The organism is Bacillus sp. R45, assembly GCF_021729365.1.
In the GTDB taxonomy this organism is placed as follows: Bacteria; Bacillota; Bacilli; order Bacillales; family Bacillaceae; genus Bacillus; species Bacillus velezensis.
Map to the genome: position 1 here is coordinate 3,352,407 of NZ_CP091421.1, position 230,686 is coordinate 3,583,092.

General features: G+C 46.6%; 228 protein-coding genes and 6 pseudogenes (2 of these 234 only partly in view). 63 read left to right on the plus strand and 171 right to left on the minus strand.

Features of this window, described 5'->3' with window-relative positions; all coding sequences use genetic code 11:
* The 3 genes in view from ppaX to hprK are tightly spaced (at most 25 nt apart) and all read right to left on the minus strand, a layout consistent with a single transcriptional unit that may run on beyond the window.
* Positions 1-198: the start of a pyrophosphatase PpaX gene (gene ppaX / locus L3V45_RS16610; protein WP_015387645.1), read on the minus strand. 453 nt of this gene lie to the left of the window's left edge; 198 of the gene's 651 nt are visible here — the first part of the coding sequence; the start codon lies at positions 196-198; its stop codon lies off the left edge, out of view.
* 25 nt (positions 199-223) lie between these two features.
* A complete protein-coding gene (lgt, locus tag L3V45_RS16615) occupies positions 224-1,039 on the minus strand; it encodes a prolipoprotein diacylglyceryl transferase (RefSeq protein WP_015387644.1) in 816 nt (271 codons plus the stop codon).
* A gap of 14 nt (positions 1,040-1,053) precedes the next feature.
* Positions 1,054-1,986 (minus strand): HPr(Ser) kinase/phosphatase, encoded by a 933-nt coding sequence (gene hprK / locus L3V45_RS16620; protein ID WP_003151456.1) that lies wholly within the window; start codon positions 1,984-1,986, stop codon positions 1,054-1,056.
* Positions 1,987-2,155: 169 nt separating this feature from the next.
* Here hprK and nagA point away from each other — a divergent pair, with 169 nt between their 5' ends.
* The 3 genes from nagA to L3V45_RS16635 are packed head-to-tail and all read left to right on the plus strand — an operon-like array spanning position 2,156 to position 4,813.
* Positions 2,156-3,346: an N-acetylglucosamine-6-phosphate deacetylase gene (gene nagA, locus L3V45_RS16625; RefSeq protein ID WP_025853527.1), complete on the plus strand. Its 1,191-nt coding sequence runs from the start codon at positions 2,156-2,158 to the stop codon at positions 3,344-3,346.
* Complete coding sequence (gene nagB / locus L3V45_RS16630) at positions 3,343-4,068, plus strand: glucosamine-6-phosphate deaminase (protein WP_003151453.1); 726 nt, start codon at positions 3,343-3,345, stop codon at positions 4,066-4,068. The genes nagA and nagB overlap by 4 nt, the downstream gene beginning before the upstream one ends.
* Before the next feature lie 13 nt (positions 4,069-4,081).
* On the plus strand, positions 4,082-4,813 hold the full coding sequence (locus L3V45_RS16635; protein WP_003151452.1) for a GntR family transcriptional regulator: 732 nt from the start codon (positions 4,082-4,084) through the stop codon (positions 4,811-4,813).
* A 144-nt stretch (positions 4,814-4,957) separates the two neighbouring features.
* Here the strand turns inward: L3V45_RS16635 and L3V45_RS16640 are convergent, their stop codons facing one another.
* The 6 genes from L3V45_RS16640 to L3V45_RS16665 all read right to left on the minus strand — a co-directional run bounded on the left by L3V45_RS16640 (position 4,958) and on the right by L3V45_RS16665 (position 11,660).
* Positions 4,958-5,533 carry a TetR/AcrR family transcriptional regulator gene (locus tag L3V45_RS16640; protein ID WP_014305913.1) on the minus strand — a complete coding sequence of 192 codons (576 nt, stop codon included), beginning with the start codon at positions 5,531-5,533 and terminating at the stop codon, positions 4,958-4,960.
* A 156-nt stretch (positions 5,534-5,689) separates the two neighbouring features.
* A complete protein-coding gene (locus tag L3V45_RS16645) occupies positions 5,690-9,559 on the minus strand; it encodes a metallophosphoesterase (RefSeq protein WP_236837109.1) in 3,870 nt (1,289 codons plus the stop codon).
* Positions 9,560-9,652: 93 nt separating this feature from the next.
* Positions 9,653-10,012, minus strand: coding sequence for a phage holin family protein (locus tag L3V45_RS16650; RefSeq protein WP_014418984.1), 360 nt, complete (start codon positions 10,010-10,012; stop codon positions 9,653-9,655).
* Entirely contained in the window at positions 10,013-10,207 is a 195-nt protein-coding gene (locus L3V45_RS16655; RefSeq protein ID WP_003151448.1) for a PspC domain-containing protein, read from the minus strand.
* Positions 10,208-10,211: 4 nt separating this feature from the next.
* Positions 10,212-11,309 carry a DUF4097 family beta strand repeat-containing protein gene (locus tag L3V45_RS16660; protein WP_003151446.1) on the minus strand — a complete coding sequence of 366 codons (1,098 nt, stop codon included), beginning with the start codon at positions 11,307-11,309 and terminating at the stop codon, positions 10,212-10,214.
* Positions 11,310-11,333: 24 nt separating this feature from the next.
* Positions 11,334-11,660 carry a hypothetical protein gene (locus tag L3V45_RS16665; RefSeq protein ID WP_003151444.1) on the minus strand — a complete coding sequence of 109 codons (327 nt, stop codon included), beginning with the start codon at positions 11,658-11,660 and terminating at the stop codon, positions 11,334-11,336.
* A gap of 198 nt (positions 11,661-11,858) precedes the next feature.
* On the opposite strand from L3V45_RS16665, the gene L3V45_RS16670 reads away from it, so the two are divergent.
* Positions 11,859-12,098 (plus strand): hypothetical protein, encoded by a 240-nt coding sequence (locus L3V45_RS16670; RefSeq protein WP_003151443.1) that lies wholly within the window; start codon positions 11,859-11,861, stop codon positions 12,096-12,098.
* 48 nt (positions 12,099-12,146) lie between these two features.
* On the opposite strand, the gene uvrA is transcribed toward L3V45_RS16670, so the two are convergent.
* The 3 genes from uvrA to L3V45_RS16685 form a co-directional block, all read right to left on the minus strand.
* Complete coding sequence (uvrA, locus tag L3V45_RS16675; RefSeq protein ID WP_003151441.1) at positions 12,147-15,020, minus strand: excinuclease ABC subunit UvrA; 2,874 nt, start codon at positions 15,018-15,020, stop codon at positions 12,147-12,149.
* Between the two features lie 7 nt (positions 15,021-15,027).
* Positions 15,028-17,013 (minus strand): excinuclease ABC subunit UvrB, encoded by a 1,986-nt coding sequence (uvrB, locus tag L3V45_RS16680; RefSeq protein ID WP_003151439.1) that lies wholly within the window; start codon positions 17,011-17,013, stop codon positions 15,028-15,030.
* 175 nt (positions 17,014-17,188) lie between these two features.
* Positions 17,189-17,425: a CsbA family protein gene (locus tag L3V45_RS16685; protein ID WP_003151438.1), complete on the minus strand. Its 237-nt coding sequence runs from the start codon at positions 17,423-17,425 to the stop codon at positions 17,189-17,191.
* 300 nt (positions 17,426-17,725) lie between these two features.
* Here L3V45_RS16685 and L3V45_RS16690 point away from each other — a divergent pair, with 300 nt between their 5' ends.
* From L3V45_RS16690 to L3V45_RS16705, 4 genes are all read left to right on the plus strand, one after another.
* Positions 17,726-20,227, plus strand: coding sequence for a PEP/pyruvate-binding domain-containing protein (locus tag L3V45_RS16690; RefSeq protein ID WP_236837110.1), 2,502 nt, complete (start codon positions 17,726-17,728; stop codon positions 20,225-20,227).
* A gap of 71 nt (positions 20,228-20,298) precedes the next feature.
* Positions 20,299-20,922, plus strand: a complete 624-nt coding sequence (locus tag L3V45_RS16695) for a TetR/AcrR family transcriptional regulator (protein WP_003151436.1) — start codon at positions 20,299-20,301, stop codon at positions 20,920-20,922.
* On the plus strand, positions 20,895-22,232 hold the full coding sequence (locus L3V45_RS16700; protein WP_003151435.1) for an MFS transporter: 1,338 nt from the start codon (positions 20,895-20,897) through the stop codon (positions 22,230-22,232). The genes L3V45_RS16695 and L3V45_RS16700 overlap by 28 nt, the downstream gene beginning before the upstream one ends.
* Positions 22,233-22,394: 162 nt before the next feature.
* The gene (locus L3V45_RS16705; RefSeq protein WP_014305918.1) at positions 22,395-23,678 is read left to right on the plus strand and encodes a BslA/BslB family hydrophobin; all 1,284 of its coding nucleotides are present in this window, start codon (positions 22,395-22,397) and stop codon (positions 23,676-23,678) included.
* 42 nt (positions 23,679-23,720) lie between these two features.
* On the opposite strand, the gene L3V45_RS16710 is transcribed toward L3V45_RS16705, so the two are convergent.
* The 3 genes from L3V45_RS16710 to ctpB form a co-directional block, all read right to left on the minus strand.
* Entirely contained in the window at positions 23,721-24,911 is a 1,191-nt protein-coding gene (locus tag L3V45_RS16710; protein WP_039063710.1) for a cell division topological determinant MinJ, read from the minus strand.
* A gap of 74 nt (positions 24,912-24,985) precedes the next feature.
* On the minus strand, positions 24,986-25,339 hold the full coding sequence (swrA, locus tag L3V45_RS16715) for a swarming motility protein SwrAA (protein ID WP_014305920.1): 354 nt from the start codon (positions 25,337-25,339) through the stop codon (positions 24,986-24,988).
* Positions 25,340-25,711: 372 nt separating this feature from the next.
* On the minus strand, positions 25,712-27,073 hold the full coding sequence (gene ctpB / locus L3V45_RS16720) for a carboxy-terminal processing protease CtpB (protein ID WP_370880548.1): 1,362 nt from the start codon (positions 27,071-27,073) through the stop codon (positions 25,712-25,714).
* Between the two features lie 206 nt (positions 27,074-27,279).
* Here ctpB and L3V45_RS16725 point away from each other — a divergent pair, with 206 nt between their 5' ends.
* Complete coding sequence (locus L3V45_RS16725; protein ID WP_060387190.1) at positions 27,280-28,686, plus strand: right-handed parallel beta-helix repeat-containing protein; 1,407 nt, start codon at positions 27,280-27,282, stop codon at positions 28,684-28,686.
* A gap of 44 nt (positions 28,687-28,730) precedes the next feature.
* On the opposite strand, the gene ftsX is transcribed toward L3V45_RS16725, so the two are convergent.
* The 26 genes from ftsX to degS form a co-directional block, all read right to left on the minus strand.
* Positions 28,731-29,621 carry a permease-like cell division protein FtsX gene (ftsX, locus tag L3V45_RS16730; RefSeq protein WP_003151419.1) on the minus strand — a complete coding sequence of 297 codons (891 nt, stop codon included), beginning with the start codon at positions 29,619-29,621 and terminating at the stop codon, positions 28,731-28,733.
* Positions 29,614-30,300 (minus strand): cell division ATP-binding protein FtsE, encoded by a 687-nt coding sequence (ftsE, locus tag L3V45_RS16735; protein ID WP_003151418.1) that lies wholly within the window; start codon positions 30,298-30,300, stop codon positions 29,614-29,616. Before ftsE ends, ftsX begins: the two co-directional genes overlap by 8 nt.
* 218 nt (positions 30,301-30,518) lie before the next feature.
* Positions 30,519-30,860 (minus strand): cytochrome c551, encoded by a 342-nt coding sequence (gene cccB / locus L3V45_RS16740; RefSeq protein WP_025853534.1) that lies wholly within the window; start codon positions 30,858-30,860, stop codon positions 30,519-30,521.
* Positions 30,861-30,895: 35 nt separating this feature from the next.
* Positions 30,896-31,744 (minus strand): YitT family protein, encoded by an 849-nt coding sequence (locus tag L3V45_RS16745; RefSeq protein ID WP_025853535.1) that lies wholly within the window; start codon positions 31,742-31,744, stop codon positions 30,896-30,898.
* 169 nt (positions 31,745-31,913) lie between these two features.
* A protein-coding gene (gene prfB / locus L3V45_RS16750; RefSeq protein ID WP_096034905.1) for a peptide chain release factor 2 occupies positions 31,914-33,015 on the minus strand; the annotation gives its coding sequence in 2 pieces (ribosomal slippage) (positions 31,914-32,942 and positions 32,944-33,015; 1,101 coding nt in all).
* Positions 33,016-33,089: 74 nt separating this feature from the next.
* Positions 33,090-35,615 (minus strand): preprotein translocase subunit SecA, encoded by a 2,526-nt coding sequence (secA, locus tag L3V45_RS16755; protein ID WP_003151414.1) that lies wholly within the window; start codon positions 35,613-35,615, stop codon positions 33,090-33,092.
* Positions 35,616-35,781: 166 nt separating this feature from the next.
* Positions 35,782-36,348, minus strand: a complete 567-nt coding sequence (hpf, locus tag L3V45_RS16760; protein ID WP_003151413.1) for a ribosome hibernation-promoting factor, HPF/YfiA family — start codon at positions 36,346-36,348, stop codon at positions 35,782-35,784.
* Between the two features lie 194 nt (positions 36,349-36,542).
* On the minus strand, positions 36,543-36,920 hold the full coding sequence (locus tag L3V45_RS16765; protein ID WP_003151412.1) for a DUF8042 domain-containing protein: 378 nt from the start codon (positions 36,918-36,920) through the stop codon (positions 36,543-36,545).
* Positions 36,921-36,929: 9 nt separating this feature from the next.
* Positions 36,930-37,274 (minus strand): flagella biosynthesis regulatory protein FliT, encoded by a 345-nt coding sequence (gene fliT, locus L3V45_RS16770; RefSeq protein WP_015387633.1) that lies wholly within the window; start codon positions 37,272-37,274, stop codon positions 36,930-36,932.
* Positions 37,274-37,675 carry a flagellar export chaperone FliS gene (fliS, locus tag L3V45_RS16775; RefSeq protein ID WP_003151407.1) on the minus strand — a complete coding sequence of 134 codons (402 nt, stop codon included), beginning with the start codon at positions 37,673-37,675 and terminating at the stop codon, positions 37,274-37,276. The genes fliT and fliS overlap by 1 nt, the downstream gene beginning before the upstream one ends.
* A 19-nt stretch (positions 37,676-37,694) precedes the next feature.
* On the minus strand, positions 37,695-39,215 hold the full coding sequence (locus L3V45_RS16780; RefSeq protein WP_015387632.1) for a flagellar hook-associated protein 2: 1,521 nt from the start codon (positions 39,213-39,215) through the stop codon (positions 37,695-37,697).
* A 250-nt stretch (positions 39,216-39,465) separates the two neighbouring features.
* A complete protein-coding gene (locus L3V45_RS16785) occupies positions 39,466-40,452 on the minus strand; it encodes a flagellin N-terminal helical domain-containing protein (RefSeq protein WP_007407474.1) in 987 nt (328 codons plus the stop codon).
* Between the two features lie 144 nt (positions 40,453-40,596).
* Positions 40,597-40,821, minus strand: a complete 225-nt coding sequence (gene csrA, locus L3V45_RS16790; RefSeq protein WP_003151402.1) for a carbon storage regulator CsrA — start codon at positions 40,819-40,821, stop codon at positions 40,597-40,599.
* A complete protein-coding gene (gene fliW, locus L3V45_RS16795) occupies positions 40,815-41,246 on the minus strand; it encodes a flagellar assembly protein FliW (protein ID WP_003151399.1) in 432 nt (143 codons plus the stop codon). The genes csrA and fliW overlap by 7 nt, the downstream gene beginning before the upstream one ends.
* A gap of 29 nt (positions 41,247-41,275) precedes the next feature.
* Positions 41,276-41,845 carry a DUF6470 family protein gene (locus tag L3V45_RS16800; RefSeq protein WP_024085861.1) on the minus strand — a complete coding sequence of 190 codons (570 nt, stop codon included), beginning with the start codon at positions 41,843-41,845 and terminating at the stop codon, positions 41,276-41,278.
* Positions 41,846-41,935: 90 nt separating this feature from the next.
* Positions 41,936-42,853, minus strand: coding sequence for a flagellar hook-associated protein FlgL (flgL, locus tag L3V45_RS16805; protein ID WP_003151396.1), 918 nt, complete (start codon positions 42,851-42,853; stop codon positions 41,936-41,938).
* Between the two features lie 11 nt (positions 42,854-42,864).
* Positions 42,865-44,382, minus strand: a complete 1,518-nt coding sequence (gene flgK / locus L3V45_RS16810; RefSeq protein ID WP_003151395.1) for a flagellar hook-associated protein FlgK — start codon at positions 44,380-44,382, stop codon at positions 42,865-42,867.
* A 15-nt stretch (positions 44,383-44,397) separates the two neighbouring features.
* Positions 44,398-44,880: a flagellar protein FlgN gene (locus L3V45_RS16815; RefSeq protein ID WP_003151394.1), complete on the minus strand. Its 483-nt coding sequence runs from the start codon at positions 44,878-44,880 to the stop codon at positions 44,398-44,400.
* Positions 44,881-44,894: 14 nt separating this feature from the next.
* Positions 44,895-45,161, minus strand: a complete 267-nt coding sequence (flgM, locus tag L3V45_RS16820) for a flagellar biosynthesis anti-sigma factor FlgM (protein ID WP_003151393.1) — start codon at positions 45,159-45,161, stop codon at positions 44,895-44,897.
* A 69-nt stretch (positions 45,162-45,230) separates the two neighbouring features.
* Positions 45,231-45,650, minus strand: coding sequence for a TIGR03826 family flagellar region protein (locus tag L3V45_RS16825; RefSeq protein ID WP_103695175.1), 420 nt, complete (start codon positions 45,648-45,650; stop codon positions 45,231-45,233).
* A 73-nt stretch (positions 45,651-45,723) separates the two neighbouring features.
* The gene (locus L3V45_RS16830) at positions 45,724-46,413 is read right to left on the minus strand and encodes a phosphoribosyltransferase family protein (protein ID WP_236837450.1); all 690 of its coding nucleotides are present in this window, start codon (positions 46,411-46,413) and stop codon (positions 45,724-45,726) included.
* Between the two features lie 5 nt (positions 46,414-46,418).
* The gene (locus tag L3V45_RS16835) at positions 46,419-46,703 is read right to left on the minus strand and encodes a late competence protein ComFB (RefSeq protein ID WP_003151389.1); all 285 of its coding nucleotides are present in this window, start codon (positions 46,701-46,703) and stop codon (positions 46,419-46,421) included.
* Positions 46,704-46,760: 57 nt separating this feature from the next.
* Positions 46,761-48,146 carry an ATP-dependent helicase ComFA gene (locus tag L3V45_RS16840; protein ID WP_236837116.1) on the minus strand — a complete coding sequence of 462 codons (1,386 nt, stop codon included), beginning with the start codon at positions 48,144-48,146 and terminating at the stop codon, positions 46,761-46,763.
* Between the two features lie 107 nt (positions 48,147-48,253).
* Positions 48,254-49,102, minus strand: coding sequence for a DegV family protein (locus L3V45_RS16845; protein ID WP_024085866.1), 849 nt, complete (start codon positions 49,100-49,102; stop codon positions 48,254-48,256).
* Between the two features lie 97 nt (positions 49,103-49,199).
* Positions 49,200-49,889, minus strand: coding sequence for a two-component system response regulator DegU (gene degU / locus L3V45_RS16850; protein WP_003219701.1), 690 nt, complete (start codon positions 49,887-49,889; stop codon positions 49,200-49,202).
* A 76-nt stretch (positions 49,890-49,965) separates the two neighbouring features.
* The gene (gene degS, locus L3V45_RS16855) at positions 49,966-51,129 is read right to left on the minus strand and encodes a two-component sensor histidine kinase DegS (protein ID WP_003151385.1); all 1,164 of its coding nucleotides are present in this window, start codon (positions 51,127-51,129) and stop codon (positions 49,966-49,968) included.
* A gap of 222 nt (positions 51,130-51,351) precedes the next feature.
* Between degS and L3V45_RS16860 the strand changes: the two genes are divergently transcribed.
* Positions 51,352-51,999, plus strand: coding sequence for a YigZ family protein (locus L3V45_RS16860; protein WP_003151384.1), 648 nt, complete (start codon positions 51,352-51,354; stop codon positions 51,997-51,999).
* A gap of 4 nt (positions 52,000-52,003) precedes the next feature.
* Positions 52,004-53,218, plus strand: coding sequence for an LCP family protein (locus L3V45_RS16865; RefSeq protein ID WP_014305930.1), 1,215 nt, complete (start codon positions 52,004-52,006; stop codon positions 53,216-53,218).
* A gap of 89 nt (positions 53,219-53,307) precedes the next feature.
* Here the strand turns inward: L3V45_RS16865 and L3V45_RS16870 are convergent, their stop codons facing one another.
* From L3V45_RS16870 to L3V45_RS16925, 12 genes are all read right to left on the minus strand, one after another.
* Positions 53,308-54,384 (minus strand): glycosyltransferase family 4 protein, encoded by a 1,077-nt coding sequence (locus L3V45_RS16870; protein ID WP_003151382.1) that lies wholly within the window; start codon positions 54,382-54,384, stop codon positions 53,308-53,310.
* A 132-nt stretch (positions 54,385-54,516) separates the two neighbouring features.
* Positions 54,517-55,713 (minus strand): teichuronic acid biosynthesis protein TuaH, encoded by a 1,197-nt coding sequence (gene tuaH, locus L3V45_RS16875; protein WP_069013672.1) that lies wholly within the window; start codon positions 55,711-55,713, stop codon positions 54,517-54,519.
* A 19-nt stretch (positions 55,714-55,732) separates the two neighbouring features.
* Positions 55,733-56,491, minus strand: coding sequence for a teichuronic acid biosynthesis protein TuaG (gene tuaG / locus L3V45_RS16880; protein WP_003151380.1), 759 nt, complete (start codon positions 56,489-56,491; stop codon positions 55,733-55,735).
* Between the two features lie 23 nt (positions 56,492-56,514).
* Positions 56,515-57,195 (minus strand): teichuronic acid biosynthesis protein TuaF, encoded by a 681-nt coding sequence (gene tuaF / locus L3V45_RS16885; protein ID WP_015387623.1) that lies wholly within the window; start codon positions 57,193-57,195, stop codon positions 56,515-56,517.
* Positions 57,192-58,679: a teichuronic acid biosynthesis protein TuaE gene (gene tuaE / locus L3V45_RS16890; RefSeq protein ID WP_236837118.1), complete on the minus strand. Its 1,488-nt coding sequence runs from the start codon at positions 58,677-58,679 to the stop codon at positions 57,192-57,194. Before tuaE ends, tuaF begins: the two co-directional genes overlap by 4 nt.
* A gap of 67 nt (positions 58,680-58,746) precedes the next feature.
* Positions 58,747-60,087 carry a UDP-glucose 6-dehydrogenase TuaD gene (tuaD, locus tag L3V45_RS16895; RefSeq protein WP_015387621.1) on the minus strand — a complete coding sequence of 447 codons (1,341 nt, stop codon included), beginning with the start codon at positions 60,085-60,087 and terminating at the stop codon, positions 58,747-58,749.
* Positions 60,088-60,091: 4 nt separating this feature from the next.
* On the minus strand, positions 60,092-61,288 hold the full coding sequence (gene tuaC / locus L3V45_RS16900; protein ID WP_236837120.1) for a teichuronic acid biosynthesis protein TuaC: 1,197 nt from the start codon (positions 61,286-61,288) through the stop codon (positions 60,092-60,094).
* Positions 61,285-62,733, minus strand: coding sequence for a teichuronic acid biosynthesis protein TuaB (gene tuaB, locus L3V45_RS16905; protein ID WP_014305935.1), 1,449 nt, complete (start codon positions 62,731-62,733; stop codon positions 61,285-61,287). The genes tuaC and tuaB overlap by 4 nt, the downstream gene beginning before the upstream one ends.
* A 36-nt stretch (positions 62,734-62,769) precedes the next feature.
* A complete protein-coding gene (locus tag L3V45_RS16910; RefSeq protein WP_003151373.1) occupies positions 62,770-63,429 on the minus strand; it encodes an exopolysaccharide biosynthesis polyprenyl glycosylphosphotransferase in 660 nt (219 codons plus the stop codon).
* A 218-nt stretch (positions 63,430-63,647) separates the two neighbouring features.
* Positions 63,648-65,138, minus strand: a complete 1,491-nt coding sequence (locus L3V45_RS16915) for an N-acetylmuramoyl-L-alanine amidase (RefSeq protein ID WP_210601992.1) — start codon at positions 65,136-65,138, stop codon at positions 63,648-63,650.
* A 21-nt stretch (positions 65,139-65,159) separates the two neighbouring features.
* Positions 65,160-67,280 (minus strand): SpoIID/LytB domain-containing protein, encoded by a 2,121-nt coding sequence (locus L3V45_RS16920; RefSeq protein WP_003151371.1) that lies wholly within the window; start codon positions 67,278-67,280, stop codon positions 65,160-65,162.
* A 32-nt stretch (positions 67,281-67,312) separates the two neighbouring features.
* Entirely contained in the window at positions 67,313-67,630 is a 318-nt protein-coding gene (locus tag L3V45_RS16925; protein ID WP_003151370.1) for a hypothetical protein, read from the minus strand.
* Positions 67,631-67,811: 181 nt separating this feature from the next.
* On the opposite strand from L3V45_RS16925, the gene tagU reads away from it, so the two are divergent.
* Entirely contained in the window at positions 67,812-68,729 is a 918-nt protein-coding gene (gene tagU, locus L3V45_RS16930) for a polyisoprenyl-teichoic acid--peptidoglycan teichoic acid transferase TagU (RefSeq protein WP_236837121.1), read from the plus strand.
* Between the two features lie 32 nt (positions 68,730-68,761).
* On the opposite strand, the gene wecB is transcribed toward tagU, so the two are convergent.
* A complete protein-coding gene (wecB, locus tag L3V45_RS16935; RefSeq protein WP_015387618.1) occupies positions 68,762-69,901 on the minus strand; it encodes a non-hydrolyzing UDP-N-acetylglucosamine 2-epimerase in 1,140 nt (379 codons plus the stop codon).
* Between the two features lie 228 nt (positions 69,902-70,129).
* On the opposite strand from wecB, the gene galU reads away from it, so the two are divergent.
* Positions 70,130-71,014: a UTP--glucose-1-phosphate uridylyltransferase GalU gene (gene galU / locus L3V45_RS16940; RefSeq protein WP_003151367.1), complete on the plus strand. Its 885-nt coding sequence runs from the start codon at positions 70,130-70,132 to the stop codon at positions 71,012-71,014.
* A 39-nt stretch (positions 71,015-71,053) separates the two neighbouring features.
* Here galU and tagH read toward each other — a convergent pair whose 3' ends face one another.
* The 5 genes from tagH to tagD form a co-directional block, all read right to left on the minus strand.
* Positions 71,054-72,598: a teichoic acids export ABC transporter ATP-binding subunit TagH gene (gene tagH, locus L3V45_RS16945; RefSeq protein ID WP_003151366.1), complete on the minus strand. Its 1,545-nt coding sequence runs from the start codon at positions 72,596-72,598 to the stop codon at positions 71,054-71,056.
* A gap of 20 nt (positions 72,599-72,618) precedes the next feature.
* Positions 72,619-73,446 (minus strand): ABC transporter permease, encoded by an 828-nt coding sequence (locus L3V45_RS16950; protein ID WP_003151365.1) that lies wholly within the window; start codon positions 73,444-73,446, stop codon positions 72,619-72,621.
* A gap of 185 nt (positions 73,447-73,631) precedes the next feature.
* Positions 73,632-75,806, minus strand: a complete 2,175-nt coding sequence (locus L3V45_RS16955; RefSeq protein WP_014305938.1) for a CDP-glycerol glycerophosphotransferase family protein — start codon at positions 75,804-75,806, stop codon at positions 73,632-73,634.
* A 49-nt stretch (positions 75,807-75,855) separates the two neighbouring features.
* Positions 75,856-77,394 (minus strand): glycosyltransferase family 2 protein, encoded by a 1,539-nt coding sequence (locus L3V45_RS16960; RefSeq protein WP_014305939.1) that lies wholly within the window; start codon positions 77,392-77,394, stop codon positions 75,856-75,858.
* Positions 77,395-77,531: 137 nt separating this feature from the next.
* Complete coding sequence (tagD, locus tag L3V45_RS16965; RefSeq protein WP_003151361.1) at positions 77,532-77,921, minus strand: glycerol-3-phosphate cytidylyltransferase; 390 nt, start codon at positions 77,919-77,921, stop codon at positions 77,532-77,534.
* 355 nt (positions 77,922-78,276) lie between these two features.
* On the opposite strand from tagD, the gene L3V45_RS16970 reads away from it, so the two are divergent.
* On the plus strand, positions 78,277-79,047 hold the full coding sequence (locus L3V45_RS16970) for a WecB/TagA/CpsF family glycosyltransferase (protein ID WP_003151360.1): 771 nt from the start codon (positions 78,277-78,279) through the stop codon (positions 79,045-79,047).
* A 32-nt stretch (positions 79,048-79,079) separates the two neighbouring features.
* Positions 79,080-80,246 (plus strand): CDP-glycerol glycerophosphotransferase family protein, encoded by a 1,167-nt coding sequence (locus L3V45_RS16975; protein WP_052586782.1) that lies wholly within the window; start codon positions 79,080-79,082, stop codon positions 80,244-80,246.
* Between the two features lie 60 nt (positions 80,247-80,306).
* Here the strand turns inward: L3V45_RS16975 and L3V45_RS16980 are convergent, their stop codons facing one another.
* Entirely contained in the window at positions 80,307-82,952 is a 2,646-nt protein-coding gene (locus L3V45_RS16980) for an N-acetylglucosaminidase (RefSeq protein WP_103695181.1), read from the minus strand.
* Between the two features lie 140 nt (positions 82,953-83,092).
* Positions 83,093-84,043 (minus strand): mannose-6-phosphate isomerase, class I, encoded by a 951-nt coding sequence (manA, locus tag L3V45_RS16985; protein WP_003151356.1) that lies wholly within the window; start codon positions 84,041-84,043, stop codon positions 83,093-83,095.
* A gap of 217 nt (positions 84,044-84,260) precedes the next feature.
* Between manA and L3V45_RS16990 the strand changes: the two genes are divergently transcribed.
* Genes L3V45_RS16990 through L3V45_RS17000 form a run of 3 tightly spaced genes read left to right on the plus strand, consistent with a single transcriptional unit; the run spans position 84,261 to position 87,951 of the window.
* Positions 84,261-85,712 (plus strand): spore germination protein GerBA, encoded by a 1,452-nt coding sequence (locus L3V45_RS16990; RefSeq protein WP_003151354.1) that lies wholly within the window; start codon positions 84,261-84,263, stop codon positions 85,710-85,712.
* 5 nt (positions 85,713-85,717) lie between these two features.
* Positions 85,718-86,824 (plus strand): GerAB/ArcD/ProY family transporter, encoded by a 1,107-nt coding sequence (locus tag L3V45_RS16995; protein ID WP_052586787.1) that lies wholly within the window; start codon positions 85,718-85,720, stop codon positions 86,822-86,824.
* Positions 86,821-87,951, plus strand: a complete 1,131-nt coding sequence (locus L3V45_RS17000; protein ID WP_015387612.1) for a Ger(x)C family spore germination protein — start codon at positions 86,821-86,823, stop codon at positions 87,949-87,951. The genes L3V45_RS16995 and L3V45_RS17000 overlap by 4 nt, the downstream gene beginning before the upstream one ends.
* Positions 87,952-87,954: 3 nt before the next feature.
* Here the strand turns inward: L3V45_RS17000 and L3V45_RS17005 are convergent, their stop codons facing one another.
* A complete protein-coding gene (locus L3V45_RS17005; protein ID WP_236837122.1) occupies positions 87,955-89,367 on the minus strand; it encodes a glycosyltransferase in 1,413 nt (470 codons plus the stop codon).
* Between the two features lie 96 nt (positions 89,368-89,463).
* Complete coding sequence (locus L3V45_RS17010) at positions 89,464-90,840, minus strand: sugar porter family MFS transporter (protein WP_014305946.1); 1,377 nt, start codon at positions 90,838-90,840, stop codon at positions 89,464-89,466.
* A 304-nt stretch (positions 90,841-91,144) separates the two neighbouring features.
* Here L3V45_RS17010 and L3V45_RS17015 point away from each other — a divergent pair, with 304 nt between their 5' ends.
* The 3 genes from L3V45_RS17015 (at position 91,145) to L3V45_RS17025 (ending at position 93,975) form a co-directional block, all read left to right on the plus strand.
* Complete coding sequence (locus L3V45_RS17015) at positions 91,145-92,131, plus strand: LCP family protein (protein WP_003151348.1); 987 nt, start codon at positions 91,145-91,147, stop codon at positions 92,129-92,131.
* Positions 92,132-92,285: 154 nt separating this feature from the next.
* Entirely contained in the window at positions 92,286-93,143 is an 858-nt protein-coding gene (locus L3V45_RS17020; protein WP_014305947.1) for a Cof-type HAD-IIB family hydrolase, read from the plus strand.
* A 106-nt stretch (positions 93,144-93,249) separates the two neighbouring features.
* On the plus strand, positions 93,250-93,975 hold the full coding sequence (locus L3V45_RS17025) for a sunset domain-containing protein (protein ID WP_169539197.1): 726 nt from the start codon (positions 93,250-93,252) through the stop codon (positions 93,973-93,975).
* 38 nt (positions 93,976-94,013) lie between these two features.
* Here the strand turns inward: L3V45_RS17025 and L3V45_RS17030 are convergent, their stop codons facing one another.
* The 5 genes from L3V45_RS17030 to pgsB all read right to left on the minus strand — a co-directional run bounded on the left by L3V45_RS17030 (position 94,014) and on the right by pgsB (position 98,381).
* A complete protein-coding gene (locus tag L3V45_RS17030; protein WP_014305949.1) occupies positions 94,014-95,249 on the minus strand; it encodes a C40 family peptidase in 1,236 nt (411 codons plus the stop codon).
* A 150-nt stretch (positions 95,250-95,399) separates the two neighbouring features.
* Positions 95,400-95,561, minus strand: coding sequence for an extrachromosomal elements maintenance protein EdmS (locus L3V45_RS17035; protein ID WP_003151344.1), 162 nt, complete (start codon positions 95,559-95,561; stop codon positions 95,400-95,402).
* Positions 95,562-95,568: 7 nt separating this feature from the next.
* Entirely contained in the window at positions 95,569-96,717 is a 1,149-nt protein-coding gene (locus L3V45_RS17040; RefSeq protein WP_003151341.1) for a CapA family protein, read from the minus strand.
* A gap of 18 nt (positions 96,718-96,735) precedes the next feature.
* Entirely contained in the window at positions 96,736-97,185 is a 450-nt protein-coding gene (gene pgsC, locus L3V45_RS17045; RefSeq protein WP_003151340.1) for a poly-gamma-glutamate biosynthesis protein PgsC, read from the minus strand.
* A 14-nt stretch (positions 97,186-97,199) separates the two neighbouring features.
* Entirely contained in the window at positions 97,200-98,381 is a 1,182-nt protein-coding gene (gene pgsB, locus L3V45_RS17050) for a poly-gamma-glutamate synthase PgsB (RefSeq protein WP_003151337.1), read from the minus strand.
* A 730-nt stretch (positions 98,382-99,111) separates the two neighbouring features.
* Here pgsB and L3V45_RS17055 point away from each other — a divergent pair.
* The 10 genes from L3V45_RS17055 (at position 99,112) to L3V45_RS17100 (ending at position 109,130) form a co-directional block, all read left to right on the plus strand.
* Positions 99,112-100,581: a spore germination protein gene (locus tag L3V45_RS17055; RefSeq protein WP_003151334.1), complete on the plus strand. Its 1,470-nt coding sequence runs from the start codon at positions 99,112-99,114 to the stop codon at positions 100,579-100,581.
* Positions 100,571-101,662, plus strand: coding sequence for a GerAB/ArcD/ProY family transporter (locus tag L3V45_RS17060; protein WP_003151333.1), 1,092 nt, complete (start codon positions 100,571-100,573; stop codon positions 101,660-101,662). The genes L3V45_RS17055 and L3V45_RS17060 overlap by 11 nt, the downstream gene beginning before the upstream one ends.
* Positions 101,652-102,785: a Ger(x)C family spore germination protein gene (locus tag L3V45_RS17065; RefSeq protein WP_014305952.1), complete on the plus strand. Its 1,134-nt coding sequence runs from the start codon at positions 101,652-101,654 to the stop codon at positions 102,783-102,785. The genes L3V45_RS17060 and L3V45_RS17065 overlap by 11 nt, the downstream gene beginning before the upstream one ends.
* A 93-nt stretch (positions 102,786-102,878) precedes the next feature.
* Positions 102,879-103,868, plus strand: a complete 990-nt coding sequence (locus tag L3V45_RS17070; protein WP_043867482.1) for a LacI family DNA-binding transcriptional regulator — start codon at positions 102,879-102,881, stop codon at positions 103,866-103,868.
* Positions 103,861-104,742 carry a ribokinase gene (gene rbsK, locus L3V45_RS17075; RefSeq protein WP_043867483.1) on the plus strand — a complete coding sequence of 294 codons (882 nt, stop codon included), beginning with the start codon at positions 103,861-103,863 and terminating at the stop codon, positions 104,740-104,742. The genes L3V45_RS17070 and rbsK overlap by 8 nt, the downstream gene beginning before the upstream one ends.
* Positions 104,739-105,134, plus strand: a complete 396-nt coding sequence (gene rbsD / locus L3V45_RS17080; RefSeq protein WP_060387203.1) for a D-ribose pyranase — start codon at positions 104,739-104,741, stop codon at positions 105,132-105,134. Before rbsK ends, rbsD begins: the two co-directional genes overlap by 4 nt.
* Before the next feature lie 16 nt (positions 105,135-105,150).
* Positions 105,151-106,644, plus strand: a complete 1,494-nt coding sequence (locus L3V45_RS17085) for a sugar ABC transporter ATP-binding protein (RefSeq protein ID WP_043867485.1) — start codon at positions 105,151-105,153, stop codon at positions 106,642-106,644.
* On the plus strand, positions 106,634-107,605 hold the full coding sequence (gene rbsC, locus L3V45_RS17090) for a ribose ABC transporter permease RbsC (protein ID WP_139886761.1): 972 nt from the start codon (positions 106,634-106,636) through the stop codon (positions 107,603-107,605). Before L3V45_RS17085 ends, rbsC begins: the two co-directional genes overlap by 11 nt.
* Positions 107,606-107,618: 13 nt before the next feature.
* Entirely contained in the window at positions 107,619-108,536 is a 918-nt protein-coding gene (rbsB, locus tag L3V45_RS17095) for a ribose ABC transporter substrate-binding protein RbsB (protein WP_024085886.1), read from the plus strand.
* Positions 108,537-108,596: 60 nt separating this feature from the next.
* Positions 108,597-109,130: an SH3 domain-containing protein gene (locus L3V45_RS17100; RefSeq protein ID WP_024085887.1), complete on the plus strand. Its 534-nt coding sequence runs from the start codon at positions 108,597-108,599 to the stop codon at positions 109,128-109,130.
* A 124-nt stretch (positions 109,131-109,254) separates the two neighbouring features.
* On the opposite strand, the gene L3V45_RS17105 is transcribed toward L3V45_RS17100, so the two are convergent.
* From L3V45_RS17105 to alsS, 3 genes are all read right to left on the minus strand, one after another.
* On the minus strand, positions 109,255-109,779 hold the full coding sequence (locus tag L3V45_RS17105) for an NAD(P)H-dependent oxidoreductase (protein WP_003151320.1): 525 nt from the start codon (positions 109,777-109,779) through the stop codon (positions 109,255-109,257).
* A 102-nt stretch (positions 109,780-109,881) separates the two neighbouring features.
* The gene (gene budA / locus L3V45_RS17110; protein ID WP_003151318.1) at positions 109,882-110,649 is read right to left on the minus strand and encodes an acetolactate decarboxylase; all 768 of its coding nucleotides are present in this window, start codon (positions 110,647-110,649) and stop codon (positions 109,882-109,884) included.
* Between the two features lie 60 nt (positions 110,650-110,709).
* Positions 110,710-112,422 carry an acetolactate synthase AlsS gene (gene alsS, locus L3V45_RS17115; protein ID WP_015387606.1) on the minus strand — a complete coding sequence of 571 codons (1,713 nt, stop codon included), beginning with the start codon at positions 112,420-112,422 and terminating at the stop codon, positions 110,710-110,712.
* Positions 112,423-112,578: 156 nt separating this feature from the next.
* On the opposite strand from alsS, the gene alsR reads away from it, so the two are divergent.
* Positions 112,579-113,487: an acetoin biosynthesis transcriptional regulator AlsR gene (gene alsR, locus L3V45_RS17120; RefSeq protein WP_003151316.1), complete on the plus strand. Its 909-nt coding sequence runs from the start codon at positions 112,579-112,581 to the stop codon at positions 113,485-113,487.
* 195 nt (positions 113,488-113,682) lie between these two features.
* The gene (locus L3V45_RS17125; RefSeq protein WP_109567533.1) at positions 113,683-115,017 is read left to right on the plus strand and encodes an arsenic transporter; all 1,335 of its coding nucleotides are present in this window, start codon (positions 113,683-113,685) and stop codon (positions 115,015-115,017) included.
* Positions 115,018-115,062: 45 nt separating this feature from the next.
* Here L3V45_RS17125 and L3V45_RS17130 read toward each other — a convergent pair whose 3' ends face one another.
* The 3 genes from L3V45_RS17130 to L3V45_RS17140 all read right to left on the minus strand — a co-directional run bounded on the left by L3V45_RS17130 (position 115,063) and on the right by L3V45_RS17140 (position 117,889).
* Entirely contained in the window at positions 115,063-115,737 is a 675-nt protein-coding gene (locus L3V45_RS17130) for a hypothetical protein (protein ID WP_014305963.1), read from the minus strand.
* Positions 115,738-115,778: 41 nt separating this feature from the next.
* Entirely contained in the window at positions 115,779-116,672 is an 894-nt protein-coding gene (locus tag L3V45_RS17135; protein WP_003151310.1) for a hypothetical protein, read from the minus strand.
* A gap of 122 nt (positions 116,673-116,794) precedes the next feature.
* Positions 116,795-117,889, minus strand: a complete 1,095-nt coding sequence (locus L3V45_RS17140) for a CotH kinase family protein (RefSeq protein WP_024085889.1) — start codon at positions 117,887-117,889, stop codon at positions 116,795-116,797.
* 140 nt (positions 117,890-118,029) lie between these two features.
* Between L3V45_RS17140 and cotG the strand changes: the two genes are divergently transcribed.
* From cotG to L3V45_RS17155, 3 genes are all read left to right on the plus strand, one after another.
* On the plus strand, positions 118,030-118,563 hold the full coding sequence (gene cotG / locus L3V45_RS17145) for a CotG/ExsB N-terminal domain-containing protein (protein WP_003151306.1): 534 nt from the start codon (positions 118,030-118,032) through the stop codon (positions 118,561-118,563).
* 156 nt (positions 118,564-118,719) lie between these two features.
* Complete coding sequence (locus L3V45_RS17150) at positions 118,720-119,340, plus strand: flavin reductase family protein (protein WP_003151304.1); 621 nt, start codon at positions 118,720-118,722, stop codon at positions 119,338-119,340.
* Between the two features lie 164 nt (positions 119,341-119,504).
* Complete coding sequence (locus L3V45_RS17155) at positions 119,505-119,849, plus strand: DUF4181 domain-containing protein (protein ID WP_025853574.1); 345 nt, start codon at positions 119,505-119,507, stop codon at positions 119,847-119,849.
* An 11-nt stretch (positions 119,850-119,860) separates the two neighbouring features.
* Here the strand turns inward: L3V45_RS17155 and ggt are convergent, their stop codons facing one another.
* On the minus strand, positions 119,861-121,438 hold the full coding sequence (gene ggt, locus L3V45_RS17160; protein ID WP_164691685.1) for a gamma-glutamyltransferase: 1,578 nt from the start codon (positions 121,436-121,438) through the stop codon (positions 119,861-119,863).
* Positions 121,439-121,645: 207 nt separating this feature from the next.
* On the opposite strand from ggt, the gene L3V45_RS17165 reads away from it, so the two are divergent.
* From L3V45_RS17165 to chrA, 3 genes are read left to right on the plus strand one after another with little or no spacing between them, the layout of a single operon-like run.
* On the plus strand, positions 121,646-122,122 hold the full coding sequence (locus L3V45_RS17165) for a chromate efflux transcriptional regulator ChrS (RefSeq protein ID WP_003151298.1): 477 nt from the start codon (positions 121,646-121,648) through the stop codon (positions 122,120-122,122).
* A 13-nt stretch (positions 122,123-122,135) separates the two neighbouring features.
* Complete coding sequence (gene chrB, locus L3V45_RS17170) at positions 122,136-122,726, plus strand: chromate efflux transporter subunit ChrB (protein WP_003151297.1); 591 nt, start codon at positions 122,136-122,138, stop codon at positions 122,724-122,726.
* The gene (gene chrA, locus L3V45_RS17175; RefSeq protein WP_117614704.1) at positions 122,723-123,259 is read left to right on the plus strand and encodes a chromate resistance efflux protein ChrA; all 537 of its coding nucleotides are present in this window, start codon (positions 122,723-122,725) and stop codon (positions 123,257-123,259) included. The genes chrB and chrA overlap by 4 nt, the downstream gene beginning before the upstream one ends.
* Before the next feature lie 26 nt (positions 123,260-123,285).
* Here the strand turns inward: chrA and L3V45_RS17180 are convergent, their stop codons facing one another.
* On the minus strand, positions 123,286-123,504 hold the full coding sequence (locus L3V45_RS17180) for a hypothetical protein (RefSeq protein WP_014305970.1): 219 nt from the start codon (positions 123,502-123,504) through the stop codon (positions 123,286-123,288).
* The gene (locus tag L3V45_RS17185; RefSeq protein WP_015387599.1) at positions 123,501-124,046 is read right to left on the minus strand and encodes a flavodoxin family protein; all 546 of its coding nucleotides are present in this window, start codon (positions 124,044-124,046) and stop codon (positions 123,501-123,503) included. The genes L3V45_RS17180 and L3V45_RS17185 overlap by 4 nt, the downstream gene beginning before the upstream one ends.
* Positions 124,047-124,168: 122 nt before the next feature.
* On the opposite strand from L3V45_RS17185, the gene L3V45_RS17190 reads away from it, so the two are divergent.
* Positions 124,169-125,050, plus strand: coding sequence for a LysR family transcriptional regulator (locus tag L3V45_RS17190; RefSeq protein ID WP_003151293.1), 882 nt, complete (start codon positions 124,169-124,171; stop codon positions 125,048-125,050).
* A 68-nt stretch (positions 125,051-125,118) separates the two neighbouring features.
* Here the strand turns inward: L3V45_RS17190 and L3V45_RS17195 are convergent.
* The 17 genes and pseudogenes from L3V45_RS17195 to L3V45_RS17275 all read right to left on the minus strand — a co-directional run bounded on the left by L3V45_RS17195 (position 125,119) and on the right by L3V45_RS17275 (position 138,772).
* Positions 125,119-125,851 (minus strand): annotated as a pseudogene (locus L3V45_RS17195) (endonuclease V).
* A gap of 39 nt (positions 125,852-125,890) precedes the next feature.
* Positions 125,891-126,391 carry a hypothetical protein gene (locus L3V45_RS17200; RefSeq protein ID WP_052586809.1) on the minus strand — a complete coding sequence of 167 codons (501 nt, stop codon included), beginning with the start codon at positions 126,389-126,391 and terminating at the stop codon, positions 125,891-125,893.
* Positions 126,392-126,582: 191 nt separating this feature from the next.
* Positions 126,583-127,024 (minus strand): annotated as a pseudogene (locus L3V45_RS19690) (SMI1/KNR4 family protein).
* Positions 127,025-127,193: 169 nt separating this feature from the next.
* Complete coding sequence (locus tag L3V45_RS17210; RefSeq protein WP_052586811.1) at positions 127,194-127,631, minus strand: SMI1/KNR4 family protein; 438 nt, start codon at positions 127,629-127,631, stop codon at positions 127,194-127,196.
* A gap of 942 nt (positions 127,632-128,573) precedes the next feature.
* Positions 128,574-128,939 (minus strand): annotated as a pseudogene (locus L3V45_RS17215) (pre-toxin TG domain-containing protein); the annotation flags it as partial.
* Between the two features lie 638 nt (positions 128,940-129,577).
* A pseudogene (locus tag L3V45_RS17220) lies at positions 129,578-130,043 on the minus strand (DUF6985 domain-containing protein).
* 1 nt (position 130,044) lies between these two features.
* A pseudogene (locus tag L3V45_RS17225) lies at positions 130,045-130,570 on the minus strand (HNH endonuclease); the annotation flags it as partial.
* Positions 130,571-130,741: 171 nt separating this feature from the next.
* Positions 130,742-131,047: a hypothetical protein gene (locus L3V45_RS17230; RefSeq protein ID WP_003151282.1), complete on the minus strand. Its 306-nt coding sequence runs from the start codon at positions 131,045-131,047 to the stop codon at positions 130,742-130,744.
* 16 nt (positions 131,048-131,063) lie between these two features.
* On the minus strand, positions 131,064-132,809 hold the full coding sequence (locus L3V45_RS17235; protein WP_021734088.1) for a ribonuclease YeeF family protein: 1,746 nt from the start codon (positions 132,807-132,809) through the stop codon (positions 131,064-131,066).
* Positions 132,810-132,828: 19 nt separating this feature from the next.
* The gene (locus tag L3V45_RS17240) at positions 132,829-133,089 is read right to left on the minus strand and encodes a YwqI/YxiC family protein (RefSeq protein ID WP_007614257.1); all 261 of its coding nucleotides are present in this window, start codon (positions 133,087-133,089) and stop codon (positions 132,829-132,831) included.
* Positions 133,089-133,523 (minus strand): coiled-coil domain-containing protein, encoded by a 435-nt coding sequence (locus L3V45_RS17245; RefSeq protein WP_003151273.1) that lies wholly within the window; start codon positions 133,521-133,523, stop codon positions 133,089-133,091. The genes L3V45_RS17240 and L3V45_RS17245 overlap by 1 nt, the downstream gene beginning before the upstream one ends.
* A 280-nt stretch (positions 133,524-133,803) precedes the next feature.
* On the minus strand, positions 133,804-134,592 hold the full coding sequence (locus L3V45_RS17250; RefSeq protein ID WP_060387207.1) for a YwqG family protein: 789 nt from the start codon (positions 134,590-134,592) through the stop codon (positions 133,804-133,806).
* A 63-nt stretch (positions 134,593-134,655) separates the two neighbouring features.
* Positions 134,656-135,981 (minus strand): UDP-glucose dehydrogenase family protein, encoded by a 1,326-nt coding sequence (locus L3V45_RS17255; protein ID WP_015387591.1) that lies wholly within the window; start codon positions 135,979-135,981, stop codon positions 134,656-134,658.
* Between the two features lie 199 nt (positions 135,982-136,180).
* Positions 136,181-136,945 carry a tyrosine-protein phosphatase gene (locus L3V45_RS17260; RefSeq protein WP_014305981.1) on the minus strand — a complete coding sequence of 255 codons (765 nt, stop codon included), beginning with the start codon at positions 136,943-136,945 and terminating at the stop codon, positions 136,181-136,183.
* Positions 136,946-136,990: 45 nt separating this feature from the next.
* Entirely contained in the window at positions 136,991-137,680 is a 690-nt protein-coding gene (locus tag L3V45_RS17265; RefSeq protein ID WP_021734086.1) for a CpsD/CapB family tyrosine-protein kinase, read from the minus strand.
* The gene (locus tag L3V45_RS17270) at positions 137,667-138,413 is read right to left on the minus strand and encodes a protein-tyrosine kinase activator TkmA (protein ID WP_014305983.1); all 747 of its coding nucleotides are present in this window, start codon (positions 138,411-138,413) and stop codon (positions 137,667-137,669) included. The genes L3V45_RS17265 and L3V45_RS17270 overlap by 14 nt, the downstream gene beginning before the upstream one ends.
* 215 nt (positions 138,414-138,628) lie before the next feature.
* The gene (locus L3V45_RS17275; protein WP_003151259.1) at positions 138,629-138,772 is read right to left on the minus strand and encodes a YwzD family small protein; all 144 of its coding nucleotides are present in this window, start codon (positions 138,770-138,772) and stop codon (positions 138,629-138,631) included.
* A gap of 203 nt (positions 138,773-138,975) precedes the next feature.
* Here L3V45_RS17275 and L3V45_RS17280 point away from each other — a divergent pair, with 203 nt between their 5' ends.
* Together L3V45_RS17280 and L3V45_RS17285 are read left to right on the plus strand one after the other, a co-directional pair.
* Complete coding sequence (locus tag L3V45_RS17280; RefSeq protein ID WP_236837123.1) at positions 138,976-140,586, plus strand: SWIM zinc finger family protein; 1,611 nt, start codon at positions 138,976-138,978, stop codon at positions 140,584-140,586.
* Entirely contained in the window at positions 140,573-143,347 is a 2,775-nt protein-coding gene (locus L3V45_RS17285; protein WP_024085902.1) for a DEAD/DEAH box helicase, read from the plus strand. The genes L3V45_RS17280 and L3V45_RS17285 overlap by 14 nt, the downstream gene beginning before the upstream one ends.
* 112 nt (positions 143,348-143,459) lie before the next feature.
* On the opposite strand, the gene L3V45_RS17290 is transcribed toward L3V45_RS17285, so the two are convergent.
* The 4 genes from L3V45_RS17290 to L3V45_RS17305 all read right to left on the minus strand — a co-directional run bounded on the left by L3V45_RS17290 (position 143,460) and on the right by L3V45_RS17305 (position 146,099).
* The gene (locus tag L3V45_RS17290) at positions 143,460-144,317 is read right to left on the minus strand and encodes a Cof-type HAD-IIB family hydrolase (RefSeq protein ID WP_024085903.1); all 858 of its coding nucleotides are present in this window, start codon (positions 144,315-144,317) and stop codon (positions 143,460-143,462) included.
* Complete coding sequence (locus tag L3V45_RS17295) at positions 144,314-145,096, minus strand: transcriptional regulator GlcR (RefSeq protein WP_003151250.1); 783 nt, start codon at positions 145,094-145,096, stop codon at positions 144,314-144,316. The genes L3V45_RS17290 and L3V45_RS17295 overlap by 4 nt, the downstream gene beginning before the upstream one ends.
* 210 nt (positions 145,097-145,306) lie before the next feature.
* Positions 145,307-145,648, minus strand: a complete 342-nt coding sequence (locus tag L3V45_RS17300) for a single-stranded DNA-binding protein (RefSeq protein ID WP_003151249.1) — start codon at positions 145,646-145,648, stop codon at positions 145,307-145,309.
* 97 nt (positions 145,649-145,745) lie between these two features.
* Entirely contained in the window at positions 145,746-146,099 is a 354-nt protein-coding gene (locus L3V45_RS17305; protein ID WP_003151247.1) for a hypothetical protein, read from the minus strand.
* A 172-nt stretch (positions 146,100-146,271) separates the two neighbouring features.
* Here L3V45_RS17305 and L3V45_RS17310 point away from each other — a divergent pair, with 172 nt between their 5' ends.
* The gene (locus tag L3V45_RS17310) at positions 146,272-146,682 is read left to right on the plus strand and encodes a YwpF-like family protein (protein ID WP_003151245.1); all 411 of its coding nucleotides are present in this window, start codon (positions 146,272-146,274) and stop codon (positions 146,680-146,682) included.
* Positions 146,683-146,727: 45 nt separating this feature from the next.
* Here L3V45_RS17310 and mscL read toward each other — a convergent pair whose 3' ends face one another.
* Together mscL and fabZ are read right to left on the minus strand one after the other, a co-directional pair.
* Positions 146,728-147,123, minus strand: coding sequence for a large conductance mechanosensitive channel protein MscL (mscL, locus tag L3V45_RS17315; RefSeq protein WP_003151243.1), 396 nt, complete (start codon positions 147,121-147,123; stop codon positions 146,728-146,730).
* 56 nt (positions 147,124-147,179) lie between these two features.
* Positions 147,180-147,605 carry a 3-hydroxyacyl-ACP dehydratase FabZ gene (gene fabZ / locus L3V45_RS17320; RefSeq protein ID WP_003151242.1) on the minus strand — a complete coding sequence of 142 codons (426 nt, stop codon included), beginning with the start codon at positions 147,603-147,605 and terminating at the stop codon, positions 147,180-147,182.
* Between the two features lie 195 nt (positions 147,606-147,800).
* Between fabZ and L3V45_RS17325 the strand changes: the two genes are divergently transcribed.
* A complete protein-coding gene (locus tag L3V45_RS17325; RefSeq protein WP_003151240.1) occupies positions 147,801-148,865 on the plus strand; it encodes a tetratricopeptide repeat protein in 1,065 nt (354 codons plus the stop codon).
* A gap of 17 nt (positions 148,866-148,882) precedes the next feature.
* Here the strand turns inward: L3V45_RS17325 and L3V45_RS17330 are convergent, their stop codons facing one another.
* The 4 genes from L3V45_RS17330 to spoIIID form a co-directional block, all read right to left on the minus strand.
* A complete protein-coding gene (locus tag L3V45_RS17330) occupies positions 148,883-149,704 on the minus strand; it encodes a flagellar hook-basal body protein (RefSeq protein ID WP_079004975.1) in 822 nt (273 codons plus the stop codon).
* Between the two features lie 24 nt (positions 149,705-149,728).
* Positions 149,729-150,526 carry a flagellar hook-basal body complex protein FlhO gene (locus tag L3V45_RS17335; protein WP_236837127.1) on the minus strand — a complete coding sequence of 266 codons (798 nt, stop codon included), beginning with the start codon at positions 150,524-150,526 and terminating at the stop codon, positions 149,729-149,731.
* Between the two features lie 158 nt (positions 150,527-150,684).
* On the minus strand, positions 150,685-151,686 hold the full coding sequence (mbl, locus tag L3V45_RS17340; protein WP_003151237.1) for a cell shape-determining protein Mbl: 1,002 nt from the start codon (positions 151,684-151,686) through the stop codon (positions 150,685-150,687).
* 179 nt (positions 151,687-151,865) lie between these two features.
* Complete coding sequence (gene spoIIID, locus L3V45_RS17345; RefSeq protein WP_003151236.1) at positions 151,866-152,147, minus strand: sporulation transcriptional regulator SpoIIID; 282 nt, start codon at positions 152,145-152,147, stop codon at positions 151,866-151,868.
* A gap of 331 nt (positions 152,148-152,478) precedes the next feature.
* On the opposite strand from spoIIID, the gene L3V45_RS17350 reads away from it, so the two are divergent.
* Together L3V45_RS17350 and L3V45_RS17355 are read left to right on the plus strand one after the other, a co-directional pair.
* Positions 152,479-152,892 (plus strand): MarR family winged helix-turn-helix transcriptional regulator, encoded by a 414-nt coding sequence (locus L3V45_RS17350; protein WP_014305988.1) that lies wholly within the window; start codon positions 152,479-152,481, stop codon positions 152,890-152,892.
* A 24-nt stretch (positions 152,893-152,916) separates the two neighbouring features.
* Positions 152,917-154,113: an MFS transporter gene (locus L3V45_RS17355; RefSeq protein WP_014305989.1), complete on the plus strand. Its 1,197-nt coding sequence runs from the start codon at positions 152,917-152,919 to the stop codon at positions 154,111-154,113.
* Between the two features lie 35 nt (positions 154,114-154,148).
* Here L3V45_RS17355 and L3V45_RS17360 read toward each other — a convergent pair whose 3' ends face one another.
* From L3V45_RS17360 to L3V45_RS17370, 3 genes are all read right to left on the minus strand, one after another.
* Positions 154,149-155,603, minus strand: a complete 1,455-nt coding sequence (locus tag L3V45_RS17360) for an NCS1 family nucleobase:cation symporter-1 (RefSeq protein WP_014305990.1) — start codon at positions 155,601-155,603, stop codon at positions 154,149-154,151.
* Between the two features lie 163 nt (positions 155,604-155,766).
* Complete coding sequence (locus L3V45_RS17365) at positions 155,767-157,131, minus strand: MFS transporter (protein WP_024085907.1); 1,365 nt, start codon at positions 157,129-157,131, stop codon at positions 155,767-155,769.
* On the minus strand, positions 157,128-157,694 hold the full coding sequence (locus tag L3V45_RS17370; RefSeq protein WP_171463623.1) for an isochorismatase family protein: 567 nt from the start codon (positions 157,692-157,694) through the stop codon (positions 157,128-157,130). Before L3V45_RS17370 ends, L3V45_RS17365 begins: the two co-directional genes overlap by 4 nt.
* 252 nt (positions 157,695-157,946) lie before the next feature.
* Here L3V45_RS17370 and L3V45_RS17375 point away from each other — a divergent pair, with 252 nt between their 5' ends.
* Together L3V45_RS17375 and L3V45_RS17380 are read left to right on the plus strand one after the other, a co-directional pair.
* Positions 157,947-159,158 carry an ammonium transporter gene (locus tag L3V45_RS17375; protein WP_234949485.1) on the plus strand — a complete coding sequence of 404 codons (1,212 nt, stop codon included), beginning with the start codon at positions 157,947-157,949 and terminating at the stop codon, positions 159,156-159,158.
* A gap of 17 nt (positions 159,159-159,175) precedes the next feature.
* On the plus strand, positions 159,176-159,526 hold the full coding sequence (locus L3V45_RS17380) for a P-II family nitrogen regulator (protein WP_003151222.1): 351 nt from the start codon (positions 159,176-159,178) through the stop codon (positions 159,524-159,526).
* 52 nt (positions 159,527-159,578) lie between these two features.
* Here the strand turns inward: L3V45_RS17380 and ftsW are convergent, their stop codons facing one another.
* Entirely contained in the window at positions 159,579-160,733 is a 1,155-nt protein-coding gene (ftsW, locus tag L3V45_RS17385) for a putative lipid II flippase FtsW (protein WP_003151221.1), read from the minus strand.
* A gap of 164 nt (positions 160,734-160,897) precedes the next feature.
* Here ftsW and L3V45_RS17390 point away from each other — a divergent pair, with 164 nt between their 5' ends.
* A complete protein-coding gene (locus tag L3V45_RS17390) occupies positions 160,898-161,473 on the plus strand; it encodes an undecaprenyl-diphosphatase (protein WP_234949486.1) in 576 nt (191 codons plus the stop codon).
* A gap of 17 nt (positions 161,474-161,490) precedes the next feature.
* Here the strand turns inward: L3V45_RS17390 and L3V45_RS17395 are convergent, their stop codons facing one another.
* Both L3V45_RS17395 and L3V45_RS17400 read right to left on the minus strand, forming a co-directional pair.
* Positions 161,491-161,913, minus strand: a complete 423-nt coding sequence (locus tag L3V45_RS17395) for a VanZ family protein (protein WP_014305992.1) — start codon at positions 161,911-161,913, stop codon at positions 161,491-161,493.
* A gap of 91 nt (positions 161,914-162,004) precedes the next feature.
* The gene (locus tag L3V45_RS17400; RefSeq protein ID WP_017418752.1) at positions 162,005-162,874 is read right to left on the minus strand and encodes a stage II sporulation protein SpoIIQ; all 870 of its coding nucleotides are present in this window, start codon (positions 162,872-162,874) and stop codon (positions 162,005-162,007) included.
* Positions 162,875-163,006: 132 nt separating this feature from the next.
* On the opposite strand from L3V45_RS17400, the gene L3V45_RS17405 reads away from it, so the two are divergent.
* Both L3V45_RS17405 and L3V45_RS17410 read left to right on the plus strand, forming a co-directional pair.
* The gene (locus tag L3V45_RS17405) at positions 163,007-163,504 is read left to right on the plus strand and encodes a GNAT family N-acetyltransferase (protein WP_014305994.1); all 498 of its coding nucleotides are present in this window, start codon (positions 163,007-163,009) and stop codon (positions 163,502-163,504) included.
* Entirely contained in the window at positions 163,501-163,950 is a 450-nt protein-coding gene (locus L3V45_RS17410; protein ID WP_003151216.1) for a DUF5362 family protein, read from the plus strand. The genes L3V45_RS17405 and L3V45_RS17410 overlap by 4 nt, the downstream gene beginning before the upstream one ends.
* Before the next feature lie 31 nt (positions 163,951-163,981).
* Here the strand turns inward: L3V45_RS17410 and L3V45_RS17415 are convergent, their stop codons facing one another.
* The gene (locus L3V45_RS17415) at positions 163,982-164,419 is read right to left on the minus strand and encodes a DUF5392 family protein (RefSeq protein ID WP_007614328.1); all 438 of its coding nucleotides are present in this window, start codon (positions 164,417-164,419) and stop codon (positions 163,982-163,984) included.
* Between the two features lie 220 nt (positions 164,420-164,639).
* Here L3V45_RS17415 and cls (L3V45_RS17420) point away from each other — a divergent pair, with 220 nt between their 5' ends.
* The 3 genes from cls (L3V45_RS17420) (at position 164,640) to xynA (ending at position 167,644) form a co-directional block, all read left to right on the plus strand.
* Positions 164,640-166,088: a cardiolipin synthase gene (cls, locus tag L3V45_RS17420; RefSeq protein WP_003151210.1), complete on the plus strand. Its 1,449-nt coding sequence runs from the start codon at positions 164,640-164,642 to the stop codon at positions 166,086-166,088.
* A gap of 135 nt (positions 166,089-166,223) precedes the next feature.
* Complete coding sequence (locus L3V45_RS17425) at positions 166,224-166,610, plus strand: DUF5362 family protein (RefSeq protein WP_003151208.1); 387 nt, start codon at positions 166,224-166,226, stop codon at positions 166,608-166,610.
* A gap of 392 nt (positions 166,611-167,002) precedes the next feature.
* On the plus strand, positions 167,003-167,644 hold the full coding sequence (gene xynA, locus L3V45_RS17430; protein WP_003151206.1) for an endo-1,4-beta-xylanase XynA: 642 nt from the start codon (positions 167,003-167,005) through the stop codon (positions 167,642-167,644).
* 24 nt (positions 167,645-167,668) lie between these two features.
* Here the strand turns inward: xynA and L3V45_RS17435 are convergent, their stop codons facing one another.
* The 17 genes from L3V45_RS17435 to L3V45_RS17515 all read right to left on the minus strand — a co-directional run bounded on the left by L3V45_RS17435 (position 167,669) and on the right by L3V45_RS17515 (position 181,299).
* On the minus strand, positions 167,669-167,971 hold the full coding sequence (locus L3V45_RS17435) for a hypothetical protein (protein WP_225630116.1): 303 nt from the start codon (positions 167,969-167,971) through the stop codon (positions 167,669-167,671).
* A gap of 46 nt (positions 167,972-168,017) precedes the next feature.
* The gene (locus L3V45_RS17440) at positions 168,018-168,422 is read right to left on the minus strand and encodes an Rrf2 family transcriptional regulator (RefSeq protein WP_015387581.1); all 405 of its coding nucleotides are present in this window, start codon (positions 168,420-168,422) and stop codon (positions 168,018-168,020) included.
* Between the two features lie 140 nt (positions 168,423-168,562).
* Positions 168,563-170,272, minus strand: a complete 1,710-nt coding sequence (ureC, locus tag L3V45_RS17445) for an urease subunit alpha (protein ID WP_236837129.1) — start codon at positions 170,270-170,272, stop codon at positions 168,563-168,565.
* Positions 170,269-170,643 carry an urease subunit beta gene (ureB, locus tag L3V45_RS17450; protein WP_003151199.1) on the minus strand — a complete coding sequence of 125 codons (375 nt, stop codon included), beginning with the start codon at positions 170,641-170,643 and terminating at the stop codon, positions 170,269-170,271. The genes ureC and ureB overlap by 4 nt, the downstream gene beginning before the upstream one ends.
* Complete coding sequence (gene ureA / locus L3V45_RS17455; RefSeq protein WP_003151198.1) at positions 170,640-170,957, minus strand: urease subunit gamma; 318 nt, start codon at positions 170,955-170,957, stop codon at positions 170,640-170,642. The genes ureB and ureA overlap by 4 nt, the downstream gene beginning before the upstream one ends.
* Positions 170,958-171,308: 351 nt before the next feature.
* Positions 171,309-171,497 (minus strand): CsbD family protein, encoded by a 189-nt coding sequence (locus L3V45_RS17460; protein WP_003151197.1) that lies wholly within the window; start codon positions 171,495-171,497, stop codon positions 171,309-171,311.
* Positions 171,498-171,570: 73 nt separating this feature from the next.
* Positions 171,571-172,050 (minus strand): hypothetical protein, encoded by a 480-nt coding sequence (locus L3V45_RS17465; protein ID WP_003151196.1) that lies wholly within the window; start codon positions 172,048-172,050, stop codon positions 171,571-171,573.
* A gap of 122 nt (positions 172,051-172,172) precedes the next feature.
* The gene (locus L3V45_RS17470; RefSeq protein ID WP_003151195.1) at positions 172,173-173,303 is read right to left on the minus strand and encodes a response regulator aspartate phosphatase; all 1,131 of its coding nucleotides are present in this window, start codon (positions 173,301-173,303) and stop codon (positions 172,173-172,175) included.
* A gap of 190 nt (positions 173,304-173,493) precedes the next feature.
* Complete coding sequence (gene moaA / locus L3V45_RS17475) at positions 173,494-174,519, minus strand: GTP 3',8-cyclase MoaA (protein ID WP_014306000.1); 1,026 nt, start codon at positions 174,517-174,519, stop codon at positions 173,494-173,496.
* 17 nt (positions 174,520-174,536) lie between these two features.
* Positions 174,537-175,325: a formate dehydrogenase accessory sulfurtransferase FdhD gene (gene fdhD / locus L3V45_RS17480; protein ID WP_014306001.1), complete on the minus strand. Its 789-nt coding sequence runs from the start codon at positions 175,323-175,325 to the stop codon at positions 174,537-174,539.
* Between the two features lie 94 nt (positions 175,326-175,419).
* Positions 175,420-175,584 (minus strand): hypothetical protein, encoded by a 165-nt coding sequence (locus L3V45_RS17485; RefSeq protein WP_003151191.1) that lies wholly within the window; start codon positions 175,582-175,584, stop codon positions 175,420-175,422.
* An 86-nt stretch (positions 175,585-175,670) separates the two neighbouring features.
* Positions 175,671-176,351: a VWA domain-containing protein gene (locus tag L3V45_RS17490; RefSeq protein ID WP_015387578.1), complete on the minus strand. Its 681-nt coding sequence runs from the start codon at positions 176,349-176,351 to the stop codon at positions 175,671-175,673.
* 309 nt (positions 176,352-176,660) lie between these two features.
* Positions 176,661-177,347, minus strand: coding sequence for a VWA domain-containing protein (locus L3V45_RS17495; RefSeq protein WP_003151188.1), 687 nt, complete (start codon positions 177,345-177,347; stop codon positions 176,661-176,663).
* Positions 177,348-177,612: 265 nt separating this feature from the next.
* A complete protein-coding gene (gene spoIID / locus L3V45_RS17500; protein WP_015387577.1) occupies positions 177,613-178,644 on the minus strand; it encodes a stage II sporulation protein D in 1,032 nt (343 codons plus the stop codon).
* A gap of 198 nt (positions 178,645-178,842) precedes the next feature.
* A complete protein-coding gene (murA, locus tag L3V45_RS17505; protein ID WP_003151185.1) occupies positions 178,843-180,153 on the minus strand; it encodes a UDP-N-acetylglucosamine 1-carboxyvinyltransferase in 1,311 nt (436 codons plus the stop codon).
* A 33-nt stretch (positions 180,154-180,186) separates the two neighbouring features.
* A complete protein-coding gene (locus L3V45_RS17510; RefSeq protein ID WP_003151183.1) occupies positions 180,187-180,927 on the minus strand; it encodes a YwmB family TATA-box binding protein in 741 nt (246 codons plus the stop codon).
* A gap of 141 nt (positions 180,928-181,068) precedes the next feature.
* Positions 181,069-181,299 carry a DUF1146 family protein gene (locus L3V45_RS17515; protein ID WP_003151181.1) on the minus strand — a complete coding sequence of 77 codons (231 nt, stop codon included), beginning with the start codon at positions 181,297-181,299 and terminating at the stop codon, positions 181,069-181,071.
* Between the two features lie 172 nt (positions 181,300-181,471).
* Between L3V45_RS17515 and L3V45_RS17520 the strand changes: the two genes are divergently transcribed.
* Positions 181,472-181,942: a hypothetical protein gene (locus L3V45_RS17520; RefSeq protein ID WP_234949487.1), complete on the plus strand. Its 471-nt coding sequence runs from the start codon at positions 181,472-181,474 to the stop codon at positions 181,940-181,942.
* Positions 181,943-181,986: 44 nt separating this feature from the next.
* Here the strand turns inward: L3V45_RS17520 and L3V45_RS17525 are convergent, their stop codons facing one another.
* From L3V45_RS17525 to spoIIR, 18 genes are all read right to left on the minus strand, one after another.
* A complete protein-coding gene (locus L3V45_RS17525; RefSeq protein WP_003151176.1) occupies positions 181,987-182,385 on the minus strand; it encodes a F0F1 ATP synthase subunit epsilon in 399 nt (132 codons plus the stop codon).
* A gap of 23 nt (positions 182,386-182,408) precedes the next feature.
* Complete coding sequence (gene atpD, locus L3V45_RS17530) at positions 182,409-183,830, minus strand: F0F1 ATP synthase subunit beta (protein ID WP_003151173.1); 1,422 nt, start codon at positions 183,828-183,830, stop codon at positions 182,409-182,411.
* A gap of 25 nt (positions 183,831-183,855) precedes the next feature.
* Entirely contained in the window at positions 183,856-184,719 is an 864-nt protein-coding gene (atpG, locus tag L3V45_RS17535) for an ATP synthase F1 subunit gamma (protein WP_003151172.1), read from the minus strand.
* Positions 184,720-184,794: 75 nt separating this feature from the next.
* A complete protein-coding gene (atpA, locus tag L3V45_RS17540) occupies positions 184,795-186,303 on the minus strand; it encodes a F0F1 ATP synthase subunit alpha (RefSeq protein ID WP_003151170.1) in 1,509 nt (502 codons plus the stop codon).
* A 16-nt stretch (positions 186,304-186,319) separates the two neighbouring features.
* Positions 186,320-186,865, minus strand: coding sequence for a F0F1 ATP synthase subunit delta (locus L3V45_RS17545; RefSeq protein WP_003151169.1), 546 nt, complete (start codon positions 186,863-186,865; stop codon positions 186,320-186,322).
* A complete protein-coding gene (atpF, locus tag L3V45_RS17550; protein WP_003151168.1) occupies positions 186,862-187,374 on the minus strand; it encodes a F0F1 ATP synthase subunit B in 513 nt (170 codons plus the stop codon). The genes L3V45_RS17545 and atpF overlap by 4 nt, the downstream gene beginning before the upstream one ends.
* A gap of 142 nt (positions 187,375-187,516) precedes the next feature.
* The gene (gene atpE / locus L3V45_RS17555) at positions 187,517-187,729 is read right to left on the minus strand and encodes a F0F1 ATP synthase subunit C (RefSeq protein WP_003151167.1); all 213 of its coding nucleotides are present in this window, start codon (positions 187,727-187,729) and stop codon (positions 187,517-187,519) included.
* A gap of 45 nt (positions 187,730-187,774) precedes the next feature.
* Positions 187,775-188,509, minus strand: coding sequence for a F0F1 ATP synthase subunit A (gene atpB, locus L3V45_RS17560; protein WP_003151158.1), 735 nt, complete (start codon positions 188,507-188,509; stop codon positions 187,775-187,777).
* A 7-nt stretch (positions 188,510-188,516) separates the two neighbouring features.
* Positions 188,517-188,900 carry an ATP synthase subunit I gene (atpI, locus tag L3V45_RS17565; RefSeq protein WP_234949488.1) on the minus strand — a complete coding sequence of 128 codons (384 nt, stop codon included), beginning with the start codon at positions 188,898-188,900 and terminating at the stop codon, positions 188,517-188,519.
* A gap of 420 nt (positions 188,901-189,320) precedes the next feature.
* The gene (gene upp / locus L3V45_RS17570) at positions 189,321-189,950 is read right to left on the minus strand and encodes a uracil phosphoribosyltransferase (RefSeq protein WP_003151154.1); all 630 of its coding nucleotides are present in this window, start codon (positions 189,948-189,950) and stop codon (positions 189,321-189,323) included.
* Between the two features lie 134 nt (positions 189,951-190,084).
* Complete coding sequence (gene glyA, locus L3V45_RS17575; protein ID WP_003151153.1) at positions 190,085-191,332, minus strand: serine hydroxymethyltransferase; 1,248 nt, start codon at positions 191,330-191,332, stop codon at positions 190,085-190,087.
* Positions 191,333-191,478: 146 nt separating this feature from the next.
* A complete protein-coding gene (locus L3V45_RS17580; RefSeq protein WP_003151151.1) occupies positions 191,479-192,021 on the minus strand; it encodes a TIGR01440 family protein in 543 nt (180 codons plus the stop codon).
* Positions 192,022-192,034: 13 nt separating this feature from the next.
* Complete coding sequence (gene rpiB / locus L3V45_RS17585; RefSeq protein WP_003151149.1) at positions 192,035-192,484, minus strand: ribose 5-phosphate isomerase B; 450 nt, start codon at positions 192,482-192,484, stop codon at positions 192,035-192,037.
* A 133-nt stretch (positions 192,485-192,617) separates the two neighbouring features.
* Positions 192,618-193,073, minus strand: coding sequence for a low molecular weight protein arginine phosphatase (locus L3V45_RS17590; RefSeq protein WP_003151148.1), 456 nt, complete (start codon positions 193,071-193,073; stop codon positions 192,618-192,620).
* A gap of 73 nt (positions 193,074-193,146) precedes the next feature.
* On the minus strand, positions 193,147-193,704 hold the full coding sequence (locus tag L3V45_RS17595; protein WP_003151147.1) for a manganese efflux pump MntP: 558 nt from the start codon (positions 193,702-193,704) through the stop codon (positions 193,147-193,149).
* A gap of 67 nt (positions 193,705-193,771) precedes the next feature.
* Positions 193,772-194,812: an L-threonylcarbamoyladenylate synthase gene (locus tag L3V45_RS17600; RefSeq protein WP_043867503.1), complete on the minus strand. Its 1,041-nt coding sequence runs from the start codon at positions 194,810-194,812 to the stop codon at positions 193,772-193,774.
* Positions 194,813-194,968: 156 nt separating this feature from the next.
* A complete protein-coding gene (locus L3V45_RS17605) occupies positions 194,969-195,412 on the minus strand; it encodes a GNAT family N-acetyltransferase (RefSeq protein WP_015387575.1) in 444 nt (147 codons plus the stop codon).
* A gap of 70 nt (positions 195,413-195,482) precedes the next feature.
* Positions 195,483-196,163 (minus strand): stage II sporulation protein R, encoded by a 681-nt coding sequence (spoIIR, locus tag L3V45_RS17610; RefSeq protein WP_043867504.1) that lies wholly within the window; start codon positions 196,161-196,163, stop codon positions 195,483-195,485.
* Positions 196,164-196,323: 160 nt separating this feature from the next.
* Between spoIIR and L3V45_RS17615 the strand changes: the two genes are divergently transcribed.
* On the plus strand, positions 196,324-196,698 hold the full coding sequence (locus L3V45_RS17615; protein ID WP_003151143.1) for a UPF0715 family protein: 375 nt from the start codon (positions 196,324-196,326) through the stop codon (positions 196,696-196,698).
* On the opposite strand, the gene L3V45_RS17620 is transcribed toward L3V45_RS17615, so the two are convergent.
* From L3V45_RS17620 to prfA, 3 genes are all read right to left on the minus strand, one after another.
* Positions 196,685-196,963, minus strand: a complete 279-nt coding sequence (locus L3V45_RS17620) for a DUF5316 family protein (protein WP_234949489.1) — start codon at positions 196,961-196,963, stop codon at positions 196,685-196,687. The two genes, L3V45_RS17615 and L3V45_RS17620, sit on opposite strands and share 14 nt — an antisense overlap.
* Before the next feature lie 70 nt (positions 196,964-197,033).
* Complete coding sequence (gene prmC, locus L3V45_RS17625; protein ID WP_003151141.1) at positions 197,034-197,894, minus strand: peptide chain release factor N(5)-glutamine methyltransferase; 861 nt, start codon at positions 197,892-197,894, stop codon at positions 197,034-197,036.
* A gap of 1 nt (position 197,895) precedes the next feature.
* The gene (prfA, locus tag L3V45_RS17630) at positions 197,896-198,966 is read right to left on the minus strand and encodes a peptide chain release factor 1 (protein ID WP_003151139.1); all 1,071 of its coding nucleotides are present in this window, start codon (positions 198,964-198,966) and stop codon (positions 197,896-197,898) included.
* A gap of 111 nt (positions 198,967-199,077) precedes the next feature.
* On the opposite strand from prfA, the gene gloA2 reads away from it, so the two are divergent.
* Both gloA2 and racA read left to right on the plus strand, forming a co-directional pair.
* On the plus strand, positions 199,078-199,461 hold the full coding sequence (gene gloA2, locus L3V45_RS17635) for an SMU1112c/YaeR family gloxylase I-like metalloprotein (RefSeq protein WP_058906418.1): 384 nt from the start codon (positions 199,078-199,080) through the stop codon (positions 199,459-199,461).
* Positions 199,462-199,571: 110 nt separating this feature from the next.
* Positions 199,572-200,135, plus strand: coding sequence for a chromosome-anchoring protein RacA (racA, locus tag L3V45_RS17640; protein ID WP_003151137.1), 564 nt, complete (start codon positions 199,572-199,574; stop codon positions 200,133-200,135).
* A 33-nt stretch (positions 200,136-200,168) separates the two neighbouring features.
* On the opposite strand, the gene L3V45_RS17645 is transcribed toward racA, so the two are convergent.
* From L3V45_RS17645 to spo0F, 11 genes and pseudogenes are all read right to left on the minus strand, one after another.
* Positions 200,169-201,125 (minus strand): AEC family transporter, encoded by a 957-nt coding sequence (locus L3V45_RS17645; RefSeq protein ID WP_003151136.1) that lies wholly within the window; start codon positions 201,123-201,125, stop codon positions 200,169-200,171.
* 86 nt (positions 201,126-201,211) lie between these two features.
* Positions 201,212-202,909, minus strand: coding sequence for an oxaloacetate-decarboxylating malate dehydrogenase (malS, locus tag L3V45_RS17650; protein ID WP_003151135.1), 1,698 nt, complete (start codon positions 202,907-202,909; stop codon positions 201,212-201,214).
* Between the two features lie 276 nt (positions 202,910-203,185).
* On the minus strand, positions 203,186-203,776 hold the full coding sequence (locus L3V45_RS17655) for a thymidine kinase (RefSeq protein WP_014306007.1): 591 nt from the start codon (positions 203,774-203,776) through the stop codon (positions 203,186-203,188).
* Between the two features lie 84 nt (positions 203,777-203,860).
* Entirely contained in the window at positions 203,861-204,061 is a 201-nt protein-coding gene (rpmE, locus tag L3V45_RS17660) for a 50S ribosomal protein L31 (protein ID WP_003151132.1), read from the minus strand.
* 122 nt (positions 204,062-204,183) lie between these two features.
* The gene (rho, locus tag L3V45_RS17665) at positions 204,184-205,470 is read right to left on the minus strand and encodes a transcription termination factor Rho (RefSeq protein WP_003151107.1); all 1,287 of its coding nucleotides are present in this window, start codon (positions 205,468-205,470) and stop codon (positions 204,184-204,186) included.
* A pseudogene (locus L3V45_RS19695) lies at positions 205,467-205,675 on the minus strand (hypothetical protein). Before L3V45_RS19695 ends, rho begins: the two are co-directional and overlap by 4 nt.
* A 201-nt stretch (positions 205,676-205,876) precedes the next feature.
* Complete coding sequence (gene glpX / locus L3V45_RS17675; RefSeq protein ID WP_003151105.1) at positions 205,877-206,842, minus strand: class II fructose-bisphosphatase; 966 nt, start codon at positions 206,840-206,842, stop codon at positions 205,877-205,879.
* A gap of 33 nt (positions 206,843-206,875) precedes the next feature.
* Positions 206,876-208,165: a UDP-N-acetylglucosamine 1-carboxyvinyltransferase gene (locus L3V45_RS17680; protein WP_015387571.1), complete on the minus strand. Its 1,290-nt coding sequence runs from the start codon at positions 208,163-208,165 to the stop codon at positions 206,876-206,878.
* Positions 208,166-208,474: 309 nt separating this feature from the next.
* Positions 208,475-209,113, minus strand: coding sequence for a fructose-6-phosphate aldolase (fsa, locus tag L3V45_RS17685; RefSeq protein WP_003151103.1), 639 nt, complete (start codon positions 209,111-209,113; stop codon positions 208,475-208,477).
* A 118-nt stretch (positions 209,114-209,231) separates the two neighbouring features.
* Positions 209,232-210,089, minus strand: coding sequence for a class II fructose-bisphosphate aldolase (locus L3V45_RS17690; RefSeq protein WP_003151102.1), 858 nt, complete (start codon positions 210,087-210,089; stop codon positions 209,232-209,234).
* A gap of 175 nt (positions 210,090-210,264) precedes the next feature.
* A complete protein-coding gene (spo0F, locus tag L3V45_RS17695; protein ID WP_012118670.1) occupies positions 210,265-210,639 on the minus strand; it encodes a sporulation initiation phosphotransferase Spo0F in 375 nt (124 codons plus the stop codon).
* Between the two features lie 164 nt (positions 210,640-210,803).
* Here spo0F and L3V45_RS17700 point away from each other — a divergent pair, with 164 nt between their 5' ends.
* Entirely contained in the window at positions 210,804-211,325 is a 522-nt protein-coding gene (locus L3V45_RS17700; RefSeq protein ID WP_060387217.1) for a DUF2529 domain-containing protein, read from the plus strand.
* Positions 211,326-211,372: 47 nt separating this feature from the next.
* On the opposite strand, the gene pyrG is transcribed toward L3V45_RS17700, so the two are convergent.
* The 3 genes from pyrG to L3V45_RS17715 form a co-directional block, all read right to left on the minus strand.
* Entirely contained in the window at positions 211,373-212,980 is a 1,608-nt protein-coding gene (gene pyrG / locus L3V45_RS17705; protein ID WP_003151098.1) for a glutamine hydrolyzing CTP synthase, read from the minus strand.
* A 240-nt stretch (positions 212,981-213,220) separates the two neighbouring features.
* The gene (gene rpoE / locus L3V45_RS17710) at positions 213,221-213,748 is read right to left on the minus strand and encodes a DNA-directed RNA polymerase subunit delta (protein WP_015387570.1); all 528 of its coding nucleotides are present in this window, start codon (positions 213,746-213,748) and stop codon (positions 213,221-213,223) included.
* 227 nt (positions 213,749-213,975) lie between these two features.
* A complete protein-coding gene (locus tag L3V45_RS17715) occupies positions 213,976-216,084 on the minus strand; it encodes a (Fe-S)-binding protein (protein WP_043867507.1) in 2,109 nt (702 codons plus the stop codon).
* A 138-nt stretch (positions 216,085-216,222) separates the two neighbouring features.
* Here L3V45_RS17715 and cls (L3V45_RS17720) point away from each other — a divergent pair, with 138 nt between their 5' ends.
* The 3 genes from cls (L3V45_RS17720) to L3V45_RS17730 all read left to right on the plus strand — a co-directional run bounded on the left by cls (L3V45_RS17720) (position 216,223) and on the right by L3V45_RS17730 (position 218,738).
* Positions 216,223-217,422, plus strand: a complete 1,200-nt coding sequence (gene cls, locus L3V45_RS17720; RefSeq protein WP_003151091.1) for a cardiolipin synthase — start codon at positions 216,223-216,225, stop codon at positions 217,420-217,422.
* Positions 217,423-217,434: 12 nt separating this feature from the next.
* The gene (gene uvsE, locus L3V45_RS17725) at positions 217,435-218,397 is read left to right on the plus strand and encodes a UV DNA damage repair endonuclease UvsE (RefSeq protein WP_017418723.1); all 963 of its coding nucleotides are present in this window, start codon (positions 217,435-217,437) and stop codon (positions 218,395-218,397) included.
* Between the two features lie 68 nt (positions 218,398-218,465).
* Positions 218,466-218,738 carry a hypothetical protein gene (locus tag L3V45_RS17730; protein WP_003151087.1) on the plus strand — a complete coding sequence of 91 codons (273 nt, stop codon included), beginning with the start codon at positions 218,466-218,468 and terminating at the stop codon, positions 218,736-218,738.
* A gap of 68 nt (positions 218,739-218,806) precedes the next feature.
* On the opposite strand, the gene L3V45_RS17735 is transcribed toward L3V45_RS17730, so the two are convergent.
* The 8 genes from L3V45_RS17735 to L3V45_RS17770 form a co-directional block, all read right to left on the minus strand.
* Positions 218,807-220,534, minus strand: coding sequence for an ABC transporter ATP-binding protein (locus L3V45_RS17735; RefSeq protein WP_060387218.1), 1,728 nt, complete (start codon positions 220,532-220,534; stop codon positions 218,807-218,809).
* Positions 220,535-220,614: 80 nt separating this feature from the next.
* Positions 220,615-222,117 carry a cardiolipin synthase gene (gene cls / locus L3V45_RS17740; protein WP_043867509.1) on the minus strand — a complete coding sequence of 501 codons (1,503 nt, stop codon included), beginning with the start codon at positions 222,115-222,117 and terminating at the stop codon, positions 220,615-220,617.
* Between the two features lie 95 nt (positions 222,118-222,212).
* The gene (locus L3V45_RS17745) at positions 222,213-222,842 is read right to left on the minus strand and encodes a YitT family protein (RefSeq protein WP_052586836.1); all 630 of its coding nucleotides are present in this window, start codon (positions 222,840-222,842) and stop codon (positions 222,213-222,215) included.
* A gap of 138 nt (positions 222,843-222,980) precedes the next feature.
* Entirely contained in the window at positions 222,981-223,652 is a 672-nt protein-coding gene (gene narI, locus L3V45_RS17750) for a respiratory nitrate reductase subunit gamma (RefSeq protein WP_060387219.1), read from the minus strand.
* Positions 223,649-224,206, minus strand: coding sequence for a nitrate reductase molybdenum cofactor assembly chaperone (narJ, locus tag L3V45_RS17755; RefSeq protein ID WP_060387220.1), 558 nt, complete (start codon positions 224,204-224,206; stop codon positions 223,649-223,651). The genes narI and narJ overlap by 4 nt, the downstream gene beginning before the upstream one ends.
* 25 nt (positions 224,207-224,231) lie before the next feature.
* Entirely contained in the window at positions 224,232-225,695 is a 1,464-nt protein-coding gene (gene narH / locus L3V45_RS17760; RefSeq protein ID WP_060387221.1) for a nitrate reductase subunit beta, read from the minus strand.
* A complete protein-coding gene (locus tag L3V45_RS17765; protein ID WP_236837131.1) occupies positions 225,685-229,371 on the minus strand; it encodes a nitrate reductase subunit alpha in 3,687 nt (1,228 codons plus the stop codon). The genes narH and L3V45_RS17765 overlap by 11 nt, the downstream gene beginning before the upstream one ends.
* A gap of 176 nt (positions 229,372-229,547) precedes the next feature.
* Positions 229,548-230,024 carry a cyclic nucleotide-binding domain-containing protein gene (locus L3V45_RS17770; protein WP_015387562.1) on the minus strand — a complete coding sequence of 159 codons (477 nt, stop codon included), beginning with the start codon at positions 230,022-230,024 and terminating at the stop codon, positions 229,548-229,550.
* A 142-nt stretch (positions 230,025-230,166) separates the two neighbouring features.
* Between L3V45_RS17770 and L3V45_RS17775 the strand changes: the two genes are divergently transcribed.
* Positions 230,167-230,686, plus strand: the 5' portion of a protein-coding gene (locus L3V45_RS17775) for a YwiC-like family protein (protein ID WP_003151076.1). It continues 200 nt past the right edge of the window; the window shows 520 of its 720 coding nt (coding positions 1-520); the start codon lies at positions 230,167-230,169; its stop codon lies beyond the right edge, outside the window.

The following is a 230,686-nucleotide window of genomic DNA, read 5'->3' on the forward strand; positions in this document are numbered from 1 at the left end:
ATCGCACTTTTCAGCATTAATGCCTGAAAACGTTTCGTACAGAGGCGGGCCGATAAACGGAAGTACATCTTCCCTTTTGAACTGCCCCGGGCAATAATGATCAAGCGTATGAAGGTAAGAAGCGATAATCAGTTCATTCGTGTCAATCAGCGTGCCGTCGAGATCGAATAAAATGGCGGTTACACGTTTATCAGTCATCTTATGTCCTTTCCGATTTCAGTCGTCAGTCCGTGTCAGCATACCGCTTATCGGCATACCCCTTCATGCGTCTGAAAATCATTAAAATAATCGCAAGTACAATCAGCACAATGGAAATGACCTGCGCGATCCGAAGCTGGCTCGTAAGCATCAGGCTGTCCGTCCGCATTCCCTCAATAAAGTATCTGCCGATTGAATACCAGATCACATACGTCAAAAACAGATTGCCCCTGCGCAGGTTCACGCGGCGGAGCAGAAGCAGAATCACGACGCCCGCAAAACTCCACAGCGATTCATACAAAAACGTCGGGTGATAATATTGTCCGTCTATGTACATCTGATTAATGATGAAATCCGGAAGATGCAGACTTTCCAAAAATGACCGGCTGACCGCTCCACCGTGAGCCTCCTGGTTGATAAAGTTCCCCCAGCGTCCGATGGCCTGGCCGAGCAGAATACTCGGCGCGGCAATATCCGCCAGCTTCCAGAATGAGATGTCTCTTACTTTTGAAAAGACAATTCCCGTTGCGATCGCGCCGATTAATCCGCCGTGAATCGCAATGCCGCCTTTCCAAGTTTTAATGATTTCCCCGGGGTGTTCCGAGTAATAGCTCCACTCGAAAAGCACATAATATGCCCTTGCGCAAATGATTGCGATCGGGATGGCGAAAAGAACAAGATCAATAAAAATGTCCTTTTTCAGCCCCCGCTTTTCACTCTCCCTCATGGCCATCCAAAGCCCTAATAACGCGCCCGCGCCGATAATGATGCCGTACCAGTGCACGGATAAAGGCCCGAGCTGCAAGGCAATCGGATTGATCGGTGTTCCAGCTTCATTCATATTATTGCCAACTCCTATTCGTCTTGTTCGCCGTCCTCAATGACATCCGCCAGCTTATTCGTGAATTGTTCGGCAGCATTTAAGCCCATCCGCTTCAATCTGAAGTTCATCGCCGCAACTTCGATAATAACGGCGAGATTCCGCCCCGGGCGGACGGGAATGGTCAGTTTTGTAATTTCCGTATCAATGATTTTCATTTTTTCTTCTTCAAGTCCGAGACGGTCGTATTGCTTTCCTTGCTCCCAAAGCTCAAGGTCCATGACGATTGTAATTCTTTTATTGCTTCTGACGGCGCCCGCCCCGAACAGCGTCATGACATTTATAATGCCGAGCCCCCTGATTTCGAGCAGATGCTCAATCAGATCAGGCGCGTTCCCGACAAGGGTATCCTGATCCTCCTGCCGGATTTCAACGCAGTCATCCGCGACAAGACGATGGCCTCGTTTGACAAGCTCCAGCGCCGTTTCACTTTTACCGACGCCGCTTTTTCCCGTAATGAGCACGCCGACGCCGTATATATCCACAAGCACGCCGTGAATGGCCGTTGTCGGCGCGAGACGGCTTTCAAGAAAATTCGTCAGCCTGCTTGACAGCCTGGTTGTTTTCAGAGGGGATCTGAGCACAGGCACGCCGTTTTGCTCGGAAGCTTCTACAAGCTCCGGCGGGATCGGCATATCTCTGGAAAGTATGATAGCCGGCGTCACATCGGTGCACAGCGATTTCATCCGCTGTTTCTTATCTTCCTCGGGAAGCTGATCGAAAAATGACAGCTCCGTTTTTCCTAAAAGCTGCACCCGTTCTCTCGGGTAATATGTAAAATAACCGGCGATTTCAATACCGGGCCGTGATAAATCACTCATCGTAATCGGGCGGTTAATCCCTTCTTCTCCGCTGATCAATTCTAAATGGAACTGTTCCATTACGTCTTTGGTCCGAACCTTTGCCAAGATATGTTCCTCCTGTTCTGGGATGTTCCGAGCTTTGAACAGTTATATTTTATCACTTTACCGTCTGAACCAAAACAGATTTATACAATTCCGGCATAACTGGTCTAGATAACTAGTCTGAAAAGGAGTAAAATAAAACTAACAACTAACCAGAAAGGCGTGTTTTAAAGTGGCTGAAAGCTTGTTAATCAGCGGTGCGGACATCGTAACAGAAAAAGAAATCATCCGAAACGGTTTTCTCGGTATAAAGGACGGCATCATTTCTTACGCGGGAAAAACAAGGCCGCAAGAAACGTATGAGAAGGAATGGAAGGCGCCCGAGGGCTCGTATGCGCTTCCCGGAATGATTGATATCCATATTCACGGCGGATACGGTGCGGATACGATGGATGCCGATGTTGCGGCTCTTGATACACTGTCCGCCCGGCTGCCCGAAGAAGGAACAACCGCTTTTTTAGCGACAACGATCACACAGCAGCACGAAAACATTGAAAAAGCGCTCATCAACGCCAAAAAATGGGCGTATTCCTCACCGGAGACCCAAAAAGGCGCTGAGTTGATCGGCATTCATTTAGAAGGACCGTTTGTCTCTCCGAAAAAGGCGGGAGCACAGCCGAAACAATGGATTACTCCTGCTGATGCCGGGCTCTTTCAGAAATGGGAGCGGCTCTCGGGAGGGCTGATCAAAATCGTGACGCTTGCGCCGGAAGAAGATCCTGATTTCAGCCTGATCCGTTATTTAAAAAACCAAAACATCATCCCCTCAATGGGACACACAGACGCAGGAGCCGAGCTTTTACAAAAAGCGGCGGATGCCGGGGCGGTGCATATGACGCACCTCTTTAACGCCATGAGCTCCTTTCATCACCGTGAGCCGGGGGGCATCGGCACGGCTCTCGCCTGCGGCCGCATCACGGCGGAGCTGATCACTGACGGCATTCATTCTCATCCTCTGGCTGTTAAGCTTGCCTATTTGGCGAAAGGAAGCCAAAACCTGATCATGATTACAGACTCCATGCGGGCAAAAGGGCTTAAGGACGGAGAATACGAATTCGGCGGACAAAAAGTCACCGTTCGCGGGGACACGGCGCTTCTCTCTGACGGGACGCTGGCCGGTTCCATTTTAAAAATGAATGAAGGCGCGGCGCTCATGCGCAGGTTTACAAACTGCTCATGGCTGGATATAGCAAATATGACATCGGCAAATGCGGCCCGCCGCCTCGGCATATTCGACCGTAAAGGAAGCATCGCCGAAGGAAAAGACGCCGACGTTGTTCTGACGGACGGACAGTGCGGCGTGCTGGCCACGATTTGCCGCGGAAACACCGCATATATCTCAAGGGAGGCTGATTGGACATGAACGTTATCACATGCAGACATTATGAAGAATTAAGTGAAAAAGCCGCAGCGATTATCGCTGAAACAGTGAAACAAAAGCCGGATGCCGTTCTCGGCCTTGCGACGGGAGGCACTCCTGAAGGCGTATACAAAGAACTTGTGCGGATGCACCGCTCAGAAGGCTTGTCGTTCCGGAATGTCACGACGATCAACCTTGATGAATACGCCGGGCTTTCTCCCGAGGACAAAAACAGCTATCATTATTATATGAATACACATTTTTTTGCACATATCGACAGCCGAAAGGACCGCCACTTTCTCCCTGACGGACGGGCAGACGATCTTGATGCCGAATGCGGGCGCTATGACCGATTGATTCAAACACTCGGCGGAGCGGATATACAGCTTTTAGGCATCGGACACAACGGCCATATCGGCTTTAATGAACCCGGGACGCCATTTGAATCCCGAACCCATGTTGTTGAGCTGAATGAAGAGACAAGACAGGCGAATGCGCGGTACTTTCCGTCAATTGATCAAGTCCCTGAAAAAGCCCTGACAATGGGGATCGGGACGATTTTGTCCGGCAAACGGATTCTGATCATGGCATCCGGAAAAAGCAAGGCCCAAGCGGTGAAGCAGCTTCTGGACGGGCGCGTCAGCGAAGCATTCCCCGCCTCCGCCCTGCACGCGCATCCGGATGTGACGGTCTTGATTGATGAAAAGGCTGCGGGCGGCGATTGAAAGGATTTGACCTATGCAGATTGATAAACAATCTCCGATTCCGATTTACTTTCAGATTATGGAACAATTGAAAACACAAATCAAAAACGGCGAGCTGAAAGCGGATGCGCTGCTTCCGTCGGAGCGGGAATACGCCGAACAATTCGGCATCAGCCGAATGACGGTGCGCCAGGCGCTTTCCAATTTGGTGAATGAAGGATTTTTATACAGACAGAAAGGCCGGGGAACGTTCGTCAGCAAACTGAAGATGGAACAGCCGCTTCAAGGGCTGACAAGTTTCACCGAAGATATGAGAAGCCGGGGCATGAAGCCGGGGAGCAGACTTGCCGAATACCAGCTGATTCAGGCGACGGAAGAATTATCTTCTATCCTGGGATGCGGCTATCCGGCAACGCTTCATAAAATCATCCGCGTCCGGCTGGCAAATGATATCCCGATGGCGATTGAGGCATCGTATATCCCGTTTGACAAGGCGGGAAAATTGGATGCCTCCCATTTTCAATCATCCATGTATGAGCATATTGAAGCGTACAATCAGATGCCGATCTCACGGGCAAAACAAGAGCTTGAACCGGGAACCGCTTCCGAGGAAGAAGCTGAGCTGCTCGGTATCCAGCCCGGCGCCCCCGTCCTCTATATCAAGCGGACCACTTATCTGCAGGACGGCACTGCCTTTGAGCACGTCAAATCCGCCTACAGAGGCGACCGCTACACATTCGTGCATTATATGGACAGGGTGAAATGAAACATCTCCAACCGTTACGGGTTGGAGATGTTTTTTTGATCTGCCATTTTCAAATCAAGCCGGTGAATGTTCTCTATGACTCTGTCAAAACGAAGAGGCTGGGGTTCCGGTATCTATTTTTATAAAGAAAAGAGTAATAAAATGCTATCCTCTGTTTTGGACAATATACGGAACCTGCTTTGAAATCAGCAGCAGCGGTTCTTTGTTTTTATGAGCCAATGAAAACATGATTGCGCCTTCAATCATCGAGTTGATTGTCATCCCAAGCTTCTCCGCTTCCTCTTGTTCAAACCCATGCTCAAGAAATTTTGCCGCAAACACATCCGTCCACTTCTTGAACACCTCAACACATGTGCATCTTAACGTTTCATTGATCAGAGCGGTCTCACCCGCCAGCAATCCAACCGGCACGCCCTCAATATTCTGCGGATCATTAAACTGTTCAGCCGTTACATGAATAAAGTGCTGAATCGCTTCTACAGGGTCCGCGGATTGAGACATACTATTCTGTATCTGCTTTTCAACGCATCTTCCCGTATATTTGATCGCCGCAATGGCGAGTTCTTCTTTTCCGTTTGGAAAGTGATGATACACTGACCCTCTGGGTGCTCCGCTCTCTTTTATAATTTGATTCAAACCAGTCGCATGGTATCCCTGAATCTGAAAAAGATATGCAGAGGTTTGAATAATTCTTTCTTTTGTCCCGGTTTTACTGTTCATTATGTTTCCTCCTGCATATTACGAAAACCAATCGATTTTAGTATAGAAAAGGGACATAAAAAAGTCAAAAACACTTAGTACCGCCATGCATGTTACAGAAAAAAACCTGCTGACCGTCAGATTTTCTTCTGACCGATCGGCAGGTGTATGTTTTTGCTATGGGTTTGAGGCATGCCTGAAATCAAACTGATCCGGAGCCGGGTGATACGGCGTATTTCCCGTTTTGAACATCCACAGCGGTGATATTGTTTTGCCGTTGTACGGGTCCTTCACGACGGTGTACCAGTAATAAACGGAATCAGGCTGCAGGCCGTCCCAGACCCAATTTGCGGTTTTTCCGCTTTTTACGTGTTTTTTATGATCGAGCAGTTCGTTCGTATAAACGTTGCATTCAAAATAATCAGTCGCTACCCTTTTCCTCTTCGGCTGTAAATCCATTTCTGCTGAGAATTCGTCTTTATCACCGAACAGATCGGTGTCATAGTAATTGATGTCATCCGTGTACGGCGAGTAGGAGAACATGTGAACCTGATTGGCGGCCTGATCAAATTGCATTATGCGCATAAAGCCCTGCCCCCCTTCCGGACCGTCCTGGTAGTCGGTCAGAATTTGGTGGACGAGGCGGTCCGGTTTTCCGTCTCCGTCATCGTCAAGCGCATCGGTTTTTTTCATGGCGTTATGGTAATGGCCGCTTAATACCATCGCCACATTGCGATTCGGCTTGACGACTTTTCGATAGATCGTCTCCCCGATCGGGCTTCGATTTCCGCTCACAAGCAAGTACTCATGAAAGCATAAGATGGCGGTTCGGTCCGGATACCTCTTCAGTACTTGATTGATCCAGTCAATCTCTTGTTCCGTAATGCCCCAGCCCATATAAATCATAATAAAATCGTTCCCGCTTGCCGACAGCAGATCATAATGCCCGCGGTTATTTTTGTATGATCCGCCGTAATGCATGTTCTGTTCAAACCGGCGGCTCCCGAAGAAATTCCCGAAGGTTCGGTATGTGCCGTCTTTATGGCCGACGTCGTGATTGCCGGCAAGCACTCCGTACGGAATTCCCGCCTTGTCAAGCGTCCGCATGGAGTGATCGGCGTTTTTCCACTGTTTCATCACCATTGAATCATCGACAATATCACCGGTATGAAAGACATATTTAATATTGTGCTTGTCCTTATTTTCTTTGATCCACTCCGTCATTTTGTCAAAAATGTGCGGGTGCCCTTGTGCGTAATACTGTGTATCCGACATCCAGACAAACGTGTAATTGCCTTTCGCCGGTATTTGATCCTGCACGATGACATTCATTTTTGAGTTCTTCACCACATCCGCTGCGGAAACGGCGGCTTTTAATGTAAACGGCTTTTTATCTTTGGCAAGGACGCTGTCCGCCTCCTGCCAGCGGCTTGTCCGGTAATTCCAAATATACATGGTTACCTTTCGGCCGGGCAGAGAGCTTCCTTTCCAGACCGCCTCGGCCAGATCCGTTTCGTCGATAGACGGGTCAACGGAGACTTCGAACCGGTGATAAGGAAAACGCTCCATACTTTCCGCCGAAACGGTTTTTCCGTCATTTGCCGAGATACGGTTCATTTCCGGCAGGGTAAACGGCATTTCATTTTCTTTTATGCCCTTCGGCGGTTCCGTTAATGAGGCGTGTTTATACACTTTCACGCTGCCCGGATTCCGCGCGGTATAACGGAAGCCGCGATAAAATGATACATTCATGTCATCCTTCGTCGGGTCTTTTACCCGGACGGACAGCTTTGCTTTGCGGGCGCCGATTTTTTGACCGGCAAGCTCCGGCTGGTTCGGCTCCTCCCGTTTAATATGGAAGGTGCGGACGGACGTTGTTTCATTTCCGGCAAGGTCTGCCGCAATGATGGTAAGGGTGTGCTTTCCGGGCTTGAGATCGGCTGATGACGTGTGATGCGGGAGCATAATGCTTTCTCCGTCCAAAAACGCTTTCACCTCTTCCACTTTGCTCCATTTATCACGGATGTCCGCATTCAGCTCAACATTACCTTTCAGCGCCGCGCCTTCTTTAATACCCGGGACAATCTTCGGCCCCGAATTGTCCACCCTCACAGATTGGCTCAGCTGCTCCTCACCGTCACTGACAAAAATATGGTGATAGCCTTCCGAAAGCTTCGCCGTGTTCCACGGCAGCAGCCGTGACGTAAACAAATGATCCGGCAGGCTGAATGAGAAGGTCTTCTGCTGATTTGCCCGCCTGCCGTCACCGATAAACAGCTGCTCGGACGGGTCCGTCTTCCCGTCTTTGATCACCGTTCCGTCCGAAAGCACCAGACGGGCATGTTTCACGACAAAATCATCCCGATTCTCTCCCGTGTCATACGGAGAAACCTTTGAGCCCGAACGGATGGATACTTTCTGTGTTTTGCCCCCTTTTAGCAGCAGACGTTCCGGAAGCAGAACCGAGTGCGTTCTGTAGCGATGAGACGGATCGTCAAAAATGTGCAGCACCTCGTTTTCCATCATGACGGTGTTTTGAAAATAAAGATTCGTTTTCCGGGCATCGAAGGCGAAATAGACCTCTTTTTCCAGCGCCGGCCGGGTCTCCTGCCGCTTGCCGTCAATCCACAGCTTGATCTTATCGGCGCTGACGTCGGAAGTCGCTTTGAGCAGATAGGTGCCGGATATCGTATCTTCCGGTTCAACATTCATTCTGAGTCCGTGTGATTTGCTCGTCTGTTCAATGTCAATCATCTTGACGGGCGTTTTTGCTTCATTTTCTCCATCACTGGCTGCGATATAATACTCAAGCTGATCCTGGCCGAGCAGTTCCGGGGAATAAAGAATGTGATGGTATAAGCTGTCGTTGCGGTCTTTTTCGGCCAGAATTCGTTTGAATGGTTTTTTCTCATTGGTCCGGTAATAAAACGCGGCTGTTTTGACAAGGTTTTTGTCTTTTATGTCAGCCTTTAATTCAATACTTTCAGCGGGCCGGACGGGCTTTCTGTCTGTAAGGTCTTCGATGACCGGTTTTTCCTTGTCGGGTTTGATCACCCTTTTCTGCTGCGGAATCTGCGCCTGAAAAACGGAGCCCGGTGACGGCTTATGCTCGCTCGTGGAGATCTTCAGCAATTCTCCCGTTCCGTTCAGCGGATATTTGTACAGCAAAGAAGTCAGCCGGCGGAAAGCGTGTTTCCGGTATTGCGCTGAGGCGATATCCTTGCCGGTATTTGCCGACAGCACGACCGTACGCGGGCGGCCGTTGGACATTCCGTCTGTCCCTTCGATGACGGCGAGATGTTCTCCTTCCTTCAGACGTGTCCCGTAATAGCGGTTGAAATCATCTATCGTCAGTTCTGATGCGGCGCGTCTCAGCCAAAACACGTAAGTCCCGCCTGACGGAATGACGGTATCTTCTTTCGGCCTCCATATCATATCTGATTCCGGCCCTTCCTTCGGATAGCGGTAGCGGATATGATAGTCTTTAAAATGAATGGGCCTGTCCGTCGTGTTATACACCTCGATAAATTCATAGGCATCAGCGCCGTCTTCATTTTTCGTATCAACCGCAAGCTCCGTAATCATCAGCTCGGGAATATGATTCAAATCGGCTTGATAGCCGTCCAGCTTCAGCCGCTTTTTCTCCGATTCCGCCCGCTGTCTGCCGTTGGTGAAAACGAGGTAATATTCCAATTCTCCATTCCAGATATCCCGTTTTGAAACCTGGGCCGTAAAAAGCCGGATTGCGCCTGGCGCGGGCTCCATCGGCACCATCTTAAACCCCAGCTCATTGCTTTGTTTATAAAAAAGAAACGCCGAAAACGCTTGATAGTCAGCATTCCGTACATGAGCCTGTATGAACAGGTTTCTTTTCATTTCCGCCTTTACTTCGATTTGGGGAGGATTCTCCAGAAGCGGTATGTAATGAGGCGGCTGTCCGAATTCCTGCTGATTCACGGGGATTGCCGATTCTTTGCGCGCCGCATCCGCAGAAGGACTCACACAAAGCAAACCAATCAGAAAAAAGAGCGTCATCACAAGTTTCATCTCATTACCTCCCTATGCATTATGTTGCGTCAGGAGGCTGCCGCTTATGTAAACCGCACATAAAAAAGCTGCCCTCTCGGGACAGCTTGTTTTTTATCCTTTTCTAAGCGGCTCCAATATGCCTTTTTGGATCAGCAAGTGGAAAACGGACAGCACGACGGATGCCCAAATGGCGGTGCCGAACCCGTCAATCTGAAAGCTGTCTCCCATCAAGGCTGCGGTCATCATTAACGTAATGGCGTTGATGACAAACAGAAAGAGGCCGAGGGTCACAACCGTGACGGGCAATGTCAATATGACGATGATCGGTTTGATCAGCACATTTAACACAGAAAGAATCACACTGGCGATGACAGCCGCTCCGATACTGCTGATATGGACGGAATCAAAATATCCCGCGATAACGATTAATAATAAAGCATTTACTAAAATGCTGACTGCCCATTTGATCATTTATTTCAAATCTCCTTCTAAAGGTACAACAAAACACCAGATAATATATACAATCGGCACGATTCCGCTCGTGACAAGCGCTAATACAACGGTGATAATGCGCAAAAGCGACGCATCCATATTGATGTACTCCGCCAAACCGCCGACGACGCCGGCGATTTTACGGTTTTTTTCTGAACGGTAAAGTCTTTTCATCCAATCACCTCTGAGTATGCTTGAGCTTAATGGCTCCTGTTAACGATTCTGAGAAAATCGAGAGATGCTGATCATGGCCTTGATTTGATGCCAGCATCAGTTCTTTTTGAATGGTATCATTCTTTTCCTTTAAAATTTCCGCATCAATCAGCTCATGGCTGAGAGAGCCGAGATTGCTTTTGAGCTCCGCTTTCACCGCCGAATCATCAGGCAGGGCGATCTCCACGTTTCCGGTCGTCGTTTTCGTGTAGATGGAGCGGCAGTGCGGCGCTGTCACGGTAAGCATGATATTGCCGTTAAAGCTTTGAACGTCAATGGATTCACTCGATCCGCGCAAATCAATCAAGCCGTTGATCGTTTCCGCTTCAATCGCGCCGCATTGATGTCCGGCCAGCTTGATTTGTCCGTTAGCCGTTTCCGCCGACGCTTTCTCAGCCGTCAAATGAGAGAATGACAGAACGCCGTTTGTCGTTTTCGCCGAGAATTCTTTTACATGTAAATGTTCCCCTCTGATCGGTCCGTTAAACAGCTTCACTCTTATCTTATCGTACTCTTTCTGGGGAACATAAAGCGTAACATTGGTTTTCATCGTTTTCTTTTCCGTGCGGACAAAAAACTTATTGCCCTTCACTTCACACTCAATATGCTGAAGAAATGCGGTGCGCGCCGCCTCCTGACTGTCCGCCCGGTACACTTTCGCCTGGCACTCCGCTCTGATATCTTCATCCGCCCACGGCACGATATTGACGCTGCCGTTTGCAATCTGCATATCAATGGCCGAGAATTCACTGTCTTTAAATTGAAAAATATGCTGCACTTCGTGTGCGTGGCCGAAATTCAGATCAAGATCCGCTTCCTTCACTTTTTTGACGGCAGAATCAATCCAGTCGAACAGCTTCGCCCCGAGCGACGGCTTTTGGCTTCCTTTTGCACCGCTTTCGAAATCTTCCGCAGGTTCCTGAACCTCCGCAGATAACGCGGTGATCTGATCTTCTTTTTCTTTATATTCATGATCCAGTTTTTCAATGAGCGTCAGTGCTTCCTGCGCCGTCAGCATGCCGTCTTCCACAAGCTTTAAAATCCGTTCTTTCTCCTGTTTCATACAAAACTCCTCCCCCGACTTTTCTTACACCTGGCGTAACACCTTAATTCCCTGCACGATATTCCAAATGACCATTCCGATGAGGATCAGAAAATAAACAGCTGCTCCTGTTATCATAACAAAAACGGGCACCATACTCTCCCCCTGGGCCGTAATCAATCCGCCGACAACACCGGCGGTCACAATCAGCAAGCCCGCAAACGGAATGATATGGGAAATCAGAGCACGCATGGCATGCCGCTTCGTCTCTTTTTCATCGACGACAAAGTAAGCCACAATCGGAAGAATGAGCGGCGCGAGAAACACGCTGAAATAACAGATTGATGCGATAATCGCTTGATTTCGGTTCAATAAAAACACTCCCTGTGCCGTGATATAAAAAACCATTCCTTATACATACGTATGACGAATGAGCGGGTTTCATTTTCATGCTAAGGACATGCTTCGTTATACGTAATTTTTGGTTTCAGAGATTTCACTATAGAATCTTTTCCCCGAACCGATTACAATATGTAACAAAGCCTGACCGTATGCAAGGAGGACATACAAATGGAGAAAGATCCCGAAAACGCCCAAGTAACGGAAGAGAGTCTTCGAAATTTAATTCGCGAACAGAAAAGAATGAACAGCGAAATGCTGGCTGAATTGGAACAGATCAAAGCAGCCCCTCTTCCCATTTCCCATGATATCCAATATATAAAAGTGCTGCTGGACAGCAGCAGCACCCATATTCTGCAGGACTTAATGCATTTAAGCAGACAGCTTCCCCAACAGAAAAAAAGCCTGTAACAACAACAGCCCAAAACCGATGAGTTTTGGGCTGTTTTTATTGATCTATTACGTGGCTGCCGTTTCTTTTTCGGCCAGCAATGTTTTCATCCGTTTTTTATCGCGTTCCATTACCGGTTTCAGATAGCGGCCCGTATATGATTCTTTCACTTCGACAACTTCTTCAGGCGTTCCGGAGGCTACGATCGTGCCGCCGCCCGCTCCGCCTTCAGGTCCCAGATCGACGATGTAGTCCGCCGTTTTAATGATATCGAGATTGTGTTCAATGACCAAAACGGTATCACCGTTATCGACGAGTCTTTGAAGCACAACCAAAAGCCTTGCGATATCATCAACGTGGAGGCCTGTCGTCGGTTCGTCCAGAATATACAGCGTCCGGCCGGTGGAACGCTTATGCAGCTCGGAAGCGAGCTTGACGCGCTGCGCTTCTCCGCCTGACAGCGTCGTCGCCGGCTGGCCGAGCGTCACATACCCAAGTCCGACATCAGCAAGCGTTTGAAGCTTGCGTTTGATTTTCGGGATATTTTCAAAGAAAGACAGGGCATCTTCCACCGTCATATCCAGAACGTCAGAAATGCTTTTTCCTTTGTATGTGACCTCAAGCGTCTCCCGGTTGTAACGTTTGCCGTGGCACACTTCGCACGGAACGTACACGTCAGGAAGGAAGTGCATCTCAATTTTGATGATGCCGTCGCCGCGGCAGGCCTCACAGCGCCCGCCTTTTACATTAAAACTGAACCGGCCTTTTTTATAGCCGCGCACCTTTGCTTCATTTGTCTGCGCGAATACATCGCGGATATCATCAAACACACCCGTGTAAGTTGCCGGATTTGATCTCGGTGTCCGGCCGATCGGCGCCTGGTCGATGTCGATCACCTTATCAAGGTGGTCAAGGCCTTTGATCTCTTTATGGCTTCCCGGTTTCGCTTTGGCTTTATGAAGCTTTTGCGCAAGCGCCTTATGCAGAATTTCATTTACAAGCGTGCTTTTTCCCGAACCGGACACACCTGTCACCGCCGTAAAAGTGCCGAGCGGGAATTTGGCGTTCGCTTTTTTCAGGTTGTTTTCTGAAGCGCCTTTGATTTCAATGAACCGGCCGTCAGGCTTTCTTCTCTCCGGAGGCATCGGGATGAATTGAGCCCCTGACAAATAACGTCCGGTCAGAGAATCCGCATCATTCATCACTTCTTCAGGCGTCCCCGCCGATATGACGCGGCCGCCGTGAATGCCGGCGCCCGGGCCGATATCTATCAAGTAATCGGCAGCCATCATCGTATCTTCATCATGCTCCACGACAATCAGTGTATTGCCGAGATCCCTCATGTTTTTCAGCGCGCTGATCAGACGGTCATTGTCACGCTGGTGAAGGCCGATGGACGGCTCATCAAGAATGTACAGGACGCCTGACAAACGGGAGCCGATCTGCGTCGCAAGCCTGATACGCTGGGCTTCTCCGCCTGACAGCGTTCCCGCCGCCCTGCTCAGCGTCAGGTAATCAAGACCGACTTTATCTAAAAAGCTGAGACGCTCCACAATCTCTCTTAAAATTAAATCGGCAATCTGCATATCTTTCTCAGACAGCGTCAGGTTTTTGAAAAATTCCAGCGCATCGCCGACGGAAAGCTCGGTAATGGTGCCGATGTGGCGCCCGTTGACCAAAACGGCAAGCGCTTCTTTCTTCAGCCGGTAGCCTTTGCACGTCGGGCACGGCTTCTGTGACATGTACTGCTCCATCTGTTCACGGATATAATCGGAGCTTGTCTCTTTATACCGTCTCTCAATATTGCGCAGCACACCTTCAAATTCAATTTCATTTTCGCGCACTTGTCCGAAATCATTCTCGTATTTAAAGTAGATCCGTTCATTGCCGCTGCCGTACAGCACTTTATCAAGCTGATGCTTCGGCAGGTCTTTGACCGGAGTCTCCATATCAATGCCGTAATGGCGGCAGACCGCCTGAAGCAGCTGCGGATAATATTGTGAACTGATCGGCGTCCACGGAGCGATGGCGTGTTCCTTTAATGACAGTTCAGGATTGGGAATGACAAGCTCAGGGTCCACTTCCAGCTTCAAGCCGAGACCGTCACAAGTCGGGCAGGCACCGAACGGGCTGTTAAACGAAAACAGCCGGGGTTCAAGCTCCCCGATAGAAAAACCGCACAGCGGACAGGCGTGATGCTCGCTGAACATCAGCTCTTCCTGACCGATGACATCTATCATGACACGGCCTTCCCCTAAGCGGAGCGCGGTTTCCAGTGAGTCGGAAAGCCGGGCGGCAACCCCTTCCTTGACGACAATCCGGTCAATGACCACTTCAATGGAATGCTTTTTGTTTTTTTCAAGTTCAATATCGTCGGAAAGCTCGGCCATTTCTCCGTCAATCCGCACCCTTACGTAACCTTGCTTTCTGATTTGGTCAAGCACTTTGACATGGGCGCCTTTTCTGCCTGAGATGATCGGCGCAAGCACTTGAAGCTTCGTCCGCTCCGGATATTCAAGAATCCGGTCAACCATCTGTTCGATCGTTTGCGACGTAATTTCAATGCCGTGCTCCGGGCAGTGCGGCTTCCCGACTCTCGCGTATAAGAGCCGGAGATAATCATAAATCTCCGTTACTGTTCCGACGGTTGACCGCGGATTGCGGCTCGTCGTTTTCTGATCAATGCTGATCGCCGGAGAAAGCCCTTCGATCGCATCAACGTCCGGCTTATCCATCTGCCCTAAAAATTGGCGCGCATAGGCAGAAAGCGATTCAACATACCGCCTCTGTCCTTCCGCGTAAATGGTGTCAAAGGCAAGGGATGATTTTCCCGATCCGGACAGCCCCGTCACGACGACGAGCTGATCCCGGGGAATCGTTACATCAATGTTTTTTAAATTGTGCGCCCTTGCGCCTTTCACCTCGATCCGGTCAATTGCCATGTGTTCATCATCCTTCCGCTTTAAGCTCTAACAGTAAATCACGAAGCTCTGCCGCCCGCTCGAAATCAAGCGCTCTGGCCGCTTCTTTCATTTCGTGCTCCATTTGCTCAACGACTTTCTGGCGTTCTTTCTTCGTCATCTTCGCCAGTTTAGGCGCGGCTTTTGTTTTATATTCTTCTTTATCCTCAGCGGCCTGCGTCGCGCGGATCACATCGCGGATTTCCTTATTGATCGTTTGCGGCGTAATGCCGTGAATTTCGTTAAAGCGCTCCTGCTGTTCCCGTCGGCGCTTCGTTTCATTAATTGCGATCTCCATCGAATTCGTGATTTTATCGGCATACATGATGACGCGGCCTTCCGCGTTTCGTGCCGCCCGTCCGATCGTCTGAATCAGCGAACGTTCAGAACGGAGGAAGCCTTCTTTATCCGCATCGAGAATGGCGACAAGTGACACTTCCGGAATATCAAGCCCTTCCCTTAGCAGGTTGATGCCGATTAACACATCATGTTTTCCGAGGCGGAGGTCACGGATGATTTCAATCCGTTCAAGCGTCTTAATCTCGGAATGCAGATAATTGACCTTGATGCCGATTTCCTTGAGATAATCGGTCAGATCCTCTGACATTTTTTTCGTTAAAGTCGTCACGAGAACGCGTTCATTCCGTTCAATCCTCGCCTGAATCTCACCGATCAGATCATCAATCTGTCCTTCGATCGGACGGACGTCAATGAGAGGATCGAGGAGCCCCGTCGGTCTGATGATCTGCTCGATCATTTCCGGCGTATGCTCAATTTCATACGGTCCCGGAGTCGCCGACACGTACACGATATTGTGCATATGCTTTTCAAATTCCTCGAATCGGAGCGGACGGTTGTCAAGCGCTGACGGGAGGCGGAACCCGTGATCGACAAGCACCTGTTTTCTCGCCTGGTCACCGTTGAACATGCCGCGCACCTGCGGAATCGTCACATGTGATTCATCAACGACAATCATAAAATCGTCCGGAAAATAATCAAGCAGCGTATACGGCGTAGAGCCCGGCGGACGGAGCGTCAAATGTCTTGAATAGTTCTCGATCCCTGAGCAAAAACCCATTTCCCGCATCATTTCAAGATCATACCTCGTCCGCTGCTCAAGCCGCTGCGCTTCAAGGAGCTTGCCGTTTTCGTGCATCACTTTCAAGCGCTCCTCAAGCTCCTGTTCAATATTCAGAATCGCTTTTTCCATCTTTTCCGCCCGGGTGACGAAGTGGGAAGCCGGGAAAATCGCGACATGGTCACGGTCGCCGAGAATTTCTCCGGTCAAAGCGTCGACCTCCCTGATCCGCTCAATTTCGTCTCCGAAAAATTCCACTCTGATACAATGTTCGTCACGGGAAGCCGGAAAGATTTCCACAACGTCTCCGCGCACGCGGAACGTCCCGCGCTGAAAGTCGATATCATTGCGGGCATACTGGATATCCACAAGCTTTCTCAGCAGCTCGTTCCGCTCAATCTCCATTTCCGGTCTGAGCGACACGACCATTTCCCGGTATTCTTCAGGCGAACCGAGGCCGTATATGCATGACACACTCGCGATAATGATGACATCTCTCCGTTCAAACAGAGAGGATGTCGCGGAGTGTCTCAGCTTATCAATTTCATCATTAATGCTTGCGTCTTTCTCTATAAAAGTATCCGTTTGAGGCACGTACGCCTCCGGCTGATAGTAATCGTAATAGCTGACAAAATACTCGACAGCGTTGTTCGGGAAAAACTCCTTAAACTCGCTGTACAGCTGTCCGGCAAGGGTTTTGTTATGGGCAATGACCAGTGTCGGTTTGTTCACTTCTTTAATCAGATTGGACACGGTAAAGGTTTTGCCCGTCCCTGTCGCACCCAGGAGAGTCTGGTGTTTTCTGCCTTCCTGTATGCCTTTGACAAGCTTCTCAATCGCTTGCGGCTGATCTCCCTGGGGCTGATATTTCGAGACTAACTCAAAACGATCTTTCACAAAAAAGCCTCCGTTTCTTTACGAAATCTTCCTATTGATATAGTAACACAATGACGGGCAAAATCACTAAAAATACGAACTAAAGTTCGATGGTTTATTTTTACCAAGTCAATTTTTGTATAAAAAACCTGCTTTTATGGCGTAAAAGCAGGCATTCTATTTCATATTCACTATGTCAGGCATTGTCTTTCTTTTTGTCTGCTTCTTTTTTGGCCATGTACAGCCCTCCGGCCACCAGCGATACGACATCCAATCCAACGATAAAATACGTTTCGGTGTAACCCTTTAAATAGGATGCGAAAAGCAGTGCGGCTGTGAGAGCGATCGCCACATAGTGGTTAAACGTGACGCGCGTAAAAAGGACGACCAGCATAAAAGGGAAACATAATGCAAAAACGGCTTTTGTAATCACAAAAACCCTCCTCGGGAATTCTTCATCTCATCTGATTATAGTAAAAAATGAAGAATCGGACAATCGTTCCCCTGCTATCACAATACCCTTTTTCGGCAGTCTTCAATCATCTGTCAAAGAAAATGTGAATATAAATCCATTGAACCATTAACCAGATGAATCGAATTACCTTTCTTCAGCCGAAAGGATGAGAAGGTTTAGGTCTTTGTATCTTTGACAGTTTCTTCCTCCCTCTTTACAATGTAATGATAGTGTTTACTATCATTTTCTTGGATGAAGAAAAAAAGGGGGTCATACCGCATGTATTCAGTGCGATTTCAAAAAGCGGAAGAATCGAGCCGCTCTGCAGGAGCAAAAGGAATGAACCTGATTAAACTGACGAAAAACGGGCTGCCCGTTCCCGGCGGTTTTATCATTCAGACGAATGCCCTGACACGTTTTATGGAAGACAACGGGCTTCAAGCAGATCAGGAACAGCTGGAGCGCGCCATTATGAACGGCACGTTTTCAAAAGAGCTTCGGGAGGAACTGACCGCATCGTTTTATGAATTGAGAGAATCATACGCCTCTGTCGCCGTACGTTCCTCCTCCGCGTCCGAAGATCTTGAAGGCGCTTCTTTCGCGGGACAGTACGAAACCTATTTAAATATCAAAACTGAAGAAGAGTTTCTCGGAAAAGTGAAAGAGTGCTGGGCTTCCTTCTTCTCGGCGCGGGTCAGCGGTTATAAAGAGAAAATGAACAATGACACCGCAGAACCGTTAATGGGCGTTGTCGTGCAAGGTCTGATCAATTCCGAGGTTTCAGGGGTCATTTTCAGCCGCAACCCCGTCACACATGATGACGGAGAACTGATGATCAGCGCGAGCTACGGCCTCGGAGAAGCAATCGTCTCCGGCAGCGTGACGCCCGACACATTTATCGTCAATAAAGACACATTTCAGATTGAAAAAGAAATCGGCTTAAAAGAAATGTATATCGTCTCTAAAGACGAAGGCGTGACGGAAAAAGAGACGTCCGCTGACATGAGAAACCGCTTCTGCCTTGATGACGAGAGCGTCAAAGAGCTTGCCATGCTGACGATAAAGACGGAAGAACTGTACGGTTATCCCGTGGATCTCGAATTCGGATTTGCCGAAAATAAGCTGTATCTGCTTCAGGCCAGACCGATTACAACGATCGCGCAGGATCAGAAAGCGGCAGACGAAGAACGGGAATTTATCATGACGCCCCGGGATCAGAAAGATTTTTGGCTCAATATGGAGTCCAATATAGAAGGTCCCGTCAGCCCGTTATTCGCTTCACTCATTGTGCCGGCTTTGGAATACGGCCTCAAAGAGAGCACGAAGACCTTCCCTGTGATGGGCATCGAGATTGAGCGTGTCAAACTTCATCAGGGCCATGTTTTTTCCAGACAGCATAAGACGAACGACAAGCTGCCCGCAGAACAGTTAGAAGCGCTTTTCCCCGTCTTGGCTGACCGCATGTACGATATTATTCAGGAAACCTTTCTGCCTTTTTATCAAAAGCTGGACGAACTGGCGCATACAGACCATACGCCGGAGACTGCCATTGATGCGTTCCGAAACCTGCAAGACTTCTATTTAAAAGGATACGCAGAACATTTCAATATTGTCTTTCCGCAGGTTGCGTTAAACATGATACTGGAATCTATGTACGGACAGGTTGAGAAAGAAAACACCTCCCTTCTGTATGAAATGCTGGCCGGCGTCATGAATAAGTCATTGGAGACCGACAGACAGCTCTGGCTGCTTTCCGGACAAGTAAAAGACAGCCCTGAGCTGCGGCGCGTCTTTACGGTTTCTCATGCCGATGAGCTGCATCAGACGCTTCTGCAATCAAATGAGGGAAAACGCTTTCTCGAACAAGTCGGCGAATTTTTACAGGAATACGGCTGGAGATCCGTGAAAAGTCATGATCTCATTGAAGAAACTTGGGCGGAAAACCCTTATTTCGCTTTGGCCAACATTCAGAACTATGTCCGAAACGGATACGATTTTGACAGTGAGTTTCATAAAACGATAGAAAAACGAAAACAGCTCTACGCCGACTTTATGGATAGAATTGAAGATGACGGCTTCCGGGAGACATTTGACCGCTATTATCAGTGGACATTGTCTTCATCCGTCATCAAAGATGATCACCATTTTTATATTGATGCGATGCTGGACGCCAAAGCGCGCCTTTGCCTTCTGAAAATCGGCGAGCTGCTTCAAAAACAAGGCGTAATCGATGATCGGGAGGATATGTGGTACTTATACAGCGATGAAGTCGAGAAAGCGCTGGCGTCGCCGGTTCCGATGCAGGAAAAAGCCGCTGAACGAAAACGGCTCTTCCAGCAATATCAATTGCTTGAAGCCCCCGCTTATCTCGGGACTCCGACTTCGGAACAGCTGAAAACGGCTGAACAGATTACCGGCTCCATCACAGAAGATGAAAAAAATACTGAACATCAAATTTACGGACTTGCAGCGTCAAGCGGAATCGCAAGCGGACCGGTGAAAGTCATTCGTGACGCAAGTGAATTTTCCCGTTTTTCAACAGGAGACGTGCTTGTCTGCAAAATGACGACACCGCTTTGGACCAGTCTGTTCCAGGATGCAAAGGCCGTCATTACGGACACGGGCGGCATCCTGTCACATGCGGCGATCATCGCGAGAGAATACGGGCTCCCGGCCGTTCTCGGCACACGTGCCGCGACTGACAGGCTCAACGACGGAGATATCGTCACGGTAGACGGGACAAACGGCAAGATTACGATTGTCAAACGCGCTTCATGCTAGGTTTCCCTCTTTATTGACGGGCAGGGCGGGTGTATACTTGTCCTGCCAGTATTTACGCGAGGTGAAACATGTTGAGAACGACGAACAAGAGAATTATTGACGCCGCGATGAATCTGATCATCCAAAAAGGATACCGCGCAGCGACAACAAAGGAAATCGCAGAAAAAGCAAAAGTAAGCGAAGCAACGATTTTCCGTAATTTTAAAAACAAACAAGGATTAATGAAAGCCATGATTGAACAGCAGGCGCCGGTTCCGGAAAGCATGATCACCAAGGCGGAAGGCGATCTGTATGAGGATCTTCTTCATTTCGCCGCGACCCTTCTGCAGCAATTGGAACAAAAAAAAGAAGTGTTCCGCATCTGCCTGCGCGAACCGGAACTATTCGAAGACGTCCTGCAGGATATTGTCGTATATCCGCAATCCGTGAAAAAGCATTTAATCGTTTACTTTAAGGAGCTGACAAAGAAAAATATGATAAGCCCCGGCAGCGAAGAAGCTAATGCAGACGTCTTTATGACGATGATTTTCGGTTATTTTATACACCGGCTGCAGCTGGGGAAAAGAGTCATTACTCTCTCTGAGGAAACGATGCTGAAACACAGCACTGAGATTTTCATGAAAGGCATTACCGGCCGGTCATTTTCCGGCTCCAAGGAGGATGAAGGATGGGTTCAAAGAAAGAATGGGCGCTGATCGTTTCGCTTTTGCTGGGAGCCATACTCGTTCCCATCAATTCTACGATGATCGCAGTCGCCCTTTCATCCATTTCCCGCTCATTCAGCGAATCAATTGCCAGCATCACATGGGTAGTGACCGTGTACTTAATCGTGATGGCAGTGACACAGCCCATTGCCGGCAAACTCGGTGATATGTACGGTAACAAAAAAATGTATTTATGGGGCGTCGGCCTTTTTCTCATCGCATCATTGGGGTGCGCCCTCTCGCCAAGTCTTTTCTTATTGATTTTCTTCCGGGCGCTTCAGGCTGCCGGCGGCGCTTTGCTTACGCCAAACAGCATCGCCATCATCCGCCATGTCGTGTCTGAAAAACGGCTTCCGAAAGTATTCGGCTTTTTCGGCCTCGGCGCCGGGCTGGGCGCAGCTCTCGGTCCGTTTATCGGCTCTCTATTAATTGAGAGCTTCAGCTGGCATTCGATCTTTTGGGTCAACATTCCGTTTCTTGCGATCGCACTCGTGACGGCATTAATGATGTTTCCTAAATATAAAGAAGAAACGTCTGACGCTCCGCTTGATATCATCGGGTCCGTTTTGCTTGCCGGAAGCATTGTATCTATTATTCTTCTGACGAAAAATGAAAGCTCTTTGGGCTATTGGGTGTACGCGCTGCTCATTCTCGTATTGGTTCCGCTATTTTTCAGGCGGGAACTGCGCACGAAACATCCGATTATTGATTTTGATCTATTTAAAAACACGACCTTTACGAGCGCCAATCTGTCGGTTCTGTTAAGTAATTTAATGATGTACGCCGTGTTATTGATTATGCCGCTCTTTATGACCGGCCACTTCAGCATGAACACGTCGCACAGCGGCATGGCGCTGTCAGTCTTTTCTGTTTTCATGTCCGCCAGCAACTGGGGCGGAGCTCAGCTGCATCAGAAATGGGGCGCGCGAAGAATGATTTTTCTGTCCTTCGGGCTGATGGCCGCAGCCAATCTCTTATTTCTGCTTTTGGTTTATTCCCATTCCGTTCCGTTTCTTATGGCATCGCTTATTGTAGGAGGCATCGCGTCAGGTGCGGGGCTGACTAGCATGCAGGTATCTTCTCTTGCGACGGTAGAACCGGGCATGTCCGGCATCGCATCCGGGATTTTCTCCACCTTCCGTTATTTCGGAAGCATTATTTCTTCAGCACTGATCGGTTTAATCTCCGGGTTTCATATTCTGTTTATCATATTGATCGGAGTTTCTGTGATCGGCTTGTTCGTATCGCTTGGAATTAAGTCCGGGGAAACCGTTCAGACGAAAAAAAGCCATTCGGCATAACGAAAAAGGTTCCGTAAGCATCAGCTTTCCGGAACCTTTTCTAGTTTTCCTTCTTCATTTTCTCTCTCAAAGTGTCACCGCACTCCCCCGATGCATAGAGTATCGCAATGCGGTTTTTCTCTATGAGATTCTTTTTATTTAAAAGAGAAAAGAGGAATGTAAATGGCTGAGAATCCAGATCAAATTCGCCCGTTGGCACCGTCTCTTACGGTCACGGCCGTTCAAAACAGCATAGAAGGAACAGCGTCAGATCTCGTTCTTACCTATTCGCCGAATTCCGTGCTTTCGTTAGGCGGAGTCGTATTCCGTCTGCCTGAAGGGTTTACCGCCACAACGAATGACACCCTCAACAACAATAACTTAACTTCTTCACAACTATCAGAAGGCGGCAGAAAAGTCACTTTGCCATTGACGCTTGATCTTCTCGGACTTGCCCAGTTCACGCTTGTGCTGAAAAACAAAACACTCCCGGCGGCAGGCACGTATACCTTTTCTGCAGAGAATACGGTGCTGATCATCGGTTCGCTTCTGCCGGCTTCCGCGGATCTCACTGTGAACCCGGCAGCTTTTGCGTATGTGACCAACTATTTAAGCAACCATGTCGGCGTCCTCAATAAAATGACCGGCACGGTTTCAAGTGTCATTCCGGTGGGAGCAGCACCGCTGGGCATTACGATAACGCCTGACGGCAGATTTCTGTACGTCTGTAATTCAGGAGAAAACAGCGTATCCGTTCTCTCAACCGAGACAAATAGCGAGGTCGAGAGAATCCCGGCAGGCGCGTCTCCTTATAAAATCGCCGCTTCGCCAAACGGAAACTTTATATACGTCACCAACCAGCAAAGCAGCAATGTATATGTGATCAGCACACAAACCAATACCGTCACCTCAGTCATCCCCGTCGGCCTTCTGCCGACAGGCATCGCCGTATCGCCGAACGGACAGCTTGTCTATGTGCTGAATACCAATACAAACACCGTTTCAATCATCCGCACGTCAGACAATACAGTGGCGGCAACCATTATTATGCCGTACAGCTCTCCTTCAGATGCCGTCTTTTCGCCAGACGGAAGCAAGGCTTATATGACAAACCTTAACAGCAACAACCTCGCCATCATCGATACCGGCACAAACACGATCATCGATACCGTCAATACGGAGCTGAATCCGCTCGGTGTCACGGTAACGCCTGACGGGGCGAAAGTGTATATTTTAAACTCGAGCAGCAGCACCGTATCTGTGCTGGATACCGCTGCAAACACGATCACCGCGGTTATTCCGGTCGGTCTGTATCCGTTCAGCGCCAAACCGGCAGCTGACGGAACACGTATCTTCGTCACGAATTTTTTCAGCAATCTGATTTCCATCATCGACACGGCATCCGATACCGTCGTCGGCGCCATTACCTCAGTATTGTATCCGGCTGACATCGTAATCCGGCCGTAAAAAAAAGCCCGGCCGCCGTGTTGTTAGCGGCACCGGGCTCTTTTATAATGCTGTCATTTCTTCGTGCTCGTGTTCATCCTGCACGAATAAAATACCTAATTCATGATGTTCGCCTTCATAGGACGCGCGCTGATCAAAACGGATCTCACCGTTCAGGCCGATGATCTCCATTTTTACAAATGCGCGGTTTTTTTGAAGTGCTTCATAAAAATCCGATACATGTTTCACGGGGATGCCGTTTACTTTCGTAATAATCTCACCGATCTTCAGCTCAAGATCGTCCGCGGGTGTATTCGGAATGATGCCGAGCACCATTAAGCCCTGATCCCGCTTAGAGAAATAAAACGGAGCCGCGTTATCGTTCAGCCGCTGTCTTAATGATAAAAACAGGCGTCCGAGCACCGCAATACAAGCGGCAGCTCCGGCAAGCGGAGTCCACCAAAGGGCAGCTGCTCCGAATGCGGTCACGATAACCCCGAGAATCATGACGCGTTTCGCCGTTATCCTTATGCTGACTTCCGGAAGTGACCCCTGCACACGCTGTCCGAAGCCGGCGATATAAGGAATCCAGATTAAATGGAAAGAGCCGCCCGGCACGGTAAAGACAGGCCACCAAGAAAGGTGTGACTCCAGCCCGCTGCCCGGCACCAATAAGAAAAGCGGAAGCAGCCATGCGCGATTCGCCAATTGTCGGCCGATAGGCAGGCCTCTGCTGCTGACGACAAGCGCCGGAGATGTTTTCAGATGCGCTGAACGGCAGGCAGCCGCTCCCTCCGTGATAATCAAAAGGCCCATAAACACGGCCGCCGATGCCCAATTCACGCCGAATGCCTGCGGAAACCGATCCGCAAACGGCACTGTGTGGGTATACTGAAGGATAAACGCAATGAACATGCCGGCGCTGACAATATAAGCTGAGGACAGCCAATTCATACGGAACGTCAGCGAAGCCAAAGCCGTCACGGCCGCGATTATGCCGAGAAGACCGAATGGAATCGAAATTCCCAGTCCAAAAAATAATATGGAGAGAAGAATACCCGGTATAAGTCCTTTTATGTATGTAAAGATAAGCTCGTCATACATATCCGCGATCTTTGTATGAAACGTATGGCGTTCACGTTTGATCCGCAAATATCCGCATGCGAGACTTATGATGATAAAAAACCAGAACATCGGGTGCAAAAAAAACAGACCGATACTTTTCAGAAGTTCAATTCCCCATTGAACAGACACTGCTTTCACCGCCTCAAGCCAAACATTTTAATTCTATTCTACCAAATAATCATTGGCTTGAATATCTCAAACGTCTATCTCTCTTCCGTCATCCACAGCGTTACATTTGAGAGAGAGAAATCTTTCAGATAGTGGTCAACCTCCACCTCGATCACGCCGCTGATCAGAAGCATGGACCGCTTAATATCCGTCAGATTGATTCCTAAACGTTTATGGTTTTTCATTAAGTAAGTGAAATAATGCTTCGCACACTCTTCATTGATTTCGTGAACGCATTCAACATTTGTGTAATTGACCAGGTATCTGCTGAACAGCATAAGAAGACTTAGTGCTTTTGTTGATGAAAATGTGACGTCTTTTGTTCTGTCTTTTAGTTGTTCCACTAATTCATAATATTTTTTTTCACGCACAATACTTGCCCTCTTCAATTGTGAACCCCCATTTTTTTATCCAGATAAGCACGGGTGATTACAGCTGCCGTGCTGAAGCGCCGCAAACACTTCTGCTTTCGATACTGAAATGCAGCTGCCAAACTAAAACTGTTCTCTATTAGAACCTTCTTTTATTGTAAGAACTAAAACTGACTGAGGCAACTTTCAAAAGTTTCATTTTGAATACATATTAAATCGGCATAAAGTCTCTCTTCTCTATAAATATCGGGTAATGTTTGTCCTTTATAAATGTTTAAATGTGAAAATTTTTTTAATATCTTGTCAAAACCGTCATAATTATATGTCTTTTGGTTCACTTTTTATGAATGACAAAAGAAACAGGAGACGCAAAAAACGCCTCCTTTTCATTTATTTTACAAATAATGATTTTAACGCCATTTGCAGCTGCAAATCATTTTTTTCGTCAGATTTCTTTTCATTCATCAGCTGATTCATTTTTTCCGCTGTCTTTTTATCAATGACCGCTGTTTTATCAAGCTTGTACCGGTCTTGAAACGCCAGAACGGCTTTTTTCATTGTTTTGCTGAAATAGCCGTCCGCTCTGCCCGGGTCGAAGCCTAGGCCTTTCAGCAGGATTTGGGCGTGCTTGACATCCGCGCTGTTCATATCAGGCTGAAGCGGCTGTTTCAGCTGAAGCGGTCCCGCCGCAAAATAATCCGGCTGGCTCACAGCGATTGTCGGAGCAATGCCTTTTTTGTGAATCCAATTGCCCTTCGGTGTCAGCCATTTGTAAAGCGTCAATTTAATGTTGCTCCCGTCTCCCATAGGCACGGCCTGCTGAACCGTTCCTTTACCGAAAGAAGTGTCGCCGACAACGTCATAATGTCCCGCTTCTTTTAACGCGCCCGCAAGAATTTCTGAAGCGGAGGCGCTTCCTTTATCTGTTATAACATTGACGGGATACGGCTTCTTATGTTTTAAGGTTGAGAAATATTGTTTTTTATCGCCGTTACGCTCCGCAATTTGGATATACGGCATGTCTTTTGTGATGAAATGCTTTAAAATTTGTTCGACGCTTTGAAGGTAGCCGCCGGGATTCCCCCTTACATCAAGGACGAGACCGTCAATCCCTTGTTTTTCAAGCTTTTTCAGCGCCGCGGCGAAGTCCTCGGCGGTATGCTCGGAAAATGTCGATATGCCGATGTAGCCGACATGATGACCGCCTGATTCTTTGCGGGAAGCAAATACGGTTTCAAGCGGGATTTCCGCTCTTTTAATCCGGAATGACAGCTGTTTTTCAGTACCCGGACGCTGTATTTTAATAGAAACCTTCGATCCTTTTTTTCCTCTGATTTTCAGCACGGCTTCGTTTAAATCTTTCCCGTTCATTGACACGCCGTTTATACTGATGATTTCATCATTCGGCTTGAGGCCCGCTTTTTCTGCCGGAGATTGCTTAAACGGTGATACGATAATGATTTTATTGTCTTTCATACCGACTTCAGCTCCGATCCCTTCGAAAGAAGAATCAAGAGAATCGGAAAATTGCTTAGCGGTCTGCTTGTCCATATAAACGGAATAAGGGTCGTTTAATGTAGACAGCATCCCCTGAATCGCTCCTTCAAGAAGCTTTTCTTTATCTACATTTTCCACGTATTCGTTCGAGATCAGCTCATATGCTTTTTCGATTTTTTCCATTGCCCGGGTTCTTTCTGCGTCTGATGAATTCGGCTGTGCCGCCCCGGCAATATGGGCTCCGCCGCACATCATGCTTAGGGCCGCTATCACTGCGATCATTTTCTGCTTCATCGTTTACCTCCTCTTAGTCCTTTTACGAAAACCTGGAGATAGTATGTGTAAATTGCAAAGAATTCATGTAACGGCAACAAAAAAATGAAAATGCGAGATTGTTTCATATATATGGGTAACGTATAATATTTTGTATGCAATTCATTAAATATACAGGAGAATGCGATATGAAAATAAAATTATCGATTTTATCCGCGGCGGTTCTGGCCGCAGGCATTACCGCCTTTGTCTGGCCAAAAACAGAGGCCAATGAGAAAGCGCAGACGGACGCCTTGTATGTTTCTCCCGCAGGCAGCGACCAAAATGAAGGAACGAAAGAAAAGCCGTTCCGCACATTAAAACATGCGGCTGAAAAGGCAGAGGCCGGGACAACCGTATTGATTCGGGAAGGGACATATGATGAAACGTTTGAAGTAAAGCACAGCGGCACGGCCGAAAAGCCGATTACATTTCGGAACTATCAGAATGAGCATGTCTCAATCAGCGGCAAATCTGCGCCAAAAAGCGATTCTGAAACTCCGTTAATCCAAATCCGCAATAAACAGTACATTACCATTCACGGCGTTACGCTTGAGAATCTCTCCGTATCATCAGAAGATGCGACGGCCATGGGGATCTGCGTCACCGGATCAAGCAGTCATATCAACATTGACGGCAACCATATCCGGAACATTAAAACCACGGCTGATGAAGGAAATGCACACGGCATCGCATTTTACGGCACAGGTGCCATGAAGGATGTCAGCATTACAAATAATACGGTTGAAAAACTGACGCTCGGCGCAAGCGAAGCGGTCGTGCTGAACGGGAATGTCGACGGATTTAAGATTGCCGGCAATACCATCCGGGACAATAACAATATCGGGATTGACGTGATCGGATACGAAGGAACGTCCAAGCAAAACGACTATGCGCGAAACGGCGTCATTGAAAACAATACGGTGAGCCATAACTCTTCTTACGGAAATCCCGCTTACGGAGATGAATATTCAGCGGGCGGTATTTACGTTGACGGCGCAGAACATGTGGACATTAAGAAAAACACCGTTTACAACAATGACCTTGGGATTGAAGCCACCTCTGAGCATAAAGGGAAATACGCACGAGATATCCGGATTACGGATAACAAGGTGTACGGCAATGCATACACCGGTATTTCAATCGGAGGCTATGACACGAAACGCGGCGGCACCATCAATTCGGTGATCGCTCACAACATCATGTACCGAAATGACACGAAGGACCTTGACGGCGGCCAGCTGCTCCTGCAGTACGGCACAAAAGGGAACACGATCGAAAAAAACATCATGACGGCAAGCGATTCACGGATTTTTATCGCAAATGATTTTACGAAAAACGAAGAAAATACCGTTAATCATAACGTCTATCACAAAGAAGCGGGAAAAGACGGCATCTGGAATTGGAAGAACAGAGAATATGATTCATTCACAGCGTACCGAAAAGGAACGGCAAACGATTCGGATTCCATTTATGCGGACCCGATGTACCGTGACGAATCGTCTTATGACTTTACATTAAAGCCCGGATCACCGGCCCTGCCCGTCATTCAGTAACGAAACCATTAAAAAAAGCCAGTCTGTATCAGACTGGCTTTTTTTTATACACGAAGGAATTTCCGGATGGAAGTCAGACTTCCCCATACTCCGATCACCGCGCCGATCAGAATGAGCACAAGTGATACTTGAAACACAAACGGACTGTACGGCAGAAGTGAAACAAATGATCCCTGAACTTTCGGGGCCACCCAAGCGACCATCGACTGGTACGTACTCAGTACGAGAGCGATCGGTATGACAGAACCGAATACCCCCAGCAGCAGTCCTTCCAGGAAGAACGGCCAGCGGATAAACCAGTTTGTCGCGCCGACAAGCTTCATGATTTCAATCTCTTTTCTTCTGGCGAAAATCGTGATTTTAATCGTATTCGAAATTAAGAACATCGCCGTGAACAGAAGGCCGATGATTAACGCAATCCCGATGTTGCGTGACACCCCGACGATCTTAAACAGACGGCTGACTTCTTCTTTCCCGTATGTTACTTTATACACATGATCAAGCTTCTCAATTTTTTTCGCGACTTTCGGCGTATCATGCGGATCTGTCGTTTTGACGATAAACGCGTTGTTCAGCGGGTTTTCCTGATCTTGCATTTTCATGGCCTTTCCGCTGTCGCCGAAGCTTTTGACCAATTGATCAAGCTCTTTATCTTTAGATGAAAACTCTACGCTTTGGATTCCTGAGATGTCTTTAATCTCACTCTGCAGCGTATCCTGCGTTTTCTTATTTGACGTCAGATCGATTAATACTTTAATTTCCACTTCTTTTTCAGCATTTTTAGCCATGTTGTTTAAATTCAGCATAATGACTAAAAACACGCCGACCAAAATCAATGTAACGGTAACGGCACTGATGGATGCAAATGTCATCCACGTGTTTCTTCCGAGAGATTTAAAACTCTCACGCAAATGGCGCCCGAGAATTTTAATCATAAGAACCATACTCCCCTCTTGACTCATCACGCACAATAATTCCGTCTTCGATCGCGATGACCCGTTTCTTCATGGTGTTTACTATTTCTTTATTGTGTGTCGCCATCACGACGGTCGTTCCGCGGTTATTAATCTCTTCCAGCGTCTTCATCACTTCCCATGATGTTACCGGATCAAGGTTGCCCGTCGGTTCGTCAGCTATCACGACGTCAGGATTGTTGACGATGGATCTTGCGATGGAAACACGCTGCTGTTCTCCTCCGGAAAGCTGGTCGGGAAACTGCCGCGCTTTATGCTTCAGCTGCACAAGATCGAGCACTTCGAGCACGCGTTTTTTAATGACCGACTGCTGCTCTCCGATAACCTCAAGCGCAAACGCTACGTTTTCAAATACCGTCAATTTCGGAAGGAGTTTGAAATCCTGGAAAACAACACCTATTTTACGCCGCACGAAAGGAATCTCTTTTTCTTTCACAGCCGCGAGATCTTTATGATTAATCAATATTTGCCCTTTTGTCGGTTTTTCTTCTCTGTAAATCATTTTAATAAAAGTAGATTTACCGGCTCCGCTCGGTCCTACGACATATACAAATTCCCCGGGATGAATCATGACTGACAGCCCGTTAATCGCTTTTACACCGTTCGGATAGGATTTATATACTTCTTTCATCTCTATCATGAAATCACCTAATCTTTTATTTATGTCTTGCAGCCATAGAGTTCGCAAACATACAGCGGTTTATGGCCGATTCGTCAGGAAACAGATGAAAAATCTGAAAGTTCCTTTTCCTCAGTACACTTCATTATACGTCAAATTTAGACATATTACTATTACAGTTTCTTTTCATTCCCAGACCGAGAAAAAACCTTGCCCCTATAACAGGCAAGGTTTTTCTGTTATTTTTTCTGTGACAGCCATTTTGCGATCTTCGCGGCTTCCTCATCATTTACAAGATGGCTCGGCATATTGCCGCGTCCGTTTTTAATGATGCTTTCAATTTTAGTTTCATCATACTTCCCGCCGACTTCCTGTAAATTCGGACCTCCGCCGCCTTCTAAGTCTTTACCGTGACAGCCGATACAGCTTTGCTGATAAAGCTCTTCACCCGCTGACGCAGATGCTTTTGATCCGCCTGAGCTGTCAGAGCTTTCTTTTTTCGATTCATTGGATCCGCCGCATGCCGCCAGCAGGACGGACATGGTCAGAACCAGCGCCAGCAGCGCCCATTTTGATTTCATATATAAGATGCACCCCTTCGCTATTATAACCTCGTTTACGCGCGTTTGAAACCCTCGCCGAGCACCTCGCTTGCGTCTGCGACAATGACAAAGGCTGACTCATCAATTTGTTTGACGATTTGTTTCAGTTTTGTGAATTCGGTCTGACCGACGACACACATTAAGATCGGCCGGTCATGTTCCGTATACCCGCCGACTGCGGAAATCTTCGTCACACCCCTGTCGATTTCTTTAAACACAGCTGATCTGACGGCTTCTTCATGCTGCGTAATGATTAAAGCCATTTTGGAGCGGTTGAACCCGACCTGCACGACATCAATCGTTTTGCTTGAAATAAATACCCCGAGCATCGCATACAGTCCCTGCTCCACTCCGAAAACGAGCATCGCGCTCAGCACAATTAATCCGTCCATGATGGCAAGGCACGTTCCCAGCGACAGCCCCGTGTATTTGTGAATGATCTGCGCCGCCAGAGCCGTTCCCCCCGTGGAGCCTTTGCCGAGATACACGATGCCGATTCCCGTTCCGATCCCGACACCTCCGAAAATCGCCGCCAGCAGTTCATGGGTCGTCGCGGGAGGCAGATCTCTTGTTAATAAGACGGCAAGCGGCAGAACGATGGAACCGACCAGTGTCTTCATTCCGAACTTCCCGCCGAGAATGATCACTCCGGCGATAAACAAAGGGATGTTAATAATCCACTGCACGTAAGCCGGTTCAAAACCAAACGTTTCTAAAATGGTGCTGATCCCGCTTACTCCTCCCGCTGCTATACGGTTCGGCAGCAAAAATACGTTAAACACGACCCCCGTAATCGCCGCGCCGATCATGATATATATGTAATCTTTGATCAGACGGAGCGGCTTATTGTGATTCACATCCATGCAAAATCCTCCGTTCTCCGATTTTCTCTCGATAGCATTTTAAGTCTTCCCGGCTTAGAAGTAAATAACAGCCAAATACCGTATTAATTTGCTAAAGCGCTGTTGTGAAAAATGGAAAAAGAGAACGGATAAAAAAACACACCTTGCCAAAGGCAGGTGTGTTCCCGGATTACGACAGTTTAGAACGTAAATAGGCGTCAATGAAGATATCGATATCTCCGTCCATAACCGCCTGCACGTTCCCCATTTCCGTATTGGTGCGGTGGTCTTTCACCATGGAGTACGGATGGAAGACGTACGAGCGGATTTGGCTGCCCCAGCCGATTTCTTTCTGTTCGCCGCGGATTTCGTCAAGCTCCGCCTGCTGTTCTTCAATTCTGCGCTGATACAGCTTCGCTTTGAGCATTTTCATCGCCCGGTCGCGGTTTTTGATTTGGGAGCGTTCCGTCTGGCATGTGACGACTACATTTGTCGGCAGGTGGGTGATCCGAACGGCTGAATCAGTCGTATTGACGTGCTGTCCGCCGGCACCGCTCGCCCGGTACGTATCAACTTTAATATCTTCGGTACGAATATCAATGTCGATTTCTTCATTGAATTCAGGCATGACTTCACATGACACGAATGACGTGTGACGGCGGCCTGATGAATCAAATGGAGAAATCCGCACGAGGCGGTGTACGCCTTTTTCCGCTTTTAAATAGCCGTATGCATTGTGGCCTTTAATAAGCAGTGTGACTGACTTAATTCCTGCTTCATCTCCCGGGAGATAATCAAGCGTTTCAACTTTGAAGCCGCGTCTTTCCGCCCAGCGGGTATACATTCTGAGCAGCATGGAACCCCAGTCCTGGGATTCCGTACCGCCGGCGCCCGGGTGAAGTTCTAAAATCGCGTTATTTTTGTCATATGGTTCACTGAGCAGCAGCTGAAGCTCAAATTCATTCAATTCCTTCGTTAATGACTTCAGCTCTTTTTCAAGCTCTTGCTGAAGGTCCTGGTCAGGTTCTTCTTTTAAAAGATCATGTGTCATTTGCAGCTCTTCGTGAGACTCGCTCAGCTGATGATAGGAGTTCACGTATTCCTTCAGACCGTTCGCTTCGTTGATGACGGTTTGGGCCTTCTGCTGGTCATTCCAGAATTCCGGTTCCGCCATCTTTTCATCTAATTCTGCAATGCGGGCTTCCTTTGATTCGAGGTCAAAGAGACCCCCTGAAGTCCGCTAAACGAGAAGCCATATTTTCGAGCTCTGCCCTGATTTCTGATAATTCCATTCCATTCACCTCATTAAAAGATCCGGGGCGCCATAAGACGCAGACCCGGTCATGTTCGCTTCATACAGTCGAGACTATTCTGTCCGGCCGCAGCAATTTTTATATTTTTTTCCGCTTCCGCAATGGCAAGGCGCGTTGCGTCCGATATCCACAACTTTGCGGACCGGCGCTTTTTTCGCTTGTTTGGCCTCATCGCCGTCCTGCGGCTGATGAGCCGTCGTTTGGCCCTGAACAACTTCTTCGCGTTCCAGATTGCTTTCAATCTCGGCCTTCATGACGAATTTCGCAACTTCGTCCTCAATGGACTCAATCATGTGCTCAAACATTGCGAAGCCTTCCATTTGATATTCACGCAGCGGATTTGTCTGCGCATAAGCGCGAAGGTGAATCCCTTGACGCAGCTGATCCATCGCATCAATATGATCCATCCATTTTGAATCAACGGCACGCAATACGATGACTTTTTCAAATTCACGCATCTGCTCTGTACCGAAATTCTCTTCTTTTTCATTATATTTTGTCATGATGCGGTCCATGATCATCTCATGCATTTCATCCGGTTCTTTTCCGAAGATATCGCTCTTTTCAAGCGCGCCTTCATCAAGATACGTTGAATTCACCAGCTCCACGAGGCCGTCAAGATTCCATTCTTCCGGAAGCTCCTCTTTCGGCGTATAAGCGGCAATCGCACGCTCCAGAGAAGACTTGATCATGCCTTCCACAATGTCGCGCAGGTTTTCAGAGTCAATGACTTCAAAACGCTGCTTGTAAATGACTTCGCGCTGCTGACGGAGCACGTCGTCATATTGAAGAAGCTGTTTACGTGAATCGAAGTTGTTTCCTTCGACACGTTTTTGAGATGATTCCACGGCGCGTGACACCATTTTGCTCTGAATCGGCGTGGAGTCATCCATACCGAACCGGTCAAGCATCGCCATCGTCCGTTCAGCTCCGAAACGGCGCATCAATTCATCTTCCATTGAAAGATAAAATTGTGTGATGCCCGGGTCTCCCTGACGTCCTGAACGTCCGCGGAGCTGATTGTCAATCCGGCGGGATTCGTGGCGTTCCGTACCGACGACCGCAAGACCGCCAAGCTCTTTTACGCCTTCGCCGAGTTTAATGTCGGTTCCGCGTCCCGCCATGTTGGTCGCAATCGTGACAGCGCCTTTTTGTCCCGCTTCTTCAATAATCTGAGCTTCACGCTCATGGTTTTTGGCATTCAGCACCTGGTGCGGAATCCCTTTATTCTTCAGAAGTTTAGAAATCAATTCAGACGTTTCAACGGCAACCGTACCGACAAGAACCGGCTGTCCGGTCATGTAGCGCTGGGCGACATCCTCCGCCACCGCCTTGAATTTCCCTTCCATTGAGCGGTAGATCAAGTCCGGACGGTCGTCACGGATGACCGGCTGGTTAGTCGGGATGGATACAACCTGCATGTTATAAATATTGCGGAATTCTTCCTCTTCCGTTTTTGCGGTACCGGTCATACCGGCCAGCTTTTCGTACATACGGAAATAGTTTTGGAACGTAATCGTCGCCAATGTCATGCTTTCATTTTGAATCTCCAGGCCCTCTTTCGCCTCAATCGCCTGGTGAAGACCTTCGCTGTAGCGGCGTCCTTTCATCAGACGGCCGGTGAAGGAATCAACGATGACGACCTGGCCGTCCTCAACAACATAATCCACGTCTTTCTGCATCGCCGCATGGGCTTTTAAAGCCTGGTTGATATGGTGGTTCAAGGCCACGTTTTTGACGTCAAACAGGTTGTCGATGCCGAACGTTTTTTCAGCCTTCGTCATTCCTTCTTCCGTCAGCTGAACGCCTTTCGTTTTGACGTCATACGTATAATCCTGATCTTTCTTGAGCGTGCGGACAAACGCATTTGCCTGCACGTACAGTTTTGTGGACTTCTGAGCTTGTCCGGAAATAATCAATGGCGTTCTCGCTTCATCGACTAAAATTGAATCGACTTCATCAATAACGGCAAAATGAAGCGGGCGCTGCACCATTTGTTCTTTATAGAGCACCATGTTGTCACGCAAATAATCAAAGCCGAGTTCATTGTTCGTTGAATACGTGATATCAGCTGCGTAAGCTTCGCGTTTTTCGTCTTTTGACATTGAATTCAGGTTCAGGCCGACTGTAAGCCCGAGAAACGCAAAGATTTCTCCCATTTGCTGGGCATCACGGCTTGCCAGATATTCGTTGACCGTTACGACGTGAACGCCTTTTCCCGTCAAGGCATTTAAATACACGGGAAGCGTAGACGTCAGCGTTTTCCCTTCCCCTGTTTTCATTTCGGAAATGTTCCCCTCATGAAGGGCGATGCCCCCCATCAGCTGCACTTTAAACGGGAACATGCCGGTTACGCGGCGGGAAGCTTCACGAACGACGGCAAACGCTTCGACAAGAAGGTCATCCGTCGTTTCTCCTTTTTCAAGCCGCTCTTTAAATTCCGCCGTTTTATTTTTAAGCGCCTCGTCAGAAAGATTTTCATAATCTCCTCTTACGGCATCAATGTCATTTGCTATTTTTTCGTATTTGTTCAGCGCACGTTTGGTCGGATCAAACATTTTATTTAAAATCCCAAGCATCTATAACGCTCCTCTATGTTCACATGCAGATTTTGCATGGAATAAATGATAATTTTCTGTCCATGTATACCTCTCATTATCATAACATACCTTTTGCTATTTCCAAAGAATTTGCAGATAAAGATAGAGAAAAACCTTCCGCGCGTTCACGGAAGGCTGGGTGGGTTTATTCAGTCGGTTCAATTAAACCGTATTTGCCGTCATTTCTGCGGTAAACGACATTTGTGAGATTCGTCTCCGCGTTGGTGAATACGAAGAAATTATGTCCGAGCATATTCATTTGGAGAATCGCTTCTTCATTATCCATCGGTTTTAAATTAAAACGCTTTTGACGGACAATTTCCGGGCTGTCATCTTCAATTTCGTCCTGAACCGCTACGCCCGTATCAGCAGCGCTGCCGTTCTCGAAATAATGTTTCGGAAGACCCTGCTCGCGGAATTTTCGGTTGACTTTTGTTTTATGCTTTCGGATTTGACGTTCCAGCTTGTTTGTTGCGAGATCAATTGCATTGTACATATCCTCGTTATGCACTTCAGAACGAAGCGCCAGATCAGTCATCGGAATGGTGACTTCAACTTTGGATTCCTTATCGTTATAGAATTTTAAGTTGACGTTCACATCGGCATTGACGCTCTGCTCGAAATATCGTTCCAGCTTGCCGATTTTTCTCTCCACATGATCCTTTAACGCAGGTGTAACCTCAATGTTTTCTCCTCTGATATTGTAGTTCATCAAAGAACGCCTCCCTTTATCTAAGGATATGTAACTATTTCTCTTTTACCCCTTCTGATCCCTGCTGAAACGTTAAAATAATGTGTAAATTCGGTGAACGATGACGAATGGTGTCGGTTTTATCCGGCAGCTTCCGGCAGGATTATAAGTATATGCAAAGGACGCAGGCAAAAGACCTGCCGCTTGCAGCAGGTCTAGTGAAGAACATACGGTTTGATGCAGTCGTGCGTCTGCTCCATCCATAGCTTATAATGCGGCAGAAAGATGGTTTTTAAAAACTCCTGAAAAGGGGCGGACGGGAAATCATAATCATTTAACATGCTGAAATCCTGAAAGATCTCGTCAAATGAGCGGATCGCCGTCTCCACGCATCGGCACTCAATGATAGACAGCAGAAGCGCATGAGAAGAATCGAGATGAAAAAAAGCCTGAATCAAATCGTTGTAAATCCGCTCGCCCTCCGTCTTAAAAAAATCGTCCTGCGTGTCCAACAGGTAGCAAAGCCCCTCATCAATCGTAAAAAGAAGCTGGTAATAGGCTGACACCAAATGGTAATCGTTCAAACTTCTCAAAACACTCACCTATTTGCGTTTGTCGTAATAACGGCCGTCACTTGTCGTTTGCTGATACGGATTGAAATACGTATTATGGTAGATTCGTTTTTTCTTAAGCGTTTTTATTTCATTTCGGATACCATCCTGAATCCGTTTCACTTCGCCGGTAATCAGACGGTCCATCGCGGCCACCTGCCGAAGCAGCGTTTTTTCTTCTTCGGAAAAAGGCGGCTTTATGCCCGCAAGCATCTCCTCCCTTTTCTCCGTAAATGCCGTAACGCTGCTGATGAGACCGTCGCTTTCCGGGGCGTCCTTCAGTGCGGCGTACATGTTCTTCGTTTCGTTATACAAAGAAAAGACATTGCTGTTCATCAGGCAAGGCCGCCCGCGCCATGGCTGTTTTTCCGTTCACTCTGCATGGCCTGCTTCCACGTGTCGCGAAATTCAGTAACGAGCTTTTCCGCTTCATCTAAAAACTCTCCGTTATTCTGCACGTTCGCGTCGATCAGCCGGCGGCGGATGTAATCATAAATGGATGACATCTGCTCGGAAATCTCAATCTCCCGGTTTAACGTGATGCTGAGCTCTTGAATGATGTTTTGCGCCTTTACGATATTTTCATTTTTGGCTTCAAGGTTGTTTTGCTTCATCGCCTGCCTTGCCAGCTTAATGAATCGCAGGCAGCCGTTATAAAGCATAAGGGTCAGCTCTTCCGGAGCGGCTGTAAAGACGGATGTCTGCTGGTAAGCAGCAAAAGGATTATTTATTGCCATTTTTATAAAACCCCCAAGGTTATGAAGTTGAAGATCCTAACATTGACGTGAGATATGAAGATTGGCTGTTCAATTTCTCCAATGCCGTATCCAGTGCGCTGAACTTTTTATAATATCTCGTCTCGATGTCATCCAGCTTCGTTTTCATATTGGAAATATTTGTTTCTATTTCATCCAGGCTTTTTCCGATGGCAAAGCTGGTTGATACCGAGCTTTCCGTACCCGCCTGTTTTGAAATTTGAATCTGCATTTTGTTTAATGTGTCTTTTAATCTCCGGGCAATCCCCTGTTCCTCCGGGTTTTTGGTTTTCGCTGTATCAGGGCTGTCTGCATTAAACAGTTTAGCCACGAGAGCAGGATTCTCGGTAATTTTCTGTTTCAGTTTCGCTTCGTCTTTAATGACAAGCTTTCCTTGATCCGTATAACTATCAGACGTCTCAATTCCGAAATCGGCAAGCTGATATTTTTTCCCGTCAATCGTAACCGTTGAGTACAGATCAAGCCGCATCTCCGCCAAACCGTTCTGCAGCGTGCTGTCGCTCCGTAATAAACCGCTTTTGGCTTTTGCCTCCCACTGCTCAATCTGCTTATCGGTCATTGCTTCTCTTTGTTCATCGGTTAGCGGCTTATAATCACGGTATTTTGATTCTGTCACCTTCTCATTTGCGCTTTTAATTAACGTATTGTATTTATCAACGAAATCTTTAATGTTGTTAAAAATGCCGTCCGTATCAGTCGTGCTGTTAATCGTAACCGTTTTGTTGCTGTCCGTCACGCTGTTCAGCGTGTATTTGATGCCGTTGATCGTAAAGTTATTTGACGTTTTTGTCATTTCAAGCCCGTTGAACGTAAACTTCGCGTTTTTCCCTTCGGCATTGGCCGTCAGTTCATTTGTTGCATCATCAACGGCAAAACCGAGCTGATCTTTCAGAAAGCTTTTGGTCGCGTCATCACCTGCTGAAAGGGTAAACCCTTCCCCCGTTTTATTGGAAGTGAACGCAATCGTGTCCACATAATCCGAGCCGTTAGAGATTTTCTCTTTTAAAGCCGTCACTCCGAGACCCGAGCTGTTCAGTTTAGAAATGACATCGTCAATCGTATCGGTTGCGGCGATCGTGACGTTTACCTCAGTCGGCTTCGTTTCCCCCGGATTTGTGACATTGAATTTCAATGTTTGGCTTTGACCCGAAGTGAAATTGATGGCCCCTGAGGATTTATAAGTCGTCGGCGTAGCCAGCTGCTGTACAGACATGCTCGTTGAAATATTCTGTTCGGCACTGACGGCCACCGCGCTGACACTGGAATCCGAACTTGTTACTGTTTTTTTATTCCAGTTTGTGGACATCAGCATATTATTAAATGTAGTAGAATACATGTCGGCAATCTGGGTATTCATTTCCCGATAAGCATCGCGCTTCCATTCAAGCGTCTGCTTTTGCTGGTTTAATTTATTAAGCGGCTGCTTTTCGGCATCCATCATTTTTTTCACCAGAGAATCTACATCAAGACCGGAATTAAGGCCTGTGATTCTTGTGACCATATGTACCCTCTCCTTTTCGGCGTTTAGTCGTAGACGGCTCTATGACAACAGTGAGTTTCCGACTGTTTATCATATCACAGCTCCATAAATGTATGATCTTATTCTTATATCGGTCATATTAAAAGGTTTTCAATAATTTAACTGCAAAATATAATGTTTCATTTTGTCAATAGGGTTCTTTGGCTTGCTGAAGGAGGAGTTAGCTGAAGAAATAAAAAAAAGACCCTGGAGAACCAGGATCTTTCCGTCATTAACCTTTAAGCAATTGAAGAACTTGCTGAGGCTGTTGGTTAGCTTGCGCAAGCATAGCTTGAGAAGCCTGAGTAAGGATGTTGTTTTTCGTGTACTCCATCATCTCAGAAGCCATGTCTACGTCACGGATACGTGATTCAGCAGAAGTCAGGTTCTCAGAAGAAGTACCAAGGTTGTTGATTGTGTGCTCTAAACGGTTTTGAACCGCACCAAGTTTAGCGCGCTCGCTAGATACTGTGTCGATAGCTGTTTTGATTGTTGTAAGAGCTGAAGACGCAGCTTTAGCTGAAGAAGAGATGTCGATACCTTTTGTTACTTTAGAATCTGCAGCTAATTTTTCAGATGCAATAACTTTACCGCCAGCATCGTAATAACCAGCCGGTTTGTTTGTAGCATCGTCTGCATCCGCCCAAGTAGCAGTGCTTCCGTCAGTTGCTGTAAGTGTATTTTGATCACCAGATACAGTATAAGTCGTACCAACTTTCAGGCTTTCAGAGTCCATTTTATTGATAGACAGGCTCATTGTTTGGCCTTCGTTAGCTCCGATTTGGAACGTCAGGTTTTGCGCAGTTCCGTCAAGAAGTTTCTTCGTGTTGAACTCAGTGTCAGTAGAGATTCTTGTTACTTCAGACGCTAATTGGTCCATCTCTTTTTGAAGCTCAGAACGGTCAGAATCTGTGTTTGTATCGTTAGCTGCTTGTGTAGCAAGCTCGCTCATACGCTGAAGAATGCTGTGAGTTTCGTTCAATGCACCCTCAGATGTTTGGATAAGAGAGATTCCGTCTTGAGCGTTTTTAGACGCCATGTCTAAACCGCGGATTTGAGAACGCATTTTTTCAGAGATCGCAAGACCCGCAGCGTCATCACCAGCGCGGTTGATGCGAAGACCTGAAGATAATTTTTCCATGTTTTTTGCAGCAGAGTTTGAACCTGCATTCAGCTGACGGCTAGTGTTAAGAGCCGCGATATTGTGGTTGATTCTCATTTTGTATTTCCTCCCTGAATTGTTTTTCGCACGTCCTTGTGCATTTGCGCAGCGTCATTTCTGAAGAAAATTTTTCCTCTCATTGGCTACAATATATATATCGGACGGCCGCTTCCATTGTTTATATTGAAAATAAAAAAATCCTCACTTTTTTTGTGAGGATAAGTTAAGTAATAAATCAGTATTAAAAGATACGGCTCTGTTGTTCTCTTCCAGGATCGACAAGTAGATTTCTTTCCGGTGAATATCTACGTGCTGAGGCGCTTCAATTCCCAGCTTCACTTGTTCTCCTTCGATAGCGATCACCTTTATTTCAATATCCGGCCCGATCTGAATGGACTCATTCACTTTTCTTGAGAGAACTAGCATGATCCTCCTCCTATCAGATGTTTTGTTTCATAGGAAGCATCATGTAAAATGATTTGTTTCGCCTTCATTTCCTTTTTATTGACGATAATCGGCGCTTTTAAATTGGCGGTCGTGTTTTCAAAAGGCTCTTCCAGCGTTAAAATCGCCATCACTTCGACGTCCTCTATATCTTCAATATGCAAAAGCTCAAGCGTCGCTTGGTCAATGTCAAATTCGTACCCTTTAAAGAAAATAAACGGACTGGCGACAATAAAGGCGATGTGCTCCTGTTTCACAGACTGCAGCGCCAAAAACGGTGAATCTTCCGACAAAGGAAGAACAACAAATTGAGTCTCGTCATTAAATCCCGGCAGGCCGTTTTCAAATGAGATAATCTGCCCTTCATCTATTCTGATTTCTCCGTGATATTTTGTTTTAATTATCATGCTTCACAATCCTTTACCACTTTCATCTTTTATTCTGCGTTGCCATCATCAACCGAAATCGTCACCTTAGGGTCTTGCATCATATCAATCTGAACTTTCCCCGGCGTATAATTCCATACAGGTTTATTGACGGCTGCTTCAATTGAAGGTTTGCGGGCTTCAATATCAATCGTAAGCTTTGAAGGAATGCAGTCAATGTCGACGAGAAACTGCGCAGGCAGAAAGTCGCTGGATTCGCCGAATGGATCGGGCGGCCTGACATCTGCTGCCTGCCGGGCCATCACATTGCCCGTTTTCTTTTCGATAGCCGCCATTTCCTTCCCTTCCCTGACTGTTTTTGCGATAAACTCGCTGCAGGCTTCAGCACCTTTTTGAGCGGCTTCAGCGTTCAGCTTTTCAAATGATTTGAGATTCAAGTTCTCCCACGCCCTCGTCTGATCAATCGTCAGTTTGGCCGGCGTGCTTTCAATGTTCAGCTCTGCCGGCGGCTGCTCGATTTCCAGGTCAGCGGGCGGCTGTTCCATCTCGATTTCTTCCTTTTGAAAGGTTATACCGATTTTAGCAGGCACACTGTCAATAATCAATCTCGGCATCTGCACAGAGATCCCTCCTGTTTATAGTATTTTAGTAAAAAAAGCGATCTCCCTGTTGTGAGTCGCTTTTTTTATATATTGAAGACGATAGTTATATTATTTCAGGAAGTCGATCAGTGACGGCTGAATGATATTCGCATTCACTGACAGCGCTGCTCTATGAACCGTCTGTTGAGATAAATAATCAACAATTACATCTTCCATTTCTACATCCTCATTATCCGACAATACTTTTTCAGCGGTTGCCGCTTGTGATTCCAATCTTGTCTGAATGAGTTCCAACCGGTTTGTGCGTGCGCCGATATTGGATTTTTCAGCATTCATTTTGTCAGTAAAACCGTCGATATCTGACAGAATTTGATTTGAATCTGCTTCGGACAGCGTGCCTTTGCTTAAAGAAGCTTCTAAGGAGTTGAGAAATTCAAATACATTATCTCCATTTTGTGCGACGCCTCCGAAAGCTGAGTTTGGATCAGAATTCACTTTCAGCACTGCTCCGTTTGAGATGTTGATGTTAACATCCGAAGCACCGGTATAATTCTCATAGTTGTACGTATATGTGCCGTCGGCATTTTCAGTGATCGGCGGGACATCTGAATTCGTTCCGTTAAACAGATAACGTCCGTTTACCTGAGTATTCGCGACAGAAACGAGCTGCTTTTTCAGCTGGCCGATTTCTGTACCGATTGCTTTCAATTCTGTTTCACCGTTCGAATCACTTTTCGCCTGAACCATCAAGTCCCGGATTTTCCCCATAATATCCGTTTCCGAGTTTACGCTTGATTCCGAGTTTTCCAGCCATGTAAAACCTTGCGAAACATTCCGTTGGTACTGGTTTACCTGCGCAAGCTGAGTACGGTACTGCATTCCCTTCATTGCGACGACCGGATCATCAGAAGCTTTCGTGATTTTTTTCCCCGTAGACACTTGCTGCTGAAGCCGATCGAGCTTGTCATAACTTGAGCCGATAAATCGAAGAGAATTTTTTGCGATCATCCCTTGAGTTACTCTCATTTACTTATCTCCTATCTTCCTCCGGTGCCCATACCGTTAATAATTTTATCGAATATTTCATCCTGCATCGTTATGATCCGCGCAGCCGCATTATAAGCGTGCTGAAACTGAATCATATTTGTCATTTCTTCATCTAAAGACACTGCACTGACTGATTGTCTCCGTTCATCGGCTGAAAGGGTGTTGCTTTCAGAGTTGTTCATAAGATTAGCCGCTTTTTGTGAATTAACGCCCAGCTTTCCGATAAGGGATTCATAAAAGTCATTAATTGTAGTGGTTTCACCGTTAATAGTCAGCTTGCTGTTCTGTACGGCTGCAAGATTTGTCGCGTTTGTGCCGTCACTTTTTTCTCCGTTTAACGACGCTGCGATATTATCAGTAGACGCAAGGATTTTGTCACTGACTTTTATTTTCGCTGCCGCACCTTTTGCTGGCACCGCTTCATCACCGCTGAAATCAAAAAATGCTGCACCCTGTTCGCCTGTATAGGTCTTCCCTTTTTCATGAACTGCATTAAACGCGTCAGCAAAGGATAGCGCCATATTGTCAAGAGCCGTCAGCATTTCAGGATAAAGCCCTTTTTCTTCTCCGTTTGACATATAGCCGTATGATTCAATAAGACCTAAAAGTGAGCCTTTTCCGGTAAATGCATCCGCATTGACCGTACTGCTGCCGACTGACACACTCGACACGAGTCCGCTGTCCTTGTCGTAGTTGATTTTCATTTCTGAAACTGTTTTTGTGTTACCGTCGAGCAGCGTTCCGAGAGAATTGTTGTTCCCGTTCAGCAATTCGACGTTAACCGTGCCCTCAGCAGTCGCCAAGGCATGTCCGCCCGACTTATTATATGAAACTTTTATATTTGCCATAGAAGATAATTGATCAATCAATCTGTCTCTTTGGTCATACAAATCATTAGGGAGCATACCGCTCGGCTCAACTGCCGCTATTTGATTGTTAAGGTCATTCAGCTGATTGAGAATGGAATTGACCTGATCAGCTGTGTTATCCAGGTTCTTTTTAATATCACCCTGAATGTTAGTCAAAGAGGTAGATATATAGTTAAAACTTTCGGCAAGAGATTTCCCCTGCTCCTGCAAAACTGAGCGCGCTCCCGTATTTTCCGGATTCGTCGCCAGATCCTGAAGGGCATTCCAAAATGAACTGAGCGATCCGTTTAATCCGTTATTGTCAAGCTCTTTCATGACGCCTTCCATTTGCGACAATGAATTGGAACGGGCTGTATAGTACCCTAATTTTGTATTTTCCGTTCTGTACTGATAGTCTAAAAAACTGTCTCTGACGCGCTCAACTGAACCGGCTTTTACTCCTGTTCCGATTTGGCCGGCCGTCAGATCACTGTTTTTTGATACCGCGGGATAAGGGCTCGTCGATTGTAATGTGACGCGCTGCCTCGTATATCCTTCTGTATTTGCATTTGCAACGTTATTTGAAACTGTGCTCAATGCAGTCTGCTGCGCACTCAATGCACGCCTTGCTGTTTCGAGCCCCATAAAAGTCGATGGCATTGAAAATCCTCCGTTCTAAGCTTTTGAATCGAATAATGTCAAACGGCTGACAGGCTTGCGCGCCGCTTGCGGCTCTTTATAATTCATATTCTCTTTTTCACCCGGCATAATCATATCGAATGCCCCGGAGATGAATTGTAAAGCCTGAATCGTGAGCTGTTTGTTCATCTCATTCACTTCTTTCAGACGGTCAAGAAGCGCAGACAGAGAGTGAAATAACCCTTCAAGCTCCTGTTTTTCACTGCCTGAAGTTCTGGAGATGCATGCAGCAATTGTATTGTCCTCACCGCGGCTGAGAAACTGAGAAGTTAACCTGATTCGTTCTTCCTCAGTCTGCCCGATTGCCTGAATATACTTTTGCTCTTTAGTCAATATGTTGGAGAGCTCTTTTGTTTTACCTGCTTTCAGCGCTTCCGTTTTCTCCTCAGACAGCGTGAGCAGATGTTCATGCAGTGCGCAAAGTCGCTTCAGTTGATCAATAATTGGCTTTGCAGACATTGACTTTCTCCTTTTTATTGCTTTTTATAAAAATTCACTATGTTTTCAGCGATGCTGTTTGAATCTATTTTATATGTTCCGCTCTCTATATCCGCTTTAAGCTGAGCGATTTTTTCCTGACGTGTTTTAGTGACCGCATCTGACGCATTTTGAAGCTCTTTTGCATGAGAAGAAATTTCCACTTTGTCCTTCGGCTTTGCAGCCTCTTTTTGTACGGCTTGCTTTTCGTAATTTTTTTGGTATGGATTAACGGATTGTGTTCCGTACTGATTGATTTTCATAGGATTCCTCTCGCTTTCTGTTCGCAGTCTAATTCTTTTATCGACTGCGTTATCAGTTAGTTTAGGGAATCAGGTGTTTTTGGTATTATAGGCATAGTATGTGTCTTTTGTACTGTTTTTTTCTTTGAATTCAGCGGCTGTTTTTTGGTTCATATGGTCTAATTGCGACTCAATATCTGTCTGACAGGAATTGCAAAATTTTCCTGTCCTGATCGGATTTCCGCACCTTTCGCAAGGATATGCCAAATTCGGAAGCTGGCTGATCTGAATCCTTTTTTGTTTGATAAACTTGAGGATCAGCTCTTCATCCACACCTGTTTCCTCAGTGATCTGCTGCATCGTCGACTGTCTGTTGATCTGCTTTCTCAAAAATTTATAGACGGTTTCAAATGCTTTTTCTTCTTCTTTAATACATGCCTGGCACACGGTCTGCAGGTTCGTTTTAAAAAATAAAGCATTGCATTTTGGACAATTCGCCAATTCACCCATCGTATTAACTCCTATTCCTTCTTTAATCTGCCTTATATTTCTATCAATTATATCGGCAGAAAAAAAGAATGATTTAGCTCCTGATTAAAGTAAAAGAGGAGACCGATGACGCTTTACCCGCTGTCAGCAGGACTTCGGCGGCTTGATGCAGTGTGGCGCCCGTCGTATAAATATCGTCTATTAAGATGACGTTCATACCTTCGGCCGAGTTTTCGGCTGCTGAAAACTTTTTTTCTGCGGACAGCCTTTCTGTTTTGCTCTTTTTGGATTGTTTTTCATTGTTCAGTCGGATGAGGGGGAAAATGACGGGCATTCCGAGCAGAGAGGCCAGCAGCTCGGATTGATTGAATCCGCGTTCCGCCAGCCGTTCGCCGCTCAGCGGAATAGGGATGAGAGTATGTGTATTTGATGGATATGCCGCTTTAAAGCCGGCAGCAAAGTCACGTCCAAATGCTTGAATGATTTTCGCATCACCCCTGAATTTAAACCGGGCTAATGAGTCCTTCATCGCATCATTATACAAATATACCGAACGGTTTTGCCGCAGCAAAAAGCGCTTTTCCGTTTTTGATTCCCGGACCGCACAATCAGCGCATTTTTCATTTGACTCCTGAGGCCTCCCGCATATACTGCATACGGGGCCTTCAATTTTTTCGAATCGGCTGCTGCATATGGTGCATACCTCTTGCTCGGGCGCCAGAGAAAACAGAGATCTCCAAGTCAATGAACTTGAAATTGGTGAGTCACACAATAAACAATTCAGAGATATTACGCTCCTTCCCGAGTTTCACAGAACTCGCTTGGATTAACCGAAACAATCGCCGCTGATTCAGCCAGAATGACAAGCAGCGCCGTATTTTTCTGTTTATCAACTATCTCTGCTTTTGCATAAGCAACTTTCTTTTTATCTGTAACATATGCCGGCTCAGCCCGGTTTAATGAAAGTGCCAGTACATCATTTTTGCATACCCGGCATGTGCATTTCATATGAAGCTTAGGCATATGGCGGTCGAGAAGTTCCTTTAATATGATTTCTTTAGAATTGACAAGCATGCTGACAGCTCCTCATAGGAAAGTATGAGTATACTGTATCATGTTTTCTGAAATTAACTAGTCCAACAATTTACTTTTTTGTGCCAATTTGTTCATATGTTCTATATGTTTTTTTGCTTTTTTCATTCCGACTGTAATTCCGAAATGAAACAGGACGACATCACCGCTGAAATGTTTATAATGCCTTCCCGTTCTGCCCGCGATCTGTACGAGCGCGCTCTCAGTAAAGATAGGTGCTTCTGCGCCGAGGACACATGTCTGAACTTTAGGCACGGTAACCCCTCTTTCTAAAATCGTAGTCGTTACCAGCAGATCAAGCCGGCCGTCTCTGAACCGTTTCACTTTATCCTTTCTGAATGTGTCTTCCGCATGTACGCCTTCTGCCCGTATGTTTAATTTCTGAAAATAATCCGTTGTCTTTTTCAATACGTGTACAGACGGAACGAATAAGAAAACCGGCAGCTGTGATTGAAGTTTTTGGCGGACCCAATCCGTTACAGAGCGCGGCAGTTTTCCTTTCTGAAGCTTCTTCTTCCAATTGCCGCACCACAAAAAACGCGGCTCCGGGAGGGGTTTCCGATGATATCTGGCCGGTATGCGAACGCTTTTCAGCAAACCTGCTTCAGCATTCTTTTTTAATGTGTCAGAAGGAGTTGCCGTTACATAAACAAGGGCGCTGTTTTTCTTCCTCGCTTTATCAACAGCGAACCTTAATGTCTCATCGGCTGAAAAAGGAAACGCATCTACTTCATCTATTATCATGACATCAAAAATATCTCGGTAGCGCATCAGCTGGTGAGCGGTTGAAATCATCAGCGGAGTCAAGCGGCCTTTGTCCTCGCTGCCGCCGTACAAAGCAGAAACGTCGACTTTCTCAAATGCTTTTTTCAGTCTCGGCAGCAGTTCAAGTACGACATCTGTACGCGGAGTCGCGACACAGACGCGCAAACCTTGATTCAGGGCAAACTCGATACCAGGAAACAGCATCTCTGTTTTCCCCGATCCGCAAACCGCCCATACTAACAGCTCTTGTCTCTCTTTTATCGCATCTGTAAGCGCGGCGGCGGCCTGCTTCTGTCCGTCTGTCAGTGTTCCTTCCCAAGAAAGCTTTACAGGCTCCCAGCTGTTTTCAGGGGCTTGATTCCAAGAATATAATGATGTCAGTTCATCAGCCCTTCCCATCATGACACAGGCACGGCAATAGGTAATCTGCCTTTTGGCAGAGGGCGCCCAAAATGCCGCAAAGCAGGCTTGATCAGACTGACCGCATCGTTGGCAGACGTAACGGTTTTTCCGGCGGATGATTGACGGCTCGGCCGTTATATGCTCTTTTTCTATAAAACGGTTGATGCGCTGATCTGAAAACGGTATCTCAAATCTCAATAAATGCCGGCCGTAAAAGAAATCCCGCACCTCTGAAAATTCTGAAGCACCTTCGGACATCTCCCTGCCTCCTTTCTGTTCAAAGTATGCCTGCCGGGAATTTTTTTGTCGAATCACGAAAATTTAATAATAAAAAAATCTCCGCCCTTGAAAACGGAGATTTTCACTTAGTTTTTAAAGCACCAGCCGATTCCGATGGCGCCTTCGCCCAAATGGGTTCCGATCACGGCACCGAAATAGCTGTTATAGAATTCGACATGAGGATATTTACCGCTTAACTCCTGTATAATATCCGCCGCTTCTTCTTCCCTGTTTGCATGGATGACAGCGGCCCGCATCGGGATTCCTTTACTTGCATCCTCCCCAAACAGTTCAAAAATTCTCGAAATCGCTTTTTTGCGTGTCCGAATCTTTTCAAAAGGAACAATTATCTTATTGTCAAAATGAAGAATAGGCTTTACCTTTAACAGACCGCCGATAAAAGCCTGAGCACTGCTTAGACGCCCGCCCCGCTGGAGGTGTGATAAATCATCCACCATAAAATACGCACGGACTGTTTTTTTCATTTCTTCCAGCTCTTTAATAATCTCTTCCGGTGAGTCAACACCGTCTTTAATGAGCTGTGCTGCCTTTAATGCATAAAAACCTTGCGCCAAACAGCTGATCTCTGAATCAAAGGGATAAACTTTAATATGATCAACCATAGTGTTTGCCGAGGCGGCGCTGTTATAAGTTCCGCTGATTCCGCTGGACAAATGTATGCTTATGACTGCGTCATATGTTTTGCCCAGTTCTTCGTACAATGCGATTAATTCACCGAAAGAAGGCTGGGACGTAGTCGGCAGCTCATCATGATTTTTTACTTCTTTATAAAAACTTCTCCAGTCGAGTTCTGTTTCTTCGCGGAATGTTTTTTCACCGAAAACCACTTGAAGAGGAATCATATGAATATGATGTTCTTCTCTCATCTCTTTCGGAATATATGCTGTACTGTCTGTTACAACTGCAATCTTCATCACTTTACCTGCCTTATTAAGTACTTAATAAGTATTTTAATAGATATGAAGCTGTAAAAAAAGACTTGCCTATTATGGCAAGTCTTCTCATACATGACTAACGCATCTCTACCCAGCCGTTTTTAATGGCTACGACAACGGCTTGTGTCCGGTCATTAACGTTCATTTTCTGCAAAATATTACTCACGTGGTTTTTCACTGTTTTCTCACTGATAAACAATGATTCACCGATTCCGCGGTTGCTTTTTCCGTCTGCAAGCATTTGCAGCACTTCACATTCCCGTCTCGTTAATATATGTAATGGTCTCCGGATTTCCGGATAAACCTCATGCTGAGGATGAGCAGAAACTCCGCTTGTCGCAAGACGGCGGAATTCGTTGACAAGATTGTGGGTTACTTTCGGGTGAAGGTAAGAACCGCCCTCGGCTACCACTTTCACTGCTTCGATTAAAGTATCTGCGTCCATCTCTTTCAGGAGATAGCCTCTTGCACCTGTTTTTAAAGCATGAGTCACATAGTTTTCATCATCATGGATGGAGAGGATAATCACCTTAGATTCAGGGTACAGCTCAACAAGCTGTTTAGTAGCCTCTACTCCATTTACATTCGGCATATTGATGTCCATTATGACAACATCGGGATGATAATGCTCGACGATTCGAGCCGCCTCATCTCCATCGTCACCTTCTGCTACCACTTCAAAGGTAGGTTCAAAATCCAATATTCTTTTTACACCCTCACGGAATAGTTGATGGTCGTCGATAATAACAATATTTACTTTAGTCACACGCTACGCCTCCTTATCCTATTGTTCTATATACGCCGCTGTTCGGTCAATATGTCTTTTGGCTCTATTTAACAAATTATAGGCCGAGAGATAACGGAACCTTAATCATGATAAATGTCCCAAGACCTATTTTAGAGTCTATCGTTATCGTTCCTTCAAGCAGATCTACTCTTTCTTTCATTCCCAGCAAGCCAAATGACTTGTTTTTCTTTTGTTTAGCATCCTTAATATCAAAGCCTTTTCCGTTGTCCTTAATGATAAGAACGACAAAATCAGCGGTTACTTCCACTTTTACTGTTATTTCCTCTGATTCTGAATGTTTGAGTGCATTTGTGACGGCTTCCTGAGCGAGACGGAAAAGCGCCACTTCAAATTGCGGGGCAAGCCTTTTGTTCTCCGTGTCTCCGATACACTGAAAATGTATTTTCACCTTTCCGTTGTATTCTTCAGTTGTATAAAGATATTTTCTCAGTGTAGGAATCAGCCCGAGATCGTCCAATGCCATCGGTCTTAAATCATATATAATCCTTCTGACTTCGTAAAGGGCATTCCGCACATTCTGCCGAAGATTTCTGATTTCCTGAAATCCGTCCTCCGTGCCGCGGTCGCGGAAGATCCGTTCAATTAATTCCGATCTCATCATGACATTTGCCAGCATCTGCGCGGGACCGTCATGAATTTCTCTGGAAACTCTTTTTCTTTCTTCCTCTTGGGCTTCAATGATTCTTAAGCCGAAATCTTGTTTAGCCTGCGCATCGGCAAGAAGAAGCCCTACTTGGCGAAGGTCTTGATTCAGGTAATTCAGAACGACGGTTATTTGGCTGACCAATGATTCTGACCGTTCAATGATTTCCTGAAGCCCCAAAAGCCGGCGTTCTAAATCATCTCTGCGCTCCCGCAGCTGCTTTTCACGCTGCTGGATCATCGTCAGTTCCACTTGAAGTTTGTGCGCCTTTTCATAGGCGTTGCGAATTTCTTCTTCGCTGAACTTATGGAAATTTCTGCTTACTTCAGACAAGCGGTTTCGTGCGTGCCGCGTATGAACTTCAAGTTTGTCCCCCAGCTCAATGACTTCGTACACCTGCTGTTTGATCTGTTTGAGTTCTTCAACCAGCTGCTCATATTGCTGGCGCGACTGCTCTCCGATTTGAAAAACCTCGTCCTTGCTCCCGTCCACGGTTTTCAGCATTTTCATAAGTATAGAATCCAAAACTTTGGAGTCCATCTTCGATTTATTCATCTGTCTCCCTCCGTAACGGTGTTGTTATGTATTTTTATTATAAATGTAATTGAACTGCAATTTATGTCGAATTATAATGAAAGAATGCGTATATTCTAGAAAAAAACATTTTTATATAGTATCTTACTCTTTCATGATACCAAAATATGCGCAAAAATTCTAAAGTCTGTTCGAATTTGTAGAAACAAGTCTTTTAATGCTTGTCAGGAGGGTCTAGCAATCATGCTGCACAGCTATTTAACTGTTAAAGAAACGGGTGAACATGAGATTGTGATTGAAAAATCACGTTTTATCTGTCACCTGAGCCGTGCTGCTTCTGAAGAGGAAGCGCAGGAATTTATACAAAAGATAAAAAAACAGCACTGGAATGCGACTCATAACTGCTCAGCTTATCTGATCGGCGAAACCGACCATATACAAAAGGCCAATGATGACGGAGAACCAAGCGGCACAGCCGGCGTCCCCATGCTGGAAGTGCTGAAAAAACGCGGTCTGAAAGATACCTGCGCGGTGGTTACCCGGTATTTCGGCGGAATAAAGCTCGGTGCAGGCGGATTGATTCGTGCATATGGGAAGTCAGTGTCTGAAGGCTTAAATCATATAGGAGTTACGGAGCGGAAGCTGATGCGGATTATGCATACATCAGCGGATTATACGTGGCTCGGCAAGATAGAGAACGAACTGAGAGAATCAGTTTTTTTACTGAAAGATATCCATTATGCGGATCATGTCGAATTTGAAACGTACGTTGAAGAAAAAGACAAAGAAGCGTTTCTAAAATGGATGACAGAACTGACGAACGGCAAGAGTAAGAATACAGAGGGAGAACTGACGTATTTAGAAACAGACGTCAGCCCTAAAGGAGACTAATGTAATGGCTGAACGTGTAAGAGTGCGTGTTCGAAAGAAAAAGAAAAGCAAACGAAAGATCATATTCAAACGGATTTTGCTGCTGCTTACCCTCGTTTTGTTAGTTGCTGCCGGATTTGGCGGATACAAAGTATACAAAACGATCAATGCGGCAGATAATGCATATGATGCCCTTTCCCGCGGAGACAAATCAAAATTGCGGGATAAAGTCATCAATATGAAGAAAAAACCGTTCTCCATTTTGTTTATGGGGATCGAAAATTATGCCACCAGCGGAAAAGGCGGACGATCAGATTCTCTTATTGTCGTTACCCTTGATCCGAGAAATAAAACAATGAAAATGCTGAGTATTCCGCGTGATACGCGGGTGACGCTTGCCGGCGACACAACCGGCAACAAAACAAAAATCAATGCGGCTTTTGCTAAGGGCGGAGCGGATGAAACCGTCTCAACCGTCGAAGACTTATTAGGCATACCGATTGATAAGTATGTCACTGTCGACTTCAATGGCTTTAAGGATGTTATTGATGAAGTAGGCGGGGTCGATGTAAAAGTGCCGTTTGACTTCGACGAGATGAGTGACGTCAGTAAAAAGAAACGGATCTATTTCAAGAAAGGAAACATGCATTTGAACGGTGAGCAGGCTTTGGCTTACGCGCGGATGAGAAAGCAGGATAAGCGCGGAGACTTCGGCCGGAATGACCGCCAAAAGCAAATTTTAAACGCACTGATCGACCAAATGTCCAGAGCTGGAAATATTGCTAAAATCGATAAAATCGCTGAAACAGCGAGCAATAATGTCCAAACGAATATCCGAATCACTGAAGGACTCGCTCTTCAGCAGATTTACAGCGGCTTTACCAGCAAAAAGATTGATACACTGACCATAACAGGATCAGATTTATATTTAGGCGGAACCGCAACTACGCGCGGAACATATTATTTCCAGCCGGATCCAACCAATCTCGAGAAAGTACGGCAGGAATTGCAGAAGCACCTGGATTACCCGTCCGGAAACAGCACGGCATCCGATCCCGCTTCTGACAGCACCGGAACGGACAGTACGACTGATTCAACTTCCGACAGCACGGGAACAGGCGGTACGGCTGATTCGACTTCCGGGAGCACAGGAACAAGCGCCACAACCGATTCAACCAACGGTACTGCAGGTGCAAACGGTACGGACAGCACACAGTCCGGCGGCACAACAGGCTATTAAGAGTAAACCCGATCCTTTGAGCAGGATCGGGTTTTTCTATATAATAAGAGAATAGCAAAAAAGCAGACCATTCGCATGATCTGCTCTTTTTAATTTTTCTTTACCAATCTTTTGTAAAACTTGGTAAATGGTTTAAATTGTTCATTTACTAACCCTGTGACCTCTGCTATGATTTGCATAAATACAATCAATACAAAAATAATAAACAGCGAAAGCCAAATGGTCGCGCTTTTCAGCAGGATGGCACTGACACTGAAAATAAAGCCGATTAAATAAATGATAATGACAGCCGTGCGGTGTGACAGCCCGAAGGCCATCAGCCGGTGGTGTATATGTGACTTATCAGGCGCTGAGATCGGCTGTTTGTTTAAAATCCGCCTGATGACGGCGAATGTCGTATCAAAAATCGGCACGCCCAAAATGATGATCGGAATGATGATACTGAATAAAGTAACACTTTTATAAAGACCTAATAATGAGAGTACTGAGATGACGTATCCGAGAAAGAGCGATCCGGTATCTCCCATAAATATCTTTGCCGGGTGAAAATTATAAAATAAAAATCCGAGTGTGCTTCCTATCACGACAAGTGAAAGTGACAGAATAAGGATTTTCCCTCCGGACAACGCCATAACGGCGATAGTGGAGAGTCCGATGACCGACAGGCCGGCAGCGAGTCCGTCCAAACCGTCAATCAGGTTCATCGCATTCGTAATACCGACGATCCATAACACTGTCAGCGGGTAAGCGACCCATCCCAATTCTAAACGTTCCGTTAAAAACGGTACGGAGAAAAAGTCCATTTTCAGTCCCGTGCTCACAATCATAATGGCCACGGCCAGCTGGACGAAAAACTTTACCTTTGCGCTTAATTGGTATTTATCATCAAGGATTCCTAAAATAACAATAATAAACGCACCCACCGTAATGGCGGTCATTTTCGTTTCATTATATATGCCGGCCGCGAGCACACCCGCCGCTACGCCGATAAAGATGGCCAAGCCGCCCATACGGGGCATTATTTTATCATGTACTTTTCGGTTGCTGGGCTGGTCAACTGCACCTATTTTGATCGCAATTTTTTTTACGATAGGAGTTAGGATTAAAACCGTTAGCAGAGAGACAAAAAACGCAACAACTATGCGAAACATGCGTTCGTCAAGCATAAAGAAGTCTCCTTTGGAATTATATGAAGTCTTTTCTGATATTGAACCGTTCCTTCCATTATAATTCTTACTAGTTATTATAACAAGCATCATCAAAAAGAAACACTCAAATCAAAAAATGCGCTTTCCCTTTTAATGGGATTGCGCATTTTTCAATATACCCGTGCATTCGAGCATTCGGCCGAATAAAACATTCCAATCCCGTCCCCGGGCCAATTCACGGCGCAAAGCCTCATATGATCCGCTGCGGTCCGCTGCCAGAAGCGCTTCGCAGGCCGCGATGAAATCTGCGGGGTCGCTCCCTTCAACGTATTCATAAACGTAAGGCCTTTTGATTTTTGACGTAGAAGAAAGGTTGCAGCCGACAACCGGTTTCCCGGCGGCTAAAAATTCAAAAAGCTTAAGCGGAAATACCGCGTCATTATAAGGTGAATTTTTATACGGCATGATGCCGATGTCGACAAGCTGCATATAGGACGGCACTTCATTCGGCGCGGCAGGTCCCGTCCAGATGACATTCGGGCGTTCCAGAAGCGACTCGAAATCCGGATCGTCCTGAGCCGTGTTCGGGCCCACCAATAAAATCGTCCAGTCAGGCCGTAAATCTGCCGTTTCCGCCATAAGCGCAAAATCGAGCTTCGGTTTGATTCCGCCGATAAAACCGAGAACCGTTCCGTTTCTTCCCCGTAAAATGTCTTCATCCGGCTGTTTATTTTCCCGTGAAAACAGGTCATATTCCACTCCGTTTTCAATGGTGAACACTTTCTGGTGCGGGTTCTCCAGCTTTTTTCCGACCTCCCGGTGCAGACAGTCAGATGTGCAGGTGATGGAATCGGCACGCTGAATGATTCTCATTTCCGCCTGTTTAATGATGTTTCTTCTTACATTTGACAGCACACCGGCCCGGCCGCTGATCGGAGCGGCCCACAGATCACTGCAATCGTAAATCACTTCATCCCAAGGAAACAGATCTGCCAGAAGCGGAAAACCGGGGAAGGTGTACCATAAGCAGCAGCGGGCCCCTTCTCCTTCTTCCTTCAGCATGTGCAACAATGGTGAAAGTTTATGCCTGTAACACATGTCTGTATACCTGCCGAAACGGAATGCTTTTTGCTGCATGAGATCCTTTACAGTGAACTGCCGGATTCCCTCGGCGATCCCGGCCATCTGATCATCATTGGCTCGCGGGGACGGGCATACCCAAATGACGCTTTTCGTTTCTTTTTGCCGGGCAAGAAATTCAGCCAGCCGATGCCGTCTGTATCTCAGCCGGTCATGCCCCCATTCCGCCGCTCCGACGATTACGTGAATAATCGGTTCCACCTTCATCACCCAGCTCCTCTGACGCCTACAGTCTTTTCAAGACCGCGTTTTTCGCATATTGCATAAAACACCACGAAGCCTTGATAAAATGCAGGCGCTCAATTTCTCTATAAACAAACCACGTTTTTTTTGCGGCTTTCCACTTGTTGCTTGAAATCGAATTCTGCACAAGCCTGTATTCTGAAAGGCACTCATTCAGGCCGTAAGCCGTAAATCCCCTTTTCAGCAGGGAAAGCCATGTCGCTAAATCCTGCCGCGTTCTGATATCAGGCATTTGAATCTGCCCCGTCTGCTCTCTGTCAATCATGACCGTTAAACATCCGATAATCGTGTTTTTTAAAGCTTCATCATATGACAGGCTTTCAGGGGCTTGAATCGTTTTGTCCGTCGGCGTTCCGTCCTGCTCCATGACGCTGTAGCCCGTAAATGAAAAAGCGCAGGACCGCTCTGCCATAAACGCAAGCTGTTTTTGAAGCTTTTCCTTTTTCCATCTGTCATCACTGTCCAGAAATGCGACATAACGGCCCTTGGCATGTTTAAGGGCTGTATTTCTGGCAGCCGCGGCTCCCCCGTTTTTATCTAAATAAACGACGCGGATCCGCTCATCTTTTTGTTCATATTGCCGTAAAATATCTCTCGTTCCGTCCGTTGAACAATCATCCGCGATAATCATTTCCCAATGCGGGTGGCTTTGATGTAAAACGGACTGAATCGTGTCTTCGATATATTCACTTGCGTTATAAGACGGTGTAATGACAGATACGAAAGGTTTCCAGTTTGTCATGGTCACATCTCCATCGCAGATTTTTACAAGGACTCTCTAAAAAACTCAGGAATGACAATGAACATAAAGGCAACTGCAATGCCGATTAAAACGCCCAGAACCGCTTTCTTTTTCGGCGGCATGCCTTGACCAGCCGTTTCATTCATCGGCTCTGAATTGATGACGCCGGCCGCTTTCAGGTTCAGCTGCGTATTTTTCAATTCGTATAAAAATCGTTCCTTATCCACTTTGGCGTCCGCGCTGACGGTTTCTCCTTCAAGCGCAGCAATACTCTGCCGCACTACTTTTGCCCGTTTTTCAAACAGGTCCTGATCATTCTTCAGAAAAGTTGTTATGACGGCTTGAAACACCGATTCGGTTTCCTGTTTGTTTTGGCCGCTGTAGCTGACCGTGATCAATGAATCTGATTGTGTTTCGACAGTCAGTTTACTTTTCACGGCCGCTCTTTCTTCGTCTGTTTTATCAGGCAGAGCCTGCTTTAAAAAGGCATCGCTCGTCAAAAGGAGCGGGATTTCTTTTGTATTGTTATAAAGCGGATGATCATAATTTCCCGCGGCGATCGCCGCTTCTGATGTAAAACTGCTGTTTCCGCTGATTTTTGACGGCAATACATATCCCGCCGCCCCTAACACAACGGGCAGCGCAATGATCCAAATGATATTCTTTTTGATACGCCGGGTTATTCTTGTCAACATATCCTTCATCTCGCATCTCCCTGTTTTTCATAGTACGCCGTGACGGCAGGCTCCTTTTGTAAACGCCTCAATATATTGACCGCCGCGATCACGAGCGAGAGAAATACCCAGTGGAAAAATAAATTTGATACGGAGCTTGGGCTGATGCTGCTTACCAAAAAACCGGCCATCGCCGTGATAAGTCCTTCTGTGATCAGTCTTGACTGATTTTCCGATTTTCTTTCATGACATTTATAAAGTGTCCAAAAAAGGAACAAATAGACTGTCAGGTAACCGAGCATCGTAAGTACGCCGAAGTTCGCCATAATCTCGACGAGCCAGTTGTGCACCTCAACTACGCCGCCCGTATCATAAACGGGCTCCGCTTTTAAATAGTAAGAGACGTTTCCGGCACCCACTCCGAACCCCCAGGAATCAATCACATAGTGAAAGGCGTTCTTTAAAAGATTCGCCCTCGCGAGGTTGGAAGGAAGCGGCTGCTGTCCCGGCATCGCCTGCGGAGCTGAAAACAGATTCAAGACGGCATTGGTGATACGGCCCGCAAATAAAACCGCAAACAGCGCAGCACCCGCTCCCGCAGCGTACAGCGCGAATTTTTTCAACAGAGAAGGCAGCAGGATGAAGACGTATACAGCCGCCCCCGCGCATATGCCCAGCAGACTCGCGCGCGAACCGGTCAAAATGATTAAATACAAAGCGCAGATCGCTAAGAGCAGGCTGACGGCCTTCACATAGCCGTTTTTCATATTTTTCACCGCCGCCGCATACAGAAAGAAACTGATGCACAAAAACGTCGCGAAATCATTTTGATTAAAGAAAACGGACGTCGGATAATGCTGTTTGTACTGCGGGCCGTTATAAAGCGTGGAGCTCGGCAGATGGTTGTGTGTAAAATGGTTGTAAAAGCCGATCGCCATCACAAAAATGGTCATCACAAGCCATATGCCGTAAAAAACCATCAGCTGATCAAAGCGCTGAATGAACATGACAATAAGATAAATCAAAAACATGCCCATTCCCATTAAAGCTAAATATTTAATCCCGTACGTCACGGATTTTGCCCACAATAACGATAGGAGACCGTATGTAAACCATAAGGCGAAAAACATCAGAACCTCTTTTACATTCACCCGATTCCATCTGTCAATATGATGACGGTTTGTCAGGATGCCGGCGATGTGTAGGGCGCCCGCTCCGATTAATAACAGCCGGTATATAAATAAGCTGAAAAATCCGAGATGAACCGCAAAGAAGGCCTGGTTTAAAAATGTACACGCGATCAGTATATAAATGAGCCCCATAAACATCTGACCGTTTGTTGTAAAGGCGGATAGCAAAGCAAGTCCGGCAATACCGATCATGGCGGCAAGCAGCAGCACGGTGATTTTTCCGAGGCCGGCATCCGCCCTGACCGCCTCCAGCATGATGAATCCTCCTGTAATGACAGCGGCAAGCAGCACAAGAACATGTGCCGCTGAACGTTTGATACTCACATGGCAAACCCCTTTCCAAAACCGGCAGCCGAGCCGGGCTGCCGAGAGCCTGAAGACAAATCTTTTTCTATCTTGCCAGTTCTTTTATTTGCCGATCGGCATGAACCGCCGGACGACCGACGGAATGATAAGTGAATCCTGAAACCCTCATATACTCCAACGGAAACATATTTCTGCCGTCAATGATGACCGGCTGTTTGAGCAGCCGCTTCACTCTCTGAAGATCCATCTCCTTGACTTCCGGCCAATCTGTTGTAATCAGGCATGCGTCCGCGTTTTTGATGGCACTGTACATCTCTGCGTGATATTCAATGCCGCCTTCTCCTAATATCGCTGCCGCTTCGGGAATCGCGATCGGATCATACGCTTTCACGTGAGCGCCCTGCTCTTTAAGACTTGTGATGATATCAAGAGCCGGGGCGGAGCGGACGTCATTTGTATGCGGTTTAAAGGCCAGCCCCAGTACGGCCACGGTTTTCCCTTTTAAGGGACCGATGGCGCGGTTCAATTTTTCCGTAATACGGACCCTTTGCTTCTGATTGGTTTCAATGACGGCTTCCATCATTTCAAACGGATAGCCGGCGGCGTTTGCGATATGCAATAAAGCCGTTGTATCCTTCGGAAAGCAGGATCCGCCGAATCCGATGCCCGCCTGCAGAAATTTATTCCCGATCCGGCTGTCAAGACCGACGCCTTCTGACACGTGAGAAATGTCCGCCCCGACACGTTCGCAAATATTGGCGATATCGTTAATAAAAGATATTTTGGCGGCTAAAAAAGCATTTGCGGCATACTTAATCATTTCCGCGCTTTCAAGATTGGTCTTTACGATCTTCGTACGGAACGGCTTATGAAGCTCTTCAATGACCGAAGCGGCATGTTCGCTTGTGGCGCCGATAACCGCCCGCTCCATCTGCATCGTATCCCGCACCGCCGAACCTTCGCGGAGGAATTCAGGATTTGACGCGACATCAAACGGATATGTTCCCTTTGACGCTTCGCTGACGATTTGGTAAACGAGCTTTCCCGTCCCGACCGGAACAGTGCTTTTGGTGACAATGATTTTGTATCCGTTCAGCTGTTCTCCGATTGTTTGCGCCGCTGCCTTAATGTAGGTCAGATCGGCTTCACCCGTCTTTGACATCGGCGTACCGACGGCGATATAGACGATATCAGCGGCTTTCACAGCAGGCTCAATATCGGCCGTAAAGGATAACCGCCCGGCACTGACATTTTTTTCGGCTAATTCCTCAAGCCCCGGTTCATAGATCGGGATGACTCCGTTTTGCAAGCTTCTGATTTTCGCTTCATTGATGTCACAGCAAGTCACATGATGGCCGATTTCCGCAAAACAAGTTCCAGATACAAGACCTACATACCCTGTTCCTAATACAGCGATTTTTTTCACAGCTTCATCCCTCTTTCGAAAGGTTCTCCTCTTGCCCGGGCCGGTTCATGACGGACCGGTATTTCTCTTTCAGCGTTTTCGCGTTTTGGCTTGCGTCAAAATACGTGCGGACGGTTTGATAAAGTTCCTCGGCTGTTTGCGGCGTCCAAGCCTCTCCTTCGTCATATTGCAGAATGGATTCTGCCAGCGTGTCAGGTGAACCCGGCTTGATCAGCAAACCTCTATATTTCCCAAATAAAGAAGCCAATCCTCCGACATCGGTACAGATCACCGGCACCTTCAGAGCGAGCGCCTCAATGACCACAGTCGGCATGCCTTCGCTGTAGGACGGCAGCGCCATTATATCCGAGGCCAGCAGATAGTCCTGTACCTTGTCGTTCAGCACTTGCCCCGTGACGATATGAGCGGCTTCACGTAATGAAGATGCGGCGGGACCGTCACCGACAAAGACAGCTTCATATCTTTCATCCAATGACTGAACGGCTTTTGATAAGTCGAAAACACCTTTCTCTTTGACAAGCCTGCCGATGAACACGATCAGTTTTTTATCCGGAGGAAGGCCGAGCCGTTTTCTGACGGCTTCTTTCGTCTCGTTCCTTTTTCGGAAGGCTTCAAGCGTGATGCCGATCGGAAGCACGCTGCACTCCGCTTCGATGAGCTTTTTCATTTGTTCCCGCAGACTGCCGCTCACAGCGTAAATATCGGCTGCTTCCCGCACCGCAAATGTAAATGCGCGATGAGCGCTTTTGCTGTAATGCGGATAGACATTGACATCACTGCCATGCAAGGTCAGCACATACGGGATGCCTAAAGCCTTTGACACAATGGCGGCCGCTCCGCCTGACGGCATGGCGAAATGCGCGTGAATCAGATCGGGCTTCAGGCCATGATTTTTAATTTCGGAAAGAACCGATGACGCCATTCTTTTATGCGGCTGCGCCCATTTCAGCTGCCCGGGAACCGCCTGATAAAACGGCCGGTGGACGGACACGCCTTTCCGCCATTCATGCGCCGGCCTTATATCCTTTTGCCGATACGTCTTTTTCAGCACCCGGAATGGCGCGGCGAGTTTCGGGCGCGGACAAATGACAGTCATCTCCGCGCCAAGCTTTCTCAGTTCTTGGGCCTGCGTCTCATGAAAAACGCCTTCTCCCGGCTTCTCACTGCTCGGATATACACTTGTCATCCACAATACCTTCATAGCAAACGTCCTTTTCTTAATTTACTTTTCATATGCGGATAAGCTTTTCCTAACAGGAACAAATAACACAATGCTCCGCAGGATACGGAGATCGCCAGCCGCAGCTTGACATCAAGGCTGATCCGCTCCGTCCCGAAGCTGGCTGTAAAGGCGATGACACCCATTGCCGCCGTAAGCAGAAACGGTTTGGCCACGGCTTTGAAGTAAGCCGACAGCCGCAGCTTAATGACATATGCCAGCAGCCAGCGCCCGATCAGGAAATTCAGGATGCTGATGAAAGCGTACGTCCAGGCTACCGTCAAGAGATTTCCGGACAGCACGGCGGCGTACAAAGATGCACCATACAGCAGCATCACCCCGGCGTCCCAATAAAATGCCAGATCGGCCCGCCCTTTCGCCAGCAGCACAGATCCGTTCGGATTCATCAGAACCCTTAAAATCCCGACGATGGCGAGAACGTTTAAAACCGGGACAGCCGCCAGCCATTTTTCTCCGAAAACCGAAGCCACGAATGCATCCGATACTGAAACCAAACCGAGCAAAAGCGGAAAGGATATCAGCGCGAGTATTTTGGTCATATTGAGAAAACCTTCTCTGATCACGCTGTTTTCATGCTTGTTTTTCGCAAAGACGGGAAACGCGACTCTCGTAATGATCGGATTGATTTTTAATACCGGAAGCGTGACAATCTGGTAGGCCAGATTGTAAATGCCGAGCGCCTCGGCGCCGATAAAACTGCCGATCAGAATCATATCAATATTCGCCCCGAGCCGGTTCACAAGCCGGGAAGACAGCTGAAAGGCTCCGAAAGAAAAGAAGCCTTTCATTCCCTTCAGATCAAAAACGAACGCCGGTCTCCATGTTTTTCTGCAGGACACCCAGTACAGAATACCTTTTGACGATTGCAGCAGCACCTGGGAAATCACATAGGCGAGAATCGGGTCCGTATAAAAAACCGCAGCCGCCAAGTAAACGAAGGACAGCACATTTGAAAAGATTTCAATCTTGCTTAGCGTGTTAAATGCCAGCGCTTTTTGCAGCATATATTGATATTGCTGACCGATCGGCGCGATTAAAAACATGACGGCCAGCACGCGGATTAAATAGACAAGCTCCTCCCGCCGATAAAAATCGGCAATGAGCGGACTGCTGAAGAACAGCAGCGCAAACAGCGCAAGCCCCGTTATGATATTCAGCCAGTACAAGGAAGACATCTGTTTATCAGTCACATGATCTTTTTGAATGAGCGCGGCGCCAAAACCCATATCAAGCGCAATTTGGGCAAACACCACTACCGTTGTGATCATGCCGACAAGGCCGAATTCAGCCAGTGACATGACCCGCCCGAGCAGGGCGAATTGGACGATTTGAATGACCGTAATACACGCTGTCGAAATACTTGTCCATTTGGCGCCGCTCAAAATTTGATTTGTAATACTAGGCATCGTTTTCCCTACTTTTTTGTCTGCTGACCAGAATTTTTATCGCGCCCCGTCACCGGTCCAGATCACTTTGCACGTTTTGAGCATAATCTTCAGTTCCAATGAAAAGGTCAGGTTGCGGATATAATATAAGTCAAACATCAGTTTTTCCCTCGGTGTCATGTCATATCCCCCGTTGACCTGCGCCCAGCCGCTTAATCCCGGCTTAACGGCCAGCCGCTCCGTAAACCCCGGAATCTCAGCCTGAAACTGTTCCGTAAACACGGGACGCTCGGGACGCGGGCCGATCAGGCTCATTTCTCCCCGAAGCACATTTACCAGCTGCGGCAGCTCATCAATACGGGTCCTTCTGATAAAAGCGCCGACCTTTGTCACGCGGGGATCCTTTTTCAGCGCCCAGACCGCCCCCGATTTTTCAGCATCTATTTTCATAGAGCGGAGCTTATACAAATAAAACGGCTTCCCGTCTTTGCCTACCCGCTCCTGCTTGTAAAAAGCCGGGCCGGGCGACTCCAAACGAATCAGTATGGAGAACAGGCCCATCACCGGAAGCGCCGCCAAAAGCCCCGCAAGCGCAAACACAATGTCCATGAATCGCTTAAAAGCCAAATAACGGGCCGTTCTTTCCGTAACGGCAGCGGAAGTCCCCTGCCGCACTGCATAGTTATTATTTACATTCATGCTTTTCTCTGCTCCCACTGACACACACCTCACGATTTGTTGGGATGTTTGATGACCTATGCCGTGAGTTTAGCAGATGGATGTTAATTGGAAGTAAAGGAAACGTTAATGTTTATTAGAATGTTTCGATTATTGTTTTTTTATTGTAAATCTATTCATATCCATATTTGAGACAAAGCATAATGAAAAAATAAAAAAACAGACCGGTATGAACCGGTCTGTTTCCATGAAAAAAATTATCTGAAATAGGAGGAAACGCCTTGGGTGATCCCCGCCGCGAGTCTGTCCTTTTTCGTTGATTGTTTTAGAATATTGGCATCAATCGGGCTTGTGACAAAACCGGTTTCTAACAAGACACTCGGCATTTTAGAATACTTAATGACGTAAAATCCGGCAGTTTTCACACTGCGGTCACGCGTGCCGAGAGCAGAAACCATTCTTGGCTGAATATTTTGGGCAAGCCTCAGACTGTTTGCCGATTGGTAGGTTTTATCATAATACGTCTCCGTACCGTTTGCACTGCTGTTATCATTCGCATTTGCATGGACGCTGATGAAAATATCGGCGTTCGCCTTCGCCCCTTTGTTCACTCTCTCCTCAAGCGAATCAAAGGTGTCGCCCTTTCTTGACATTACAGTAAGCGCGCCCGCGCCGTATAATTGATTGTTAAGACGCGTAGCGATATCAAGGTTTACATTTTTCTCAAGCAAGCCGTTTCCGGTTGCACCTGAATCCTGATAGCCGTGTCCCGGATCAATAAAGACCGTTTTGCCGACAACGGGATTTTTAAGCTGCGACGCGGCATTGTTGCTTAAAGATGAAGCACTTCCTATGACGGTGAAGCTGGTGATGTTTTTACTTCCGATATACGTCCGGACGTCTTTTGACAGACTGTCTCCATTCGTCAGCAGGTGAACTCTTCCCTGTTTGGCGCTCAGCACGCCTCCGACGATGGTATCCGCCTCTTTAAAGCCATTGGTAACAAACGTATAGCCTGTGCTTAAGCCTGTCTTTTTTGCAAGATTCACAGACAGGTTATAGCGGTTTTTGCCGCTGATTCTCGAAGGGTTCGGCAGCTTATTATAAAGTGAGCTGCTGATGCTGCTTGTCCCGCCGATGACAATCGTGTTTTTAATCCCTAAGCTTTTGATCGCATTGGACGCAGAACCATTTAACGTTGAATCATTAGTGAATAAAATCGGATATTTTTTAGCGGACGCATAAGAAATCGCAGCCATTCCATCCGCATCAACAAACCCGTTGACCACAAGGGCTGTAGAAGATCTTGTCATTTCACTCGCCACTTTTGCGGCTGTGGCATATCTCGTGCTCCCTGATAACCGTTTGACACTGATGCCTAATTTAGCAATTTGATTTGCGGTATTTTTCGAAACGGCAGGTGTGCCGCCTACGATAATCACATTTTTCGTTTTTAAATCAATTAATCCCTTTTTTGTGCCGGCAGACAGCTGATCTTTATTTGTAAACAGCAGCGGCGCATTTTTTTGATATGCAAGCGGCGCAGCGGCAATTGCATCGGCATATGAAGTTCCGCCGGTGATAATTACCGTTTTCGCTTCACCCCATGATTGTTTTGCCGCCAGTACAGCCGTATCATACCGGGTGCTTCCGCCGATCCTTTTAACCGTGTTGTCAGCCAAAGCGGAAGGGACAAATAGAATGACCCCGAGAATAAAGACGGGGAGACATTTTATGATGAATTTCAATCCGATCTCCTCCACAGAAGTTTAGTAGTTTGTAAGTGCTGTATTAGGATAATAGAACGCAAGAATAGAAGTATACGGCTCTCCGGCCTCCGCTCTTTCTTTTGCTCCGTATTGACTCATTCCTACGCCGTGACCGTATCCCTTTCCTGATATCGTGATTTGCGAAGAATTACCGGACGCACTGGCGTATGTGCTTTTAAAAGATGAAGCTCCGATCATCGTCCTAAGTTCAGACGCTTTCACCTCAACAGATGCAGTCTTGTTCATGACATAGCCCTTCGACTTGTCATTCACATGGTACGTGACCTTCACCGCGGCGTCTTCCGCGCGCTGGCCTTTTGTTTTTCCGGTGAGCGAGAGATCAGAGATACTTGCAATTTTTATGGAACTTGCATTGGTTTCTTTATTTTTCATCAGCCAATTTTTTATTCCGTTGAGCTGCGCAGCATTTGCTTCGTTTGTTTTAGACCACCAGGATGCGGGATTTTTCATATCCAGACCCGCTGGCAGCTGCTGCTTCTGCAATGTTAAAGACCAGCTGATTTCCGGATCTTTTGTGTCCTTTTTGGCTACTAAATACGGCACTTTCGATCCCCACACTTCATCGCCGGCTTCCATGTAACCGCCATTGCTTGATGAGTAAGTGGCATCTATCAATCTGCCGGAATAAGTGAGCACTTTCCCTTTTGTTCCGTTAACGGCTGCGGTGGCGTTTGGATACCAGCTGTATCCCCCGTAAACCTGAAAGGCCGTTGTATCCGCGACTGTTTGTCCCATCTTGCCGATAGAGTAGGTGCGGGCGGCAACAGCCTGGGCTTTCAGCGCTTCTGTCGGCCAGCTTCCCGGCATTTCATTCGGCAGGACACCTTTCAGATAATCCTCAAAAGGAATGTTTTCATTAACAGGTCTTACATATTTGCCGGATTCAGCAGTGAAACTCATATTCCCCAGATATGGCTTCCCGTCAATGCTGATTGTGTTTGCTGTTGAATATTTTTCAGGAACCGCCTTGAAAGACGTTTTTCCGCTGTTAATGCCTGCAACGCCTAATTTGCCGCCGGACGTTTCAATACGGTACGTCTTTCCGTTTACGAGATAAAACTCTTTTGCGTAAGCAGCCTTAACTGAATCGGCAATTGAATTCGCGCTGCCTATTAATGTATAAGAATAGGTGCCTTTCGTTTTAAAAAGGCCGGCCTCGTCGGCGGGTGTTTCGCTTTTTTTGATGTATACAAGCGGCATGTGATTTGCGGCGGCAATATTTGATCCGACTACGATGTCCGCTAATTTAGTCCCGTTGGCAGCCACCGTTTTGCTTGCATCCATGCCAAGCGAAGTGACTGCGTTTGCTGATATTTGATATCTGTTTGATCCGGTAATTCGTTTGGTGACCGAGGCCTTCTTTTTAATTTGATTCTCCACATCTTTGCTGACGCTTGAAGTGCCTCCCATGATGATCACTTTTTTAGGCAGATTGTAGCTCGGAAGGGAGTCTTTTTTCGTCAGAAGGATCGGATAGCCGTTTTGCGCGGCATATGGCGCGATTGCCAGCGCATCCGTATATACATCCCCCGTTACTACGACCGCCTGGTCATAGCTGCCCATTTCGGCCGCAATATTTTTGGACAGATCATATCTGTTTTTTCCGCTGATCCGTTTCGTACGGCCGTATTTCTTCAATGTCTTTTCCGCGGCTGACGAAATACTGTTCGTCCCGCCGATGATTAAAATATTATCCGGATTGAATTTCTTGATTTGCGCTTCTGTGCTGCTGCTCAGTTTTTTCGCTTCAGTCAGCAGAACAGGCGCTTTCAGTTTATTCGCTAAAGGAATGACGGAAAGCGTGTCCGCAAAATAAGCGTCCGTATTCACGACGACTACGTTGGACGGGTTTTTCCAATACTTAGATGTCGCGGCGTTAGCTGTATCATATTTGGACGCGCCTCCCAATCTGACAACGGAGGACACATCGCTTCCCGTCAGTTTATAAGTTCCTGAAGGTTCGATATTCAGAGTCGATTTATTACCAATATAATTCGTCAGTTTTACTGAGATATCAGAACTGGCCGCAAAAGTGCTTTCCGGTAATAAAGCCAGGCTGAATATCACAGAAAAACAGACAGCCCATATTGTTTTCTTCAATTTTTATCCCGCCTTTTGCTGATCATGGTGTATTATTTTGCTTTCTCGATTTCCTTGATCTCTTTTTGGCCTTTATCATTTGTGAAATAAGTAATGCTGACTTTGTCATTTTCGCTGAATTTATTCAGAACATCAGAGAAGTCATCAGAAAATTCAAAGCTGACGGGCTGATCATCCACTTTTACTTCAATTGTGTGCGTATCCGCCATACCGACATAATATGCCGTTTCTTTTTGAGCCTGGTTCTCCGAAGAACCGCTTCCCTTCTTTGATTGTTCCGCCGTTCCGCACGCTGCCAATACAACAGAAAAAAGCAGTATTAAGAACGAAGCTGCAATAGTTTTTTTCATTTTTTTCACCTCATCTTTATGTATCGTCTTATACTAACTTTTTTTTAAGGTAATTTTAAGGTCTTTTTGTAACCTTTTTTTTAAGAATTTCGTCTATTACATGGTTATAAGTAAAAATATGACTGGGTTTATAAAGATTAGTAAATTGCATCATGAAAGTTAATAGAAAAGGTGATGACAAATGAGAGCTGAACGAAAAAGAAAGAAGAAAAAGGTTCTTCTGACAATCGTAACAATCATCGGGCTGTTAGTTTTATCATCAGGAGGCTACGTCTACTACTTGTGGCACAAAGCGGCTTCAACGGTGGCAAGCATTCAGGAAGACTTAAAAAAATCGGACAAACGTGACACGGATATAGATCTCGGAAAGAAGGATCCGATTTCTGTTTTAATCATGGGAGTCGATGAGCGGAAAAATGACAAAGGGCGCGCGGACACGATGATTTATATGACCGTCAATCCTAAAACGAATACAACGGAAATGGTCAGCATCCCGCGCGATACGTATACGAAAATCTCCGGCAAAGGTACGATGGATAAAATCAACCACTCCTATGCCTTCGGCGGAACCCAAATGGCCGCGGATACCGTCGAGGTCCTGCTCGACGTGCCGGTAGATTATTTTGTGAAAGTAAACATGGAGAGCTTCAAAGATACCGTGGATACACTCGGCGGGATTACGGTGAACAGCACGTTCGCCTTCAACTACGACGGGCATTCTTTCGGAACGGGGAACATCAGCCTGAACGGCGAAGAAGCACTTGCCTACACCCGCATGAGAAAAGAAGACCCCCGGGGGGATTTCGGCAGACAGCAGCGGCAGCGCCAAGTGATTGAAGGGATTATTTCTAAGGGGGCAAACATCTCGTCTGTCACGAAATTCGGAGATATGTTTAAGGTCATTGAAAACAATATGAAAACAAACATGTCATTCGATGATATGTGGACGGTTATGACTGACTATAAAAATGCCCGCAGCAAAGTCACTCAGCATGAACTGAAGGGAACGGGAACGAGAATCAACAATATCTATTATTACAAATTAGATGAAGCAAGCCTCGCTTCAGTCAAAAAAGAATTAAAAGAAAGCCTGAAATAATAAAAAACTCTGCATATGATGCAGAGTTTTTTTTATTCTGTAAAAGGCTGCGGACGGGTTTTTCTATAGCCGTACCGATAAAGCAGTTCTTCCGCAATCCGTTTTGAGGCCGATCCGTCACCATAAGGGTTTGACGCCTTTGACATCCGTTCATACTCGGCCTGATCGGTTAAGAGCTGTTTTGTCAGCTGATACACCGTTTCTTCATCTGTACCCGCCAGCTTCAATGTCCCGGCTTTCACTCCTTCGGGGCGCTCGGTTGTGTCCCGAAGCACCAAGACCGGCTTTCCGAGAGAAGGCGCTTCCTCCTGAACCCCGCCTGAGTCGGTCAAAATGAAATTTGCTTTCGCAGCGAAGTTATGGAAATCCACGACCTCCAGAGGTTCTATTAAATGCACCCTGTCCGAATCAGCAAAATGGGCTTCTGCGGCCTCACGAACTGCGGGATTCAAATGAACGGGATAAACGACTTGTACGTCCTCAAACTCTTCAACGATTCTTCTGACGGCCTTAAACATCTGTTTCATCGGCCTGCCTAAATTTTCACGTCTGTGCGCTGTCAAAAGAATCATCCTGCTTCCTTCCAGCTTGTCAAAAATCGGATGAGAATAGTCTTCCCGCACTGTCGTTTGAAGCGCGTCTATCGCCGTATTTCCCGTGATAAATATAGAATCCGGCTTTTTATTTTCAGCAAGCAGATTCTGTTCAGCCTGGCTTGTCGGCGCAAAATTCACATCAGCGATCACGCCCGTCATCTGCCGGTTGATTTCTTCAGGGAAAGGAGAGTATTTATTTTGCGTACGCAGACCGGCTTCCACATGGCCGACGGCGATTTGATGATAAAAGGCGGCAAGGCTTCCGGCGAACGTTGTCGTCGTATCTCCGTGGACCAAAACGATATCTGGTTTTACTTCTTGAAACAGCTTGTCCAGTTTCAGCAAAGCATGAGATGTAATTTCTGAAAGCGTTTGACGCTCTTTCATAATATTCAAATCAAAATCAGGCGTGATGCTGAATGCTTCAAGCACTTGATCCAGCATCTGTCTGTGCTGTGCGGTTACAGTCACCAGCGAATCAATTTCCTGATATTTTTCAAGCTCTAATACGAGCGGAGCCATTTTAATTGCTTCAGGTCTTGTACCGAATACGGTCATTACTTTTAGTTTTTTCAACGGTTTGTCTGCACCTCGTTTTATATGTCGGATATCCCTTCATGTTAACATATTTATGCCGTTTCTTAGATATTGTAAAGCTTAATGGCAAACAAAGCAAAAACCGTTACAAGACTCTTTGAAAGCGGATTAAAAGGTGTGAATTTTAATCAATTGTGGTAAAGTGGAAAAAGACTAGGTTATAGTTCTGAAAAAAAGATTTTGCAGAAACAAGGATGGTGTTATTCAGTGAAGAAAGTACGCAAAGCCATTATTCCGGCAGCAGGTTTAGGCACTCGTTTTTTGCCGGCCACAAAAGCAATGCCTAAAGAAATGCTTCCAATCGTTGATAAGCCGACAATTCAGTATATTATCGAAGAAGCTGTCGAATCCGGCATCGAAGATATTATTATCGTAACCGGAAAAGGAAAAAGAGCAATAGAAGACCATTTCGACAATGCCCCTGAACTGGAACGCAATTTAGAAGAAAAAGGGAAAATCGAACTGCTTCAAAAAGTGAAAAAATCGTCAAATATTGCGGATATCCACTATATTCGCCAAAAAGAGCCAAAAGGACTCGGTCATGCCGTTTGGTGCGCACGCAACTTCATCGGCGATGAACCTTTCGCCGTTCTTCTCGGCGATGATATTGTCCAGGCTGAAAAACCGGGACTTCGTCAGCTGATGGATGAATACGAAAAAACATTGTCTTCCATCATCGGTGTTCAGCAAGTTCCTGAAAGCGACACACACCGCTACGGAATTATCGATCCGTTAACAAATGAAGGCCGCCGTTACCAGGTCAAAAATTTTGTAGAGAAGCCTGAACCGGGCACAGCTCCTTCCAACTTGGCTATTTTAGGAAGATACGTTTTCACTCCTGAAATTTTCATGTACCTTGAACAGCAGGAAGTCGGTGCAGGGGGAGAAATTCAATTAACGGACGCCATCCAAAAGCTCAATGACATTCAGCGTGTCTTCGCTTATGATTTCGAAGGAAAACGTTACGATGTCGGTGAAAAACTAGGATTTATCGAGACGACGCTTGAATTTGCCTTACAGGATCAGGATATCCGCCATAAATTAATTCCGTTCATGAAGGATCTTCTTGAAAAAGAAGAAGCTGACGAATAGAAAAAGCTGCCGAATCCGGCAGCTTTTTTTATGTGATCTTTACTTTTTAGACGTTACCGTCAGTGTCTTATCAGCATTGTTCACAGAAAAAGTATATTCCTGGTTTTTAAGCATGAGCAAATTCTGATTGATTTTGCTGCCGCCTTTTTCACTTAAAGCTGAGATGTCTGCAGGACGCGATAAATGAAAAACCACTTCGGAGACTGTATCATTGTCAATCACTACATCCGTTTTTGCATCGGATGCTTTTAATACGTTCCGTCCGTCAGCCGTTTGTCCCGCAGCTGGATTTTTCAATTTACGCTGCACATCGTCCCGGCTTTTATTGAGATATGAGAGAAACTCTTCTGCTGTTTGGCTTGATAAACTGCCGCTGAAATCATTCAGCTGAACATCCGTCTTTTTTAAAGCGTTCACTTTATATAGATCAGTCTTTTTCATAAAGTACTCTTTATCGTTTAATTTCACTTTAGCCGCCTGGTTATTCTCGGCTTCTATCTGCACCTTCGTACCGAAACTTACACTTGCGGAGGCTTTTCCTTTTATATCTTTTTCAGTGTAAAGGTCCGCCTTTTCAGCTTTTACCAAAGCAGGTTTATTCACAGACTCATAAAGGCCGGCATCGCTCTGTTTGACGTCACCGAAAGATGTGATCGCACGCAGAGGCTTGTCTGAAAACATCGAAGCGCCTGCGCCGACAGCCAGCAATGCAAGCAGCGTAATCTGTATCGTATTGGCAATGAATTTAGGCTTCGCTTTCTTTTGCTGCGCCTGAGTGATTTTCTGTTCCTCGGCTGCCCGCGTTCTGCCTTCAATCTGCTCGTTTTGATATTTCTTTTTTTCTTTCTTTGAAAGCTTGTTGAACCAATCCACAAAAGCTTTATATTCTTTTACAACGGCTTTCGTTTCGTCGAACATACGCATTTCGCCGTAATGCATCCAAGCCACCCGGTCACACATTTTCTCAATCTGTCCGATGGAATGACTGACGAAAAAGATCGTTTTGCCGCGTTCTTTAAATTCCGTAATGCGGTCCACACATTTCTGATAGAAAGTCTGGTCCCCTACTGAGAGCGCCTCATCAATAATAAGGATGTCAGGGTCCATATGCGCCGATATGGCAAAACCGAGACGGGATTTCATACCGCTTGAATAGCTTTTAACAGGCTGATCTATAAAGTCGCCGATATCCGCGAATTCAACGATTTTTTCATAAAGCTCGTCTATCTGCCGATTGTTGAGACCCATCATCAAGCATTTTAAACGGATGTTGTCCTTGCCGCTTAATTGATTGTTTAATCCGGCAGAAATCGCGATTAAAGACGGCTGCCCGTTCATATCAATCTCACCGCTTGTCGGCGGAATGATCTTTGCAAGCAGATTGGACATCGTTGATTTTCCCGAGCCGTTGATACCTACGAATCCGATCGTTTCCCCTTCATAGACGTCAAAAGAAACATTTCGGACAGCGAAAAAACCTTTTTGATTTCTGTTTGGGAAAAACAATCCTTTAATTTTGTCAGACTGTTTTTTATATAGAAAATACTGTTTTGAAACATTTCTGAACGAAACTTTTAGTTTCATCGTATAATCTCCTTACTATATTAAAGAAAGTCAACAAACTTATCTCTGAATTTCATATGAAGAAGTGAACCGACTGTTAACAGCAGCAGTGTGACGAACCAGAAATACAGCGTGTATTTCACATCGTGGAAAAACCACTGCCCTTCCATAAAGCTGTCTCTGAAGCCCTCGATAATATAGAAAAGAGGGTTTAACTTCAAGATGGTCAAAACTTCAGGTCTGTTTCCAAATTTCTCCGCAATGTCCCAGAAAATCGGCAGAAGAAAAAAGAGAAGCCTTGTGACGGCTTGAAGCAAAAACTGATAGTCCCTGATTAATACGCTGATGGTTGAATTAAACAGGCCGAAAGCAAACATAAAACTGATCATGCAAAACAAGTAATAAATATATTGCAGCCAGTGAAGCGTCGGAAACAGTCCGTTGCTCAGCAGCACAATAATATAAATCGCCATCATCACAAAGTAACTGAATAAATTCGATGCTATCACTACAGAAGGCAGTGAACTGATCGGAAAGTTCATTTTCGACACTAAATTTATCCGTTTAAAAACGCTGTTAGATGCATCCAGTATCGTCGGACTGATAAAGAACCAAGGAATTAAGCCGGCCAGCATCCAAACGATGAACGGTACGCTGTCTCCATTTCCAAGCACCATATCATGTCCGCCGCGAATCCCGAGACCAAATACGAACCAGTAAGCCAGCATTTGAATCATAGGGTTGAGAAACTGCCACAATATACCCAAATAGTTCACTTGATACTTTGATTTCGTTTCGTACACTGCAAGCCGCATAATCAGCGGAAATGAGTTGAATTGCTCTTTCAGAATTTTTACCAATGCATTCATTCTAATCTTCCTTAGTCGTAAGTTTTAGGTAATAGCTTTGACTTACAAAAGCACCGCTCATAATTGTAACAGATTACGATGTATTTTTCACTTCATAACAAGCCTGAGTCCCATGAGCGCAACATGCCGTCACTTAAGCAAAAAAGCATAATTAACATGGTTAAATTATGCTTTTTTGCACTTATTTACTTGTCCCCGAAAATCACTTTTACGGCTTTTTCAGACGATTCTCCGGTTTCTAAATAACAGAACTTCTCGTAAAAAGGCCCGAACGAATCCGGAAGCTTATAATCATCTGATTCCGTTTCATTGACCCATTTGATAACGTCACCTGTTTCTTTGACAAGCGGGCCGGGCGCTTCTTTTTCAAAGTCAAAGTAAAACCCTCTGAGTTTATCCCGGTACGTTTCGATATCAGGCACATAAAACAGCATCGGTCTTTTCAGATTCGCATAGTCAAAAAAGACAGAGGAATAGTCCGTTATGAGTAAATCAGAGACCATATACAGCTCACGGATATCTTCGTAGCTGGAGAAATCATACGCAAATCCTTCATACGGTCCGAGATCAAAGTTTTCCGCCACAAGATAATGCATCCGTAAAATAATGACATAACGGTCGCCGATCGCTTCTCTCAATTGGTGAAGGTCTAAATCAAGGTCAAACTTGTATTTTCCCTTTTTATAAAATTGGTCATCCCGCCATGTCGGTGCGTAGATAATCACTTTTTTATCTTGCGGAAGATTCATTTTTTCTTTCAGCGCTTTAATGACAGAAGGGCTGTTATCCGTCTGAAGGAAGTCATTCCGCGGATATCCCGATTCAATCATGGTTTTATTAAACTGAAACGCCCGGGCGAATATTTCGGTTGAATATGCGTTCGGTGAAATCAGGTAATCCCACTTTGAAGCCTCTGTCGTAAAGTTGCGCTTGTATTTTTCAGTGTTTGTTCCGGGCATATGCACTTCATCCATATCTACGGCAAGGCGCTTTAAAGGCGTGCCGTGCCATGTCTGGACATATGTCGTATGCTCAGGTTTCGGAATCCACAGCGGCATACGGCTGTTGACAACCCAGTACTCGGCTCTTGCCATGGCAAACAGCCATTTGAACGTGAAGCGTTCGATATAAGGAATCCCTTTATCTTTAAATGTCTGTGAGTAAGCGGGGTTTACACTCCAGCAGAGACGGTATTCCGGCATCTCTTTGCTCATGTATTCATAAATCGCCCGCGGGTTGCAGCTGTACTGTTTTCCGGCAAAGCTTTCAAACATGACAAGTTTCTGTTTGACAGGCAGTTTTCCTGCAAATCTGAATCCTGCTTTGTAAGTGTTCTGTATTCTTTTCTCAATGAACTTTTTCAGCTTATTCTTTCTCTTGCGTACAAAGGAAGCGCCCCGTTTCAGCTTTCCTTTCACAAAATACTCCACGCGGGTGCTGAAGCTGTAATCGTTCATTCTCAGGTGGAGATTTTTCGTTTTCTTTTTCGTGAAAACGTGAAATCTGGCAGGCCCTTTTTCCGTTTTCAGAACCGTGAATTGGTTAGGGTTTACATGTTCAGATTTCAGAACCTTTAACGGTTTGCTGTTGGTGATAACCTCTTCACCTGTCCCGGCATCTTCAAAAATGAATTGAATATGGAATTGAAAGATGAGCTGCTGATTCAATTCTTTATAAACGGCATTCAAATCAATTTTTGTATCAAAGCCTATCGTGTCAAGCATCGTTGTGTCCTGAACATATTCATCAAGGTCGTGTCTCGGCACGTCGTGAAGCGGATACTTCAGAATGAGAGGCTCCTCTTCTTTTCCTTTTTTCATTTTCAGAATCAGGTTTTTTTCTTTTATCTTTAAGGTTTCTGCCGCATTCAGCCGGAATGCAAAACCTTTCAGATGTAAGCTGCCGTCAGATTCGAGCTCCATTTCATCAATCCGCGTGACGAACTTTTTCTGCAGCAGCTTTAAGGAGAAATTCCCTTTCTTCGTCGTGTAAGGGAAAAAGTACATATGATGAGCCTCATCTTTATAAGAAGACAGTTCAATAGGTTCAAGGCTGGATTTTAACCGTTTTTTACTGATATCACTGTCATCATTGATAAAGGAGACATAGAAATCCAGACATCCTTTGCCGTCCGTATGGTCAGAAAGCAGATCCGTGCTCATGACAGCATGGTACTCTCCGCCCTCTCCGGCCAACCGTTTCAGAGGGACGGAAAGTTCCGCTTTTGTTTTACGATTTATAATCTGAAGAGAAGGCTCTTCCCCTGCAGTGACATTTTCACAGGATATCGTAATGCTGAATGTCTCTTCCTTTATGTTAAGATGTTTTAACTTGTATCTGACAGGATTTTCTATACCCATAAAATAAGTCTACTCCTCTGTTTCAATTAAACATATCCAATCACAATCATCATTTTGTTACTTTCAGTGAAAGGTTCTCCTTCACCGTCCGGTAGAATTGATATTGCAGTCCGTTCGCTTCTGCCGTCACCTTTTCACCGTCTTCTCTGTTTAACATGACACGTTCATAATCGTTATAAATGACATACATAATATAACCGCCAAGTCCGACTTTTTCAATGTCACTTAACGGGATTTCAAGGACGTACCGCCCGTCTCCCAGTGACTGAACCGGAAACTGGTGGTGTACTTTCATGTTATCTCTGTGCTGAAACTGAATATATTGGGCATTATTTCTGTCCTGTCCGAACAAGCGGAACGTAACGGTGAATTTATGATCGGCGAACACCGCGCTTTCCGTTTCTCCGTGCATGCGAAGTTCGACCAGTTTATTTTCTTCATCCGTCAGCGGGCTTTCTAAATAAGCCAGTCCGTCTTTCGTCACGATGTTTTTATCGGGCTCTTTTTTGGACCAGCGGAACAGCTTTTCGACCTCATCATACCGTTTTTGAGTCAGCAGACGGTAGGCTGTTTTATGAATCGGATGAAAAAATGTCTCGGAAATATCGTATTTCGTCTTCTTTAACACATTCAGAATTTCATTGAATTTATTGTAGTAGGCTTCTTTGTTTTCGCTTTTCAGGAAGTGCATCCGATCGAAAAGCCGCGTAATGGAATCGAATTCAATCAGGCGGTTCATCGCCATCTTCTCTTTTTCAGTATCTAATTTTTTGTTCAGAATATACTTCATTACGGCTATGTTCGTGTCGGTTTTTTCCATTATATTGGTCTGCTTTGTCAGCGACTCATTATTGTCCATTCTGTTCAGATAATAGACCGGTTCGGTTGACGTTGAAATATCTCCGCACGCCAAAAGAACATCCATAAAAAATTGCTTATCTTCAGCAAATTTCATTTCCGGATATCTGATATCGTTATCTTTTAGAAATTGTAAGTTCATCATTCTTGCCCGCGGGCCCAGATGATAGAAAATATGCCGGATTGAAAAAGGCGATACCTTCGCTCTGTTCAGCGAAGACTCATGTTTCCCGATCGTTTTTTGACCGTTCACCTGCATTTCGATCGTTTTTCCGACCGCATAATTTACATGATCTCTTTCAAGCATGTCGAATAAGATTTTAACCCCGTTCGGCGCAAACCAATCATCCGCATCCAAAAATGTAATGTACTTCGCATTTGCCAGCTCAATTCCCAAGTTTCTCGGATAAGCCGGAGTTCCCGTGTTGTCTTTCAAAAAGACGACTGTAATATTTTCATACAATTCGGCGTACTCAGTCAGGATGTTTCTGGAATCATCAGTAGAGCAATCATCTACCAGAATTAAAGAAATATGCTGAAAGCCGATGTTTTGAAGGATCACAGAATCAACTGTTTTCCTTACATATTCTTCTGCATTATAAACAGGAACGACTACCGCTACCTTCTTCTCTTCCGCCAATGCTTCTTTGTTTAAAATGGTATATTCGCGTTCTTCTATGGACGGCTTGGACTCTTTTTTATTCAACTTAAAAAAGTTACTAAGATTCATCTTTAAATTCTCCTCTTATTGTCTAGCTTTTTTTCAAAAGCGCATAACAAATATAGCGAAAATAACCTTATATTACAAGAAGTACTCCCTATCCGGAGGGAGTACTTCTTTATCATCTGTATATCCTAATGTTTCAATTACACCCCGGCAATTTCTTTTTTAATCTGTGTGGTGGAAATGCCTTCGGTTCTAGGGAGATAGATGACTTCGCATTGATCTTTAAGGAAATCGAATTTGCCTTCCCAATCGTCTCCCATTACGAACACGTCGATGTTGTGATCCGCTACGTCACGTACTTTTTGATCCCAGCTGTTTTCCGGAATGACTTCGTCGACATAACGGATCGTTTCCAGAATCAGCTTTCTGTGTTCATAGCTGTGGTAGGCCTTTTTTTGTTTTTGCAGGTTGAACTCGTCTGTTGAGATGGCAACAACTAGGTAATCTCCAAGCTGCTTTGCGCGCTCAAGCAGTTTAATATGACCCCAATGCAGTAAATCAAACGTTCCGTAAGTAATGACCTTCTTCATGAAACAAAAGCTCCTTTCTATCATCATACGTATAACAAGCAACTGCCCTGAAATGCTGCGCAGCTGTATCCTTAATCACTAAAGTGCCAATTTCGTACTCATGGAACCTCATTATATCACATAGCCCTGAAAAGGTTAAGCTAATGTAAAACGAAGTTAAATTCCACTTATTAACAAATGTTATTGCAATAGGAGTTTAGCAGGGTTTTTGCGCGGTTGATTAAAGAAATTGTTATCTTATTTATATTTTTGTAAAACTATTGTTAAGTTTATCTGAAGGTATTATGTTAAAATAAAGCTTAGCTTAAGTCACGAAAAAATGAAAGAAAATCCCGTACAAAAAGGAGGACGGCAGATGCAGACTGAAATGGTGCACAACCTTTCTTATGTTAATGGAAATTTACAGGAGTTTATTTCATATTTAGACACTTATTATATCGCACAAAAGCAAGGAGCCGTCATTGCGACGGTCAACCCTGAGATCGGATACGCTGCGGCGAAAGACAAAGGTTATCATCAAGTCATTTCTTCCGCGGATTTCGTCCTGCCGGATGGTATCGGCGTCGTGTTAATGTCACGTTTGACGCAGCACCCGCTGAAATCAAGAATTGCGGGATTCGATGTGTTTCTGTCGCTGCTCGGTCTCGCAAACCGGCAGTCTAAAAAAATATTTTTATACGGAGCTAAGCAAGACGTGCTTGACGCCGTTTTGAACCGGATCGGCAAAGAGTATCCGAATATTGAGGTTGTCGGAGCCAGCAACGGTTATGAAGCGGATAAACGCTTCGTCGCCAAACAGATTTCCCGGGCGAAACCCGATCTCGTGTTTGTCGCCTTAGGATATCCCCATCAGGAACAATTTATTTATGAATACAAACATCTTTTCCCTCAGGCTGTATCGATCGGTTTGGGCGGAAGCTTTGATGTGTTCAGCGGAACGGTGAAACGCGCCCCTGAATGGATGATCAAAACGAATCTGGAATGGCTGTACAGACTGGTGACGAATCCGTGGAGATGGAAAAGGATGCTGAACATTCCGAAGTATGCTTTTACCGTTTTGAGAAATAATAAATCAAATAAAAGCCTGTATTCCGAGCAGGCAGAAGATCAAACGAAACAGCTTTAAACAAATAAAACAGCAAAAGAGATTGGTAATCTATGAACTTGCGATCTTTATTCGCCGCTTTTTATTCTATATATCTGTCTGTTCTGGGCGTTTTGTTCAAGCCTGTAAAGCCCAAGAACCATCTGACCCTGCTGGTATCTTTCGAAGAGAATGCACAGGCTCTCATCCGTTCTTACAAAGCGCACGCTGAATCGCTTTCTTATGAAGTGACGGTTTTGTATACGAGACACGCCGTCAGTCTGAAAAAAGAGCTGGAAGGACTCGGCTCTTTTTATCTGAACGAAAAACATCCGCTGCATCTTTTGAAGGCGGTTTTGATCCTTTTTAAGAGCAAAGCGGTGATAACAGATAACTATTTCCTTATGACAAGCGTCTTAAACCGCCGGCCGCAAACGACATGTATTCAAGTGTGGCATGCGAACGGCTCTTTGAAAAAGTTCGGCCTTGAGGATGTGACGAATCAAAACCGTCCGGCATCAGATATCAGCCGTTTTAAAAAAGTGTACCGCTCGTTTGACTTTGTCACCGTCGGTTCAGACGCGATGGCTGACGTTTTTAAAAAGTCGTTCGGCATACGGGACGGCCAGCTGTTAAAAACGGGTGTCCCCCTGACTGACGTCTATTATGAAGAACACAAGCCCGAACCGAAGCACAAATGGCCGAAAAAAATCATCCTGTACGCACCGACATTCAGGGATTATGATATGCAGTCCTTTCGGCTGCCATTCACCGAAGAACAGCTCACAAACGCGTTAAACGGAGAGTATATGCTGCTTGTAAAGCTTCACCCTGCCGTTTTGCATCATATTTCGGCTTCGTTTGAAAGCGAATTGATCAAGAACGTGTCTGACATGCGTCTTCATGATCTCTTGAAAGCGGCTGATATTTTAATTACGGATTACTCTTCCGTGCCTTTTGAATTCGCGCTCTTAAATAAACCGATTTTCTTTTTCACGTATGATCTGGAGGAATATGATCGAAAACGCGGTTTAATCGACAATTATACTTCCGTCATTCCCGGAAAGGCTTGTCATGACAGTGAAGCTCTTTTGAAGGAAATGACGAAAAAGCCATTTGATGCAGAAGAAATGAAGCGGTTCTCGGACAAATGGAATATGTATTCAGATGGGAATTCGAGTGAAGCGTTATTGAAATTTGCGGAAACAAAAATGAAAAATTGTGCTGAAGCACCTGCCTGAATCTGAGGCGGGTGTTTTTTGCATGAAGAAAGGGCTGAAGCATACACTTCAGCCCTTTTTTTATACTTTCATATACACGGGAACATCATAGTAAAGCGTATAATCATCCAGCAGTGAGTATAAGCTGTACATGCGGTTTACCTGCTTATACGCCCAGCCGATGTCTGTCGCATACTGATGAGCCGCGGCTGAAGACCATCTCATTTTATACAGCGTATCCTGCTCGTATGAAGGATTGTGAATATAAGACGCACCGATAAATTGGGCTCCGCCGATAATCGCGGCTTCCGGAGTAAACCAGCCTTGCTTATACGCGTATTGTGCGCCGTAGTAATTCGGGTTGCTGTCATAAGCCCCGATGCCGTACATGTTGTAAACCTTTTTACCATTATACATAATGCCGTTCGCAAGCTCTGACGTGCCATTGCCCGTTTCAAGCAAAGCATGCGAAATCAAATACACTTCATTGATGCTGTATTTGCCGGCGGCTGTAATAAAGGCCCGGCCTTTCCCTGTCAGTATTCCTTTATTGACCAGCACTTTTTGATTCAGTTCCGATGCGTTCAGTCCGGCTGTCTGAGAGAGCTTCAGAAATTGAAAGTAATACTTGCTGTCTTGTGCGAAGTGAGCCGGATTGACGTACTGCCCGACTTCGTCACTGCTGGCGTTTCTCCAGCCCATGCTGAGTTTGGCCCAGCCGTTTGTCTGGCCTGTGATGCTGACTTTATCGCCTTTTTTCAACTGCCCGATAATATTGCCGGAGCTGACTTCCGGGGTTGACCGGACGTTCAGGACATCGGCTGTGACCGTTCCGGAGGCCGTATTGATGTACGTAAGCGATGCATAAGCCGCGGCATCAGTCTGCGGGCTGACTGTCATTTGTTTTTTGACCATATCTGCCAGCGAGATGTTGTAATTGGTGTTCATGATTTGCGGTCCGTTTTTTATTTTCAGAATAGCCATCGTCCATCCGTACAGCTTTTTCAGCTTTTGGGAGGCGGCGTCCGCTGACTGCGCTCCCGTGAATTGATTGCGAATGCGGAGTTCATAAATCGGATGGCTTTCACTCGTATAGCCGGCCTGTAATTGTTTGGCGCTGAAAAAGCTCATGCTTTTATTTAAAACGGTTTTACTGCTGAATTTTTCGGTTTTGATGACGTATTGTGCAGAGCCGGTTTTCCCCGTCTCCTTCACAGTGCCGGCCGCTTTGTTTTGCTTGAAAAAAGCAGTCACGCGGTCAATGTCTTCCTTCTTAAGCAGCGGTGCCGTTTCAATTCTGAATTGTGTATACGCCGCTTCACCTGTTTTCTGTGCGGAGGCGGATACTTTTTTCCCTTTGAAAAAATCCAGCGATTGATTGATCTTTGCCGTATCAAGCAATGATTCGGTTGTGACTTGGTACGTTGTGTCCGTCTGCTTGGATATCGTTTTTGAAATGGCAGTCAGTTTATATCCCGCCAGCAGATTCAATCCTTTTTTTATCTTCGACTGGTCTGCCGTCTGCTGAGAAAGCAGCTGATATTCGTTTTCTGCTGTTTTTCCCGCCGCTGTTCTTGCCGTCTTTACATGCTGCTGGCGGAAAAACGCCTCCGTTTGTTCTGCCTTTGCAGCGGTAAGCTGCCCTGCCGTGATCCGGTAAACGGACACTGATGCTGTCTTTTTGACAGGCGATGCGTCGCAATGCCATTTTTTCTTTTTAAAGAAAGCTTGCACGCTTTGCAGCTGTTTAGCCGTCAGTCCGCTCATCGCGACCGTGTAATTATTCTTCTTGCCGGCTTTTTGATAGCTTCCGCTGACACCCGTATTCTTCTTGATTTGGGTGATAGCATTTTGTACGGCGCTTACTCCGTTAAAATATCCTGACTGCACGTTATACACGGTTGCTGTTTTGCTTTGGGCATACTTTTGAACGTTCCCTTTGACGCCTGTTTTCCGCTGCAGCTGTTTCGCTAAACCTGCCGCATCAGTTGCATTTGAAATGCCAGAGGCTGTCACGGTGATATTCGGACTGGCCTTTGCCGTGACTTTCAGCGACGACTGCAATCCTGTTTCCTTTTGAAAATCAGTTTGAATTTGAGCGGCTTTTTGATCGCCGGAGATTGTTCCCGATTGGATCTGAAACCGGGCTGTTTCCCGTTTGATCTGACGGTATGACGCTTTCACGCCCGTCTGCTTCGTCAACGCTTGCGAGAGCGCTTTTGCATCCGCATCGGCCGCCATCTCAGAAGTCACGACCTGCATATACGGCTGTTTTGTCCCCGCCGGCTTGACGGCGCCGGTCACGCCCGTTTTTTTCGTCAGTTCGGCAAGAAGATTTTTCGTCTGCCGCTCGTCTGATAGAACGCCTGATGTGACGGTCACGTACGGCTGTTTGCTTCCGCTTGCGCTGTAAGTGCCGGCCACGCCCGTCTGCTTCGTAAAGTCTTTCAGCACGGTTTTCGCATCCGTTTCATCGTGTAAGCCTGAAGCTGAGATTTGATAAGTGAGCGGCGCATTTCCGGCTTTCTTTGCGTCAGCCTGCCACCCCGTATCCTTTTTCAATTTCGCTGCCGCTTGAAGCGCCTCGTTCTCAGAAGCAAATTGCTGCTTCGTTTCCAGCTCGTAAACGGAGTAGTCGCTGTATGCGGCCTCGGCGTGCTGTGTAACGGTGCTAAAGACAAGGAAAACGGCGGACAATAACATAGGTGCAACGAATCTCTTTTTCATTCCTTCTCCTCTTTCTGATTCAATTGGTTTCTATCAAACTAGTTTATTTATCGGCCCGCTTTCTTCATTTTTACAGAGAGAAATCATCCAATTATCCAAATAAAAAAAACTTAATCCCAGAGCTGGGATTAAGTTTGGTTTTATATATGAGAAACGATGATCGTGCAATCTCCGTTTATCGTAAAGTCAGGCATCTGATCCGGCAGTATGAAATGCGCGCCTTTTTCAAGCTTGGCGGACTTGCCTTCAAAGATGATGGAGCCGCTTCCTTCTGTGACGCTGCACAGCATAAACGGAGCGTCCTGGGTCATTTCCGCCGTCCCGCTGATATCCCATTTGTATACAGAAAAATATTCTCCCTGCACAAAGGTTTTAATGGTGATGCCTTTTCTCGTTTCAGTTGATTCATCCAAAAATCCGTCCACATGAGGAACGGTGGCGGCGTTGACGGCATCGCGGATATGCAGCTCACGCGCACCGCCGTTTTGATCTGTACGCCCGTAATCATATATTCGGTAGGCGGCGTCTGAATTCTGCTGTATTTCCAGCACGAGCGCCCCGGCGCAAATGGCATGGATGGTTCCGCTCGGCACATAATAAAAATCGCCAGGTTTGATCTTCACGCGGCGCAGCAGGCCTTCCCAGTCACCGCTGTTAATCATGGTGACAAGTTCCGCTTTCGAACGGGCCGTATGACCATATATGATTTCCGCATTTTCTTTACAGTCAATAATGTACCAGCACTCAGATTTCCCCGTTTCGCCCTGTCCATGCTCCTCGGCGTCATAATCGTCAGGATGGACTTTAACGGACAGATGATGTTTGGCGTCCAGTATTTTCGTCAGCAGCGGAAACCGGTCCCCTTCCGTTCCGCCGAATAACTCTCTATGCTGATCCCACAGGTCCATCAAGGTTTTCCCTTGATACGGACCGCTTTTGACCGTGCTCATTCCGTGCGGATGGGCTGATATCGCCCAGCATTCGCCGGTTGTTTCTGAAGGTATGTCATATCCGAATCGTTCGCGTAATAACGTGCCGCCCCATATTTTTTCTTTACATACAGGCTGTAGAAAAATCGGCTCTTGCGTCATGTTCGTTCCCCTCCCCTTAAAAAGCGGCTCATATCCCATTCCCCCTGTGTCTTTTTTAAAACACGGAGGGAGCCGCGGTTAAAAACAATATGTATAAAATGGCTGACCTGCTCATTATACCATTCGGATGGGGCGGAATGCTCAGTCATTTCCTATTCCAGAATAAAATGCCTTGTTTGTCGCAAATTAAAATAACTGATGGAAAGGGGGGAACATTATGACGATACATGCGGAGCTCGGCAAAAACCTTGAAGCGCTGAAAAAACGGATCGGCCAAAGCGATGACATGATGTTTTATTCGTTTACGTACGGAAACGGCAAATGTGACGCCTGCCTTATATATATAGACGGACTGACCGACAATCAATTGCTTGCGGAATATATTATTTCGCCCGTGCAGGCGGCCGCCCTGCATCAAGAGGAACCGGCTGAAATACCGCCGTCATCCATCTCTTTCGGCTATCGTCACACCCGGCTTTCTTCACTTAAGGACGCGGAGGCAGACATTTTTTCCGGCAAATCGGTTTTGCTGGCGGAGGGATGGGAGGAAGCCCTTTCGTTTGAAACGGAAACATTTAAAATGCGTGATATTGAAGAACCGGCTTCAGAAGTGCTTGAACGGGGGCCTAGGATAGGTTTTGTCGAAAAGCTCCGAACGAACACGGCGCTTTTGCGCGAGCAGTCCGGTGATCCCAACCTCCAGATCAAAGAGATCACACTCGGCGAACGGACAAAAAAGCGGATCGCCGTTGCCTACATTCGGGATATTGCGCCTGATGATGTTGTAAAAGAAGTGATGAAAAGACTGGATTCGATCACCATTGATGACATTCCGGAATCAGGAACGATCGAGCAGCTTATTGAAGATAACACGTATTCCATTTTCCCGACCGTCTTGACGACCGAACGGCCCGACCGGGTTATGGGCGCTCTTTTGGAAGGAAGGGTCTCCATTCTTGTAGACGGAACGCCTTTTACCCTTTTGGTGCCGGCTACCATTGATGAATTTATCCACTCACCTGACGATTATAATCAGCGGTGGGTTCCGGTTAACTTTCTCAGGCTGCTTCGGTATACATGCATTTTAATCACGATTTATTTACCCGGCCTTTACATATCGCTCGTTACGTTTCACACGGGGCTTTTGCCGACGAGAATGGCGGTGACGATTGCCGGAAGCAGATTGAATGTTCCGTTTCCCCCTTTTGTTGAAGCGTTTATTATGATTTTTACGATTGAGATGATCAGAGAAGCCGGACTCAGGCTGCCGAAGCCGATCGGACAGACGATCGGCCTGATCGGGGGCGTGGTGATCGGGCAGGCCGCCGTTCAGGCGAACATCGTCAGCGCGATGATGGTCATTATCGTATCCGTTACGGCATTGGCTTCTTTTACGGCGCCCTCCTATGCGTTCAATTTTCCGCTGAGGCTCATCCGTATTTTTTCGATGATTTTATCGGCGATTTTAGGTTTATACGGACTGATCATGTGTTATCTGCTTGTCGTCGGCCATCTGATGCGCCTGAAAAGCTTCGGCCAGGACTATCTTATTCCGATCATGGCGCAGCCGGGACAGGACTTAAAAGATACGATCGTCAGACTGCCGACGCCTCTTTTGAAAAAACGGCCGACCAGAAAAGAGACGAAAGATAAAATCAAGCAAAGGTGATCACCATGAAAAAACCGGAAGACAAGCTGTCGTTTATGCAGACACTTCTCATGGTAAGCGGAACAATGATCGGAGCGGGCGTGTTAACACTGCCGCGCTCCGCCGCAGCAGCGGACAGTCCGAGCGGATGGATCATTATTCTTGTGCAGAGTCTCGTGTTTATCGGCATCGTCCTGCTCTTTATGCCGTTTTTGCAGAAAAACAGCGGGGAAACCATTTATGAGCTGAATCAAAGCATTATGGGACGCGCCATCGGTTCTCTTCTGAATTTATTCATCAGCTGTTATTTTGTCGTCACCGTCTGTTTTCAAGCCCGTTTTCTCGGTGAGGTCATCAATTACTTTTTACTGAAAAATACGCCGATGGGTGTCGTCATATTCATCTTTCTGGCGGTCGGCATCTACCATGTGACCGGCGGGGTGTATCCCATTTCAAAACTCTATGCTTATCTCTTTCCGATTGCGATCGTCATTCTGATTACGCTGCTCATATTCAGCCTGAGACTGTTTAAACTGGATTTCATCCGCCCGGTCATGGAAGGAGGCTACAAAAGCTTTTTTGAGCTGTTTCCGCGTACCCTTCTGTATTTTTCAGGACTTGAGGTGATTCTTTATCTGGTGCCGTTTATGAAAAATCCGAAGCAGGCGAAAAAGGCTGCCGTCTTCGGCATCGCATGCGCAGGCTTATTTTACAGCTTTACGCTGCTTGTCGTAATCGGCTGTATGTCGATCGCTGAAGCCAAAACGGTGACATATCCGACCATTTCCCTGATTCACGCCTTGGAAATCCACGGTATTTTCATCGAAAGGTTTGATATCTTTCTTTTAATTACGTGGACTTGCCAGCAGTTCACCTGTATGCTCGGTTCTTTTAAAGGAGCGCATCTCGGATTAAACACCATTTTCAGACTGAAAAATAAAAACAATGCCTGGCTGCTGGGGGGCTTATTGGCAGTGACATTCGGCCTTTCAATGTACCCCGATGATATCAACAGTGTGTTTGCATTCGCGAATATTCTCGGATATGCGTTTTTTGCCGTCATTATGATTCCTTTTCTCATCTGGTTTGTCAGCTGGATGAAAAAAATAGCCGGGAGGAAACAGACGTCATGACACATTTCGTAAAATGGGCGGCGGCGCTTTTCATACTGATGACGCTTTCAGGGTGCTGGGATGCGAAGGAAGTCGAAAAGCTATCTTTCGCCCGGGGGCTGGCGATAGACGAGACGAGTGACCGCCGATATAAATTAACCTATCAAAACCTGCTGCCCCAAAGTGAAAACAGCCAGGCTTCCGGCCGGCCCGTGTTTGTCAATGTGACGTCGCGGGGGGATACCATTCTTGAAGCCGTCAGTGAAGTCGCTTTAAAAGATCCGCCCGTTTACAGCGATCATTTAAAAGTGCTGATATTCAGCGACAAATTGCTGGCCGACCAAAATATACTGCAGATGATGAACCATTTTATCCGTGATGATGAATTAAGGCGGAGCAGCTATCTCTTCGCGGCAAGAGGCAAAGCGTCCGATATTCTGACAGAGCCGACGCCGAATCAGCAGCAGCCCATGCCCGCGGAAAAGCTGATCGACCTTACGAACAACGGCGGCTACAACGGGAAGATTTTAAAACCGCTCCGAATCGGGAGAGCTTCGATTTACTGCCATAATAAACTCAGTTTTCTCATTCAGGCCGTCAGCAATCAAAAAGGAAAAACGGTGTATGACGGAGCGGCCATTATCAAAAACGGAAAACAAAACAGATTGGCAGGCTTTCTGTCATCATACGAAGTACAAAGCCTGAATTGGCTGACGGGGACGATACAGGGCGGCGTGCTGCCCGCTTTGGATAAAGGAGGGCACCCAATTACCTTCGAGATCAAAAAATCAACATCCTCCATCACCCCCCTGCTGAAAAACGGGAAGCTGTCGTTTCACGTAGCGGTGAAAACAAAAGGACTTTTGTCAGAGGATCAATATGCCGGAGAAGATTCATTCGATCAGCACTATTTAAACGGGCTGGAAAAGGTTTTCGAAAAAAAACTGAAAAGCGATATGAAAGAAGTCATCGATAAGCTGCAGAATCAATATGAAACGGACCCTGTCTTCTTTTCTGACAGAGTCCGCATTCAATATCCCGACTATTGGAAGAAAGTGAAGCATCACTGGGATGAAACCTTCTCCGAAGCGGCCTTTGACTATGATGTTTCCATTCAGATTACCAACTTCGGAACGATGGGGCGGTAGCCTTCAGCGTGTTTTTTCGACACGAAGGAGAATCTGATAAATCCGGCTTTGTTCGGGCAGCTGTGTCACCGGAAATTGCATCGATTGCGCCATTCGTGTGATTTCCTGTAAAAACAGCTGCACCCGCTCATCCACGTGAACATACGTATAGGACTGCTTTTTCACGTCAAATGTCTCTTCCGGAAAGAGCGTGCGCACCGTCTGCGGCGTAAAAAACCGCAAGTGGGTGCGGTCGAGAATCCCGGCGTCTCTGTATGTCCAGTCCCCGAGCAGCAGCGGGAACAGCGCTTCGGCGTGGGAAATATTCGGAATGCTGCAAACGATTGATCCGGCAGGCGACAAATAGGATGAGTACGTTTCAATGACGCGCCACGGGTCTTTTAAGTGCTCAAGGATGTCCGCGAAAATGATGCAATCAAAAAAGCCTTCCGGATAAGGCAGCTTCACTTTTTCGACATCTTCCTGCAGCACCGCTTCATAATGTCCTTTTGCCGCTTGCGCCGCCAGCGGGTGCAGTTCTATTCCGTACAGTTCGCAAGGCTGTCTGTTTTGAAGTTCCAGCCCCGTAGCTCCCGCACCGCAGCCGACATCAAGTATCCGTTTCGACTCCCGGGGAACGAGCTCCGCAATTTCCGGTCTCGGATGAGTAAAGTACGTAAAATCAGTGCCCCATTTTTCCGTAAAACGCTGGCGGTTCTCCGAATATAACTGATTGATATTGATATCCTGATTAGCCGTAAACGTCGCATGCCCGTGGTGATGCACAAAGGCATCGAGAGCGATGTGCAGGCTGTATCCTTTTTGCAGGGCGCGCAGACATAGGTCATCATCTTCAAAAGAACCGTATCCGAATTGCTCATCGAACGGGCCGATGTCTTCAATGACGCTTTTTTTCACCAGAAGACAGAAGCCGACAAGGCGCAGCACCCGCTTTGTTTGATGCTTTTCCCGTGCGCAATACGCCTCCGCGAATGACTCCAGCTCATCAAGCGATTGATACGCGTCATGGATCATTTGCGCGCCGCTGACATAGTTGCTGACGGGCCCGACCATACCGTTTTTTTCAGATTGATACAGCACCCTCAGCATGGAGGTGAGCCAATTTTTCGTGACCATCGTATCGTTGTTCAGAAACAGCAGATTTTCTCCCCCTGCCGCTTCGATTCCCTGGTTGCACCCCTTGGCGAACCCGAGGTTTTTTTCATTAAGGATGACTTTGACGTCAGGCAGATTTGATATGTATTCTCTCGTTCCGTCTGAGGAACCGTTGTCAACTATAATCAGTTCAATCTTATCTTTGTCGGTGTATCGTTTAATGCTGGCCAGACATTTTTTCGTCAGCTCAAGTTCATTATATGTAAGGATAATAATACTCGTTTTCACCGGCATCCCCGCCTTTATCGTGACTTTATACAACGTATGACATATCCCCGTCATTTATGTGACCGTGCGGGCGCCCGCACGCATCCGTTTTGAGGGGCCGGTGAATAACCGCCCCCCTAAAACTGAATATTACGGATGAACTGTCCGCCGATTTGATTCTGATCCCGAGCCTCCGTTACGGCTTTTCAGATCCTGCTCAATTTCTTCAAGGCTTTTCCCCTTCGTCTCGGTCACTTTAAACCGGACGAACAGGAATGCCATTATTCCGATAGCGGCATAAATGAGAAATAAATAGCTGATGCCGACTGCTTCCATTAGCATCGGATAGGTTAATGAGACAATCAATGTTCCGGCATGCAGCATCAAAGTGGAGACACCCGTCCCGATACCCCGGACATGCAGCGGGAATAATTCAGGAAGCATGACCCACACGGCAGGCCCCCAGCTGACCGCAAACACAATGATAAACAGGCCTAAACAAATCACCGTTGTCCATGATGCGGCTGCTGAATGTTCAAAGAAAAGATTGACCGCTGCCAATACGAGCAGACTGATGACCATGCCCGCATTTCCGGCCAGCAGCAGCGGCTTCCGGCCGATCTTATCAATGACTTTAATAGCCGCAAGCGTCATGATAACATTGACGGCGCCGATTCCGACCGTTCCCAATATAGACGCGGAATTGCCGAACCCGACACTGGTAAATGTTTTCGGTGCGTAATAAATAATTGTATTTGTCCCGATGAATTGCTGCAAAAAGGCAAGTCCGAGGCCGGCAATCAGCGCGGGTCTCACCCACGGCTCAAACAATTCTTTCAAGCCGCCTTCGTTTTCCTTTTCCGCTTCTTTCATCTGATCAATCTCATCATCAATATTCTTCGTTCCCCGCAATGATGAAAGGATTTCTCTTGCTTTCTCTTCTTTGCCGATCGTAAACAGCCAGCGCGGGCTTTCCGGCATAAATAAGATTCCGATCAGCAGAATGACTGACGGCACAACCGCAAGTCCAAGCATCCAGCGCCAAGCGCCTGCATCGGCAAATATATAGTTCACGATATAAGAAACGAGGATTCCGACCGTAATCATCAGCTGATTCAGCGAAGAAAGCGCCCCCCGTTTATGCTTCGGAGCCAGCTCCGATAAATAGAGCGGGACGATCGTTGTCGATGTTCCGACAGCCAGTCCGAGAATAATCCGGAAAAGAACCATCACCTCTGTATTCGGGGCAAAAGCGACTCCTAATCCGCCTATACAAAACAGCAGCGCCGCTCCCATGATGGCCTTCCGCCTGCCGAACCGGTCGGTCAGTTTGCCGGCGAATCCCGATCCGAGAATCGCCCCCGCCAATAACGAACTGACGACGAGGCCTTCTGTAAAGGCGTTCAGTCCCAGTTCTTTTTTCATAAATAAAATAGCTCCGGAAATGACTCCGGTATCATATCCGTATAACGCGCCCCCGAGAGCGCCGAAAAAATAGAGCCATTTATTCGAGTGTATGCTTTTCATGTTATATAGACTCCCTTCATCCAACGCTGTATCCGCGCGGAATTGTTCTACTGCTTCTTTTGCCTGTTTCCGATCGTTTCAAACCTTCCGCACCGTTAATATCCATTATTTTACTGATTATTTTTCACAAAGCGACGAAACATTTCCCGCTTCCTGCCGTCCAATATAATGTGAACCTGATGCAAAAATAACAGTAGATGTTGTCGAAATAGAGAGAAAGATTTAGAATTTTCTCATTTGCAGAGTTGCTCCGAGTCAACAATTATGGTACGCTTCACAAAGAATAGAAACGAGAGGTAATGATATGGAAGAACGATCTCAACGCAGAAAAAAGAAAAGACGCCTCAGAAAATGGGTGAAATTTGTACTGGTATTCGCCGCTTTCTTATTGGTGATCGCCGGTTCCGTCGGCACCTACGCATTTGTGAAATTGAATAATGCGACCAAAGAAGCGCACGTCAGCCTTGACCGCGGCGACCAGTCCGTAAAACGGATCAAAGAATTTGACCCGAAGAAGGATTCTTTCACCGTATTGCTTTTAGGAATAGACGCCCGTGACAATAAGGGTGAATCAGTAGATGACGCAAGAAGTGACGCCAACGTGCTCGTCACCTTCAACCGGAAAAAGAAAACAGCGACGATGCTCAGCATTCCGCGGGATTCCTATGTCAACATCCCGGGACACGGCTATGACAAATTCGCGCACGCACATGCTTACGGCGGTTATAATTTAACTTATAAAACAGTAGAAAACATGTTTGATATTCCGGTAGATTATGTGGTTGAAAGCAACTTCGACGCGTTCCGCGATGTCGTCAATGAGTTGAACGGCGTTACGGTAAATGTGAAAAGCCAGAAAATTGCCGATCGTATTAAAGTCGATACAAAAGGAAAAGTCGTGCTGAAGCCGGGCGTCCAGACGCTTGACGGTGAGCAGGCACTGGCTTATGTAAGAACACGCAAAGCGGACACCGATCTGATGCGCGGACAAAGACAGATGGAAGTGCTGAGCGCCATTATTAAAAAATCTAAATCGTTAAGCTCGATCCCATCTTATGACGATATCGTCGACAGCTTAGGGAAAAACTTAAAAATGAACTTATCTCTTAATGACGCCATCGGTCTGTTCCCGTTTATCACATCGCTGAAATCGGTGAATTCTTTGCAGCTGACAGGTTCAGACAGCTACATTTACACTCCTCAGTACGGCAAAAATATTTATTACTTCAAGCTGAATGAGGAAAACCTTCAAGAAGTAAAAACGAAATTAAAAAATGATTTAGACGCGTAAGATGTCACGGCGGGATTAGCAAATCCCGCCGTTTTTCTGTTGAAAAAAAGGACATGAAGGTATAGCCTTTTAACTGACGGCTTTCTGCTGATTTCGCACAAAGCTGAACATACTACATGAAGCAGCTTTATTTTTAAGGAGGGCATCCATACATATGAAATTGATAGCCATTGACTTAGACGGCACATTACTGAATTCGGACAGTGTGATTTCTCCGGAAAACAGAGCGGCTTTACAAAGAGCGGATGAAGCGGGCATTCTCGTGGCCATCTGCACGGGCAGAGCCACGTTTGATGTAAAAGCGCTCTTGAAGGATTTGGATATTCCGATCATTGCGGCAAACGGCGGGACAGTCCATGACAAAGGATACCGCCTCGTCAGCCGGCTCTTAATGGATCAGCAGGCCGGGAAGGATATCGCCGCTTATTTAACGGACAAAGACATTTACTTTGAGGTCTATACAGATGATCATCTGCTGTCCCCGTTTGACGGCGAGTCCAAACTGCAGGCAGAACTGGACATTCTGAAAAGCGCCAATCCTAAGGAAGATATTCAGACATTATGGGAGGGCGCAAAGACGCAGTTCAAACAATTCGGCATTAAACCCGTACAGGATATACAGGCGATTTTTAACGGAGACGAACATGTTTACAAGCTTCTTTGTTTCTCTTTTGATATGGAAAAACTGAGAAACGCCAAAGAAGAAATTACACATCATCGGAAATTATCCCAGACATCTTCCGGAAAACACATTATCGAAATCCTCCCTGCCGGTTCCGGAAAGGGACGTGCTCTGACGGAGCTTGCCTCACTGTACGGAATTGAAAAACAGGATATTTACGCCATCGGCGACAGCCCGAATGATTTCTCCATGTTTGAAGCGGCGGGAAACCGCATCGCTATGGGCAATGCGATTGATGAACTGAAAGAAAAAAGCACCTATATTACAAAAAGCAACGATGAAAACGGCGTCGCATATTTCATCAACCGGCTTCTCGACAATGAGCAATAAAAGGTAAAAGTCAGGTCTTTCACGGCCTGGCTTTTTCATGTTTTCTAAAAAAGGAATTTCCAAAATTGAAAATAAATTGTAAGATAAAGAAAAAAGGAGTTTCATGATGTCGAATGCAATCGCTATTATAGGATTTTTAGCTTTTCTCTGCGCAGTCGGATACGGAATTTTTCATCTCATATGCAAAGCGGCAAAAAAAGAAAAACATTTTTCAAAAAAGCTGTTTTGGCCTCTTCTCATCGGCGGATTTATCCTGCTTCTGACCGGTGCATCCCTCGCAGAGCCGGACGCCTCGGCCGTGAAGGCAGAGGAGAAATACAGCACCCTTGATACGGCTTATCAAAAATTGACGAAGGAACACCAGGCGCTTGAGAAAAAATATGAAAGCATCAGTGCCGCAGCCGAAAAGGAGAAATCCGAAGCTGAAGTCGGCAATGAAGAAAAACTCAGCAAACTCAGCCAAGAGATAAGCGAGCTGAAAAAAACAAACAAATCACTCAAACAAGACAATGAGAAATTAAAAAATTCACAAAAGAAGCTCGAAAAGACCGCTGAAACGCTTCAGTCAGAAAATAAAACTTTAAAGCGGCAGAAAGCAGAAACAAAAACATCCGAAAACGCGGAAACGGCGCAAAACAACGCCCCTTCCTCCGGAGGACATGCCGAAACGAAAGCAGCCGGCACCTCACAGGGATGCGACATTAAAGGCAGCCGGAACGGCATTTATCACACGCCGGGAAGTACGTACTACGACCGGACGACAGATCCCGCGGAAATGTTCTGTTCTGTAGAGGATGCGATAGCGGCCGGATACAGAGCGCCGAAACGGTAAAAGAAAAAGACGTCAGAGACACTCTCTGACGTCTTTTTTTACGGAAGCCGGATGCCGCCCGCATATTTGTCCTTCCAATAAGCGCTTGTGTTCATATTTGTTATGGTAACACCTGCGGACACGGTGACATGAATCACTTGTCCGTTCCCGATATAAATGGCCGGATTCAGGCTTTCCGCTTTAAAGAAGACCAGATCGCCGGGCTTCAGATCTTGTTTATCGACCGGAACGCCCGCCTGCATCTGCTTGTCGGCATAACGCGGCAGGCTGATTCCTTTCGCTTTTTGATAGATGTATTGAACAAATCCCGCCGTATCAAAGCCGGTTTCCGGTGAAGCGCCGCCTTTCAGATAAGAAATTCCGATATGATCGGCCGCTGTGGACACAACGGGATTGTCTTTAGAAATGGCTAAATTGCTGAATCGGCGCACCCCTGTGAAATGTTTTTTCCAATAATCTTCCGCCAAGTAAGAAATGGTGACTTTTTCGGAGCGGCTTGCTTGGATGAACCTTCCCTCTCCCGCATAAATGCCCGCATGGGAAATTCCTTTTTTATACGTATCGCTGAAATAAATCACGTCCCCGGGCTTTATGTCGCTCAGTTTGATTTTCTCACCGACCAGCCACTGCTGTTCCGCAGATCTCGGCAGGTAAATGTGAAGCTTGTTTTCAAAAACATATTGGACCAGCCCCGAACAGTCGAATCCCGCCTCAGGCGTGCTTCCGCCGAATACATACGGAATGTCGAGGTAACGGGCTGCCTCCTGAACGATCGGATCATCAGCCAGTTCCGGATCTTTTGTCATCCGCTTTGCGCCAAGATATAAATTCATCCAATAACTGCTTTTTTGAAAGCGTGTGACGGTTACGCCTTCTGACGGAGAACTGTGTATCATCTCTCCGTTTCCGATATACAGACCGTCATGGACGGCCGCGTTTTGTGTTGAATCTGACTTTTTGAAAAACACAAGATCTCCCGGTAAAAGGTCATTTTCTTTGACGGCGGCTCCGACTTTCCATTGATCACTGACCGTTCTCGGCAGATGGATGTTCTGCCTGCTGAAAAGATAATGCATCAATCCGGACGGGTCAAAACCGTCCTCAGGCTCTTCGCCTCCGTAAACATATTTATTTCCGACAAGTTTTTGCGCGTCTGAAACGATCAGGACAGAAACTTGAGAATCCGCTTCGGCAATTTCCGTTCTCGTTACTGCAGGTGCCACAAGACAAATCATAAGGCCGGCAAGGATGTACTTCCTCCAGCTTGTGAGCATGTTTTCTATTCACTCTCCTCATTTTTAGTAGTTTTTACATCGGTAACTTTTAACAAATGTTTAGGAGAGCACACAAAAAAAGAATGCCCGATATGGGCATTCTTTACTGGATTCGGAACAAACAATATGCCGGCAAGCGGAATCATGCGCTTATTTTGCGCCCGCTGTGTCCTCTTGCTGAATTTTTTGCATTTCCGTGTCAATTTTTTGTTTTTCCTGATCTGTGAGCTGATCATTGTATTTAAACGCAGACATAAACATAAACACCATAATGATCGCGGCAAACGGCCATCCTGCTTTAATGATTTTCATTTGTTTTTCACTCCGCTTTCTTTTTTAAGATATCGCTGTGATCCACATCAAACGTTAATTTTCCATCCTTGACGCTCCACTTGAAATTCGATTCTTTCGTCAGTTCACGTACGATCGTTTTATGATTGATGCTGCCTTTTTTAACCGGTGCAGGCGTTGCTTCATGAATGTTCATCGGCGTGACTTCAAAGCGTCCCGTGCCGTTTTTCTGGAGATGATATTGAACAAGCGCCGTGTCTCTCGTTCTTGTCCACCCCTGGTCGAATACGAAGTTGCCCAGGCTGTAGAAAATAACGGTGCCGTGGTACATTTCGATCGGTTCCAGCACGTGCGGATGGTGTCCCACGATAATATCCGCTCCGGCATCGGACATTGCTCTTGCCAATTGGCGCTGTCTGTCATTCGGATCATTATCGTATTCCTGTCCCCAGTGTGTTTGAACAATGACAAGATCGGCTTTCTTTTTGGCTTTAGAAATCATCGGAATAAACAGCTCTGGATCGGCCGGAAGCACACCCGGCGCATTTCGTTTAGCTGCAAAACCTTTTCCGGAAACATCAGTGAAACCCAGTGTTGCGATTTTGATTCCGTTTACATCTTGATAAGAAATGTTCTGCTCGGCTTCCTTCAGCGTGAGGCCTGCTCCGACAAGTTCAAGATTTTGCTTTGAAAACTCTTCAACCGTATCCCGCATTCCTTGAGGGCCGTAATCCATCGCATGGTTGTTGGCTGCCGTGAGAACTGTGAAATTCATGTCCTTCAATACTTTTACGGCATCTTTGTTTGACTGAAGGTGGATATTTTTTTCTGCTTCTTTGTAGTTCTTTTTATATGTAACCGGGTTTTCAAAGTTCCCTGACACATAGTCGGATGATTCGAAGAATGGCTTTGCATAACGGAAGACACTCTCCGTGCCTTTATGCTTTGTCACTTTCTCGACATTCCGGCCCATCATAATATCTCCGACAAATGAGGCTGATACAAGGTCATCGGCATTTCTTTTCACACTCGGCGTTTCCGCCTTCCCTGTCAGGATGCAGACGAACATCAGGCAAAAGACGATCGGCAGCGCGATAAAAACGTGAAGATTGGTCTTCTTTTTCTGCTGTTTGGTCAGCTTCAGCAGTTTTTCTTGAAAGCTTAATTGTTTTTTCATCGTTTGACACACCTTACATTAGATTAAGTAGTAAGCAAACATAATGGCAAAAGTTGCGCCGCTTAAGAACAGCGTGCTGGCGAATGTAATCGTTAATCCCTGTTTCTGAATGGTATTGGCGATCAGACCCGGTACGATGATACCGATTCCGCGGAATTCTGATATCTCAAACGGTACGATCGGGTAAAGAAAATCAAGGGCGATTTTTAAGCAGATTCCCGTTATCAGCATAGCTGCGAATTTTCTGCGTCCGTACAATATCATAAATCTGGATAAACCGTATTTGACGATCACGTATGTAAGAAGACTCACCAGCAGTACGAGTAAAATAAAGACCGGCTGGTTAAATACGAGCCCTAAATAACCCGGCACAACTAAACCGGCAGGTACGATACCTGTTTTTTCCGCGAAAATTAAACTGATTAACACGCCTAAAATAAGTGAAATGTATAAATCTGATCCGAACATTTATCCTTTTCCTCCTAGCTAACGAGCTGTTTCACCTTATACTCTTGGATTTTTTCAATTAATGGTTCCGCTGAACCGTGGATATTGCCGACGCCATATATGACACGGTTTTGCATTCTTGTTTTCAGCACGTCCATGATTTCGTCTGTTGATTTATATTCCAGATCGTGCAGTGTATCGGCAGGAATCTTGCCTTCTTCATAAGCTCTGACGATCGGTTCTGTCGTCTCGCCGATGAGTATGAGTTCCTTCGTTTTAATGTACGGAAGCACGTCGTTTGCGAACTGAATCGTTCTGTCCACACGGTCGGCGCGGCAGTTCATGATGACGATCGGTTCATCTGTCGGGTAGCCGATTTCCTTTACACGTTTCCATATATTTAAAGTAGAAGATGCATCATTTGCGGCAAAGCCGTTTACGAAATGACCGGGCTCCTTCGTGCTGAGCAGCGGCAGGATTCTCATGGCGCCAGGATCAGGCGGCGCATTCAGCATTCCTTTAAACGCCGTTTCTTCATCTATCCCAAGAGCCTGGGCAACGCCGAGCGCCAGGGAAGCGTTATCAGGAAAGACCATATATTCAAATTTTCGAAGGTATTCATCTGTAATTTTAGAGTTATCCGCAATAATGACCTCGGTATTCCGCTCTGCGGCTTTTTCTTTAAAGAAGTCTGTGTATTCACTGTCTGTAATGACAAGGTGACCGTTATACGGTATCGTCGCGGTAAAAGCTTCAGCAATCTCATCAAGCGTCGGCCCCATGACATCCATATGGTCTTCAAGCACATTCACGATGACGCCGATGTTGGCTTGAAGGAGTTCTTCCTGAAAGATAATCTGATAATCCGGGTTTACCGCCATACATTCACTGACAATGGCATTGGCGCCCCGTTCTACGGTTTCCTTCATTACTTCTTTTTGCTCGCCGATATTCGGGCCCTGCGGTTTCCGTTTGATCGGTTTCTCCTCAGGTGTATCCCAATAGATCATCCTTGCATCTGTTCCCGTCGTTTTTCCGACTGTTTTGTAGCCCGCCTCCATCAGTATTCCGGTCGTCAGCCTCGTTACGGTTGACTTTCCGCGGATACCATTAATATTGACGCGTACTGGCAGAGCATCGATATTCTTCTGATGCCGCCTTTTTTCAATGATTCCGATGATTAGTACGGCAGCACAGGCTATAATGAGTAACCACATTGATTTTTGACATCTCCTTCTGTATTGATAAATTCATTCATCAGTATATAGCTTCACTATGAATTCTCAATCGGCATTATGTAACATAATCTTCCCGCTTTCACTGAGCCAAACTTCTCTATTAGTGACGCTATTCTTCCTATTATCGAATTGCTTTTTTTGGGAATAGGCAGGACTTAAACCTTACTTCAATTTTTCAAAAGAAAAATGTATGCGTTTACATTTCCACACAGAAATTCATTTGGACCAATGGGACTATACGCGTTCCGGAAGAAAAAGATGTAATGATAATCCATCTTTTACAGCCTGTTATATCAGCGTTTTCCGCACTGCGCATACGTTTCGGGACTCTATGTCCGCTGTGTGCAGACTGCCTGTTTTGTTAAGGATAAGGTCTTAAAGTCATTCATTTTTCCCCCGTATCCTGCTTTCAGTCCCATTCCAAAATAACTAGCGGAATGACTGGTACGTGACAGAAAAAGACGGGTCCGGAGTGTTTACAAGAAATACACATTTTATATGCGGAAAGCCTATCTCCTTTTAAAGCATTTACAGGACATTTATCACTCTTTTGAAATAATTTTAATAAATCTTTATATTCGTTCAAGAAATATTCATCCATAATTGTGAAGTTCTTGGTAAAACGTCGAGAAACTCCTCTATTTTATAAAATGCATAAAAAAGGAATACCCGCTGAAAACTACAAATAACCGGGAAAGGAGGCGGTCTGATGTCTGCGGATAAACAAAACAAACGGATTTCCGGCGATTTTGAATCGGCTGTACGGGAAATGCAGGAGCTGATGTGTGTTTGCGGTGATTTTAAAATACGAAGGATCAAACTGCAGGACCGTCATACCGCTTTCTTTTATATTGAACAAATGATAGAAGAACAGAAGCTGAATGAGTTTCTGTTAAGCGACACCCTGCAGAACGGTCCGCTTGAGGAAACGATGAATGCCGTCAGCAGTGCGGAAACGGATGAAACCAGAAAACTCATTGACGGGATTTTGGCAGGCCAGGTTGTTTTTCTCAGCGATGCATCAAGGAAAGCGAAGCTGTTTTCCGTCGGGCAGAATCCGCTGCGTTCCATTATGGAACCCGAATCTGAAAGTATCGTCCGCGGCGCCCATGACGGGTTTGTGGAAAGTTTGGAAACGAACATTCATCAGCTGCGGTTTCACATACAGGACCGCCATCTCTCCGTTCATTATATGGATATCGGGGAAAGAGCCAAATCAAAGGTTGCGGTTATCTTTGTTGAGAATATCGCCAATCCGGAGATTGTGGAGGAAGTGAAGCGGCGCCTGTCATACCTGCGTATAGACAGCGTGCTTGCGCCCGGAATTATCGAGGAGTCGATAGAAGATAATTCGTTTTCCATTTTTCCGCAGATCGTTCATACGGAACGGCCGGATAAAGCAAAAGCATGCGTGATGGAAGGCTGTGTGCTGATCATGATGGATGGCAGCCCGTCGGCCTTGATTGCGCCGATCACGTTCTTTTCCTTTTTTCAATCGCCGGATGACTACAGCACGAGGTGGATTTCCGCCAGTTTTTTGAGAGTGCTGAGATTTTTCGCCTTTATGATCGCGATTACACTGCCCGCTTTTTATATCGCGCTGATTGCGTTTCATTTTGAAGTCATTCCCAACGATTTGATTATCACCATGAAAAATTCGATTGTTGATATTCCCTTCCCTCCGCTGATAGAGGCCATGATTATGGAGATTACGATTGAGCTGATCCGCGAAGCCGGTATCAGGCTGCCGAAACCGATCAGTCAGACGATCGGCATTGTCGGCGGTCTCGTGATCGGTGACGCAGTCGTTCAGGCGGGACTCATTTCTAATATGATGATTATCGTCGTGGCCGTTACGGCCGTTTCTTCTTTTGTGCTTCCTTCATATGAAATGAGCACGTCCATTCGAACGCTCAGATTTCCGCTTATGTTTCTGGCATCCTCGTTCGGTTTTATCGGCATCGCATTCGGCTTCGGACTTATTCTGATGAACCTGTGCAAGCTTGAATCCCTCGGCGTTCCGTATTTATCATCTCTGACGCCGTTTCATTTCAGTGACTTAAAGGATGCATTTATCCGGCTGCCGGCCTGGTTTATTAAAAGAAGGCCTTTTTATTTGAGACCGCAAGATTCAAAGCAGATAAAACATGTTCGGGGGTGGAGAAAAGATGAAGCCTAAAAAAATCAGCCGGCTTCAAGGCGTGTTTTTCATTAATCAGACGCAGATCAGCATCGGCATTTTGGCGCTGCCCCATTTACTGATGATGAAATCGGGAAGCAGCGGATGGATTTCCATTCTGCTTACCGGATTGCTCGTCCAGCTTACCTTCAGCCTGTATATGATATTATTTCACCGGTTTCCGAAGCTGAACCTGTATGAAATGCTGGAGGAGGTGTTCGGAACACTTGCCGGCAAAGGGGTGCAGGTGCTGTATATTTTATATTTCGCGTTTCTCTGCACGCTCATTCTTTCTGTATTTACACGTTTATTGGATATCTGGGTGCTCCCTCAGACTCCGAATTGGGTGATCAGCTTAATGCTGATCCTCGGTTCTGTCTATATCGCCCAAGCCCCGCTGAATGCGATCGCAAGGTTCAGCTTTATTTTAACGCCGTTTTTGCTGCTGATCTCTCTGCCGCTTTTATACACACTGGGAAAAGCCGATATCACATACATTATGCCGATTTTTCACGGAACCGCAAAAGACATGCTTACCGGGGTGCAGCAAACCCTTGTCAGCATTACCGGCTTTCAGGCGGCGCTTGTGATCGGGCCCCTTATCAACTGCACCGTCAGCCAGCGCTACAAAATACTGACGATTTCAAACGGCTTGATTATCCTTTATTACCTGTATATCACTCTTACTTGCTTTGTCACCATCAGCCCCGAAGAAATAAAAATGATCCCGGAGCCTGTGCTGTACCTGTTAAAAACCGTTTCATTCAGAATTATCGAACGGACGGATCTGCTCTTTTTGACGTTTTGGTTCGTGACCGTCTTTTCAACGCTGGCCAACGTGTTTTACTTGGCAAGCACCGGCATCGCCAAGCTGTTCAATCAAAAAGATCACAGCCGGTTTGTTTATCCGCTGGCCCTGCTCGTCTTCCTTCTGTCTATTTGGGCCACAAGCACAGATAAAACGATACAGCAGCTGGATCAGTTTTTCCGCATTTCCGATATTGTGTTTGTGTATTTGTTTCCGTTGTTTATGGTATTGATTGTCCTTGTACGCAAAAAGGGTGTCCGCCATGCGCATTAAAAAAGCGGTTCTTATCAGTCTCATGTGCGCAAGCCTGACACTTGCCGGCTGCTGGGATCAAAATTTGTTGAAAGATATTTCTCTCGTGCTGACCGCAAGCCTTGATGTTGATCATGACGGTAAAAATAAAATCGGCATTACCTATCGGAAGGTTCAGTCCTCCCAGGCGGAACAGGAAACGGGCGGCTCATTCATTACGACGGTGCTCAGCGCTTCCGGACACACCATCCGTGAAGCGCGGTTTCAATTGGATAAGCTTGTCGACCAGCGCATTGACACGTCCAAGCAAAGAGTCTTATTAATCGGTGAGAAAATGGCGGAAAAACCGCTTTTTCCTTATCTCGATGTCTTTTACAGAGATCCGAAAAGTCCGCTTCTCGCTCATCCGGCGGTTGTAAAAGACGGCGAGGCGATTGAAGTGCTGAAGCTGATCGTCCGGCAGAAATTGATCGTCAGCAAGTATTTAACGAATTTATTAACAAGCGCTAATGCGGAATCAAATATCAGCATGGAAAATTTGCAATCCATCCGTTCAAGCATGCTGACGGCTGATAAGGATTTCGCCCTTCCTTATTTATCGATTAACGGACAGACGATAAAGGTAGAGGGTTCTGCCCTGTTCAGCGGCCAGCGGAAAGTGACTGAGGTGCTCGGTCAGGATTCGACCCTCCTGACCCTTTTAAGCGGGCAATTTAATAAATCGGCTAATATTAATCTGAAGCTGTGGGACAAATACAAAATGGATATTGAAAATTATCTTTCTCTCGGCATCACGGATGCCACGCGAAAGATTGTATTTATAGATACAGATCCGCAGCATATAAAAGTGAAAATCCGTTTAAAGCTGAACGCACGCGTCTTGGAATATCCGAAGGACAAACTGAATTCTTATACGGCAATCGACCAAATGAACAAACAAGCATCAGCAAATTTGAACAGCCAGGCCAGATCGGTGATCAGCCATATTCAGGAGCACAACTCGGATATCCTCGGCATCGGCCGGAAATATCAAACCCATTATTATGAGCGGGGCAAGCGGCTCAATTGGCGTGAGGTCTATCCTTCTATCGAGATAATCCCTGATATCAAAGTGAATATCTCGCAAATCGGCATCGTGAACTAAAAGAGACCCCGGTCTCTTTTTTTGTTGCCAACCGAAATGATTCGTGGTACTCTTTCCGTGTAAACGGTTACATAAATGAAGGGGGAGTGTTTGTTGGCAACGATTAAAGATGTCGCAGGCGCTGCCGGCGTCTCTGTTGCCACGGTCTCGCGTGTCCTCAATGACAACGGCTACGTCCATGAAGATACACGAACGAAGGTCATGCTTGCCATGGAGAAGCTGAATTATTATCCGAATGAAGTTGCCCGCTCTCTTTATAAAAGAGAATCCAGACTGGTCGGGCTTTTGCTTCCGGATATTACGAACCCCTTTTTCCCGCAGCTTGCCCGCGGCGCTGAAGACGAGCTGCAGCGGGAAGGATACCGGCTGATCATCGGCAACAGCGATGAAGAATTGGAAAAAGAACTAGACTACCTGCAAACATTTAAACAAAATCAAGTTGCCGGTATTTTGGCGGCCACCCATTACCCCGACCTTCCCGAATACAGCGGCAGCCTTTACCCGGTCGTATTTCTGGACCGGACAAAAGAAGGCGCCCCATCCGTATTCAGTGACGGGCGGGCAGGCGGAAAACGGGCGGCTGAGGAAATGCTTCGCGGCAAAAGCACAAGCATCACGCTTGTCAAAGGCCCAGGCCACCTTCCGACCGCTCAGGAACGTTTTAACGGCGCACTTGATGTGCTGTATAAAGCGGGCGCGCAGTTCAATGTCATCTCCGCCGCTTCATTTTCTATCAAGGATGCCGCCGTTTTAGCAGAAAAATTGTTTACAGCATACCCCGAAACCGACGGAGTCATTGCCAGCAACGATATTGCGGCGGCTGCCGTCCTCCATGAGGCGCTGCGGCTCGGTAAAAAAGTTCCGGAGGAGATTCAGATCATCGGATACGACGATATTCCGCAGAGCAGGCTTTTGTTTCCGCCGCTTTCAACCATCCGCCAGCCTGCATATGAGATGGGAAAACAAGCGGCAAACCTGCTGCTGCAATTGATAAAGAAAGAGCCGCCGAAAGAGACGGCCATTCAAATGCCCGTGACTTATATAAAAAGACAAACGACGAGAAAGGATGATCACCATGAGTGAAATTTGTGTTATCGGAAGCTGTTCTATGGATCTGGTCGTCACATCCGAACGGCGTCCGAAAGCCGGAGAAACCGTACTGGGCACAGACTTTCAAACCGTGCCCGGGGGAAAAGGCGCAAACCAGGCCGTAGCCGCTTCCCGCCTTGGCGCGAACGTATATATGGTAGGAAAAGCTGGCAGTGACAGCTACGGAAAAGCGATTATTGAAAACCTGAAGGCAAACGGTGTCAATACGGACTATATGGAAACGGTTACACATAAAAAAAGCGGAACGGCTCATATTGTGCTCGCAGAAGGAGACAACAGCATCGTCGTCGTAAAAGGCGCAAACGATGACATCTCACCCGATTATGCCAAAAGTGCGCTGGCAAAACTTCCCGGCATTGATATCGTGCTGATCCAGCAGGAGATTCCTGAAGAAACCGTTGAAGAAGTGTGCAGCTACTGCCGCGCGCACCAAATTCCGGTTATCCTGAATCCCGCGCCGGCCCGCCCGCTGAAACAATCGACGATTGAGAATGCCGCATATCTTACGCCGAACGAACATGAAGCATCCATTTTATTTCCTGACCGGACGAAAGAAGAAGCGCTCGCCGGCTATCCCGGCAAACTGTTCATTACCGAAGGAAAACAAGGCGTACGCTACTCAGACGGCACCGCGGAACGGCTTGTTCCCGGCTTCCCTGCAGAAGCGGTCGACACGACGGGTGCCGGCGATACCTTTAATGCGGCACTTGCCGTCGCGCTCGCGGAAGGACGGGACATCGAGCAAGCGCTCCTGTTCGCCAACCGCGCCGCCTCCCTGTCCGTGCAGCACTTCGGCGCCCAAGGCGGGATGCCGGTCAGAAAAGAAGTTGAGGAGCTGCTGTCATGAAAAAACACGGAATGTTAAACAGCCACATTGCCAAAGTATTAGCCGATCTCGGGCATACAGACCTCATCGCGATCGCCGATGCGGGTCTCCCCGTCCCTGACGGCGTCCCTAAAATTGATTTGTCCTTAACGGCGGGCATTCCCGCCTTTCGGGACGTGACCAGCCTGGTAGCCGGGGAGATGGCCGTCGAAAAGGTGATGGCCGCCTCCGAGATCAAAGACGAAAATCCCGAGAATGCAAGTTTCATAGAAAGCCATTTCTCAGCGCAGACGATCGAGTACATGTCCCACTCGGAATTCAAACGGCTCACACAGCAAGCAAAAGCCGTCATCCGGACGGGTGAAATGACACCATACGCCAACTGCATCCTGCAGGCGGGTGTGATTTTCTAGAAAGAAGGGATCCAGCATGCACATCGGCATGACAGACATTCATAAAGCATTCGGCAAAAACCAAGTGCTCTCCGGCGTCTCATTTGAGCTTCTGCCGGGAGAAATCCACGCTTTAATGGGAGAAAACGGAGCGGGCAAATCGACGTTAATGAATCTGCTCACCGGGCTCTACCGGCTCGACAAGGGAAACATTACGATAAACGGAACAAATATGAATTTCTCCAATCCAAAGGAAGCCGAAAAGCACGGAATCGCCTTTATCCATCAGGAACTGAATATATGGCCGGACATGACGGTGCTTGAAAATCTTTTTATCGGCAAAGAGCTGACGACGGCGTTCGGCGTTTTGGAAACGAAGAAAATGAAAGCGCTAGCAAAATCACAGCTTGAAAAACTGGGAGTCTCTCTTCCTCTTGACCGGGAAGCCGGACAATGTTCCGTCGGCCAGCAGCAAATGATTGAGATTGCCAAAGCGCTGATGACAAACGCTGAAGTCATTATTATGGACGAACCGACCGCGGCGCTGACCGAACGGGAAATCAGCAAACTGTTTGACGTGATGACGGCGTTAAAGCGGGACGGCGTATCCATTGTCTATATTTCGCACCGAATGGAAGAGATATTTTCAATTTGCGACCGGATCACCATTATGCGGGACGGCCTCACTGTCGATACGGCGCATATGAAAGATACTCATTTTGATGAAGTGGTCAAAAAAATGGTCGGGCGGGAGCTGACCAATCGGTATCCGACCCGCACGCCGTCACTCGGCGATAAGGTGCTCGAAGTGAAAAATGTCTCAAAAAAAGGAAGCTTTTCACAGATCAGTTTCCATGTGAGCGCCGGAGAAATCCTCGGCGTTTCCGGCTTAATGGGTGCCGGACGGACAGAAATCATGAGGGCGCTGTTCGGAATTGACCGGCTCGATTCCGGAGAGGTCTGGATTTCCGGCCGAAAAACCGGCATTCGGGGTCCGTACGATGCCATCCGCAAGGGACTCGGCCTGATTACGGAGAACCGCAAAGATGAAGGGCTGCTGCTGGATACGTCCATTCGTGAAAATATCTCATTGCCGAACCTGACCAGCTTCTCTCCGAAAGGCATCATTGACCGAAAACGCGAGGCGGAGTTCGTTGAGCTGCTCATCAAGCGTCTGACCATTAAGACTGCATCTCCGGAAACCGCCGCCCGGCATTTATCAGGAGGAAATCAGCAAAAAGTCGTCATCGCCAAATGGATCGGAATCGGCCCGAAAGTCCTCATCCTTGATGAACCGACAAGAGGCGTCGACGTAGGCGCGAAAAGGGAAATCTATTCATTAATGAATGAACTGACCGATCGCGGAGTCGCCATCATCATGGTGTCTTCCGAGCTGCCGGAAATTCTCGGCATGAGTGACAGAATCATCGTCGTCCACGAAGGGCGCATCAGCGGAGAAATCAATGCGGCAGACGCAACACAAGAACACATCATGACACTTGCCACGGGAGGGCAGCAGTATGAAAACTGAACCAATAACATCAACTGAACAAAAGCGATTTTCCATTCATACCTTCACGCAAAAACTCGGTCCGTTTCTCGGCTTACTGATTCTTGTGCTGATCGTTTCCGTTTTAAACCCGAGTTTTCTTGAACCTCTCAATATTCTCAATCTTCTTCGGCAGGTTGCGATTAACGCTCTGATTGCCTTCGGAATGACGTTTGTCATTTTAACGGGAGGCATTGATCTCTCTGTCGGAGCCATCCTCGCCTTATCGAGCGCATTGGTCGCAGGTATGATGGTCTCAGGCATCGACCCGATCTTAGCCGTCATCATCGGCTGCGTGATCGGCGCCGTACTCGGCATGATAAACGGATTATTAATCACAAAAGGAAAAATGGCGCCGTTCATCGCCACTTTGGCGACAATGACCGTCTTTCGCGGACTGACCCTCGTCTATACGGACGGAAATCCGATTACGGGGCTCGGTTCAAATTACGCATTTCAATTATTCGGGCGCGGTTATTTTCTCGGCATCCCCGTACCTGCCATTACGATGCTGATTGCATTTGCGGCCCTGTGGGTTCTTCTGCACAAAACACCGTTCGGCCGCCGGACATACGCCATCGGCGGCAATGAGAAAGCGGCGCTGATATCGGGAATCAAAGTGCCCCGCATCAAGATCATGATCTATTCTCTGACAGGTTTATTATCGGCGCTGGCGGGAGTGATTCTGACATCACGCTTAAATTCCGCACAGCCGACGGCCGGAGAATCATACGAGCTGGACGCCATCGCAGCGGTCGTTCTCGGCGGAACGAGCCTGTCCGGCGGTCGAGGGCGCATCATCGGTACGCTGATCGGGGTTTTGATTATCGGTACGCTGAACAACGGCTTGAACCTTCTCGGCGTATCATCGTTTTATCAGCTCGTCGTCAAAGGAATCGTCATTTTAATCGCGGTGCTGCTGGACCGCAAAAAATCGGCATAGTAGGAGGACCATTATGAAGAAAGCCATCATCACGATCGCGGCATTATCACTGTTTTTGCTGTCCGCCTGTTCACTTGAACCGCCGCAATGGGCAAAACCGTCAAACACAAAACATAAAAAAGAATTCACTATCGGGCTCTCCGTCTCCACATTAAACAATCCGTTCTTCGTTTCATTAAAAGAAGGCGTTGTAAAGGAAGCCAAAAAACGGGGCATGAAGGTCATTATTGTCGATGCCCAAAATGATTCATCTAAACAGTCAAATGACGTAGAAGATTTGATCCAGCAGGGAGTCGATGCGCTGCTGATCAATCCGACCGATTCATCAGCGATTTCAACAGCCGTCGAATCGGCAAATTCCCTCGGCATTCCCGTCATTGCGCTGGATCGTTCAGCCGAACACGGCAAAGTCGAAACGCTTGTCGCCTCTGACAATGTCAAAGGAGGAGAAATGGCGGCTGACTACCTCGCCGATCAGCTCGGAAAAGGCGCCAAAGTGGCTGAATTGCAAGGGGTGCCGGGCGCATCCGCGACACGGGAACGCGGAACGGGCTTTCATCATATTGCCGACAAAAAGCTGGATGTCGTAACGAAGCAAGCGGCAGATTTTGACCGTACAAAAGGATTGACCGTCATGGAAAACCTGCTGCAGGGACATCCGGATATCAAAGCCGTGTTCGCCCATAATGATGAAATGGCACTCGGGGCGCTCGAAGCGATTAACAGCTCGGGCAAACACATTTTGGTCGTCGGTTTCGACGGAAATAAAGATGCGATTTCTTCCATTAAAAGCGGGAAGCTGACAGCCACGGTCGCCCAGCAGCCGGAGCTGATCGGAAAACTGGCGGCCGAAGCGGCGGAGCAGGTGCTCAAAGGAGAAAAAGTCAAAAAAACCATTTCCGCTCCATTGAAACTTCAAACGCAAAAATAACCGGCTGATGTTTAGACTTCCGGTAAAACGTGAAAGGATGAAGTAAAAGGAGAGATACAGATGAAGAAAACAGCCAAAGCGGCATCCATCCTGACCCTTGCAGCGGGAATATCAGCGGCTTCAGCTGCCGGAATAACGCCTCTTCCCGAGACACACGCGCAAGAAGCGGTCAAAATTGACGATCTGTACAGCTACCCGCTTGACTCTTATCTTGTTTCCGCGGAAGCATTGAACGTGAGAACAAAAGCATCAGCAGCCAGTCCGAGAGCTGATACCCTTCATTTAGGCGACAGCTTAAAGATCGTTTCATTCCAGAACGCTGACTGGGCAAAAGTACATTATAAAAACGGAAAAACAGGATTTGTATCTACTCATTATATTGTTAAAGAAGCAACAACCGTAAAAACGACGGCAAAAACAAAAGTATATACAGACAAACAAGCGGTCAAAGCTTCCCTTGCCAAAAACACGAGCGTTTCTTTCCTCGGATGGAAAAAGACAGCCGGCGGCGGCATTGATTTCGGCTGGGCGCTTGTCGATTACGGGGGCGCAACGGGATATATCAGCACAAAAGATCTGCAAAAACTGACATAATATCAAAACGGATTTCGCAAATTCAGCGCGAAATCCGTTTTTTCTTTCTTGAGCAGTCAGAAACGTCTAAGGTTCGAAATATTTCTCACGAAATATTGTCGGATGAAGATGAATGCATACGACTCTAAAATGGCTTCTTTATGTAATCCGCCAGGCGTTTGGCGTTGTCACGGATAGCCGCAGCATCGGCGCTGCTAACCCCGTACATCGCGAAAGCCGGCAAATAGGTCATTCCCGTAAAATTAGCCATTGCCTGAAACGGCCTTAAGAGCTCGCTCAGTGAAAAATGGTTGGACCCGCCTGCCTGATATGCATCCTCTCCGGCACCTACAGAAACAGCCAGCAGCAATTCTTTGCCGTGCAGCGCCTTTCCTTTGGAACCGTAAGCCCAGCCATACGCCAGCACATGATCCATCCATGTTTTTAAAAGCGGAGGCGCACTGTACCAGTACAGCGGGAATTGAAATACGATCCGGTCATACTGTTCACACAGCTGCCGTTCCTTTTCCCCATCTATTTTCCCGTCCGGATATTCTTTATAAAGCTCACGGACCGTGATGTCATCATGATTTTTTAATTCTTCTGTCCACGCCTTATTGACCGCTGAGTTGTCCATGTCAGGATGAACCGCTAATACCAATACTTTCACAGCTACCACACCTTTCCCTTTTGACTGTATTTTACCTAATCTTTGCCGGTTCAGCCAAATAAAAAGAAAGCCCCCGAGAAAAATGAGGCTTTCTTTTTTATTTTATTCCGGACTTCCTTCGGTTGTTTCAATATCCTTCGCAAAATTCGGATTATCTAAATTTGCGTTGAAAAAGTCCGCCGTATTCGGAAGCTTGAGGTTCATATTCATTTTTTGAGAAATGGTCACTTTACAATCTTTAATGACATAGTCAAACACGTGTCCCCCGGAATTGCGTCCTTCATCAATGAAGTGCAGGTGATATCCGGAAACAGCGATGCCGTTTGCGTAACCCGGCGTCCAGAAGCCGGCGATTGTACCCTGAATGTCGTCAAAGTTGAACACAGGCTGTGTTTTCACCGCTTCAATCATCGGAACGTACGGTTTCTCCTGGCGTTCTACCGTTCTTGTCTGCACCTTTTTAAATACGCCGTCTAAACGGATCGCATAAAATAAGTTTTTACTAGGCAGAAGGCTGGCGATTTCCTGCTCGAATTCTTCACGGGTCATTTCGCCGTCGATCGTATGCGTCATGTCCGGCGTGAAAAATGTGAATGAGCAGAATGGTGACAGGTCTCCGCCTTTAACAGGCGTAGCCGTTCCGTCGCCGCGCAGACGGTAAAATTCGCCGTCAAATCCGATTAATTCGCCGTCCAGTTTATTGAACGTGCCGATCCCGAAATCACCGAACTTCGGAATGTCAGCCATATCAAAATCTCCGTCATACACTCCGTCCAGCAGAGATGTCATGGTGGATACTTGATAGATTTGATCCTCAGGTGAGCCTTTTTCTCCGCGGCTCATCATATGGATGTCGCTTGCATTTTTCATATTCCCTTCACTCCTTTTAAATTGGGCTGTTTTAGAAAACAGGTCATGGTGCGCAGAGTGCTAGAGAGCTTTTGCTTTCATTTTTTCTTTGAATTGCTTCGGAAGCATGTCGCTTGATAAATGGACATTGTCACTGTAATCGACAGGAATGTCAATGATGACAGGGCCTTCTGTGTTCAAGCCTTTTTGCAGCACGTCTGCCAGCTGTTCCGGTGACTCAACGCGCAAGCCGGTGGCGCCGAAGCTTTCTGCATATTTTACGATGTCAATGTTTCCGAAATCTACGCATGATGTACGGTTATATTTTTTCATTTGCTGGAATGCGACCATATCATATGTGCTGTCATTCCATACAAGGTGAACGATCGGCGCTTTTAAGCGGACTGCCGTTTCCAATTCCATTGCAGAGAACAGGAATCCTCCGTCTCCTGAAACGGATACGACTTTTTCACCCGGATTCACCAATGTGGCGGCAATCGCCCAAGGAAGCGCTACGCCCAATGTCTGCATGCCGTTGCTGATCAACAGCTTCAGCGGCTCATAAGCGCGGAAGTAGCGGGACATCCAGATCGCGTGAGAACCGATATCGCAAGTGACGGTTACGTCGTCATCAATTGCATTGCGGAGTTCTTGGACGATTTGCAGAGGATGCACTCTGTCGGATTTATGATCGCTTGGCGCCTTCTCGCTGTCTGTGAGCATCTGTTTTAACTCGCTCAGCACTTCTTTTTCACGGCTGCCCATATCAAATGTCACAGCGTCGTGTTCAATTTGTTTAACCGTAGCGGGGATATCGCCTAATAATTCTAATTCCGGCTGATAGGCATGATCGATATCGGCCTGGATTTCGTCAAGATGGATAATAGCACGGTCACCGTTTACGTTCCAGAACTTCGGATCGTATTCAATCGGATCATAACCGATCGTTAATACGACATCTGCCTGTTCAAGCAGAAGATCGCCCGGCTGGTTGCGGAACAGTCCGATCCGGCCGAAATATTGGTCTTCCAGCTCTCTGGACAATGTGCCGGCCCCTTGGTACGTTTCTACGAAAGGCAGTTTTGTTTTGGCAAGCAGTTTGCGGATTTGTTTTACCGCTTCCGGTCTTCCGCCTTTCATGCCGACTAACAGAACGGGAAGTTTCGCCGTCTGGATTTTCGCGATAGCCGCGCTGACCGCCTCTTCCGGTGCAGGGCCTTGTTTCGGCGCCGGCACGCTGCGTACGTTTTTCACATTTGTGATTTCATTCACAACATCCTGCGGAAAGCTCACAAAAGCCGCGCCTGCCTGACCTGCTGACGCTGCCCTGAAGGCGTTTGTTACCGCTTCTGGTATATTCCCTGTTTCCTGTACTTCTACACTGTATTTTGTAATCGGCTGAAATAGCGCCGCATTGTCCAATGATTGGTGTGTCCGTTTTAACCGGTCTGCGCGAATTACGTTACCCGCCAGCGCCACTACCGGATCACCTTCTGTATTAGCCGTTAACAAGCCGGTCGCCAAGTTGGATGCCCCCGGGCCTGAAGTAACGAGACAAACGCCTGGTTTTCCAGTCAGTCTTCCGACAGCCGCAGCCATAAATGCAGCGTTCTGTTCGTGACGGCATAAAACCAGTTCAGGTCCTTTATCTTTTAACGCATCAAATACTGCATCAATTTTTGCACCCGGAATGCCAAAAACATGTGTGACACCTTGCTCCACTAAGCAATCAACAACAAGCTCCGCCCCCCGATTTTTTTCAGAGGTTTTTAGTTCATTTGTTGCTTTTGCCAACACCCTCACTCCTTATTATGCATATTAAATATAAAATTTTAAGTAATTTGTGATATTATTCACTATACACTCTTTGGAAATTGACCTCCAATATCAATTCGCCGTATGATTAATATGTTTCACGAATAATTAACAAAGAGAAAGGAATGGATAAGGATGGAGCTTCGCCATCTTCAATACTTTATTGCCGTTGCCGAAGAACTTCATTTCGGCAAAGCGGCGCTTCGGTTAAATATGACACAGCCGCCTCTCAGCCAGCAGATCAAACAGCTTGAGAAGGAAGTCGGCGTGACCTTATTAAAGCGCACGAAACGGGTTGTAGAGCTTTCAGCTGCCGGAGAAAGTTTTTTAAAACACAGCAGAAACGCGATCGAAGAAATAGACAAAGCGATTGAAATGGCGCAGAGAACGGCGCGGGGAGAGCTCGGCCGCCTTGTCGTCGGTTTTGTCGGCTCGGCCACATATGAATTTCTGCCGCCGATCATTCGGGAATTCCGCGAAAAATTCCCCTCCGTCAAGCTTGATCTGCGTGAAATTTCTTCTTTCAGACAGCAGGAAGAACTTCTGAAGGGGAACATTGATATCGGCATCCTTCATCCGCCTTTACAACATTCCGCGTTACATATGGAAAAGGTGCAGAGCAGCCCGTGCATTCTGGCTTTGCCGAAGCAGCACCCGCTTACCGCTAAACAGACAATCGACATTCAGGATTTAAAAAATGAACCGATTATCACACTGTCGAAAGAAACATGGCCGACTTTATACCTGGAGTTTGTAAACTACTGCGAGCAGGCGGGCTTCAAACCGAAAATCGTTCAGGAAGCGACCGAGTATCAAATGGTGATCGGATTGGTTAGTGCCGGTATCGGTGTAACCTTCGTGCCTTCTTCTGCTAAAAAGCTGTTTAATCTCGAAGTCGCCTACCGCGGCATTAATCAGGCGCAGCTCACTGCCGAATGGGTCATTGCCTACCGCAAGGATAATCAAAATCCGATCCTGAAACATTTTCTGGATATTATGAATAAACGCCAGGCTTTATTGCAGGCGGATAAGGAAAATGCATAAAAAAGAGGGCCGCCGAAAGCAGCCTCTTTTTTTTGTGCTTTTATGGATTTTTACTAAATTGGTAGAAACGCTCAGTACACCTTACGACCTGTACCCGTATACATACAGTACAACTGATCAGGAGGGATAAAAATAACGGGGCGGCAATGACCTATCGAAAAGGAGGCAGAACACATTACACATATTACCGTCATTTTGACCCTGATTTCTTTCTTTGTGACCATTATTTTTATATTTTGGAGACCCGGGGGATTAAATGAAGCCGTTCCGGCGTCGCTGGGCGCCATTCTCGTTTTGTTATGCGGAACCGTTTCCTTTCATGATTTGGGGGATATAGGGTCAAAAGTCACCGGAGCATCAATAACCATTATCTCCACAATGATAATGGCGATCGCGCTGGAAAGCTTCGGTTTTTTTAACTGGGCGGCGGCCAAACTGCTTCACCGCGCCAAGGGATCAGGCATCCGGCTTTTTTGGCTGACCAACCTGCTCTGTTTTTCAATGACGCTCTTTCTGAATAATGACGGCAGCGTCTTAATCACCACTCCTATTTTACTATTGGTCTTACAATATCTCGGACTTAAAAGACATCAGAAAACACCGTATTTAATAAGCGGCGCATTAATTGCGACGGCGGCAAGCACCCCGATCGGCGTCAGTAATATCGTCAATTTAATTTCTCTCAAAATGATAGGCATGGACCTTTATTTGTACACCAATATGATGTTTATCCCCGGCACGCTGGGACTGGTGTTTATGGCCTTTCTGCTGTTTGCCGTTTTCTACCGCCGTTTGCCGAAACAGCTCCCCGATATTCCGGTTCATTTTGAATCGCTGGAACACAAACGATATCATCCGCTTCAGCCTCCGCCAGACTTGTCCCAAAAAAACAGCCGTACGAACATCATGTTTTGTGTTTTGGTATTTGTATTGTTTGTCCGGATCAGTCTGTTTGCAGCTTCTTACAACGGCATATCCGTTTCGCTCGTGGCTGTCATCAGTTCAGTCATCCTGCTTTGCTGGAGATGGTTTTATTTAAAAATCGGACCGGCGGACTTATTAAGGAAAGCGCCTTGGCATATCTTTATTTTTGCCTTCACGATGTACATTATCATTTACGGACTGCATAATATCGGACTGACGGCATTGCTTGTTCAGTCTATTGAGCCTTATGTCTCACAAAGCATTGCCCACGCTGCATCTATTATGGGCATTGCTACATCCGTCCTCTCTAATTTGTTCAATAACCATCCCGCCTTAATGATCAGCACTTTGACATTAACTGAAATGTCCATTGACCCATTAACCGTAAAAATCATTTATCTGGCTAATATTATCGGCAGTGATATCGGATCATTGCTTCTGCCGATCGGGACATTAGCCACACTGATCTGGATGCATATCATCAGACAGCACGGCGAAAAAGTTTCTTGGTCAGAATATATCAAAACGACCATTGTCGTTGTCCCTCTCACCGTCGTGTTTACCATTACCGTTTTATATGTTTGGATCAGCTGGATTTACCTTTAGCTATGAAAAAAACTGCCTGCTGTATAAGAGAGGCAGTTTTATCATTTATGGCAGGTGCATGGTTTTTAAATGATTCAATTTCCAAAAGACAGTATCCCCGTCTGCATTGGTCAATTCAAGAATATTATCTGAGACGTCCTGTAACAGCCCCACTTTATTCGGTATATCTCCTAAATCCAGAATAATCAGCTTCCCGACATATCTTTTTAATTGCTCCTCAAAATTCCGGACAAGGGGCACATTAGCGGGAACAACCGGCAGCTCTGAACTGTTTAATGTATACGGCGTCTGCTCATCGGAATAGGGTGTCAGCCATTTCAAATGATGCATCGAGATGAAAAGAGTCTTATAAACCGGAGAGAAGAAAACAAAATAATCATTTAAAACACTTGTCACATACCCATGAATGGAACGGTCTCCCGTAACGAAAATTTCTGTAAATCTGCCTTTTATATGCTGGAGGGTATTCCGGTAAGAAAAGGAATGTTCCTGTTTTTCGGGATGCGGACTTTTTTTTCTTGCGTACGGTTCTTTATTCTCTTCGTCCGGGAGCGTCAATGTCATCCGCTGAAGATGCAGCAGCGGAATATAAAGAAACGTCCGGCCGTCATGAATCACAATGATATCCTGACCGATATCCAAAAGAGTTCCTGAAAATGTCGTATTCCCCGATATCTCAATATCGACTTGTTTATCCAGAAATCTGCTTAATCCAGCCATTTCATTCCCCCTCTCCCGCGTTTACGGACAATCTTTCCGAATCATTTACGGCCGTGTTTCCACCGATAATCTATTGTCCTTAATACAGTGGCGTAGCTATAAGAGTTCTCTTCCTCCCGTTTTGAGGATCGAACGGATCTTGACGATCTTTTCGACTTTTTAGAGGAAGTACGCTGCTCTTCGCGTGATTCTTCTTCATGTGACTTTTCTTCTTCGGCGCTCTCTTTCCCGCCTTTATTCTCGTCGTCTTTATTCTCCTCTTTTTTGGCTGCTCCTTTTGCCCCTTCGCTGATGCTCTTGATATGAAAAGGATAGATCCGCAGCACTTCTTTATCTTTCACAAGAGTGTAGTGGCCGTCGGAATTATCCACAAGTATACCTTCAACGGCTTCAGGACCTCCGCGGTTGATGGATACCCATTTGTGGATCAGGCGTTTAAATATGCCGTGAAAATCATCAGCCATTTCAAATTCCGGGCGCTCCTCCTCCTGGCCGTCCTCTTCTTGTTCCGCGCTGATGCTTTTGACATGGTCGGCGTTAAAATATACGATTCCGTCATCTTCTGTTTCCAGCACGAGAAAATCATCCCCTGTTTCGTGAAGCTTTCCTCTTTTCGATTCCGGACCTCCCTGATTCAATTGCACCGTGCGATTGGTCATCCGGCTGATCAGATCTTGAAAATCATCAGCTTTTTCACATTCTGCCGCTTCGGCCGGCGATACGGTTTCACTCGTATTTTCCGTCACACTTTTCACGTGTTTCCATTGATAATAAACGATTTTATTATCAACCTGAAGAGCGATATAATCCGATTGAATGTCTGCTAATCTCCCTGTCTTGGACTCCGGGCCTCCCCGGTAGACAGTAATTACTTTTCCTTCCATCGCATGCAAAAAGTTGTCATCAGACCGATGCCGCTTCGTATTGCGTTTCATCTATTGTCCTCCTAGTCATTTTTCTCATAATGTAAAAAGCATAATGCATATATACGTATCACGATTATTTTCGGGAACTGATTCACCAGCCTATTTGTAAAAAATCTTTCTTCATTTCCAAATCAGATATTCCACCGCTCTAACTCACTGCTGATGAAGGCGGACCGCTCCTTAATGTATTCGCAAATCACATCAGGCTCCCGGTCAAAGCAATCAATCTCCTCTTTCTTATAAGGATCCTTTGCGACATGCGGCCTGATCTGCTCATACAGTGACATGACCTTCGGCTTCATATGTTCAATGGTAAACCGGGTCTGAAGCGTTTCTTCCAAAAGCTGTTTGTACGCTTTGCGGAAATACGGTTCATCCAGAAGCCTTGCAGTCAAGGTATTAAACCCTTGTATTCTGACATAATCGGCGTCCATCCGATCACCGTGAATGTCTCTTCCCCACGTCGCATCGTAATCCCACGGAATGACTTCAAAAAGTCCCGTTTCATGATTCCGGTACAAAGCGTAATTATGAACAAATCCATCGTAGTTTGAGGTAAACACGATGCCCGCAAGCCACCGCAAATACTTATCGGCGTCCAAGTGTTTGACGATCTCCCCCTTGAACTCTGACTTCGGAACGGTATTAATTTTATAGATCATGTCCTGCAAGTATAAATCGTCTTCTTTCGTTCCCGTTTTCTTTTCATAACCAAGTTCGAGCGATGTTTTCGTATCCCGCTCCAGATCACTGACAAGGGAGAAATTGGCGTCGTCATCAACCGCGTAAAAAACAGCCCCGTCCGCCAAATTCCGTTTCGCCAGAAAATATTCATCCACTGACTCCAGCTCAAGATACACCCCCTCATGTCTGCCATTGATTTGCAGGGTTACGAAATTCGCCTTTGGTGACAGCGTCCCAAGCTCCGCGAAGAAATCGAGAGACAGCTTATTCCGCATCATCGACGGATCTTTGTATTCAGCGTTTAAATGTATCTCTTTCGCCCTGCGAAATGTTTTCGGCGAATAAAAAGCGATGTGATACGATTTTTTCTTAAAATCTCTTATATGAGAGCCGCGGTACGCCAGATCAATGTCAAGCCGTTTTTGATTCACTCTCAGCACCGCGGGCACCGGATCATCATCCCAAATGTCTTTTTTCAGCTCCATTAAGTCTTTCGGGTGAATAAACAGCTGGTATAGAGGCAATGTTGATTGGTCTTTCATCAGTAACCCTCCCTGTATTAATTTAGGCTGTGCTATTTATATAAAACTCAGCGAATCACACATACACTTTTTTCATTCATGCGTACTATGTGGTAGTAAGGATCGCATCCTTAAAACATATATCATGAGGAGGTTTCAAAATGGGCCACTATTCCCATTCTGATATCGAAGAAGCAGTAAAGTCCGCAAGCACCGAGGGATTGGAAGATTATTTGTACCAAGAACCAAAAAGCAGTAAGAAGAGAAAATCTCGCAGCCATAAAAAATCCCGTTCTCACAAAAAATCTCGCAGTCATAAAAAATCGTGCCGCTCTCACAAAAAATCTCGCAGCCATAAAAAATCGTGCCGCTCTCACAAAAAATCTCGCAGCCATAAAAAATCCCGTTCTCACAAAAAATCTCGCAGTCATAAAAAATCCCGTTCTCACAAAAAATCTCGCAGCCATAAAAAATCGCGACGCTCTCACAAAAAATCTCGCAGCCGTAAAAAATCTTGCCGTTCTCACAAAAAATCTCGCAGCCACAAAAAATCATGCCGCCGCAAGAAAAAACGCACGCAGAAAAAACCTTACCGTCCTCATAAAAAAGACCCTTGCAAAAAAGACGATTACTGCAGCAAAACAGAGTACTGGAAAGACGGGAACATCTGGGTTGTAAAGAAAAACTACAAGTAACGCCATTTGTAAATAGGCTGCCGGCTAAACGGAAGCCTTTTTCCTCAATCAGATATATGCCACGTGATAAGATATGCAGCCGGTTTTCTTTTGTTGTGTTTCCGAATTTTCTTTCTGTATAATCAGGTCATACGATAAAGAAAGGCGGCCGAAATCATGCATATCTTACGAGCAGACGAACTGAACGCAAAAGACACCTACAAATTGCTTTCGGGCACAGTCGTTCCCCGGCCGATCGCATTTGTCACGACGCGGTCATCCATCAATGGCGCCGTAAACGCGGCGCCCTTCAGTTTCTATAACGTTGTCTCCGCAGAACCGCCGCTTCTGGCCATCTCTGTCAGCCGCGCGGACGGACGGCAGAAAGACACCGCGAGAAACGCAATCGCTCATCGGGAATTCGTGGTGCACGTCAGTGATGAGTCCATTATTGAAGACATTAACAAAACGGCGGCAAGGCTTGATCCTGATGTCAGTGAACTTGGCATGACAGACCTTTCTGTGACAGACAGCGCCTGCATCAGCGTTCCCGGTATAAAAGAAGCAAAAGTCAGGTTTGAATGTATACTCGAACGCCATCTTCCGTTTCAAAATGACAGCGGAGAAACGACGACAGACCTCATCATCGGCAGAGTCGTTTGTTTTCATTTGAATGACCAAGTATATGACGCCGATAAAGGCTACATACGGACAGATGAGCTGAAGCCTGCGGCAAGGCTCGCGGGGAATGAATACGTCAGACTCGGGAAGACATATACGCTTGTCCGCCCGACCTGAAGCAGGAACCATTATAATAGAAGAAACTAGTCAAAAAGACCCCTTTCGAAAGGGGTCTTTTTTGAGTCTTTTACCATTAAACTCAGCCTAATGTCTTATAGAATGCTGAAACTTACAAGGCCCTCACCCGTATGAAACGAGTGACACATTTTTAGGAGGAGACGATGGATTTCATTCAGTTACTGATTTTTTCAGCCGTATTTATTTTGCTCAGCCTTATGTTTCAAGTATTTGCCGTCAAAGTTCTTCATTTTCCAAAGGCTGTTAAAAAGCAGAAGCCGATAAACGGCACACATCGATTAATCGAAATCACACTGCTTATTACGGGCATCGCAGCGGTGACTTTTTTCAATGAAATGTACGTATTTGCGGGAGTTGTTTTCATGCTATTTTGCTGCAGCGGCTTAATGGAATGGCGGCACCGGCGGGAGGAAAAGCAATATGTGTACGATTCGTTTTACGCAGGTCTTTCTGCCGCTCTTGGCGTGCTTATTTTTTTCATCAGTTAGCGTATCATGCTCTATACTCCTGCGGCCGCTCCGTCGCCGCGCGGGTCGGCCCCGCCTTGGAGAAAGCCTTCTTCATCAATGACGATCGCTGCCGCATGGCCCATAAGCCCGTCAAAATCACCAACGGTCTCGACGCGGTGGCCGCTCTGCCTTAGGGCTTCTCTCGTTTCAGGGCTGATTCTGCTTTCAACCCTCAGCCCTTCATACTCCTCTCCCCATGTCCGCCCCCAGACCCAGCGCGGCTCATTGATCGCCTGCTGCGGGTCCATTTTGTAATCAATGATGCGCGTAATCATCGCTGTCTGAGTTTGCGGCTGGCCCTCTCCTCCCTGGGTTCCGTACAGGATGTGCGGCTTTCCTTCTTTACAGGCCATCGCCGGCATGAGGGTGTGGAACGTCCGCTTGCCGGGTTCAAGTGTATTGACATGGGATTCATCCAGCGAAAAAAATGACCCGCGGTTTTGCAGCAGAATGCCCGTCTCCCCCGCCGTAACGGCTGACCCGAATTCAAAATAAAGGCTCTGTATAAAGGAAACGGCATTTCCTTCCGCATCTCTGACGGCGGCATAAGCAGTGTCGCTTCCGACCGGACGGCTTAGCGCCGGCGCAGCCGTGTCACCGATTTCTTCCGCCAGCTGCTTTGCATACCGTTTATCAAGCAGCCGATCCAGCGGAATATGAGAAAATGCCGGATCAGTCAGCACTTCATTCCGGTGCTGAAAACTCTTTTTCAGCGCCTCGATCAGCAGATGATAATAGTCAAAGGAGCCGTGTTCAATCTGAGAAAAATCATAGTTTTCCAATATATTGAGCGTCATTAAGCCTGTAAAGCCCTGTGAATTCGGCGGAGCCTGATAGATGCGGTATCCGCGGTAATCAGAGGATACCGGGTTCGTCCACTCGCCGCGGTGGGCTTTAAAGTCATCAAGTGTCAGACGGCTGCCGTTGTTTTGCAGAAAGGATGTGATGCTTTGAGCGAGGTCTCCTTCATAAAAAGCGCTTCTGCCTTTCTCGGCAAGCTGCTCCAAGCTGTCCGCCAAATCCTTTTGGACAAACCGTTCACCGGGCCTGGGCGCTTTTTTGTTTCTCGTAAAAATGGCCGAGGTGTAAGGCGTCGAGGCTAAAAGAGCGAGATTGCGTTCTGTGTGGGCGCACTGGTCGGCGGACACCGGGAATCCGTTTGCCGCATAATCAAGAGCAGGCTTCAGCACCTCAGCGAGCGAAAGACGCCCGTACGCCGAAAGCACGGCATCCCAGCTGTCCGCCATTCCCGGAACGGTAATGGCGCTTTCTGGCCCGCGCAGAGGGATCGCTTCTCTGCCCCGATACAAGTCTCTCGTCACATGCTTCCCTGAACGGCCGCTCCCGTTATAAGCTTTGATTCGTCCCGTTTCTTTATGGTAAGTGAGCCAAAATGAATCCCCGCCAAGACCCGTCATATGCGGATACACGACTGCCAGGCAGGCGCTGACCGCCACTGCCGCGTCAAACGCGTTTCCGCCCTTTTCCAGAATGCCGGCCCCCGCCTGAGAAGCAAGATAATGCGGACTGACGACCATTTGTTTCGTTCCGATGGTTGAAGTATTCATGGCAAGCCCCTTTACAAATTTTCCTAAGTATAAAAAGCGGCTTCACCGGTATCCACTTTCCTGAAAGAAAAGCTCACACACTATTTACTTTCCGATAAGAAATAACCCTAAGTTATTACGCAACGAAAACAATAAAAAAATTTCTCCTTCATACCGTAACTTTTCATGATACAATAATATCCACCAAATGAAGGAAGGTGAAGCCGGTTGGAACATGAGTACAGCATTCCGAATCTTGTCCTTGATGAAACGGATAAACAGATTCTCTCAATTTTGCACGAGGAAGGGAGGATTTCCTATACAGACTTAGGAAAGCGGGTTAACCTGTCGCGAGTGGCGGTTCAGCACCGCATTCAGCATTTACTGGATGCCGGTGTGATTGAAAAATTCACCGCTGTCATCAACCCGGCGAAAATCGGCCGTCATGTGTCCGTGTTTTTTAATGTGGAGGTGGAGCCGCAGTATTTGGAGGAAACCGCATTAAAGCTTGAAAAGGAGCCGGCGGTGACAAGCCTTTATCATATGACCGGACCGAGCAAGCTGCATATGCACGGCATTTTCGCAAATGATCAGGAGATGGAAGAGTTTTTGACAAAACGGCTCTATACGCAAAAAGGCGTCGTCAGCGTCGACTGCCAAATGCTGATTAAACGGTATAAAAGCAGAACGGGCATGAAGCTGTAAGGAGGACATAGCCATGAAACATCCCTATTGGGACATTACGGCGGCGATGGTCCGAACGGGCATTCTCGGATTCGGAGGCGGCCCGTCGGTGATCCCGCTCATCCGCCATGAAGCCGTCAATAAATACAAATGGATAGATGATGATGAATTCGGAGAAATATTAGCGATCGCTAATGCGCTTCCCGGACCGATTGCCACAAAAATGGCTGCGTATCTGGGCTTCAAGCTGAAAGGCACGTTAGGCGCAATCGCGGCAACCCTTGCACATATTCTGCCTACATGTCTCGCTATGGCGGGCTTGTTTGCGGCTGTCAATGTCTTAAGCCGCTCAGCAATCGTTGCCGGCATGATTGGCGCCGTAACACCGGTGATCGCCGTCATGCTCGGCATCATGGCGTACGAGTTTGGCCAAAAAGCGCTTAAAGGTTTCGGCTGGGTCACGGGCATCCTGTTTTTTATCATCGCTTTTATCGGCCTGCAAACGTTACAGATCAATCCCGGCTTTGTCATTATCATTTTCTTGGCATACGGCGCGTTTCATTTTAAATTAAAGGACAAAATCACAAAGAAACGTTCAAAAGATAAAGGAATGCCGGCCTCATGATCTTGATTTATGTATTTATGGCGTTTTTTGTCGCAAACGTACTCGGATATGGAGGCGGACCGGCGTCGATCCCGCTAATGTTTGAAGAAGTCGTCAACAGATACAGCTGGCTCTCAAACGATCAATTCTCAAATATGCTCGCACTTGCGAACGCATTGCCGGGCCCGATCGCAACCAAAATCGCGGCGTATGTCGGCTACAGCGCAGGCGGATGGCCCGGATTCCTGATTGCGCTGATCGCCACCGTCGTACCGTCGGCGCTCGCATTGATCGTCCTCTTGCGCATCATTCAGCGCTTCCGCCAATCCCCCGTCATCAAAGGTATGACGCTGTCCGTCCAGCCTGCCATCGCCGTCATGATGCTCATTCTTACCTGGCAAATCGGCGCAGACGGCATCAAAGCGATCGGCTGGGTTCAAGCGATAGTGATTGCGGGGATTTCCCTCCTTGTCTTGACAAAATTCAAGATGCATCCGGCCTTTCTGATTATCGCGGCGTTTTTGTATGGAGGGCTTGTGATTCCTCATTTATAAAGAAAAGCACCTGGACAGGTGCTTTTTTATTTTGGCCCCACAATGCCGTTTGATATGACAACAGATTCATCGCCTGCATCACTCTTGATGATTTGCTTGACTTGCAGCGTTGCGCCTGCCATTCTCACAAATTGCTGAACCTGAGGCGAATTGGTTTCAGCCTGTATCCAAACAGAAGTCGGCGCTTTCCAAGCTAGAAAGAGTGCAAGAATCAACATACCAGAGATAACCAGCAGCAGCTTCATATCGCATCACTCCTTTTCAATAAACGGCTCGCAGCGGACAGCGCCTGTTGATCATGAAGAATATCACCGGGACGATTGCCTTCTCCCAACACATAGCCTTTAAAGGACATCCCCATAAAATCAAAAATATGTTCAAATTGCTGAATCAGCGGCAGCCCTTTTAGTTTAGGGTTGTCTCCGCCCACTGCTGTTACATATGCCTGCTTCGCTGACATTTGCTGTTTAAAATCAGGAAACCTCGGATCTCTCAGCGTCTGTGACCAGCGATCAATAAACAGCTTTAATGTCCCTGACATGCCAAACCAATAAATTGGGGTGGCGAATACAAGAATATCGCACGGTAATATCAGCTCAATGATAGAATCGTAGTCATCTTGAACAGGACGAAAGCCGCCTTGGGCGTGACGCAGATCTTCAATTGGCCGGATCCGATATTTCCGCAAATGAATGTGCTCCGCATCGAATCCTTGAACAGCCTTCTCCGCAAGAATATCCGTATTTCCGCCAGGCCTCGTTCCGCCATGAATAACCGCAATGTTCATGATGCATCTGCTCCTTTGTTTACGAATGATTTTCTTCATCATATAATGGATTCATCAATCAATACAGATAATTATTTCGATTGTTTCAATCGATAAAACCGATTTAGAAAGGGCGAGATCAAATGGAATTGAAGCAGCTGATCACCTTTATTACCGCAGCAGAACATGTAAACTTCACCCTAACCGCCAAGATGCTTAACTACGCACAATCAAGCGTTACCTCTCAGATCAAATCACTGGAAGAAGAAATCGGGACTCCTTTATTTGAACGGCTGGGCAAGCGGCTTTTCCTGACAGAAGCCGGCAAAACGTTCAAATCCTATGCGGAGAAGATCATTGCGTTAACAGAAGAAGCAAAAATGGCCGCAAATCAAGCAAGAGAAACAACCGGAACCTTGAAAATCGGCGCGACGGAAAGCCAGTGCACATACCGCCTTCCGCCTATCATAAAAGAATTCAAACAGGCTTTTCCTCAAGTAAAGCTTATATTCAAACCGTATATTTCCAACGAACAAGCGAAAGAACAGCTCTTGCAGGGCCAGCTGGATATCACTTTCATTTTGGATGTGAATCGGTCGGAAGACGCACTGCACGTTGAATCTCTGATTCAGGATGAAATCAAAATGGTAGCCGCCAATGACCATCCTTTTCCAGCAGACTCACCAGCAACATTGAAGGATCTTCAAAATGAAACCCTTCTGCTGACAGAGGACGGCTGTTCATATCGCACGCTCTTTGAGAACACTTTACATGACGCCGGAGTCTACCCTAATAAATTAGAATTCGTCAGCATAGAAGCCATCAAACAATGCGTGATGGCCGGACTCGGAATCGGACTATTGCCTGAAATGACAGTAAAAGACGATATTGCCGAAGGACGGATGAAAGAACTCAACTGGCAGAATGAATGCCCCGTTTTTACTCAACTAGCATGGCATAAGGACAAGTGGATGTCTGCGCCATTAAAGGCATTTATCGATTTGACGCGAAAAACATTCAAATAAAAACCTGCTGCAAGGACGACAAGGTTTTTTAAAGCAGACACCAGGCATACAAAAAAACACTTGGTGGCTTAGAGCTCCAAGTGTTTCATGTGATTTTTCCGATAAAACGTTCGCAAAACATGCGTTTCAAGGTCAGCCAGACGGACAGGGATCGGCAGCCTGCTTTCTCGATTGATCATTTTCATTGTGATCTGATAGCTGCTTTCTAAATCAATGTTATGTCCGCAAGACAAGAAGATAGGCTTCACGTCCCGCCGTGTCCGAAGCGCCCGGCCATATACCTCGCCGTCAATGAGAATATCGGTGTAGGCGCCTACTTCATTTTCAGGCATCTCAAAATCGCAGCCTTTGATTTTGAGATAGGTTTTCCGCAATCCCAATCGTCGGCTTCCCCAGAAAAAAAGCCGCATGGGTGGCAACGCCCATATGATTGTAATGCAGATACCCGTTGCCATCAAACAAAAACACATCCGGCTCCGTCTCCAGCTTTTTGGCCGCTTCGATGATCAGCGGCAGCTCGCGAAACGCAAGAAAACCGGACACATACGGCACGCTGATTTTCCCCATGCTGTGCACTTTTTCAATCACTTCTGTTGTATCAGCGTCAATCACGATGATACTGCACACCCCGTACGGTTCCCCGTCCTGCTCCCAATAGGCGAGGTCGACGCCTGCGCAAGTATTGACGGAGTCTGGATGGATGACGGGGGATAGGTTGATTTTATGTATAAGAGATTGTTGAGTTCGAATAAAATCCGATTCATCTTTTTGTTCAAAATCGTGAATTTGATGTATTTTCATTTCACTTGTTTTCCTCGTTTCATTTCTAAAATCGTCTTTTCAATTCAAGTTCTTCATTTCGATATACAACGCAATAAAACTTCCATAAGGATAATCTCCATCCCAGCCCCATGGAAAATAGCCCGCTTTATAAATTTTGAAAAGTTTTTCAAAAAAATTGTCTGTTTTCCCGTTTACTGCTCTATTTATTGCACAATTATTTAGATCTGCTACGATCTCTTCAAGAAAAGTATTAAATTCAGTCGTAGCACTTCTGACATTTTCCGAAAAAATTTTCAGAAGCATGTCTAGGTTTTGTGGTTTTTGATCATCGTTTAGTTCATAAAATTTTCCCCATACCTCACTCATCTCGTTTTCTTTTATATCTTTCCACGCATATTCATCTTCACCAATTACATCTTCGTAAACATAGTACTTAGCTTTTTCTTCATCATTAATAATTTTAGTAAAATAAGAGATTTCATGTGATGCAACTGCTTTAAAGGTTTTGGAAAAATCAATAACTTCTTTTACCTGATTATGATAATGTCCGTATTTCATTACTTTATACACCTTTCCTAAGTACAACCGTAGGGTTACCAACTCTCCGGTAACCGGAACGCAGCCTAAAGCCAAATAAATTATTCGGAATTCACAAAACAGAAAACAACAATTCACCTATGAAAAAACCTTGAAAGGCTTCAGCAGCCATCAAGTTTATTTAATTCTTCTAGCCATTCCCTCTTATAAGTCTAATCCTCAATTAAATCAAGATAATATTTATCATTTTTCATAAGCTCTATTAAAAACTCTTCTAATGAATCTGCAATTTTTATATCATCGTAATATATTGAATTGTTTTGTTCATTGCCTAATGCAATTAACAATAAAGCACTTTCATTTGCTTCAAAAAAAATCAATTTATCTTCTTCAAGTTCCTCATAAACTTCTATATCTGGATAAAACTCCCCTGCTTCAATTAGAGATGCAAGATTAAAAGTTAATGACTTGTCCAAGAATGCGATTAATATTATATTCTGATTTTTTCAGAAAGCCGTAACCAACCTCTAGAAGAAACTGTCTCAAATCATAAGGTAACCTTAAACCTAACTTATTTTCTACTTCTAAGATTTCATTCTCACTTACTTGATAAAATGTATTTTCTTTGTAAGTTTTAATAAAATCATATTTCACAATTATTTACCTCCTTTGAGTGAGAGTTTTTCTCCTGTGACGGGTTCATAGCCCAACAGACATTTAAGTCATCTTAAACAGAAAATAACAATTCATTTGTAAAAAACCTTGAAAGGCTTCACTAGCCAATCAAGGTCAATTAATTCTTCTAACTATCCCATTTTTAAGTCTAATCCTCAATTAAATCAATATAATATTCATTATCATTGAGGAACTTTTTAAAAAAATCCTCTAAAGATTCAGCTATTTGAGTGTCAAAATAAAATATTGGATTATTTTCCAATCGTAAATCTATAGAAATATAAACACCCTCGTTTACTTCAAAAAAAATAAGTTTATTTTCATCATCATAAAGTTCATCTAAATCTGGGTCAAACTCAAAAATTCCTTCTCTTAGTCTAATGTCGGCTACTGCCCCTGGCCCCAATATCCTATTAATTGCATTATCACTTTCACCTTTAATAAAACCATAACCGACTTCTAAATATAATTGTTTTAAATCATTTGGAATATCTACGTTCATTCTTTGTTCAGCTTTTAATATATCCTCTTCAGGTACCTTATATGTTTTATTTTCTAAATGATTTATAAATTCAAATTCAGCCATGAACTATTTTTACCTCCTTGGAAAAAGTTTTCCTGATGGTGCTCCCTTTCCATGTATACCCGCTTGGTGTTCATCCGGATATTTTGCCGGATGAATATTCCACCATTCGTGAGGGCCACCAAAGTTGTTCTCTATGATATGATGGGCATCGTACGGTTGACCAATACTTCGGGCAACTTCTCCATGCTTATCAAAAACCTCTTCTGTATATCTAGGCCACTTTTGATTGGTTTTTTCTTCCCATTCTGCAATCAATCTATCTTTCAAACTTGATGTGAATTTGCTCCTATGCTTAGCTGTTTCTTTTGGTGTTAATTTCTCATAGTTATTATTTCTTAAAGCTTCTTTTATATGGTCGATCTGCTCTTTACAAACCTTTCGTCCAGTTTTGGCTTCTATATCTCTGAGATATGCTTTCGCTAAGTCTTTATTTAGTTCACCAGTAGCTTTAGTGCCTTCACTATGAACGTCTGTTTTTTGCCTCTCAACTTTCAGCACCTTAGGCTCTTCTACATGATCTGCTTTCGGTTTTTTCGCAAATTTTCCATCGCTTGTGCGAAACACTTTCGACGAGGCATCATAGAATACCTTCCCTGTTTGTGTAATATAGTGAATATGGTCTTTAGCAACTTGTTTTAGGTAATTAACTGGATACTGTGCGACTTTCTTGACAGCTTCTTTATTAATCAAACTCTCAGTATAGTGGCTGCTTTTAGCATATGCGTATGCTGGCTGATTTCGGAATGTTCCCATCAGCTGTTTCGCAAAAAGTACGGTTTCACCAGCTGATTCTATCACCGATAAAGATCGTTTTTTAACTGATTGATAGGTTTGATGAGCTACTTTTTTCACATGGGTCGGATTCACGACATGTCGTATATCTGATAGTTTCACTTTAACTGTCGAACCTTTATCCACATTTCGATACATTGATACACTATGATCAACCGATTTGGCCAGACTGCCCGCTCCAACCAAACTCAGCGCAGCTTCCAGTGCCCCTTGCTTCCGCTTTTCCTCAGACACTTTGTTTCCGAACATATCCCGGCCTGTGACGGCTTCTGTGAATCCGTTTGAGGCGACAAGACCGTATGCGCCCATTTCTGTCATTTTGAGAATGTCTAAGGATTTTCCGGTTTTATAGGCATCTAAAGCATGTTCTGCGGCAATGACGGTTTTTCCGGTTTTGTAAATGGCTTTTCCGCCTTTGAAAGCGCGGCCCGCCCAGCCGACGACCGGTATGAATCCGGCGGCGGCCATCGCTCCTGCTGTGACGCGTTCTGCGGTGGAGAGTTTTTCTTCTGTGACAAGTTGTATTCAAAAGTTGATACAAGTTATTTATGTATCAACTTCCATCCATTTTATTTGCACTTGCTCTTTAATTTTAACTTCTTGATATTTCAAACTATAGCCACCTTCAGCTTGGACTCCTAAGTCAAGACAAAGTTTCAAATCCTGTAACGTTCCCCCGTTTTTTGCGGATAACGTGTTCGTAACGTAAATCTGTTAAATGCACTTTACGATGACCTCAAAACTTAATACACCCTTTTTTCTTCTACTATCATCATACAATGCTCACACCCATTACAATCTATAAAAATTAACACTTAGCGCTCTTTAAAATTTTTTCACGTTAAACCACAAAAAAGCACTTGTTGCCTTTCGTAGACAATCAAGCGCTTTAAGTTCATATATTTTTAAGTACCATTAAATTTATAAGTTTTTGGTTACAGTATGACACCTTTTATATGTCGTGACGACTACTACGTTAAAACTTACGAGTTTGTCCGAGTTCGTTAGTTTCATATACATTCCATGTATTTATATTCATCACCCAGTAAAAAGTGATCTCGCCTAAGCTCGTACTTCGTTTTCTATTCTATCATTGCACACAGTACTCCATGATGGTACAACTATCAATGAGTTTTTACTTTTAGCAACCTATTTTAAATTGCAACATCCTGATAACCTACTTCAATTATTTTTTCATTTAATAGACGAATCCCTAATCCATTTTCTGTATCCCATGAACAGTTAAATGTAATTCCAATATCTCGTCCTTCAAAAATATCCGCATATGGAATAACAATTCCATCTAAAGTTATCATTTCTAGTGTTTGTTCAGGCGTTTCAATTAATGGGTAATTTTTCATTTAATTCAATATCATAACCCAGTTCATGTCGCTTCTGTTTGTAATAGTCTAATATTGATTGCAATAATTTTGGCTGTAAATCCTCCCAATTCTGCATTAATGCTTGATATGTCATATACTGTTCATCAAACTCTCCATCTTCTTCACCATCTATCATCAAAGAGATCTCAGATTCTTTTCCAAAAAAACGAATAATGGTATCCTTAACCCAACCATACTCATATTCAAGTTCACCAAAAATTGGATCGTTTATAGGTATTTTATATCTCCTCTTTTTGTTTATTAGCAAACCCCCCAGGTTTAAAAGCTCCTGCGTTTATTTCTCCTACACCACCAAGGTGTCCGAATTCACTATTAATTTTTGTTGGCACAAGTTGCATTGTTTTAACATCATTTAATTCATGCCATGTTAATTTATTTTTTTCTCGATATTTTTTATATCTCTTGCACTAATTTTACCAGATTCCATCCCAAATTGACTTGCTAACTCAGGTGAGCCATTAATTTGGTCAGCTGATTTTTGATCTGATTGAACAAAATTAGCTCGTCTGGCTTTCCCCCCATAAGTTCCTTTTCCTCCAAGCATATAGTTGATTTCAACTTGTGCTTTTGCTATTGGTGAAAAATCAGGAACTCCATTTTTATATTGAAACCTTTTATACCAACCTCATCTAATATTCTTTTCAATTTAGGGTCTGGTGAAGGTTTAAGCGTACTTAAAGATTCTCCTCTAATTCCTTCAAATTGAATCTTTGGATTGATCTGTGCAGGTGTTTGATTCATACGATAGGGCATACATTTTAAAGTTATTTGTACGCACTCTATAATTTGGTAAAAACATCATATAAGGCTTATAAGGATCACCTCTACTCTCTAAATAGAAAACAGTTTATTCGGCACTCACCCCCACTAAAAAAGCCTTAAAAGAAAATAAAAATCTTTTAAGGCTTTTCATTACTAGAGGTTATTGATTTTGTCTTTATAAACTTTTAAAATTGTTGTGTTTAAATCACTGATTTCTGAGAAATGCCATTCAAACGTCGTTAGAATTCTATGAAGTTCAAATAACATTTTCTCTATTTCATCACCATCGTTCTTATCCAATGAACCAAAATTGTTTAATATAATATCTAAATCTCTAGTTAACACCCTAAAATCCTCAAGGTTCTCGTACTGTTCATCTAAATCTTCTTTATTTATAATATTAATACTTGAATTAAGTTTATCTAGTATGTCCAATATTCCTTCTAACTTTTTATCCATATCAATTCCTCCACTGTTATTTCCACCCCTTAACTACTCGTCCAAGTGCTTTCTTAGTCTTGTCAGGGTTTAAAGTACCATCTAAATTCAATACGTATTTCACATTTCCCGTCTTATCTATTACTTCTAAATGGTCTTTGTGTAATGCGTCAAGATAAACTCCATAACCCTTTTTCAGATATTGGTTATCAGTTTTCTTTTCCACCTTATAAATTGATTGTCCATCGTACTTTACTTTTGATTTTGATAAGGAATTACTTATTTTTTTTCCAAATTCCATATCAAAAAACTCATTCATATTTGAAACAGGTTTAACAATACCCTTAATACCTTTACCACTACTCGCCATCTTCACAATCCCAAGTTCTTTAACAGCCGTCTTTTCCACATCGACACGGACTGTTGGGAATCCGTACGTAAAGCCGTTCGCTGTTACTGGGCGTTCTGCGTATACACGGACGTTTGTCGGGACTTTGAATTGTTTTACTTTTTCTAGTGTTTTGTTAGCTTTTTGGACTTTCGAATGGGTTGCAAGCGGTATGCCTTTGTTTACATGCTTCGCCAATGCACCGGCTCCAACCAAACTCAGCGCAGCTTCCAGTGCCCCTTGCTTCCGCTTTTCCTCAGACACTTTGTTTCCGAACATATCCCGGCCTGTGACGGCTTCTGAGAATCCGTTTGAGGCGACGAGGCCGTATGCGCCCATTTCTGTCATTTTGAGAATGTCTAAGGATTTTCCGGTTTTATAGGCATCTAAAGCATGTTCTGCGGCAATGACGGTTTTTCCGGTTTTGTAAATGGCTTTTCCGCCTTTGAAAGCGCGGCCCGCCCAGCCGACGACCGGTATGAATCCGGCGGCGGCCATCGCTCCTGCTGTGACGCGTTCTGCGGTGGAGAGTTTTTCGCCGGTCACCGGATCAACGCCTTCGGCTGCTCTTTTATAATCATAATAGCCGGTGACTTCGCCGGTAAAGTTGCAGATGCCGTCCCATGTTTTTTCGTACCATGGTTTATTGGCTTCTTCTTCAGCCTTTTCCTGAAGCCGTCTTGCTTCGGCCTGCTGGGCTTTTGCGTCAATATAGTCCGTGCCCTGTTTTTCTGTCGCCATGACGCTTTTGTAGATTTCATTGCTGTGGAAGGCTTTTTTGTCATAGTACATAGGGGAGGCGCTTTTCCCGTTGCTGGTGGCCTGCATGAGAACGGAATATTTGCTGAGCACTGCGTTGTCCAGAGATTCTAAGTTTTGATATTCAGCGGTCAGGGATTCATCAAGCGTATCGACTGCCGTGATCGTGTCGCGTCTGGTTTTCTGGGCATCACCCATTTTATCTGCGTAATCATCCAGCGTATATGTATCGAGATGAATAATATCACTGATGCCAGACAAAATCGAATCGATTTCTGCTTTATGAGCGGAGACAATCTCTGAAGCTCTCAAATCCGCATTGGGCAGCTCATGCTCTAAAAATGAAGTCTCCGCATATGAATCACTGAGCTCTTGATCTTTAATGTCACCTGAAATGCCATTTAAAAACGCAATTTGAGCAGAGACAAGCGTCAGCCAGCTGTCGGCGATTTCCGCTTGTCCCTGAAAAAAATCTTTTATATTGTCTGCGCCTTTCCCTTTCAAAGCATCACCCAGATCGGCCACGCCTTGAAAGGCTTGTTTGAGCGCACGCAGCTGTTCTTCAAGGGCTTCGTATTGTTTCTTTCTCTTATCTGCTTCGTCCGTTAACGATTGTGATTCAAACACTTTGCTCATCGGCAAGTCCTTTCTTTCGTTATTTTACGGCGATCGCCTCGTCCTGTTCCTTCAAAGAATCTACGTTGTCTTTAACGTCCGCGATATTCTTATGAACGGCCTGCTTGTATTCGCTGATCATCGATACAAGCTTTGCCTCGCGGGATTGGTATTTGGAGGTATAGTCGAGCTTGTTTTTTCCGTTTGAACCGGCGTTCCCGATAGAAACGGCCTCCAAAGCGCTGCTGACGGATTCAAGCTGCTTCATGACGGCTCCGTATTTGAGTTTTATTTCTGCCATTAAAACCAACTCCAGCTTTTTTTGATTGATTGTATTTTTTCTCCGACCGTGTCAAGGGCTTCTTCTCCCAGCGTCAGCAGGTGCTCTGCCTCTCTCGCGATGCTTCTGGCGGCAAGGAGCCCTCCTTTTTCAATTTCAAGCTGTGTCATCTTTAAGCCGATTCTGTAAATATAACCGTCGTATTTGTCTGTGACGATTCTGTATGCTTCTGTATGGGCCTGATCGCGCCGGTCATCAAATTCTTCAGCAAAAGTGCCGGTCCAATGATGATCCAGGTGCGGCCTGAGGATGTCCCTGATTTCAGACACGCCCTCTTCCTGCAGAGATTCTATCTCTCTTTTCGCTTCTTTTAATTTATCAATTTGGTGTTCGATCTCGCCCAGTTTATGGCTGATGGTGCTGTTAATATGGCTTAATGTGCTTGAATGGCTCATCTGTTTTCACCTCGTCTTACGCAAAAAGTCGTACAAAAAGCACAGACTTTTCCATACTATATTTCCATATATTATATTTTAAAATAGACAGAAAGCAGCTTAAATAGGTTAAATGACTTATTTTCAGCAGCCGAGATGCTCATCATTAACGCCAAAAGACTCACACAAACGGCATATCCATTCATTGATCTCATCTATGTATCCATGATAAATTCCCTAAAAAAAAAGAGACAGTGATTAACCGTCTCCTTTGCCTTGTATCATGATTCTAATAATGTCGTTAACTGCAGTCCCAGTTGTACAAAACGTTTGAGAAATCTTTTTTCTTCAAATCTTCCGGTCTGATAAAGAAATTGGCGATTCCCACATCTCCCCACATCGAATCAATGTCATCATCTGAATCAATTTGCAAGAGCAGAATCGTATGGTTTTGATGGGAATAAGACCGCGGATCTTCCTGGGTGAAGGACGCATAGCCGCCGATTTTATGGCCGAATGCGTTCACCGTATATTCGTCATACACCTCATCGTCAAACTGCTCGAAATAGTCGAAGGCATCCATCCCGGCATATTGCCTGAATTGAAAATCAGACGGGAGCACCCATTCAGCAGACAGCTCAGGGGTGATCAGCGCTTCGGATTGAATCGGAAAATCGTACTCCTCTTCAACCTGAACGAAAGAAAAATCATCCATGAGCTCCTCTTCCCGATCTGTCACGTGCTCAAAATATTTGACGCAGAAACCCGTTTGCGCGCACCCGTCGTCAAAATTCAAACCGTATACGTCATCACTGACCGATATGTAAAACTGAAGAATGCCGGTGTCCGGAAAATCAGGTAGTCCGGGCATATCCGCAAAATTGATTTGGGCGAGAAGCTTCATCGGCCTGCCGCTTTCATCTTCAGGGTATGGTTCATGTTTCGGAAAATAGGGGTCTCCGGCAATTTTACTGTCATACCGTCCCGTTTCAGCTTTTTTGACGTGCAGTTTGATAAAGGGCCGTGCTGACGTTTCCAGCAGACTGCGGGATGATTCCATTTGCTTCGGCAATTTCCATGTGTTTTCCACGATTAATATCTCCTTCGTCTCTAATGATTGTATGATAAAAGGCCGGTGCGGACCGCCGGCCTTTCAAGTGACAGAATCAGTCTGAGGCACGACGGCTCTTCTTCCGATTGAGATATATTCCACGCCGGCCTGTTCCGCTTCCTCAAGCGAGTGGCAGTTTCTCCCGTCGAAAATAACCGGGGTTTCCATCAGCTCTTTGTACGCTTCAAGCGGGAAGTGTTTAATTTGTTCCCAATCTGTCAGAATCAGGACGGCATCCGCTCCCCTGACGGCTTCTTCTATGGACTCCCGATAGGAAACCGCAGCCGGAAGCAGCCCGGAAGCCCGGAATGAAGCGATCGGATCGTACGCTGTCATCCGGGCGTCAAGAGCCGCCAGACGATCCGCAATGACAATGGACGGGGCATCCCGCATATCATCTGTATTCGGCTTAAAAGACAGCCCTAATAACGCGATGGTTTTCCCCGTCACACCGCCCAGCCTGTTCAGCACTTTATCAACCAGCATGGACTGCTGGTTATTGTTGACTTTAATGACGGACTTCAGCAATTCAAAATCATGCTCCACATGTCCCGCGATCTGCACGAGGGCGTTTGTATCCTTCGGAAAACAGGAACCGCCGTAACCGATGCCGGCTCTTAAGAATTGATTGCCGATCCGTTTATCCAATCCCATTCCGTGTGCGACTGATTCCACATCCGCACCGACTTTTTCACATATATGAGAAATTTCATTAATAAAACTGATTTTTGCCGCTAAAAATGCGTTTGACGCATATTTGATCATCTCAGCGCTTCTGATGTCCGTATGATATACCGGAATCGCAAGCGGCGCGAAAACCCGGTCAAGCGTTTCCCGCGTCTGCCGGTCTTCAGCCCCGATCACGATGCGGTCGCCGTGAAAGGTATCGTGAATCGCCGAACCTTCACGGAGAAATTCCGGATTCGAAGCGATTGAAATGTTCACGTCCGCTCTCAGCCGTGAATGAATAACTTCGCTGATTCTGTCATTCGTTCCCACGGGAACCGTGCTTTTTGTCACGACGATCGCATCTTTAGAAATATGTTCGGCAATCTGTTCGGCGACATTTTCAATATAAGTAAGGTTTGCGTGCCCGTCTTCTTTTTGCGGCGTTCCGACCGCTATAAAAATAACGTCCGCTTCCGCAAGCCCTTTTTCGTAGCTCGTTTCAAATGCCAGCCGATGCCGGCCGATATTTCGTTTCATCATATCTTCAAGGCCCGGTTCAAAGATAGGGGACAATCCCTTTCTCATCTGCTCAACCTTACGTTCGTCAATATCTATGCATGTTACGTCGTGGCCGATTTCTGAAAGAGACACTCCTGTCACAAGACCGACGTAGCCTGTTCCGATCACTGTTATTTTCATCGTGTTCCCCCAACCGTTTAGAAATTGCTGCTGGGCAGCTTACCGCTATTATCATATGATCCCGGCCCCGGCGGAATGCCGGGAGCCTGAGGTCATGATAGGAAAAAACGGCGCCGGCCGCTGATAATAGCATAAGCATAAAAGAATCATCTTGCAAAACAGCCGCTTACGCTTCATTTAAACGGGATGGAGACGACGATTAAAAAAGACCCCAGCGCTTACGGCGGGCCACAGGCAGCGGAGGTTCCTTATAAACGGCTTTGTTTTCAGCGAGAAGCGCCGCATTTTCCGTGAGCATGTAAATCAGCTCCGCCCCTGCTTCTTTTTTCAGAACGCTGATCGCCTCCTGATAATAAAAATTTCTCGGTCCGAGATTATGGGCGTCAGATGCGAGAAAGTGGATCAAATTCGCTTCCATCAGCTGCAGCGAAAAGGATTTCGCTTTCCGCCCGAATGCTCCGGCAATGCAGCCGGCCGTCACTTGGGCGGCCGCCCCTTTCTTCACAAGACTGTAAAGGACGGAAGGATTTTCGCGAATTTCCCTGTTCCGCTCCGGATGGGCGATGACGGGGACATATCCGTTCAGCTGCAGTTCATAAAACAGCCTTTCAGCATAGGCCGGGACATGATCCGCCGGAAATTCCGCCAGCACATACTTTGTATTATGGAGCGGGGCAAGCGAGCCGCTTTGAAGACCTGCCAGCAGATCTCCGTCTATTCTGATTTCCTGGCCTGGCAGAACAGTCAGCGGAATGCCTTCCTTATTCAAACGTTTGTTTAACAGGCTGACCGCTTCGTTGACCGTATGCCGATCCGTGTCATAGCGGTATTTCACATGATGCGGCGTCGCGATGATCGTATCAATCCCCTGTCTGACCGCTTCTCTCGCCATCTTCAGGCTTTCTGTATCATCCGCCGCGCCGTCGTCTATGGAAGGAAGGATGTGACAATGGATATCTATCATATTTCAATCCCTCCTTAAAAAGAATGGACCGCGCCCATTGTGACATTATTGTCCGTAATAGGCGTAGTCCGAATGTTTCGTTTGTTTCTTCCCGTTCATAACGGCCCCAAGGAGCTTGCACGGGCAGTAATCGAGCGCTTCTTTCGCCTTGGCCGCTTTTTCTTTGTCCGTTTTCCCGCTTGAGATCACCATAATGGCCCCGTCAGTGTAGCTGCCTAATATTTTCGTATCGGCTACGGCCAAAACGGGAGGCGTATCCAAAATCACCTTATCATAAACTGCGGCTGCTTCTGACAGAAGATCTTTCATCGCACCCGTCGATAAAAGCTCCGCCGGATTGGGCGGGATCGGCCCGCTCGTTAAAATATCCAAGTTTGCTTCATCAGCCGGCAGGACGGCATTCTGAAACGGCATCTGTTTTAACAGCAGCGACGTTAATCCAGTTCCGTTATCCAATTTGAAGGTGAAATGAACCGTCGGTTTGCGCAGATCCGCATCAATTAAAAGCACTTTTTTCCCCTGCTGTGCAAATACGACGGCAAGGTTGGCCGCGGTTGTCGATTTTCCTTCTTCCGGACCGGCGGATGTGATCAAAAGGGACTTCACCTCCGTATCAACGGAAGAAAATTCAATGTTTGTGCGAATCGTACGATATTGTTCTGAGTTGATGGATTTCGGCTCAGACATCGCAATCACGCTTCGTTTTCCGGGTTTGTCTTTTTTACGCGTCAACATGTCCGCCTCCCGCTTGTTTGGTTTCCGCCATCCTCAAGCTTTTGGCAACGCTGTCTTTAGTACTGATTGAAGTAACCGTTCCCAGGATCGGGATGCCGAGCAGCGCTTCCAGCTGTTCTTCCGATTTGATCGTATTATCCAGATGTTCCAGCAAAAAGGCGAGACCGATTCCGCCCAAAAGTCCGGCGGCAAACGCAATCGCGATGTTCAGCTTACGGTTAGGCTCTGCCGGTGACTGGCTGTCCGACGCTTCGGCCTTTGAAAGGATGCTGACATTATCCACGTTCATGATGGCGGTGATCTTGTCCTGAAAAACGGATGCAACCGCATTTGCCATAACGGCCGCCCGCTTAGCATCCGTATCCCGAACGGCAATCGTCACGACTTGTGAATCCTGCTCGCTGGATACCGTGATTTTCGATTCCAGCTCTTTCGAAGTCATGGACAGATGCAGCTGTTTAATCACCTCATCGAGGATGACCGGGCTTTTGATGATGACATTATACGTGTTGATTAATTGGAGGTTGGTTTGAACGTCATTGAATTGGACTTCTTTTTGATTGTTTTTGGATTGGCTGACCAAAATTTGAGTTGAGTTTTCATAGACCGGCGTAAGAGCGAAGAAACTGATGAGACCGCCTGCGGAAGATGCCGCCGCGGTAATAATAAGTATAAACAGCAGACGCTTTCTCAGTATTGCGAATATTTCCTTTATGCTTGCAGATTCTCCCATATAACCTCCATATCACTTTCCGTGTATTCCCATTCCCTCCAATGATCTTTTCCAATTACGATTATACAGCTTTAAACTGTCATTTCTAACCTTTTCAAATGACAAAATTCGACAAAAATAGACAATCACTTCAATCTGATTTATATTTGTAAGCGCTTTAAATACTGGTGTCACAGGAAGATTAAAAAATCCCGCGGCCAGGAGGCTGCGGGATTTTATGTTGCATATCCATTTTTAATATAAGAAATCAAATTCTCAAGCATTTCTTTTGTGGTCATCTCAGAGGACTGCTCACCGATGTCGTGCGCATGCATTAAAATCTTCAGAAACTCCTCTTGATCTAACTTCGTTTTCTTCATCATTCGTTTCCTTTCGGCTTCCATTAAATTGAAAACAAGATTATTATATGCTGTCGGGTGCTGTTTTGCAATCTCTAATACATCATTCGACACATTCGGGTTTTTATGTCCTTTTTTAGGAAAAACTTTTTCCGGGCCATGTGTTGCGATATAATAGAGGAATTGGAATCTTTTTATTTTGTGACTCGTTAGGAGCGATAATCATGCTTCAGGATATGATTGCTAAAGAAGATGTGCTCGCAGCGGCTGAACAGCTTAAAGAACTTCTTCCTTACAATGAAGACAATGTTCAGCTGATGAAGAAAGCACTCATTTTATATCGGCAGGATTCCGTCTATCGTATACAGGTTCAAACCCCGACAGAGATTTCCGCATATGTGCAGGATGTTGTGCCTGTAAGGGTCACGCTGAACTTATTTTTCATGGTGAAAAGCGGCTGCGCATGCCCGTCTGAGGCGATCTGCCGCCACGTGCTCGCCGTTTTTCTTTACGTATATGCCCAATTCGAGCGGGTCGGTACCTTTACCGAACATTGGCTGGAAAGAGAAAAGCTTGAGGAAAGCAGGGAGCTTGTCCGCCGGCAGTTTCAGGAAAAAGTGCTGCCGAATGAAGAGTCGCTGTCAAGCTGGCTCGCTTTTTTTGATTCGGAATTCTCGCTGTGGGAGGCGCGGACGCCGGCCGGAAGCCAGACGATGCAGGGCCTTTATTACGGCTATCTGTCAGCGCTCAAAAAACACGCCCCGAAAAAACCCGAGCTTAAAAGCTTATATCAGATTCATTCGGCGCTTGCCGTCTGGCTTCACATGTTCACTTTGATTGAGTCAGGCAGATTGGATGCCGAAAAAGATTATTACAGCATTAATCCATACGTGGAACAGCTGATGGATACGATTTATTCCTCCATTGACAGACTGAAAACGTACGCCTTGTCTTTTTCACTCGATCCTTTTTTAGACCGGACGCCCCCGGTGCTCCGCAGACTGCTTGTGAAAGAAGAGCTTTTTCAATACGAACGCCTCCGGATATTCGGTGAAATGTGGAGCGCGCTTTTGAACCGGCCGAAATGGGTCGCGCGTGAACAGGAGATTCTCGAACAGGAAAGCGGGCGCCGTTTTTCGCCGGAAGTGCGGTTCGGACGGCTTCATCTGGCCTTTTTGCAAAAAGATGATGAAGCGGTCTTTGAAGATATGTCCCGCTTCCCTCCTGAAGCGCTGCCGTACACTTTTCAATGGCTCGGTGAACTCACCGCGAAAAAAGACTGGAAACGGCTGAAAACATGGTATGGCCGGATCGAACCGCTTGCCGTGAACTATACGAAGCTTGATAAGCCGTTTAAAGAAATGCGCGACATCATCGGAGAGCTGTTTGCACTGTTGGCGGATTATGCGCGGCACTCACGGGATGATCAGCTGTTTGAACGGTTTGCTTCCGGCTGCCTTCCCTATACCTTTACCGAATACAGCCAGTACCTGTACGAAAAACGGCGGTACGCGGAATGGGTCGAGATTCACAGCCTCGTCGGTTTTTCCGTCTGGGAAATTGAAAAGGACATCCTGAAGGAAATTGCCGCCAGTGATCCGGAAGCGCTCATCCCCTCCTATCACCGGGCGGCGGCCTTTTTTATCGACCAAAAAAACCGCAGCGCCTATAAAGAGGCTGCGCGCCACCTGAAAAAACTGCGGACGCTTTATAAAAAGGCAAAAAAACAGCAGGTATGGGAGCGTTATATCAGCCGGCTGAGCGCAAGCTACAAGAGGCTGCGCGCCCTTCAAGAAGAATTGCAGAAAGGAAAGTTGATTGATGGCGAGTCTTAAGGAAATTTTCATTCATGTAGAACAAATGGAAGATTGGACATTTACGCTGTCAAGCCATGATGAGAAGGAGCAGCCGCTTACTCTCAGTCAGATGAAGACTCATTTGTTCCAATGGCATGAGTCCACCTTTTACGGAACGTTTCTTGAAGACGTCAGCTTCATCGGCACTCCGGCCGTTCTGCTCAGCCCTTGGATGACCGTCGAGCTGCTTGGAAAAAACTCGTTCAATTCATTCAGCACCGTGCAGCTGACAAAGGAAACGGAACCGTTAATCGAAGCGGCTTCGACGATATACGAATTTATTGCTGACGGCGATTTTCTTCCGGATTATGACGCATGGCAAAATGGCGTCCTGCGCTTCAAAGACCGCGAGCTTTTGCTGGAAGGCTTTACGGCAGACTGGTTCTCAGCCGCGGTACAGGACTACATTCAGTACAATGATGACCTGCTGGAAAAATGGCGGCGGATCGAAACCCGTTCGCCGGCCGTTCATACGTTTAAAGGCTCCTTTTTGGATGAAGAGGATTTTCTGGAGGGAATCGGCTGGCATGACGATCTGACGCCGTTTACCGTCGGCCTCCGATTAAACGAGCCTGATTTCGACGGTGACGACTGGAAAATCGAGATGTTTTTACGGGAGAAAAAAACCGGCTCCATCACCTTTTTCGACGGACTGAAAGGGCTGAAAAAAGCGTGGCAGGCATACAGCGGAAAAATCGCGCGTGAACAGGACCGCTTCCGCAGAACGGTTCCCTGGCTTTCGTTTGATTCAGGAACGACGCTGATATCTGAAGAAGAGGCTTGGATCTTCTTATCGGAAGCGAGTGAGACGCTTGTCGATATGGGTGTGGAGATTCTTCTCCCATCATGGTGGCAGATTGTCCGTGACAGCAATATGATGCTTAAGGCGAAAGTGTCATCCTCCCCGCGGGGCGAGTCCTTCGTCGGCATGAACGCTCTGCTTGATTTCAACTGGAGATTCGCCACGAACGGGATTGAGCTGACAGAGGATGAATTCAATGAGCTTGTCGCAAACAACAGACGTCTCGTCAACATCCGCGGCCAATGGGTGAAAATTGATCCGCAATTTATTAAACAGATGAAAATACTGATGGAAAAAGCGGAATCTGAGGGCCTCCACATGTCCGACGTGCTGGCGCGCGAATTGATGGATCACGGGGAAAACGGAGCCGAGGACACGGACATCATTGACTCATCGGCATTTGCCGGAATCAAGATCGAATTATCAAAGCATCTCAGAAGCCTGATCCGCAAACTGACGGATGCCGGGGATCTGCCGGAGCATGAAGTCAGCGCCGCGTTTCAGGGCCAGCTCCGCCCTTATCAGATGTACGGCATGAACTGGCTTCTGTTTTTACGGGAAAACGGCTTCGGCGCCTGTCTCGCAGATGACATGGGACTTGGAAAGACGATTCAGATGATCGCTTATTTTCTCCATGTGAAGGAAAGCGGCCGGCAAAAAGCGCCTGCCTTAATCATTGCGCCGACATCGGTGCTCGGCAACTGGCAGCGTGAGCTCCAGACCTTCGCGCCGCAGCTGAAGGCCGTGCTTCATTACGGCCCCCGCAGGCCGAAGGGGGAAGCATTTGTCCCGGCCTATCAGGACGCGGATGTCGTTCTTACTTCTTACGGCCTCTCGCACGCCGATCAGGAAGAGCTTTCTTCCGTGACATGGAGCACCGTCTGCCTTGATGAAGCGCAAAACATTAAAAACGCGCATACGAAGCAGTCCCGCGCAATCAGAAAGCTGAAAGGCGTCCATCATATCGCGCTGAGCGGAACACCGATGGAAAACCGCCTGACAGAGCTTTGGTCGATCTTTGATTTTATGAACAAAGGCTATCTCGGCAGTCTGACCGGCTTTCATAAACGCTATGTGCTGCCGATTGAAAAAGACCGTGACGAAAAAAGAATCAACCAGCTTCAGCAGTTAATCCGGCCGTTTTTACTGCGCCGGACAAAACGGGATGAAGAAGTGGCGCTTAATCTTCCTGACAAGCTGGAACAAAAAGAGTTTATCCCGCTCTCAGCCGAACAGGCATCCCTTTATGAACAGCTTGTCAAAGATACATTTGAACATATGGCTTCTCTGACCGGGATGCAGCGGAAAGCGCTGATTCTGAGCATGCTCGGCCGCTTGAAGCAAATATGCGACCATCCTGCGCTCTATTTGAAGGAAGAACAGACAGATCTGTTAAACGGGAGATCCGTCAAACTGGAAAAGCTGCTTGACTTAATGGCGGCGATCCGCGGACAAGGGGAAAGCTGCCTCATTTTCACCCAATACATTCAGATGGGCAACATGATGAAGCGCCTCCTGGAAAAAACATTCGGAGAACCGGTTCAGTTTTTAAACGGAAGCCTGTCCAAGCAGGAACGCGATTCCCTCGTCGAACGGTTCCAGAAGAAAGAATACCCGACGCTGATTTTGTCACTGAAAGCGGGCGGAACCGGCCTGAATCTGACGGCTGCCAATCATGTCATTCACTATGACAGGTGGTGGAATCCGGCGGTGGAAAACCAGGCGACCGACCGCGCCTACCGAATCGGCCAGGAACGGTTCGTCCACGTTCACAAACTCATTACGACGGGAACGATTGAAGAAAAAATTGATGCCATGCTCGAAACGAAACAAACTTTGAACGATCAGATTATCCAAAGTGAAAATTGGATTACCGAGCTGTCATCCGATGAGCTTGAAGAATTATTCACCCTCAGCGCATCGGCGCAATCACATTAAACGCAAAAAGACCGGCTCTCTCGGAAGAGCCGGTCTTTTATGTCGTCCTTACTGTTACGCCGCATTTGCCATGAATGCGTCACGCCAGTCATGAACAGTATCGCCATACCTTTCACAGTAAATTCCTGATCATATACGCAACGCCGTTTTGATCATTTGTCAATGTAACGGCATCAGCGATCTCTTTAATATCTTCTCTCGCATTCCCCATCGCTATGCCTTTTCCGGCCGCCTGAAGCATTGAATAGTCATTTAAGCTGTCACCGACCGCGGCGGTTTCAGCCATCGGAATGCCGAGCTTTTGCGCCAGCCGTTTGAGCGCCTGCCCTTTTGAGGCGTTTCGAGACGCCACTTCAAAGTTGTGATCGGCAGAGCTGACAAGGGTGAGATCTTTCTGACCGCTGAATCGGTCCCAGCCCGCTTTCAGCTTCCGCTCATCAAACGAAAATCCGAGAATATTATAAAAATCCAGATGCTCTTCTTTCTCAAAGAGCTCACGGTATGAATGAATGTAAGCAAAGCCGGACTGGCTGTATTGCACTGAAGCCGCCTGTTCCAAAACGGAAAGATCGGTTTCCGGATTGGCGCTTTTCACCCGGTCCATTTCGATATCGAGCAGCTGCCTGCCGGTTTCAGGCGTATAGATGGCTTTGTTTGTAAACACCTCATAATAATATTGATTCTCTTCAAGCCATGACAAAATCCCCCGGGCTCTTGATTCTTCAATCGCTTCACAATGGTACAGGCTGCCGTCAGGAGCATGAATGGCGGCTCCGTTTGCGCTGATAATCCATGTTTTTATGCCGAGCGGTTCGAATATGGAGTGCACATCAAAATGCGCGCGTCCAGTGGAAACCACGATTTCAATTCCCGCTTGCCGGGCTTCCCTTAAAGCCCGCTTGTTTTCATCACTTACTTGATGACTGCTGTTCAGCAGTGTGCCGTCCAGATCTATGGCAATCAGTTTCACATGTCCTCATCCTCTTCTTCAGATTCAGTTACAAGCAATTCTACGCCGTGCCGGTCGAGCAGATCGCAAAAATCCTGATCAGGCAGCCGATCGGTAATCAGCAGGTCAACCTCGTGCAGGTCTGCATACTGATAAAAACTCGTACGGCCAAGCTTCGAGTGATCGCTCAGCGCAATCACCTGTTCAGCCTGTCGGATCATTTTACGCTTTACCATGCCGTCTTCTTCATGCGGAATCGTCAGGCCGTTTTCCGAGATGCCGACAACGCCGATCAGCACCTTATCAGCGTGATAATCCCCCAGTTTTTCTACAACGGAAGCCCCGTATAAAAACCGGTGTTCCTTCTGGAGCTTTCCGCCGAGCAGGTGAATATCAATTCCCTCTTTTGCGGAAAGGATATCGGCCTGATTGATCGAATTTGTAATAACAGTGCAGCCGGTGACATTTAAATGCTCCGCGCAGGCCTGAACGGTTGTCGATGTGTCCAGGATGATCCGGTCTCCTTTATGAATCAGGGATGCGGCCAGCTTGCCGATTTTGTTTTTCTCTTCAGAAACGGTTTTCAGCCGGCCCGAATAGCCCGGAACTTCCTGATTCACTGACGGCAGAATCGCGCCGCCCCGTGTTCTGATAATGGCCCCTCGCTCTTTCAGCTTTACAAGGTCCCTTCTTGCGGTATCTCTTGAAATATGAAGCAGCGAACATATCTGTTCAGCGGTGATCCGCCGGTGCTGTTTCAAATATTCCATTATCGCAATCAGTCTTTCTTCTTGATACACGTCCTCATTCCCTTTTTTTCGTCACTTATCTGTAAGTAATTATAAGTTTTTATCCCAATATATTCAATGTTTTTAAGTATTTATAAGCGAAATCACTTCTTTTTAACCATTTTTCAGCTCCCGCACAAAAAAACCAGTCTTTCGACTGGCGAATGGGAAGGAGGTATTGCGGGGCCCGCTGAAAGGCGGGAAATCGAGGAAAAAAGCATGCTATTCAGCCAGCGGCTCTTTCCGTTTTTGATCCATAAACCGAACGGTATCAGCCATGACCTCGGTCACATAAACTTTTACGCCGTCTGTCTTTTCATAGCTTCTCGTCTGGATTCTGCCGCTTACACCGACCATTGACCCTTTTTGGCAGTACAATGCCGTGTTTTCAGCGTTTTTCCTCCAGATGGTGCAGTTGACAAAGTCGGTTCCGGTTTCACCCGACGCGCTTTTAAAATTGCGGTTTACCGCCAACGTAATATGAGCGACGGGAATGCCCGCTGATGTAAAACGGAGCTCCGGGTCTTTCGTCAGCCGGCCGACAAGCATAACGTGGTTAAACAAGCCGTCTCCTCCTCTCTTTTTCGAGGCTGGCTTCATTGTAGTACAAAGGCTCATGAAAGCAAAAAGCGGAAAAAGCCGTTATCCGTTTGGGCTGCTTTTATGTTTTTGTTTTTCTTTCTGATAAAAAAAACTTTTGTTTTTGACCGCTTATGTAATATGTATTTTTGAGCAGCCGCGAGAAAAGTTTCGTTTTGAGCCAGTCTTTCTCAAACATGCGGACAAACTTTCCGCCGTCCCATGCGAACCAGTAAAAACTCAGCTTTTTATCAGTCAGTGAAAGCTGAATTTTATACTGTTCCATGCGGTCTTTTGTTTCATATAAAAAGACGACATTTCCCCTTCTGTTAAGATGCACCTCACAATCTTCCTTTTTGCATACCAAGTAGGAATGATCGTCTTTTCGCCTTGAACCGTCTTCTATATAGATTTCCTTCAGGCGCAATTGATTCATAAGCATCTCTCCATGACCATATTCTTTTACATTATAATGAAAAAATAGAAATGATTAAATGTTGACCGCCTACAAAAATGATGAAGCATGTCTTACAGCATTTTCCCGGGAAAAATGATATGTGTTATAATAAATGAACGAAAAACATGGACAACAGGGGTGAAAATAAGAGATGAAAACCTTTAAACTGGTTGATCTGAATGTGGAACGTTTAGATAAAGACGATCAGCCGATTGAACAGTTTCCCCTTTTAGACGGATTGATTATCAACAAAGAGGACGGAGAAAACCACTGGTTAATTGAAGCACTGGTCCCGGCCGAACACTTTTCTTTTTTTGACATGCTGATGAAAAGCCAGAAAGAAGCGAAGGTGTTTGTAACGATTACGAAAAAAAGCAACCGCCCCGCCCAGCTGACGGGAAGCATCAAAAATATCGTGGAGCTGGAAAAGAGTATACAAGTTTTAATTTACGGTCAAATGGTGTCAAGAAACCACCCCGGATCAGAAAGCATTCTGGAGTCGCTCGTGAAAGAAGGCTACTCGGGCAGCCGGCTGATTGAAGCGTTTAAACAAAAATTATAATCATAAAAAAGGCCGGACGTTAATCATCCAGCCTTTTTTTGTGCCTTAGTCATTGTGAGGAGCCCGCTGTTTCAGCAGATCTCTGATTTCAGTCAGCAGTTCTGTCTGCTGATCTGTTTCTTCTGCTTCTTCAGCCTCTTCTTCTGCTTCTTTTTTACGTCTCAGCTTGCCTATTGTGCGGATCACGATAAAGATAGAAAATGAAATAATGAAGAAGTTCACAATCGTTTGAATGAAGCTTCCGTACTTGATATGAGCATCGCCGAATGTCACGGCCAGCCCTGAAAAGTCAAGACCGCCAAGAAGCAGGCCGACAAGCGGCATGATGATGTCTTCAACGAGCGACGTCACAATTTTGCCGAAAGCGCCGCCGATGACGACACCGATTGCCAGATCCATGATATTGCCCCGCATCGCAAAGCTTTTAAATTCTGACCACATTACATTCACCCCTTTCTATACAAAATGGGCTTTTTTATAAGCCCATTCGTTTGTTTTTATTCTCCGAGCGCAAATGTTAATTCAGCTTCACACACGAGCTCGCCGTCAACTTTGGCAACGCCTTTGCCGCGTCCGATCGTACCGCGCGCGCGGGTAATATCAACCTCAAGCTCCAGCTTGTCACCCGGTTTTACCTGCTTTTTGAAACGGCAGTTATCAATCCCCGCAAAAAATGCGAGTCTGCCCCGGTTTTCTTCTTTAATCAGCATCGCAACCGCTCCGACCTGCGCCAAAGCCTCTACGATTAAGACGCCCGGCATAACAGGGTATTCAGGAAAATGGCCGTTAAAAAAATCTTCATTCGCCGTCACATTTTTATATCCCGCCGCCCGTTTTCCTTCTTCGACTTCTGTAATTCTGTCTACCAGAAGAAACGGATAGCGATGGGGAATAATTTCTTTAATTTGCTGAGTATCAAGCATTTTCTTGACATCTCCTTCATCGACAATAGTATGTATAGAAGGTATATGCGCTAACCAATCTGTACATTTGGAAGTATATTATGAATCAATTTCTTTTTCAACCGCGCTGTAAACTGTAACCAGCTGGCAATGAGCCTCGTCCATTAATGTGTTATGATAAATAAAGATTTTTACCCTATGCAAAGAGGTTGGAAGATGATTGCTAAGTTTACTGAAAAACGTACGCTGGTGATGCTGAATGAGTGGTATGACGCCATGGGAAAACGCCAATTCGATCTAGCCCGTTCCCTTCACGAACAAATCAATCAGCATCTCCCCAAATTACAAAAGAACGCAAAGCTCAAACTCAGATATCAGCTGTTTTTCGCACGGTTTCAGCTGCTGTTTGAGAAAAAAGACGGTCTGACTAAATTGTTCTGCGAGCTGAAGCGGCGCAAAGATGAGATGGACCATGAATTAACTTATTATTTCTATTTTTTCAAAGGGTTATTCCATATGGTGAATGGCGCTCCGAACCGTGCTGTCTGCCGCTTTAAAGAAGCTGAACAGTACCTGCCGGCCATTCAGGACCGTTTCGAAGCCGCTGAATTTTATTATAAAACAGCGGGTGCATATTACATGATGAAGTCGCCTGCGCTCTCCATTCAATATGTCAATAAAGCGCTGGAAATCTATCAAGGTGAATTCGGTTACATCAAAAAAACGCTCAGCTGCCGTCTGCTTCTCGCCGTGAATTACATAGACGAGGCACGCTATGAAGACGCAGAACAGCTCTTTAATGAATCCATAAAGATAACGGACCGGATCAATGACAATAACCTGCTGTGCCACGCCTATTATAATTTTGGTTTTTTAAAGACCGCCCAGAAAAAAGATAAAGAGGCCCTCCCTTTTTACAAAAAGGTATTGGGCAATCAGCGTTTCGAGAAAGAGTCTCCCGTTTCCTACCTGCATTGTGTATACGAAGCGGTCAGAGCACTTTTTAAAACCGGATATGCCGCCGAAGGACAAACCGTGCTGCAGAAAGGTTTATACATATCTGAAAAAGTGCAGAACAAGATAATGAAATTGAAGCTGACCGCGCTCAACATACTGTACACCGCTCAGGAGGACCCGTACGACCGATTGCAGAAACTCGTGCTGGAGCTGCAGAAAATTGAAGCGTGGGTGGATTTGGAAGTGCTGCTTCAGGATATTACTGATTACTACAAAAAAAAGGGCGATTTTGAGAAAGCCGCATTTTTTATCATGCGCGGCTGATCAAAACGCCCCTTCTTTTATCTGACTGAGTTGATTAAGCCCAGCATTTGGTCTCCCAATGTAATCGTGCGGCTGTTCAGCTGATAGGAACGCTGAGACACGATTAGGTCGGTCATTTCTTTTGACATATCGACATTTGAACTTTCAAGCGCGCCCTGCTCCATGCCGATTGCCTGCCGGTTTGCGCCGGTAAGCTCTTCAATCGCTGATGCCCCCGCTCCGTTTACGGAAAACAGATTATCCCCTTCCGCATGAAGGGCCTGAGGATTATTGACATTGACGATGCCGAGATTAAACGTCTGCGAACGGGTTCCTGCCGGGTCTGAAGCAGTCAGCGTTCCGGTTTTGCTGATTTTCAGCTGATTCAGCGAACTGTCAATTTGTATGGGCTGGCCGTTCTCATCGAGAATGGGATTGCCTCCCGCTGTCAACAGCTGAAGCACCCGGTCATTTCCGCCGGCCGGCTTGAGGGAAAGTGAGCCGTCCCTTGTATACACCCGCCGTCCGTCCGCTTCTGCCTGAAGATATTGATAAGGTGAGGTGAACGCGATATCAAGGTCACGGTCGGTTTTTTTGATGCCTCCCTGCCCTGAGTCCAGCTGCGGAGTCATGACCGTTCCGGCGCCGAGACGCAGGCCGGGCGGCGTTTTCCGCATGTTCGGCGAATTTTCCTTTTTGTCATCTATATGGTCATACTGCTGTCTGATCAGCTCGGAAAAGCGGGAGTCCCTCGCTTTATAGCCTGTCGTATCACTGTTTGAAAGGTTGCTGCTGACTGTATCCATCTGCTGCTGAAGCTGATTTAAGGCTGTTGAAGCCGTCAGCATTGATCTGAGCATCATAATTGAACGTCCCCCATTTTGTTACACTTTGCCGATTTCATTTGCGGCTTTATCCATGCTTTTATCGTAAGCCTGAATGACTTTCTGATTGGCTTCAAATGATCTGTATGCTTCCGTCATTTCTGTATACGTGCTCGTCACGTCCACATTCGAAAGCTCCGAGACGCCTTGCTTTAATGAATACGAGACCTGGGGATTCGCCGCCGCGCTCGGCAGTTCAGTGCCGTCGGCCGTGCTGTATAGGTCATTGCCGTCCCGTTTCAGATTGCGCACGTCTTCTTCCATCCTGATGTCAATCTGCCCAGCCGGCCGGCCGTTTGTCGTGACCGTTCCGTTTTCTGATACGGTGAATTTTTCACTGTCGACTGTAATCGGCTGTCCGTTTGTTGATAAAACAAGGTTTCCGTTTATCGTAAGCTGATTGTTTTCATTTAATGAGAAAGTGCTGCTTTTTGAATAACGGACGCCGCCCGCAGTCTGCACGGGATAAAACAGCTCGGCGTTTTCATTCGTTTCGGCATTCTTGGGAACCTGATTCTCCATAAGCGCGATATCCATCGGCTGATCGGTCGTTTTCAGGCTTCCCTGCGTAAACAACGGTTTCAGCTCCTGCATGTATACGCCTGTGTTGACGGAACCGATTTTCGTTTTTTTATCGCCTTCTATTCGGCTCAGAAGCATCTCGGGAAAGGCGCGGATTGAACCTTGATCCTCTTTGTATCCTGACGTATTCGCGTTTGCGATGTTATTTGACAGCATTTCCGTTCTTCTCTGCTGTGTAATCATTGCGGACGTTGCGGTATATAATCCTTTTAACAAGTCTTCCACCTCTGAAATAGCATTATTTCCAGTTGCCTCACCGGAACATTTGTTCTATAATGAAAATCAGCATTTTTCTTATTATCGGATTTACATTCCCGTTCGTGAAGGGTTTGACAGAAAAAAACCCCATTCTTTTTCAGAATGAGGTTTTATCATCAGCTCAGTTTGCGTTTCGGAAGCTTGTCCATGTTATCCAGCATGACGCCGGTTCCGACCGCAACACAATCCATCGGGTTCTCAGCGACAAGAACAGGCACCCTCAGCTCTTCGGCAAGAAGCTGGTCAAGCCCGTTTAACAGCGCTCCCCCGCCGGTAATGATAACGCCGCGGTCGATGATGTCAGCGGACAATTCAGGCGGTGTTCTTTCAAGAACCTGCTTGGCGGCCTGCACAATGACGGCAACTGATTCACGAAGGGCTTCTTCCACTTCTTTGCTGTTTACTGTAATCGTTCTCGGCAGACCGGAAACCATGTCACGGCCGCGGATGGTGATTTCTTCATGACGTGCGTCTGGGAAAACCGTTGCGACCTTCACCTTAATATCTTCAGCGGTACGTTCACCGATCAGCAGCTTATACTCGCGTTTGATATAATTTAAGATTTCCATGTCAAACTTGTCCCCAGCCATCTTAATAGAAGAGGAGGTGACAATATCGCCCATAGAAATAACTGCGATATCTGTCGTACCGCCTCCGATGTCAACAACCATGTTACCGCTCGGCTGGAAGATTTCCATACCCGCGCCGATAGCGGCAACTTTCGGTTCTTCTTCAAGGTACACATGCTTTCCGCCGCTTTTTTCAGCTGCTTCTTTAATCGCTTTTTGCTCAACGGACGTAATATTCGTCGGGCAGCAGATCAGCATGCGCGGTTTTGAGAAAAGTCCTTTTACATTCAGCTTATTAATGAAATGTTTCAGCATAGCTTCTGTTACTTCGAAGTCTGCGATTACGCCGTCTTTCAGCGGACGGATCGCAACAATATTCCCAGGTGTACGTCCAACCATTCGTCTGGCTTCTTCACCGACAGCCAGCACTTTGCCGCTGTTTTTATCAAGTGCCACAACGGAAGGCTCATTCAGAACAATTCCTTTTCCTTTTACATGGATCAGTACATTTGCAGTACCGAGGTCAATTCCAATATCCCTTGCAAACATCTATTTATATCCTCCTTGATATCTGTTTCACAGTAAAATATCCACATTGTGCCCTAATTATATATATTATCATAATTTATCAAAAAAAAGCTGCTGAACGATATAAGTTCTTGACAAAATTTTGCGGATATTCGCGAAACCGCCCGGAGGAGAAAAAAGGGCCCGGCAGACGTCAGGCGCTACGGCTGCTGAACGGGCTCCCCTTCAAGAATTTCATCCTTCTTGTACTTTAATTTCGTCGCCTCGCCCCCCCTTAAATGTCTGATGGATTTATGATAATCGAGTATTTCTTTTACTTCATTCGCCAAGTCAGGATTGATTTCAGGCAGGCGTTCTGTCAGATCTTTGTGTACGGTACTTTTGGAAACACCAAACTCTTTCGCAATGACACGAACGGTTTTTTTCGTCTCCACGATATACTTACCAATCTTGATTGTTCGCTCTTTGATGTAATCGTGCACACCACTCGACCTCCCCAGTTGGATGTGAGAAGTGTGAAATGAGATCCGTATTCTGTAACAGATTCACTGATGATGCAGCTTCTTCGTTGTCCGATTATATAAGAAGGTTTTAGAAATATGCCCACGATCCCTCACCTCAAACACTCTCTTTGATAGGTTTGTAACAGTGTATTAGCAATGAATTGGGAATATGCTAAAAACTCAATAAGGACAAGGGGCGGGTCATAATTTTCTGCTTTTTGAACGGGGGGTTTACATCCGCGCGATCCTGCTGTAGAATGAAACAGCACAATTAGTTACTTAGGTAAGTTTTTTGAAAAGGAGAACGGAAATGATCCACGTCAACAGACGCCTCATTCACCAAATCAATCAATGCGCCCGCCTGATTACGAAGAAAGCCAATGAACGGCTGGAACCATTCGGCCTGTACTCCTCTCAATGGTCAATCCTATATTGCTTAAAAACGATCGGACCGATGACCCAAAAAGAAATCTGGTCCTATCTGAACGTAGAGGCGCCGACCGTTACCAGAACGATCAAACGCCTTGAAGAAAACGGCTGGATTCAGCGGGAACAGGGAGAAGACAAGCGGGAAAAGCTCGTCGTCCTGACGAAGGAAGCTGAATTGAAATACAACAGCATCAATCAAGAGATGCTGAAGTTCGAGGAAGACATGCTTGCGGATTTCCAAGATGGAGATAAGGAAGCTTTTTCTGAGTTTCTGAATGTGTTTTTAACGAAATAATAAAGAAAGGGAAGTGCTGTACTTTTGAGTAAATCTGACTCGATCTGGACCAAAGATTTTATTATGGTCGTACTCGTGAATTTATTTGTCTTTGTGTTCTTTTATACATTTTTGGCCGTGCTGCCTATCTATATGATTCAGGAGCTTGGCGGCAGTGAATCGCAAGGAGGGCTTTTGATCAGCCTGTTCCTATTATCTGCTATTATCACCCGTCCTTTTTCAGGGGCGATTATTGAACGGTTCGGCAAGAAAAGAATGACGATTGTATCTCTGGCGCTGTTCGCCCTGTCTTCTTATCTGTATTTGCCGATACACAATTTCTATCTGCTGCTCGGACTGCGTTTTTTCCAAGGCATCTGGTTCAGCATTTTAACGACGGTCACGGGCGCAATTGCCGCTGACCTTATTCCCGCCAAGCGGCGCGGCGAGGGGCTCGGTTACTTTGCGATGTCTATGAACCTTGCCATGGCGATCGGTCCGTTTCTCGGACTGAGCCTTGTGAAAATCATATCGTTCCCGGTTTTCTTTACGCTTTTTGCTGTATTTGTTTCTTTAGGCTTGCTGATTGCTTTTATGATTCGTGTGCCGGATCAAAACAACAGCGGAACGACTGTGTTCCGTTTTTCTTTCTCCGACATGTTTGAAAAAGGCGCGCTTAAAATCGCGATTGTCGGGTTGTCCATTTCTTTCTGTTATTCAAGTGTGACTTCATATTTATCCGTTTATGCAAAGACGATCCACCTGTTGGATGTCAGCGGCTATTTCTTCGTCTGTTTCGCCGTGACAATGATGGCCGCCCGTCCTTTCACAGGAAAGCTGTTTGACAGAGTGGGGCCGGGAATCGTCATCTATCCGTCGATTATCGTGTTCTCCGCGGGGCTTTGCATGCTGGCGATGACAAACAGCGCCTTCATGCTTCTCTTGTCCGGTGCCGTAATCGGTCTCGGATACGGCTCTATCGTACCGTGTATGCAGACGCTGGCGATTCAAAATTCGCCCGGACACCGTTCAGGCTTTGCGACGGCGACCTTCTTCACTTTCTTTGACAGCGGGATTGCCGGCGGGTCATATGTATTCGGCCTCTTCGTCGCTTCGGCCGGATTCCATTCGATTTATCTGGCAGCGGGGCTGTTCGTCCTGATTGCTTTGCTCCTGTATGGCTGGAGCCAGAAAAAAAGAACGCCGCTTGAAGCGGACGGAAACGTTTCAATCGCAGACTGATATGACAAAAAGCCGGGGACAGCCCCCGGCTTTTTTTATTCGGCCGCTCTTTCCCGCACGATTCGTCCCTCCGCTTTTGCATAAGGAGGATGAATGTACATAAGCGCCGTATAACCGAGACATGACAAAATGACACCCGCAAACCAGGAGATATCATAGATGCCGGCGAACGCCGGGACGTACATCCCGATTAAAGAAATAAACGCGCCGAGAAACGTCGCGGCAAAGGCCCGGTAATTATAGCCTTTGTAATAAGTGTACTGTCCGGTTTCTGAATAAAGGTCTTCAACTGAGAGCTGCCTTTTTCTGATGATAAAATAATCAGCCATCATCACCCCGGCCACCGGTCCGAGCATCCCGCCGATGAGTCCGAGAAACGCATAAACATTCGTGGCGCTCTCCATCAGCTTCCACGGTATTGTGAACAGAGCCAAAACGGCGGTCAAATACCCTCCCCTTCTGAATGTAATATACTTCGGCAGGACATTCGCCAAGTCATAGGCCGGTGACACGATGTTTGCCGCCACGTTAACCGAGACGGCGGCGATGCAAAGTGTGATGACCGAAAGAGCGATAACGAAAGGATTATCAAACCGGGCCAAAATCTCCACCACATCCCAAATCGGTTCTCCGAATGCTACCTGTGATCCGGATGTCACCGTGATGCTTGCAAACGCAAACAGCGCAAACGTTCCCGGCAGCCCGTAAAACTGGCCGCGAATCTGTTCTTTTTGCGACGCGGCGAACCGGGTGAAGTCAGGGATATTCAGAATCAGCGTCGCCCATATTCCGATAATGCCCGTCACTCCGGCGGCAAACGGCCAAAACGTTTCAGAAAATGTATGGAACTTTCCCGGCTGTGAGTAAATCGGACCGAGCCCGCCGGCAATATCTATCGCCCACCAGACCATGCCGCCGAAGACGAGATAAACAAGCGGGCCCGCCCACACTTCAAATTTTTTGATCGATTCCATGCCGTGCCGCAGCACAAGCAGATGAATGCCCCAAAAGAAAATGAACGACAGAAAGCCCGGCAGATGAAGCCCGAATATATTCCAATCTCCGCCGAGACTCCCCCAGCCCGGCCATATGTTCAAAAGCAGAATGTGTAAGGCAGTGCTCCCGGCAAATGTTTGAATTCCGAGCCACATGATGGCTGTAAATGCCCTGAGAAGCGCCGGAATGTTAGCGCCGTATATTCCGTAAGAAGCCCTGATAATGACCGGAAAAGGCAGGCCGTATTTCGTTCCGGCATGGCCGTTCAAGGCCAAAGCGGCGAACAAAATCAGTGACGCCGTCACGATAATGGCGAGCACCTGCCACGGAGAAAGGCCGATCGCAATGAGCCCGCCCACAGTCGCGTAGGTCGGGATATTATGAATACAACCCATCCAGATGGATGCAAAATTCACCGCCTTCCATGTCCGTTCGCCGTCTTCTAAAGGCAGTAAATCTTTGTTGCTTAGCCGATCACTCGTTATTTTTGTCATTTTCTCCCTCCCGCATGTACGTTTTCCTTACATCACATGTGAAAAAATATAACTGAAAATTCCGTAAATAACATTGGTCGCTGTCGACAATAATCGTTTTGATTTTTGAGCACATTACACAAAAAAAGAGACAGGGAGAGCCCGTCTCTTTTTTTCGCGCCTGTTAAGAGGCTTTTTTGAGGAGAACCGAAAACCGGAACGCCATCAAAAGGCTTACGGCGCCGACAACGATAAGAATCGTCCCAAGCATATGAAAATGGGCGGCGGTAATTTCTTTTCCGAAAAGAATGCCCAAAATGACAGAAGACAAAATCGAACCGAGATACCTGCAGGTCTGAAACAGGCCGGACGTTGTTCCGACCATGTCGGCGGGGCTCGTTTTCAGCATGGCCGCCTGAAACGTGACATTTCCGAAACCGTAGCCGACACCCAGCACGGACAGGATCAGCCCTTTTCCTATCATGGGCGCCTGAAGGAAGAAAAACGTTAACAGCACCGCTCCGATCGCGGTCAGGCAGGTTCCGGCAACAATCGGCTGAAGAAGCCCTTTCTTATCTATCCATTTTCCGGTCAAAGGCGACACCAGAATACTCATGCCCGACATAAACAGCATAATCAATCCGCTTGTCTGAACGGACAAATGCATTTCATCCTGAAAATAGCTCGGAAGCCCGAAAAAGATGCAGTAAAAGAATATATTCAGCAAAATAAATTGAATATACACCGACGATAGTTTCCGATGCGTTTTAAACAGCCTGACATCAATAAACGGCTTCTCTGTTTTCAGCTCACGCCAGATAAACAGCCCGACAAATAAAAGCCCGAATACGCCTTCTGTATAGTGAGGCTTCGTACTGAAGGACAATAAAAACGACAGGAGAAGGATAATCGCTCCGGCAAACAGGAGTATCCCGATTGTATCAAGCTGGCGGAGCACGCCTTTCAAGCCGCCGATCTCGCGTTTTTCATCTTTCGGAAACATATACATTCCGAGAAAAAAGCTGAGAATGATAAACGGCAGATTGACGAAAAAGATTGCCGGCCACCCTCCCCAAACGATCAGAAAACCGCCGAGAGTGGGACCGAGCGCCGTCATGGCTGATGCAAAGATTGACAGGACGGCCAGCGCCGAAGCCTGCTTCTCCTGTATATTTGAACGGATCAATCCGACGCCGGACGGATATATCGCGCTGCTTCCAATCGATTGAAAAAGCCGCATGATCAGCAATGTCATAAAAGTCGGCGCAAACGGCGCGCCGACCGCCGAGACGGCAACAAGCAGAAGCCCGATCAAAAACAGCTTCTTCCTGCCGAGCATATCACCGAGCTTCCCGGTAACAGGCTGCGCCACCGCGCTGGCAAGATAAAAGGACGATATCAGCCAGGACACCGTTGTAAACGACAGGTGAAATTCATGCTGAATACTGTGAAGCGCAAGAGAAATCATCGACGAGTTCAATGGGTTCAGCATCGTCCCCGAAGCCACGGCCGTCAAGAACAGGACGCGGCTTTTTTTGGAGATTGTCATTTTGTCTGTGCGATAAATTCTTCCGTCGTCCGGCTTCTGCCGATTTTCGGGAAGATAAACTTGAGTGTCGCTTCGTGCTGTTCATCGCTGAATGTCGCCATCGCGTCAGTTACGAAAACTTGCTGATACCCGAGCTGAAAAGCTTCCCGCGCCGTGCTTTCCACACCGATGTTTGTCGCAATCCCGCATAACACAATCGTGTCGATTCCCCGTCTTCTGAGCTGAAGGTCCAGGTCCGTGCCGAAAAACGCGCCCCACTGCCGTTTTGTTACCGTATAATCGTTTTCTTTCACTCCGATTTCAGGCACAAATTCAGCCCAATCCGCCGGCGGAGCCGAATGGCCCGCCGCCTCTTCATCCGTCAGCGGCTTCAGCGCATCCGCTCCGTCATGAAAATCTACGTTCACAAAGCTGATAAATCCGCCTTTTTCCCGGAACACATCAATTAATTTTTTCGCGTTCGGCACAACGGTACCGCTTTTATCCATCGGCACAATGCCTTTTTGTAAATCAATAAGGATCAAAGCCGTTTTTTCAAATTGCAGATTCAATGATGTTGTCATAATGATTCCTCCTGATGCAGTTAGTGTTTCTCACCCCGTTTATTTTACTCTTTCCCGGACAGGATTTCTTCCGCCAAGCTCCGGCGCTCTTTTTATGGATATAAAGTCGCATGACACCCCTTTGAAAAAGCGACATTATGAACGCAAAAAACCATGTCAGATAACCTTACACGAAAATGTTTTATCGTTCTTTTTTCTCTATAATAATGAATTAATCACGATTACATTTTGAATGAGACGGAGGAATACAACATGCAGATGGGCGATACAGTATTTATGTTCTTTTGCGCTTTACTCGTGTGGCTGATGACCCCCGGGCTGGCTTTGTTTTACGGCGGAATGGTAAAAAGCAAAAACGTGCTCAGCACGGCGATGCACAGTTTTTCTTCCCTCGCCATCGTATCCGTCGTTTGGGTTTTGTACGGATATTCACTTGCTTTTGCCCCCGGGAATACATGGCTTGGCGGGATTGAATGGGCCGGACTGAAGGGGGTCGGCTTTGAACCCGGAAGTTATAGTGATACGATCCCGCATTCATTATTCATGATGTTCCAAATGACGTTTGCCGTACTGACGACGGCCATTATTTCCGGAGCATTTGCTGAACGCATGAGATTCAGTGCTTTTCTTGTATTTTCCTTTTTGTGGGCTTCCCTCGTATATACGCCCGTTGCGCACTGGGTATGGGGCGGCGGCTGGATCGGCCAAATGGGCGCTCTTGACTTCGCAGGCGGAAACGTCGTCCACATTTCTTCCGGGGTCGCCGGGCTCGTGCTGGCGATTGTGCTCGGGAAACGCAAGGACGGCACGGCGGCTTCGCCTCACAACTTAATTTACACGTTCTTGGGCGGGGCGCTCATTTGGCTCGGATGGTTCGGCTTCAATGTCGGCAGCGCCCTCACGCTTGACAGTATCGCGATGTTTGCCTTCATTAACACAAACACCGCGGCTGCGGCCGGAATTATCGGCTGGATTTTAATCGAATGGATGCTGAACAAAAAACCGACCATGCTGGGTGCTGTATCAGGCGCTATTGCCGGGCTTGTCGCCATTACGCCGGCTGCCGGGTTCGTTACGCCGTTCTCTTCCATCGTAATCGGTTTCATCGGCGGGCTTGTCTGCTTCTGGGGCGTGTATTGGCTCAAAAAGACTTTCGGATACGATGATGCGCTTGACGCTTTCGGCCTGCATGGAATCGGCGGGACATGGGGCGGCATCGCGACCGGTTTATTCGCCACCACTTCCGTCAATGACGGCGGGGCAAACGGACTGTTTTACGGCGATCCGGGACTGCTCTGGAAGCAGATTGCAGCCATTGCGGCAACCTATGTATTTGTATTTATTGTCACTTTCGTTATCATTAAAATTGTAGGTCTGTTCATTCCCCTCCGCGCCAGCGAAGAAGAAGAGTCACTTGGGCTTGATTTAACGATGCACGGGGAAAAAGCATATCAGGACTTATAAAGTGAGGAGTGGCTTAGATGAGCGGTCAAATGTTCAAGGTAGAAATCGTTACGCGTCCGGCTAAGTTTGAAACATTGAAACAGGAACTCGGTAAAATCGGAGTCACATCGCTGACCTTCTCCAACGTACACGGCTGCGGCCTTCAAAAAGCTCACACCGAACTGTACCGCGGAGTCAAAATTGAAAGCAATGTGTATGAACGGCTGAAAGTGGAAATCGTTGTCAGCAAGGTCCCCGTTGATCAAGTCGTGGAAACGGCGAAAAAAGTGCTGAAAACGGGAGAGCCCGGAGACGGAAAAATATTCGTCTATGAAATCGGAAACACGATTAATATCCGCACCGGAGAAGAAGGACCAGGAGCTTTATAAACAGACAGAACGCCCGGAGACAGAAATATCCCGGGCGTTTTTTCTCGCTTCATTAAAAAGAAGAAGCCTTTTTTTCATGCGGGGCAGGACGCTTATGCCGTACGGTTTGTTTTTTCGCATATGTACTGATATTGACCAGTATGCCGCACAAAAACAGCGTCATAATCAATGAAGAACCGCCATAGCTGATAAACGGAAGCGGCACACCCGTAACCGGGAGGAGTCCGCTCATCGCTCCCAAATTCAAGACAACCTGAAACATTAATTGAAACGTAATTCCGATGGCAAGAAGCTTCCCGAACGGGTCATCAGCCCGCACGGCCGTTTTTACGCCGAGAAGCATTAACGCAAAATATAATCCCAAAACGATCAGAACACCGAATATCCCCAGCTCTTCACTGATCACGGCCATAATGAAATCGGTATGCGCCTCAGGCAGATAGTTCATTTTTTCAACACTGTTTCCAAGCCCTCTTCCGAAAAACCCGCCTCCGGAAATAGCAAAATAGGATTGAATCAGCTGATAGCCGTCCCCGTTCGCGTCACCAAACGGATTGGTAAAGGAAACGAGGCGCTTCACACGATAGGATGCAGAAAATGCGAGATAAACAACCCCCGACACCGCCGTCGCGCCGAGCACGAAAAGATGGCGCTTTTTCAAGCCGGCACATAATAAAATCGACCCGCACGCCGCCAGGATTAAGGAAGCCGTCCCTAAATCAGGCTCCGCCAAAGTGAGCAGAAAAGCGGTCCCCAAAATTACTAAAGGCGGCAGAACCCCTTTCACAAATTGATGAATGTACGGCTGCTTTTTCGTATAAATCGAAGCGAAATACAAAATCATGGCGATCTTCGCCAATTCAGACGGCTGTACGACAAGCGGGCCCGCTCCCAGCCACCTGCGGGAAAAATTCCGCTCCAGCCCGATTCCCGGTATCAATACGAGCAGCAGCAATACCAGCGAACCGACCACAAACAGCGGTACAAGCCGCGCATACCGCTTATACGGCAGACAGGCGGCAAATAGAAATAAGCATAATCCGATCAATAAAGAGGCACTTTGTTTATGGAAGAAATAGGATGGATCTCCGTACCGCTGAGACCCCATCACATCACTGGCGCTGTACACCATTAACAAGCCGAATCCGCAAAGCAGCATAATGACAAACACAAGCGGCAGATCGGCGTTTTTCAAACGTTTCAGCAACGGACAAAACTCCTTCGGCTATTCTTTTCCCGCATACTTGACGCACAGTAATACAGTCACGTTTCATTCTGTTTACTTTTTTATGATTATTTTTAATACCAATTGTGTCTCATAGAAAAAAGCATTACACTGTTCATATAAAATAAAGATAAAAGGTGATATTTGTGAATTACGAACTATTTAAAGCGATCAATGGTTTGTCGCACCATAGTGCCATTCTCGACTCTATCATGGTATTTATAACGGAATACGCCATTTACGCCTACGCCCTTTTCCTGCTTGCCATGTGGCTGTTCGGAAGCACAAAAGGCAGACAAAACGCCCTGTACGCGGGCTTCACGGGTGTTGCGGCGCTTATCATCAACTACCTCATCACGAAAGTCTATGTCGAGCAGCGCCCCTTTGTCGAGCATACGGTTCATACGCTGATCCCTCATGCCGCGGATGCTTCATTTCCGAGTGACCATACGACAGGCGCTTTGGCGATTTCAATTGCGATTCTGTTCCGCAACAAAAAACTCGGCTGGCCGCTTGTGATTTTCGGCCTTTTGACCGGCTTCTCAAGAATTTGGGTCGGCCATCATTATCCGATCGATGTGCTCGGAAGCATTATCGTTTCCCTCATTGTCGGATTCCTGCTGTTCAGATTTTCAAATGTGCTTCGTCCGATTGTCAATCTGATCGTGCGAATCTATGAAAGTATCCTTCATAAAAGCAAATCGACAAACCATAATATATAAAAAAAAGCCGGCGTCTGTCACAGACTGCCGGTTTTTGTATGTTTGGCTGTATGCTTTTTCCTTTGTAAAGCACAGAATGCGGCAATGCCGAGACTGTCAATCAGCACATCGCGGAGGCATCCGTTTCTGCCGAAAAAGAGCTGGACGATTTCTGTCAGGAAAGCGGCGGCCAATGCATACAGCACCGCCCTCTTCATGCGCCTGCGCTCCCTGAAAAACAAATAGGCGAGCACAAAAAATGAAAACGCGTGCCCGAGCTTTTGAATCGCCGCTTCCGGTATGGCGAGCTCCGCCATATCGAACACAAAGAAACCGGACACATCCGGATGGGACGTGAAACGGAAGGACACCGTCTGCGACACAATCATATCGTGAAAGCTTTCAGTCAAAGCAGAAACGAAAACAAAGACGAGCCACCCGGCCGCCAGACATTTATTCATTCAGCATCTCCTTCGTTTTCTATTAGTATAAAGGCACATGCAGCAATATGAAAAGCGCCTATCAGAGCTGATAGACGCTTTGGGATCAAGATTACTTGCCCGAATCTTTCATTGAGCCGTCATCTTTACCATCTGTCTTGTCTTTTGTGCCGTCTTCTTTGTCACCTGGTTTTTCTTCGGTTTCTTTTTTAGGCGTCACATCTTTTTTCTCGGAAGACTGCTGAATTGACCCTTCCGTTTCTTCTGTCACAGCGTTTTTCTCTTCAGCCGCCGCTTTTTCAATAGATGTTACCGGCTTGTCCATAAAATTGAGCGGGTTCATCGCTACGCCGTCCTTGCGGATTTCAAAGTGCACGTGATTTCCGCTTTCTTCACTGTAAAGATTTTTTCCGGATTTACCGATGACCTGGTTCTGCTTTACTTTGTCGCCCTGATCCACGCTGACTTCAGATAAAGACTGATAGACAGTAGACAGGCCGTCTGAGTGTTCAATTTCAACCACATACCCCAGTACCGGGTCTTTAGCAGCTTTAACAACCGTACCGCTCAGAGAAGCAGAAACATCAAATGATTTTCCGTCTTTCTCAGCTAAGTCAATTCCTTTACTGAGGCTGTACGTGTTATTATAGTTAACAAGTGCTGCTTCTTTCTCTTTTTTTGCGGCATCAGATTCGTAAAACTTTTTCACAACAGAAACATTTTCAGAATGAGCAGCCGGCATTGCGACGTTTTCCATTGACTTGCCTACTTCGACGGCATCGTCTTTGCCGCTGTCATACGCGGAGTTTCCGCCGTTGTTCGTCAGATTGTCCTTCACATCATTCGAAACGGATTGATACCAAAGGACAGCTGTTAAAATGACGGCCGCACTGACTAAGTAGATTGCAGGGAATATCCAGCGTTTGCGAAAAAACCGCTGAAGTTTTTTGACTTGAGAAGTTTTCTTTTCTTCCTCTCTCATTTGTTCATCACCTCAGCAACATTCTGAACACTTTTCTGAAAATATATACACATCCATAAAAAACTTTTTTGGAAGTAGTATGTGCAGATTGCACTTAATTATGTAATGAAATGTGAAGGGAGATCCCGGAATATGAATTTAACCCTGCGCAAAGCCGTATTGGAGGATTTAGATGCGGTGGTGGCCATATACAACTCGACGATTGCCTCACGAATGGTAACGGCTGATACGGAAGAAGTGACGCCCGCAGACCGGATGGATTGGTTTTTGCGGCACACGGACCGGCGCCCGCTGATGGTCGCGGAAGATGAAACCGGCAAAGTGGCGGCCTGGATCAGCTTTGAAACGTTTTACGGCCGTCCGGCCTATGACAAAACGGCGGAGATCAGCATCTATCTGCATCAGGATTGCCGCGGCAAAGGAGCAGGAAGCTTTCTGCTGAAAGAAGCCCTGGCACTCGCTCCGGCAATCGGCATCCGCAGCCTGATGGCTTTTATCTTCGGACATAATGTGCCGAGCATTAAGCTGTTTGAAAAATTCGGTTTTACCGAATGGGGCGTATTCCCGGGTATCGCCGAAATGGACGGAAAACGATATGACTTGAACATTTTAGGGAGAGAACTGTCATGATCACCATCGATAAAGACAAAGACGAAAACCAGCCGCTCAATAAAAAAGCCCGTTCCCTTGCCGACATCGCCAAATGGGGAAAGATCACCGCCGTGTTTCTGATCATCACAGGTTCTCTTTCCGCTCTGTCAGCCATTGTGACGCTGCTCGGAGCCATTCCGGGTGTTCTGCTCATCATTTCCGGCGTCATGCTGATGCGCTCGGCAAAAGCGGCTGCCGCCCTTCAGGAAGGGCTAGAAGAAAACGCGGAAGAAAATATGCTTGCACATTACGCGTCATTTATCAAAATGCAGTTTTTTTACGCGGCATCCAGTGTGGTACTGGGCATTCTCGCTTTTATTTTAGTCGTCATCTTCGCTGTCATCGGAATTATGGCTTATTACAGCACTGATACGTATGACACGCCTGATTCATATTACTATGAGAACGACCCTGTGTTTGAATGACAAAAAGAGCTGATCGCGCGTCAGCTCTTTTTTAATAAAGCATTTCTTTTTTCCGGTCTTCTTCCGTTAAAAATTCAATAAAGCTCTTCATCGCAGACGGCTCCTCGGCAATCAGCCGGGTGTAGGCGCTTTTCCGTTCCTCGGACAGAATATCGCTTTTTCTGATCCTGTTCAGCATATAAAGCCGGATCGTTTTTTGCACCTGTTTCCGCTGATAGCCGGCTTCCTTAAAAAACGCAAGACCCAAAGCCGCAAGGAGGGCAAAAATGCCGGCCGATACGAGAGCTCCTCTCCCGGAAGGGGCCTGAATCAAAAGCGATGCCAGATGAAACAGACTAAAAGCGGCGAGCGGGAAAGCAAGAAAACGGTAAATGATGCTTTTTTTCATCAGCGGCGCGATGGCGATTTGTATTTTCTGAATTTCTTTTTTTATGAATCCCGGCAATTGTTCCGCATGCTCCAGCTTCATGCCCTCTCCCCTTTGCTGTCATTTTTGTCTTCTTTTTCATATATGCATATTTTACAGCACCCGGAACTTTCTTTGAAAGAAAACTGCATTCATCTTTGATTCCGGCTCTTTATTCTTTCAAAATGTCAATGTTATAATTTGAAATGGGAATCAGATTGCTGCACTTGTCGGAATACTAATGGGCACAGTCTTGATAAATATGATATAGCGGGGTTGCAAAGTGAGCATTTCATTTATTTTATTCGGATTTTTTTTCGTTTTAAATATACTTTTGGCCGTCATCATGATTTTCAAAGAAAGACGCGATGCCAGCGCTTCATGGGCTTGGCTCTTGGTTCTTTTTTTTATTCCCATTTTAGGGTTTATTTTATACCTGTTATTCGGCCATAACCTGAGACGCAAGCACCTGTTTCAATGGGAAGACCGTAAAAAAATCGGAATAGAAAAGCTGCTGAAGTTTCAGCTGAAAGATCTGAAGTCGAGGCAATTCCAATTTAACAACAGGGCGACTGTGGATAATAAAGACCTCATCTATATGCTTGTCATGAACAACCACGCAGTCTTTACAGAGGATAATTCGGTGGAGATTTTAACGGACGGGCGCGATAAGTTCAAACGCTTAATGAAGGACATTTCCAACGCAAAAGATCACATTCACCTTCAATACTATATTTATAAAGGTGATGAACTGGGAAAAAAATTGCGCGATGCCTTAGTGAAAAAAGCACGGGAAGGCGTAAAGGTCAGAGTGTTATATGATGAACTCGGTTCAAGATCACTCAGAAAAAAATTCTTCAAACCGCTGCGGGACGCCGGCGGCCATGTGGAAGTCTTTTTTCCTTCCAGGCTTCGTCCGATTAATTTGCGGCTCAATTATCGGAATCACCGCAAGCTCGTCATCATTGACGGCGAAACCGGCTATGTCGGCGGCTTTAACGTCGGAGATGAATATCTCGGGCTGAATCCTAAATTCGGCTACTGGCGCGATACGCACCTCAGACTTCAAGGCACGGCTGTACACGCCATTCAGACACGGTTTATTCTCGATTGGAACCAAGCTTCCCATCACCATACGCTCACTTACGTTCCGAATCATTTTCCGGAATGCGAGCCGAAGGGCAATGTCGGGATGCAGATTGTCACGAGCGGACCGGATTCAGAATGGGAACAAATTAAAAACGGCTATATCAAGATGATCTCAACGGCCAAACGGTCGATCCTGATTCAGACGCCTTACTTTATTCCTGACTCAAGTCTTTTGGATGCCCTCAGGATCGCCTGTCTGTCAGGCATTGACGTCAAAATCATGATCCCGAACAAACCGGATCACGCTTTCGTTTACTGGGCGACTTTATCTTACATCGGCGATCTTTTGAAAGCCGGAGCCTCAGTCTACATTTACGATAACGGCTTTATTCATGCAAAAACGATTGTCGTCGATGATGAGACGGCTTCAGTCGGTACGGCGAATATCGACGTCAGAAGCTTCAGACTTAATTTTGAAGTCAACGCCTTTATTTATGACGTCACCATCGCGAAAAAACTCATTTCCTCATTTAAAGAAGATCTGCTCGTCTCCAGAAAATATACGTATGAAGAATATCAGGAGCGTTCGCTGCGGATCCGCATTAAAGAATCGATTTCAAGACTTCTGTCGCCGATTTTGTAATTCCCGGGATGTTTCCCGGGAATTTTCTGATATAAAAACGGACACGGCTTGAAAAAACACATTTTATATTCAAAAGAATGACCGAATAGTGTATAAATGAAAAGTGAGTATTTTTTTGTAAAGGAGTGCCATGGTTTGAAACCTGAATCAGTGAATCGTTCTCTTATTTCTATTTCGAAATGGGGAAAAGCGACAGGTATTTTGTTTATTATTATAGGCGCGTTTGCGGCGCTTTCGGGCGCGTTTTTCTTTTTAATCGGAGCCATTCCCGGCGTTCTGCAGATCATTGCCGGCATTTTTCTGATGCGCTCGGCAAATGAAGCGGGACAGATGGCGGCGCAGTTCAATGAACTGACAGAGGAACATATGCTGGAGAATTATGCAAAGTTCGTGAAAATGCAGGGGATCTATCTGATCGTGACGGTCGGCTTGTCCGTTCTCGGTATCGTTCTTTTCATTGTCCTCATGACGCTCGGCATCGTGGACGACGCGTTTAATAATATTGATGCCAATACATATTAAAAAGGAAAATCCCGGCGCATCCGCCCGGGATTTTTTCTTATACCGCTTCTCCGACAACGGTAAAGTTTTTCTGCTTCGGATTTGCCAATACGGCGAACAGCATTGACGCTGTATGCAGATATTCTTTCGGCAAAAAAGTTTTTTCAAATAAAACGTTTCCTCAGAGTTTCAACTGAAATCACTCAGTTCTGCGAAATAAGGCTATGGCGGTACAAGACCACTCATCATACAATTTTTTGGGTCTTTGTAATTAAATTACAATTGTTCTTAATATTCACCCATGTATTCATGCTATTATATTGAAAGGAACGATCAAAAGCGTTGGCGTTCGTTAAATATTTACGAGTGCTGCCTCATGTCAAAGTCAGAAAAAATAGTATAGGAGGTAACATATGTTTAAGTTTAAAAAGAAATTCTTAGTGGGATTAACGGCAGCTTTCATGAGTATCAGCATGTTTTCGGCAACCGCCTCTGCAGCTGGCACAGATTACTGGCAAAATTGGACTGACGGGGGCGGAACAGTAAACGCAGTCAATGGCTCTGGCGGAAATTACAGTGTTAATTGGTCTAATACCGGGAATTTCGTTGTTGGTAAAGGCTGGACTACAGGCTCGCCATTTAGAACAATAAACTATAATGCCGGTGTTTGGGCGCCGAACGGCAATGGATATTTGACTTTATATGGCTGGACGAGATCGCCCCTCATCGAATATTATGTGGTGGATTCATGGGGTACTTACAGACCTACCGGAACGTATAAAGGTACCGTAAAGAGTGATGGAGGTACATATGACATATATACAACGACACGTTATAACGCACCTTCCATTGATGGCGATAACACTACTTTTACGCAGTACTGGAGTGTCCGCCAGTCGAAGAGACCGACCGGAAGCAACGCTGCAATCACTTTCAGCAATCATGTTAACGCATGGAAGAGCCATGGAATGAATCTGGGCAGTAATTGGGCTTATCAAGTCTTAGCGACAGAAGGATATAAAAGCAGCGGAAGTTCTAATGTAACAGTGTGGTAACAGCTCATCTCTAATGAGGGGCAGCTAACGGGCTGCTGATCGTTCCTTGAGAAATTTTATAATGATTGTGAAGAGGCGAACGGTTTTGGCATTACCGGAGGCAGGATATTCTCCATCAGTTTTTTTAGCGCGTATTAAAATAAGAGTTCCGTCTTTTTTTGGTAACCCGCTTACAACAGACACCTTCACATAAGCCTTAAGCAAAATAAAAATATCCCGGTTACCACCTCCTTTAGTTTCGGAGGTTTTCTTCATTAAACAGATCGCAATCCCGCATCCAGGCTTGTCTGAATATGGAGCCAAAACCGTGATTTCCTCATTACCCATTGTAACCATTTCCGTTACACGTCTAGCGGCATGAACCAATCTCTTTTTAACAAAAGAGATGATTCATTACATCATAAAGGGACTTGCTCGCAAGTTCATTCTCCATTGCCCGCTGTACGCTTCCGAACGTCTCATCGAGCGCGCGCTGAATATTTTTGCCGACCGGACAGTCGGGATTCGGATTGTCGTGAACCGCAAAAAGCTCTTCCTTATTCTGCACCGCCCTGTAAACCTCTAAGAGGGTGATCTCCGACGGATCTTTTTTCAGGCTGGCTCCCGGAACACCCGCCCGGGATGTCAGAATACCCGCTTTTTTCAGCTGGCTGATCGTTCTCCGCACTACGACGGGATTGGTGTTTACGCTGCCCGCAATCATGTCCGATGACGCCCGTTCATCCTTTGAGATCAGCGATAAAATGTGAATGGCCACAGCAAGACGGCTGTTAATCATGTTTTTCACCACCATTGTAACCAAAATAGTTACATTTCATTTGTTTGTCAACTACTAATATACACTAAAACGGGCGGCAGGATGAAATCAAGTTGGCAATAGAGGGTAAACAGGCCGGCGGGAAACCGGCCGGAGAGGGATTAAAATAAGAAATAACGCTGTTCTAGCGGAACATAGCTGACGGGCTGGCATGCCAGCTCTTCTCCGTCGGCGAATACCTGATAGGTTTTCGGATCGACATGTATATTCGGCATCGCGTCATTCAGCTTCATGTCGAGCTTACTCAGCTTACGGATATTCCGTACGGGAGAAATCATTTTTTCAAGGCCGAGCTTTTCCGGCACACCGTTTGCGATACCGGCCTGGGACATAAATGTAATAGAGGTGTTGCGGTTTGCTTTACCGTATGATGCGTACATCTGCCGCATAAACACGGGCTCAGGCGTCGGAATGGAAGCATTCGGATCTCCCATCTGGGCGCGGGCAATCATGCCGCCTTTGAGCACAAGTTCAGGTTTGACGCCGAAGAAAACCGGGTCCCATAGTACGAGGTCGGCGAGCTTTCCTTTTTCAACGGAACCGACTTCATGGCTCAGACCGTGAGTGACAGCCGGGTTGATCGTGTATTTGGCGATATAGCGTTTGGCGCGCACATTGTCATTGCCGTTTTCTCCCGATAGAGCGCCGCGCTGTTTTTTCATTTTATCGGCCACCTGCCATGTCCGGATAATCACTTCTCCCACCCTGCCCATCGCCTGCGAGTCAGATGACGTCATGCTGATCGCGCCGATATCGTGCAGAATATCCTCCGCCGCAATGGTGGCCGCTCTGATGCGTGAATGACTGAACGCCACGTCTTCAGGCACTTTTGAATCTAAATGATGGCAGACCATCATCATATCAAGATGCTCGTCCATCGTGTTGACGGTATATGGAATCGTCGGCGTCGTAGAGGACGGCAGGATATTGGCGTAAGATGCGAGTTTCATAATATCCGGTGCATGGCCTCCGCCGGCTCCCTCTATGTGATATGTATGGATAACCCGGTCGCCGATCGCATCAAGCGTATTTTCTAAAAAGCCCGCTTCATTTATCGTGTCTGTGTGGATCGCCACCTGAATGTCCGCCTCATCCGCTGCTTCCATGCAAGCTTTAATGGCGCTTGGCGTTGATCCCCAATCTTCATGCAGCTTCAGGCCGATTGCGCCTGCTTCCACCTGCTCGATCAGCGGCGCTTTATCGGATGCATTTCCTTTTCCTAAGAAACCGACATTGATCGGAAACTCCTCGGCCGCTTCCAGCATTCTCGACATGTACCATGCACCGGATGTACAAGTCGTCGCTTTACTTCCCGTCGCAGGACCTGTTCCGCCGCCGAGAAGCGTAGTCACGCCTGAAGAAAGCGCGACTTCCATCTGCTGCGGGCAGATAAAGTGGATATGCGTATCCACCCCGCCGGCCGTTACGATTTTCCCTTCGCCGGAAATGACTTCTGTTCCGGCACCGATAATCATGTGCGGGTCCACCCCATCCATCATATCAGGGTTGCCGCTTTTCCCGACGCCGACAATCCGGCCGTCCTTCACCCCGATATCCGCCTTGACGATTCCGATATAATCGAGGATGACGGCGTTTGTAATGACCAGATCAAGCGCTCCGTCTTTCCCGGTGATACGCCCGTTCTGCCCCATGCCGTCCCGGATTGTTTTCCCTCCGCCGAAAATCATTTCTTCCCCGTAATTCGTGAAATCTTTTTCGACTTCAATCCATAAATCCGTATCTCCGAGTCTGACTTTGTCTCCCGTTGTCGGTCCGAACAGTTCTGCGTATTGCTCACGCGACATTTTCATCGGATCGCCTCCTCCATCCATCCGGCTTTTTTAAGATTTGACAGCGTCTTCTCTTTTCCCCGCTCATCCATGTACGTATCGGCCATGCCGTTGAGACCTCTGACCGTTTTTCGCCCTCCGATTTCCACGAGCGTGACGGTTTTCTCTTCTCCCGGTTCAAAACGGACAGATGTGCCTGACGGGATATCAAGGCGCATGCCGATGGCTTTGTCCCGATTGAAGGAAAGGGCGCCGTTGGCTTCGGCAAAATGAAAATGCGATCCGACCTGCACTGACCGCGTTCCGTTATTGGTGACTGACACCTCCAGCGTCTTCCGGCCTTCGTTAATGGTGATGGTCCCCTTTGCGACTTGAATCGCTCCCGGCTTCATGACTTCACCTCCGCTTTGATCGGCTGATGAACGGTGACAAGCTTAACCCCGTCCGGGAACGTCGCTTCCACCTGAATGCTGTCCAGCATTTCCGCAACGCCTTCCATAACGTCTTTTTCAGTCAATACATTACGGCCGGATTCCATCAGCTCAGCAACGCTTTTTCCGTCTCTCGCGCCTTCCATCAGATAACAGGTCAAATATGCGGCGGCTTCGGGATAATTCAGCAGAACGCCGCGCGCCTTCCGCTGCTTAGCGAGCTCTCCCGCCGTAAAAATAAGCAATTTTTCTTGTTCAACCGGTGTCAGTTTCATCTGTATTCCCCCTTAGTGATAGTCAAACACAATCCGCATGGTCAACCGAAACGATGCAGGCGGCCGCCACCCCCTTCACCTCATGAAATGTTAAGTGATAAAAGTTATTCGACAGTGAACGGCCCGATTCCTTTTGCAGAAATGACCGATTTCTCATTTTTTTCTTCAACAAACGTTTAATTAAATGTGAAGAAAGGTTACATTCTTTGTGAATATTATAAAGAAATCGCCGGGAATTTATAGAATATTTAAAAATTTAGTGAATATTAACCAAACGAACTGGAATTTTTGTCATTTCTCATAACAAAAAGCCCAAAATATTTTGGGCTTTTGCTGTGTTTCACGATCAAATTAATCATCACTGAGTTTATCTTTCGTTTTACCGACACCCTTTTGCAGGCTGCCTTTCGCTTTGTCTTTTTTCCCTTCCGCTTTTAAGTCGGACTTGTTTGCCATGTCGCCTGCTTTGTCCTTTGCTTCCCCTTTCATTTTGTTCATGCCGCCTTTTACTTTGTCTTTTAAACCGTTATCTTCACTCATGATCTCTTCAGCTCCTTTTGTTTTTGTGTACTTGTTTTCTTCCCTTTCAGCCTGATAGCAAACATTTCAACTCTCAATTATTGATTTCACAGCGTTCCCCGTAGCGGATCACTTTGTAAACGGCCAATCCGTCTGACAGCTTATTATCCCCGTATTGCACGGGCAGAAGAGCAAAGAAAACATAATAAGTTGAAAAATAGACAAATTGGTAAAAAAATAAGTTTGGCTCTAGGAAATCTTTTATGATCAGCAGATTTATTAAAAAGATAGAAGCGAGATTAAACAGACAGCCTCCGGAATAGACGAGCGCGCTCGTCAGACGGTTATCTATCCGCAATTCGCCGAACTTGCAGAAAGAATCTATGAAGTAGATACGCCGAACCTGAATCGGCCCTACTTTTAAAAGACGTTTCCCCATTCCGATATCCAACGACGCCTTGCCTCCGAACAGCATGGCCATAAAGCTGTGTCCCGACACATGGATGACAGACACCATCGGGAGAATGATGAGAAATGAAACGAAAAACTTTATCATATCATTAAATCCGAACAACAAATCCCTCCTTCCCATCGTACTTTTTTCCCTCTTTTGCGATTTTTCCGATTTTTTCTATGATCAAACGTCCTGATGTGCATAAAAAAATAACCATCTGCTGATCAGATGGTTAAGAAAAATTATATATCGTATAAACACTGTTCTTTTTGAATGTTTTCTCTCATGCGAATCGCTTTTTCATAAAAATACGCCGCTTCTTTATATTGCTCATGTGCGCTTGTGTAAACGGCGGCCTCCAAGGCGAAATCTTCAATATACACATACAGCGATTTTTCATTCATATAGTCAAACACTTCATGGATTAAATCCATATTGAGTGACTCCAAATAAAGCGCTTGTAAAAACTTATACTTCTCTAAACTGAATCGGTCGCCGCGTTCTTTCGCGATCATGATCCCTCTTTCATAATAGGTGAGGGCCGCTTGGTCATCATGCAGCCTGAAAAGGGTGTGCGTTAAGCTGAACAGCGCCTTCGGAAGCTGTTCAAGCTGATGCTCTTCAAAAACGGGAACCGCTTTTCTAAAGTACCGGGCCGCTTCATCCAGATCCCGCTTTTCAGCATAACAATTCCCCAGATTGTAAAGCGAAGACCCGATCAGGCGGGGCTGTCCTTCAAGCAAAGAAAGGCGGAGGGCTTCGTCTAAATGCTCAAGCGCTTTGTCGTAGTTTTTGCAGTCGATGTAGTTTCCTGAAATGACGAAATGGCATTGAATTCTCCGCACTCTGTAAAAATCGTGTTTCATATACGTATCCAGCGCCTGAATCCCGTGATTCATGGAAAAATGAGTCTGCTTCATGACGTAAAACACTTCAGACATCTTGAAATGGAATTCCGCCCTCTCTATATCATCCTCGACAAATGAAAGGAGTTTTTCCGCTTTCCGGTAAAAAGAAATAGCCGCAACATAGTTATTGTGATCGAATTCATACATCCCTCTGAACAAATGGAAATAATACTCAGACAGTCCCGATATGCTGTCCGTGCTTTCGATCGTCTTTTGCAGCTCGCTGTACTGAATCTGTGATTGTTCGGTGCATTCCGGCTTGACGTAATCAAGCATAATATGATGGCGGTAGCTGATCAGCTGATAATATAACAGCAGCAGCTGGTCTTCCTCCATACGTTGTATATCCTCATCAATTTCCTCTTTCAGCTTTATGGCATCAGCCGCTTGAAACGCTAAAATGTGCTTGTACCATTTGTTGATCTTGACTCCAACTTGAGATGACGGAATCTCGTATGCGGTCATGCCCCTTTCACAACCTTTTCTAATTTCTATTGGTTATATTTTAACATATTGTATGGCTTTGGAATTGCATAACTTGATTGTCCTGCATCAAAATTCCTATCATATATTTCGGCTGTTACCGGTATTTTTTGAACAGACCGCTCTCATATTGTGAATAAAAAAGCCTGCCCTTGTCCGGGCAAGCTTTTCTTCATCCGCCTATATAAGACATTTCCACTTTCTTTTTTCCATCCGTTTTAGAAAGCGCGCGGTCAATTGAATACTGATCCGTGCGATTTCTCCAGACAGAAGCGATGGATTCCGTCAATTCATCATCGGTCAGACCGCCGCGCACGAGTTTCCGAACATCATAGCCGCTTGACGCAAACAGGCACGTAAACAGCTCGCCTCTCGCCGACAGGCGCGCTCTGTTGCAGGAGGCGCAGAATGCATCCGAGACGGAGGAAATCACGCCGATTTCGCCGGAACCGTCAAGATAGCGGAACCTGGAAGCGACCTCTCCTTTGTAATTCGCTTCTATCGGCTCCGTCGGCATGTGCTGGTTGATCAGATCAATAATTTCGGCCTTCGTGATCACGTCTTTTTTATTCCATTGATTCGTATTGCCTACATCCATAAATTCAATAAACCGGAGAATATGACCCTTTTCTTTAAAATAGCGGGCCATCGGCAGGATATCTTTTTCATTGACGCCCTTTTGAACAACCATATTGATTTTCACACCGAGTCCGGCCGCTTTTGCCGCCTCAATGCCCTCAAGCACCTTGTTCACCGAAACGCCGCGGCCGTTAATGGCCTTAAACCGCTCATCCTCTAAAGAATCGAGGCTGACTGTCACTCGATGCAGCCCCGCCTGCTTCAGTTTTTCCGCATACACGGGAAGCAGAGAGCCGTTTGTCGTCATCGCGATATCTTTAAGTCCGGGGATGCGCGCAAGTTTTTTGATCAATTCAGGCATATCTTTTCTCATGAGCGGCTCTCCGCCCGTCAGCCTGATTTTTTCAACGCCGAAGCGGCCGACAAACAGCTTCGCAAGCCGCTCAAGCTCCTCGAAGGAGAGCAATTCCGTCTTTTGTAAAAATGGATAATCCGGTCCGAATAATTCGGCTGGCATACAGTACGTGCATCTGAAGTTGCAGCGGTCGGTTACAGAGATACGAAGATCCCTGAGCGGCCTTTCCTTTTTGTCTGTCACCCGGCGCGTTTCTGTATTCATAAGCCCAAGACCCCTTTCTATTGTTCAACCCGTTCAGGATGTGTGTATACGTTAAATGATCCGTTTCTGACAAAACCGATCGCGGTGATGTTCAGCTCTTCCGCCATTTGCAGCGCGAGCTCCGTCGGCGCCGATTTTGAAATGACAATCGACACGCCGATTTTTGCGGCTTTTAATAAAACCTCTGAGGAAATCCGGCCGCTGAAGACGATCAGCTTGTCACGGACGGGCATTCCGTTTTTCAAACAGCAGCCGTACAGCTTATCCAGCGCGTTGTGGCGCCCGATATCCGTCCTCATCAAGAGCAGCTTTTCCGTATCGCACAGCGCTGCATTATGGACGCCGCCCGTTTCCCGGAAGGTGCCGCTTCCGCTTTGCATCTCCTTCATCAGGCGAAGGCACGTCTCAGGAGTTATGGTAATCCGGCTGACGGCGGTTTTGGCCGTTTTCACATCCTGCTGAAAGTAAAAATGGCGGCCTTTCCCGCAGCATGAACCGATGACCCTCTTCGTATAGTCTTTTTGCTCAAGCACTCCGGGATTCGTCAGTTCAACATATGCGAACCCGAGACTTTCATCTATAGTAAAGCTTTTGATCTCTTTTTCAAAACGAATGACGCCTTCTGATGCGAGAAATCCGATGACGAGTTCCTCTAAATGGTCAGGCGTGCAGACGAGCGTAACAAATTCCTGCCCGTTCACCATGACGGTAAGCGGATACTCTGAAACCATCCGATCTGCCGTCTTTGTTAATACCCCTTTTTCATAGCGGTATATGTCTCTTACCGCTGTTGTTTTTTCATCCACTGTTTTCCCCTCCGCAGTATCCTTCTCTTTTATTCTTCCACAATCCCTGTATTTTGTCGAATTTGCGGTTTAAAAAAAGAGCCCTCTTCGGACTCTATGTTTCATTGCGATGATGTCTGCTCAGAATAGTGAATAAAATAACTGCGGCGATAATGGCCAATATACTGACGAATATGAAGGCGGCAAGCTTCAGAAAAATCCCTATCAGAACAAAAACGACTGCCGCCAGCACCAATATAATGCCTGCTCCTTTTAACAACAGCGTTCATCTCCTTTTATCCGTATCATTCCCGCGGTTCCGTTTTCTAAACAAAAAAAGACGCCGCGCGGGCGTCCTTTTTTAACCTATTCTTTTGCTAAATCCTTTGCGGCGTCTTCCCAAGCCTGTTTGAACTCGTCCGCGCTGTCAGCTGAGACGTATGTGCCGCCTCCCGCTTCCGCCGCTTTTTCAAGGCTTTCGCTTCCTTTCATGCCGAAGTTGAAGCCGATGATATTGACGACCGTGTTGACATTCGCTTTACGGAGCTTTTGAATTTCGGCTTGAGGATTCCCGCCGCATGTTTCTTCACCGTCTGTGATCAGATATACGACGTTTTTCCCTTTAGCGCCGGCCCGCTCAAATTCTTCACGTGTATCAGAAAGCGCTTTCGCTATCGGTGTCCAGCCGGTCGGTTTAATCTTGCTGAGTGATTGCTCAAATGGAGTCACGGCGTACGGCTGAAGGCCGTATAACGTTTCAGTCGCGTTACATGATACGGCTTTGCCTGAGTTTTTATTATTGCCCTTATGCCCGAATACCCGAAGCATCAGATTCGTGTCTTCAGGAAGAACTTCCGCAAAAGAAGTGACAGACTCTTTCGCAACATCTATTTTACGCTCTCCCCCTGTTTTTTGTATCATGCTCCCGCTTGCGTCAAACAGCACGGCGACGTTTGTTTCTTCGTGCTTTTTCTCAGCTGCAAAAACAGGTGATCCGAGTGAAAGCGTCAAAAGTCCGACAATCCCCGCAGTGAACATTTTTTTCATTTCCTTCATTCCTCTCCGTTTGTTTTTGGCCGATGGGCCCCCGGCTCTTCTCTATGCTAGATGAGGAGTATGCAAAAAGATATAGGGCGGGATTCCTTTTGTATAAGCGGCTGTACGCCGTTAAAAATGAACAGAATTATGCGCATCATCCTAAAAAGATTGGATAAATGATGACAGATTTAATGCCTTTTTCGCCCTTTTTGTAATATAAGTCCGGAATCTGATTCTTTTTACAGTTTTCTCTTCATCTTTTCTTGAAATTTTTGTTAAATAAAAATAAAAAAAAGGGCCGCTAAACGGCACCTTTTCTTATTTCGCTAATGAACTCGCTTCCATCGTAAAGATGCGGTTCATATCCTTTTGGCTGTGAGCTTCGTAATATTTTCCTCCGCCCGCACCGGCAATTGCGTGAAGCTGTCCGTTGAAGCCTTCTTTAAAGTCAAAGCCGATCACGTTGACTTTAATATGATGTTTGCGAAGTTCTTTCGCTGTCTTAATAGGATCTCCGCCGCATGTCTCCTCACCGTCCGTCAACAGGTAAACGGATTTAAAGCCGAATTTATGAACGCCGTTAAAAGAAGCCTTCGCATCTTCTAATGCTTTTGCAATCGGTGTCCAGCCCGTAGGCCCGATTCCGTTCAGAGAGTTGAGGAAGCTCTGTCTGTCAAACTTTTGGAATCCGTATACACCGCGAATGGATTCACAAGATTGAACTTTTCCGGAGTTTTTATTATTGCCTTCCGAACCGAAAACCGTCATTCTGACCTGTGATGTAGACTTAATTCGATCTGCAAAACGGACGATTTCATCTTTTGCCATATTGTATTTAGAAACGCCGTCAATCCGTTTCGCCATACTGCCGCTCGCATCAAGCAGAATGGCGATATTGTTTTTAAATAAAAATGTCTTCTCGTTTGCATTCTCGGCAGCAAAAGCAGGAGATGCAGCAGTCAGCATCAATCCGAGCATGATTATGAGTGAAAGTGTTTTTTTCATTGCTTCTTCCCCTTTTCAATAGATTTACGTTCAACGCCGAACAATATTTATCGTAAATGAGATGAAAAGGGAAATAAATAGGACGGCGTTCCTCATTATTTTTGCGTATATTCACATAGATACGGCATTTTTATCAGTGATTTTCACCCGGCGCTCAGCCTTCAGACGGCATTTGTCAGCCTTTAGGCTTTCGTTATATGAGTCTGTTGGTTGCTTTACCGTTTATGGAATAGTTTTCAAAAAAAACAGACGCTCATGAAAGCGCCTATTTTTTCGCCATATATTTGTTTAAAAATGAATCTGCTTCGGATATGTCCACTCCCTGATAATAATGCTTGACGATGTCCGCCACGGATTTCCCCTGCTCCGCCATGTAATTGGCCCCGTACTGGCTCATGCCGACGCCGTGGCCGAATCCTTTTGTCGTAATGGTGATGCTGCCGCCGTTCCGTTTCCATTCAAAGTCGGCAGAACGGAGTCCGAGTTTTTCCCGGATGTCTCTTCCCTTCAGCTTTTTGCCGTTTATGACGGCCGTCGCCACTTGATGGCCCGGCGTTCTGGCTGTAATCTGCCCTACCGTGTTTTGTCCCGAGAGCTGTACGCCGAGCTTTTGCTGAAACTCCGGCACACTGAAGGTCTGGGTGGCAAGATATTTCGGCGATTGCTTATCCCACGGACTTTTCACGCTCTTTAAATAAGGAATGGCGCTTGTCCAATAGGCTTCCGCATTTTCCGTATACCCGTTGCTCGTAGAGAAGAAAGATGCCTCAATCGGCTTGTTGTCGTACGTTAAAATCTTTCCTTGCGTGCCTGCGACCGCGTTTGTGATTTTCTTGAGGTTGTGTGCGTACTTAGAACCCCATTCTTTTTTCAGCTGGCTTTTGCTTTGATAGACTTGGAACATTTGCGTATCGTCCACCAGTGATCCTTTCGGCGCCTGAACGGCTGAGTCAGCGACCATCAATCTGACGATGAATGTCCGGGCGGCGAGCGCCTGGGCTTTTAAGGCTTCCGGTTTAAAGGTTGCGGGCATTTCGGAAGCCACGACACCGATCACGTACTCTTCAAGCGGAATGTTCTCTACAGAATGATTGGATGTCCGATAAACCGGAATGGATACAGGTGATTCTTTCAATGTTTCTGCTCCTTTTGTTTCTCGTGTGGTGTGTGTTGTTTTGTGTCCGGGCTCTCTGTTTACGGCTGCTCCTTTTTCCGCCTGAAACGGAAGAACGAGAATGGTGGGAACAAGAAGAATAAGTATACACAGCCCGGATAGTAGAAATACAATCGGTTTCATATATCAGCTGCCTCCTGCTTGGGATTCGACTCTACTTCATCTTATGGGCAGGGACAAGCTAATATGACTTCCTTTTGGACAGAATCTTATTCCATTTTTCACGCGAAAAACGTATTCTTTTTTGAAAATCAGAGCATAATAATGATGATAAACCATAAAAAAACAGTATGCCAGATTGACATACTGTTTTTACAGCCATTATGCGTTTAGGTCAGTTACGACTTCTTTGCTTTCTTGTTCAGCGGCCGTTTCATCAACGACACGCTCGATGTCAGCGCCGAGAGCCGCAAGTTTTTTATGGAAATTCACATAACCGCGATCCAAGTGCTTCAGTTCCGTGACGCGTGTATGACCTTCAGCCACTAATCCCGCAAGAATCAGCGCCGCGCCCGCACGCAGGTCCGTAGCGGCAACTTCTGCGCCTTGCAGCTGTACAGGACCGTTAATGATCACAGAACGTCCTTCAATTTTAATGTCGCCATTCATCCGGCGGAATTCTTCAGCATGCATAAAACGGTTTTCAAACACAGTTTCAGTAATCATGCTTGTTCCGCTCGCACGGAGAAGCAGCGCCATCATTTGCGACTGCATATCAGTCGGGAATCCTGGGTGAGGCATCGTTTTAATGTCGATCGGCTTCAGCTGGGCAGGACCGATGACACGAAGGCCTTCTCCTTCATCCGTAATTTTGACTCCCATTTCTTCCATTTTCGCAATTAAAGACGTAAGATGCTCAGGAACCGCACCTTTGACTAATACATTTCCTTCCGTGATAGCCGCAGCGACCATGAAAGTACCCGCTTCAATACGGTCAGGAATGATGTTGTGTCTTACGCCGCGAAGCTTCTCGACACCTTCAATTTTAATGGTGCCTGTGCCGGCACCGCGGATTTTTCCGCCCATCGCATTGATATAGTTCGCTAAGTCAACGATTTCAGGCTCTTTTGCCACGTTTTCAAGCGTTGTTGTTCCTTCAGCTAAAGCAGCTGCCATAATCAAGTTTTCTGTCGCACCCACACTTGGGAAATCTAAATAGATTTTTGCGCCCTGCAGACGGCCTTCCACTTCTGCTTCAATAAAGCCGTTGCCTACTTTGATTTTTGCACCCATTGCTTCAAAGCCTTTTAAATGCTGATCAATCGGTCTTGAGCCGATTGCGCAGCCGCCCGGAAGCGCTACTCTTGAATGACCCGTACGGGCTAACAGAGGGCCCATAACAAGCACTGACGCGCGCATTTTGCGCACATATTCAAAAGGTGCTTCTGTTTCTAAAGCGTAAGAAGCGTTTACGGTAACTTCATTATTCTCAAAATGCACATCTGCTCCTAAATGACGCAACACTTCATTAATTGTATATACATCGGAGAGCGTAGGTACATCACATATTACGCTTTTTTCTTCACTTGCTAATAAAGATGCAGCGATAACTGGTAAAACGGCATTTTTTGCTCCTTCAACTTTCACTGTGCCGTTTAACTTCTGACCGCCGCGGACGATGATTTTTTCCAAGGTATTCCCCTCCGCGTCCCTATATTCTCTATATTAATATTCAGTTGTCACGATTGGTGTGCCAACCGTAACGGTATGTTTTCCGCCCATTCCCGCACTTCTAAGCGCAACTTGCACATTCATCTTATGTTTCGATGTCATGATGTAATCTGTCCACTTATATGTAAATGCAGAAACAGAAACGAAATGAGGCTCAACTACATGTTCAACTGGACTTGCTTCAAATTCTTTCATGAGCTGTTCTGCTTTTTTTTGCAAAACAATACTCATATTATCATTTAAATGACCCTTTAGACAAGTAAAAATAAATACTTTATTTTGAAATATGTCATGTGCCTGCCGTTCAAACTGTTCATATGTATCATTCCAGTTTTCCGGTTGCTCCGGGCTCATTTGCTCATATAATAAATACGAAGTTGGGTTCTGGTTTTTGAGGGTAGTGACGAGCTGCAGTTTAAAAGTTGTGTGATTTTTTTTGTCAGAATACGTGCCGACGGCCTTTACGATTTTATCTTCCCGCGCGGATTCCCAATGATATTGCGGATACTGCGTCTTCAGTTCTTTTACCTTGTCATCAAATTCACTCAGTGACAGGTTCAGATTTTTTTTCGCATGAAGCGTCCATTCATCCACAGTGACCTGCTGCCGCTCCATTCCTTCGGCAATCTGGGCAAGCGGAGACAGCTCACTTGCATGAATGGAATGAAATACCGCTATTAAGGCGCTTAAAAAAACAAAAAACAAGATGATACGGCCTGCTCTTTTTTTCTTCATATCGATCTCTCCCCCTTACTCCCATTTTTGCCGGAGCCGGGGAAAGCAATACATGGAAAACTTCGTCAAAACTCGCCAAGCGGGTGAATAAAAATTGGTTTCTCACCCAGCGATTCCCTTCATTTCAACAGACGAAACATCTTAAAATAAGTATGGAAGCTGTTTCGAATAGGTAAGATAATCTAAAAAGAAGTTGGCGACTGCCGTACCGATCGCAATGGTAAGAAGAATGATCAGCAGCCTCGCCTGCACTATTTTTCCTTTTCGGATCAGCGGATCAAAGTTGACGGCCTGAAGCGCCCACCATGTCACCGCAATGCATACCAGGTGAACCAGGATGCTGATTGCGGCCTGCTGCCCCAATACATTCACAAATTCCATCTCCTTTCATTTTTTCCGCCCCTCATATCCTCTCTTATTATATAAGAAGAAGAGAGAAAGATGATCATTTTTACATCAGAATTTTTATCCAAAATTAGGGGCAATCCCCGCTTAAATGTCCGTTCTCCGGCATGATATACTTTTTTGGAAAGGAGATGGGAATATGAATCATTCCTTTTTTCATCCGGAAAAGCAGTATGGAGAAACACTTCCCGTATTTGACCACGAGTGGGAAGCGATAGCATTCTACTATGATTATAGACAGTCTCAAACAGAGGAACTGAAAGAATTATGTCAGTTTTTCAACATTTCTCTTGATTATTCACCCGGCAGCCTGCTGGCAGTGGAAGCTCTTTACTTCCGCAGCATAAAAGAGCTGCTTTTGGCGGATTGGAACCTGCCGATTGACGAATTTGAGAAAATGCTCAGTGTGTATGTCATCGATTGCGCCATCAGACATCATGGCGATGCCGAATGGGTCGTCAAACCTTATCCGTATACGGACGGCGCTTATACGACAGGTGTGCGGAGAGGAAACAAAACGTGGCACACCGACAACTGCTGCGAACATTTATATCTGCAAAAAGAAGAGGATCATCCGCTTATCGGCGTCTATGAATCTCTTATGCGTTAATATAGAAAAAGAATCCTTCTCAGACAGCCGAGAAGGATTCTTTTTTAGTTTCCTGCAACATCCAATCTGTTTACAGCCCGCTGTAACGCAAGCTCAGCCCGACGAATGTCAGTATCATCTGATCGTTTGTTCAAACGGTCTTCCGCCCGCTTTTTCGCAGCAAGGGCGCGCTCTTTATCAATGCTTTCCGCTGTTTCAGCGGCTTGTGCAAGGATAGTGACCTGATCAGGACGGACTTCTAAAAATCCGCCGCTGACAGCCGCCAATTCGGTCTGCCCGTCTTTTTTAAGGCGGACAGCGCCGATTTTAAGCGGAGCCACGGTCGGAATATGGCCAGGCAGGATACCGAGATCACCGCTCTCGGCTCTTACACTCACCATTTCAATATCAGCATCATATACTGGGCCGTCGGGAGTAACGATATTGACTTTAACGGTCTTCATGCTTTTACCCTCCTAGGACCAGATTAAACTTCTACACCCATCTCTTTTGCATTCTCAATGACTTCTTCAATGCGTCCCACAAGACGGAATGCATCTTCCGGAAGATGGTCATATTTACCGGAAAGGATTTCTTTAAAGCCTCGTACCGTTTCTTTAACAGGCACGTAAGAACCCTTTTGTCCCGTAAACTGCTCAGCTACGTGGAAGTTTTGAGAAAGGAAGAACTGGATACGGCGTGCGCGGTGAACGACAAGCTTGTCTTCTTCACCTAATTCGTCCATACCGAGAATCGCGATAATATCCTGAAGTTCTTTGTAACGCTGAAGCGTTGACTGAACTTCACGCGCCACCGCATAATGCTCTTCTCCGACAATTTCCGGAGCAAGCGCGCGGGAAGTGGAAGCCAGCGGATCAACCGCAGGGTAGATACCCATTTCAGTTAATTTACGCTCAAGGTTAGTCGTTGCATCCAAGTGAGCGAACGTTGTCGCCGGAGCCGGGTCAGTGTAGTCATCGGCAGGCACGTAGATCGCCTGGATAGATGTAACTGAACCAACGTTTGTAGACGTAATACGCTCTTGAAGCTGACCCATTTCTGTCGCAAGCGTCGGCTGATAACCAACCGCAGAAGGCATACGGCCGAGAAGCGCGGAAACCTCTGAACCCGCTTGTGTGAAACGGAAAATGTTATCGATAAAGAACAGTACGTCCTGTCCTTGTTTATCACGGAAATGCTCAGCCATTGTAAGACCCGTCAGTGCTACACGCATACGTGCGCCCGGCGGCTCGTTCATCTGTCCGAAGACCATGGCTGTTTTCTTGATAACGCCTGAATCGCTCATTTCGTAGAAAAGGTCGTTCCCTTCACGAGTACGCTCTCCTACACCGGCGAATACGGAAATACCGCCGTGCTCTTGTGCGATGTTGTTGATTAATTCCTGGATTAATACGGTTTTACCTACGCCGGCGCCGCCGAACAATCCGATTTTACCGCCCTTGATGTAAGGAGCGAGCAGGTCAACAACCTTAATTCCCGTTTCAAGAATTTCAACCTCAGTTGAAAGCTCATCGAATGAAGGAGCTGATCTGTGGATCGGGTCCTTTTGAGCATCCGCAGGCAGCGGTTCATTTAAATCAATTTTATCTCCCAGTACGTTAAATACGCGTCCGAGAGTCACATCACCGACAGGAACGGAAATCGGCGCACCTGTATCAACGGCTTCCATTCCGCGCTGAATTCCGTCCGTAGATGCCATGGCAATTGTACGGACTGTATCATCGCCTAAATGAAGAGCAACCTCTAGCGTTAGGTCGATGCCTACTTCATTTTCGCCTGTAGCTGGCTGTGAAACTTTAATCGCATTATAAATCGCAGGCAAGTGGCCGTCCTCGAAACGTACGTCGACAACCGGTCCAAGCACCTGACTTACGCGTCCTTTCTTCATCGCTATCCCTCCTGACAAAATCTTTCTATTCTAAAGCGGCTGCACCGCCGACAATTTCGGTAATTTCTTGTGTAATCGCCGCTTGACGCGCGCGGTTATATGAAAGCGAAAGTGAATCAATGAGTTCTTTCGCATTATCAGTCGCATTTTTCATTGCTGTCATTCTCGCAGCGTGTTCACTTGCTTTACTGTCAAGAAGCGCGCCGTAAATTAAGCTTTCCGCATATTGAGGAAGCAGCACTTCGAGCACCTCTTCTTCATCCGGTTCGAACTCGTAAGAAGCCGTGCGCTTCCCGCCGCTCGTTCCGAAATCCGTTAAAGGCAGCACTTTTTTCTCCGTCACTTCCTGTGAAATCGCACTGACGAAATGGTTATACACCAAATGCAGTTCATCAAAAGCGCCGTCGATAAACATTTGAACCGTCTGACGGGTCAAATCTTTAATCTGAGCAAAAGTGACCTCGTCGCCAAGCCCCACTAACTCAGACAAAATCGGCATCTCCCGTTTTTTGAAGAAATCGCGGCCGACTCTGCCGATTGCAATCACCGTGTATTCATCTTTAGACTGATGGCGTTCTTGAATGGTGCGGTAAGCGTTTCGCAAAACCGAACTGTTAAACGCACCCGCAAGCCCGCGGTCAGACGTAATGACGAGATACGCCGTCTTTTTCACTTCTCTTGAGACAAGCATCGGGTGTTTCGCGTTTTTCGCGCCTTTTCCGACGTTAAACACAACCTCCTGGATCTTATCCATATACGGAGCAAATGACTTCGCGTTGGTTTCCGCACGGTTCAGCTTCGCAGCGGATACCATCTGCATGGCTTTTGTAATCTGGCTTGTTTTTTTCGTTGACGTGATCCTTGACTTAATATCGCGTAATGAGGCCAAAGATTTCACCACCTTTATTCTTCATTTGCGTAAAAAGAGAGAAAAAGAGAACCTTTTTCTCTCATCTTCTAAGGGTTAGTTGCTTGGTGCAAATGTGCGTTTGAAGCCTTCGATTGCAGCTTTGAAGTCTTCATCAGCAGGAAGGTTTCCTGTTTTCGCAATGCCGTCAAGCAGATCTTTATGGTTTTGATCAAGGTACATGTAGTACTCTTCTTCAAAACGTCTGATATCCGCAACCGGAATATCATCAAGATATCCTTTTGTCAGCGCATAAAGAATGGCTACCTGTTTTTCAACCGGAAGCGGCTTATTCAAGTCTTGCTTCAGCACTTCAACTGTACGCGCACCGCGGTTCAGTTTCGCCTGAGTCGCCTGGTCAAGATCAGATCCGAATTGGGCGAATGCTTCAAGTTCACGGTATGAAGCAAGGTCAAGACGCAATGTTCCCGCTACCTTTTTCATCGCTTTGATTTGGGCTGACCCGCCGACACGGGATACGGATAATCCGGCATTGATCGCAGGACGCACGCCTGAGAAGAATAGGTCGGATTGAAGGAAAATCTGTCCGTCAGTAATGGAAATGACGTTTGTCGGGATATAAGCCGAGATATCTCCTGCTTGTGTTTCGACGAACGGCAGCGCCGTAATTGATCCTGCGCCTTTAGCGTCACTCAGCTTGGCTGCGCGCTCAAGCAGACGGGAGTGAAGATAGAATACATCCCCAGGGAATGCTTCACGGCCCGGCGGACGGCGAAGAAGCAATGACAGCTCACGGTAAGCGGCCGCTTGTTTGGATAAATCATCATATACGACGAGAACGTGCTTGCCGTTGTACATGAATTCTTCACCCATTGTCACCCCTGCATACGGTGCAAGGTAAAGAAGCGGAGCCGGCTGTGAAGCGGATGCCGTCACGACAATCGTGTAATCAAGCGCGCCATGCTTACGAAGTGTTTCCACCACGCCGCGTACTGTAGATTCTTTTTGGCCGATCGCTACGTACACACAGATCATGTCTTGATCTTTTTGGTTTAAGATTGTATCAATCGCAACAGATGTTTTACCTGTCTGACGGTCCCCGATAATCAGCTCACGCTGTCCGCGGCCGATCGGAATTAACGCGTCGATCGCTTTGATACCCGTTTGCAGCGGCTCATGTACCGATTTACGGTCCATTACGCCTGGAGCCTGGCTTTCGATCGGACGTGTTTTGCTTGTCAGAATCGGACCCAGTCCGTCTACCGGCTGTCCGAGCGGGTTGACGATACGTCCGATTAATTCTTCACCTACAGGAACTTCCATGATGCGGCCCGTTCTTTTGACCTCATCACCTTCGCGGATATCTCTGTAAGGTCCTAAGATAACGATACCTACGTTGGATTCTTCAAGGTTTTGAGCCATACCCAAAACGCCGTTTGAAAACTCAACAAGTTCACCGGCCATACAATTGTCAAGGCCGTGTACACGCGCAATACCGTCTCCGACTTGGATGACTGTACCTACGTCATGAACTTCAATTTCAGATTGGTAATTTTGAATTTGCTGCTTTATCAGCGTGCTAATCTCTTCAGCTTTGATGCTCACTTAGGTTTCACCCCTTCTATCGATTTCCTCCGGCAAGTTGACGTTCCATGCGCTCAAGCTTTCCGCTTACGCTTCCGTCATAAATCCGGTTTCCAATGCGGACTTTAATGCCGCCTATTAAATCCGTCTGCACTTCATTTCTGATTCTGAGCGAAGCGATTCCGGCTTTTTTTGCAAACACTTGAGACAATGATAACATTTCCGCTTCTGACAGCGGTTTTACTGAATAAACAACCGCATCCTCTGTCTGACGGGCCTGATTGGCAAGTTTGATAAACTCGTCTGTGAGATCAGGCACAATCGAAGACCGGCGGCGGTCAATCAGAAGAAAAATCGTATGCAGCACAGACTCAGACAGTGCGCCGAACGATTGCTGAATCAGCTCTTTTTTCTTAGCGGCCGATACCTTCGGATGGCTTAACACTTCCTGTAATCCGGCTTCGTTCCGGAACACTTCTTTTAGTACGGTAAGCTCTTCTTCGATTTCATTGATTTGAGAAGTCTCAACGGCAATGTCGAAAAGCGCTGACGCGTATCGTTTAGAGACAGCAGATCCACTCATCGGCTTTCTCCTACCTCTTTAAGATAGTCCTGAATCAGTTGTTCCTGGGCTTGTTCATCAAGCTCTTTTTCAATCACTTTCGATGCGATTAAGACAGAAAGTGATGCGACTTGCTCGCGAAGTGCGGAAACCGCTTGTTCTTTTTCTTTGACAATTTCGGTTCTCGCCGCTTCTTTCAATCTTTCAGACTCGGCGCGTGCAGCCTGGATAATGTCTTCCTTCTGCTTTTCACCCAGTTTTTTCGCATTTTCAATGAGTGATTGTGATTCCTGTTTCGCTTCTTTTAAAAGAACGCGCTGCTCTTCAATCAGCTTCTGCGCTTCTTTATTTCTTTCTTCAGCGGACGTAATTTCGCCGGCGATATGATCTTCACGCTGTTTCATTATATTTAATAGCGGTCCCAGAGCGAATTTCTTGAGAAGCGCTAATAAAACTAACATAGCTAACAATTGGAATAGGATATCTCCGCCGTTAAACGACAGTCCTAATTCAAGAGGTAATTGAGACATCTACTACGGCAACTCCCTTCTGCAGGTTTTCTCTGCTGATAAAAAGCCGTTTCGGGACGGCCTGCTTATCAGACATAAAGCAATGGCGAAGGTTCTCTTAGAGTGATCTTCGCCATTTTTAGTTCATATAAGGCTTTTTTGCTTAGCCAAAGAACGCTAAGAACGCGATAACGACAGCGATAATCGGAAGGGCCTCAACCAATGCGATACCCATGAACATAAGAGTTCTAAGTTCTTTTCCTGCTTCCGGCTGACGGGCGATTCCCTCTACCGTACGTGAAACGATCAGACCATTACCAATACCTGCACCAAGTGCACCTAAACCGATTGCAATTGCAGCTGCTATTAAATTCATGAAAAAGTTCCTCCTTTAAAATGTTATCCGAATGGATATATGATTTTAATGATCATGACTGATTTTGTGTGACATGTACACCATCGTCAGCATCGTAAAGATAAATGCCTGGATGGTACCGATGAACAAGCTGAATGCCTGCCATGCAAGCATCGGAATAATGGCTCCGACTGTGCCGACCAAACCGAGAAAGAAACTGTTTGAGTAGAAATTCGTCGCCAGATTCGCAAGCAGGCCAAGAAGAATTTCCCCGGCGAAAATGTTACCGTAAAGACGAAGTCCGAGTGTCAGCGTATTCGCAAACTCCTCAATGATCTTCATCGGGAACATAAGCGGAACCGGTCTGAGGTAATCCTTAGAGTATTCCTTCAAACCTTTCATCTTCACGCCGTAATAGTGCGTTAACGACACAACCATAACGGCTAGAGTCAGAGTAATAGCCGGATCGGCCGTCGGTGATTTCCACCAAAGCTCGTGTCCGACCGTTACAGAAAACGGCAGCCCTAGCATATTTGATACAAATATGTACATCAGCAAGGTTACACCAAGCGCCAAGAAGTTAGCCCCTGTTTTTAAATCCATTGTACTGCCTATAATATTGCGGACAAAATCAACAATCCATTCCATGAAGTTCTGGGCTTTTCCCGGACGGATGGACAGCGTTCTTGTAGTAAGAATCGCAATCAGCAGCACAATCACACTTGCCACAGTAATCATCAGAATGTTTGTCAGATTAAAAGTAAGACCAAACAAATCAATAGTTCTGTAATCGTGATTCAATGGGTTTTCACCTCTCTTCCATTGATGAACGTTTGAGCTGAATAATGGAATCTATCATAATGACGGGATAAATTGTCATTAATCCAATAATCACACTTGCCACACTGACTTTATCGGGATATTTAAAGGCGACAGCCATCGCAAGTATCGCATTGCACCAACGCGCTGCGCTCCCGAGTGATCGTATGGACTTTCCTTTCGCCACGGCCTTGTCAAAAGCATTCATTCTTCTGATCAAGAGCCACAAATTAAACAAACTGAAAACAGTTCCCAAAAAGAGGCCTAAAAAAACAGTTTTATACGCCGTAAGACCATATCCCAGCAAATAGATTGCTAAGATTACAAATACATATCTCCGTTGTCTGCTGAATGTAAGATTGGGATCGTCCATCAACTATCTGTCTCCTGATGAAAATGTAATATAATTCCTGGATACGGCAAAACATGCGGTTAACCCTTGCAGAAGGCCTTTTTTGTCCGCAAAACGGCCTGTTCGAAAAAACCACTCATCCTCCTGATGCTACGGGATGCTGTTTCATTCGCTTAGATAAATCCTCATATAACGGGTTTTTTTGGAGGATTTAAAATGAGGATGGATACTAGAAATGAAAGGAATGAAAACCTTCTCATAATACCCTCGTTTAGCATACAATAGCCCCTAACATGTGTCAATCTGTTTAAAGTTAAAAAACTTTTTATACCGGAAGCATACACAGAATGTTCACAAATTCACCTATAAATGTATGAACTCTGCCCATTCAGCTAAAATCTGGATAAAAAAAAGAAAACCCCCTGAATGAGGTTTTCCGATTTATTTGGTTCCGTACAGTCTGTCACCCGCGTCACCGAGGCCCGGAACGATATAGCCTTTTTCATTCAGTTTTTCATCAAGGGCGGCGATATAAATATCAACGTCAGAATGATGTTTCTGCAGCTCTTCCACGCCTTCCGGAGCCGCTACAAGACACATAAAACGAATGTTTCTCGCGCCGCGCTTTTTCAGGCTGTTGATCGCTTCCACCGCAGAGCCTCCCGTAGCAAGCATCGGATCCACGACAATAAATTCGCGTTCTTCTACATCAGAAGGAAGCTTGACATAGTATTCCACCGGTTTTAAGGTTTCCGGATCACGGTATAATCCGACATGTCCCACTTTAGCGGCCGGGATTAATTTCAGCATGCCGTCAACCATTCCGAGACCCGCTCTCAGGATCGGCACGATACCGAGTTTCTTCCCTGAAATCACTTTGGATGTCGCTGTTTGAACAGGTGTTTTCACTTCCACTTCTTTAAGAGGAAGATCACGTGTAATTTCAAACGCCATCAGTGATGCGACTTCATCCACAAGGTCTCTGAAATCCTTTGTGCCTGTATTTTCATTCCGAATATATGTCAGCTTATGCTGGATTAAAGGATGATCAAATACGTAAACCTTTCCCATACTGTGTTCAGCTCCTTTTTTGTTGTCCGAGTGACTTTTTCACACTTCTATTGATTCTACAGAAAAAGACAAACAGTTTCAAGAAAATCATAAAAAAACCCGCCGGATTAAGGTTCCGGCGGGTTTCTTCCTTATTAATAGTCCAGTTCTTTATATAAAGGAAACTTTTCAGTCAAGGCAGATACGCGCTGTTTCGCTTCTTCAAGTTTTGCTTCGTCTTCATGATTTTTCAGCGCGAGGCCGATGATGGCGCCGACTTCTTCAAGTGCGTCACCGTCAAAGCCGCGGCTTGTCACAGCCGCCGTACCGAGACGGATTCCGCTTGTGACGAACGGTTTTTCCGGATCGTAAGGGATCGCGTTTTTATTAGATGTAATGCCGATTTCATCAAGAACGTGTTCAGCGACTTTTCCGGTCAGTCCGAGAGAACGGAGGTCAACAAGCACAAGGTGGTTATCCGTTCCGCCTGATACGAGCTGAATGCCCTCTTTGTTCAGAGACTCAGCCAGGCGCTTCGCGTTCGAGATGACGTTTTGCGCATATGTTTTGAAATCATCTTCAAGCACTTCTCCGAAAGAAACGGCTTTTGCCGCGATGACATGCATAAGCGGTCCGCCTTGGATTCCCGGGAAAATGGATTTATCAATCTTTTTGCCGAACTCTTCACGGCAAAGGATCATTCCTCCGCGGGGTCCGCGAAGTGTTTTGTGAGTCGTTGTCGTTACAAAGTCAGCGTAAGGAACCGGATTCGGATGAAGGCCGGCTGCGACAAGACCCGCGATATGCGCCATGTCTACCATGAAGTAAGCGCCGACTTCATCAGCGATTTCACGGAATTTTTTAAAGTCGATCGTGCGGGGGTATGCGCTCGCTCCGGCAACGATGAGTTTCGGCTTATGCGCCAGCGCTTTTTCACGCACATCTTCATAATCTATATATTGCGTGTCTTTATCGACACCGTATTCTACAAAGTTGTATTGAACGCCGCTGAAATTAACCGGGCTTCCGTGTGTTAAGTGGCCGCCGTGGGAGAGGTTCATCCCGAGCACCGTGTCGCCGTGCTCTAAAATCGTGAAGTAAACAGCCATGTTCGCCTGAGCGCCTGAGTGCGGCTGAACGTTTACATGCTCAGCTCCGAAAATCTCTTTCGCGCGGTCGCGGGCGATGTCCTCAACGACATCAACATGCTCACAGCCGCCGTAGTAGCGTTTGCCGGGGTAGCCTTCAGCATATTTGTTTGTTAAAACAGAGCCTTGTGCTTCCATTACCGCTTCCGTCACGAAGTTTTCAGAAGCAATTAATTCGATCTTAGTCTGTTGACGCTTACGCTCATCTTTGATGGCGTTAAACACTTGTTTATCTTGTACAGGTAAATGTTTCATCAGCGAGATCCTCTCCTATCCGTTTCCTGTTCTTTATTTTTACCACCTTATTGTACATGGTTTTTCAGGTGAATGTAACAGCTTATTTAAAAAAATCACAAAATTTAATTAGAAAACACGAACATTATAGAGGAAAAGTATTTTCATCATTCGCATTCATAAACGGCGCGAATTCCGCCTATCAGCTTCGGTCTTGTCCGGGCCATCGTCACATGTGCTTCTCCAAGCTCACGGCTCGATATCCGGACAGGGACGGCAACGGGTTTCAGATGCATGCCGATGAACGTATCACCGATGTCAATCCCGGCGTCAGCCTGAATCGATTCAACGAGCACTGGAGAACGCATCTGCCGGTATGCATAAGAGGCCATCGCTCCGCCCGCTTTCGGGACGGGGACGGCTGAAACAATGGGGAGCCTGAACCGCTCGGCCGTTTCCGCTTCAATGACAAGCGCCCTGTTTAAATGCTCGCAGCATTGAAAAGCAAGATGCACACCCGTTTTTTCCTTAAACCGGTTAAGTCCGCCGTATATCAATTCAGCCCAATCCCCGCTTCCGGCGGTGCCGATCCGGCTTCCGGCGGCTTCACTTGTACTGCACCCGATCACCAGCAGACTGCCGTCCGTCAGTCCTGCCTGCTCTTGAAACTCAGTCAGCATGTCCGTCCATTTTTGCTTCATCTCTTCCATTGTCCAGCACCTCTTACAGATTTTTTTCTTCGTAATCTGCGATTTTGCCGATCCGCCGTTCGTGGCGGCCGCCCGTAAATTCAGTCGTCAGCCAGACTTTTGCGATTTCGCGCGCCAGCCCCGGGCCGATGACGCGTTCGCCCATCGCAAGAACATTCGTGTCATTGTGTTCACGCGTCGCTTTTGCGCTGAAGGTGTCATGGGCAAGCGCACAGCGTATGCCCTTTACCTTATTTGCGGAGATGCTCATGCCGATGCCTGTGCCGCAAATTAAAATTCCCCTGTCAGCTTCGCCGTTCACCACTTTTTCCGCTACCGGAAAAGCGTAGTCTGAATAATCGACAGAGCCGGCGCCGCATTCACAGCCCATATCAATGTATTCAATCTGCAATTCATCCAAAAGACTTTTTATTTCTTCGCGGATATGGACGCCGCCGTGATCTGACGCAATAGCTACTTTCATTCATTTACCTCCTAGGTGTGGCTGGGCGAAGACAGCCCAGTGTGCTTGTCCTTTTTATTACGAAATCCGTTGATTTCATTCTACTCTTTCACATTCGTTTTGCAAATGACCTGTTTGCAGATTTTCTGACAGATTACTTGCTTTTCCCGTCAAGCAATTGATCAGCCAAAAGGGTTAGCAGCTCCTCCAGTTCGTCCCGCGTCTGTTTATAAACATCAAGCGGACCGCCGAAAGGGTCAGAGATATCGCCGTTTTCCCCCGTTACGTATTCTTTAATGGTAAAGACTTTGCCCTGACTGTTTTGATATCGGCCTTCAATCAGCTGTTTATGCTGTTCGGTCATCGCCAGCACCAGATCGGCCGTCTCGATATGTTCTTCCGATAAGGGAGATGAACTGTGATTGAGGGCGATCCGTTTTTCAAACAGCGCTTCTACGGCATGAGCCGACGCTTTTCCGTGCGGAGACGCGAATACGCCGGCCGAGCTTACGCTGACATCCAGCCCTTTCGTTTCTGCTATGGATTTAAAAAGAGCCTCAGCCATGGGACTGCGGCACGTATTGCCTGTACAAACAAAGATTATTTTCATGTCCGTCACCTCTTACTGCCTATTATAAATGAAGAAAAAAGAAACGGCATCTTCGTTTCTTTTTTTACGTATCTTATATCGGTAAAAGCAGTTTCAGCCCGAATCCGATCAAAATGGCTCCGCCAAGCGCTTCGCTGTAGGAGCCGAGCCACGACTGCACCTTTCTTCCCGCCAAAAGACCCGCCCATGTTAAAACGGTGCTGAAGACCCCGAACAGCGTAACGGCCAGAAACGGATTGGAGCCGTTCATCCCGAGACTGAGCCCGACAGAAAAGCTGTCCAGACTGACACCGACCGCAAACAGCAACAGTCCCGAGCCTGCCGGAGATATGAGCGGCCCGTCTGATTGTTTAAACGCGGCGATCATCATCTGCACCCCTAAAATGAAAAGAAGAGATCCGCCGATGTAAACGGCGAGCATCCCCAGAAAACCGGACAGCAGATGCCCGGCCGCCATTCCCACAAGCGGCATCATGACATGAAACAGCCCGATGACAACCCCTATATGAAAAATCTGTTTTTTCTTCAGCTGAATCATTCCCATTCCGAGCCCGACGGAAAAGGCATCCGTCCCCAAAGCAAATGCCATGATGCTTAAGGAGACAAGTTCCCCGATGAATAGATTCGACATGAATAAAAACCCCCTTGGACGTGCCCGCTTGTTTAGCTTATGCATGTCCGATAAGGGGTAGAACAAGTTAATGGATAACGGTGCCGCCTGCGGCTTTCATCAGCCTGTTCATAACGGCGAGCCCCACTCCGGTATCCGGAAAGGACTCAGAAATAATCATATCCACTTCCGCTTCATCAAAGCTGCGGAGCGCATCGTATAAGGCGGACGCCACTGTTTCAAGGTCGGCGCGTCTGCCGCAGACCTTGATATAATCAGCCTGGTAACTATCGGCGTTCTCTTCAGTTGTCAAAATGCCGATTCGTTTTCCCCGGCTTTTATATGCGTCTGCCAGTTCTTGAATTCTCCGGGAGCCGCCGTCGGCAATAGCCATCGGCGCAGAAGGCGCGTAATGTGTATATTTCATACCGGGAGAAATAGGAACCTCATCTTCTTCGGTCAGCCCTTTATCCACAAGAACCGGACCGGCGGCGGATTCAATCTGCTCTTTTGTCACGCCGCCCGGACGAAGCAGTACGGGCTGTTTCCCCGTACAGGACAGAACGGTTGATTCCACTCCGATTCCCGTCGCGCCGCCGTCCACAATACCGGCAATACGGCCGTTTAAATCATGAGCTACATGCTCGGCCTTCGTCGGGCTCGGTTTTCCTGATAAATTGGCGCTCGGCGCGGCGATCGGCAGTCCGGCCGAGCTGATGAGGGCTAATGCTGCCGGATGATCAGGCATTCTGACCGCTACCGTCTCCAGTCCCGCGGTGACACGGGGTGACAGCACACCGGGCTTACACGGCAGGACAAGGGTCAGCGCCCCCGGCCAGAATAGCTCCATAAGCTTTTTCGCCGTCTCAGGAATATGGCTGATAAAACGATCAAGCTGGCTGATATGGGATATATGCACAATCAGCGGGTTATCGCTCGGCCTTCCTTTCGCCTCATATATTTTCGTTACGGCTTCCGTATTTTCAGCGTTAGCGCCCAGTCCGTAAACGGTTTCTGTCGGAAAAGCCACAACCTCATTCTGCCGGAGCAATTCCGCGGCTTGTGTAATTTGGGGATCGGTTGTGGATAATTCTGCGGAACAATCCACAAACCATCTTCTTGTTTTCATGTATAACCAAACTCCTTATTTTAAAGCGGTAAAACTTTATTTTCTCTCGTGTATTCCTTTTGAAAGTATAAAAGATGTCCTTTAATAAAACAAGTGTTATCCACAAACTGTGGACAACACTTTTTAATAAGTGGATAACCTTGTGTATAAGTTAGATCAGGCAGAGGTTTTCACCATTAAAAACGAACCTTCTGTGCATAACGAGTTGCGGAAATGTTCGGACGTATACAGTTCCTCAGGCGCATCGGCGCACGCTTCAAATCCCATCACATTCAGAAACTCAGCAGATGAGGGCTGATTGGCGACTAAGTAGACATCTTGAATCTCATGTTTTTTACACAGCACATCCATACTTTGAAACAGTGTAACGATATGGCTTTGATTCAGCCTGTCCGACATGACGAGTGAACGGAGAAGCCCTTTTCCGCCGCTGAATTTTTCGATCCCGAGACAGGCGGCAATCTTTTTTTCGCTGTCTTCCAGCACGATAAACCGGCTGATCTGCTGATCGATTTCCGCATGTGCCGTATCAGACTTTTTCAAAAAGGCCTCCAGCGCCTCCGTATCTTGATCTCTTGCCACTCTCAGCTGATAAAACATATATTTCCCTCCGTTTCGATCAACTCTTTCTTCCAATCTATGAATCGAATCCGGATTTATGCCTTTTGCTTCAGGAAAATAGATCTGAAATCCAATCGACGAGGAAAAACTTCACTTCGGTATCATCGTCATCTGTATTTTCTTTCTTCGCTTTATCAGCCTTTGCTTTTACGTCATCCAGCACTTTTTCTGTCTGTTTCTGCGTTTCTTCCTGCTTCTGTCCGCCGTCTTCCTGATCTTTCACCGCTTCGCCGTTTGAGAAATCAAGGAAGCACAGCGGCGGAAACAAGACGCACCACCAGTTGGCGCCCTCGCCATTGCCGAGTGTAATTAAAATGGCTTCATATTTTCCGGCCGGATAGACCATATTGCCGTACAGCTTTGTCGGAAACGAGATTTTATTGAATTGAACTGAAACGGATTGATGCGCACCCTTTTCTTTCATCGTTTGTTTGGCGATTTCTTTAATTTCAGGAAGCTTCGAACGAATGAGCCGCCGCGCTTCTTCAATGGAAGTGATATCTTTCACCCAGTCTGTGATTTGCTTGTTTACAGCATCTCTGATCTGGCGCTTGAGCTTTTGATCTTCATCGTTATCACTGTTGGCCAAAATTCTGAGCCGGATCGCTTCATCCGGTATGACGACGGGCTCATCGGCTGATGCCCGCGCCGTTTCTTCTTTTGTCAAACCCGCAAGCGCTCCTGATAATAAAAGAAAAATATATATGCAGATCATCATTGTCTGTTTCATCGGTCCCCACCGTTCCTCTCCGTGCTTTTTTTATCTAGTCCCATTATGGACATGACGGAAAAGGTTTAAACCGGCGGGAAGAAAAAAATCTAGCAAGCTGATAATCTGCATTGACAGATTCAAAATATGGTACGATATTATTTTGATAGGAGGTTTTCAGATGAAATATAATTACACCGTGCTGCTGTCGGCGGCATGTATGTCTGTCATTTATTCTATTTTGTATGTTCATCAATTCATTATCGCGGCTTTCATTTCGATGGCGTTTTATTTTTTGTTTCCTTATTTGATTTTTGCGCTGCCGCTTCAATACTTTCTGAATAAAAAGCCGAAGAGATTTCATCCGCTGTATTTTCTTTATTATTTGGGGGTGTCGTTCATTGCAAACGGGATCATCTTCGGTCTTTTGCAGCCGTCAGGCCAATCTCTGTTTTCTAATTCAGCCTTTTATATCTTTGCGGTTTTAACAGCCGTCGTCTATTGGGTATGGGATTCCGTATTGCTGCAAAGACAAAATCCGGCTACAGAAGCGTAATCAGCAGACAGCCGGCTGAAGGGAGAGCGGCGCAAAAGAAAACGGCGGCCATCTTTAAACGGGCGCGCCGTCCTTCTTCTGTTTCAGAATTATAATTGGCCCGCTGCTCCGCTCCGCTTACGGCCAGCCCGGAAACGATGACCGCTGCGACGATAAGAACAGCCGTAACGGCGCCGAGAATGATGTCAAAGCCAAACGGCAGGACAAATCCAGCCGCATAAGCTGCGGCGGCGAGTATACATCCGAAGGCGAACGCTTTTTTCAAGGCGGATGCCCCTTTCATTTTCTTTCCATTGTAACAAAAGCCCGCCGTGTGCGTCACCGGCGGGCTTTTTTCATGATGTGATGACCGCGGATACGGTTCTGTCTTTTCCGTTGATGTCCTGTACGACTTCCACTTCCGCATTCGGAAAGGAATGACGGAACAGGTCTTTCACGGCTTTTCCCTGATTATATCCGATTTCAAAGACGACAAGCGCTTTATCTTTCATGACAAGAGGCAGCTCCTCCATAAACCGCTTGTAGAATTTCAAACCGTCACCGCCGTCCGTAAGTGCATGAAGCGGCTCATGGAAACGGACGATATCCGACAAATCCGCCATTTCTTCTTCAGAAATATACGGCGGATTGGAAACAATAATATCCGCTTTTATTCCTGATGAAATAAAAGGAGTTAACAGATCTCCCTGCAAAAAGCGGACGTCCGCTCCGAGGTTTTGCGCATTTCTTTCCGCCACCTGAAGCGCTTCTTTTGAAATGTCCGAAGCCGATACTGAAAAATGTCCGCATTCAAGCGCGAGCGTCACCGCAATGGCTCCGCTCCCCGTACCGATATCAATGACGTTCAGGCGTTCTCCCTCAGAAAACACCCGCTTCTGTCTGTCCAGCAGATGAAAGACGACTTCTTCCGTTTCCGGACGCGGAATGAGAACATCGTCATTCACAAAGAATTCCCTGCCGTAAAACTGTTCTTTCCCGATAATATATTGAATCGGAACGCCTTCTTTATGCATTTCCACATGCCGTCTGAATCGGTAAAGCTCGTCCTCGCCGACGGGCTCCTGCAGACTTGCGAGAAGCTTGCTCCGATCCATTCCGGTATCATTTAACAGCAGCAGCTCGGCCGCGTTTTTTTCTCTTCCCGCTTCGGTTAAATAAGAAGAAGCCCAGCTTAGGGCTTCAAAAACGGTCTTCATCTTAATTTTCCGCCTGCTGGAGCTTGCTTGACTGGTCTTCTACGATTAACGCTTCAACCACTTCATCAAGCTTGCCTTCCAGGATTTGATCCAGCTTTTGAATCGTCAGGCCGATACGGTGATCCGTCACACGGTTTTGCGGGAAATTGTATGTGCGGATACGCTCGGAACGGTCGCCTGATCCGACGGCTGATTTACGGGTCTGATCATATTCAGCCTGAGCTTCCTGCTGGAATTTGTCATAGATTCTGGCGCGGAGCACCTTCATCGCTTTTTCTTTATTTTTAATCTGAGATTTTTCATCCTGACAGGATACGACGACACCGGTCGGTAAATGCGTCAGGCGTACGGCCGACATCGTCGTATTTACGCTTTGTCCGCCCGGTCCGCTTGATGCGAATGTATCGACGCGGATGTCTTTTTCGTGGATGTCCACTTCTACTTCTTCCGCTTCAGGAAGACACGCCACCGTCGCCGTGGATGTATGAATACGGCCGCCTGATTCCGTTTCCGGCACACGCTGTACGCGGTGCGCGCCATTTTCATACTTCAGCTTGGAGTATGCGCCTTTTCCCGTAATCATAAAGATAATTTCTTTGTAACCGCCCGTTCCGGTCACGTTTGCTTCCATGACTTCAGTCTTCCAGCCTTGGATTTCGGCGTAACGGGAGTACATTCTGTAGAGATTTCCCGCAAACAGCGCGGCTTCTTCTCCTCCCGCTGCTCCGCGGATCTCCATGATTACGTTTTTGTCATCGTTCGGGTCTTTCGGGATGAGGAGCACTTTCAAACGCTCTGATAAGGTTTCCGTCTCTCCCTGCAGTTCGGAGATTTCTTCCTTCACCATTTCTCTCATATCGGCATCAAGCTTTTCCTCAAGCATCGCTTTCGCATCGGCAAGCTGTTCTGATGCGTCTCTGTATTGTCTATAGACTTCAACGGTTTCTTGTATATCAGATTGCTCTTTCGAATATTCTCTAAGCTTTTTCGGATCGTTGACCACTTCCGGATCACTTAAAAGCTCATTTAATTTTTCGTATCGTTGTTCAATTGACTGTAAACGGTCTAACACGGTCTTCACCTCTGTTTTCCTGTGCGTAACATTCTCATTATAGTATAGGGCTTATCACCAGTCAAAAGCAATTCGCCTCTGTTATACTGAAGCAAAAAAGGAGGGGCGGATATGCTGAAATCCATCCACCATATAGCAATCATATGCTCTGATTATGAAAAGTCGAAAGCTTTTTACACCGAGATACTCGGTTTTGGCATTATAAAAGAAACATACCGAAAGGAACGGGAATCTTATAAACTCGATCTGGCGCTGGACGGCGCGTATGCGATTGAATTGTTTTCCTTTCCCGATCCGCCCGAACGGCCGACCAGACCGGAAGCCGCGGGTCTCCGGCATCTCGCCTTCACCGTAAACGATCTTGAAGCAGCCGTCAGGGAGTTAAAGAAAAAGGGCGTCGGCACAGAACCGATCAGAACCGATCCGCTGACGGGGAAACGGTTTACCTTTTTCTTCGATCCCGACAAGCTTCCGCTTGAATTGTATGAAGCGTAACGTTTTTTGAAGAAATGCCGCTTTCTTTGGCGAATTCCTTCTTGTTTTGTCTAACATGAAGGGAACGCCGCCTCATGGTCGAATACCTAGCAAAAAGGAGGTATGTGATCATGAATACAAACATGGCCGCGAAAGAGCTTGGCGTCTCCGCAAAAACGGTGCAAAGGTGGGTCAAGCAGCTGAATCTTCCGGCTGAACGGAATGAGCTCGGGCATTATTCCTTTACACCTGAGGATCTTGATGTGCTGAAATCGGTCAAACGGCAAATTTCTGAAGGCACTGCCCTTCTGGACGTTCAAGTGCCCCGGCAGCCGAAAAAACGGACGGGCTTCATTTTGCAGCGTCCGAAAATCAATGGCGGCGCTGAACAAAGGTTGGCAGAGCTGGAGCGTAAACTGGACATTCTCACGAAAGAGAAACAGGATGAGAACCATCTGCTTTCAAGGATAGAGGAGCTTGAACGCCAGCTGAAACAAAAGGCGGATGAAGGGGTGTCTTATCAGCTTCTTCAGCACAGACGGGAAATTGACGACCTCAATACCGAATTGCAGACATTGGCCTCCCGCATCCAGGAACTTGCCCAGACAGCTCCCCTCTCAGAAACAGCCGCTTCTTCAGAACATAAGAAACCCAGAAAAAAAACGAGATTTTCGCCTTTTAAATTTCAATTCTAATCAAAAAAGCTCCCTGAAACAGGGAGCTTTTCATTATGCAGTCAGCGCAATGATGATCGGCAGTGAGATAAGAGATAAAATCGCACTGATCACGAACGCGGACGCAGTTTCTTCCTCTTGTTTTTCGAAACGTGTGGCAATCATCGCCGCTACCGCAGATCCAGGGAATGCGACGAGCAATACCGCTTTAGTGATCTGGTCAGCCGGAAGTCCGACTGCAAGAGCGATCAAGTACATCAGCGCAGGCTGAACGGCAACTTTTAACAAAGCGATACCGAAAGCCGGCAGACTGAGCTTGATGTTGCGGATACCGACAGTTACACCGACGGCAAAGAGTGCAACACCTGATGTTGTGCTTCCGAGCTGATCAAGCATTTTTTCACCCAAGCCAGGGAGTGTTACACCGCAGAGTACCAGGATGATACTGATAAGCGGTGCAGCCGCAAGCGGTTCGGAAAGACCGTGAAGAATAGACTTACCAGTCATTTTCCAGAAGTTCTCGTTTTCGCTGTCTTGTTTCTTAGATGACTCACCGACTGTAGCGATAATGATCGCAAGCGGGTCAAGGATGGCGTTAACCACGATACCCGTAACGGCGATAGGAATCGCTACTTCGTTTGCTCCGAATAAGCTTCCGAGTACCGGAATACCCATAAATGCAAATGTCGGCTGTGCAGAGTTTAAAGAAAATACAGATGAATTCGTTAAATCATACTTGAAGATAAATTTGCAAACCAACAAAATGACGATAAAGAATCCGACAATCCCAATGATCAAAGCGATCATTAAAGGAACCTGTGATAAAAACGCACTTCTTGAAGTGGTTAAAATACTTGCGATAAAATGCGCCGGAAGCGCGTACTTCGTAACTAAGGTGCTTACCCCTTTTGCTGACTTCGCGTCATAACTTCCGAAGCGACCTGCGAACCATCCCAGCACGATCACGAAAAAGATCGGCGCCAGGAGGATTAAAATATCTAAGAAGCTCAAAATATTCTCCTCCAAATCCTTAATGTCCGTATACTTTAGCCTTTACATAAAAGCTTTCCCTCGGACTGTAAAATTAATCGTAAAAATTATTTAGCGATAACTTGTTTATATTGCGGTTTCCACATTGCATCAAGAACGGCTTGTTCTACATTCTCAGGAATGCGGTTTGCCACGCCTTCTTTAATGGCAGTTTCCGCTACGGCGATCGCAACTTTAATTGAAACTTCTTGTAAGTCGCTCATGCTCGGCAGAAGGCCTGCACCCGGTGTTTCAAAATCAACGCTTTCTGCGATTGCGTCAGCAGTTGCCGCAAACATTGCAGGAGTAATCACTTTCGCTTCTACAACGATTGAACCGAGACCAAGTCCAGGGAACGCGAATGCGTTGTTAGATTGTCCGATTTCATGAGAAACGCCATTGTACTCTACATTGTCAAACGGGCTTCCTGTCGCCACAAGCACTTTGCCGTCAGTCCATTTGAATAGATCGCTAGGAACGGCTTCAGCAAGCGGTGTCGGGTTAGACATCGGCATGATGACCGGACGCTCAACGTGTTTTGCCATTTCTTTGACGATTTCTTCACTGAACGCGCCGCTTTGGCCTGATGTACCGATTAAGATTGTCGGTTTCGCTTGACGGATCACTTCAATGAAAGGAATTTGTCCGTTTTCATCGCGTTTCCAATCTTTAATTTCTTCAGCTGTGCGCAGGTACGGCTCTTGGAAATCAAGAATGTTTTCCATACCTTCAATTAACAAGCCTCTGTAGTCCATTGTGTAGAACGCTTTGTTGGCTTCTTCTTCAGAAAGACCGGCAAGCACCATAGTGTCGCGGATTTGGTCAGCGATTCCGATTCCGGCAGATCCCGCACCGAAGACAACCACACGCTGGTCTTTAATAGACGCGCCTGTTTTCTTCATAGCCGCAAGCACACCTGCAAGCGTAATCGCGCCTGTTCCTTGAATGTCATCGTTGAATGTAAGAATTTCATGATTGTATTTCTTCATGATATTGCGCGCGTTTTTGTTTCCAAGGTCTTCCCAGTGAAGAAGAGCTTTAGGGAAATATTTAAGCGCAGCTTTTACATAAGCGTCAATGAAAGCTTCATAACGTTCGCCTTGGATACGTTCATGGCGGTTACCGATGTATAAAGGATCGTTCAGAAGTTTTTCGTTGTTCGTACCGACGTCAAGAACGACAGGAATAACACGGCTTGGGTCAATACCGGCAGCAGCTGTGTATACGGCTAATTTACCGATGGCGATGTTGATACCGCCTACACCCCAGTCACCGATTCCGAGGATGCTTTCTGAGTCTGTCGCAACGATCAGATCAATATCTCCGGCAGTGGCATGAAGGTTTTCAAATGCCTCTTCGATTCCTTCTACATTGTCGATAGAAAGGTAAATCCCTTGAGGTCTTCTGTACTCATGGCTGTATTCTTGAATCGCTTCACCGACAGTCGGTGTGTAAACAACCGGCAGCATTTCACGAAGATGGTTTTGAAGCAATTTAAAGAAAAGAACTTCGTTACGGTTTTGCAAATCATTCAAATACACATTTTGGCGAAGGCGGTCCGGCTGAGCTTGAAACTGCTCGTATGCGCGTTTTGCCTGCTCATCAAGAGACAGAATGGTCGGAGGAAGCAGCCCGTCTAATCCAAGGCTTTTTCTTTCTTCTGCTGAAAACGCAACACCTTTATTTAAAGTAGGGATAGATAGAACTTCTTTTCCTCTTAAAGTAGTTTCTAAGTTGCCTTCCTTCGTTACTTTAATATTATTCAAGAAAATCTCCTTCTTTCTTCAAATAGTTAACAAAGTTAAGTAATTACCCATTTTGGCTAGTGTGATCGCGATCTGCTATATCTTTTTTTGACAATTATTCGAACAATGTCTCATAACTATTTACATTACTTAGTCATTTTATGCCTGTAAAAATGAAAATTCAAGAGATGAAAATTACTTAATTTTTTCATACTCTTTTTTAAGTTAATTAACTACATTTTTTGAAAAACCGTCAAAAAAACACCGGATTTTTTACCGATGTTTTCATGAAAAGGGTTATTTATCAGTCTGTTTTTTCGGCACTTCGTGGTGATGTCTGCATCTCGCTTCGTATGACTCCGACGCGCCGACTAAAATGACCGGATCATCATAGGAAGCGGGCTTCCCGTCAATCAAACGCTGCGTACGGCTTGCCGGCGACCCGCAAACGGAGCAGACCGCCTGCAGCTTCGTCACTGATTCGGCAACCGCCATCAGATTCGGCACCACACCGAACGGCTCTCCCCGGAAATCCATATCAAGTCCGGCCGCGATGACACGATAGCCTTTATCCGCAAGCAAGGATAAGTCGCCGATGATCGATTCGCCGAAAAACTGCACTTCATCTACCGCGATGACGTCCGTGCTTTCACTGATATGATCCCATATTTCAGCCGAAGACGAGATGACGTGGCTTGTCATGGATGTGCCGTTGTGAGAAACGACGGCCTCCTCACTGTAGCGATTATCAATGGCAGGTTTGAACACCTTGACCTCCTGCTTCGCATATGTCGCTCTTTTCACTCTGCGGATCAGCTCTTCTGATTTCCCAGAGAACATGCTGCCGCATATCAGCTCAAGCCATCCGCTTTGCTTCATTATGTACATAGGCTATCCGCTCCCCTTTTTTTCCTGTTTATGGACATAAAAAACAGGCAAGAAGCAATTCTTGCCTGCCTGTAAAATCTATTATTACTTAAGACCGTATTTTTTGTTAAAGCGATCAACACGACCATCAGCAGAAGCGAATTTTTGACGTCCAGTGTAGAATGGGTGGCATTCAGAGCAAATCTCAACGCGTACCTCTTCTTTTACTGAGCCTGTTTCAAATTCATTTCCGCAAGCGCATTTAACTGTTGCTTTTTTGAAATTAGGATGAATTCCTGCTTTCATTGTATCCATCTCCTTCCGCCCTGAATCCCGTGTGGAAACAGAGTTATTATTCCGGAGCGAATCCGGAACGCATATGAGAGAATTATATCAGTCATTTACTGCATTTGCAAATACATTTTTTATCAGCGGCGGGCTGATGATGAAAGGTTTGCCTGCTTCCATTCTTGGTTGATCAGATCGAAGAATTCCTGATTCGTTTTTGTTTTTTTCATTTTTCTCATAAACTTCTCTGCGAAGTCCGGAGAATCAGACATCGATTTGCGGATCGCCCATAGACGGTCAAGATGCTCTTTCGGCACGAGCAGCTCTTCCTTCCGCGTGCCGGAGCGGCGGATATCGATCGCCGGGAAAATCCGTCTTTCCGCAAGAGAACGGTCAAGGTGAAGCTCCATGTTGCCCGTTCCTTTAAACTCTTCATAGATGACGTCATCCATCCGGGAGCCCGTGTCTACGAGCGCCGTCGCCAAAATGGTCAGGCTGCCGCCCTCTTCAATGTTTCTCGCGGCACCGAAAAAGCGCTTCGGACGATGGAACGCAGCCGGGTCAATCCCGCCGGAAAGCGTACGTCCGCTTGGCGGGATAACGAGGTTGTAGGCCCGTGCCAGGCGGGTAATGCTGTCCATCAGAATGATAACGTCTTTTTTGTGTTCAACGAGACGCATCGCCCGTTCAAGCACAAGCTCCGCTACCTTAATGTGATTTTCCGGCACTTCATCGAACGTCGAGCTGACGACATCGCCCGCTACGGAACGTTCAATATCCGTTACTTCTTCCGGTCTTTCATCAATTAAGAGAACGATCAATTCAGCGTCAGGCTGATTTGTCGTAATGCTGTTAGCGATTTCTTTTAACAGCATGGTTTTACCGGCTTTCGGCGGCGCCACGATCAGACCGCGCTGGCCGAAACCGACGGGAGCCATCATATCGAGAATTCTTGTTGAGAGATAATTCGGTTTCGTCTCAAGCACCATTTGGCGGTCCGGATAAAGCGGAGTCAGCGCAGGAAAATGAACGCGCTCTTTCGCAGATTCCGGATCGTCTCCATTTACCGCTTCAACGTGCAAAAGTCCGTAATAGCGTTCGTTTTCTTTCGGCGGACGCACCTTGCCGGATACTTTGTCACCGTTTCTTAAATCAAAGCGGCGGATCTGGGAAGCAGAAATGTAGATGTCTTCTGAGCTTGGCGAGTAATTAATCGGTCTGAGGAAGCCGAATCCTTCCGATTGGATGATTTCGAGCACGCCTTCCATAAACAGAAGATCCTCCTGCTCGGCGTTGGCTTTCAGGATGGCAAAGATTAATTCTTTTTTAGTCAGTTTGCTGTAGTAGGAGATTTTATAATGTCTGGCCAGTTCATATAGTTCTTTTAATTTCATATTTTCCAAAGAGGAAATAGATACGTCTTTCATAAAAACACCACGCTTTTCATAGTCAATGTATTGCTGTTTTCATTCAAATCGGCTGCTTCGCATGATTCCGCCAAAGCACATTCTTTTATAAAACGTTCAGGAACTTCTATCGGTAACACTTCCACCCATGATCGGCGCTTTTTTAAAAAAGGAATGTCTTAATGAGTTTTGAAGGAAGCGAGGACAAAAACTTGAGAAGATCAATATTTATATCGTCTGTATGCGGTAGAATTTGAAAATTTCCCAGTACTCAAAAGAAGGAATGACACAGAAAAATCGCAGCACTCTTTATTTTTACCTCATTTCAAAAAATTATTCAACTTAAATAATGCTTTGACATATAAATGATAGGGTTGACTCTTTTTTGCAAAAGAAAAGCGGGACTTTCCGTCCCGCTTTTCTCTATTTATGGCCGGATCACAAGATTTGGTTTTTTCTTCAGGCTGTGTCTTCCGTCAACGAATCGGACCGTTCCTGATTTCGCCCGGATGACCAGGCTTTCAGTCGTGCCGACGGAGCCTTTGAACTGAACGCCTTTCAGCAGCTCTCCGTCCGTGACGCCCGTTGCGGCAAAAATGGCGTCATCCCCTCTCACAAGGTCCTCCATCCGGAGCACTTTGGATACATCAAGGCCCATTCGCTCACAGCGGGCCTGCTCTTCCGCACTTTGCGGCAGAAGCCTGCCGATGATTTCGCCGCCGAGCGCTTTTAACGCAACGGCAGACAGCACGCCTTCAGGAGCCCCGCCTGAACCGAAGAGAATGTCTACTCCCGTATGGTCAAAGGCCGTATTGATGGCGCCCGCGACATCACCGTCGTTGATCAGTTTGATTCTGGCGCCCGCCTCACGCAATTCAGAGATGATTTTTTCGTGTCTGTCACGATTTAAAATGGTTGCCACGACATCTTCAATGTCTTTGTTTTTCGCTTTCGCAACGGCTTTTAAGTTATCAATGACAGGCGCTTCGATATCGATGCAGCCTACCGCTTCGGGACCGACCGCGATTTTTTCCATATACATATCCGGGGCGTTCAGCAATGTTCCATGGTCGGCGACCGCGATCACCGTCAGCGCATTCCAGCCGCCGCTCGCTACGATGTTTGTGCCTTCAAGAGGATCGACGGCGACATCGACGCGCGGGCCGTATCCGTTTCCAAGCTTTTCGCCGATGTAAAGCATCGGCGCTTCATCCATCTCGCCTTCCCCGATCACGACCGTGCCTTTCATCGGCACCGTGTCAAACACGTCACGCATTGCGCTTGTCGCCGCATCATCAGCTTCATCTTTTTTCCCGCGGCCCATCCATCTGGCAGATGCTAAAGCCGCCGCTTCAGTGACTCGAACCAATTCCATCGATAAGCTTCTTTCCATTTCAACACGATCTCCTCTCAAAAGTCCGCATTTCTATGAATTTTGGAGCTGTTCTATCTCTTCGTCCGTCAGCCTTTGCCGCCAGATTGTGGCGCCCAGACCTTCGAGTTTTTTCTCAAGATTGCTGTAGCCGCGGTCTAAATGTTCAAGACCGGTAATTTCGGTTACGCCGTCAGCCATGAGCCCGGCGACGACCAGACAAGCGCCTGCACGCAGATCGCTCGCCTTTACTTTTGCGCCCTGAAGCTCGGCCGGACCGGTGATAATGGCCGACCTGCCTTCCACTTTCATATTGGCCCCCATCCGTCTCAGCTCATCTATATGTTTAAATCGGGCCGAGTAGATGGTGTCGGTTACGACGCTCGTGCCGCTGGCTCTCGTTAACAGAGATGTCATCGGCTGCTGAAGATCAGTCGGGAATCCCGGGTAAACAAGCGTTTTCACGTCGACCGGTTTTATCTGCTTCTGCCCGCCGAGCATAAGAAGCTGATCGTCACTCGCCTCAATGTAAAAACCCATTTCCCTGAGCTTCGCCGTTAAAGACTCCAGGTGAGTCGGTATAACATTATCAATAATGACTTCTTTCCCCATCGCGGCGCCGGCGATCATAAAGGTGCCCGCCTCAATTCTGTCCGGAATGATCGTATGCCTGCATCCGTGCAGCTCTTTTACGCCGTCGATTCTGATTACATTGGTTCCCGCACCTTTGATCTTTGCGCCCATGCTGGTGAGCAATGTTGCAACATCAATAATCTCAGGTTCCTTGGCGGCGTTTTCTATCACGGTTTTACCTTCAGCCAGTACAGCGGCAAGCATGATATTAATCGTCGCTCCGACGCTGACGACATCTAAATAAATCCGTGCGCCTCTCAGCCTTTCGGCGCGCAGATAAATCGCGCCTTGTTCATTGGTGACTTCCGCTCCAAGCGCCTCAAACCCTTTGATATGCTGGTCAATCGGCCGCGGACCGAGATGGCATCCGCCCGGCAGTCCGATGACCGCCTGTTTGAAGCGGCCGAGCATCGCGCCCATTAAGTAATAGGAAGCGCGGAGTTTTTTCACTTTGCCGTTGGGAAGCGGCATGCTGATCATCGGGGAAGGGTCAACGACCATTTCTCCTTTTTCAAAATGGACGTTTCCGCCGATTTCTTTCAGCAGGTCACGCAGCGTTTCAATATCTGAGATCTCCGGAAGCCCTTCGATCGTTACTTCGGAATTTGCCAGAATGGTTGCGGGTATCAATGCGACGGCGCTGTTTTTCGCACCGCTGATATGTACGGTTCCGTTTAACGGATCGCCGCCGGCAATATTCAACTTTTCCATGATAGTCTCCTTCCATAAGAAGATAGCTGCGGAGCGTAAATAAAATGGCATTTTATTCTGTCTCTGCAAATAAAGCTCTTGTCCAAAATGTAGCCAATTCGAAGAGAAAGAATACAAGGACATTATAAAATAACAGGAAGAAAATAGCGAAGCTTTGCGGGGCATTTTTAACACAGGATGCACAGAGGCCCGCCGGGTTCATATTCCGGGGAAACACACTCTTCACTTTGATACTGAAGGCCCGCTGCCAAACAGGAAAACATAAGGGTGCGGCAAACGGATGCAACCGGTTTGCCGCCCTTTTCCCCCTTATTTATTCCAGTCAGCCAAGAATTGCTCGATGCCTTTATCCGTTAACGGATGTTTCGTCAGCTGGTGAATGACTTTCAGCGGCATCGTACCGATATGCGCACCGCGTAAAGCGGCTTCAGTCACGTGCTGCGCATGACGGATGGAAGCTGCGATGATTTGAGTATCAATGTCATGAATGTCAAAAATCTGTCTTATTTCTGAAATCAGTTCAAGACCGTTATGGCCGATGTCATCCAGACGGCCTAAGAACGGAGATACATAAGTCGCCCCGGCTCTTGCCGCCAAAAGCGCCTGGTTGGCGCTGAAAATGAGCGTTACGTTTGTTTTAATGTTCAGGTCGCTCAGCGCTTTTACGGCTTTTAACCCTTCAGACGTCATCGGGATTTTCACCGTAATATTCGGCGCGATTTTCGCAAGTTCTTTACCTTCTTCAATCATTTCTTCAGCATTCAGGGAAATGACTTCCGCGCTTACTGATCCGCTCACGACTTCCGTAATCTCACGAAGTCTGTCATGGAAAGACACGTCAGCTTCTTTCGCCACTAAACTAGGGTTTGTCGTAACTCCGGCAAGAACGCCAAGTTCATAAGCTTCTTTAATCTCGTCAATGTTTGCTGTATCAATGAAAAATAACATAAGGAAAGCCTCCCCAGTAATAAATTTTCAGAACTGTAAAACATGATTGCGCTTTCTAAAGGTAAGACATAAAACCGCCTGTCAATGCTGTCAGGCGGTTTATGGATGTTACATCGGATTAAGCTTGGTTTGAAGAACCGAACTCACGCATTTTGCCGATAACCGTTTCTTTGATCGCTTCACGAGCAGGTCCAAGATATTTACGAGGATCGTATTCGTTCGGCTTAGCTGCCAATGTTTCGCGGACAGCTTTTGCAGAAGAAATTTGGTTTTCAGTGTTTACGTTGATTTTAGCCGTACCAAGTGAGATTGATTTTTTAATGTCGGCAGTCGGAATTCCTGTACCGCCGTGAAGTACTAACGGAAGGCCGGTTGATTTGCCGATATCTTCCATTTCTTTGAAACCGAGGTTCGGTTCGCCTTTGTAAGGGCCGTGAACAGAACCCAGTGCAGGTGCAAGGCAGTCGATGCCAGTGCGCTCTACAAGTTCTTGACACTCTTTAGGGTCAGCATAGATTACGCCTTCAGCGATCACGTCATCTTCCTGTCCGCCTACAGTTCCGAGCTCAGCTTCAACTGAAACGCCGTGGAAATGAGCAAGCTCAACCACTTTAGCTGTAGTTGCTACGTTTTCCTCAAACGGATGGTGAGATGCGTCGATCATTACAGAAGTGAAACCTGCATGAATCGCTTTCGCACAAGATTCAAAGCTTGAACCGTGGTCTAAGTGAATCGCGACAGGAACTGTCACTTTGTATTCTTCCATAAGAGCTTTAACCATGGCAACCACTGTTTTGAAGCCGCCCATGTAGCGTCCCGCGCCTTCTGAAACACCAAGAATAACCGGGGATTTTTCCTCTTCTGCTGCTTGTAAAATAGCTTGAGTGAACTCAAGGTTATTTAAGTTAAATTGTCCAACAGCATATCCTTTTTCTTTAGCTGTATTCAACATTTCCGTCATTGAAACTAAAGGCATGTCGAAAGTCCTCCTTATGTAGCCTGATTTGCTTCTTCTCGAAAAAAGCTTTCCACCTATAGCATGACCATAAAAACCTGTCATATGTAAAACAACAGATCGCTTTTTCTCCATCTCTAGGATACCAACTTTTCGACAAATCGGCAACACAATGACATAATTGTTTCTAATTTTATTAATTCGATTTTAGAGGTAAATATTTTTTCACCGCGTCTCTGATCTCATCAATGTCAAAAGGTTTCGCAAAATGAGTCAGCGCTCCGAGCTCTTTTGATTCCTTAATCATATCGAGTTCTCCGTAAGCGGTCATGATAATGACGCGGATGGATTCGTCGATCATCTTCATGCGCTTGAGAATTTCGATTCCGTCCATGCCGGGGATTTTCATATCTAAAAGCACGAGATCGGGCCGTTCTTTCGTTACGATGTCCAGCGCCTGTATGCCGTTGGCGGCCTGAAACGTCTGGTACCCTTCTTTATGGAACACTTCATTGAGCAATATGCGTATACCGTATTGGTCATCTACGATTAAAATCTTTTCATTCATCATTTTACACCCCAATATTATCATTTTCGTCAAAAGGAAGCAGTTGTTTATGTATTCTGTTTGATTTTCACATTTCCTTTAATTATAATAGTCTACTTTCCGACATTTTCTGAGCATTTTCTCTTTTGTTGTATACTGTTCTTGTATGTGTAAAGGAGGTTTCACTCATGTTAAAGATATTTACGACGCAGCTTGCAGGCATTTTTTCCCGCATTCAGGATAAGGAGTCCGAAGCAATAGAAGACGGCGCGCGCCTGCTGGCGCAGGCAGCCGTCAGCGGTCATACCATTTATTTATACGGCGCAAATGAGATGCAGGGCATTTTGTGCGAGGCGGAGCTCGGCTCAGAACCGATGCCTTCTGTCAAAGCGTTTCCGGATACAGCTGATTCGATTACAGAAAGCGACAGGGTGCTAATGTTTTGTTCAGGTCCGGGCACGGCTGAAGAACAGGTGCTGGCTCAAAAGCTTTATGAAAAAGGGGTCGGCCTCGTTTGCGTATCTCCTGTCATCAAAGATCAAACCGGGATTGAGGAATTTTGTGATGTTCATATTGACAGCAAATTAAAAATGCCGCTTCTGCCCGATGAAGACGGGACAAGATACGGCTTTCCTTCATTAATGACAGGCCTGTATGTCTATCACGCGCTGTCCTTTACGTTAAAGGAAATGATGCAGGAATATGCCTGATGCAGAAAAAAGACTTGCCGCTTTTAAAGGAGGCAAGTCTTTTTTTATTACTTCTGTTCTGCAGCTTGTACGGAAGCGCCGATAAAGTCTTTGAATAAAGGCTGAGGTCTTGTCGGTCTTGATTTGAACTCAGGGTGGAACTGGCAAGCGACATACCAAGGATGGTCTTTCAGCTCGATGATTTCCACAAGACGGCCGTCAGGGCTTGTTCCTGAGAACACAAAACCGTTCTCTTCCATTTGCTGTCTGTATTCGTTGTTGAATTCATAACGGTGGCGGTGGCGTTCGTATACCACTTCATCCGCATACGCTTCGAAGGCTTTCGTGTCTTCCTGAAGCTTACAAGGGTACAGTCCGAGACGAAGCGTCCCTCCAAGATCCTCGACATCTTTTTGTTCTGGCAGAAGGTCGATGATCGGATAAGGAGTGGACGGATCGATCTCCGCAGAGTGAGCCCCTTCCAGGCCTAATACGTTTCGCGCATATTCAATGGATGCAATCTGCATACCGAGGCAGATGCCGAAGAACGGAATTTTATTCTCACGCGCATACTTGGCGGCGATGATTTTCCCTTCTACGCCGCGGTCCCCGAAACCGCCGGGCACGATGATTCCGTCTGTGCCGCCAGTCAGCTCTTGAATATTGCTTTCTGTCACTTCTTCGGCGTTAATCCATTTGATCTTCACATCAGCGTCAAACGCATAGCCCGCGTGGCGCAGTGATTCAACGACTGAAATGTAAGCGTCCTGAAGCTCGACGTATTTACCGACAAGGCTGATTGTAATGGTTTTAGACAAGTTTTTCACTTTCGTGACAAGGTCTTTCCATTCCGTCATATCCGGGTCTTTGCATTCTAATTTCATATGATCGCAGACAAGCTTATCGAGTCCCTGCTCCTGAAGGTTAAGCGGGATGGAGTAAAGGTTGTCCGCATCTTCACACTCGATGACCGCTTTCGTGTCAATATCGCAGAAGAGCGCAATTTTATCTTTCATATCTTGAGAAATCGGCATTTCCGTGCGCACAACGATGATATTAGGCTGAATACCGAGGCTTCTCAGCTCTTTTACGCTGTGCTGCGTCGGTTTTGTTTTCAGCTCGCCCGCCGCTTTGATGTACGGAACAAGCGTACAGTGAATGTACATCACGTTTTCATGGCCGATGTCGCTTTTCATTTGACGGATGGCTTCAAGGAACGGAAGAGATTCGATGTCTCCCACTGTTCCGCCGATCTCAGTAATGACTACATCTGCGTTTGTTTCTTTGCCTGCACGGTAAACACGGTCTTTCAGTTCATTTGTGATGTGCGGAATGACCTGAACCGTTCCGCCGAGGTAGTCCCCGCGGCGCTCTTTTTTCAATACGGCAGAATAGATTTTACCTGTCGTCACGTTGCTGAATCTGTTCAGATTAATGTCAATGAACCGCTCATAATGCCCTAAGTCAAGGTCAGTCTCAGCGCCGTCATCGGTAACGAATACCTCACCGTGCTGGTACGGGCTCATCGTTCCCGGGTCAACGTTGATATAAGGGTCAAATTTTTGGATGGTGACGCTCATGCCTCTGTTTTTCAAAAGGCGGCCAAGTGATGCTGCCACAATTCCTTTTCCGAGTGATGATACAACTCCCCCGGTTACAAAAATATATTTCGTCATTTCGTTTGCTCCTCTCTTCGGTCTGCGCTACATTCCTTAAAATGTGCCGTTTTATAGAAAATCATTTCACTAAAAACAAATGATGTGTAAAAGAATTTGGGAGATGAAAATAAGAAAGCTCCCTTTCAATTTCTTGAAAGGGAGCGTAGCACTCTTATGAATTCTCTTCTTTTTGAAGAGCCCAAAATACATACTACATAGTTCGACAATGAAAGTCAAGATCGTTTTGCTGATATAAAATCAGTCTTTGCGATCCTCTTCCTCATCATCATAATCTTCCTCATCTTCTTCAATCATCTCATCTTCAATCTCAAGCTCGTCGTCATCTTCTTCATCGATATCTTCGTCGTCAAAGCTGTCTGCGTCAAGGTCAATATCTTCTTCCATTTCATCGAGATCGATGTCATCTTCATCAACTTCCTCGAATTCATCAAGGTCGAGATCTTCCTCAACGGCTTTTTTCGCTTTTTTCTTTTTCGCTTTTACAGTCGGCTGTGTTTCTTCGTCCAGCTGATCGTACGGATACCAGCTGCGGAGCCCCCATGTCTGATCTGACAGAGCAATAAAGCGGCCGTCAATGTTGAGGTCTGTATAAAATTGGGCGATACGGTCGCCCAGTTCCTCTTTCGTAACACCGAGCAAGGAGATCATTTCATTCAGCAGCTCCTGGAACGGAACCGGTTTTTTATGTTCTGAGAAAATTTCGTGAGCGATTTCAACTAAAGCCATCTGCTTCAGCTGTTCCTGAGAATATTGTTTGATACTCAAGGTCGGACACTCCCTTTCTATTACTTATATGTATCTGTTTCTATCCTATAATAAGAACGAATTTGTATTGTTTTGTTCATAAACCATACCTCTCATTATAAACAAATTAAAACAGAATATGCTACCCTAAACAGCGTAATTTAAGAAATTTTAGAGCCGCCCCTTCATAAATCGGCTGATGTGCGAAAACAAAGCCGCCGGCATATGCGCCGGCGGCCCGCTTCTTTCTATAAAGACTCTTGTTTTTCGGCGCCGAATACAGACATGGCGAGCAATTCACTGACATCATAAGTGCCGATCGCGTCTTCGGCTTCTTTCGCTTTCGTACCGTCACCGAGCATGGTCAGACAGTAAGGACATCCGGAGCTGATGACCGTCGGACTGACAGAAAGCGCCTGCTCAGTCCGGGCCGTGTTGATCCTCGCTCCCGTTTCTTCTTCCATCCACATGAGCCCTCCCCCGGCGCCGCAGCACATCCCGTTTTCGCGGCTGCGCTCCATTTCCTTCAATTGAACGCCCGGAATGGCTTTTAAGATCGCTCTCGGCGGCTCATACACTTCGTTGTATCTTCCTAAATAGCACGAGTCATGGAAGGTAATCGTTTCATTGACCGGGTGAAGCGGTTTTAGTTTCCCCTGTGACACAAGCTCGGCTAATAATTCAGTATGATGATAGACTTCGGCCCGGAATCCGAAATCAGGGTATTCATTTTTGAACATATTATAGGCGTGCGGATCAATTGTGACGATTTTTTTGATTCCGTGTTTTTCAAATTCGCCGATGTTGTGTTCCGCCAGCTCTTGGAACAGAAACTCGTTGCCCAAACGGCGCGGCGTATCGCCTGAGTTTTTTTCCTTATTGCCGAGAATCGCAAAGGATACGCCCGCTTCATTGAGCAGCTTTGCAAATGAGACGGCAATCTTTTGGCTCCTGTTGTCGTAGGAACCCATTGAGCCGACCCAAAACAAATAGTCGAACTCTTTGTCTTGTTTTTTCATTTCTTTCACTGTCGGAATCTCTGTATCAGCCTGCTCCCGCCAGTTCTCCCGCTCTTTCCGGTTTAAGCCCCACGGGTTTCCCTGTCTTTCAATGCTTGTCATGGCCCGCTGCGCGTCGCTGTCCATCTTCCCTTCCGTAAGCACAAGATAGCGGCGCAGATCGATAATTTTATCAACGTGTTCATTCATGACCGGACATTGATCTTCACAGTTGCGGCAAGTGGTGCACGCCCAAATCTCCTCTTCCGTGATGACCTCGCCGATTAAGCTCGGGTTGTAATCAATGGCTGCCGCCGCTTCACGCGATCCTCCCCCTGAGGAAGCCGCGGCGAGCTGATTCGCCTTCGTGTGCTGAAAAACGGGTGCGGGCACCCACGGAGATTTTGATGTCACGGCAGCGCCTTTTTCCGTCAAATGGTCTCTGAGCTTTAAAATGAGGTCCATCGGCGAGAGCATCTTGCCCGTACCGGAGGCCGGACACATATTTGTACAGCGGCCGCATTCGACGCAGGCGTAAAGGTCGACAAGCTGAGAGCGGCGGAAGTCTTCAATCTTTCCGACGCCGTAGCTTTCTTTCGTCTCATCGGTAAAATCGATTTTTTCCAGCTTTCCTTTTGAATCCAGCCTGCTGAGGAACACATTCGCCGGACCCGCAATTAAGTGCGCATGCTTTGATTGCGGCACGTACACTAAAAAGCTGAGCAAAAACAACAGATGAAGCCACCATGAAACATAAAATACGGCGGCGGCCGCCGGCGCTGAAAGACTGCCGAGCACAAACGCAATGGAGGAAGCGATCGGTTCCGTCCAAGACAGAGAATGATCGTGCCATAAAAGGTTCATGGCGTTCCCGAGCAGCACCGTCACCATCAGTCCGCCGATAAACAGCAGGACAAGCCCCGCTTTAAACCCGCGTTTCAATCTGACGAGCTTTTCAATGTAGCGCCGGTAAAACGCCCAGACTACGGCGATTAAAATCAGAAACGTGACGATTTCCTGAAAAAAGGTAAATGCCGGATAAAGCGGGCCGAACGGCAGATGCCGGTCAGGAAGCAGCCCTTTCAGAATAAAATCAATTGCGCCGAACTGAACGAGTATAAAACCGTAAAAAAACAGAACGTGGATGATTCCGCTCTTTTTATCTTTCAGCAATTTTTTCTGTCCGAACACATTCACCCATATCTTCTGAAGACGTTCTTTCAGGCGTTTATCAAATTCTTCCCTTTGGCCGAGCTTAATATAAGCGATCCTCGTTCTGATCAGGTAAACGAATAAATAAACGGCGTAAGCGGTTACAGCTGAAAACAGCAGCGCGTTTACCATGAGAAATGCGTTCATCTTGTCTCCCCCTTTGTTCTGATTCCCCTCTTCATTGTCATATCTTTACTTTATCATAAATAATGAATGAGTGTTCAGTCAATAATTAAATTCACATTCTCAGGGCACACTACGGATACTTCGGAAAGGAGCGTCGGTATGAAGGTCATTTTTGTGTTGCTTGTCATTTTTATCATATTGATCGCACTTATGCTGCTTGATATGCTGCTTGGCCGGGCGGCGTACAAAAAACAGGCGTATGAGCCCGTTTTTGACCCCAAAAAAAGTGATATCACACTCATTCACTGCGGCAGCGAGCTTGTGCAGCAGATGACGGCTGATATTCGCCAAGCCGTCTCTTCTATTCATATGATGTTTTTTATTATGAAGAACGACCAAGTCAGCCATGAGATGTTTGATTTATTGAAAGAAAAGGCCCGGGCCGGCGTCTCCGTATATCTGCTGCTCGATTGGGCGGGCAGCCGCCAAGTGAAAAAGCCTTCCATTCAAACGATGAAAAAAGCCGGCGTTCACGTTCATTTTCTAAATAAACCGGCATTTCCCTTTCTTTTTTTCAGGCTGCAAAAACGGAATCACCGGAAAGTGACCGTCATTGACGGCAAAATCGGCTATGTCGGCGGCTTTAATATCGCTGAAGAGTACCTCGGCAAAAAAGCGAAGTTCGGAAACTGGGAGGATTATCACCTGCGGATGACCGGCGAAGGCACGGCGGATCTTCAGACTCTTTTTGTAAGCGACCTGAAACGAAACACCGGAAAAACACCCGAATCACCCGGGGTTTATCCGGCATTATCCGAAGGGAATATCTCTCATAGGACATATGCATCTGACGGTTTTTCGCTTGAATCGCATTATGAAAACTGCATCCGTAAGGCGGAGAAAAAAATCATCATCGGCACGCCTTATTATGTACCGAGCAAAAAGCTTCAGGAAGCGCTTATTTCAGCCTGCCGAAAAGGCGTCAAAGTCATCTTGATCGTTCCGATGAAATCAGATCACCCGCTCGTTCGGGAAACAGCTTTTACCTATTATCCCGAGCTCCTGAAGGCCGGCTGCCTCATCTATCGGTATTATCAAGGCTTTTATCATGTTAAAGCCTTCATTATAGATGACCGCATCAGCATTATCGGCACGCCGAATTTTGATAAACGGAGCCTGTTCTGGAATGAAGAGGTAAATGTCATCATTCATGATGAGGCCTTTACAAAGGAAGTGCTTTCAACCATAAAGCAGGACATCGAAAAATCCGAGCTTCTCACATTAGAAAAAGTGAAACAGCGCTCCGTCAGACAGCTTCCTGCAGAATGGCTGGGAAAGGCCATATCTTACTTTTTATAAAGGAGAAACCATATGCTGTTCAGATTCGGATTCGTCGCAAACGCCATGTGCCTTTGGGACGCGTCCCCCGCCAAAACCTTAACATATGCGCGCTATACCAAGCTTTCCCGCAGTGAGCGGAAAGACGCTCTGCTTTCTGTGACGAAAGCAAATCTTACCAATACGCTGCGCACCCTCCACTATGTGGTCGGCCACGGCATCCCTTTGTACAGGTTCTCAAGCTCAATTGTGCCGCTCGCCACGCACCCTGATGTACTGTGGGATTTTGTCACGCCGTTTCGCCAGGAGTTTCGTGAGATCGGCGGGCTGGTCAGAAAATATGACCTCAGAACGAGCTTTCATCCGAACCAATTCACGCTTTTTACAAGCCCGAAACGGGAGATTACCGCAAATGCGGTCAAGGATATGGCCTATCATTATGACATGCTGGACGCAATGGGCATCGCGGACCGTTCCGTCATCAACATCCATGTCGGAGGCGCTTACGGTGACAAACAAAGCGCGCTTGGCCGTTTCCGCGTGAATCTGAAAGAACTTCCCGATGTCATCAAACAGCGGATGACTTTAGAAAACGATGATAAAACATATACGTCCGAGGAAACACTCAGTGTATGTGAGCAAGAAGGCATTCCGTTTGTGTTTGATTATCACCATTTTTACGCCAATCCGGCCGATGACGCTGATTTAGATGACATTCTTCCGCGGATGATCAAAACATGGCAGCGGATCGGCTTAAAGCCGAAGGTCCATCTCTCCTCGCCAAAATCAGAATCAGCCGTACGCAGTCATGCGGACTATGTGGACGCGAATTTTATTCTGCCGGTGCTGGAGCGGTTCAGACAATGGGATGCGGACATCGATTTTATGATTGAGGCGAAAGAGAAAGACCGGGCGCTGCTCCGGCTCGTCGAAGAATTAAGCGCCATCCGCGGAGTTAAACGCCTGGCGGGCGGAGTGCTGAGGTGGAAGGCATAACCAGGTTTATCACCCGTTCATATGGGGAATTTCCGAAATAACAGACCATCAGACGGAGGAGAAAACACATGAAAAACATTACATCTTTGAAAATAGCCGCTAAGAAGTTCACTTTAAGAAACATGCTTCAGCTTTATCAGCTTTGCCACACGGGAGGCCACGAGCTGTATATCTACTCTAAAAAAACAATGTGCAAAATCAAAGATATCATTGAGCTGGAAACGTTCAGAATGGCTCATAAAGAACAAGAATATTTAATTGTAGTGGAAGGAAAGAAAGCGGTGCAGCTTGTTGACCGTTTCAAACATATCATCGAACCTGCGCAAAAAGAAGCCCATTAAATACGGACTACATAAAAAAAAGGATAGACAGGAGGCTGCCCGGCCCCCGCTCGTCTATCCTTTTTCCATTATTCATGTATCAGCTCGCCGAATTGGGCCTGATGGAGTCTCTGGTATATGCCGCCGGATGCCAGCAGTTCCTTATGATGACCTTGTTCAGCGATGCCTTCTTTCGTGACGACGACGATCCTGTCCGCATCCTTAATCGTAGCCAGCCGATGGGCGATCACAAGCGTCGTGCGTCCTTCAGACAGCTCTTGCAGCGATTTTTGAATGGCGGCTTCCGTTTCTGTATCGAGGGCTGATGTAGCCTCGTCTAAAATTAGGATCGACGGGTTTTTCAAAAACATTCTGGCGATGGAAAGCCGCTGCTTCTGCCCGCCTGACAGCTTCACGCCGCGCTCGCCGATCACCGTGTTTAAACCGTCGGGATACCCGTTTACCAGCTCCTCTAAATGCGCCTGGCGGACGGCCTGCCGGATTTCCTCCTCAGACGCATCGAGCCGCCCGTACGCAATGTTTTCCCGCAATGTGCCGGAAAACAGAAAGACATCCTGCTGGACGACGCCGATTTGTCCGCGCAATGATGACAGCGTCATGTCCTTAATATTAATTCCATCGATGGAAATCACGCCTTCAGACGGCTCATAAAAGCGCGGCAGCAGACTTGTCAGCGTTGATTTTCCGGCTCCCGAAGGCCCGACGAATGCGACTGTCTCCCCTGCATGAATGGACAAATTGATTCCCGACAGAACCGGGCTGTTTTCTTCGTAACCGAATGACACACCATCATAACGGATATTCCCTTTTAAACCGGACACATGTCTCGCGTTCGGGGCGTCCTTGATATCAGGCTCCGTTTCCATTATTTCTATAAAGCTTTTAAAACCGGCTATGCCTCTCGGATACAGCTCAATAATCGCATTGATTTTATCAATCGGACGGAACAGAACGTTCGTCAGCAGCACAAAAGCGACGAATTCCCCGTAAGATAACGATCCGCGGATCACGAACCATGTCCCGCACAACAGGACGAACAGCGTGACGAATCTTGTCAGCATGTAACTGATCGAGCCGTTTTTCGCCATGATTTTATATGACGTCAGCTTTGTTTTGCGGAAACGCTGATTGTTCACGTCAAACCGCTGCTTTTCAAACGCTTCATTGCTGAAAGCCTGAACAAGACGGATGCCGCCGATATTGTTTTCGACCCTCGCGCTGAAGTCTCCGACGTCTTTGTTCAGTTTTGTAAACGCAGAGGTCATTTTTTTATTAAAATACAAAGCAAGCCATATGACGACCGGCATAATGATAAAGGTCAACAGCGCGAGCTGCCAGTTAATGAACAGCATCACACCGAACGCGCCCAAAATCGTCATGACCGCGATAAACAGGTCTTCAGGCCCGTGGTGGGCGGTTTCTCCGATATACATCAAATCATTGGTGAGCTTGGACATTAAACTGCCCGTTTTGTTGTTATCGTAAAATTTGAACGAAAGCTTTTGCAGATGGTCAAAAAGCTTTTTACGCATATCGGTTTCAATGTTAATGCCGAGCATATGGCCCCAATACGTCACAACATACTGAAGCGCCGAGCTGAGGGCGTAGACTCCGAATAAAGCAGCGGAAGTCAAAATAATCAGACGCCAATCCCGCCCCGGGAGCAATGTATCGATAAAGTAATTAACAATCAGAGGAAAACTCAGCTCCATCAATCCGCCGGCGATGGCAGAAAAGAAGTCGAGAAAAAACAGCTTCTTGTACGGTTTATAATAAGAAAAAAATTGTCGCAGCACGTTTCCGTCCTCCTTGTGCCTCGTTCCTAATGATAATATTTCTCAATTATACTATACACAAGGAGTTTTAAAAGCGTTTTTTATAAAACGCCGGAAAATAACCGCGCGAAGGATTCCTTCGTTCTTTCCCATAATGTGCGCTTATAGAAACGGACGGGGCTGATTTTCTCAGACTCTCTCATATCCTCCAGATAATGCGCTTCAAGATCTTTGATCGCCTTTTGATCTGTAAAAAAGACATTGACCTCAAAGTTCAGCTGAAAGCTTCTCATGTCCATGTTCGCCGTCCCGACAGAGGCGAGGTTTCCGTCAGTGATGAGCACCTTTTGATGCATAAAGCCTTTTTGATAGGAATAGACTTCGATTCCTTCGCGAAGAAGCTCGGGGAAATACGATCTCGTCGCGTACTGGGTTAAAAATCCGTCATTGGTTTCCGGCACCATGACTCGCACCCGGACGCCTCTGGCAGCAGCCTCCTTTAGCGCTGTGCGGATCGGCTCATTCGGCACGAAATAAGGCGTCGCGATCCATACAGATGATTCGGCCGCCGCTATCATGGCATAATACAGATCGCTCATCCGCTCCTTCATATCGGGTCCCGTCGGAACGACTTGATAGACGCCGCCGCTTTCTGCAGGGACCGGGCGGCTGTATGCTTTCTGATCAATCAGCACCTCATCCGAAACGTATTCCCAATCAAGCATAAAAATGCTGTGGAGCGTTTGAACGATTTCTCCTTCGACTTTCATATGGGTGTCCCGCCAAAAACCGACACTTTGGTCTTTGCCGATATACTCCTTGCCGACATTCAGCCCGCCGACAAAACCGGTTTTCCCGTCAACGATGACGATCTTGCGGTGATTTCTGAAATTGAATTTTTGGTTGAAAAAACCGTATTTCAGCGGCAGAAACGGGACGATGTTCACGCCCGCGCGTTTCAGTTTTTTAATGTCTTTTCCGGCCAGCTTCAGGCTGCCGGCCGCGTCGAACAAAAACCGCACCTCCACGCCTTGACGCGCTTTTTCCATCATAATGTCCATCATCTTGTGCCCAAGCATGTCTGATTTGAACATGTAATACTCAATATGTATAAATGATGCTGCCGACCTGAGCGCTTCAAACAGCTCCGGAAATGTTTCATCCCCGTTTTTGAGCACCTTCAGCCTGCTTTTTGTATTGATATTCATATGGGACGCCTTGATTGAATATTGAAAGAAACGCTTCTGATTTCCTTTCAGCCCGGACAGATCGGGCGTCTGTTCCATATCAAATATCGTTCTCAGCTTTTCCCGGTTGTATGTCCGTTTCGACCTGAACAGCTTGCCTTTTTCATAAAGCTGGCCGGAAAAAAGGTAAAATAAGTACCCGGCGATCGGAAAAAACACAAGAATATGAATCCATAACAGCGTGTGCTGCGAGGTGCGGTTTTCAAGAATTAACGAATAGATGCTGAACAAAATAATGCTTGCGTAGCAAAGCAACCCTCCGTAAAACTCAAGCCTGGAAACCGGAAAAAACCATATGACATATGCTCCGATAAGCATCATATATAAAAAGCAAAATTCCAGTCTCCTTTTCAGCATCCCGACTCTCTCCCATCTGATCCGATATCTCTGTATACCCTCTGTTTTCCAGCCTGTAAACATATGAAAAATCCTCTCCGCACGAGCGGAAAGGATTATGATGACACTTCCTGTGACTGGCCGGTTGTGATGTTCTGAAGCAATGCCGGATTGAGCGAGCAGCTGCCTTTGATTTTATTTTTAAAGATGCCGATGATCAGACCGGTGACCGCTATCGACACTAAGGAGAAGAGCCCTTTCAGCAATCCGACGGAAAAAATGCCGGCCAGCACGACGCCAAAATCGAAGAGGAAATTAACGGCACCCGGATTCCATCCGCAGCGCTTTTGCAGAAATAAAGCGAGGATATTGGCGCCGCCGAGCGATGCCTGATGATAAAACATGAGCGACAGGCCGAACCCGATCAGCGCCCCGCCGCAAATCGCCCCGGCAAGCGGTGAAACAGAGATCGGCGGCAGCCAGTGATCCGCGCCGGTAAACAGAGTCAGCACAGTGACTGCAAAAACGGTGGATAGAGTGAATTTGATTCCCATTCTGATGAGAGAAAATATATAAAACGGGATATTGATCAGAAAGAAGATAATCGCAAATGAGGAATGAAACAAGTACGACAGGCTTAGTGACAGTCCCGCTGTGCCGCCGGTTAATACATGAGAATGTCTGAGTGTCAGGACGCCGGCGCTTGTCATCAGACAGGCGGCTAAAATGAGGAAAATCCGCTTCATTCTTCACTCTCCTTTTGTTGATATTATTTCCACATAAAACATAACAGGAATCCCCGCCGCCCAGCCATTACCTTGGCAGAAAATATCTTATGTTTTTATTTTTTCACCATAAAAAAATCCCCCTCTTGCAGGGGATTTTTACGTGCGTTTCCGATAGACAACATAGCTGCGGGTCAAATACTTGAGGGGCAGGCTGAACACGTGAACCAATCTTGTAAACGGCCAGAGGATAAAAACGACGTACCCTATGATGATATGAAACTTAAACCATAGCGGGACACTCTCCATCAAAGAAGCGTCAGGCCGGAACAAAACAATTTCCCTGAACCACGGCCCGACTGTTTCCCTGTAATCAAATCCTTTCGAGTCAATGTTGAGAAACGTGGCCGCAACGCCCGACACCATCATGAACAGCAGCAGAATAAGCGTCAAGATATCCGATGGCGAGCTGGTTTTGCGGATTCTTTTGTCAAACAGCCTTCTGTATGTCAGGATCACTAGTCCGGCACAAGCCGCGATCCCCGCCGGCAGGCCTGCGCCGATCGCCATTTTGTGATACGTATGCTCTGAAATGCCAAGTGCAGTATACACGCCTTCCGGGATCAGAATTCCCATGACATGTCCGCCGACAACGAACAGCAGTCCCCAGTGAAAAAGTGTGCTGCCCGCCGCAAGTTTTTTCTTTTCTAACAGCTCGCTTGATTTCGCCGTCCAGCCAAACTGGTCATGCTGATAGCGGTAAATATGCCCGCCGATAAAGATCGTCAATACCATGTACGGCATAATCCCCCACAGGATCTGCCCGCTCATGCCTGAACAGCCCCTTCTTCAGTGCTTTCACGTACACCGATGCTTTCCAGCGCGGCCTGCAGCACATGCAGCAGCTCAGCATAGAGGCTGTCATTTTTTTCTAGGCGGGAAGCCAGCTCCCGCACATTGGACAGGTATTTCTCAAACACGCTTCTCGCCGCTTCAATCTCCGCAACCGCGGCGAATTCCAGCATCAGCGGCAGATAATCAGGCAGCTCTTTCTCTGTCGGCAGGAAACCGGATTGCTGGTAGGTGTTTTTTAAATGCAGCAATTCGATGCCGCGTTCCCTTTGCTCGCCTGAGTTAAAGTACGTGACGTACATATTCGTTTTTTTCCCGAAGTCGAACGTGTAGACATAGTGTTCAATCAGCGCTTCTCGAGAAAACCTGGCTGACACCTCGAAAAAGTGCAGCAGTTTCTCACGGATTTGCTGATTGGTGATGTCATGGATAAGAGCCTTCCAATCGGGAAGCCCGGCTCTCCACTCTTCATCCGGATAAGAGAGAAGAATGGAAAGAGCGGAGAATGTGATTTGCCGGTCTGTGGTGTTCATCTTGTTCCACCTCATTTATCAAAAGTTAGAAACAAGAGCCGGGGCCGCCTGAAAATGACAAGCCGCAGCTTCCTTGTTCAGCGTATAAATCAGACACTTCTTCTCGATGGCTGCTTGGGATCACAAAGCGGTCATCATATTTGGCGATCGCAAGCAGCCGATACATGTCTTCAATTTGCTTTTCTGTTAAGCCGACACTGGAGATCAGTGCCGGGTCGATGGATTTATTCGTCTGAACCGCCCTCATATACTGGCGCATGACAGACATTTTCTTTAACGTTGACCGAATATGATCCGTATCACCGGCCGTTAATAACTGGGCCAAATAGTCAATCGGAATTCTCATTTGGTCGATAGCCGGAAAAATCGCTTCCGCCGTTTGCCGGCTGCCTTTTCCTTCAAAGAGATTCATAATCGGGCTGAGCGGCGGAATGTACCAAACCATCGGCAGCGTACGGTACTCAGGGTGAAGCGGAAGCGCAATCTTCCAGTCAATGATCATTTTGTAGATCGGCGATTGCTGCGCGGCCTCTATCCATTCAGCCGGGATGCCTTGTTCTTTTGCCAGTTTGGCAATCTCAGGATCATTCGGATCAAGAAAAACGTCCAGTTGAGAATGGTAGAGATCCTTTTCATTTTCAACAGATGCCGCTTCCTCCACTTTGTCCGCGTCATACAGCATGACACCAAGATAGCGGATTCTGCCTACACACGTCTCGGAGCAGATGGTCGGCAGCCCCGCCTCCAAGCGCGGAAAGCAGAGTGTGCATTTTTCCGCTTTGTTCGTCTGCCAGTTAAAATAGACTTTTTTATAAGGACAGGATGAGACGCAATATCTCCATGAACGGCATGCGTTTTGATCCACAAGCACAATGCCGTCTTCCTCGCGTTTGTACATGGCGCCGGACGGGCAGGAGGACACGCACGCCGGATTGATGCAGTGCTCACAAATACGCGGCAGATACATCATAAAGACTTCATCGAATTCTGTTTTGATCGATTCCTCCATCTTTTGCACGTTTGGATCTTCAAGACCCGTAATGTGGCCGCCAGCGAGATCATCCTCCCAGTTCGGGCCCCATTCGATATTCATAAAATCGCCCGTCAAGGACGATTTCGGCCGCGCCACCGGCTGGTGCTTTTTCTGCGGGCTGTTTGTTAATGTTTCATAATCATAGTTCCAAGGTTCATAGTAGTCATCAATCGTCGGCTGGTTCGGGTTATAGAAAAGGCCTGCAAGCCGGTTTGTTTTCGGGCCTGATTTCAGTTCAAGCTTTCCTTTTTTCAACGTCCAGCCGCCTTTATATTTGTCCTGGTCCTCCCATTGCTTCGGGTAGCCGATACCGGGCTTTGTTTCAACATTATTGAAGTACATATATTCCGCACCGGAACGGTTTGTCCACGTGTTTTTGCAGGTGACGCTGCACGTGTGGCAGCCGATGCATTTATCCAAGTTCATGACCATTCCGATCTGCGCTTTAATCTTCAAGCCAATCGACCTCCTTCAGCTTGCGGATGACGACATTCAGATCGCGCTGATTCCCCGTCGGACCGTAATAGTTAAAGCCGTAGCTGAGCTGTGCGTAGCCCCCGATCATCTGGGTCGGCTTGACGTGAATCCTTGTCGGGCTGTTATGGGTGCCTCCGCGGTTATTCGTCAGTTTTGTGCCGGGCACGTTGATGTGGCGGTCCTGGGCATGGTGCATAAACGCCATTCCTTTAGGAATCCGATGAGACAAAACCGCTCTCGCCACGACAACGCCGTTTCGGTTGAAGCATTCAATCCAATCGTTGTCTTTGATATCCGTGTCCTTTGCGTCATCTTTATTCATCCACACGGTCGGCCCGCCCCGGAACAGCGTCAGCATCGGCAGGGAATCAAAATACATGCTGTGGACGGACCATTTATTATGCGGCGTCAAATAATTAAGAACGATCTCTTTGCCCTCTTGATCAGGCCGCTTGCTCAGGAACGGACGGTGCTGGAGGATCGGTTTAAATGTCGCCATCGTTTCACCGAATTCCATCATCAGTTCATGATCGACATAATAGGATTGTCTGCCGGTCAGTGTCCGCCACGGGATTAATTTTTCCACATTCGTCGTAAACGGCGAGTACCTGCGCCCCCCTTTTTCTGAGCCGGTAAAGGCCGGAGACGTGATGACCGTTTTCGGCTGGGCTGTAATTTGCTCGAACGTAAAGCATTCTTCCTCGCGTTCTTCCGCCAGGTCTTTCAGCTTCAGGTTTGTGATGTTTTCAAGCGATTCCCATGCTTTTACGGCGACCTTTCCATTTGAGGTGGACGACAGGGTTAAAATCGCTTCTGCCGCCTGCTTTGCTTCACTTATATTCGGGCATCCTTTGGCAACGCCGTCTGAATCGGTTTCTCCCAGTCTCTTTTTGAGTGATTCATATTCATCCGCAATCGACCAGCTCATCCCTTTTGTTCCGCTCGGTTTTAAAGCCGTATGAGGGCCGAGCGCGGTCATTTTATGAAAAATGTGTTTGTAATCCCGTTCAGCGACATGGATGTTCGGCATCGTTTTTCCCGGAATGGCTTCACATTCGCCCTTGCTCCAGTCATTGATTTTTCCGAACGGCTGGGCCAATTCCTGCATCGTGTCGTGGAGGAGCGGCGTCGCGACTACCTCTTTCACCGGCTCCATATCGACTTCTTCCGCCAGGTCGGAAACGGCTTTTGACAGTGCTTTGAAAATATCCCAGTCTGACCTCGATTCCCACGGCGCCGAGATCGCCGGAGCGAATGGATGAATGAACGGGTGCATATCCGTGCTGCTGAGATCGTGTTTTTCATACCATGTCGCCGCCGGCAGCACGATATCGGAATACAGCGCCGTACCGACCATTCGAAAGTCGAGATTGATTAACAAGTCGAGCTTGCCTTCCGGCGCCTGCTCCCGCCATTTGATTTCTTCAGGGCGGATGCTGTCGCTGTCGTCATTCATCAAACCGTTCGTCGTCCCCAGCAGATGCTTAAGAAAATATTCATGCCCTTTTCCTGAGCTTGAGATCAGATTTGCCCGCCATACAAAGAGATTCCTTGGGAAATTCACTTCATTGTCCGGGTCTTCAATCGCGAATTTCAGTTTTTTCTCCTGAAGCTGTGAGGCCACGTACGCACCTACGTCTTCAGGTGTCGCCGCCCCCGCTTTTTCAGCTTCTTTGTACAGATCAATGCCGTTTTGATTGAATGTCGGGTAGGACGGCAGCCACCCTAATCGGGCCGCCAGCACATTGTAATCGGCGTGATGCTTGTAGCGGGATGAAGAAGCGATCGGTGAAGCCAAGTCACTGATCGGCTGGTCTTCGTAACGCCACTGGTCTGTCGCAAAGTAGAAAAATGAGGTGCCGTTTTGCAGTTTAGGCACGCCTTCCCAGTCCTTTGCGGTTGCGATCGTCTGCCACCCTTCAGCAGGACGGAGCTTTTCCTGACCGACATAATGAGCCCAGCCTCCGCCGTTTACGCCTTGGGCGCCTACCAATAAAACAAGATTTAACACCGCGCGGTAAATCGTGTCGGAGTTGAACCAGTGGTTGATTCCCGCCCCTACGATAATCATCGATCTGCCGTCTGTATCAATCGCATTTTGGGCAAACTCCCTGGCAATCTGTATAACGGCTTCTCTTTTAATTCCCGTGATCTGTTCCTGCCAGGCAGGTGTGAACGGACGGGGATCATCATAAGATGCGGCTGATTGTCCGCCGATGCCCCGGTTCACGCCGTAGTTGGCCAATATCAAGTCAAATACAGTCGTGACACACACCTCTTCGCCGTTCAGTCCCAGTTTTTTAATAGGAAGATTCCGCTCAAGCACTTTGTTTCCGTCATTTGAAAAATACGGAATGCGCACCGTACTGATTTCGTCCTCTATTCCGAGCACGGAGAGACGGGGCTCGATCTGTTCCCCGGTGTCTTCGTCGATCATGTGCAGATTCCATTTCTGCTGCCCGTCCCAGCGGGAGCCCATTGTTCCTTGCGGTATGGCAAACGCACCTGTCTGTTCATTCCAGACCGCCGGCTTCCATTGATCATGCTTTGTCTGCCGTCCGATATCCTTCGCATGCAGAAACCGTCCCGCTGTGTATACGCCATTTTCTTTTGATAAGGTGACGAGGAATGGAAAATCCGTGTATTGCTTCGCGTATTCCATGAAACGTTCCGTCTCTTGATTCACGTAAAATTCCTGCAGAATGACGTGACCCATCGCCATCGCCAGGGCTCCGTCAGTCCCTTGGCGGATACTGAGCCAGTCATCCGCAAACTTTGAGGACTCCGCAAAATCGGGACTGATTGAAATCACCTTGGCGCCTTTATAGCGGGCCTCCGCCAAAAAATGCGCATCAGGCGTTCTCGTTAGCGGAACGTTGGAGCCCCATGTGATGATATAGCCTGAATTGTACCAATCACTGCTTTCCGGAACGTCCGTCTGGTCGCCCCAAATTTGCGGGGACGCCGGCGGGAGATCCGCATACCAGTCATAAAAACTGAGCATTGGGCCGCCGATTAAAGACATGAATCGCGAACCTGACGCGTGGCTGATCATGGACATAGCTGGAATCGGAGAAAAGCCGACATTCCGGTCAGGCCCGTATTTCATGACTGTATACAGCAGAGAGGCTGAAATCAGCTTCAGCACTTCCGGCCATTCCGCGCGGACAAAGCCGCCTTTCCCTCTTGCCTGTTTATAGGACTTCGCTTTTTCAGGGTTTTCAACGATCGATTTCCAGGCATCCAGCGGATTTTGATGCGCCTGCAATGCTTCCCGCCACAAATTGATCAGCACACCGCGCACGTATGGATATTTCACACGGAGCGGGCTGTAGATGTACCAAGAAAAACTGGCCCCTCGCGGACAGCCTCTCGGTTCGAAATCAGGCATATCCGGTCCTGTTGATGGATAATTCAAGTTTTGTCCTTCCCACGTGACAATTCCGTTTTTCACATAAATATTCCAACTGCAAGAACCCGTGCAGTTGACGCCGTGGGTGGAGCGAACGACTTTGTCGTACTGCCATCTGTTTCTGTATACATTCTCCCAATCACGATCTTCGCTTGTCGTTTGGCTATGTTTATTTGAATGATGTTCGATAGGAGAAAAATAGTTTAATCTCCTGAGCAACGGACTCATTTTCTTTTTCTTCATGATCGTTCACTCCTTCCGAGTCAGGTGATGCTATGTACACTATAAACAGAGACGGCGCATCACCTTGTGAACTAAGTCACACACTCTGCTTTTTTCACAAAACGTTCACACAGATCAGCAGGAAGGATTTTCAAACGATATGAGGACGCCCGCGTCATCAAAAAAACCGGTTCTGTTTAAGAACCGGGTTCGGCGTTTTCATCCAGTGATGTATGCAGATACCGCAAAAACAACTGATAGGAACAGAAGACATTTTGCTGAAGCATCGCCAAAAAGTTCATTTGCAGCCGCGGATGGTAAGACATCATTTGCTTAAATATAGAATACGGAATATGGAGTACCAGAATATCCGGTGAGGCATTGACTGAGATAAAAGGCGATAAAGAGAGCCCGCCTTTTTCATCAATCGGAAACACATCGCCTTTTTCCCACAGCGCAACGGTTTGCGACCCTTCAGGGAGCCTGCTGTCCGTAAAACGGATATTGCCTTTTAATACAATATAAACGGATTGTGAATGAAGAAAGGATGGAGATTGGTCAGATGAGCCGCGGATAAACGTCCCGTTTTTCAGCAAGGTTTCGACAATGGACAGAGGCACTTCATTAAACATAGGAAGTTGTTTCAGAAATAATAAATAGTCACACTGATTCATAGGAAAGCCTCCTGTGCTATTGATAGCTTTAGTGTAGCCCGATTGAGCCCGCGCGGCAGTGATATATTTCACAGCTTGTATGATGAATGTCACTTATCGGAAGGATGACTGCACTTATAATGAAATAAAAAGGAGGGTTTCGATGAAAGCGATGATTCCGAAGCAGCACGGCGCATGGGCGATGCTGCTGATTCCATTTTTACTCGGCATGGTCAAGGGAGGCCCGGTTTTATGGCATATTCCGCTCTTTCTGGGCTGGCTGTTCCTTTACTTGACGGTTTATCCCGTTTCGCTCGCTTTGAAAAAGAAACAGCTTCAGCCTTATCAAAAGTGGATATGGTATTACGGTTTTCCGGCCTGCTGCTTTTTGATCATTTCTGTCTTTCATAAACCGCAGCTCGTCTGGATCGGTGTTTTTTTATTGCCGCTGTTTCTCATACATACGCATTATGCCCGCCGAAAAAACGAACGGGCGCTCACGAATGATATTGCGGGAGTCTTGTTCTTTTGTTCAGGCGGGCTTGCGAGCTGCTGGCTGGGAACGGGAATCCTTGACGGCTGGGCTTGGTTTCTATTCTTGCAATCCGCTTTATTTTTTGTCGGGAGTTCTTTTTATGTGAAATCGGTCATACGGGAGAGAAAAAACAGAAGGTTTGCTTACT

Bases quoted from the DNA above. Each gene is read 5' to 3' on its own strand.
- fabZ (WP_003151242.1), bottom strand. From the start codon at position 147,605: ATGCTTGATACTCAGCAAATTAAAGAAATTATTCCCCATCGCTATCCG.
- L3V45_RS17400 (WP_017418752.1), bottom strand. From the start codon at position 162,874: ATGAGAGAGGAAGAAAAGAAAACTTCTCAAGTCAAAAAACTTCAGCGG.
- ctpB (WP_370880548.1), bottom strand. From the start codon at position 27,073: ATGATGTGCGGCGGAGCCCATATTGCCGGGGCGGCACAGCCGAATTCA.
- L3V45_RS17490 (WP_015387578.1), bottom strand. From the start codon at position 176,351: ATGAAAAAAATGTTCACTGCGGGGATTGTCGGACTTTTGACGCTTTCA.
- tagH (WP_003151366.1), bottom strand. From the start codon at position 72,598: ATGAAACTAAAAGTTTCGTTCAGAAATGTTTCAAAACAGTATTTTCTA.
- L3V45_RS17085 (WP_043867485.1), top strand. From the start codon at position 105,151: ATGCACATCGGCATGACAGACATTCATAAAGCATTCGGCAAAAACCAA.
- L3V45_RS17230 (WP_003151282.1), bottom strand. From the start codon at position 131,047: ATGGATAAAAAGTTAGAAGGAATATTGGACATACTAGATAAACTTAAT.
- L3V45_RS17600 (WP_043867503.1), bottom strand. From the start codon at position 194,812: ATGAAAACAAGAAGATGGTTTGTGGATTGTTCCGCAGAATTATCCACA.
- L3V45_RS16995 (WP_052586787.1), top strand. From the start codon at position 85,718: ATGAAAAAACCGGAAGACAAGCTGTCGTTTATGCAGACACTTCTCATG.
- L3V45_RS17305 (WP_003151247.1), bottom strand. From the start codon at position 146,099: ATGAATCAATTGCGCCTGAAGGAAATCTATATAGAAGACGGTTCAAGG.
- L3V45_RS17730 (WP_003151087.1), top strand. From the start codon at position 218,466: ATGAAAAACATTACATCTTTGAAAATAGCCGCTAAGAAGTTCACTTTA.
- L3V45_RS17280 (WP_236837123.1), top strand. From the start codon at position 138,976: ATGCTTCAGGATATGATTGCTAAAGAAGATGTGCTCGCAGCGGCTGAA.
- rpmE (WP_003151132.1), bottom strand. From the start codon at position 204,061: ATGAAAGCAGGAATTCATCCTAATTTCAAAAAAGCAACAGTTAAATGC.
- tagU (WP_236837121.1), top strand. From the start codon at position 67,812: ATGAGAGCTGAACGAAAAAGAAAGAAGAAAAAGGTTCTTCTGACAATC.
- L3V45_RS17020 (WP_014305947.1), top strand. From the start codon at position 92,286: ATGAAATTGATAGCCATTGACTTAGACGGCACATTACTGAATTCGGAC.
- csrA (WP_003151402.1), bottom strand. From the start codon at position 40,821: ATGCTAGTTCTCTCAAGAAAAGTGAATGAGTCCATTCAGATCGGGCCG.
- L3V45_RS17370 (WP_171463623.1), bottom strand. From the start codon at position 157,694: ATGACAACATCATTGAATCTGCAATTTGAAAAAACGGCTTTGATCCTT.
- tagD (WP_003151361.1), bottom strand. From the start codon at position 77,921: ATGAAGAAGGTCATTACTTACGGAACGTTTGATTTACTGCATTGGGGT.
- L3V45_RS17495 (WP_003151188.1), bottom strand. From the start codon at position 177,347: ATGAAAAAAACACTTTCACTCATAATCATGCTCGGATTGATGCTGACT.
- ureC (WP_236837129.1), bottom strand. From the start codon at position 170,272: ATGAAAATGTCGCGTGAGCAATACGCAGAACTGTTCGGACCGACAACG.
- fsa (WP_003151103.1), bottom strand. From the start codon at position 209,113: ATGTTATTTTTCATTGATACAGCAAACATTGACGAGATTAAAGAAGCT.
- L3V45_RS17715 (WP_043867507.1), bottom strand. From the start codon at position 216,084: ATGAACGCATTTCTCATGGTAAACGCGCTGCTGTTTTCAGCTGTAACC.
- L3V45_RS17510 (WP_003151183.1), bottom strand. From the start codon at position 180,927: ATGAAGAAAAAAAGAGCAGGCCGTATCATCTTGTTTTTTGTTTTTTTA.
- fliS (WP_003151407.1), bottom strand. From the start codon at position 37,675: ATGGCAATAAATAATCCTTTTGCTGCTTACCAGCAGACATCCGTCTTT.
- rbsD (WP_060387203.1), top strand. From the start codon at position 104,739: ATGAAAAAACACGGAATGTTAAACAGCCACATTGCCAAAGTATTAGCC.
- L3V45_RS17255 (WP_015387591.1), bottom strand. From the start codon at position 135,981: ATGAAAATAACAGTGATCGGAACAGGCTACGTCGGTCTTGTGACAGGA.
- L3V45_RS16870 (WP_003151382.1), bottom strand. From the start codon at position 54,384: ATGCTTGACGAACGCATGTTTCGCATAGTTGTTGCGTTTTTTGTCTCT.
- L3V45_RS17055 (WP_003151334.1), top strand. From the start codon at position 99,112: ATGTCTGCGGATAAACAAAACAAACGGATTTCCGGCGATTTTGAATCG.
- L3V45_RS17605 (WP_015387575.1), bottom strand. From the start codon at position 195,412: ATGTTTTATCAGCTGAGAGTGGCAAGAGATCAAGATACGGAGGCGCTG.
- L3V45_RS17410 (WP_003151216.1), top strand. From the start codon at position 163,501: ATGATCACCATCGATAAAGACAAAGACGAAAACCAGCCGCTCAATAAA.
- lgt (WP_015387644.1), bottom strand. From the start codon at position 1,039: ATGAATGAAGCTGGAACACCGATCAATCCGATTGCCTTGCAGCTCGGG.
- L3V45_RS17030 (WP_014305949.1), bottom strand. From the start codon at position 95,249: ATGCTCACAAGCTGGAGGAAGTACATCCTTGCCGGCCTTATGATTTGT.
- pgsC (WP_003151340.1), bottom strand. From the start codon at position 97,185: ATGTTCGGATCAGATTTATACATTTCACTTATTTTAGGCGTGTTAATC.
- ureB (WP_003151199.1), bottom strand. From the start codon at position 170,643: ATGAAGCCGGGAGCGATTCAAGTCGCAAAGGGGACCATCACCATTAAC.
- gloA2 (WP_058906418.1), top strand. From the start codon at position 199,078: ATGCTGAAATCCATCCACCATATAGCAATCATATGCTCTGATTATGAA.
- L3V45_RS16785 (WP_007407474.1), bottom strand. From the start codon at position 40,452: ATGAGAATCAACCACAATATCGCGGCTCTTAACACTAGCCGTCAGCTG.
- racA (WP_003151137.1), top strand. From the start codon at position 199,572: ATGAATACAAACATGGCCGCGAAAGAGCTTGGCGTCTCCGCAAAAACG.
- L3V45_RS16860 (WP_003151384.1), top strand. From the start codon at position 51,352: ATGCTGCACAGCTATTTAACTGTTAAAGAAACGGGTGAACATGAGATT.
- L3V45_RS17130 (WP_014305963.1), bottom strand. From the start codon at position 115,737: ATGGCTGGATTAAGCAGATTTCTGGATAAACAAGTCGATATTGAGATA.
- chrB (WP_003151297.1), top strand. From the start codon at position 122,136: ATGAAACATCCCTATTGGGACATTACGGCGGCGATGGTCCGAACGGGC.
- xynA (WP_003151206.1), top strand. From the start codon at position 167,003: ATGTTTAAGTTTAAAAAGAAATTCTTAGTGGGATTAACGGCAGCTTTC.
- tuaC (WP_236837120.1), bottom strand. From the start codon at position 61,288: ATGAAGGTATTGTGGATGACAAGTGTATATCCGAGCAGTGAGAAGCCG.
- rpiB (WP_003151149.1), bottom strand. From the start codon at position 192,484: ATGAAAGTAGCTATTGCGTCAGATCACGGCGGCGTCCATATCCGCGAA.
- rho (WP_003151107.1), bottom strand. From the start codon at position 205,470: ATGAAAGACGTATCTATTTCCTCTTTGGAAAATATGAAATTAAAAGAA.
- atpE (WP_003151167.1), bottom strand. From the start codon at position 187,729: ATGAATTTAATAGCAGCTGCAATTGCAATCGGTTTAGGTGCACTTGGT.
- L3V45_RS17545 (WP_003151169.1), bottom strand. From the start codon at position 186,865: ATGAGTGGATCTGCTGTCTCTAAACGATACGCGTCAGCGCTTTTCGAC.
- L3V45_RS17745 (WP_052586836.1), bottom strand. From the start codon at position 222,842: ATGAAGCGGATTTTCCTCATTTTAGCCGCCTGTCTGATGACAAGCGCC.
- L3V45_RS17155 (WP_025853574.1), top strand. From the start codon at position 119,505: ATGGATTTCATTCAGTTACTGATTTTTTCAGCCGTATTTATTTTGCTC.
- L3V45_RS16650 (WP_014418984.1), bottom strand. From the start codon at position 10,012: ATGATCAAATGGGCAGTCAGCATTTTAGTAAATGCTTTATTATTAATC.
- L3V45_RS16980 (WP_103695181.1), bottom strand. From the start codon at position 82,952: ATGAAAAAGAGATTCGTTGCACCTATGTTATTGTCCGCCGTTTTCCTT.
- L3V45_RS17350 (WP_014305988.1), top strand. From the start codon at position 152,479: ATGATCCACGTCAACAGACGCCTCATTCACCAAATCAATCAATGCGCC.
- L3V45_RS17185 (WP_015387599.1), bottom strand. From the start codon at position 124,046: ATGAACATTGCGGTTATTCATGGCGGAACGAGGCCTGGCGGAAATACG.
- L3V45_RS16950 (WP_003151365.1), bottom strand. From the start codon at position 73,446: ATGAATGCATTGGTAAAAATTCTGAAAGAGCAATTCAACTCATTTCCG.
- ftsE (WP_003151418.1), bottom strand. From the start codon at position 30,300: ATGATAGAGATGAAAGAAGTATATAAATCCTATCCGAACGGTGTAAAA.
- atpD (WP_003151173.1), bottom strand. From the start codon at position 183,830: ATGAAGAAAGGACGCGTAAGTCAGGTGCTTGGACCGGTTGTCGACGTA.
- rbsK (WP_043867483.1), top strand. From the start codon at position 103,861: ATGAGTGAAATTTGTGTTATCGGAAGCTGTTCTATGGATCTGGTCGTC.
- L3V45_RS16955 (WP_014305938.1), bottom strand. From the start codon at position 75,806: ATGGGTATAGAAAATCCTGTCAGATACAAGTTAAAACATCTTAACATA.
- L3V45_RS17260 (WP_014305981.1), bottom strand. From the start codon at position 136,945: ATGATAGATATCCATTGTCACATCCTTCCTTCCATAGACGACGGCGCG.
- atpF (WP_003151168.1), bottom strand. From the start codon at position 187,374: ATGTCTCAATTACCTCTTGAATTAGGACTGTCGTTTAACGGCGGAGAT.
- L3V45_RS17210 (WP_052586811.1), bottom strand. From the start codon at position 127,631: ATGGCTGAATTTGAATTTATAAATCATTTAGAAAATAAAACATATAAG.
- L3V45_RS16925 (WP_003151370.1), bottom strand. From the start codon at position 67,630: ATGAAAAAAACTATTGCAGCTTCGTTCTTAATACTGCTTTTTTCTGTT.
- flgM (WP_003151393.1), bottom strand. From the start codon at position 45,161: ATGAAAATCAATCAGTACGGAACACAATCCGTTAATCCATACCAAAAA.
- L3V45_RS16845 (WP_024085866.1), bottom strand. From the start codon at position 49,102: ATGAAGATTGCAGTTGTAACAGACAGTACAGCATATATTCCGAAAGAG.
- cls (WP_003151091.1), top strand. From the start codon at position 216,223: ATGAAGGTCATTTTTGTGTTGCTTGTCATTTTTATCATATTGATCGCA.
- L3V45_RS17040 (WP_003151341.1), bottom strand. From the start codon at position 96,717: ATGAAAAAACAATTAAGCTTTCAAGAAAAACTGCTGAAGCTGACCAAA.
- rbsB (WP_024085886.1), top strand. From the start codon at position 107,619: ATGAAGAAAGCCATCATCACGATCGCGGCATTATCACTGTTTTTGCTG.
- L3V45_RS17525 (WP_003151176.1), bottom strand. From the start codon at position 182,385: ATGAAGACCGTTAAAGTCAATATCGTTACTCCCGACGGCCCAGTATAT.
- cccB (WP_025853534.1), bottom strand. From the start codon at position 30,860: ATGAAATCAAAATGGGCGCTGCTGGCGCTGGTTCTGACCATGTCCGTC.
- flgL (WP_003151396.1), bottom strand. From the start codon at position 42,853: ATGAGAGTAACTCAAGGGATGATCGCAAAAAATTCTCTTCGATTTATC.
- L3V45_RS16700 (WP_003151435.1), top strand. From the start codon at position 20,895: ATGGGTTCAAAGAAAGAATGGGCGCTGATCGTTTCGCTTTTGCTGGGA.
- L3V45_RS17000 (WP_015387612.1), top strand. From the start codon at position 86,821: ATGACACATTTCGTAAAATGGGCGGCGGCGCTTTTCATACTGATGACG.
- L3V45_RS17325 (WP_003151240.1), top strand. From the start codon at position 147,801: ATGATTGCTAAGTTTACTGAAAAACGTACGCTGGTGATGCTGAATGAG.
- ftsX (WP_003151419.1), bottom strand. From the start codon at position 29,621: ATGATTAAAATTCTCGGGCGCCATTTGCGTGAGAGTTTTAAATCTCTC.
- L3V45_RS16670 (WP_003151443.1), top strand. From the start codon at position 11,859: ATGGAGAAAGATCCCGAAAACGCCCAAGTAACGGAAGAGAGTCTTCGA.
- L3V45_RS17025 (WP_169539197.1), top strand. From the start codon at position 93,250: ATGTCGAATGCAATCGCTATTATAGGATTTTTAGCTTTTCTCTGCGCA.
- rbsC (WP_139886761.1), top strand. From the start codon at position 106,634: ATGAAAACTGAACCAATAACATCAACTGAACAAAAGCGATTTTCCATT.
- L3V45_RS16725 (WP_060387190.1), top strand. From the start codon at position 27,280: ATGAAAATAAAATTATCGATTTTATCCGCGGCGGTTCTGGCCGCAGGC.
- L3V45_RS17460 (WP_003151197.1), bottom strand. From the start codon at position 171,497: ATGAGTGAAGATAACGGTTTAAAAGACAAAGTAAAAGGCGGCATGAAC.
- L3V45_RS17015 (WP_003151348.1), top strand. From the start codon at position 91,145: ATGGAAGAACGATCTCAACGCAGAAAAAAGAAAAGACGCCTCAGAAAA.
- secA (WP_003151414.1), bottom strand. From the start codon at position 35,615: ATGCTTGGGATTTTAAATAAAATGTTTGATCCGACCAAACGTGCGCTG.
- narI (WP_060387219.1), bottom strand. From the start codon at position 223,652: ATGAGCGGGCAGATCCTGTGGGGGATTATGCCGTACATGGTATTGACG.
- L3V45_RS17700 (WP_060387217.1), top strand. From the start codon at position 210,804: ATGTTAAAGATATTTACGACGCAGCTTGCAGGCATTTTTTCCCGCATT.
- L3V45_RS17275 (WP_003151259.1), bottom strand. From the start codon at position 138,772: ATGAAGAAAACGAAGTTAGATCAAGAGGAGTTTCTGAAGATTTTAATG.
- L3V45_RS17235 (WP_021734088.1), bottom strand. From the start codon at position 132,809: ATGAGCAAAGTGTTTGAATCACAATCGTTAACGGACGAAGCAGATAAG.
- L3V45_RS16655 (WP_003151448.1), bottom strand. From the start codon at position 10,207: ATGAAAAGACTTTACCGTTCAGAAAAAAACCGTAAAATCGCCGGCGTC.
- L3V45_RS17010 (WP_014305946.1), bottom strand. From the start codon at position 90,840: ATGAAAAGCATACACTCGAATAAATGGCTCTATTTTTTCGGCGCTCTC.
- prmC (WP_003151141.1), bottom strand. From the start codon at position 197,894: ATGAAGACCGTTTTTGAAGCCCTAAGCTGGGCTTCTTCTTATTTAACC.
- L3V45_RS16865 (WP_014305930.1), top strand. From the start codon at position 52,004: ATGGCTGAACGTGTAAGAGTGCGTGTTCGAAAGAAAAAGAAAAGCAAA.
- L3V45_RS16780 (WP_015387632.1), bottom strand. From the start codon at position 39,215: ATGGTCACAAGAATCACAGGCCTTAATTCCGGTCTTGATGTAGATTCT.
- L3V45_RS16745 (WP_025853535.1), bottom strand. From the start codon at position 31,744: ATGGATGTGAATCACAATAAGCCGCTCCGTCTGATCAAAGATTACATA.
- L3V45_RS16970 (WP_003151360.1), top strand. From the start codon at position 78,277: ATGCAGACTGAAATGGTGCACAACCTTTCTTATGTTAATGGAAATTTA.
- L3V45_RS17360 (WP_014305990.1), bottom strand. From the start codon at position 155,603: ATGACAAAAATAACGAGTGATCGGCTAAGCAACAAAGATTTACTGCCT.
- atpI (WP_234949488.1), bottom strand. From the start codon at position 188,900: ATGGACGATCCCAATCTTACATTCAGCAGACAACGGAGATATGTATTT.
- L3V45_RS17270 (WP_014305983.1), bottom strand. From the start codon at position 138,413: ATGGGAGAATCTGCAAGCATAAAGGAAATATTCGCAATACTGAGAAAG.
- L3V45_RS17310 (WP_003151245.1), top strand. From the start codon at position 146,272: ATGAAAACCTTTAAACTGGTTGATCTGAATGTGGAACGTTTAGATAAA.
- L3V45_RS17265 (WP_021734086.1), bottom strand. From the start codon at position 137,680: ATGTTGACGCGTAAAAAAGACAAACCCGGAAAACGAAGCGTGATTGCG.
- spo0F (WP_012118670.1), bottom strand. From the start codon at position 210,639: ATGATGAATGAAAAGATTTTAATCGTAGATGACCAATACGGTATACGC.
- L3V45_RS17595 (WP_003151147.1), bottom strand. From the start codon at position 193,704: ATGTCGAATCTATTCATCGGGGAACTTGTCTCCTTAAGCATCATGGCA.
- L3V45_RS17180 (WP_014305970.1), bottom strand. From the start codon at position 123,504: ATGAAGCTGCTGCTGGTTATCTCTGGTATGTTGATTCTTGCACTCTTT.
- tuaH (WP_069013672.1), bottom strand. From the start codon at position 55,713: ATGAAGGTGGAACCGATTATTCACGTAATCGTCGGAGCGGCGGAATGG.
- L3V45_RS16960 (WP_014305939.1), bottom strand. From the start codon at position 77,394: ATGAATCTTAGTAACTTTTTTAAGTTGAATAAAAAAGAGTCCAAGCCG.
- L3V45_RS16645 (WP_236837109.1), bottom strand. From the start codon at position 9,559: ATGAAACTTGTGATGACGCTCTTTTTTCTGATTGGTTTGCTTTGTGTG.
- L3V45_RS17520 (WP_234949487.1), top strand. From the start codon at position 181,472: ATGAATCATTCCTTTTTTCATCCGGAAAAGCAGTATGGAGAAACACTT.
- L3V45_RS16815 (WP_003151394.1), bottom strand. From the start codon at position 44,880: ATGTCTGCAAAGCCAATTATTGATCAACTGAAGCGACTTTGCGCACTG.
- moaA (WP_014306000.1), bottom strand. From the start codon at position 174,519: ATGAATACAGAAACGCGCCGGGTGACAGACAAAAAGGAAAGGCCGCTC.
- L3V45_RS17100 (WP_024085887.1), top strand. From the start codon at position 108,597: ATGAAGAAAACAGCCAAAGCGGCATCCATCCTGACCCTTGCAGCGGGA.
- L3V45_RS17690 (WP_003151102.1), bottom strand. From the start codon at position 210,089: ATGCCTTTAGTTTCAATGACGGAAATGTTGAATACAGCTAAAGAAAAA.
- uvrA (WP_003151441.1), bottom strand. From the start codon at position 15,020: ATGGCAATTGACCGGATCGAGGTGAAAGGCGCAAGGGCGCACAATTTA.
- ureA (WP_003151198.1), bottom strand. From the start codon at position 170,957: ATGAAACTGACACCGGTTGAACAAGAAAAATTGCTTATTTTTACGGCG.
- fliT (WP_015387633.1), bottom strand. From the start codon at position 37,274: ATGAACAGCAATGTCTTTTCTTTGTATAACGAAACGAAGAACATGTAC.
- flgK (WP_003151395.1), bottom strand. From the start codon at position 44,382: ATGCCATCGACTTTTATGGGGCTCGAAACAGCAAGGCGTGCATTGAGT.
- L3V45_RS16660 (WP_003151446.1), bottom strand. From the start codon at position 11,309: ATGAAACAGGAGAAAGAACGGATTTTAAAGCTTGTGGAAGACGGCATG.
- alsR (WP_003151316.1), top strand. From the start codon at position 112,579: ATGGAGCTTCGCCATCTTCAATACTTTATTGCCGTTGCCGAAGAACTT.
- L3V45_RS16840 (WP_236837116.1), bottom strand. From the start codon at position 48,146: ATGTCCGAAGGTGCTTCAGAATTTTCAGAGGTGCGGGATTTCTTTTAC.
- L3V45_RS17470 (WP_003151195.1), bottom strand. From the start codon at position 173,303: ATGACCGCATACGAGATTCCGTCATCTCAAGTTGGAGTCAAGATCAAC.
- L3V45_RS17680 (WP_015387571.1), bottom strand. From the start codon at position 208,165: ATGGAAAAGTTGAATATTGCCGGCGGCGATCCGTTAAACGGAACCGTA.
- L3V45_RS17150 (WP_003151304.1), top strand. From the start codon at position 118,720: ATGCATATCTTACGAGCAGACGAACTGAACGCAAAAGACACCTACAAA.
- hpf (WP_003151413.1), bottom strand. From the start codon at position 36,348: ATGAACTACAATATCAGAGGAGAAAACATTGAGGTTACACCTGCGTTA.
- pgsB (WP_003151337.1), bottom strand. From the start codon at position 98,381: ATGTGGTTACTCATTATAGCCTGTGCTGCCGTACTAATCATCGGAATC.
- L3V45_RS17190 (WP_003151293.1), top strand. From the start codon at position 124,169: ATGGAATTGAAGCAGCTGATCACCTTTATTACCGCAGCAGAACATGTA.
- L3V45_RS17440 (WP_015387581.1), bottom strand. From the start codon at position 168,422: ATGATTAACAGCCGTCTTGCTGTGGCCATTCACATTTTATCGCTGATC.
- L3V45_RS17580 (WP_003151151.1), bottom strand. From the start codon at position 192,021: ATGGAAGAGATGAAGCAAAAATGGACGGACATGCTGACTGAGTTTCAA.
- manA (WP_003151356.1), bottom strand. From the start codon at position 84,043: ATGACGCAAGAGCCGATTTTTCTACAGCCTGTATGTAAAGAAAAAATA.
- L3V45_RS17035 (WP_003151344.1), bottom strand. From the start codon at position 95,561: ATGAAAATCATTAAAGCAGGATGGCCGTTTGCCGCGATCATTATGGTG.
- L3V45_RS17380 (WP_003151222.1), top strand. From the start codon at position 159,176: ATGAGCGGTCAAATGTTCAAGGTAGAAATCGTTACGCGTCCGGCTAAG.
- cotG (WP_003151306.1), top strand. From the start codon at position 118,030: ATGGGCCACTATTCCCATTCTGATATCGAAGAAGCAGTAAAGTCCGCA.
- L3V45_RS16990 (WP_003151354.1), top strand. From the start codon at position 84,261: ATGACGATACATGCGGAGCTCGGCAAAAACCTTGAAGCGCTGAAAAAA.
- L3V45_RS17200 (WP_052586809.1), bottom strand. From the start codon at position 126,391: ATGAAATACGGACATTATCATAATCAGGTAAAAGAAGTTATTGATTTT.
- L3V45_RS16640 (WP_014305913.1), bottom strand. From the start codon at position 5,533: ATGAACAGTAAAACCGGGACAAAAGAAAGAATTATTCAAACCTCTGCA.
- L3V45_RS17770 (WP_015387562.1), bottom strand. From the start codon at position 230,024: ATGAATCAGTGTGACTATTTATTATTTCTGAAACAACTTCCTATGTTT.
- L3V45_RS17435 (WP_225630116.1), bottom strand. From the start codon at position 167,971: ATGGGTAATGAGGAAATCACGGTTTTGGCTCCATATTCAGACAAGCCT.
- tuaB (WP_014305935.1), bottom strand. From the start codon at position 62,733: ATGCCTAGTATTACAAATCAAATTTTGAGCGGCGCCAAATGGACAAGT.
- ggt (WP_164691685.1), bottom strand. From the start codon at position 121,438: ATGAATACTTCAACCATCGGAACGAAACAAATGGTCGTCAGTCCGCAT.
- L3V45_RS17285 (WP_024085902.1), top strand. From the start codon at position 140,573: ATGGCGAGTCTTAAGGAAATTTTCATTCATGTAGAACAAATGGAAGAT.
- uvsE (WP_017418723.1), top strand. From the start codon at position 217,435: ATGCTGTTCAGATTCGGATTCGTCGCAAACGCCATGTGCCTTTGGGAC.
- spoIID (WP_015387577.1), bottom strand. From the start codon at position 178,644: ATGAAACCGATTGTATTTCTACTATCCGGGCTGTGTATACTTATTCTT.
- L3V45_RS16690 (WP_236837110.1), top strand. From the start codon at position 17,726: ATGTATTCAGTGCGATTTCAAAAAGCGGAAGAATCGAGCCGCTCTGCA.
- L3V45_RS17395 (WP_014305992.1), bottom strand. From the start codon at position 161,913: ATGAATAAATGTCTGGCGGCCGGGTGGCTCGTCTTTGTTTTCGTTTCT.
- L3V45_RS17415 (WP_007614328.1), bottom strand. From the start codon at position 164,419: ATGAAGCTGGAGCATGCGGAACAATTGCCGGGATTCATAAAAAAAGAA.
- L3V45_RS17065 (WP_014305952.1), top strand. From the start codon at position 101,652: ATGCGCATTAAAAAAGCGGTTCTTATCAGTCTCATGTGCGCAAGCCTG.
- L3V45_RS17365 (WP_024085907.1), bottom strand. From the start codon at position 157,131: ATGACAATCTCCAAAAAAAGCCGCGTCCTGTTCTTGACGGCCGTGGCT.
- L3V45_RS17655 (WP_014306007.1), bottom strand. From the start codon at position 203,776: ATGTACATAATGAAGCAAAGCGGATGGCTTGAGCTGATATGCGGCAGC.
- glyA (WP_003151153.1), bottom strand. From the start codon at position 191,332: ATGAAACATTTACCTGTACAAGATAAACAAGTGTTTAACGCCATCAAA.
- cls (WP_043867509.1), bottom strand. From the start codon at position 222,117: ATGCTGAAAAGGAGACTGGAATTTTGCTTTTTATATATGATGCTTATC.
- L3V45_RS16635 (WP_003151452.1), top strand. From the start codon at position 4,082: ATGCAGATTGATAAACAATCTCCGATTCCGATTTACTTTCAGATTATG.
- L3V45_RS17135 (WP_003151310.1), bottom strand. From the start codon at position 116,672: ATGAAACGCAATACGAAGCGGCATCGGTCTGATGACAACTTTTTGCAT.
- budA (WP_003151318.1), bottom strand. From the start codon at position 110,649: ATGAAAAATGCAAGCGACATCCATATGATGAGCCGCGGAGAAAAAGGC.
- L3V45_RS17375 (WP_234949485.1), top strand. From the start codon at position 157,947: ATGCAGATGGGCGATACAGTATTTATGTTCTTTTGCGCTTTACTCGTG.
- L3V45_RS17765 (WP_236837131.1), bottom strand. From the start codon at position 229,371: ATGAAGAAAAAGAAAATGAGTCCGTTGCTCAGGAGATTAAACTATTTT.
- nagB (WP_003151453.1), top strand. From the start codon at position 3,343: ATGAACGTTATCACATGCAGACATTATGAAGAATTAAGTGAAAAAGCC.
- fliW (WP_003151399.1), bottom strand. From the start codon at position 41,246: ATGATAATTAAAACAAAATATCACGGAGAAATCAGAATAGATGAAGGG.
- mscL (WP_003151243.1), bottom strand. From the start codon at position 147,123: ATGTGGTCAGAATTTAAAAGCTTTGCGATGCGGGGCAATATCATGGAT.
- narJ (WP_060387220.1), bottom strand. From the start codon at position 224,206: ATGAACACCACAGACCGGCAAATCACATTCTCCGCTCTTTCCATTCTT.
- tuaG (WP_003151380.1), bottom strand. From the start codon at position 56,491: ATGACAAACTGGAAACCTTTCGTATCTGTCATTACACCGTCTTATAAC.
- L3V45_RS16975 (WP_052586782.1), top strand. From the start codon at position 79,080: ATGAACTTGCGATCTTTATTCGCCGCTTTTTATTCTATATATCTGTCT.
- L3V45_RS17405 (WP_014305994.1), top strand. From the start codon at position 163,007: ATGAATTTAACCCTGCGCAAAGCCGTATTGGAGGATTTAGATGCGGTG.
- L3V45_RS17245 (WP_003151273.1), bottom strand. From the start codon at position 133,523: ATGAGCCATTCAAGCACATTAAGCCATATTAACAGCACCATCAGCCAT.
- degS (WP_003151385.1), bottom strand. From the start codon at position 51,129: ATGAATAAATCGAAGATGGACTCCAAAGTTTTGGATTCTATACTTATG.
- L3V45_RS17330 (WP_079004975.1), bottom strand. From the start codon at position 149,704: ATGCTCAGATCAATGCTGACGGCTTCAACAGCCTTAAATCAGCTTCAG.
- L3V45_RS17140 (WP_024085889.1), bottom strand. From the start codon at position 117,889: ATGAAAGACCAATCAACATTGCCTCTATACCAGCTGTTTATTCACCCG.
- glpX (WP_003151105.1), bottom strand. From the start codon at position 206,842: ATGGAAAGAAGCTTATCGATGGAATTGGTTCGAGTCACTGAAGCGGCG.
- pyrG (WP_003151098.1), bottom strand. From the start codon at position 212,980: ATGACGAAATATATTTTTGTAACCGGGGGAGTTGTATCATCACTCGGA.
- L3V45_RS17615 (WP_003151143.1), top strand. From the start codon at position 196,324: ATGAAATATAATTACACCGTGCTGCTGTCGGCGGCATGTATGTCTGTC.
- L3V45_RS17060 (WP_003151333.1), top strand. From the start codon at position 100,571: ATGAAGCCTAAAAAAATCAGCCGGCTTCAAGGCGTGTTTTTCATTAAT.
- upp (WP_003151154.1), bottom strand. From the start codon at position 189,950: ATGGGAAAGGTTTACGTATTTGATCATCCTTTAATCCAGCATAAGCTG.
- tuaF (WP_015387623.1), bottom strand. From the start codon at position 57,195: ATGAAGGATATGTTGACAAGAATAACCCGGCGTATCAAAAAGAATATC.
- L3V45_RS17240 (WP_007614257.1), bottom strand. From the start codon at position 133,089: ATGGCAGAAATAAAACTCAAATACGGAGCCGTCATGAAGCAGCTTGAA.
- mbl (WP_003151237.1), bottom strand. From the start codon at position 151,686: ATGTTTGCAAGGGATATTGGAATTGACCTCGGTACTGCAAATGTACTG.
- L3V45_RS16825 (WP_103695175.1), bottom strand. From the start codon at position 45,650: ATGGGTGAATTGGCGAATTGTCCAAAATGCAATGCTTTATTTTTTAAA.
- chrA (WP_117614704.1), top strand. From the start codon at position 122,723: ATGATCTTGATTTATGTATTTATGGCGTTTTTTGTCGCAAACGTACTC.
- L3V45_RS17590 (WP_003151148.1), bottom strand. From the start codon at position 193,073: ATGAAAATAATCTTTGTTTGTACAGGCAATACGTGCCGCAGTCCCATG.
- spoIIR (WP_043867504.1), bottom strand. From the start codon at position 196,163: ATGAAACAGACAATGATGATCTGCATATATATTTTTCTTTTATTATCA.
- L3V45_RS16835 (WP_003151389.1), bottom strand. From the start codon at position 46,703: ATGCTTGTCAATTCTAAAGAAATCATATTAAAGGAACTTCTCGACCGC.
- L3V45_RS16705 (WP_014305918.1), top strand. From the start codon at position 22,395: ATGGCTGAGAATCCAGATCAAATTCGCCCGTTGGCACCGTCTCTTACG.